Origin of the sequence: Pseudoalteromonas sp. Angola-7, assembly GCF_028599255.1 — a bacterium.
Classification (GTDB): Bacteria; Pseudomonadota; Gammaproteobacteria; order Enterobacterales; family Alteromonadaceae; genus Pseudoalteromonas; species Pseudoalteromonas atlantica.
Genome location: NZ_JAQREL010000004.1, coordinates 230,686 through 401,758, shown reverse-complemented (window position 1 = coordinate 401,758; position 171,073 = coordinate 230,686). Strand labels below are relative to the sequence as shown.

The 171,073-nt window shown below is 40.6% G+C and carries 144 protein-coding genes and 1 tRNA gene (1 of these 145 cut by a window edge); 58 read left to right on the top strand and 87 right to left on the bottom strand.

Going from position 1 to position 171,073, the window contains the following annotated elements; genetic code table 11:
- Positions 1–228: 228 nt before the first annotated feature.
- On the bottom strand, positions 229–654 hold the full coding sequence (locus tag PSH50_RS08845; RefSeq protein ID WP_273586597.1) for an Imm44 family immunity protein: 426 nt from the start codon (positions 652–654) through the stop codon (positions 229–231).
- Positions 655–899: 245 nt separating this feature from the next.
- Between PSH50_RS08845 and PSH50_RS08840 the strand changes: the two genes are divergently transcribed.
- On the top strand, positions 900–1,115 hold the full coding sequence (locus tag PSH50_RS08840) for a site-specific integrase (protein WP_273586596.1): 216 nt from the start codon (positions 900–902) through the stop codon (positions 1,113–1,115).
- Positions 1,116–1,237: 122 nt separating this feature from the next.
- Here the strand turns inward: PSH50_RS08840 and PSH50_RS08835 are convergent, their stop codons facing one another.
- The 7 genes from PSH50_RS08835 to PSH50_RS08805 all read right to left on the bottom strand — a co-directional run bounded on the left by PSH50_RS08835 (position 1,238) and on the right by PSH50_RS08805 (position 8,949).
- Positions 1,238–2,008 (bottom strand): SDR family oxidoreductase, encoded by a 771-nt coding sequence (locus tag PSH50_RS08835; protein ID WP_273586595.1) that lies wholly within the window; start codon positions 2,006–2,008, stop codon positions 1,238–1,240.
- A gap of 9 nt (positions 2,009–2,017) precedes the next feature.
- The gene (gene mmsB / locus PSH50_RS08830) at positions 2,018–2,917 is read right to left on the bottom strand and encodes a 3-hydroxyisobutyrate dehydrogenase (RefSeq protein ID WP_273586594.1); all 900 of its coding nucleotides are present in this window, start codon (positions 2,915–2,917) and stop codon (positions 2,018–2,020) included.
- Positions 2,918–2,927: 10 nt separating this feature from the next.
- Positions 2,928–4,079, bottom strand: a complete 1,152-nt coding sequence (locus PSH50_RS08825) for an enoyl-CoA hydratase/isomerase family protein (protein ID WP_273586593.1) — start codon at positions 4,077–4,079, stop codon at positions 2,928–2,930.
- Positions 4,079–4,864 carry an enoyl-CoA hydratase gene (locus PSH50_RS08820; protein WP_273586592.1) on the bottom strand — a complete coding sequence of 262 codons (786 nt, stop codon included), beginning with the start codon at positions 4,862–4,864 and terminating at the stop codon, positions 4,079–4,081. The genes PSH50_RS08825 and PSH50_RS08820 overlap by 1 nt, the downstream gene beginning before the upstream one ends.
- Positions 4,865–4,874: 10 nt before the next feature.
- Positions 4,875–6,032 carry an acyl-CoA dehydrogenase family protein gene (locus PSH50_RS08815; protein ID WP_273586591.1) on the bottom strand — a complete coding sequence of 386 codons (1,158 nt, stop codon included), beginning with the start codon at positions 6,030–6,032 and terminating at the stop codon, positions 4,875–4,877.
- A 141-nt stretch (positions 6,033–6,173) separates the two neighbouring features.
- Entirely contained in the window at positions 6,174–7,664 is a 1,491-nt protein-coding gene (locus PSH50_RS08810; protein WP_273586590.1) for a CoA-acylating methylmalonate-semialdehyde dehydrogenase, read from the bottom strand.
- A 103-nt stretch (positions 7,665–7,767) separates the two neighbouring features.
- Entirely contained in the window at positions 7,768–8,949 is a 1,182-nt protein-coding gene (locus PSH50_RS08805) for an acetyl-CoA C-acyltransferase (protein WP_273609518.1), read from the bottom strand.
- 330 nt (positions 8,950–9,279) lie between these two features.
- Here PSH50_RS08805 and PSH50_RS08800 point away from each other — a divergent pair, with 330 nt between their 5' ends.
- The 9 genes from PSH50_RS08800 (at position 9,280) to PSH50_RS08760 (ending at position 18,855) form a co-directional block, all read left to right on the top strand.
- Complete coding sequence (locus tag PSH50_RS08800) at positions 9,280–9,714, top strand: MerR family DNA-binding transcriptional regulator (RefSeq protein ID WP_004587901.1); 435 nt, start codon at positions 9,280–9,282, stop codon at positions 9,712–9,714.
- Between the two features lie 48 nt (positions 9,715–9,762).
- Positions 9,763–10,938 carry an isovaleryl-CoA dehydrogenase gene (locus tag PSH50_RS08795; RefSeq protein WP_024034119.1) on the top strand — a complete coding sequence of 392 codons (1,176 nt, stop codon included), beginning with the start codon at positions 9,763–9,765 and terminating at the stop codon, positions 10,936–10,938.
- 10 nt (positions 10,939–10,948) lie between these two features.
- Entirely contained in the window at positions 10,949–12,556 is a 1,608-nt protein-coding gene (locus tag PSH50_RS08790) for a carboxyl transferase domain-containing protein (RefSeq protein ID WP_248461441.1), read from the top strand.
- A gap of 13 nt (positions 12,557–12,569) precedes the next feature.
- Positions 12,570–13,340 carry an enoyl-CoA hydratase/isomerase family protein gene (locus PSH50_RS08785; protein ID WP_138576264.1) on the top strand — a complete coding sequence of 257 codons (771 nt, stop codon included), beginning with the start codon at positions 12,570–12,572 and terminating at the stop codon, positions 13,338–13,340.
- 8 nt (positions 13,341–13,348) lie between these two features.
- Positions 13,349–15,340 carry an acetyl/propionyl/methylcrotonyl-CoA carboxylase subunit alpha gene (locus tag PSH50_RS08780; RefSeq protein ID WP_273586589.1) on the top strand — a complete coding sequence of 664 codons (1,992 nt, stop codon included), beginning with the start codon at positions 13,349–13,351 and terminating at the stop codon, positions 15,338–15,340.
- Entirely contained in the window at positions 15,340–16,242 is a 903-nt protein-coding gene (locus tag PSH50_RS08775; RefSeq protein WP_248451408.1) for a hydroxymethylglutaryl-CoA lyase, read from the top strand. Before PSH50_RS08780 ends, PSH50_RS08775 begins: the two co-directional genes overlap by 1 nt.
- 45 nt (positions 16,243–16,287) lie before the next feature.
- On the top strand, positions 16,288–16,986 hold the full coding sequence (locus tag PSH50_RS08770; RefSeq protein ID WP_004587895.1) for a CoA transferase subunit A: 699 nt from the start codon (positions 16,288–16,290) through the stop codon (positions 16,984–16,986).
- Positions 16,987–17,001: 15 nt separating this feature from the next.
- Entirely contained in the window at positions 17,002–17,658 is a 657-nt protein-coding gene (locus PSH50_RS08765) for a 3-oxoacid CoA-transferase subunit B (protein WP_004587894.1), read from the top strand.
- A gap of 315 nt (positions 17,659–17,973) precedes the next feature.
- The gene (locus tag PSH50_RS08760; RefSeq protein ID WP_004587893.1) at positions 17,974–18,855 is read left to right on the top strand and encodes a LysR family transcriptional regulator; all 882 of its coding nucleotides are present in this window, start codon (positions 17,974–17,976) and stop codon (positions 18,853–18,855) included.
- Between the two features lie 854 nt (positions 18,856–19,709).
- On the opposite strand, the gene PSH50_RS08755 is transcribed toward PSH50_RS08760, so the two are convergent.
- Together PSH50_RS08755 and msrA are read right to left on the bottom strand one after the other, a co-directional pair.
- Complete coding sequence (locus PSH50_RS08755; RefSeq protein ID WP_273586588.1) at positions 19,710–20,465, bottom strand: ABC transporter substrate-binding protein; 756 nt, start codon at positions 20,463–20,465, stop codon at positions 19,710–19,712.
- Between the two features lie 116 nt (positions 20,466–20,581).
- On the bottom strand, positions 20,582–21,871 hold the full coding sequence (gene msrA / locus PSH50_RS08750; protein WP_273586587.1) for a peptide-methionine (S)-S-oxide reductase MsrA: 1,290 nt from the start codon (positions 21,869–21,871) through the stop codon (positions 20,582–20,584).
- Positions 21,872–22,067: 196 nt separating this feature from the next.
- Here msrA and pxpB point away from each other — a divergent pair, with 196 nt between their 5' ends.
- The 4 genes from pxpB to PSH50_RS08730 all read left to right on the top strand — a co-directional run bounded on the left by pxpB (position 22,068) and on the right by PSH50_RS08730 (position 26,596).
- The gene (gene pxpB, locus PSH50_RS08745) at positions 22,068–22,727 is read left to right on the top strand and encodes a 5-oxoprolinase subunit PxpB (RefSeq protein WP_273586586.1); all 660 of its coding nucleotides are present in this window, start codon (positions 22,068–22,070) and stop codon (positions 22,725–22,727) included.
- 1 nt (position 22,728) lies between these two features.
- Positions 22,729–23,661: a biotin-dependent carboxyltransferase family protein gene (locus PSH50_RS08740; protein ID WP_273586585.1), complete on the top strand. Its 933-nt coding sequence runs from the start codon at positions 22,729–22,731 to the stop codon at positions 23,659–23,661.
- 438 nt (positions 23,662–24,099) lie between these two features.
- Positions 24,100–25,773: an asparagine synthase B gene (gene asnB, locus PSH50_RS08735; protein ID WP_024034109.1), complete on the top strand. Its 1,674-nt coding sequence runs from the start codon at positions 24,100–24,102 to the stop codon at positions 25,771–25,773.
- Complete coding sequence (locus PSH50_RS08730) at positions 25,757–26,596, top strand: PhzF family phenazine biosynthesis protein (protein ID WP_273586584.1); 840 nt, start codon at positions 25,757–25,759, stop codon at positions 26,594–26,596. Before asnB ends, PSH50_RS08730 begins: the two co-directional genes overlap by 17 nt.
- Positions 26,597–26,600: 4 nt before the next feature.
- Here PSH50_RS08730 and egtD read toward each other — a convergent pair whose 3' ends face one another.
- Together egtD and egtB are read right to left on the bottom strand one after the other, a co-directional pair.
- A complete protein-coding gene (gene egtD, locus PSH50_RS08725; RefSeq protein WP_138578095.1) occupies positions 26,601–27,575 on the bottom strand; it encodes an L-histidine N(alpha)-methyltransferase in 975 nt (324 codons plus the stop codon).
- Entirely contained in the window at positions 27,572–28,846 is a 1,275-nt protein-coding gene (gene egtB / locus PSH50_RS08720; protein WP_273609517.1) for an ergothioneine biosynthesis protein EgtB, read from the bottom strand. The genes egtD and egtB overlap by 4 nt, the downstream gene beginning before the upstream one ends.
- 435 nt (positions 28,847–29,281) lie before the next feature.
- Between egtB and PSH50_RS08715 the strand changes: the two genes are divergently transcribed.
- Complete coding sequence (locus PSH50_RS08715; RefSeq protein ID WP_273586582.1) at positions 29,282–30,862, top strand: BCCT family transporter; 1,581 nt, start codon at positions 29,282–29,284, stop codon at positions 30,860–30,862.
- A 123-nt stretch (positions 30,863–30,985) separates the two neighbouring features.
- Here the strand turns inward: PSH50_RS08715 and PSH50_RS08710 are convergent, their stop codons facing one another.
- From PSH50_RS08710 to PSH50_RS08690, 5 genes are all read right to left on the bottom strand, one after another.
- The gene (locus tag PSH50_RS08710; protein WP_064385440.1) at positions 30,986–31,690 is read right to left on the bottom strand and encodes a 3'-5' exonuclease; all 705 of its coding nucleotides are present in this window, start codon (positions 31,688–31,690) and stop codon (positions 30,986–30,988) included.
- 3 nt (positions 31,691–31,693) lie between these two features.
- Positions 31,694–33,589, bottom strand: a complete 1,896-nt coding sequence (locus PSH50_RS08705) for a DUF294 nucleotidyltransferase-like domain-containing protein (protein ID WP_004587882.1) — start codon at positions 33,587–33,589, stop codon at positions 31,694–31,696.
- A 137-nt stretch (positions 33,590–33,726) separates the two neighbouring features.
- Entirely contained in the window at positions 33,727–36,807 is a 3,081-nt protein-coding gene (locus PSH50_RS08700) for an efflux RND transporter permease subunit (RefSeq protein WP_273609516.1), read from the bottom strand.
- Between the two features lie 2 nt (positions 36,808–36,809).
- Positions 36,810–37,826, bottom strand: coding sequence for an efflux RND transporter periplasmic adaptor subunit (locus tag PSH50_RS08695; protein WP_264389579.1), 1,017 nt, complete (start codon positions 37,824–37,826; stop codon positions 36,810–36,812).
- A gap of 254 nt (positions 37,827–38,080) precedes the next feature.
- Positions 38,081–39,088, bottom strand: coding sequence for a rhodanese-related sulfurtransferase (locus PSH50_RS08690; protein ID WP_138685112.1), 1,008 nt, complete (start codon positions 39,086–39,088; stop codon positions 38,081–38,083).
- A 198-nt stretch (positions 39,089–39,286) separates the two neighbouring features.
- Between PSH50_RS08690 and PSH50_RS08685 the strand changes: the two genes are divergently transcribed.
- Together PSH50_RS08685 and PSH50_RS08680 are read left to right on the top strand one after the other, a co-directional pair.
- A complete protein-coding gene (locus PSH50_RS08685) occupies positions 39,287–40,612 on the top strand; it encodes a DEAD/DEAH box helicase (protein WP_273586580.1) in 1,326 nt (441 codons plus the stop codon).
- Between the two features lie 2 nt (positions 40,613–40,614).
- Positions 40,615–41,445: a S1 RNA-binding domain-containing protein gene (locus PSH50_RS08680; RefSeq protein ID WP_273586579.1), complete on the top strand. Its 831-nt coding sequence runs from the start codon at positions 40,615–40,617 to the stop codon at positions 41,443–41,445.
- A gap of 249 nt (positions 41,446–41,694) precedes the next feature.
- On the opposite strand, the gene PSH50_RS08675 is transcribed toward PSH50_RS08680, so the two are convergent.
- From PSH50_RS08675 to gyrA, 10 genes are all read right to left on the bottom strand, one after another.
- Positions 41,695–42,069 (bottom strand): hypothetical protein, encoded by a 375-nt coding sequence (locus PSH50_RS08675; protein WP_004587876.1) that lies wholly within the window; start codon positions 42,067–42,069, stop codon positions 41,695–41,697.
- Positions 42,070–42,160: 91 nt separating this feature from the next.
- Positions 42,161–42,865, bottom strand: coding sequence for an orotidine-5'-phosphate decarboxylase (gene pyrF, locus PSH50_RS08670; RefSeq protein ID WP_273586578.1), 705 nt, complete (start codon positions 42,863–42,865; stop codon positions 42,161–42,163).
- A 46-nt stretch (positions 42,866–42,911) separates the two neighbouring features.
- Positions 42,912–44,048: a lipopolysaccharide assembly protein LapB gene (gene lapB / locus PSH50_RS08665; RefSeq protein ID WP_004587874.1), complete on the bottom strand. Its 1,137-nt coding sequence runs from the start codon at positions 44,046–44,048 to the stop codon at positions 42,912–42,914.
- 2 nt (positions 44,049–44,050) lie between these two features.
- Positions 44,051–44,332, bottom strand: a complete 282-nt coding sequence (locus PSH50_RS08660) for a lipopolysaccharide assembly protein LapA domain-containing protein (RefSeq protein ID WP_004587873.1) — start codon at positions 44,330–44,332, stop codon at positions 44,051–44,053.
- A gap of 21 nt (positions 44,333–44,353) precedes the next feature.
- On the bottom strand, positions 44,354–44,641 hold the full coding sequence (ihfB, locus tag PSH50_RS08655) for an integration host factor subunit beta (RefSeq protein WP_004587872.1): 288 nt from the start codon (positions 44,639–44,641) through the stop codon (positions 44,354–44,356).
- Between the two features lie 65 nt (positions 44,642–44,706).
- Entirely contained in the window at positions 44,707–46,374 is a 1,668-nt protein-coding gene (gene rpsA, locus PSH50_RS08650; RefSeq protein ID WP_004587871.1) for a 30S ribosomal protein S1, read from the bottom strand.
- A gap of 95 nt (positions 46,375–46,469) precedes the next feature.
- Complete coding sequence (cmk, locus tag PSH50_RS08645) at positions 46,470–47,180, bottom strand: (d)CMP kinase (protein ID WP_004587870.1); 711 nt, start codon at positions 47,178–47,180, stop codon at positions 46,470–46,472.
- Between the two features lie 107 nt (positions 47,181–47,287).
- Entirely contained in the window at positions 47,288–48,565 is a 1,278-nt protein-coding gene (gene aroA, locus PSH50_RS08640) for a 3-phosphoshikimate 1-carboxyvinyltransferase (RefSeq protein ID WP_248442460.1), read from the bottom strand.
- On the bottom strand, positions 48,565–49,647 hold the full coding sequence (gene serC, locus PSH50_RS08635) for a 3-phosphoserine/phosphohydroxythreonine transaminase (RefSeq protein WP_024034095.1): 1,083 nt from the start codon (positions 49,645–49,647) through the stop codon (positions 48,565–48,567). The genes aroA and serC overlap by 1 nt, the downstream gene beginning before the upstream one ends.
- Positions 49,648–49,757: 110 nt before the next feature.
- Complete coding sequence (gene gyrA, locus PSH50_RS08630; protein WP_054982454.1) at positions 49,758–52,457, bottom strand: DNA topoisomerase (ATP-hydrolyzing) subunit A; 2,700 nt, start codon at positions 52,455–52,457, stop codon at positions 49,758–49,760.
- Between the two features lie 178 nt (positions 52,458–52,635).
- Here gyrA and ubiG point away from each other — a divergent pair, with 178 nt between their 5' ends.
- The 5 genes from ubiG (at position 52,636) to yfaE (ending at position 58,852) form a co-directional block, all read left to right on the top strand.
- Positions 52,636–53,346, top strand: a complete 711-nt coding sequence (ubiG, locus tag PSH50_RS08625) for a bifunctional 2-polyprenyl-6-hydroxyphenol methylase/3-demethylubiquinol 3-O-methyltransferase UbiG (protein WP_004587866.1) — start codon at positions 52,636–52,638, stop codon at positions 53,344–53,346.
- Complete coding sequence (locus tag PSH50_RS08620; RefSeq protein WP_273586577.1) at positions 53,346–54,026, top strand: HAD family hydrolase; 681 nt, start codon at positions 53,346–53,348, stop codon at positions 54,024–54,026. Before ubiG ends, PSH50_RS08620 begins: the two co-directional genes overlap by 1 nt.
- Before the next feature lie 1,067 nt (positions 54,027–55,093).
- Positions 55,094–57,376 (top strand): class 1a ribonucleoside-diphosphate reductase subunit alpha, encoded by a 2,283-nt coding sequence (nrdA, locus tag PSH50_RS08615; protein WP_054982452.1) that lies wholly within the window; start codon positions 55,094–55,096, stop codon positions 57,374–57,376.
- Between the two features lie 73 nt (positions 57,377–57,449).
- The gene (gene nrdB, locus PSH50_RS08610) at positions 57,450–58,580 is read left to right on the top strand and encodes a class Ia ribonucleoside-diphosphate reductase subunit beta (RefSeq protein WP_273586576.1); all 1,131 of its coding nucleotides are present in this window, start codon (positions 57,450–57,452) and stop codon (positions 58,578–58,580) included.
- Positions 58,580–58,852, top strand: coding sequence for a class I ribonucleotide reductase maintenance protein YfaE (yfaE, locus tag PSH50_RS08605; RefSeq protein WP_004587862.1), 273 nt, complete (start codon positions 58,580–58,582; stop codon positions 58,850–58,852). Before nrdB ends, yfaE begins: the two co-directional genes overlap by 1 nt.
- A gap of 2 nt (positions 58,853–58,854) precedes the next feature.
- Here yfaE and PSH50_RS08600 read toward each other — a convergent pair whose 3' ends face one another.
- Genes PSH50_RS08600 through PSH50_RS08590 form a run of 3 tightly spaced genes read right to left on the bottom strand, consistent with a single transcriptional unit; the run spans position 58,855 to position 60,424 of the window.
- Complete coding sequence (locus PSH50_RS08600; protein WP_273586575.1) at positions 58,855–59,454, bottom strand: DUF1287 domain-containing protein; 600 nt, start codon at positions 59,452–59,454, stop codon at positions 58,855–58,857.
- Between the two features lie 22 nt (positions 59,455–59,476).
- Positions 59,477–59,956 (bottom strand): hypothetical protein, encoded by a 480-nt coding sequence (locus PSH50_RS08595; RefSeq protein WP_273586574.1) that lies wholly within the window; start codon positions 59,954–59,956, stop codon positions 59,477–59,479.
- Positions 59,957–59,995: 39 nt separating this feature from the next.
- The gene (locus tag PSH50_RS08590; protein WP_273586573.1) at positions 59,996–60,424 is read right to left on the bottom strand and encodes a tetratricopeptide repeat protein; all 429 of its coding nucleotides are present in this window, start codon (positions 60,422–60,424) and stop codon (positions 59,996–59,998) included.
- A 212-nt stretch (positions 60,425–60,636) separates the two neighbouring features.
- On the opposite strand from PSH50_RS08590, the gene PSH50_RS08585 reads away from it, so the two are divergent.
- Both PSH50_RS08585 and PSH50_RS08580 read left to right on the top strand, forming a co-directional pair.
- Positions 60,637–61,026 carry a YkgJ family cysteine cluster protein gene (locus tag PSH50_RS08585; RefSeq protein WP_029772513.1) on the top strand — a complete coding sequence of 130 codons (390 nt, stop codon included), beginning with the start codon at positions 60,637–60,639 and terminating at the stop codon, positions 61,024–61,026.
- A gap of 124 nt (positions 61,027–61,150) precedes the next feature.
- Positions 61,151–63,532, top strand: coding sequence for a TonB-dependent receptor (locus PSH50_RS08580; RefSeq protein ID WP_273586572.1), 2,382 nt, complete (start codon positions 61,151–61,153; stop codon positions 63,530–63,532).
- Between the two features lie 268 nt (positions 63,533–63,800).
- Here the strand turns inward: PSH50_RS08580 and PSH50_RS08575 are convergent, their stop codons facing one another.
- The 7 genes from PSH50_RS08575 to PSH50_RS08545 all read right to left on the bottom strand — a co-directional run bounded on the left by PSH50_RS08575 (position 63,801) and on the right by PSH50_RS08545 (position 69,258).
- Positions 63,801–64,421 carry an FKBP-type peptidyl-prolyl cis-trans isomerase gene (locus PSH50_RS08575; RefSeq protein WP_004587856.1) on the bottom strand — a complete coding sequence of 207 codons (621 nt, stop codon included), beginning with the start codon at positions 64,419–64,421 and terminating at the stop codon, positions 63,801–63,803.
- Positions 64,422–64,490: 69 nt separating this feature from the next.
- Positions 64,491–64,877 carry a hypothetical protein gene (locus PSH50_RS08570; protein WP_029772511.1) on the bottom strand — a complete coding sequence of 129 codons (387 nt, stop codon included), beginning with the start codon at positions 64,875–64,877 and terminating at the stop codon, positions 64,491–64,493.
- Positions 64,878–64,930: 53 nt separating this feature from the next.
- A tRNA-Ser gene (locus tag PSH50_RS08565) sits at positions 64,931–65,021 on the bottom strand.
- 128 nt (positions 65,022–65,149) lie between these two features.
- Positions 65,150–65,527 carry a hypothetical protein gene (locus PSH50_RS08560; protein WP_024034084.1) on the bottom strand — a complete coding sequence of 126 codons (378 nt, stop codon included), beginning with the start codon at positions 65,525–65,527 and terminating at the stop codon, positions 65,150–65,152.
- A 204-nt stretch (positions 65,528–65,731) separates the two neighbouring features.
- On the bottom strand, positions 65,732–66,280 hold the full coding sequence (locus PSH50_RS08555) for an NAD(P)H nitroreductase (RefSeq protein WP_004587853.1): 549 nt from the start codon (positions 66,278–66,280) through the stop codon (positions 65,732–65,734).
- Positions 66,281–66,522: 242 nt separating this feature from the next.
- A complete protein-coding gene (locus tag PSH50_RS08550) occupies positions 66,523–67,206 on the bottom strand; it encodes a DoxX family protein (RefSeq protein WP_055253459.1) in 684 nt (227 codons plus the stop codon).
- A 90-nt stretch (positions 67,207–67,296) separates the two neighbouring features.
- A complete protein-coding gene (locus tag PSH50_RS08545) occupies positions 67,297–69,258 on the bottom strand; it encodes an FAD-dependent oxidoreductase (RefSeq protein WP_273586571.1) in 1,962 nt (653 codons plus the stop codon).
- 219 nt (positions 69,259–69,477) lie between these two features.
- On the opposite strand from PSH50_RS08545, the gene sppA reads away from it, so the two are divergent.
- Together sppA and ansA are read left to right on the top strand one after the other, a co-directional pair.
- Entirely contained in the window at positions 69,478–71,343 is a 1,866-nt protein-coding gene (sppA, locus tag PSH50_RS08540; protein ID WP_096739664.1) for a signal peptide peptidase SppA, read from the top strand.
- 82 nt (positions 71,344–71,425) lie between these two features.
- Entirely contained in the window at positions 71,426–72,436 is a 1,011-nt protein-coding gene (ansA, locus tag PSH50_RS08535; protein WP_024034079.1) for an asparaginase, read from the top strand.
- 89 nt (positions 72,437–72,525) lie between these two features.
- Here the strand turns inward: ansA and gndA are convergent, their stop codons facing one another.
- Positions 72,526–73,899, bottom strand: coding sequence for an NADP-dependent phosphogluconate dehydrogenase (gndA, locus tag PSH50_RS08530; RefSeq protein ID WP_024034078.1), 1,374 nt, complete (start codon positions 73,897–73,899; stop codon positions 72,526–72,528).
- 384 nt (positions 73,900–74,283) lie between these two features.
- On the opposite strand from gndA, the gene pyk reads away from it, so the two are divergent.
- The gene (gene pyk / locus PSH50_RS08525; RefSeq protein WP_273586570.1) at positions 74,284–75,720 is read left to right on the top strand and encodes a pyruvate kinase; all 1,437 of its coding nucleotides are present in this window, start codon (positions 74,284–74,286) and stop codon (positions 75,718–75,720) included.
- 62 nt (positions 75,721–75,782) lie between these two features.
- Here the strand turns inward: pyk and PSH50_RS08520 are convergent, their stop codons facing one another.
- From PSH50_RS08520 to thrS, 10 genes are all read right to left on the bottom strand, one after another.
- Entirely contained in the window at positions 75,783–76,607 is an 825-nt protein-coding gene (locus tag PSH50_RS08520; RefSeq protein WP_138685126.1) for a LytTR family DNA-binding domain-containing protein, read from the bottom strand.
- A complete protein-coding gene (locus tag PSH50_RS08515) occupies positions 76,604–77,677 on the bottom strand; it encodes a sensor histidine kinase (RefSeq protein WP_024034075.1) in 1,074 nt (357 codons plus the stop codon). The genes PSH50_RS08520 and PSH50_RS08515 overlap by 4 nt, the downstream gene beginning before the upstream one ends.
- Before the next feature lie 229 nt (positions 77,678–77,906).
- Positions 77,907–79,463, bottom strand: coding sequence for a SulP family inorganic anion transporter (locus tag PSH50_RS08510; protein ID WP_154944402.1), 1,557 nt, complete (start codon positions 79,461–79,463; stop codon positions 77,907–77,909).
- A gap of 129 nt (positions 79,464–79,592) precedes the next feature.
- On the bottom strand, positions 79,593–80,051 hold the full coding sequence (locus PSH50_RS08505) for an Lrp/AsnC family transcriptional regulator (RefSeq protein WP_002960703.1): 459 nt from the start codon (positions 80,049–80,051) through the stop codon (positions 79,593–79,595).
- Between the two features lie 90 nt (positions 80,052–80,141).
- Positions 80,142–80,783, bottom strand: a complete 642-nt coding sequence (locus PSH50_RS08500) for an MBL fold metallo-hydrolase (protein WP_273586569.1) — start codon at positions 80,781–80,783, stop codon at positions 80,142–80,144.
- 1 nt (position 80,784) lies between these two features.
- Positions 80,785–82,602: a M14 family metallopeptidase gene (locus PSH50_RS08495; protein WP_273586568.1), complete on the bottom strand. Its 1,818-nt coding sequence runs from the start codon at positions 82,600–82,602 to the stop codon at positions 80,785–80,787.
- A gap of 421 nt (positions 82,603–83,023) precedes the next feature.
- Entirely contained in the window at positions 83,024–83,386 is a 363-nt protein-coding gene (gene rplT, locus PSH50_RS08490) for a 50S ribosomal protein L20 (protein WP_004587841.1), read from the bottom strand.
- Between the two features lie 15 nt (positions 83,387–83,401).
- Positions 83,402–83,602, bottom strand: a complete 201-nt coding sequence (gene rpmI, locus PSH50_RS08485) for a 50S ribosomal protein L35 (RefSeq protein ID WP_004587840.1) — start codon at positions 83,600–83,602, stop codon at positions 83,402–83,404.
- Between the two features lie 211 nt (positions 83,603–83,813).
- The gene (gene infC, locus PSH50_RS08480) at positions 83,814–84,374 is read right to left on the bottom strand and encodes a translation initiation factor IF-3 (RefSeq protein ID WP_024034072.1); all 561 of its coding nucleotides are present in this window, start codon (positions 84,372–84,374) and stop codon (positions 83,814–83,816) included.
- Positions 84,375–84,433: 59 nt separating this feature from the next.
- Entirely contained in the window at positions 84,434–86,344 is a 1,911-nt protein-coding gene (thrS, locus tag PSH50_RS08475; RefSeq protein ID WP_004587838.1) for a threonine--tRNA ligase, read from the bottom strand.
- Between the two features lie 382 nt (positions 86,345–86,726).
- Between thrS and PSH50_RS08470 the strand changes: the two genes are divergently transcribed.
- Complete coding sequence (locus PSH50_RS08470; protein WP_004587837.1) at positions 86,727–87,173, top strand: DUF3010 family protein; 447 nt, start codon at positions 86,727–86,729, stop codon at positions 87,171–87,173.
- Between the two features lie 304 nt (positions 87,174–87,477).
- Positions 87,478–89,211, top strand: a complete 1,734-nt coding sequence (locus tag PSH50_RS08465) for an AMP-binding protein (RefSeq protein WP_273586567.1) — start codon at positions 87,478–87,480, stop codon at positions 89,209–89,211.
- A 62-nt stretch (positions 89,212–89,273) separates the two neighbouring features.
- Here PSH50_RS08465 and PSH50_RS08460 read toward each other — a convergent pair whose 3' ends face one another.
- The 5 genes from PSH50_RS08460 to PSH50_RS08440 form a co-directional block, all read right to left on the bottom strand.
- Complete coding sequence (locus PSH50_RS08460) at positions 89,274–89,738, bottom strand: DUF1456 family protein (protein ID WP_273586566.1); 465 nt, start codon at positions 89,736–89,738, stop codon at positions 89,274–89,276.
- Between the two features lie 113 nt (positions 89,739–89,851).
- Complete coding sequence (locus tag PSH50_RS08455; protein WP_273586565.1) at positions 89,852–91,096, bottom strand: lipoprotein-releasing ABC transporter permease subunit; 1,245 nt, start codon at positions 91,094–91,096, stop codon at positions 89,852–89,854.
- Positions 91,086–91,784 (bottom strand): lipoprotein-releasing ABC transporter ATP-binding protein LolD, encoded by a 699-nt coding sequence (gene lolD / locus PSH50_RS08450; RefSeq protein WP_273586564.1) that lies wholly within the window; start codon positions 91,782–91,784, stop codon positions 91,086–91,088. Before lolD ends, PSH50_RS08455 begins: the two co-directional genes overlap by 11 nt.
- A complete protein-coding gene (locus PSH50_RS08445) occupies positions 91,777–92,994 on the bottom strand; it encodes a lipoprotein-releasing ABC transporter permease subunit (RefSeq protein WP_055253438.1) in 1,218 nt (405 codons plus the stop codon). Before PSH50_RS08445 ends, lolD begins: the two co-directional genes overlap by 8 nt.
- A gap of 125 nt (positions 92,995–93,119) precedes the next feature.
- Entirely contained in the window at positions 93,120–93,989 is an 870-nt protein-coding gene (locus PSH50_RS08440; RefSeq protein ID WP_029774426.1) for a LysR family transcriptional regulator, read from the bottom strand.
- A gap of 131 nt (positions 93,990–94,120) precedes the next feature.
- Between PSH50_RS08440 and PSH50_RS08435 the strand changes: the two genes are divergently transcribed.
- Positions 94,121–95,242 (top strand): S-(hydroxymethyl)glutathione dehydrogenase/class III alcohol dehydrogenase, encoded by a 1,122-nt coding sequence (locus PSH50_RS08435; protein WP_004587830.1) that lies wholly within the window; start codon positions 94,121–94,123, stop codon positions 95,240–95,242.
- A 69-nt stretch (positions 95,243–95,311) separates the two neighbouring features.
- Positions 95,312–96,154, top strand: coding sequence for an S-formylglutathione hydrolase (fghA, locus tag PSH50_RS08430; RefSeq protein ID WP_121637414.1), 843 nt, complete (start codon positions 95,312–95,314; stop codon positions 96,152–96,154).
- On the opposite strand, the gene PSH50_RS08425 is transcribed toward fghA, so the two are convergent.
- Positions 96,108–96,482, bottom strand: a complete 375-nt coding sequence (locus tag PSH50_RS08425; RefSeq protein ID WP_054982436.1) for a hypothetical protein — start codon at positions 96,480–96,482, stop codon at positions 96,108–96,110. The two genes, fghA and PSH50_RS08425, sit on opposite strands and share 47 nt — an antisense overlap.
- Positions 96,483–96,640: 158 nt before the next feature.
- On the bottom strand, positions 96,641–98,134 hold the full coding sequence (locus PSH50_RS08420) for a BCCT family transporter (protein WP_121637413.1): 1,494 nt from the start codon (positions 98,132–98,134) through the stop codon (positions 96,641–96,643).
- A 228-nt stretch (positions 98,135–98,362) separates the two neighbouring features.
- Here PSH50_RS08420 and PSH50_RS08415 point away from each other — a divergent pair, with 228 nt between their 5' ends.
- Together PSH50_RS08415 and PSH50_RS08410 are read left to right on the top strand one after the other, a co-directional pair.
- Positions 98,363–98,779, top strand: a complete 417-nt coding sequence (locus tag PSH50_RS08415) for an MgtC/SapB family protein (RefSeq protein WP_004587826.1) — start codon at positions 98,363–98,365, stop codon at positions 98,777–98,779.
- A 169-nt stretch (positions 98,780–98,948) separates the two neighbouring features.
- On the top strand, positions 98,949–100,133 hold the full coding sequence (locus PSH50_RS08410) for a DUF1624 domain-containing protein (RefSeq protein WP_273586598.1): 1,185 nt from the start codon (positions 98,949–98,951) through the stop codon (positions 100,131–100,133).
- Positions 100,134–100,193: 60 nt separating this feature from the next.
- Here the strand turns inward: PSH50_RS08410 and PSH50_RS08405 are convergent, their stop codons facing one another.
- Both PSH50_RS08405 and PSH50_RS08400 read right to left on the bottom strand, forming a co-directional pair.
- Positions 100,194–101,219 carry an energy transducer TonB gene (locus PSH50_RS08405; RefSeq protein ID WP_121637411.1) on the bottom strand — a complete coding sequence of 342 codons (1,026 nt, stop codon included), beginning with the start codon at positions 101,217–101,219 and terminating at the stop codon, positions 100,194–100,196.
- A gap of 332 nt (positions 101,220–101,551) precedes the next feature.
- Positions 101,552–103,459, bottom strand: a complete 1,908-nt coding sequence (locus PSH50_RS08400) for a beta-ketoacyl synthase (protein ID WP_273586561.1) — start codon at positions 103,457–103,459, stop codon at positions 101,552–101,554.
- A 124-nt stretch (positions 103,460–103,583) separates the two neighbouring features.
- Between PSH50_RS08400 and PSH50_RS08395 the strand changes: the two genes are divergently transcribed.
- The 3 genes from PSH50_RS08395 to PSH50_RS08385 all read left to right on the top strand — a co-directional run bounded on the left by PSH50_RS08395 (position 103,584) and on the right by PSH50_RS08385 (position 105,896).
- Positions 103,584–104,594 carry a GlxA family transcriptional regulator gene (locus PSH50_RS08395; protein WP_054982430.1) on the top strand — a complete coding sequence of 337 codons (1,011 nt, stop codon included), beginning with the start codon at positions 103,584–103,586 and terminating at the stop codon, positions 104,592–104,594.
- A 75-nt stretch (positions 104,595–104,669) separates the two neighbouring features.
- Positions 104,670–104,921, top strand: a complete 252-nt coding sequence (locus tag PSH50_RS08390) for a hypothetical protein (RefSeq protein WP_273586559.1) — start codon at positions 104,670–104,672, stop codon at positions 104,919–104,921.
- A gap of 42 nt (positions 104,922–104,963) precedes the next feature.
- Positions 104,964–105,896 (top strand): EAL domain-containing protein, encoded by a 933-nt coding sequence (locus PSH50_RS08385; RefSeq protein ID WP_273586558.1) that lies wholly within the window; start codon positions 104,964–104,966, stop codon positions 105,894–105,896.
- A gap of 44 nt (positions 105,897–105,940) precedes the next feature.
- Here PSH50_RS08385 and PSH50_RS08380 read toward each other — a convergent pair whose 3' ends face one another.
- From PSH50_RS08380 to PSH50_RS08370, 3 genes are read right to left on the bottom strand one after another with little or no spacing between them, the layout of a single operon-like run.
- Entirely contained in the window at positions 105,941–106,453 is a 513-nt protein-coding gene (locus PSH50_RS08380; RefSeq protein WP_096739680.1) for an MgtC/SapB family protein, read from the bottom strand.
- 17 nt (positions 106,454–106,470) lie between these two features.
- A complete protein-coding gene (locus tag PSH50_RS08375) occupies positions 106,471–107,580 on the bottom strand; it encodes a GNAT family N-acetyltransferase/peptidase C39 family protein (RefSeq protein WP_273586557.1) in 1,110 nt (369 codons plus the stop codon).
- Positions 107,581–107,584: 4 nt separating this feature from the next.
- A complete protein-coding gene (locus PSH50_RS08370; protein WP_273586556.1) occupies positions 107,585–108,979 on the bottom strand; it encodes a RimK family protein in 1,395 nt (464 codons plus the stop codon).
- Between the two features lie 305 nt (positions 108,980–109,284).
- Here PSH50_RS08370 and PSH50_RS08365 point away from each other — a divergent pair, with 305 nt between their 5' ends.
- Positions 109,285–109,626 (top strand): zinc ribbon domain-containing protein YjdM, encoded by a 342-nt coding sequence (locus PSH50_RS08365; RefSeq protein ID WP_273586555.1) that lies wholly within the window; start codon positions 109,285–109,287, stop codon positions 109,624–109,626.
- Positions 109,627–109,782: 156 nt separating this feature from the next.
- Here PSH50_RS08365 and PSH50_RS08360 read toward each other — a convergent pair whose 3' ends face one another.
- From PSH50_RS08360 to PSH50_RS08340, 5 genes are all read right to left on the bottom strand, one after another.
- A complete protein-coding gene (locus tag PSH50_RS08360) occupies positions 109,783–110,277 on the bottom strand; it encodes a transposase (RefSeq protein ID WP_273586554.1) in 495 nt (164 codons plus the stop codon).
- A gap of 198 nt (positions 110,278–110,475) precedes the next feature.
- A complete protein-coding gene (locus PSH50_RS08355) occupies positions 110,476–110,952 on the bottom strand; it encodes a GreA/GreB family elongation factor (protein WP_273586553.1) in 477 nt (158 codons plus the stop codon).
- 118 nt (positions 110,953–111,070) lie between these two features.
- On the bottom strand, positions 111,071–112,003 hold the full coding sequence (gene secF, locus PSH50_RS08350; RefSeq protein WP_273586552.1) for a protein translocase subunit SecF: 933 nt from the start codon (positions 112,001–112,003) through the stop codon (positions 111,071–111,073).
- Positions 111,996–113,834: a protein translocase subunit SecD gene (gene secD / locus PSH50_RS08345; protein WP_273586551.1), complete on the bottom strand. Its 1,839-nt coding sequence runs from the start codon at positions 113,832–113,834 to the stop codon at positions 111,996–111,998. Before secD ends, secF begins: the two co-directional genes overlap by 8 nt.
- A 105-nt stretch (positions 113,835–113,939) precedes the next feature.
- Entirely contained in the window at positions 113,940–114,401 is a 462-nt protein-coding gene (locus PSH50_RS08340; RefSeq protein ID WP_273586550.1) for a hypothetical protein, read from the bottom strand.
- A gap of 612 nt (positions 114,402–115,013) precedes the next feature.
- Between PSH50_RS08340 and PSH50_RS08335 the strand changes: the two genes are divergently transcribed.
- The 3 genes from PSH50_RS08335 to PSH50_RS08325 all read left to right on the top strand — a co-directional run bounded on the left by PSH50_RS08335 (position 115,014) and on the right by PSH50_RS08325 (position 119,329).
- Complete coding sequence (locus PSH50_RS08335; protein WP_273586549.1) at positions 115,014–117,077, top strand: hypothetical protein; 2,064 nt, start codon at positions 115,014–115,016, stop codon at positions 117,075–117,077.
- Between the two features lie 168 nt (positions 117,078–117,245).
- Entirely contained in the window at positions 117,246–117,959 is a 714-nt protein-coding gene (locus PSH50_RS08330; protein ID WP_004587809.1) for a YebC/PmpR family DNA-binding transcriptional regulator, read from the top strand.
- Between the two features lie 74 nt (positions 117,960–118,033).
- A complete protein-coding gene (locus PSH50_RS08325) occupies positions 118,034–119,329 on the top strand; it encodes a leucine-rich repeat-containing protein kinase family protein (RefSeq protein WP_273586548.1) in 1,296 nt (431 codons plus the stop codon).
- Positions 119,330–119,398: 69 nt separating this feature from the next.
- On the opposite strand, the gene gap is transcribed toward PSH50_RS08325, so the two are convergent.
- The 5 genes from gap to glk form a co-directional block, all read right to left on the bottom strand.
- Positions 119,399–120,403, bottom strand: a complete 1,005-nt coding sequence (gene gap, locus PSH50_RS08320) for a type I glyceraldehyde-3-phosphate dehydrogenase (RefSeq protein WP_029773117.1) — start codon at positions 120,401–120,403, stop codon at positions 119,399–119,401.
- A gap of 10 nt (positions 120,404–120,413) precedes the next feature.
- Complete coding sequence (eda, locus tag PSH50_RS08315) at positions 120,414–121,034, bottom strand: bifunctional 4-hydroxy-2-oxoglutarate aldolase/2-dehydro-3-deoxy-phosphogluconate aldolase (protein ID WP_004587806.1); 621 nt, start codon at positions 121,032–121,034, stop codon at positions 120,414–120,416.
- Positions 121,035–121,068: 34 nt separating this feature from the next.
- Positions 121,069–122,919, bottom strand: coding sequence for a phosphogluconate dehydratase (gene edd / locus PSH50_RS08310; RefSeq protein WP_029773525.1), 1,851 nt, complete (start codon positions 122,917–122,919; stop codon positions 121,069–121,071).
- Positions 122,920–123,244: 325 nt separating this feature from the next.
- Complete coding sequence (locus PSH50_RS08305; protein WP_024034047.1) at positions 123,245–124,258, bottom strand: LacI family DNA-binding transcriptional regulator; 1,014 nt, start codon at positions 124,256–124,258, stop codon at positions 123,245–123,247.
- Positions 124,259–124,292: 34 nt separating this feature from the next.
- Entirely contained in the window at positions 124,293–125,285 is a 993-nt protein-coding gene (gene glk / locus PSH50_RS08300) for a glucokinase (protein ID WP_024034046.1), read from the bottom strand.
- 279 nt (positions 125,286–125,564) lie between these two features.
- On the opposite strand from glk, the gene PSH50_RS08295 reads away from it, so the two are divergent.
- On the top strand, positions 125,565–126,581 hold the full coding sequence (locus PSH50_RS08295) for a LacI family DNA-binding transcriptional regulator (RefSeq protein ID WP_054982417.1): 1,017 nt from the start codon (positions 125,565–125,567) through the stop codon (positions 126,579–126,581).
- Between the two features lie 108 nt (positions 126,582–126,689).
- On the opposite strand, the gene PSH50_RS08290 is transcribed toward PSH50_RS08295, so the two are convergent.
- The 6 genes from PSH50_RS08290 to PSH50_RS08265 all read right to left on the bottom strand — a co-directional run bounded on the left by PSH50_RS08290 (position 126,690) and on the right by PSH50_RS08265 (position 138,816).
- Positions 126,690–129,101 carry a glycoside hydrolase family 15 protein gene (locus tag PSH50_RS08290; protein WP_273586547.1) on the bottom strand — a complete coding sequence of 804 codons (2,412 nt, stop codon included), beginning with the start codon at positions 129,099–129,101 and terminating at the stop codon, positions 126,690–126,692.
- Positions 129,102–129,110: 9 nt separating this feature from the next.
- Positions 129,111–130,610, bottom strand: coding sequence for an MFS transporter (locus PSH50_RS08285; protein WP_138685148.1), 1,500 nt, complete (start codon positions 130,608–130,610; stop codon positions 129,111–129,113).
- Positions 130,603–132,462: an alpha-amylase family glycosyl hydrolase gene (locus PSH50_RS08280; protein ID WP_273586545.1), complete on the bottom strand. Its 1,860-nt coding sequence runs from the start codon at positions 132,460–132,462 to the stop codon at positions 130,603–130,605. The genes PSH50_RS08285 and PSH50_RS08280 overlap by 8 nt, the downstream gene beginning before the upstream one ends.
- A gap of 87 nt (positions 132,463–132,549) precedes the next feature.
- A complete protein-coding gene (locus tag PSH50_RS08275; RefSeq protein ID WP_273609514.1) occupies positions 132,550–134,406 on the bottom strand; it encodes a glycoside hydrolase family 13 protein in 1,857 nt (618 codons plus the stop codon).
- Positions 134,406–135,899, bottom strand: coding sequence for a tryptophan halogenase family protein (locus tag PSH50_RS08270; RefSeq protein ID WP_273586543.1), 1,494 nt, complete (start codon positions 135,897–135,899; stop codon positions 134,406–134,408). Before PSH50_RS08270 ends, PSH50_RS08275 begins: the two co-directional genes overlap by 1 nt.
- A 115-nt stretch (positions 135,900–136,014) precedes the next feature.
- On the bottom strand, positions 136,015–138,816 hold the full coding sequence (locus tag PSH50_RS08265) for a TonB-dependent receptor (RefSeq protein ID WP_273586542.1): 2,802 nt from the start codon (positions 138,814–138,816) through the stop codon (positions 136,015–136,017).
- A gap of 653 nt (positions 138,817–139,469) precedes the next feature.
- Between PSH50_RS08265 and PSH50_RS08260 the strand changes: the two genes are divergently transcribed.
- Entirely contained in the window at positions 139,470–141,095 is a 1,626-nt protein-coding gene (locus tag PSH50_RS08260; RefSeq protein WP_273586541.1) for an alpha-glucosidase family protein, read from the top strand.
- A gap of 91 nt (positions 141,096–141,186) precedes the next feature.
- Here PSH50_RS08260 and PSH50_RS08255 read toward each other — a convergent pair whose 3' ends face one another.
- Positions 141,187–141,738 (bottom strand): TIGR00645 family protein, encoded by a 552-nt coding sequence (locus PSH50_RS08255; RefSeq protein WP_273586540.1) that lies wholly within the window; start codon positions 141,736–141,738, stop codon positions 141,187–141,189.
- A gap of 235 nt (positions 141,739–141,973) precedes the next feature.
- On the opposite strand from PSH50_RS08255, the gene PSH50_RS08250 reads away from it, so the two are divergent.
- Positions 141,974–142,216, top strand: coding sequence for a hypothetical protein (locus PSH50_RS08250; protein ID WP_004587793.1), 243 nt, complete (start codon positions 141,974–141,976; stop codon positions 142,214–142,216).
- 119 nt (positions 142,217–142,335) lie between these two features.
- Here the strand turns inward: PSH50_RS08250 and topA are convergent, their stop codons facing one another.
- Both topA and PSH50_RS08240 read right to left on the bottom strand, forming a co-directional pair.
- A complete protein-coding gene (gene topA, locus PSH50_RS08245) occupies positions 142,336–145,032 on the bottom strand; it encodes a type I DNA topoisomerase (RefSeq protein WP_273586539.1) in 2,697 nt (898 codons plus the stop codon).
- A gap of 249 nt (positions 145,033–145,281) precedes the next feature.
- Positions 145,282–148,587 carry an Ig-like domain-containing protein gene (locus tag PSH50_RS08240; RefSeq protein ID WP_273586538.1) on the bottom strand — a complete coding sequence of 1,102 codons (3,306 nt, stop codon included), beginning with the start codon at positions 148,585–148,587 and terminating at the stop codon, positions 145,282–145,284.
- 188 nt (positions 148,588–148,775) lie between these two features.
- Between PSH50_RS08240 and PSH50_RS08235 the strand changes: the two genes are divergently transcribed.
- On the top strand, positions 148,776–150,107 hold the full coding sequence (locus PSH50_RS08235; protein ID WP_004587790.1) for a dicarboxylate/amino acid:cation symporter: 1,332 nt from the start codon (positions 148,776–148,778) through the stop codon (positions 150,105–150,107).
- 61 nt (positions 150,108–150,168) lie between these two features.
- On the opposite strand, the gene sohB is transcribed toward PSH50_RS08235, so the two are convergent.
- Both sohB and PSH50_RS08225 read right to left on the bottom strand, forming a co-directional pair.
- A complete protein-coding gene (gene sohB, locus PSH50_RS08230; RefSeq protein ID WP_029772521.1) occupies positions 150,169–151,185 on the bottom strand; it encodes a protease SohB in 1,017 nt (338 codons plus the stop codon).
- Between the two features lie 100 nt (positions 151,186–151,285).
- Positions 151,286–153,715 (bottom strand): VolA/Pla-1 family phospholipase, encoded by a 2,430-nt coding sequence (locus PSH50_RS08225; protein WP_054982404.1) that lies wholly within the window; start codon positions 153,713–153,715, stop codon positions 151,286–151,288.
- Positions 153,716–153,942: 227 nt separating this feature from the next.
- On the opposite strand from PSH50_RS08225, the gene PSH50_RS08220 reads away from it, so the two are divergent.
- Positions 153,943–154,701 carry a YciK family oxidoreductase gene (locus PSH50_RS08220; RefSeq protein ID WP_273586537.1) on the top strand — a complete coding sequence of 253 codons (759 nt, stop codon included), beginning with the start codon at positions 153,943–153,945 and terminating at the stop codon, positions 154,699–154,701.
- 215 nt (positions 154,702–154,916) lie between these two features.
- Here the strand turns inward: PSH50_RS08220 and rluB are convergent, their stop codons facing one another.
- The 4 genes from rluB to PSH50_RS08200 form a co-directional block, all read right to left on the bottom strand.
- Positions 154,917–155,786 (bottom strand): 23S rRNA pseudouridine(2605) synthase RluB, encoded by an 870-nt coding sequence (rluB, locus tag PSH50_RS08215; protein WP_004587786.1) that lies wholly within the window; start codon positions 155,784–155,786, stop codon positions 154,917–154,919.
- Complete coding sequence (gene scpB, locus PSH50_RS08210) at positions 155,783–156,373, bottom strand: SMC-Scp complex subunit ScpB (protein ID WP_024034031.1); 591 nt, start codon at positions 156,371–156,373, stop codon at positions 155,783–155,785. The genes rluB and scpB overlap by 4 nt, the downstream gene beginning before the upstream one ends.
- 151 nt (positions 156,374–156,524) lie before the next feature.
- Positions 156,525–157,046 (bottom strand): EF-hand domain-containing protein, encoded by a 522-nt coding sequence (locus PSH50_RS08205; RefSeq protein ID WP_004587784.1) that lies wholly within the window; start codon positions 157,044–157,046, stop codon positions 156,525–156,527.
- Between the two features lie 220 nt (positions 157,047–157,266).
- On the bottom strand, positions 157,267–157,698 hold the full coding sequence (locus PSH50_RS08200; RefSeq protein WP_004587783.1) for a hypothetical protein: 432 nt from the start codon (positions 157,696–157,698) through the stop codon (positions 157,267–157,269).
- 241 nt (positions 157,699–157,939) lie between these two features.
- Here PSH50_RS08200 and xthA point away from each other — a divergent pair, with 241 nt between their 5' ends.
- The 3 genes from xthA to PSH50_RS08185 are packed head-to-tail and all read left to right on the top strand — an operon-like array spanning position 157,940 to position 160,196.
- Positions 157,940–158,746: an exodeoxyribonuclease III gene (gene xthA / locus PSH50_RS08195; RefSeq protein ID WP_273586536.1), complete on the top strand. Its 807-nt coding sequence runs from the start codon at positions 157,940–157,942 to the stop codon at positions 158,744–158,746.
- 5 nt (positions 158,747–158,751) lie between these two features.
- On the top strand, positions 158,752–159,399 hold the full coding sequence (locus PSH50_RS08190) for an energy-coupling factor ABC transporter permease (RefSeq protein ID WP_024034028.1): 648 nt from the start codon (positions 158,752–158,754) through the stop codon (positions 159,397–159,399).
- A complete protein-coding gene (locus PSH50_RS08185; RefSeq protein ID WP_029772082.1) occupies positions 159,396–160,196 on the top strand; it encodes a putative RNA methyltransferase in 801 nt (266 codons plus the stop codon). Before PSH50_RS08190 ends, PSH50_RS08185 begins: the two co-directional genes overlap by 4 nt.
- Positions 160,197–160,328: 132 nt before the next feature.
- Here the strand turns inward: PSH50_RS08185 and yfbV are convergent, their stop codons facing one another.
- On the bottom strand, positions 160,329–160,775 hold the full coding sequence (yfbV, locus tag PSH50_RS08180) for a terminus macrodomain insulation protein YfbV (protein ID WP_054982400.1): 447 nt from the start codon (positions 160,773–160,775) through the stop codon (positions 160,329–160,331).
- A gap of 300 nt (positions 160,776–161,075) precedes the next feature.
- Here yfbV and PSH50_RS08175 point away from each other — a divergent pair, with 300 nt between their 5' ends.
- The 7 genes from PSH50_RS08175 to PSH50_RS08145 all read left to right on the top strand — a co-directional run bounded on the left by PSH50_RS08175 (position 161,076) and on the right by PSH50_RS08145 (position 167,731).
- Positions 161,076–162,290 carry an acetate kinase gene (locus PSH50_RS08175; protein ID WP_273586534.1) on the top strand — a complete coding sequence of 405 codons (1,215 nt, stop codon included), beginning with the start codon at positions 161,076–161,078 and terminating at the stop codon, positions 162,288–162,290.
- Positions 162,291–162,292: 2 nt separating this feature from the next.
- Positions 162,293–164,452: a phosphate acetyltransferase gene (gene pta, locus PSH50_RS08170; protein ID WP_004587777.1), complete on the top strand. Its 2,160-nt coding sequence runs from the start codon at positions 162,293–162,295 to the stop codon at positions 164,450–164,452.
- Between the two features lie 226 nt (positions 164,453–164,678).
- Entirely contained in the window at positions 164,679–165,068 is a 390-nt protein-coding gene (locus PSH50_RS08165) for an ACT domain-containing protein (RefSeq protein ID WP_004587776.1), read from the top strand.
- A complete protein-coding gene (locus PSH50_RS08160; RefSeq protein ID WP_273586533.1) occupies positions 165,069–165,566 on the top strand; it encodes a PTS glucose transporter subunit IIA in 498 nt (165 codons plus the stop codon). It begins immediately after the preceding gene.
- Positions 165,567–165,570: 4 nt separating this feature from the next.
- Complete coding sequence (locus PSH50_RS08155; protein ID WP_096739706.1) at positions 165,571–165,915, top strand: ArsC family reductase; 345 nt, start codon at positions 165,571–165,573, stop codon at positions 165,913–165,915.
- The gene (gene dapE, locus PSH50_RS08150) at positions 165,915–167,045 is read left to right on the top strand and encodes a succinyl-diaminopimelate desuccinylase (protein WP_004587773.1); all 1,131 of its coding nucleotides are present in this window, start codon (positions 165,915–165,917) and stop codon (positions 167,043–167,045) included. The genes PSH50_RS08155 and dapE overlap by 1 nt, the downstream gene beginning before the upstream one ends.
- On the top strand, positions 167,045–167,731 hold the full coding sequence (locus tag PSH50_RS08145) for a M15 family metallopeptidase (RefSeq protein WP_264389630.1): 687 nt from the start codon (positions 167,045–167,047) through the stop codon (positions 167,729–167,731). Before dapE ends, PSH50_RS08145 begins: the two co-directional genes overlap by 1 nt.
- Before the next feature lie 19 nt (positions 167,732–167,750).
- Here the strand turns inward: PSH50_RS08145 and PSH50_RS08140 are convergent, their stop codons facing one another.
- The gene (locus tag PSH50_RS08140) at positions 167,751–168,623 is read right to left on the bottom strand and encodes a DMT family transporter (RefSeq protein ID WP_054982394.1); all 873 of its coding nucleotides are present in this window, start codon (positions 168,621–168,623) and stop codon (positions 167,751–167,753) included.
- A 383-nt stretch (positions 168,624–169,006) separates the two neighbouring features.
- Here PSH50_RS08140 and PSH50_RS08135 point away from each other — a divergent pair, with 383 nt between their 5' ends.
- The 3 genes in view from PSH50_RS08135 to lpoB are tightly spaced (at most 11 nt apart) and all read left to right on the top strand, a layout consistent with a single transcriptional unit that may run on beyond the window.
- Positions 169,007–170,371, top strand: coding sequence for a COG3014 family protein (locus PSH50_RS08135; RefSeq protein WP_273586532.1), 1,365 nt, complete (start codon positions 169,007–169,009; stop codon positions 170,369–170,371).
- 8 nt (positions 170,372–170,379) lie between these two features.
- Positions 170,380–170,805, top strand: a complete 426-nt coding sequence (locus PSH50_RS08130; RefSeq protein ID WP_024032667.1) for a YcfL family protein — start codon at positions 170,380–170,382, stop codon at positions 170,803–170,805.
- Positions 170,806–170,816: 11 nt separating this feature from the next.
- Positions 170,817–171,073 carry the beginning of a penicillin-binding protein activator LpoB gene (gene lpoB, locus PSH50_RS08125; protein WP_024032666.1) on the top strand. The gene runs 361 nt beyond the window's last position, so 257 of the gene's 618 nt are visible here — the first part of the coding sequence; its start codon is at positions 170,817–170,819; its stop codon lies beyond the right edge, outside the window.

The window sequence follows — 171,073 nt, the reverse complement described above, 5'->3', positions numbered from 1 at the left end:
ATAACCGACGACATTACTTGCTTCATCCTATGTATTAACTCGCTCTAATTCGAGCTAAAGTAATTATGGCTTAAAAAGTTAGGCAGGGATCAGTGCGTTTAACTTGACAGTGGGAGTCATACCAACGCCCGCATAAGCGGCTATTAATAATGGGCTAAAATTATTGAGCGCAGCGACAATAGCCCATTGTTAATTGTCCGAGCGAGTTTACGAGCCTTGATGCTCTTGTTAGGTAACGGATACGCTAAAACATTTTTGAATATCAGATTCTAGCCGCTGACCGTCAAAACTTTTGTTTGCGCGATGACTAAGTATGCGCACAGATTCAATAATGTTACCGATAATTAATTTGATCCTTTGTTCGTCACTACCGTTACAAAATTCATCATAATCAATGCGCAAACGAAAGTCAGTTGAGTGTGTTTTTCTTTTGAAAAGTTTCCGTTCTTTGTGCCAACCAGCAGCTTTCATTTCATCGGATAGTTTTACGATTATTGGAATAATATTTAGCTCAGCCACTTCACTCCCGTAGTTTTCTGCCTCAATGATTGGAGTCAACTTTTCACTAACGTAGTGGCTTGCAACTTGAAACTTTCTATCAATTTGGTCTTCTGGCTTTGTTCCATCAATTTCGCCTCTTAAGAAGAATTTCACGACAATCCCTTTTGAGTTACCTAACAATTTTGTCTACGACATTTGTCGTTTTATAAACCGACAAATGTCCATATATTACATTGCATTTATCTTAACCATCATATAAACACCTGTAAACAATTAGTTAACTGGAAAATATTTTTAATCAATGCACAAATACACCGAAATGGTGGAGATCAGTAATATTGGACAAAACAACAAGTACTGTCTATATATACAGTTAGTTTTTACTAGAGATTCATATCATGAAATCATCTTTTTTAACTATGATAGCCGAACAAATGTATCTAAAGCGTTATGCTAAAAGTACCATTAAAGCGTATTTATACTGGATAGCTTCGTTTATTCGATTTAACCCAATGATGCACCCAACAACAATGGGAAATAATGAGGCCGAACTTATTTTGAATCACTTAGTCAACCAAAAAAAAGTTGCTCCTAACACTCAAACCAAGCCTTAAATGCGTTGAGCTTATTATTTAAAGAGGTGATTCAAAAGCCACTCTTATTAGGGATTTTTTAAAACAAAAAAGCACAGCCCACAAGCGCCATGCTTTTTAAATTTAAGCGTAAAAAACTTACTTTACAAACGAATACCGCCGTCTATTTCAACCACGCGACCAGTGAAAAAGTCGTTTTCGATTATGTACTGTGCAGTATGGGCAATTTCGTCGCTTTCGCCTAAACGCCCTACGGGTGTTACTGCAAGCATGCGCTGTTTGGCTTCGGGTTTCATGGCGTCGGTCATGGCGGTGCTTATTACACCTGGTGCAATAGCGCCTACGCGTATACCAAAACGGCCAAGCTCTTTAGCCCATGTGGTTGTAAGTGCCACTACGCCTGCTTTTGATGCCGCGTAGTTTGTTTGGCCTATGTTACCTGCGCGCGCTACGCTCGACATATTCACTATTACGCCGCCTTTGCCTGATTCAATCATGTGGCTTGCAGCTTCGCGTCCTGCTAAAAACACACCAGTCAGGTTTACATCAATCACTGATTGAAATTGCTCAAGGGACATTTTTTTAACCACTTTTCCATCTTTAGCTTTAATAAACATGCCGTCTCGTAAAATACCGGCGTTGTTTATAAGCACGCCAATGTGGCCAAAATCGCTATTAATGGTATTAAATACGTTTTCTACTTCGCTCTCAACCGTTACGTTTGCGGCGTAGCCTTTAATAGTGCCTGTAACACCTTCAAGCTGTGTGAGTTTTTCGCACGCTGTGTTTAATAACTCTTGCGCCATATCTATAAGTGCGATGTTAGCGCCCATAAGGGCAAATTTTTTCGCCATTGCAAAGCCTAAGCCTTGTGCGCCACCGGTTATTACTACCGTGTTATTTTTAATTTCCACGCCTTACTCCTACTTAGAAAACAGTTTAAAAATGGCGCTAAAATCATCACTGCCAGCACCTTGGTGCTGTAGCATAGTGTATAAATTTTTAGCCATTGAACCCATTGGGGTTGAAGAATTACTTTGCTGCGCGGCTTCCATGGCAAGCCCTAAATCTTTAGCCATTAAATCGACCATAAAGCCCGGTTTGTAATCTTTACTTGCAGGGGCTGTATCCATTACGCCTGGGCATGGGTTGTAAAGTTCAAGGGTCCAGTTACGGCCAGAGCTTGCAGTCATAATGTCGCTGAGTACTTTTGCATCTAGCCCATTATTAATACCCATTTGCAGGGCTTCGCTCGTGCCTGCCATTAAAATACTGAGAAGCATGTTGTTGCATATTTTTGCAACTTGTCCTGCGCCAATATCACCTGCATGAAATATGTTTTTACCCATATCATTAAGCACAGGTTGTGCGGTATTAAACGCGGCTTTACTACCACCAACAATAAACGTAAGCGTGCCTGCGGTTGCTCCAGCAACACCGCCCGATACCGGTGCATCTACAAAGCTAATACCCTGCTCGCCAAGTGCGCTGCCAACCACACGGGCCGACTCTGCATCTATTGTTGAGCAATCTATCACTAAGGTGTTGTTACTAAGCACATTAATTAAGCCGCTATCGTCGTTATTGCCTAAATAAAGTGATTTAACATGTTTGCCCGCAGGTAACATACTAATAAGTATATCGGCATTGGTTGCACATGCATTTGCATTATCAGCTGCGTGTGCGCCTTTACTTGCAAGTTCATTTAAGACCGACTGGTTTAAATCAAATGCTGTAACATTATGGCCGGCTTTAATTAAGTTAGCCGCCATTGGGCCGCCCATATTACCTAAGCCGATAAAACCAATATTGAGTTTAGTCATCGTCTTTCCTTTATGTGTGTGTTGGGGTGTCTAAGCCATTGAGTGGGTGATTTTCGCCAAAACGGTTAGCAAAAAAGCTCTCTATTATGGCTTGTGGTACATCACTCAGTGTTTTGTATTGCCAATTAGGCGCGCCGTCTTTATCTATTAATAGTGCTCTTACGCCTTCTTGAAATTCACCTACTTCGCCAGCGCGTACCGACATACCCAGCTCCATTTTAAAGCACGCTAGTAAGCTTTTGCCTTTACTGGCTTTTAGCTGCTCACTTACTAGCGCGCAACTTAGTGGGCAACCATGCTTAAGTGACTTTTGGGCGCGTTGCAGCCATTTATCGTCTGTAGCTAGGCCTAAAATATAATCAACTTGTTCTTGTAGCGTATTAAGTTCAGCTAATTTTTGAATGGTTGCTAAGTTAGCTTTAATATTGCCTTTGGGCATACGCGCAGATTGGTTATCTAAATCGGTTAATAATTTAGTCAAACGCTCATGATTTAAACTTGCGGTTTTGCCCCACTTAGCCGCTAAAATTTGCGCTAGCATGGCATCATATTTAGTGCTGTCGATAAAGTGATCGGCAAGCGATACAAAGCGTGCATCTTCACAATTAATAGAGGCCGATGTTAGCCCTAAAAATAGCCCCACACCTTGTGGCATTTTATGTAAAAAGTAACTACCGCCTACATCTGGGTATAAGCCTATGGTTTGCTCTGGCATAGCAATGCGCGATGTTTCGGTTACTACGCGGTGGCTAGCACCGGCCATTAGGCCTAAACCACCGCCCATAACAATGCCATTACCCCAAACAAGGATTGGTTTATCAAAGGTATGAATAAGGTAATCAAGTTTGTACTCAAGGGTAAAAAAGTCTTCCACTAAGCTTGTTGGTTTACCTTGCGCCATTGCATGATGCAGGCTGACTACATCGCCACCGGCGCAAAATGCTTTATCCCCTGCGCCTTTTAACAATACCATTGCAATTGCATCATCGCTTTGCCAAGCCCGCAATTGCGGCTCGAGTAATTTGATCATGTCAAAATTAAGGGCGTTTAATGCTTTAGGTACGTTGAGTGTAATAACCCCAATTAAGCTGCCGTTTGCTGCACTTGCCGTTTCAAATAGCACGGGGTCGTCGGCATTATTTAATAACGTTAAATTACTCATTAGCCATTTACCCAATTTGCGCGGCGTTTTTCTAAAAAGGCATTAACGCCCTCTTGTTGATCTTGTGTATCAAACAGCCCAACAAACAACTCACGCTCAAGAGGCAATACGCTTGCCATAGGTTGATGGCGCCCTTTTTGTATAAGCGTTTTACATGCAGCTACCGAGCTTGGGCTTTGTTCGCTTACTTGGTTGGCAAGTTTTAACGCCGCTGCAAAGCTTTCACCTTCTGGTACAACTTCTTCTACTAAGCCAATATGTAAGGCTTTATCGGCTTTTAAGCGCTCGCCACATAAAATCATGCGTTTTGCCCAGCCTTCACCTACAAGCCATGCTAAATTTTGCGTGCCACCCGCGCACGGTAACAAACCCACTTTTGCCTCTGGCAGTGCCATTTGTGCCTGCTCTTCTGCTATACGAATATCACACGCAAGCGCTACTTCTAACCCGCCGCCCATGGCATAACCGTTAATGGCCGCAACCGACACCCCTGTAAAATTAGTCAGTGCTTCAAAGGCTTCACCAAATACACGCGACATATCAGCGGCAACGCCTTTATCGCCACTAGCAAATACGTTTAAATCGGCCCCGGCGCTAAAAAACTTCTCGCCTTCGCCAGTAAGCACTAAGGCATAAATGTTTTTGTTGTTATTAAGCTCGTTAACTTTGTTTTTTAAATCAATTAAGGTGTCTTTTGTCCAGGTATTAGCTGGTGGGTTAGACATAGTTAAAATAGCAACATGGCCTTCGGTAGTCAGTTCAATACTCGGGTTAGATTGTGACATAACTTGCTCCTTATAAAACGTCGCTTGCAGACTCGGCTAAAATACGGCGCGCTATAATTACACGCATAATTTCGTTAGTGCCTTCTAAAATTTGATGAACGCGTACATCACGTACATGGCGCTCAAGCGGGTATTCTTTTATGTAACCGTAACCACCATGTACTTGCAGTGCCTCGTTACACACAGTAAAGCCAACGTCGGTGGCAAAGCGTTTAGCCATGGCGCAATAGGTGGTTTTTTCACTATCGCCGGTATCAAGTTTAAATGCCGCAAGCCTTACCATTTGGCGCGCAGCTACAAGCTCAGTGTTCATATCTGCAATTTTAAACTGCAAAGCCTGAAACGCAGCTAAGGGCTTACCAAATTGAGTGCGCTCTTTTAAGTACTCTTTTGCCGTGTTTAGCGCAGCTTGTGCAGTACCAATTGAGCATGTGGCAATATTAATACGCCCGCCATCTAGGCCTTGCATGGCAAATTTAAAGCCTTCGCCCTCTTTACCTAATAAGTTATGCGCCGGAATACGCACATCTTCAAAACTAATTAAGCGTGTTGGTTGTGCGTTCCAACCCATTTTTTCTTCTGCTTTACCGTACTCAACGCCTTGTGCGTCGGCAGGAACTACAAATGCCGAAATACCTGCAGCGCCTTCGCCACCGGTACGTGCCATAACCACTAATACTTCGGTTTCGCCCGCACCCGATATAAACATTTTTGAGCCGTTAATAACGTACTCATCACCTTCAAGCACAGCTTTTGTTTTTAGTGATGCTGCATCTGAGCCTGAGCCAGGCTCTGTTAAACAATAAGAGGCAAGTAGCTCGCCCATTACTAGTTGTTCTACGTATGCATCTTTAACTGCATCTGTACCAAAACTTGCTACCATCCACGTAGCCATATTATGAATAGTTAGCATGGCCGTTGTAGCTGTACAACCCATCGCAAGCTGCTCAAATATAATGCTTGAATCTAAACGCGATAACCCAAGGCCGCCGGCTTCCTCTGGCGTATATAAACCGCAAAAGCCAAGCTCGCCCGCCGCTTTAATCGTATCTTTAGGAAAAATATGCTCGCGATCCCACTTTGCTGCATGTGGAGCAAGTTCTGATTCTGCAAATTGGCGTGCAGTTTCTGCAAAGGCTTGTTGATCTTCTGATAAGTTAAAGTCCATGGTAGACCTCTTTAATTGTGTTGTTAGTGTGTCCCATTAGGGTAAATGAGTGAAGAGCGGCAAAGGCTGATGTGTGTGTTCTAGTTGCTTGTCGGCGGATTTAGCCTTTGCGCCCTTCTTTATTATTATTTTTGAGTGTGTTTATTTTAAATTAATGCTCATGTTTGGACCTGAAGCGATGTCGTCTTCAAACCAACGTGAAGTAATGGTTTTAGTTTCTGTGTAAAAACGTATACCTTGCTTACCATAGGTGTGCGTATCGCCGTAAAACGAGCCTTTCCAACCCGTAAACGAGAAAAACGGCAGCGGTACCGGAATAGGCACATTAATACCCACTTGGCCTACTTCAATTTCATGTTGAAATTTACGAGCCGCAGCGCCACTTGAGGTAAATAACGAGGTACCGTTGCCGTACGGGCTTTCGTTAATAAGGGCAATTGCCTCATCAAGCGTATCTACAAACATACAGGCAAGCACAGGGCCAAAGATTTCTTCTTTGTATAAGTCCATCTCTTTTGTCACATCGGTAAATAGAGTTGGGCCAACCCAGTTACCTTGATCAAAGCCCTCTACTGTGTAGTTTGAGCCATCAATTAAACAGGTGGCGCCTTGCTCTTTACCGCTTGCTATAAGCGATAAAATACGCTCTTTTGCTGCTTTTGATGTTTGTGGGCCATAGGCTGCGTCTTTGTCATCCCACACGCCTGGGCGTACGTTTTCAAAGCCTGCTTTTATTTCATCAACCCACTCACTTGCTTGGCCTACAAACACAGCCACCGAAATACCCATACAACGCTGGCCTGCTGCACCAACCGATGCGCCAACTAGGTTATTTACCACGTGCGATTTACTCGCATCTGGCATAATAACCATGTGATTTTTAGCACCCACACACGCTTGTACGCGCTTAAGGTTTTGTGTGCCTTTAGAATAAATGTATGCACCTACACCACACGAGCCCACAAACGAAATTGCACGTACGGCTTTGTCTTCTAATAAGCGGTCTACTTGCGGTTTTGTACCATGAACCACTTGTAATACGCCTTTTGGTGCGCCGGCTTCAATAAATAGCTCAGCTAAACGCATTGGTGTGAGTGGGTCTTGCTCAGAGGGTTTTAAAATAAAGGTGTTACCACATACAATAGCTAGCGGAAACATCCAAAGAGGGATCATCGCCGGAAAGTTAAACGGCGTAATGCCTGCACATACGCCAAGGGGCTGCATGTAAGAATAGGTATCGATTTTACGGGCAACGTTTTCCATTGTTTCGCCCATCATTAATGACGGTGCGTTAGCTGCTTGTTCTACTACTTCAATACCGCGCCATACATCGCCTTTTGCATCTTCAAACGTTTTACCTAGTTCGTGGCAAATAATGGTTGCAAGCTCATCGTGGTGCTCTTTTAACAGCGCCGCGTATTTCATCATAATGCGGGCACGCTCGGTAATGGGCACATCTTTCCATGTTTTAAATGTTTCTGAGGCCGAGGCAATCGCTGCATCCATTTCTGAGTCGGTAGTGCATGGAACTTGCGCAAGTACTTCTTGGTTTGCTGGGTTAATTACATCAATAAGCTCGTTTGAAGCCGACTGAACAAATTCGCCATTTATAAGTAGTGGAACTTGGTGCATGGGTAAATCCTGTTGTTAGTGTGTTCTTTTAAAAAATGGCACCGTTTTGTTATTAGTATGAGTACGGTGCATTTTAGTTGCTGTTAGTTAATTAACTTTTTTGTTAGTAAGCCTCTACAGCCATGGCTACAGCTTCGCCGCCACCAATACATAAAGACGCAATTCCTTTTTTAAGGCCACGGTTTTTAAGTGCGTGAATAAGCGTGACTAAAATTCTCGCGCCGCTGGCACCAATTGGGTGGCCAAGTGCACACGCCCCACCGTTTACGTTTACTTTGCTCTCATCAAGTTTTAATTCGTTAATAGCAAGCATGGTAACCATGGCAAAGGCTTCGTTAATTTCCCACAGGTCAACATCAGCAGTTGTCCAGCCTGCTTTTTCAAGCACACTGTTCATAGCGCCCACAGGTGCTACAGTAAATTCGCTTGGTTTTTGAGAGTGCGTGCTGTGCGCTACAATTTTACAAAGCGGTGTTAAGCCTTGCTCTTTAGCTTTTGATTCGCTCATTAATATAAGCGCTGCGCCACCATCAGAAATTGACGATGAATTAGCCGCAGTGATGGTGCCGTCTTTTTTAAAGGCAGCACGCAGGCTTGGTATTTTTTCTGGGCGGGCATTACCGGGTTGCTCATCAACCGATACGGTTACATCGCCTTTGCGAGTTTTTATGGTGTGCGGCGCAATTTCGTTTTCAAAGCTGCCGTTTTCAATTGCCGCATTGGCTTTACTTAAAGAGCTAAGTGCAAACTCATCCATTTGCTCACGGCCAATGCCGTACTCATCGGCAGTATCTTGTGCAAAACAGCCCATTGCTTTGTTATCGTAAGCATCTTCTAGGCCATCGCTCATCATATGATCTTTAATTTCGCCATGGCCCATACGCATACCGCCACGTGCTTTAGGTATAAAATACGGTGCGTTACTCATGCTTTCCATGCCGCCAGCAATTGCACTGCTAATTGAGCCCGCTTTAATTAAATCGTTGGCGAGCATGGCGGCTTTTAAACCAGAGCCACATACTTTATTAATGGTGGTAGCACCCGTGCCCAGAGCAAGGCCTGCTTTTAACATTGCTTGGCGTGCTGGCGCTTGGCCAAGGCCCGCTGGCAATACACAGCCCATAATTACTTCATCTATTGCATCATTTGCTAAACCAGTTTGTGCAAGCGCACTTGCAATGGCGCTTGCGCCAAGCTCGGTAGATTGTGCATCGGTCAATGCGCCCATAAACCCGCCCATTGGCGTACGCTTTGCTGCTACAATTACCACTGATTCTAAAGTCATAATTAACTCCGTTGTATTTATATGCAAATAGTTGTTAGAATATTTGCTCTATTAATTTAGTATTCATTTATTGTTTAACACCCTTACACAATACTAACGTTTACGCTAACGTCAACTAAAAAGCGTTTAATTTTTAGTTTTAAAAGTGTAAGCATTATTTTCCAGTAACGGCGAAGTGAACAATTAATAAAAATAAACTATTGAATATTAATAATATAATTTAACATTTCACATCAACACTCCTTTATAAATAGTTTCACACCACACCAAGCTTTACCTTTACGTAAACTTCACTTATATTGGAGTTATTCGAATGAGGTAAACACAACTATGAAACCAGATAACCAAACAAACTTTGCAAGTTCTGCAAAAGCGCCAAGCAGTAACGATCAAACCTTTAGTATTAGCGATTTAGCTAAAGAGTTTGATATTACCACCCGCTCTATTCGTTTTTACGAAGACCAAGGTTTAGTAAGCCCAGAGCGCAATGGCCAAACCCGTATTTATTCAAAACGCGACAAAGTTCGCTTAAAACTAATACTGCGTGGCAAACGCTTAGGCTTTACGTTGGCTGAAACAGGCCGTTTGTTTGAACTGTACGACGCTGATAAATCAAGCGCTAAACAGCTGGTGACTATGCTCGATTTAATAGCAGAGAAAAAAGCCGACCTTTCTCAGCAAATGGACGACATAAAAGTTGTGCTTATGGAATTAGTGACAGCGGAGCGCCGCTGCAGAGACACACTTAATAAAATAGACGAGTAGCCTATTTTAATAATAAAAACACACTGACAACACACACAGGAATGAATCATGAGCACTATTTCACTTTATAAAGAGATGAACTTTGGCCTTGGCGAAACCGCCGATATGATCCGCGACCACGTAAATAGCTTTGCAAGCCAAGAAATTGCGCCACTGGCTGAACAAACCGATATGGACAACGCGTTTCCTAATCAGCTTTGGCCGCAAATGGGCGAAATGGGTGTACTAGGCATGACCGTATCTGAAGACTTTGGCGGTGCAGGCTTAGGCTACTTAGAGCATGTAATAGCCATGGAAGAAATTAGCCGTGCGAGTGCATCAATTGGCTTAAGCTATGGTGCGCATTCAAACTTGTGTGTAAATCAAATTAACCGTAACGGTAATCAAGCACAAAAAGAAAAATACTTACCAAAGCTTATTAGCGGCGAACACATTGGTGCCCTTGCCATGAGCGAACCAAATGCAGGCTCTGACGTGGTATCAATGAAACTTAAAGCTGAAAAAAAAGGCGATAAATACATTTTAAATGGCAATAAAATGTGGATCACCAATGGCCCCGACGCACATACATTTGTTATTTATGCAAAAACAGATTTAGAAGCCGGCGCTAAAGGCATTACCGCATTTATTGTCGAAAAAGACTTCCCTGGTTTTTCTACCGCACAAAAGCTAGACAAGCTTGGTATGCGTGGCTCAAACACGTGTGAACTGGTGTTTGAAAACTGCGAAGTACCCGAAGAAAACATTTTAGGTAACCTAAACGAAGGCGTTAAGGTACTAATGAGCGGCCTAGATTACGAACGTGTAGTACTAGCTGCAGGGCCCCTTGGCATAATGCAAGCCTGTATGGATATTGTTGTACCGTACATTCATGAACGTAAACAGTTCGACACCCCTATTGGCCAATTTCAGTTAATTCAAGGCAAAGTAGCCGACATGTATACACAAATGAACGCAGCGCGCTCATACGTTTATACCGTTGCAAAAGCGTGTGACCGCGGCGAAACCACCCGTAAAGATGCCGCCGGCGCCATTTTATATGCTGCTGAGCTTGCCACTAAAATGGCGCTCGATGCCATTCAAATTTTAGGGGGTAACGGCTACATAAACGAATACGCCACAGGGCGCTTATTACGTGATGCCAAACTATACGAAATTGGTGCTGGCACATCAGAAATACGCCGCATGCTTATTGGTCGCGAACTCTTTACCGAAAGCCGTTAAGGATTAAATTATGACGATATTAAAATCGAGCGTTAATCCTCACGACCCTACTTTTGTGCAAAATCACAAAAACATGGCAGCTTTGGTTGATGATTTACATAGTAAAGTAGCCACCATTAGCTTAGGTGGCGGCGCTGCGTTAAAAGAGCGTCACGAAGGCCGAGGTAAGTTATTTGTACGCGACCGTATTAGTACTTTATTAGATGAAGGCTCACCGTTTTTAGAAATTTCGCAATTTGCTGCCTTTGGTGTTTACGAGCAAGAAATTGCCTGTGCGGGTGTAGTTGCTGGTATTGGCCGTGTTAAAGGCATTGAATGCATGATCATTGCAAACGATGCCACGGTAAAAGGCGGTACGTACTTTCCGCTTACCGTTAAAAAGCATTTACGCGCGCAAGATATAGCCGAGCGCTGTCACTTACCGTGTATTTATTTGGTTGATTCGGGCGGTGCCAACCTGCCCGAGCAAGACGATGTATTCCCTGATAAATTACATTTTGGGCGTATTTTTTATAACCAAGCCCGTATGTCGGGTAAAGGTATTCCTCAAATTGCTGTGGTAATGGGGTTATGTACCGCAGGCGGCGCATACGTACCGGCTATGGCCGATGAAAGCATAATAGTAAAAGAGCAAGGCACTATATTTTTAGCAGGCCCACCACTTGTAAAAGCAGCGACCGGTGAAGTAGTCAGCGCTGAAGAATTAGGCGGCGCCGATGTACATTGTAAAACATCGGGTGTGGCTGACCACTTTGCAGAAAATGACGAGCATGCGCTGTCTATTGCCCGCCAATGTATTGAGCGTATTAATTACACGCGCCCTACAGCCCCTCTTTTAGAGGATGTAAAACCGCCACGTTACGATATAAACGAGCTTTACGGCATTGTAGGCACTGACCTTAAAAAGCCGTTTGATGTGCGTGAAGTTATTGCCCGTACGGTTGATGATTCATCGTTTGATGAATTTAAACGCTACTTTGGTGAAACGCTGGTAACAGGTTTTGCCAGTATTTACGGTAACCCTGTAGGCATAGTGGCTAATAACGGCATTTTATTTAGTGAGTCGGCGCAAAAAGGCGCGCACTTTATTCAACTATGTGCACAGCGCAATATTCCTTTAGTGTTTTTACAAAATATTACCGGCTTTATGGTGGGTAAAAAATACGAAGCTGAAGGCATAGCAAAGCACGGCGCTAAAATGGTAATGGCGGTTTCGTGTGCCGATGTACCTAAATTCACGGTGCTAATTGGTGGCTCTTACGGCGCGGGTAACTATGGTATGTGTGGCCGCGCATTTGAACCCACCATGATGTGGATGTGGCCCAATGCCCGAATTTCAGTAATGGGCGGTGAACAAGCAGCCGGTGTAATGGCACAAGTTAAACAAGATGGTTTAGCCCGTAAAGGCCATAGCATGAGCGAGCAAGAAGTTAGCGATTTTAAAAAGCCAATTATTGATCAATACGAAGAGCAAGGCCATCCGTATTACGCAAGCGCGCGCTTGTGGGACGACGGCATTATTGACCCTGCCGATACCCGCAACGTATTAGGCCTTGCCTTAAGTGCAGCTCAAAATGCACCACAGCAAGACTCTAAGTTTGGCGTATTTAGAATGTAACCGGAGCGCAAAAATGTCAGTAACACTACAAATAACAAAATCTAATGTGGCTGTACTTGTTTTAAGCCGAGTTGAAAAACGCAACGCATTTAATAGTGAAGTAATACACGAGCTAATTCAGTGCATAGAGCATGCAAATACGCTCGATATTCGCGCTTTAGTTTTAAAAACTGAAGGTAAGCACTTTTCTGCCGGTGCCGATTTAGCCTGGATGAAATCAATGGCTGATAACAACTACGCCGATAATCTTGCCGATTCTATGCAGCTCGCTAAATTAATGCAGGTACTAGCCGCCTCTCCTCACCCAACCATATGTGCTGTACAAGGCGCTGCGTTTGGTGGGGCATTAGGCTTAATTGCATGTTGCGATATTGCCCTAAGTAAAGACGATGCGCAGTTTTGTTTAAGCGAAGTAAAGCTAGGGCTTATTCCTGCGGTAATTAGCCCGTATGTAATTAAAGCCATTGGTGAGCGCGCTGCGCGCCGCTACTTTTTAACTGCCGAGGTGTTTGATGCCCACACAGCAAAACAACTTGGTTTGGTTCATCAGGTGACCGGTAATTTAGACTGTGCCCTTGATAACATGCTGCAAACATTAATCGATAACGGCCCAGTCGCTGTAAAAGCCGCTAAATCATTAATTAACGATGTAGCAAATAAGCCTATTAATGATGATCTTATTGAACTCACGGCCGAACGTATTGCAAATATTCGGGTATCGGACGAAGGCCAAGAAGGACTGAGCGCCTTTTTTAATAAACGCCCTCCCGCTTGGCAACTGTAGGACTAATTATGAACACACACACATTAAAAAAGATACTCATTGCCAACCGTGGTGAAATTGCATGCCGTATAATGCGAAGTGCAAAGCAAATGGGCCTAACAACGGTCGCTGTTTACTCTGACGCCGACAAACACGCACAACATGTAAAAATGGCTGATGAGGCCTACCACATTGGCCCTGCACCAAGTAAAGACTCATACCTTGTAACAGATAAAATTTTACAGGTTGCAAAAACAAGCGGTGCCGATTGTATACACCCTGGGTACGGTTTTTTATCTGAAAACAGTGAGTTTGCTAAAGCCTGTGAAGCTAACAACATTGCGTTTATTGGCCCTCTTGCAAGCAGCATAGAAGCCATGGGCTCTAAAACCCGCGCCAAAGAAATTATGGCCGCGGCAAATGTTCCATTAGTGCCAGGCTATTACGGTGAAAACCAAGATCCTGCTTTTTTACAATCTGAGGCTGAAAAAATTGGCTACCCCGTGCTCATTAAAGCGGCCTTTGGTGGTGGCGGTAAAGGCATGCGCGTTGTTGAGCAAGCCAAAGACTTTATAAGTGCACTTGAGGGCGCACAGCGTGAAGCAATTGCGGGCTTTGGTAACGACTTAGTGCTGCTTGAGCGCTATGTTAACCAGCCTCGCCATGTTGAAGTACAAGTTTTTGCCGATAACCACGGTAATTGTGTTTATTTAGGTGATCGTGATTGCTCATTACAGCGTCGTCATCAAAAAGTAATTGAAGAAGCCCCAGCGCCGGGTTTGTCTGACGAACTACGTAAAGAAATGGGTGAAGCCGCAGTACGCTGTGCCCTTGCAATAAACTACAGAGGTGCAGGTACGGTTGAGTTTTTACTGTGTGGCGATGAGTTCTTTTTCATGGAAATGAACACGCGTCTACAAGTAGAGCACCCTGTGACCGAAATGGTAACCGGCGTAGATTTAGTTAATTGGCAAATTAATATTGCCGCTGGGCAAACACTGCCACTAACGCAATCAGACATACAACTCCAAGGCCACAGCTTTGAAGCGCGTATTTACGCAGAAGATCCAAGTAACGACTTTATTCCCTGCTCGGGCACAATAGAAGCGTTAAGCACACCACTTAACAGTGAGTTTGTACGTATTGATACCGGTATTGCACAAGGCGATGAAATAAGCCCGTTTTACGACCCTATGATTGCAAAACTTATTGTGCATGATGATAACCGAGAGCAAGCATTATCGCGTTTACGCCAAGCACTTGAGCAATTTCACTTAGCGGGTTTTAGCACTAACATTGGCTTTTTACACAACTTAGCAAGCCACCCTACATTTGCTCAAGGTGCGCCAAGCACCCACTTTATTGCCGAGCAAGGCGATGCATTGGTAAATGTTGATAGCGCCGCGCTTGAAAAAGCACAACTAATTGCAGCCTTTGCCTACCTTGAATCGCTTGGTGCTAAAAAGGCAACTCAGCAAAGCGCAAGCCCGTGGCAACAACTCAGTGGTTTTACGCTTAACGCACCACAAAAAGTGCATGTACCATTTACAGACTTAGCTATAAGCGCCGTTAAAACTAAAACGGGTTATGTTGTAACGCATAATGATAAGTCGTTCGATATAGCAGGCTTTGTAAACCAAAACGTATGTAATGTGTTTATTAATGGGGAAAAATTTACCGCCCATGTTAGCCACTTTGATAACAGTATTAGCGTGATGTTTGCTGCGCTGCAAATTAAGCTTGCTTTAAACACTAAACATTACATTAGCAGCCATGAAAGTGACGCCCTGCCCCTTGCGGCGCCACTTAATGGCACTGTGGTTAAGCATTTAGTTGATGTAGGCAGCACCATTACCAAAGGCGATGCCGTAGTGATTATTGAAGCCATGAAAATGGAATACACGCTCAACGCCCCGCACGATGGTATTTTACAAAGCTACTGCTTTGATGAAGGCGAATTAGTTGCGCACGGCGCTTTATTAGCAATTGTAGAAGACACCACGGCGCAGGAGGCATCGTGATGGCTGCTTTTCCAACTGAAGTTAAAATTGTTGAAGTAGGCGCGCGTGATGGCCTACAAAACGAAAAATCAGTCACTGCAGCTGATAAAATTTCATTAATAAATGCACTTAGTGACGCGGGCTTAAAAAATATTGAAGCCGGTGCTTTTGTATCGCCTAAATGGGTGCCACAAATGGCCGATTCGGCCGAGGTGATAACAGCGCTTAATTTACTCCATGTAAATTTAAGTGCGCTTACACCCAACTTAAAAGGCGCCCAAGCGGCCCATGCCGTTGGCATAAAAGAATTTGCCATATTTACCGCGGCAAGCGAATCGTTCTGTCAAAAAAATATAAATTGCAGTATTGATGAGAGTATTGAGCGTTTTAGCGACGTTATGGCATTTGCAAAAGCCAATAACATACGTGTACGCGGTTATGTCAGTTGTGTTCTCGGTTGCCCTTATGAGGGAGAAATAGACCCGCATAAAGTACTTAGCGTTTCGCAAAAGCTTTTAGATTTAGGCTGCTACGAAATAAGCCTTGGCGATACCATAGGTGTTGGCACTGCAAATAAAGTTACCCAGCTTTTAACACTTTTGCTTGAACATATTGATAAATCAAAACTGGCAGTGCATTTTCATGATACCTACGGGCAAGCGCTCACAAATATTTACGCAGCGTTAAGCTTAGGTATAGCAACGGTTGATGCCGCTGTTGCAGGCCTTGGCGGCTGCCCTTATGCCAAAGGGGCGTCAGGAAATGTTGCCACCGAAGATGTGGTTTACTTACTCAATGGGCTTGGCATAGAGCATGGAATTGATTTACAAAGGTTAAGTAGCGCTGGTTGGAAAATTACACAAGCACTTGGCAAAACGCCTGTAAGCAAAGTTTCAATTGCATTAGGCAACACACAAAAATAATAGCTTAACTTGCCAAATGGCAGTTAATACAATGAGGAGAGTCTCATGGCCGGTTTTGATAAAGTGGTTTCTAGTTACGAAGCTGCAATGGCAGGGTTAAAAGACGGCGATACCGTTATTGCTGGCGGCTTTGGCTTATGCGGTATTCCTGAGGGCTTAATTAAACAAATTAAGGCAATGAACACCAAAGAGCTAACCGTGGTTTCTAACAACTGTGGTGTAGATGACTTTGGATTAGGAATTTTACTTAAAGATAAACAAATTAAAAAAGTAATTGCCTCCTACGTGGGCGAAAACGCCCTATTTGAGCAGCAATTACTAAGCGGTGAAATAGATGTAGAGCTTACCCCGCAAGGCACCTTGGCTGAAAAAATGCGTGCGGGCGGTGCAGGTATTCCTGCATTTTATACCGCTACAGGTTACGGTACGCCCGTTGCAGAGGGTAAAGATGTAAAAGAATTTGACGGACGCCCATATATTTTAGAAGAGTCGATCACCGGTGAGTTTGCCATTGTAAAAGCATGGAAAGCCGACCGATACGGTAATTTAGTATTTAGGCACACTGCCATGAACTTTAACCCAATGGCGGCAACAGCAGGTAAGATTACCGTTGCCGAAGTAGAAGAAATAGTAGAGCCCGGTGAACTTGAGCCAAGCCAAATTCATACCCCAGGCATTTTTGTAAATCGCGTTATAAAAGGCGACTTTGAAAAACGCATTGAACGTGTAACAACACGAGATTAAGCAGGAGCATAGGTTATGGCATTATCACGTGAACAAGTTGCAATGCGCGTTGCACAGGAACTACAAGACGGCTTTTACGTTAATTTGGGCATAGGAATTCCGACACTCGTCGCAAACTATGTACCTGATGGTATTGAAGTTATGTTACAGTCAGAAAATGGGCTTTTAGGTATGGGCCCCTACCCAACAAAAGCCGAGCTAGACGCAGATATGATAAACGCGGGTAAAGAAACCGTGACAGCTGCCACAGGTGCAGCCATATTTAATAGTGCAGATAGTTTTGCCATGATACGGGGTGGTCATGTAGACTTAACCGTTCTGGGTGCATTTGAAGTAGACCAAAGCGGCAACATTGCCTCGTGGATGATCCCCAAAAAGCTGATAAAAGGCATGGGGGGCGCAATGGATTTAGTCGCTGGGGCAAAGAATATTATTGTTACTATGACCCATGCCAGTAAGCATGGTGATTCTAAATTATTAGAGTCTTGCACATTACCGCTAACGGGCGTTAATTGCGTTAAAAAAATAGTAACAGATTTGGCCGTACTTGAAGTTAAAGACGGCGCATTTCATTTACTCGAGCGCGCTCCGGGCGTATCGGTTGATGAAATCATTAGTAAAACAGCAGGTAAATTACTTGTTGACGGTGAAGTACCAGAAATGGTTTTTTAACGCTTTACCATGTACCGACCTCATTCCCAGTGCCAATGGCGCTGAGTTACCCAAAATCCCTCGCAAGAGGGATTTTTTTTGCCTGCCATAAACTTTTTTTCAGTTTTAATACAGTTGTAGTAAATATTATCTATAATACAAATAGCTTTTAATGTAAGCGCTTAGATTATTTGCACTAATTTGTGGATTGTCTGCACCTTTTTTGTGAACTAGTGCTATATTTAAAATTAAACTATTGATATTATTATATTAAATTATTGGTTCGATTATTGCCTATTAAAGGCGTCTTAAATTAATTAAACAATTCTGGAAAACATGCAAACTCCTATTCGAGGCCTCCGCTCTTTTTGCTTTGCAGCAAAAAGCTTAAGTTTTAAACATGCAGCTAAAGAGCTGTACTTAACGCCCTCTGCGGTAAGCCATCAGATAAAACAACTTGAAGAACAACTAGGCATTGAACTCTTTCAACGCCAAACCCGATCCATTAGTTTAACGGCTGCGGGTAAAAACTTTTTTGATGCCATTTCGCCTATTATCTATACGCTTGAAAACACCATCAACGAGTTCAGTCAATTGCAGCAAAATACTAATATAACTATTACGCTGCCTGAATTTTTTGCCAGTGAACTACTTATGCCTAAATTAAGCGAGTGGACATCTGAGCACCCTAATATAAATTTACAAATGGATACGCTCAAAACCCGTAAAGAGCTAACCCGCCACAGTGATTTATCGATTGTTTTATCCTCAAGTAAACCCACTGAGGGCCTTACTACAGAGCTATTTAATCTTGAATATATACCGGCGTGTAACGAAAAACTGTTAAAACAGTGGAAAGACGATCACTGCCAAGCATTAAACCAAGTACCATTAATCCTTCACAAAGCAAGGCCGTGGGCATGGCACCAATGGGCTGAAAAAGCAGGTATAGATGACTTTTCGCCTACGCAAATTATACAAATTGATAGCATGTTTGGGGTCGCTCGTGCAGCGCAACAGGGTATTGGTATTTCACTCATACCGCTGCCTATTAGCCAAAGCTGGTTTGATGAAAAATGGCTTTACAAATTATTTCAACAGCCCCTTACCACCAAAGATAAATACTATTTAGTACAGCATGAAGCTAATTCGCCAAATCCCGCGCTAGATTTATTTGCTAAATGGGTTGTATCTACATTTAGCAACATTCAAGGTTAGTGTTACCTTAGTAAATGCAATTTACATTTTTGGTTTGATTACGCAAATTTTAATGTGTGCAGCACGTAGCAAGTGCTAAAGCTGCACACAGTAAACTGTAAAGCTCCTTCTTTTTTACTTTCTTGCAGCCTAACAATACCGTTTAGTGATTTATTATTAATTAAATATTTTTATTTAATCATTCGTTTTTTCCCTACAAGCTAACCTATAAAAGTTTATCCTTTTAAATCAATATAATAACACAACGCGTTAGACTAAAGTCTATAGCTTAATTTTTTTCACTTATTGGTTTTATTTTTATCGTTTGTCTGACTTTTACGATTATTTTAAAGTTAACTCATCGCAAGCAAACAGCTAAACGTTTTTACTAATTAGACATTATTTACTGTTTTGCACCAAATAAATGCAACCTTTTTAGATGTGATAGCTCTAACAAGGTAAGAAAAGAATCTTATATTGTGTGTGTAAGATGTTGTCAGTGTGAAAAGGCAGTTCAAGTCAGGTGGTGACTTGGTTTGAACTGTTTTTTATTCTACCAGCAACACGCAGCAATAACGAAATTAGCTACTGTGTAGCAAACCAAATCTTATATTGTGTGTGTAAGATGTTGTCAGTGTGAAAAAGCAGTTCAAGTTAGGTGGTGACTTGGTTTGAACTGTTTTTTATTCCACCAACAGTACGCAGCAATAACGTAATTAGCTACTATGTAGCAACCAAATCTTATATTGTGTGTGTAAGATGTTGTCAGTGTGAAAAGCGGTTCATGTGAGGTGGTGACCTTATATGGGCCGTTTTTGTTTTATAAACACGATTACCTGCCCCACCGTTTTATACCAATTCGCTTAAATTTAGTATTATTCAACTATAAAGTTATGTTTTTGTTTAAGCTCTTCAATAACATTTTCATTGTCTTTTAAAAATACATTAAACTTTTTAACGAGCTGTGGGTGTTTAATGCTCGATAACATAAACGCTTGGTGATCAACAGGCAACTGATGCTGAAAAAACACAGGGACGGGAGTATCAAAAAATTCTTCTATATTGTATTTAAGTACATCGTGTGAAATATATATACAATCAACTCGCTCTTTATGCAGCAAATAAATCATCTCAATAACGTTATCATTTTCGAGTACTTGCAAGCCTGGCATTGAGGTTAACTTTTCAAGCCCTTGCAATGTAAAGCCACGCACTTTTGCAAGTGATTTACAATCTTCAAGTTTAATATTGTCCTTTAAGCTCGCTATCCCTGTATGTGTAACTAATGAAGGCACAGAATAATTAATTTCTTGTTGATGCTGATTTTTATAACTTACTTGCCAATTAGGGTTGTCGGGGTATTTAAAGTCAACATGGTGATGCTCTATAAATTCTTTATAAAGTCGCGGAATAGGCAAAGTGTAAAATTCAAATTTAATATTTTGTTGTTTTGCAAATAGTTCCAGTAACTCTTTACTAAAACCAAAATAATCACGCTTATTAGTGCCACTGCCATCGTAATAAGGCAGGTATTCTATATTCTCTACCCCTATTACATATTTTTCGGTTGGCTGTGCTAATACAGGGCTTATAGTTATAAGCCCTGATACAAGTGCTAACGTGTTAATCAATTTGATAGTAAAATGCCGTTTATATCGTTTGGATTATTAATTTATATATCATAATCACAGTTAATTAAAGTTTAGATTTATTAAATATAAAAGAGCGAATTAATCGCTCTTATAAATTAGCTTTGGTCACGAGGTATAAACTCTAACACAGTAGCATTAATACAGTATCTATCTGTGCCTCTTGGCCCCTCACCTTTAAATAAATGCCCTAAATGTATACCGGTGCTTTTTGATTTAAGCTCAATTCGAGTCATCCCCCAGCTGGTATCTTTATGCTTAGTAACACTATTTTTAACCGGATGTTTAAACGACAGCCACCCCGTGCCCGAATTAAATCTATCGCGGGTATCAAATAATGGCTCACCACTTAATTTATCAACAAATACGCCATCGGGAGTGTTTTTAAATTCTTTATACTCCTTACAGTAAGGTCGGTCGGTGCGCTCATTAAATGCAACTTCGTAGGCATCACTATCGCCTAGTTTAAAGGCGCCAAGTGCTTTGTAAAATTCAGCGGGGCTTGCATAGCCTTGACGCGCGTACACCTCTTTTCCATTTTCTAAAAACAAAATGGTGGGGGTTGCCCAAGTTGCCGATTTTATAGTTAGGCCATTAAGCTCATCGGCATGACGAAATGTCAGTGGGATTGAACCTTTGTAATTGTTAGCGACTGTTTTTTTAAATTTTTCACAGTAAGGGCAGTATTCGCGCGAATCAAGTACCACAATCTGCTTGCCCGTGAGTAAAACACTATTGTCTACATCTCCTTTTTTAGTTTTATTAAATACCACACCCGTGGCGTGATCTGGGCAATAGCCATTTGGGTTCTTTTGTAAATAATTTTGATGGTACTCCTCAGCAGATACAAACCCCTCAAGCGGTTTTATTACTGTTTTAATTGCCCCATAACCGGCTGCACTTAATAACGGCTGATACTCGGCTTTAACTTGCTCTGCAAGCTGCGCTTGCTCTTTAGTGGTAGTAAGAATAATTGATCGATACTGCGTGCCAATATCATTACCTTGGCGATTCGATTGTGTAGGATCATGGCTTTCAAAGTAATTTTGTAATAGCACTTTAGAAGAAATGATATTGCTGTTGTACATCACTTGCACTACTTCAGCGTAGTTGTTTTCGTCAAACTGGCGAGATTGGTCGGTGATATTTTTATAGGTTGCTTTAAAGCCGTGCCCGTCTGCATACCCCGACTCTGCATCAATAACCCCTTCTAGTGCCTCGTAGCGCTTTTCGGCTCCCCAAAAACAGCCAGAGCCTAACACAATGGTTTTTATATGCATTGTGGCCTCTACGTTGCTGTGCTCTATTTTTTCGGTTGATAAAGCAAAACAGCCGGCGCTAAATGTAATAGCGGCGCCTAATAAATAAACTGAGCGAGAAAATGTCATAAATACCTCTTAATACCTGCGTGTTTTAATTAAGACCCAACATCCCTTGTTTTAATTTCAGTAAATAAATACGTGCTAAATTTGAATACAGTTTGAGTCTGCATTTCTTTTTCGTTTATTTTTCTTATGGCTAGGTACTGAATAAATTGACAAAACTATGTTAGCTTTGCTGCACGTTGTATAAAAAGATTAAATTATGACTGCATTTTTACAGGTATTTACTTTAACAAATAACAGTTTGCTATTAGATGCCACACAGCATAAACAAAACAATGTGTTAGACACTCAAAAAAAAATTTGGGCGCTCACTAAGCAGCTAAAGCAAAGTAACGAATTTATTGATTTAGTCCCAGGCATGAACTCTTTAACGCTTTATTTAAAATCGGCAAGTAATTTAAAAAAATGGCAAAATGCCTTGCCTGATTTATGGGACAAAGTACAAGCAACAACATTTAAAGGCACTCACCATAAAATACACACTACTTATGATGGAGAAGATTTAGATTTTGTTGCCAAACAAACTAATTTAACACCCAAGCAAATTATTCAAATACATAGCCAAGCCACTTACCACGTTTTATTTTTAGGGTTTCAGCCCGGGTTTGCTTACCTACATGGGTTAGATTCACGCTTGCATATCCCACGCAGAGACACGCCGCGTACCAAAGTACCTAAGGGAGCCGTTGCTTTAGGCGCAGAGCAAACTGCCATTTACCCAGCAGAAACACCTGGCGGTTGGCATATCATTGGCCACACAAACACGCCCCTTTTTGATAGCACACACTCAGATCCTTGCTTATTTAAACCCGGCGACACGCTATCGTTCGTTTCAATAAACACAGTGCAAGGAGCATAAAGTGATAAAAGTTCTTAAACCTGGTGTACAACTTACAATTCAAGATGGCGGGCGCTGCGGTTATCGTCATTTAGGTGTAAGCCAAGCGGGTTGTTTAGACCCTTACGCACAAATAATTGCCAATAAATTAGTGGGTAACAAAGATAATGAAGCTGTGCTTGAAGTTACGTTAGGCCTTTGCGAGTTACAGTTTGAAACCGATACTGTTATTGCCCTACAAGGTGCTGATTTAAACGCTGCGCTTGATGAAACACCCTTGTACCCTGGCTGGAGTTACCAAGTAAGAGCCAAACAAACTTTAAGCTTTGATACTGGCCGCGCTGGTTTGCGTGCCTATGTAGCCGTACAAGGTGGCATTGATGTGAAAGATATCATGGGCTCAAAATCAACCGATTTAAACGCGCTCTTTGGCGGTTTAGCAGGTAAAGCACTTAGCGAGGGCGACATTATTCCTATTAAAACATCGCCCGTGCCAATAACGCGCTTTATACAGCGTGGCGCTATTACTCCGCCTAAACTAAAGGTGATTAGGGTATATGCAAGCCCACATGCGCATCTATTAGGTGATACGCTACTTAAACAGTTTTTTTCAACGGCGTTTAAAGTAAGCCATAACAGCAACAGAATGGGCCTTAGGCTAACAAACGAAAGTCCCCTAACTCATAGTCACTCACTTGCCTCTCTTGGTACAGGCCCAGGCTCTATTCAATTACCGCCCAGTGGTGAGCCTATTGTATTACTTAACGACGCACAAACAACCGGTGGCTACCCATTACTTGGCACGGTAATAGAGGCTGATTTACATCAATTTGCGCAATTTAGACCCGGTGACTCAATTGAATTTAAGCAAGTAACCCATGAGCAGGCTAGCTTAGCAAAACAAAAGCTTAAAGGTCACTTACATCAGCTCAGCTTGGCGCTTAAATATAGTTAACTCTAAGGTGAGATATAAACCTATTACAAGGAGCTAATAAAAGTACAAGCGGCGCTCTACTTAACTTGCAATAGGTAGGCTTAGATTGGTTAATTAAGCGCAAAAAATAAAAACACGCTAACGCAAAAAATTATAATAATGCAATTTAAGCTCTGCTTTAATTTTCGCACACACTTGGTGCATTTGTGCAGTGTGCTTTTTTGCAAACACTGCGCTAAATGCTTTATTAACGCCACTTTAAACACCAAAGGTGTTGTAAATATAGCCGCACTTGTGCGTGGCGCACCAATTTGGTGCGAGCACTTTTCACTTGGTGCATAAATTATTCTTAATTAATTGTAAAAGCAGTGTGACTTGAGTAATTATTTCTGATAAAACAAGGTTTCGCAGCACAGCAAAGTTGCCCTGCTGCACACATAATAGGAATGAGGAGTTACTATGTGTTCAATTTTTGGTGTATTAGATATTAAATCTAACGCCACTCAGTTGCGTACCCAAGCAATTGAAATGTCAAAACTACTAAGGCACCGTGGCCCAGATTGGTCTGGTGTGTATTCATCTGAAAAAGCGATTTTAGTGCATGAACGCTTAGCCATTGTTGGTGTATCAAGCGGCGCACAACCATTATATAACCCTGAAAAAACAAATATTCTAGCGGTTAACGGCGAAATTTATAACCACAAAGAGCTGGCAGCAGAGCTAGAGGTAGATTTTGAATTTCAGACTCAATCAGACTGTGAAGTTATTTTAGCGTTATACAAACAAAAAGGGCCTGAGTTTTTAGATGACTTAAATGGTATTTTTGCATTTTGTTTATACGATGAAGAAAACGATGCGTACTTAATTGGCCGCGATCACATTGGTATTATTCCGCTTTATACTGGCCACGATGAGCATGGTAATTTTTATGTTGCCTCAGAGCTTAAAGCGCTTTCACCAATTTGTAAGCACATTGAAGAGTTTCCACCAGGGCACTACCTATACAGCAAAAATGGTGAACTAACGCCTTATTATAAGCGCGATTGGGAAACCTTTGATGCAGTTAAAGATAACAGCGCACAAGCGCAAGACGTAAAAGAAGCGCTAGAAAGCGCTGTAAAACGCCAGCTAATGTGTGATGTACCGTATGGCGTATTGCTATCGGGCGGTTTAGACTCGTCGGTTATTTCGGCTATTACGCAACGTTTTGCCGCTAAACGTATTGAAGATAACGATGAAAGTGACGCATGGTGGCCTAAGCTGCATTCTTTTTCTGTTGGGCTTGAGGGTTCACCTGATTTAGCCGCTGCGCAAAAAGTAGCGGATATGATTGGCACAGTACATCACCCTATTCACTTTACCATTCAAGAAGGTATTGATGCGCTTCGTGAGGTTATTTACCACATTGAAACGTACGATGTAACCACCATCCGTGCTTCAACGCCAATGTATTTAATGGCGCGCCAAATTAAAGCTATGGGTATTAAAATGGTATTATCGGGCGAAGGCGCTGATGAACTATTTGGTGGCTATTTATACTTCCATAAAGCGCCAAACGCACAAGAGTTTCATGAAGAGCTAAACCGTAAAGTGTCAAAGCTGCATATGTTTGACTGTTTACGTGCCAATAAGTCAATGGCTGCATGGGGCGTAGAAGCACGCGTACCGTTTCTTGATAAAGAGTTTGTTGATGTGGCTATGCGTATCAACCCTGAAGCAAAAATGTGTAAAGATGGCAAAATTGAAAAGCACATTTTACGCGAAGGCTTCGATGGCTACCTGCCTGAAGAAGTACTGTGGCGTCAAAAAGAGCAATTCTCAGACGGTGTTGGCTACAGCTGGATAGACACGTTAAAAGAGTTTGTAAACGAGCAAGTAAGCGACCAAGAGCTTGCTAACGCTAAGTTTAAGTACCCTATTAACACGCCAGATTCTAAAGAAGCGTATTACTATCGCTCTATTTTTGAATCACACTTCCCAGGTGATGCATCAGCTAAATGTGTACCACATGGTAAGTCGGTTGCGTGTTCAACCCCTGAAGCACTTGCATGGGATGCATCATTTCAAAATAATGCTGATCCTTCAGGCCGTGCTGCTGGCGTTCACAACGACGCGTATGCAAGCAAAGGCTAAACGCGCCCTTTTATCGCAACGTAGGCTACAACAGCCTAGGTTGCGATATATAAAGCACCTTTATTCAGTTCCTGTATTTTCTAGTTCACAGCATAACTTAGCCGGTTCAAGTGCGTTAATTGTTATTTATACGCAAGGGTTAAGTACGCGTGTAATGCAAAAAATTGCATCAAACTCGCAGCACCCTGCTAGCGTTTTTTTAAATGAAAATGAAATTTCTCACCGTGTATGTAACATTCGCTGGTTTAACCAAACATCAGAAATTAAGCGCTGCGGCCATGGCACCCTTGCTGCTGCAAAATGTTTATTAGCACACTTTGGTTTTTGCCCTTCACACTTTATTTCAAACGATAAAGAACGGTTTAAAATCAAGCGAGCTACAGGCCGGGTACAACTTCAGCTAGCGGCTATTAATTCTAAAAAGAGTGATGAGGTTAACAGCCTTAGTGATGTGTTTTCGCACTCTATAAAAGCAACTTACTCAACAGCTTATAAAAATGGCTATACCGTTGTACTGTTTAAAAACATGGCTGATTTAAAGCATTTAGAGGTTAATTTTACACATTTAGTAAATGTGCATAACAATGCGGTAATTGCACTGCAAATACATAGTATTAATAAAAACAACGCAAGTGCGTATTTTAGGTATTTTGCGCCGCAATTTGGGGTAAATGAAGATACTGCTACAGGCTCTGCCGTGTCGGTTATTGCGCCACTTATTTTTAGACTACATGGTTTAAATAAAGTAACCCTTTTGCAGCAGTCACCAAAAGGCGCGCTGCTAAACTATACGTTTAGCAGCAATCAGGTAGTTGTAAGTTAAGCTATTACATTGGCCTTAGTAGGCAAAGTGCAAAGTAGCTTTTCTCGTCTTGCCATGTTTGTTCAAGCGATAAATTAGCCTGAGCAGCAAGATTTTTAAACGACTCAAGCGTATATTTGTGCGAGTTTTCAGTGTGAATGCTCTCTCCCGCTACAAAGTCTATTTGCTTATCGTTAATAACTACGCTTTGATTACACTTGCTCACTAAATGCATTTCAATGCGGCTGTGCACTTCGTTAAATCGCGATTCATGTTTAAAATTATCTAAAATAAACGTGCCATTTAATTCGTTATTTATACGCTGGAGCAAGTTTTTATTAAAGGCGGCGGTAATGCCGGCTTTGTCATCGTAAGCATCAAGTAACACTTGTCGCTCTTTTACTAAATCAATACCTATTAATACATAGCCATCAACACCACATAAACGGTGGAAATTATTCATTATTTCAATGGCTTTTACTGGCGCAAAGTTACCCAGTGTGGAGCCTGGAAAATAAACTAAATTTGTTTGGCTGTCTAAGGCGGTGTCTTTTGTTAACTGCTTAACCATTTGGCTATGGGTAAAATCACCTAGCAATGGCGTAATGGCCAGCTCCGGAAATAACGGTGATAAATGCGCTAACGAGTAATTAAGCATCTCTGATGATATTTCAAAAGGAACAAAGGTTTTTACATTGCTCATATGGGCGAGTAAATACGCGACCTTTTTACCCGAGCCACAGCCAGGCTCAATAATTGATAGGTTCTCAGGCAGTTTATTAGCGATAGCTTTTGAGTAATCTTCTAATATGGCAAGTTCAGTGCGGGTAACATAGTACTCTTGCAATGAGGTTATTTGCTCGAATAAAGCCGCCCCTTTATCATCGTAAAAATACTTACACGGCAGCGACTTTTGCTGTTGAGCAAGTCCATGTAATACATCATTTAAAAAGTCTAGATCGGTGATTGATTGCTGATTAATTGCTGTTACTTGGCTCATAGTATGTCCTTTGCTAGTCTAATGCCGCTGCACATCCACGCTTGGTGCGGATAAAAAAAGTTACGGTAGGTCTGTCTTAAATGATCTTTTGGGGTAAACACGCATCCGCCACGCAAAATCATTTGGTTATTCATAAATTTACCATTGTATTCCCCTGCGGCTCCGCTAAAGGGTTTAAAGCCTGGGTAAGGTAAATAGGCGCTATTAGTCCACTGCCAACATGTATCGCTTAACTGCGAGATATCATCTGGGGTTTTACATACACTTGGCGTAAGCAAATCGTTTTGCTGTTGCTTAAGTGCTTGCTGCTGCGCTACATACTCCCATTCAAACTCAGTAGGTAGGCGCGCATTAACAAAGTTAGCATAGGCTGCCGCTTCAAAATAACTTACATGGCTCACTGGCGCATCTAAATTTAAAGGCTGCAGTCCGTATAGGGTAAATTCAAACCACTGCCCGTCAATATACTGCCAGTATAAAGGGTGACTAAGTTGCTCGGTGTTTATATTAGCCCAGCCATCACTTAACCAAAATGAAGGGTTTTTATACCCGCCAGCCTCTATAAATTGTAAGTACTCTCTATTAGTTACTAATCGGTTAGCAAAACTAAACGCATGGATAAGGGCTTGATGTTTAGGTTGTTCGTTATCGTACGAAAAACCGTTTTTAGCATCAGCCCCTATATTGGTTATGCTTTGGCTAAATTCGGTATATTTTAAAGTGCCTAGCGAATCACTCACCTTTATTAAGTCATTTGGAGTTTTGCTGTAGGCAGGAAAGCTTGGATTAACCGAAAAATTATATTTAATATCCATTAGCATGAGCTCTTGATGTTGCTGCTCATGATTCAGCCCAAGTTCTATAATATTGCACAGTGTTTGGTTAATGCCTAATTGAAGCAGCTCGTTTAGCGCATTATCAACATAGGCTCTGTAGCGCAACACCACCTCTAAACTGGGGCGAGATAAACATCCTCTATTAGCACGCTTAAACTGCTCACCTATGCCGTTATAGTAGGAGTTAAAAAGCACCTTAAATTGTTCATCAAAGAGCGTGTAGTTAGGCAGATACTTAGCAAGTAAAAATGTTTCAAAAAACCACGTGGTGTGAGCTAAGTGCCATTTCATTGGGCTTGCATCATCCATTGCTTGTAGTTGGCAATCTTCTGCGCTGAGGTTTTTTATAAGTGTAAGACTATGTTGGCGAATTGACTGAAATTGAGCGTGTATTTTTTCAGTACTGTGCGCTTCATTCGTTTTCGTGTTTAGCATATTAAAGTTAGTCCTTTTCACTCTTTGCGATTAAATAAAGCCTACCCCAGATTTTACCTTTATGCATGTTACATAATGATTAAATCAAACCCTCTACCCATTTAAAACGTAGACTAATGTATTAACGACTAAACGAGTTTGGTGGCGCTGCTTTAATTTTAGTTTAATAACAAACTAATTTTTAACACTTACTGAATTAACAATAGCTTATCTTTTTAGTGATAAATAGCTTTTAGCGCTAAGTAATCAGGCATATATAACCAAATAGTTTTACATTTACGATTTAACTCATACACTATTAAGGGTATGATCAGCGATTAATTTAGTTAGTCCTCAAATAAGTTTTATTGTAAATAATGCAACTTACTGTGTGGCTAATTAACTTAGTGTTATGCCGGAACTCTCTGGCTTGTTAGGACAACATAAGAGGTATTCATGAGCGAAAATCATGACAAGTATAGTATTGATAATACGGACTACACCGTAGGTCAAGATAACGTGCAAAAATGGGGATTTGATATACATAATCCTGTTTTTGGTATTAGTGCCGGTTTGATTGTCATCTTTTTAGTCGCCATTCTCGTTTCGGATGCGCAAACAGCCAAAGCAACGCTTGATGGTATTAAGCTCGATATAATAAATAACTTTGATGCGTTTTTTATGTGGGCAGCAAACTTCTTTGTTATATTTTGTTTGGCATTAATTGTATCGCCATATGGGAATATTCGTTTAGGCGGAGAAGGTGCGAAACCAACGCACTCGCGTATGTCATGGCTTGCCATGTTATTTGCCGCAGGTATGGGTATTGGGTTAATGTTTTGGGGTGTTGCAGAGCCTGTAGCTTACTTTACCGGCTGGTACGAAACCCCACTTAATGTAACCGCAAATACGCCTGAGGCTGCAAAAGTAGCAATGGGTGCAACCATGTTTCACTGGGGTCTTCACCCATGGGCTATTTATGCCGTTGTAGCGCTCTCACTTGCGTTTTTTACTTATAATAAAGGTCTTCCTTTATCAATCCGTTCAATTTTTTATCCACTATTAGGCGACAGAGCTTGGGGTTGGCCTGGTCATATTATTGATATTCTTGCCGTGCTTGCCACTTTATTTGGCCTTGCAACCTCGTTAGGTTTAGGCGCACAGCAGGCTTCTGCAGGTATTAATCATGTATTTGGAACTGATGGCGGCGTAGGCGCACAATTATTGGTTATTATTGGCGTTACCTTACTGGCTATTATCTCAGTAGTACGCGGCATTGATGGCGGCGTAAAGGTCCTTAGTAATATAAACATGCTCATTGCATTTGCCTTACTCCTGTTTGTTGGTTTAGTTGGCTTTGCTGTGGCAATCGGTAACGTACCAAATACGGTTATGGGTTATGTTGAAAATATTATTCCACTGAGCAACCCACATGGCCGAGAAGACGAAACATGGATGCACGGTTGGACTGTATTTTACTGGGCATGGTGGATTTCGTGGTCACCGTTTGTAGGTATGTTTATTGCGCGTGTTTCTCGTGGTCGTACTATTAGAGAGTTTTTAATCGCTGTATTATTAATTCCTACTGCGGTTACTATTTTATGGATGTCTATTTACGGCGGCATTGCAATAGACCAAGTTGTTCAAGGTATAGGTAGCTTAGGCGTAAACGGTTTAACCGATGTACCTATGGCGATGTTCCAAATGCTAGACGAACTGCCTATGTCGAGCGTGCTTTCGTTCCTAGCTGTGGTTTTAGTATTAGTGTTTTTCATTACCTCTTCTGACTCGGGTTCATTAGTTATCGACTCAATTACAGCAGGCGGTAAAGTGGATGCGCCAGTACCACAACGGATCTTTTGGGCTACGGTTGAGGGCTCTATTGCTGCTGCTCTATTATGGATTGGTGGTACAGAGGCGATTCAAGCATTACAAGCGGGTGCTGTTTCAACAGGTCTTCCGTTTACTTTAGTGTTACTACTAATGTGTGTAAGCCTATTATTAGGATTACGTACTGAGCCTCGCGCTGTTAAATAATTAGTCGCTTGCCAGTAAACAATAAAAAAACGCCGCATAATATGCGGCGTTTTTATTGGCTAAGCTAAACTTTGGTTAATAAGTTTAAACCTGTATTGCACTCGCTAAAATTTAAAAATAGATTTAACTTAGTAATTCAGCCAATGGCGTATCATCGCGGTAATGATATTGCAGCTGTGCAATTAACAGCTCTGCTGTGGCTAATGCATCAGTTAGCGCATTGTGATTATGATAGGCAGGTAAAGAATATCGGCTGCGGCAATCTGTGAGTCTCAGTGAGCCTACCTTTTGATTAAACAAACGCCCTATTAAGCCTTGGCGGGCGCGCAGTGCTCGTTGCTCAATTTCCATGGTATCGACTAATGCAAACTGGATCCCTTCGTTAATTCTCGCAAGTAATGCATTGTTTAAAAAGTGCCGCTCTATCGCTGCATAATGCACCACCACGACTTTACCACTAAGTGCATTAAGTAGCGGCCCTAGTCGAGAGGTTAAATCGGGAGCATCATCCACTTCTGAATGCGTAATACCATGAATAACAATCGACTCCTCACTTAAGCTTTTACGAGGCTGCACTACCCAATGCTTAGCATGTGTGCAATATACTCTTTGCATTGTAAAAGGGACTAAGCCAATACTGACTATATCGTCTACCTCACTATTTAGACCGGTTGTCTCAAAATCAAGAGCCACAAACGAAATGTCTTTTATGGGCGTGTGCGTATCACCATAAGCGTGCTGATAAAACGCTTTTAAATGCTCATTTTTAGCGTTGTTAGCCAGTGTTTTATAATGAGCCTGCCAGTCAAAATACGATTGCTTAGCCATTCGTTACTTAACACCCGCATTGGCTGAGTAACTAAACTTTAAGTAGCTTTGTGCTTTTTCGAGTATGGCAAACGCTTCTTTTAAGTTGCGTTGCTCAAACGGCGAAAGTAAATGCGGGTCTATGTCGTTATCGGGCTCTTCTTCTTGCTCTATTTGCCATGCTTGATGGCGAATTCGCATCATGGCAATGTATTCTAACGCGTCACGTAAATCTTGTGCTTTACCCTCAGGTAACAGGCGCGATTCAATAATATCTTCAAGGCGTTCAAACGAATTTTGCTTACGAGAGCCTATCGCCAGTGCATGCACTCTTATCACATCAGAAAGCGGCGCGGTGCCTCTGCGTTTTAAGTTCATTGAACGCTTATGCTGGCCGTTGTGCTCAAGCACAAAGCCTTTAAAAAACCCAAGTGGCGGTGTGCGGTTTCGGGCATTGGCGGCCATATTTGCTAAAAACACACGGTTTTGTTTACTTTGCTTAGCAATAAAAATTTTAAGCTCGTCGGCCCATTTTGTTTTACCCCACACCCCATCTAAATCAAAGAATATTGAGCTGTTAAGTAGGGCTTGTGGTTTAGGTAAGGCTATCCACTGCGAGAATTGATCAAACCATTGCGAGCGTGTTTTACGCCATTTTTTAAACGAGGCCATAATTTCACCGCTGCAATAGGTATAACCACATTGCGCTAAGCCATCACACACAAAATCAGAAATATTTTGAAAGTACTCGTTGTGTTTTTCATCATCGTAATTGTCATCCAAAATAAGCGCGTTATCTTGATCTGTTACAATAAGTTGTTCATCTCGCGCCATAGAGCCTAACGCTATAAAACAGTAAGGTACTGGCGGCGGGCCATATTTTTCTTCAGCCAGTACTAATAAGCGCTGTTTAAAAGTACGCCCTATTACCGCCATTGCCGTACCAATCATATGTGAATTAGCATCTTCGTTTACCATACGTACAAATACATTGGGCAACTGGCGCGCATAATGTGCTAAATCTTCAATGGTTTGCTGCGCTAAAATACCGCGTACCAAGAGTAAACTACTTTGTGACTCGTACCTTAAAATATCGGATAGTGAAATAACCCCAATAGGTCGGCGCTTTTGTACCACAGGTAAGTGGTGCAAGTTGTCGCGCAGCATGGCAAGGACGGCTTCAAATACATAGGCATTTGAATCAAGCAGTACAAGATTAGTCGACATAATTTTATCTGCAGTAACATCAAGCCCAAGGCCTTCGGCTACCACTTTTGTGCGTATATCGCGGTCGGTAATAATGCCTACAATTTGCCCATCGTCTTCTTCTGGGTCGTCGCTTATTGGTTTGTCTAAATCGGTAACTAACACAGAAGATACCGCTTCTTCTGTCATTACTTTAGCCACATCCTGTATGGTGGTTTGCGTACTTAGCGTTACCACATCGCGATGAATGAGCGACTTAACTTTGGCGGTTGTTAAATCGTTGCTGTCGGCTTGCTCAACTAACGCTTGGCGAAGGCGTACATTGCCATCGGCTTCAAAATAATCAGCAAAGCCGTCAAACTCGTCACAAAAACGGTTAAACAGCGTAAAGTTAATACAGTACACTAGGGTGTCTTCGAGTGCCTTTGCAGGAAAGCGCACTTTACGATTCATCAACAAGCCCATTTGGCCAAAAATACCGCCCACATCTAAGCGATTATAAAGCTCGTTATTACGACGATAAATTTCCACAGAGCCACTGCGAATTATAAATAAATCAGCGATGTCTTGGCCTAACGTTAAAATATCAGTTTGCGAGCGGTAGTAAGCTACCTCAACTTGTTGCGCAAGCTCGTTTAAAGCGTTTGTCGGTAAGTCATCAAATGGCGGGTGCTGCGCTAAAAACTGCGCAATTTCAACTTGTTCGGCTTGCATTGGGAATTCCTTGTGGCCACACAAAAAGGCATGTATATGCTTAAGTGGCTATCTTAACAAACAAGTAGTGCCAATCAAGCCATAACCATGCCCAGTACACTTTTAATTTAAAAACGTTGCTGGGCATGGCTTTAAGGTTAGTCTATTTTTTCAAGCTCTTGTGCGAGCTGCTTAGATTCATCCCCCCTTGGCGTGGTAAAGCGTGCTAAGCCTAAGTAAATTACCGGAGTAAGGTAAAGCGTAAACAACACCGCAAGTGCTAAGCCGCCAAACACCACCCAGCCAATTGCATTTCGGGCCTCAGCCCCTGCGCCTGTAGAGAGAATTAACGGCAATGCGCCAAGTAGAGTAGATATAAGGGTCATCGTAATTGGGCGTAAACGTACCAGCGCAGCTTGCTCAACTGCTTTTCTGACCGTTAAACCTTGATCGCGTAATTGGTCTGCAAATTCAACAAGCAAAATTGCGTTTTTAGCGATTAAGCCTATCAGCATCACTAAACCAATTTGAGAGTAGATATTTAACGATGTGCCGGTTAAATAAAGCGCTAATATGGCCGAGGTAATACCAAAGGGAACGGTTATCATAACCACAATGGCACTATTTACATTTTCAAATTGAGCAGCCAATACTAAAAATACAATTAAAAAAGCAAGTACATAAGTTACAAGTACTTCGCTGGATGTTTCTTCATACGTTAGCGCTTCGCCTTTAAACGCAAGTGCAATACCTGGCTCTAACGACTGCTCAGACACCGTTTTTATTTGCTCTACTAAAGCAGCAATGGTTAACGATTCTGGCAACTCCATGCTGAGCTCTATAGAGCGGCGCTGGGCATGACGTTCAAGCTCTGCAGCCACGCCTTCTTCAGAAATATACGCCACACTACTTAATGGTACTAAACTGCCATTACCCGCTCTGATGTATAAATTAGCCAAATCACTTGGACTGTTTATGGTTTGGTTTTGCGCTTGGAGTATAATTGGCACAGACTGATCGCCAATGTTTAAATCTTCTACATCGTCGCCATTTATTGCTGCGCGCAAGGTAATGGCAATGTCGTCTAGCGATACACCGAGCTCTTGTGCACGGCGTCTGTCTATATTTACTCTTAGTTGTGGTTGCGATGGCTGATAAGAAATACGCACAGGTGCCACCTCAGGAACGGCTTTTTCTAATGCCGCAGAAAACTGCTGAGCCGCTTTAAATATTTGCAAATAATCTTGCCCAAGCAACGCTATTTCAACGCCTCCCCCTTGGCCTCGTAAATTTAAACTATTAGCCCCACCTGGGTAAGCCGGTGCTCCTGGAATATCGCCAAGTGGCTGGCGTATCTTATTAATAATTTCTTGTTGGCTAAAATGGCGCTCATCCCAATGCTTTAATGGCACAGTAATAAACACAATATTAGGGTCCCATTGGCCTACCACAGTATAAATAGACTCAATTTCGCCGCTATCGACAAACGGAAGTAAAATATCTTCCATTTTTATCGCTTGCCTATCCATAAAGTTTAGCCCTACACCATCTGGGCCACGTGCAAATATACGAATTTTTCCTCGGTCTTCTGTGGGCAAAAGCTCGCTGTCTAAACTGGCGTACAACGCCCCTGAGCCTGCTGCAACCAATAAACAGAGCGCAAACGTAAGCCATGCATGGTTAAGCACTTTATGAATTGTTTTTGTATAAATACCACCCAACCAATGGCCTAGTTTAGCAAATGGGTGAAAACCGCCCTGCTTTAACTTTAATTTGGAGGTAAGAGCAGGCACTAATGAAAGTGCCACAAAGCTTGATATAATTACCGCACCGGCAAGTACTCCACCAAACTCTCTAAATAAGCGACCGGCAGTAGAGGGTAAAAACGCAATAGGTATAAATACAGCGGCAAGTACAGCCGTGGTTGCTACAACAGCAAAAAACACCTCGCGCGTGCCTATTACAGCAGCTGCCCGACGCCCTAAACCTAGCCCCCGCTGGCGCTGAATATTTTCACTTACTACTATGGCATCATCAACAATTAAGCCTGTGGCTAATACAAGCGCCAACAAGGTTAAAATATTTATTGAAAAACCCAGTGCCCATATAAGTGCTAAAGAACCTATTAAGGCAACAGGAATAGCAAAAGCAGGCACTAAAGTGGCGCGCCAAGAGCCAATAAATACCCACAAAGTCACAATCACTAACAATACTGTAAGTAATAAAGAGTAAATTACTTCATCTACTGAGCTTCTTATAAATTGTGCGTCATCGGAGGTAAGTGTAAATTCCATTTCTGGAAAGCGCGTTTGCATGCTTGTAATAAGCTTGAGCACTTCATCTGATATTTCAATTGTATTTGATTGAGCTTGTCGAATAATTTCCATACCAATAACGGGCTTACCGTTTAGCCTTACCATAGAGCGCGGATCGGCAGGGCCAAAATACACAGCCGCAATATCACTAATTCGGGTATCGCCTTGTATTATAATATCGCCAACTTGATCTGGAGTAATAGAGGTTGCATCGGCACGTACAATAATTTGCTGATCGTTTGACTTTAAACTCCCTGCTGGCACATCAAACGGTGCTTGGCTAAGCACTTGTGCTACATCGGGCACTGTTAAATTAAAGCTACTTAGTTTTAGCGGGTCTATTCGTACTCTTAATACGCGTTCTCTATCTCCGTTTAAGCGTACATCTGCGACACCCGGAATAGTTAAAAATTGCGGCGCTAAGTCAACATTTACACGCTCGGTAAGTGCTTCAAGCGAGAAACTTTCACTTGAAACAGTCAGAGATACAACTGCTTCGGCGTCGTTGTCGGCTTTAATAATAGAAACACGCTCTACTTCCTCTGGAAGGTCTCGCTCTACACGTGCAACAGACTCACGCGTTTCATTCGCGGCGTCATCTAAATTTATGCCTGGTCTAAATTCGACCACAATACGTGCATTTCCCTCTTCACTTTGTGCGCGTATTGATTTAACGCCACTTACACGCGCTACTGCGCCTTCTAATTTGCTGGTTACTTCGGTATCAACGGTCTCAGGCGAGCCGCCAGGAAATGGCGCCGAAACCGTAATACGTGGTCTATCTACATCAGGAAGCTCTCTTACTTCAACACCCGCAATAGCGGCAATACCTGCAATAATAATTAATAAGTTAAGCACCACAATAAGTACTGGGCGGCGAATCGCCATTGAGGGTAAGTCTTGCATCATAGGTTGCTGTTTCATACCTACTCCTGCGTATCTTGCGCGGGTAAATTAAAGCTTAGCTCTTGACCTGCACGTAAGCGTTGTACCCCTTCAATTACTAAAATATCGCCTTTATTTAACGGCCCAGAAACCAATAATCGCCCCGCCAAGCGCTGCTCTATTTTTACATCAACACGTGTGGCTTTTTTATCAACGCTGGTCCATACATACGGGCCTGTTGCACCCCACAGTAATGCAGCCTCAGGAACTGCAGCAAAATGCTCGCCTAACACTTCAATATGTACTCTAAAGCTCATACCAGGTAAAAATTGTTGTTTTTCATTATTTAGCTTGGCTTTAACACGTAAAGTACGAGTTTGTGGGTCTACGCGTGAGTCTAAATAGGCAATATCAGCGTTAATGGCAGTGTCTGATTGCCAAGGAAACACCGTTAAGCTGCTTTTATTACGCAGCATACTGATAGCCGACTCCGGTGCGTTAAAATTTATGTACAGGCTTGTTGTGTCATCTATTGTGGCAATGGGTGTTTGCTCGGTTATTCTATCGCCTACCTCAACATCTGTTAAACCCATAATGCCATTTATTGGCGCAATTACTTTTCTGTCTTCAAGCTCAGTTTGGGCCTGTATGAGAGTGACTTTGGCAAGCTCTACAACGGTTTTAGCATCATCAACATCGCTTTTAGGCACTGCGCCTTTGGCCTGACTTTGTTCTAATCGTTTTAGTATTCGCTGGGTGTCGGCAAGTTTAATTTTAGCCTCATCAAGCGCTGCTTTTTGCCTACGAGAATCAAGTTCGAGTAAAGTATCGCCTTTTTTTACTTTATCACCTGGCTTAAAAAAAACGCCTGTTACTCTATCGCCTACTGCGGGGTACATTACAACCGAATGTATTGCCTCTGTATTTCCTACCGCTTGCACTTGTTGTTTAGCACTTTCGAGGGCAATTTTTTGTACAACAACGTTCGCGCTCATTGCAGGAACGCTGAAAAACAGCAGCGAACTAAGCACACCGATTAAAAAGTTTTGCGATTTCAAAGTAACACCTTAATTAATTATTATTTCCATTACCTTACGAAGTCTAACAGCTGATTGATCAATAGGTAGGATAGAACGATAAATTAGCAAAACTACAAGATGAAATTAAATTGGTAAAACCAATTAATCTTTGAAAAAAGGCGCCTAAAGACTAAGCATTTATACAAATACAGGCAGGATTAAACTAAAAAGTGGCTATATAAATAAAAAAGCCCAGTATAAACTGGGCTATGTAGATAATAGGTAGTTAAAGATTATTTACCGCGCTGGGCTTCTTTTTGTGCTTTTTTAGCTTCTTTACGTTGTTGTAAAACCGCTTGCGCTTCATTACCAATGTGCCCTTCACCACGTGCTTGTGCTAATTCTATTTGCTTTTGACGCTCAGCAAAACGAGCACGTTGCTCATCGGTTACATTATCAATACAGTGATGACACGAAACACCTTCCATGTATTCTGGCTTTTGCTTTTCTTCTTCTGTAATCGGCATACGACACGCATGACATTGATCGTAAGAGCCTTTTTGTAAATCATGATTTACTGCTACACGATTATCAAAAACAAAACACTCACCTTCCCACATTGTTTCTTCTTTTGGCACTTCTTCTAGGTATTTTAAAATACCGCCTTCAAGATGGTAAACTTCATCAAACCCTTGCTCTTTCATGTAAGCCGTTGATTTTTCGCAGCGAATACCACCGGTACAAAACATGGCTACTTTTTTGTGTTTTTCTGGGTCTAAATTTTCTTTAGCCCATTGAGGGAACTCTCGGAAAGTTTTGGTATTAGGATCGACTGCATTTTGAAAAGTGCCAATTTCAATTTCGTAATCGTTACGTGTATCAATCAAAATCACTTCAGGGTCTGATATTAATGCATTCCACTCTTTAGGCTTAACATAGCTTCCCACTACTTTTAGTGGGTCAACCCCTTCAACGCCCATTGTAACAATTTCGTTTTTTAGCTTTACTTTAGTGCGGTAAAACGGGCATTCATCATCGAATGATTCTTTAGTCACTATGTCTTTTAGGTTTTCTTGTGTGTCTAACCACGCAAGTAAGTTATCTATTCCTTCGCGCTTAGCTGATACAGTACCGTTAATACCTTCAGCCGCAAGCAATAAAGTACCGCGTACTTCGTTTGCTTCCATCACATCTAAAAGGGGTTTACGTAGCGCTTCAAAATTTGGCAAACCTACAAATTTGTACATTGCACACACTACAAAGTGCTCGTTTGTTACATCATCTTTATGAACAGCAGTCATTTTACTTCCTATTTTGCTTTGATAGCCTTAAGTGGCGTTTACCGAATCGTAAATCCGGCGCATATGGGGCGCGTATTTTACGCTTTTTATAATTAATTGCAAAAAATAGCGCGTTAGAATGGTTTTTACTGTCGGCATAACCCTTGTGTAAGCTATAATGCGGCCATTAATTTAAGTTGCACATTGGAGAACACGACTTTGCACTTTACTGATCTTGGGATTGATACTCGCCTTGAAACACAATTAGCACATCAAGGGATCACCCAGCCCACAGATATTCAAGCACATGCAGTGCCTACCGCACTTGCAGGGCATGACATTTTTGCTCAGTCTAAAACTGGGTCGGGCAAAACATTAGCGTTTTTATTACCTGCTGTTCAGCGAGTTATGAAACAAAAAGCGCTCAGTAAACGCGATCCACGTGTCCTCATCGTTGCACCAACCCGTGAGCTTGCAACGCAAGTATTTACGCAATTGCGTTTATTAATTGCGGGCACAAACATTAAAGCTGTAAAAATACTCGGTGGCGAGAACTTTAACGATCAAATTAAAGCCCTTCGTAACGACCCGCACTTTGTTGTGGCAACCCCTGGGCGTTTGGCCGATCACATCACAAAACGCTCATTACAATTAAGCGGGTTAGAGCTATTAATTTTTGATGAAGCCGACCGTATTTTAGACTTAGGTTTTACTGAACAGCTGAAAATGATTAACGAGCAAGCTAATCACCGCTTGCGCCAAACATTGTTGTTTTCAGCGACACTAGATCACGCTCAAGTAGATGCCCTTTCGCGTAATTTATTAAAAAAGCCAAAACAAATTACACTGAGCGCCGCTAACGAGCAACACAGTGATATTAAACAAACACTCTATTTAGCCGATCACCTTGATCATAAAGAAGCGTTACTTGAGCATTTTTTAAAACAAGATGATGTTGGCCAATGTATTATATTTACAGCAACCCGTGCCGATACCAGCCGTTTAAGTGAAGCATTAAATGCAAAAGCTTTTAAATCGGTGGCTTTAGCTGGCGATTTAACACAGAGCAAACGCCTTGAGATCATGGACTCGTTTAGCCGCGAAAACTTTAAAATTTTGATCACCACTGATGTTGCTTCGCGAGGATTGGACTTATTAAGTGTAACGCATGTAATCAATTTTGATTTACCAAAACACGCTGAAGAGTATGTACACCGCATAGGTCGTACAGGCCGCGCCGGATTTAAAGGTAATGCATTATCGCTAGTAGGCCCTAAAGACTGGGCAAGCTACTTAGCAATTAAGTCGTTTTTGAACGACGAGCTGGTTTTTGCAAGCGTGGATGGCCTTAAAGCTAAATTTAAAGGTATAAAAGAGAAAAAGCCTGCAACAGCTGCTGTAAAAACTAAAAAAGTTGCACAGGTGAAAAAGCCGCAAGTTAAACGCAAGGCAAAACCTAAAAAACCAGCTGCACCTATAAAAGCCCCGATGAACATTGATGGCAATTCACCAATGCGCCGTAAAAAAAAGCCTGAGCAGGAATAATTATGAGTTACCTAGGAACAACACAAACCTTATTTGTAAAAGAAGTGAGCAATGAAGGTGCTTACCTTGATGGCCACGATTTAGGGGAAGTGTTTTTACCAAAACACGAAATTAAAGATGAACTTGAAGCTGGCGATAGCATAAGCGTTTTTATCTTTTTAGATAATGCCAATTTACCTACAGCAACAGTAAAAAAACCCCATGCCCAAGTAGGTGAATACGCACTGCTTCGTGTTAAAGAAATAAATAGCATTGGCGCTTTTTTAGATTGGGGACTAGAGAAAGATGTTTTAGCTCCATTTAACGAGCAAAAACCACGTATGCAAGAAGGTCATTCTTACTTAGTTCGCTTATATTTAGATAATGCGAGCCAACGTATTTGTGCATCAAGCAACTTTAATCGCTTTTTATCAAAAGATGAGCCTAAGTACACTCATCTTCAAGAAGTTGATTTAATTGTTGCTGGTAAAACAGATATTGGCTACAAAGTGCTTATTGAAGAGTCTCACTTTGGTGTTGTGTTTTACAACATGGTATTTAAAAACTTATTTGTAGGGCAAAAGCTTAAAGGGTTTGTTCAAAAAGTACGAGAAGACGGAAAAATCGACGTTATACTTGAAAAGCCAGGCATGGGTAAAGTAAGTGAACTTGGCGATAAAATAATGGAAAAGCTTAAAAACGAAGGCGGCATACTAGCCATTGGTGATAAATCTGAGCCTGAGCTTATCAAAAAAGTATTTTCAACCAGTAAAGCTAACTACAAAAAAGCTATTGGTGGTTTATTTAAGCAAGGCTTGATAGACATAGAAGCCAAATCTATCCGCTTAAAATAGTTGTACACTTTTTATAAGCGCTAACATTATGTTGGCGCTTATAATTAAATTTTTTCTAAATAGTTTAATTAAATGATTATTCATAGATGATAAAACGTTTTGATGAACAAAAAAGTTATTTAGCTATTATCGCTAATGGTACTTATATTGCCCTATTCTCTGCCCTCACCTTCGCGTAAATAAAATTTTTTAAACAAACCTAACACTAGGTTTACCCTTCAAAAATAATTAGGGAATTACTAACAGGCATTAGCCCATAATACGCTTATACGGCAACGTACATTCTGTATATTGCTTTGAATAATCAAGTATCTCAGCTTTGGTTTCTAAACTGAGTGGCGCCAGCCTAAATACTTTATTTTCACATTCACTTTGTTTGTCGTCGTGATTTGAAATGCAATCTGACGTAGTTACGTTTTGGCGCGTTAAGCGCTCTTCATTTTTATAGCATAAGTGGTGTGCGTAGCCATGCATGGTTTGCTTAAATTCAAATAAATCGACAGGGTAATTTGCGACTAAGTCAGTAATCGTCGCTACTCCATCATAAGCTTTACTAGAAAAAACATATTTATTTACTGAAAAACCTGCAACAACAATTAAAATAGATCCAAAAATTAACTTCAAAATAAACCCCTTACTGCATTCTTAGTACTAATGTAGCATAAAAATGTATTCATAAAAGGGGTTTAGCACTAAATAATTGCTTTTTGTTAACTTAAACTAGTGATTTATTAACATCAGTTAAAGTTTGTACCGGATCTGACGATTGTGTGATCGGTCTACCAATCACTAAGTAATCGCTACCCGCTTCAATAGCTTGCTTAGGTGTCATAATGCGTTTTTGGTCACCCACATCACTACCAGCCGGACGAATGCCTGGAGTAACTAGCTTAAACTCGCTACCTAATTGTGCTTTTAGCGCTTTCGCTTCTTGGGCAGAACATACTACGCCATCAAGCCCTGCTTCTTTTGTTAATTTAGCTAAATGAATAACTTGATCTTGCGCTGATTTTTCAACACCCAAACGCTTTAGTTCAGCTTCGTCCATGCTGGTTAGCACTGTCACTGCTATTAATAAAGGTGCTTTATCACCAAACTTTTCAAGTGCCTGCTTTGCCTTATTCATCATTTCAAAACCACCTGATGCATGAACGTTTACCATCCAAACGCCCATATTAGCCGCTGCGGTGACCGCTTTTGCCACTGTATTAGGGATATCATGAAATTTTAAATCTAAAAATACGTCAAAGCCTAAATCGATTAACTGTTTAACGAATGCAGGGCCAAAATAAGTAAACATTTCTTTACCTACTTTTAAGCGACACGTATCTGGTGAGAGTTTTTTTACAAAATTAAGAGCCGCGTCTTGTGAATCGTAATCTAGGGCAATAAGAACTTTTTTTGTATCTTCTAAAGACATAACTATCCTAATGAATGGCAGTAAAGTTATAAATAGTTGGGGGTTATTAAAATCCGTCTAGGCCTCTACTTGGCACAATGGTTTCCCAATGTTTACAAGATGGGCAGTTCCAATAAATAGTGTGGCTTGTAAAACCACAATGTTGGCATTGAAAGTCTGGTTTTGTAGCTATATACGACGTAACTAGCTTATCAATTTCATCAAGTACTTCTTTGGTATTTGGATTTTTATCACCCATTAGCTGTAGTAAAAAACTAAAACCTCGAATTGTAGGCTGACGTTTTAAGCTGTCGGTTAAAAACTCAAATGCCTGTTTAGTATTTCCTTGCTCTAACAGTGCTTGGCAATGTTTTATTTTTATTAGCACCCCACCTTTATCGAGCAAGTCACATAATAAATCATGAAACTGATGTGTTAAATTTAACTGCTTATAACTATGTGCAAGCTGGTCAATAAACAAAGGCGCAAATAACGTAAATTGGCAAACGAGTTCACGCCAATAGTAAATTGCTTTTACGTAGTCTTCACTTGTGTAAGCCGATAACCCTAATTCGTACAAAGGGCGAACCGCTTTGTAATTTAAGCTAATGGCTTTGTTCATTAATTGCGGTTTATTTTCGCTTAAGGCAGCTTCGCTGTAAAAATTAGCAATTGCTTTAAAATGCTGCTCTTTAACGAATAACTCACTATGGGCTTCGAACATATTAATGCCCTTTTCCCACTCTCGGGTTTGCGAGTATAAAGTAATAATTGGGTCAAGTGCTTGTTCATGCCCAGCTTTAACAAGCCACACTAAATGCTCTTCTGCACCGTCTAATAAGCCGGCCATAATATAATCTTCGGCTAATTCTAGACGGCTAGCTGCGGCTTGTTGTTCATTTAAACTTGGGTGTTTTAAAAGGAGTTCATGAATTTTTATTGCGCGGTCAAGCTCACCTCTTCGGCGAAACATGGTAGCAAGAGTTGAGTAGTGGTCAACAGAGTCAGCAGCCACTTCTAATAGGTTTATTAGGTGCTCTAAGCCCTGATCTTCTTCTCTGTCTAGTAAAAACTTTAAGCCTTTACTGTATTCTGAAGTGATTTGGCGGTTGAGTTGATGAGCTTGGTTTTTTGCACTATTTTTGCCCATAATCCAGCCATAACCGGCAGCAACAGGCAGTAGTAAAAACAAAAGCTCAATCATGATTAGGTGTCTTTATTAGCAATAAGCTTACTATTATTTTTTTCTGGCGCTAATTGTTTTTTTAAGCGGTAATTTTGCCACTTTAATTTAGAAAACAATTTAAAGCTAATAAAACACCCTATTATTACACCCAGTATAAAGCAGATACTTATTATTACAGCGAGTGGCAAGGTATTACTGGCAATAATATAATTGATTTGTACTAATTGTGGATTTTGAGAACCCAATAAAAATGCGCAAAATAGGCATAGTACAACCAGAATAATTTTTAATACCTTAAACAAGTAACTACTCCAACTGGTTAACTAGGCAATACTCTCGTTTACGCGGTCGCGTAATTCTTTGCCTGGTTTAAAATGAGGTACATGCTTACCATCAAGCTCTACTGTATCGCCAGTCTTAGGATTACGACCTGTGCGAGGAGCGCGGTAATGCAAAGAGAAACTACCAAAACCTCTGATCTCAATACGATCTGAAGTAGATAATGAGCCGGCCATTTGTTCAAGAATTTCTTTTACTGCATTTTCAACATCTTTCACTGGAACGTGTGCGTGCTGTTCGGCAAGTGTTTCTATCAGTTCTGACTTAGTCATAGCGTTTCCTTAAAGAGAATAGTGGAAGGGCAAAACTGCCCTTCCAATTAAAAACTAATTAGTAATTAGTCTTTTTGTGCATTTGCGAAAGCAGCTGCCATTGCGTTTTCAAACACTGGCTCTTCTTTCTTAAGCTTCTCTAGTACTTCTTTCTCTTCTGCTTCGAAAAGAGCTTTAACAGATAAGCTTAAAGTGCGGTTCTTACGATCAACGCCAACGTATTTAGCTTCGATTTCGTCGCCTACAGAAGCAACAGTTGTTGCATCTTCAACGCGCTCTTGAGCGATATCAGCTACACGGATGTAACCTTCAACGCCTTCGATAAGCTCTACAGTTGCGCCTTTCGCATCAACTTCAGTCACTTTACCTTTAACAATAGCACCTTTTTTGTTTGCATCAAGGTAGTTATTGAACGGGTCAGCTTCGATTTGCTTAACACCTAGAGAGATACGTTCACGCTCTGGGTCAACTTGCAATACGATAGCAGTGATTTCGTCGCCTTTCTTGAATTCACGTACAGCTTCTTCGCCAGGCGTGTTCCAAGAAATGTCTGAAAGGTGTACAAGACCATCAATACCACCGTCAAGACCGATAAAGATACCGAAGTCAGTGATTGATTTGATCTTACCAGTAACTTGGTCGCCTTTGTTTTGTAGACGAGCAAATTCCTGCCAAGGATTAGCAATACATTGCTTAAGACCAAGAGAAATACGACGACGTTCTTCGTCGATTTCAAGAACCATAACTTCAACAGTGTCACCTAGTGAAACAACTTTTGAAGGGTGGATGTTCTTGTTAGTCCAATCCATTTCAGAAACGTGAACTAGACCTTCAACGCCTTCTTCGATTTCTACGAAGCAACCGTAATCAGTAAGGTTAGTTACACGACCAGAAAGCTTAGAACCTTCTGGGTAACGACCAGCGATAGCTGCCCATGGATCTTCGCCAAGCTGTTTAAGGCCTAGAGATACACGAGTTTTATCTTTGTCGAATTTAAGAACTTTAACTGCGATTTCGTCGCCAACATTAACGATTTCTGAAGGGTGCTTAACACGCTTCCACGCCATATCAGTGATGTGTAGTAGACCATCAACACCACCAAGGTCAACGAATGCACCGTAGTCAGTAAGGTTCTTAACGATACCTTTAACTTCTTGACCTTCAACAAGGTTAGCAAGAAGCTCTTCACGTTCTTGTGAGTTTTCAGATTCGATAACTGCACGACGTGAAACAACAACGTTGTTACGTTTTTGGTCAAGCTTGATTACTTTAAATTCAAGCTCTTTGCCTTCAAGGTGAGTTGTGTCACGTACTGGACGAACATCAACAAGTGAACCAGGTAGGAAAGCACGGATTGAATCAACTTCAACTGTGAAACCGCCTTTAACTTTACCGTTGATAACACCAGTAACAGTCTCTTGCTCTTCACATGCTTTCTCAAGACGGATCCACGCTTCGTGACGCTTCGCTTTCTCACGAGAAAGGATAGTTTCACCGAAACCGTCTTCGATTGCATCTAGTGCAACATCTACTTCGTCGCCTACAGCAACTTCTAGTTCACCAGCAGCATTTTTGAACTGCTCTGCAGGGATAGCACTTTCTGATTTAAGACCAGCATCTACAAGTACAATGTTATTCTCGATTGAGATTACTGTACCTTTAACAATAGAGCCTTGCTCTGCTTCAAAACCCTTTAAGCTTTCTTCAAATAACTGCGCAAAATTTTCTGACATACGAATATACGTCTCATATATTAATACCAATAAGCAACCATGCTGCATGGGGTTGTTAAAATAGCACTGGCGTCCTGCTGGTGCATAAAATGTGTTTAGCTTCGTTTAGGAAGCTTGCCTTGTGAGATAGCAATATCTACTAAAGTTATAACTTTATCAAACACTTGCTGAGCGTTAAGCTCGCTTGTGTCTATTTCAATTGCATCATCAGCAGGAACAAGCGGCGCAACGGTGCGATTCATATCGCGCTCATCACGAGCTTGAATGTCCTGTAATAGACCACTTAGTGTAACATCAAGGCCGCGCTCATTCAACTCAACATAACGTCTGCGCGCGCGTTCTTGTGCACTAGCGGTTAAATATATTTTTAATGGTGCGTCTTGAAAAACCACGGTGCCCATATCTCGGCCATCAGCAATTAAGCCCCGTTCGGTTTTAAACGCACGCTGGCGTCGAAGTAACGCTTCACGTACACGCGGTAATGCAGCCACTTTTGAAGCAGCTGCCCCAACCTCTTCATTACGAATTGTCGAGGTTACATCTTCGCCTTCTAAAATAACTTTTCCAGCATTAGTTTGGCTATCAACCAAAAACTGCACATCTAAGTTTGCAGCAAGCGGGACAAGCGCTTCTTCGTTGTCTAATGCTATTTGGTGATGAAGTGCGGCAAGGGATAATACACGGTAAATTGCGCCGCTATCCAATACATCCCACCCCAATTTGTCGGCTAACAAGCGACAAACAGTTCCTTTACCTGAACCACTTGGGCCATCAACGGTGATTACGGGCATTAATAACGCCTGCATTTAAAACCTCCTGCAATGCACACCTAAATAAAACCGCGATATTATACGTCACTTCTGCAAATAGATCCGCTTTAGTGTGTAACTTTTTATAATTATTTATAAAAAGCCTACTCACTCACTGATGCTAAAACCTTGAAAAAGGTTGGAAAAGTTTTATATGTACACTTAGGATCGTTGATTGTAATAGGCTTTCCGCCTACGGCAACCATTGCAAAACACATCGCTATACGGTGATCGTCATACGTATCTATAGCCACATCATTGAATGCACTCGGTGGTGTAATTTCGATAAAATCTTCACCCTCTACAACCTCGGCACCCACTTTACGAAGCTCAGTTGCCATTGCATATAAACGGTCAGTTTCTTTTACACGCCAGTTATAAATATTGCGAATAGCCGTAGGCCCTTTAGCAAATAAAGCAACCGTAGCAAGTGTCATTGCCGCATCAGGGATAGCGTTAGCGTCAATATCTACACCTTTTAATTCACCTTTACGAACAACTAAACGCTCGTCATACCATTTTATTTCAGCGCCAACTTGTTCCATCACTTTAGCAAAACCAATATCACCTTGAACTGATTTAGCGCCCACGCCTTTAATTTCAATTTCGCCACCGGCAATGGCCGCTGCCGCAACAAAGTAAGACGCTGATGATGCATCACCCTCCACCATAATTCGCTCTAGTGATTGGTATTGTTGGCCGCCTTTAACTTTAAATGTTGTATAGTCGCTGTGCTCAACTGTCACCCCAAAACGCGCCATTACATCTAACGTAATATCAATGTAAGGCTTAGATACCAAAGTACCCTTAATGGTAATTTGCGTATCACCACTAAATAAAGGGGCAGCCATTAGCAATGCTGTTAAAAACTGGCTAGAAATACTGCCATCAATTTCAACAGTACCGCCTTTAATTTGCCCACCAATTATTTTTAGCGGTGGGTAGTCTTTATGTTTTGTGTAGGTAATATCGCCGCCAAGTGCTTGTAGCGCATCGACCAAGTGCCCTATTGGGCGCTCTTCCATGCGCGGCTCACCTATAAGCTCATATTCCCCAGCTACAGCAGCGAGTACCGCGGTTAAAGGACGATAAGCAGTACCTGCATTGCCTAAAAATAAAGGGTCACTTGGGGTTTTAAATACACCGCCAACCCCTTCTACGGTTGCCACAGTGCGATCATCATTAAGCGTTACGTTAACACCTAGTAGTTTTAATGCACCCAACATATGGCGAATATCATCGCTATCTAGCAGGTTTTCAACAACGGTAGTCCCTTGAGCCAGCGCTGCTAATAATAAAATACGGTTTGATAGGCTTTTAGACCCTGGTAAGGTAACACTGCCATTTACACGAGAAATAGGCTCTAAACGAAGTTGTTCCATTAGCTGTGCTCCTGTGCAAATGCCGCCATAAAGTCAACCAAGGCTTGCACACCTGCAAGTGGCATTGCGTTATAAATACTTGCGCGCATACCGCCTACAATTCTGTGTCCTTCTAGGGCAAGTAAGCCGGCTTCTTTAGATTGCGTTACAAACTTTTCGTTTAAGCTTTCATCGTTTAGCCAAAACGGTACATTCATACGCGAACGACAATGCGTCGCTACTTTATTAGTATAAAAAGGCGATTCATCAATAAAGTCATAAAGCAGCTTAGCTTTAGCAATATTTTGTGCTTCCATTGCCTTAACGCCACCGTTTTGCTCTAGCCATTCAAATACTTCGGCCGCTAAATACCATGCAAAAGTAGGCGGTGTATTAAACATGCTGCCTTGTTTTGCTTCAAGTGCGTAATCTAAAATGCCTGGTTTAGCTAAACCTTCACGCTCAAGTAATGTTTTGCGCACAATAACAATAGCTATACCTGATGGACCTATATTTTTTTGTGCACCGGCATAAATTAAATCAAATTTATTTACGTCAATTTCGCGCGACAAAATAGTCGACGACATATCAGCAATAATAGGCGCTGTTGGGTGACTAGGCACATCAAAAATCTCTAATCCGTCTACCGTTTCATTTGGACAGTAGTGAATGTAAGATGCATCTGCAGGTAACTCCCACTGCGCCACTTCTTTTATAGAAAACAGCCCGTTTGCGTCATTTCTAACGTTGATTGAGTGGGTTTGAGTAAATTTATTAGCTTCATCAGTGGCACTTTTAGACCAAACGCCGTTCTCGCAGTAAACCGCTGTTTTACCATTTTGATGTAAATTTAAAGGCACAGCGCTAAATTGACCGCGGCCACCACCATGCATAAATAACACTTCAAATTCATCGCTAATGTTCATTAAACGACGAAGGCTGGCTTCGCATTTTGCAGTAAGCGCTAAAAAATCTTTACTACGATGGCTTATTTCCATCACAGATACGCCTAAGTCTTGCCAGTCTAAAAATTCTTTTTGTGCTTTTTGCATAACAGCTTGTGGAAGCATAGCTGGCCCCGCACAAAAATTATATTTACTCATTACCTTTGCCTCATTCCAGTAATTTAAACTCTTTTGATAAACAAAAAAGGATTATTAATTTTTTTCAACATGATTAAAAAAAGCGGCCTTAGCCGCTTTTTCAATTTCAGTTATTCAGAAGGTGGATTATCATCCGTTGCTTCTTCATTTACTGTATCAACCGTTTCAACGTCTTCAATATCAACTAAGTCACTGTCTGTAACTTCAATCTCTTCGATACGTTGTAAACCAACTACTTGCTCTTCGTCAATAGTTCTGATCAAAATAACACCTTGGGTGTTACGTCCAACCGTCGATACTTCATTAACGCGGGTACGTACTAGCGTACCACGGTTTGAAATAATCATTATTTCGTCGTTGTCGTCAACTTGTACAGCGCCAACTACTGCGCCATTACGCTCACTCACCTTAATAGATACAACACCTTGTGTTGCACGGCTCTTAGATGGGTAATCTTCAAGTTGAGTACGTTTACCGTAACCATTTTCAGTCACAGTTAAAATAGCACCGTCAGACTTAGGCACAATTAACGACACTACGCGTTGGTCGTCGGCCATTTTAATACCACGAACACCGGTAGCAGTACGACCCATAGGGCGAACACCTTTGAAACGAATTTCAGGGTTGCCTTCTTCGTCGAGTACCGGGTTGCCGTTTTCATCAACAACAGCAGACTCTTCCGCTTCTTTAAAGCGTACAACTTTACCTGCATCAGTAAACAACATAATTTCGTTGCTACCGTCGGTAATATCAACCCCAATTAGGCTATCGCCTTCGTTAAGGTTTACCGCAATAATACCGCTTGCACGTTGACGGCTGTATGCCGTTAGTGGTGTTTTCTTCACAGTACCAAATGCAGTTGCCATGAAAATGTATTTATCTTCTTCGTACTCGCGTACAGGTAAGATAGCAGTAATGCGCTCATCATCTTCAAGTGGCAGTAAGTTAACAATTGGCTTACCGCGAGCGGCGCGACTAGCCAGTGGTAACTGGTATACTTTAAGCCAATACAAACGACCCGCAGTAGAGAAACATAAAATGGTATCGTGGGTATTAGCCACTAAAAGACGCTCAATGAAATCTTCATCTTTCATCTTCGTTGCTGACTTACCTTTACCACCACGGCGCTGTGCTTCGTAATCAGACAATGCCTGATACTTAACGTAACCTTCGTGCGACAGGGTCACAACAACATCTTCTTCGTTAATTAAATCTTCAAGGCTAATATCGTGTGCTGCCGCGTTAATTTCTGTACGACGCTCATCACCATATTGCTCTTTAATTTCAACTAACTCATCACGAATAACTTCCATTAAACGCTCAGGGCTAGCTAAAATGTGTAATAGCTCAGCAATTAAATCTAACAGCGATTGGTACTCTGCTAAGATTTTTTCATGCTCAAGACCGGTTAGTTTGTGTAAACGTAAATCAAGAATTGCTTGTGCTTGCTGCTCAGAAATATAGTACTGACCATCGCGAATACCCAGCTCACTTGCCAGCCAATCTGGGCGTGCTACGTTGTCTTCGCCTGCTTTTTCAAGCATAGCTTGTACGTTACCTAAATCCCATGGGCGAGCTGTTAAGGCCACTTTAGCCTCTGCTGGGGTTGGCGATTTACGAATTAACTCAATAATTGGGTCGATGTTGGCAAGCGCAATTGCTAAACCTTCAAGGGTATGAGCACGGTCGCGCGCTTTACGTAAATCAAATACGGTACGGCGTGTAACCACTTCACGGCGGTGAATAACAAACTCTTCAAGCATTTCTTTTAAGTTGAAACACTTAGGTTGGTTGTTAATTAATGCAACCATATTCATACCAAACACAGTTTGTAACTGAGTTTGTGAATATAAGTTGTTGAGGATAACTTCACCTACATCACCACGTTTGATCTCAATAACAATACGCATACCGTCTTTATCTGATTCATCACGTAGTGCGCTAATGCCTTCAATTTTTTTATCTTTAACAAGCTCAGCAATTTTTTCAATTAAGCGTGCTTTGTTAACCTGATAAGGAATTTCGTGCACGATAATGGTTTCGCGGCCTGTTTTTTCATCGGTTTCGATGTCGGCGCGTGCACGCATGTACACTTTACCACGGCCGGTTAAATAAGCATCTTCAATGCCTTTTTTACCATTGATAATGGCAGCCGTTGGGAAATCAGGACCCGGAATGTAATCCATTAATTCATGAATCGTTAAATCAGGGTTTTGAATAAGCGCTAAACAACCATTAACCACTTCAGTTAAGTTATGAGGTGGAATGTTTGTTGCCATACCTACCGCAATACCCGATGAACCGTTAACGAGCAAGTTAGGCACTTTGGTTGGTAAAACGTCAGGAATTTGTTCGGTACCGTCGTAGTTAGGAACGAAATCAACCGTTTCTTTTTCAAGATCGGCTAATAACTCATGCGACATTTTTGCCATACGTACTTCTGTATAACGCATTGCCGCTGCTGAATCACCATCAACCGAACCGAAGTTACCTTGGCCATCTACAAGCATATAACGTAGTGAGAATGGCTGTGCCATACGCACGATGGTGTCATAAACTGCACTGTCGCCGTGTGGGTGGTATTTACCGATTACGTCACCGACCACACGGGCCGATTTTTTGTAAGGCTTATTCCAGTCATTACTAAGCTCGTTCATTGCAAACAAAACGCGGCGGTGAACAGGTTTTAAACCATCACGTACGTCTGGTAATGCACGTCCTACAATTACGCTCATTGCGTAATCAAGGTAGGAGTTTTTTAACTCGTCTTCAATATTGACTGGCAGAATTTCATTGGCGAGATCAGTCATTTGATATCACATTCCTTCAGTATCAGCTCTTAGCAACCCGGTATTAGGCGCCAAGAGTATTTGTTATTATTTCTAAGCGACCATGCTATCACAATTAATTTAAATTTACAGGCGCAAAACTTTGCGATTTATCAATTTAGCCCTATATAATGGCCTCAGATTGACGAGGAAGTATTTTATGACCGAACATCAAAATGTAGATAACGCAGAAATAGCAAAATTTGAAGCCATTGCAGAGCGATGGTGGGACCAAGACGGAGAGTTTAAACCTCTTCACGAAATTAACCCATTACGATTAGACTTTGTGGCTAACAAAACCCAAGGCTTATTTGATAAAGAAACACTCGATGTAGGCTGTGGTGGCGGCATTCTTAGCGAAAGCATGGCACGCATGGGCGCACACGTAACCGGTATAGACATGGGGCAAGAGCCACTCACCGTAGCAAAGCTTCATAGCCTAGAAACCGGTGTAAATGTTGACTATATAAAAGTACCTGCAGAAGAATTTGCAACCCAGCACCCTGCTCGCTTTGATGTAATAACCTGTATGGAAATGCTAGAGCACGTACCTGATCCTGCTTCTATTATTCATGCAGTCGCAGAGCTTGCCAAGCCAGGGGCTGATGTGTTTTTCTCAACCCTAAATAAAACACCTAAAGCTTATTTGTTTGCTATTGTAGGTGCTGAAAAGCTGTTAAAAATGGTGCCTGAGGGCACACACGATCACAACAAATTTATCAAACCTGCACAACTTATTGCATGGGCTGAACAAGCCGGTTTAAAAGTACGTGCCAGTGCTGGCCTGGGTTACAACCCGCTTTCTAAGCAGTATTCATTAAATACAGATGTGAGTGTTAATTACATTCTTCATTTTGAGAAGTTAGCATAATGGCTAGCTCTCATACCCCCTTAACTCCTTTTGAGTACGACGCTTTCTTATTTGATTTAGATGGCACCTTGCTTGATACAGCAGACGATTTAGGTGCTGCTTTAAATGCTGTACTTAAAAGTGAAGGTGTTGCGCAAGTTACGCCTGAAGCTTATAAAAAAGTAGCGTCTAATGGCGCCGGCGCACTACTTGAACTTGGCTTTAAAGCGCAATGGGCATCGCAACCACAAACTGAACGAATAAAACAATTAGTCAGCCACTACAGCCAAAACCTAGCGACACACACCCGCTGCTTTGAAGGTATAGAATCATTACTCATAGCCCTTGATAACCAAGGTATAAAATGGGGAATAATGACTAATAAGCCAGGGTTTTTAACCGATCCATTAGTGGCTGCTATACCCGCTTTAAAAAATGCACACGTTGTGATCAGTGGCGATACCCTCACCGAGGCTAAGCCATCACCTTTACCCTTACTACACTGTACAAAACTGATGAACGTAGATCCTAAGCGTTGTTTATACATAGGTGATGCTCAACGTGATATAGAAGCAGGTAAAGCCGCAGGTATGCACACAGCAACAGCCCTTTGGGGCTATATACCAAGTATTGATGAGGCCAAGGGCTGGGAAGCCGATTTTAACTGGCACACCCCTATTGATGCTTTTAACCATATATAGTGCCATGTAAATTTTTAAGTACTATATATTGTGATTGTGTTAGTTTTTATGCAAAGCTTGATGATAAAAAAGCAGTCGAAATTTATTTTAAAAATGCATAAATTCAGCAGAACATTAGTTTACTTTTTAAACACCTAAACCAAGTAATTGTTTACGGGTAAGTATCTACTAACACAATTATTTTATCCTAGACTTATCCACAAATAGGGGCAGTTATGTCCCTTGCAAATCAGCACAGGCAGGATTAAAGTTTTATTAACACTTTGATGGAGTTGATATTTCAACTAAGTGGAGGGGCTGATATCACATTCAAAACTGGAATATGATATCAGCAAAGACACTTGCCAAAATTTTAGAAAGGCGCCTAATTGTGGAAATTTGAGCGTAACTTATTCTTATATTATCGGCAAGTGACTAACTTCAGATTTAGGAAAATTAAAATTGAAATTCAGTTTGTCTATAGAAATTTCAGAGAGTGCGATAATAACTATTTTTAAAATTCTTACATTCAGCAGCATGCTGTTTGCTTAAATTTAAATGGGCTATTTTTTAGCCCATTTCTATTTCTTAGCTTTGATTATGCTTTTTTTTTTGAAATTGTTAGATCACTCAGTCAAAACAATTCTCTTAGGTAGCCCACTAAAACCATATATAGTGCCATGTAAATTTTTAAACACTACATATTGTGATTGTGTTAGTTTTTATGCAAAGCTTGATGATAAAAAAAGCAGTCGAAATTTATTTTCAAAATGCATAAATTTAGCAGATCATTAGTTGATTTTTAGCTATTTCAACTTAAATGATTGTTCGAAGGTGAGTGACTACTAACACAAATACGTTATCCCAAAGTTATCCACAAATAGGGGCAATTATGTCCCTTGCAAATCAGCTCAGACCACACTATCTTGTGATCTCTAAATTGAACAACACCAGATATTGTGGCCAAATGTTATTCAATTAAATTCGCCAATACGGTGAAACTTATAATAAATGAATACGTACCTTGCTTTAGCGAGGTATAAAGCATTGGTCAAAATACACAATTCCCAAGGAATACAGGCAAAGCTATGAACCAACAGTTATCTGTAAGCAAGCGTGACGGGCGTAAAGAGCCTCTAGATCTTGATAAGATCCATCGCGTTATTGAATGGGCCGCCGAAGGTTTAAACAACGTATCGGTTTCACAGGTTGAATTAAAGTCACACATTCAATTTTACGACGGTATTCGTACAAAAGACATTCACGAAACCATCATTAAAGCAGCAGCCGATCAAATTTCAAAAGAGTCGCCTGACTACCAGTACTTAGCTGCCCGCTTAGCTGTATTCCACTTACGTAAAAAAGCGTATGGCCAGTTTGAGCCACCACGTTTATTTGATCATGTTACAAAAATGGTTGAAGACAAACGCTACGACGCTCATTTACTCGTTGATTACACAGAGCAAGAGCTTGATGAGCTAGATGCTTATCTTGATCATTCGCGCGATCTTAACTTTAGCTACGCAGCAGTAAAGCAGCTTGAAGGTAAATACCTAGTACAAAACCGCGTAACGGGTGAGATTTACGAAAGCGCCCAGTTTTTATATATCTTAGTGGCTGCGAGTTTATTCTCTGACTACCCGCGCGAAACACGTACTGACTACATCAAACGTTTTTACGATGCAGTATCAACGTTTAAAATCTCTTTACCTACGCCAATTATGTCGGGTGTGCGTACGCCTACGCGTCAGTTTAGCTCGTGTGTACTTATTGAATGTGGCGACAGCCTTGATTCAATTAACGCCACATCATCTGCCATTGTTAAGTACGTTTCACAACGTGCAGGTATTGGTATTAACGCCGGCCGTATTCGTGCATTAGGTAGCCATATCCGTAATGGCGAGGCGTACCACACAGGTTGTATTCCTTTTTATAAGCACTTTCAAACAGCGGTTAAAAGCTGCTCGCAAGGTGGCGTACGTGGCGGTGCTGCAACGTTATTCTACCCGCTTTGGCATTTAGAAGTAGAAAACCTACTGGTACTTAAAAATAACCGTGGTGTTGATGATAACCGTGTTCGTCATTTAGATTACGGCGTACAGTTTAATAAACTAATGTATTCTCGTTTAATTAAAGACGACTACATTACGTTATTTAGCCCATCAGATGTGCCTGGCCTTTACGATGCATTCTTTGAAGACCAAGACGAGTTTGATGCGTTATACGTAAAATACGAGCAAGACGAGTCTATTCGTAAAAAGCGTATTAAAGCGATTGAGCTTTTCTCAATGTTCGCACAAGAGCGTGCCAGCACAGGTCGTATTTATTTACAAAACGTGGATCACTGTAATACGCACAGCCCGTTTATTTCTAAAGTGGCGCCAATTCGCCAATCTAACTTATGTTTAGAAATTGCATTGCCAACTAAGCCGTTAAATAACGTAAACGATGAAGAAGGCGAAATTGCACTTTGTACGCTATCTGCATTTAACCTAGGCGCTATTGAGTCACTTGATGAACTTGAAGAGCTTGCAGAGCTTGCAGTACGTGCACTTGATAACCTACTTGATTTCCAAGACTACCCAGTACCGGCTGCACGTAATGCCACTATGGGCCGTCGTACGTTAGGAATAGGCGTAATTAACTACGCTTACTACCTCGCTAAAAATGGTAAGCGTTACTCAGATGGCAGTGCTAATGCATTGACTCACAAAACGTTTGAAGCAATTCAATACTACCTAATGAAGGCATCAAACGAGCTTGCTAAAGAGCGTGGCGCGTGTCCTAAGTTTAACGAAACAACGTACTCTCAAGGTATTATGCCAACTGATACGTACAAACGTGACTTAGATAAAATTTGTGATGAGCCACTGCACTTAGATTGGGATTCGTTACGTGCCAGCATTAAAGAGCACGGCATGCGTAACTCAACACTTAGCGCATTAATGCCTTCAGAAACATCGTCGCAAATCTCTAACGCAACTAACGGTATTGAGCCACCACGTGGTCACATTAGCGTTAAAGCAAGTAAAGACGGCATTTTAAAACAAGTAGTTCCTGAGTACGAACGCTTAAAAGATAACTACGAGCTACTGTGGGATATTCCATCAAACGATGGTTACTTACAGTTAGTGGGCATAATGCAAAAGTTTATTGACCAAACTATTTCGGCCAATACTAATTATGATCCAAACAAATACGAAGGCGGTAAAGTACCTATGAAAGTCTTATTAAAAGACTTACTAGGTGCATACAAGCTTGGTGTTAAAACACTTTACTACCATAACACCCGCGATGGCGCATCAGATGCACAAGACGACACTCCAGAAGTGGAAGATGATGATTGTGCAGGCGGCGCGTGTAAAATTTAATAGTTAAACTTAAAGCGGGCTCTTTGCCCGCTTTGTCCTGATAGTTTTAGTGATAGTTTTTTGAGTGATAGACATGTCTTATACTACTTTTAGTCGTAACCATAATAATCAAATGCAAGAGCCAATGTTTTTTGGCCAAACCGTTAACGTTTCGCGTTACGATCAACAAAAATACCCTATTTTTGAAAAATTGATTGAAAAGCAACTTTCGTTTTTTTGGCGTCCAGAAGAAGTAGACGTAAGTAAAGACCGTTTAGACTTTCAAGCATTGCCAGAGCACGAAAAGCACATATTTTTAAGTAACTTAAAATATCAAACGCTGCTTGATAGTGTACAAGGCCGCTCGCCAAACGTTGCCCTACTCCCTATTGTGTCTATTCCTGAGCTAGAAACATGGATAGAAACGTGGGCATTTAGTGAAACTATTCACAGTCGCTCTTACACCCACATTATTCGTAACGTTACACAGTCACCAGAACTTATTTTTGACGACATAGTAAGTAACGAAAAAATTAGCGAACGTGCTGATGCGGTAACCACCTACTACGATGATTTAATCAATGGCGTGTCGCTTTATAACCTGTATGGCGAAGGCAAGCACGAAATTAACGGTCAAACCGTTGTGATTAGCTTATTTGATCTTAAAAAGAAACTTTACCTTGCCATGATGTCGGTAAATATTCTTGAAGCCATTCGTTTTTATGTCAGCTTTGCGTGTTCGTTTGCCTTTGCTGAGCGTGAATTAATGGAAGGTAACGCTAAAATCATCAAGCTAATCGCACGTGATGAAGCGCTTCACCTGTCGGGTACGCAGCATATTTTAAACATTATGCAAGATGGTAAAGACGACCCTGAAATGGCGATTGTTGCCGCGCAGTGCCGTGAAGAAGCCATTAAAATGTTTGTTGAAGCCGCAGAGCAGGAAAAAGAATGGGCAGAGTACTTATTCAAAGATGGCTCTATGATTGGTTTAAACAAACACATTTTATGTCAGTATGTTGAATACATCACCAACGCACGTATGACCGCCATTGGCCTGCCTGCGCAATTTGAAAACAACAGTAACCCAATTCCATGGATCAACTCATGGCTTGTCTCTGACAACGTGCAAGTTGCACCGCAAGAAGCTGAAATTAGCTCATACCTTGTAGGTCAAATTGACTCACAAGTAGATGCCTCAGAATTTGGTGACTTTGATTTATAATGAGTGACAAACCAACTGCAAGTATAACGCTTGCAGATAACAGCCAGTGTATCGAATTTAGCACTGGCTGCCCTTCTGTTTTACATTGCTTAGAAAACCAAAAAATAGACGTAGCTTATCAATGCCGCGAAGGTTATTGTGGCGCGTGCAGAGCCACGTTAGTCTCTGGCCAAGTGCACTATAACGAAGAGCCTTTAGCGTTTGTACGCGAGGGGGAAATACTGCTGTGCTGCTGTAAGCCAAACGGTAATATAAGTATTAATTTAAAATAAATTTACTGCGTTTTATTCAAATGCTGTGGTTCAAACCGGTAGTGCCCCGTGATTTTATAATCAAAAAGCATATCGGTTTTTTCTGCCCCACGCCCAATGTTATGTACAATTATTGGATTGCCAGTTTGTACTGAACGCTCATTAACTACCATCCCTATATGTGGCAGGTTACCCGGTAACATCCAAGTCACTATATCACCTGTTTTATACTCTTCAGGGCTATCAGATAATACTAACGCACGACCCTGTCTTTTAAAGTAGGTTTGTAAGTTAGGCACTCTGCGGTGGTCTATATTTTTATCGGGTTTGGTCAGTCCCCAAATACGCTTTGAAGGGTACAGAGTAAAATTGTCACGCATGTCTTCGTGTACTAACTGTTGTAAATCTATACCTAACTGGCGATAAGCACGAATAATCACATCGGTACACACCCCAATATTACTTGGCACGTCACCACCTGGGTAACTTATTGAACGATAACTCCCATCATACGTAACTTGGTGTGTTGTTCGCTGTATTAATGCAGCAGTTATGTCTTCAAATGAATTTGCTAACGCACTAAAAGGCGCTAATACACTAAAATATAACCATACGTTAGCCATCTTCTGTTCCTTGTAAAAAAATTTATAATGCATCCAGTACATACTCAGGCACATTTATTTCCTCGCCTGAATTTATAAAGTGAGTATCGAGCGAATAAGCCATAATTTCAAGCGGTGCATTGTGATAACCAAAGTGCTTAATTTCATTCATATAGCGCTCTATAAAGGCTAAAGCACCAAGATTTTGCCACTGCAATACATGCACTAATTCATGAAAATGTACGCGCAAGTTATCAACACTTGTCGGCAACAAGTAGTAAGTATTTTTATAAGTTATGCCGCTGACTTTCATATCAATAAAATCACCCAGCCCCATGGCACGTAAAGCAGCAAAATCGGGCTTGGGTATTTCATCGATTACAACATAAAAGGCATTTTTCAAAAATTCAGTTGGGTAAAAACCTGCAAACTGTGCTGCAAATTGAGTACAGCACACCCGTTTGTATTTATATTTATGATTTACCTCATCAATCCATTGCTCGATTGCGGTTAATATATCCATATTCCAAACCTCATTAAAATCGCGACTAACTAGGCTTAATTAACCTTCTTCTTCAGTGAGTGACTCAAGTAAATCATGAATTTCAGCTTTAAGCGCTTTATCTTCAATTTTATTAGCGCTGACCTTGGCATTTTTTAAGTTTTTAATCGCTTCGTTTGTTTGTCCAAGCTCTATTTGTAGAGTGGCCATTGAATAAGCAACCGACGACATATGATCTTTATTATTGATTGCAACCGACTTCTGTAGCGCTTTTTCATATGTGGTAATTGCCTCTTCAAGTTCTTCGGTAAAGTCAGCTAAGGTTTCCCACTGTACAGGGTGATCTTTTGAAGTATTCTCGTTTTCTTCACAAATAGCTTTGAGCCTAGAAAATAATAATTCAAACCTTTTACGGTCGTTTCTATTTGCAGCTTCCATCAGTTGCTCTGCTAAATCATGTACTGCTTTATATACTTTGGTGTTCATCATCAGGAACTATCCTTAACTGGTCACTAAACTAACTATTTAGAGGCGTCCTAATCTTATTAGAACGGCTAATTATTTAGGTGTAATAATACATTAATAATAGATAGCGGGTTGGAATTAAAAGTGTGGTCTTAAAATTATATATAAAAAAGTAATCCACGTTAGTTACAGTGATACACTGAAAAACAAATGGACACCTAATATACTGGCTAAAAATGAAAGAGTGCAACCAATGCGGTAAATGCTGTATTAAATACGGTGGGGGCGATTTAAGTGCAACCGTACAAGAAATTGAAATGTGGGCACTGTTTAACCCAGAGATTTATCAATATGTTAAAGATGATGAAATTTGGTTTGATCCAAAAACGCAATTGCGACTCTCCACTTGCCCCTTTTTAGAAATAGCGCCCAAAAAAGAGCCCTCTCATAAAACAATGTATACCTGTAGCATTTACCTAGATAGGCCAGAAGATTGCCGCCATTATCCAAGCCTGGTCTCAGAAATGATACGTGATGAATGCGAAATGATAGAACCTATCGATGTAAAAAACCAAACTAGAGCACAACATAAGCTTAATATAATTATGCTTGATAGCCGCTCTTAAACAGCTTATCTTATTTGCGTGTTTATTCATCGAAAAACATTAAGCTATAGTATAACATTGTTGATAAGTCAAAAACGCAGTGTTATATTATATCACAACATAGTAACCGCGAACCTTTAAGATAATGACAAAGTTAACATTAATTTCCTCTGCAGTTTTTTCTGTTTTATGTTCTCATTCAGCACTTGCTGCTACCGTTACCGGTAAAATAACAGACGATAAAAACCAACCGATTGAAAACGCAGCTGTACACGTACATGGTAAAGACCAAGGTGTAAAAACCAACGCACAGGGCGAATTTTCTATTGATGTAGACTCTCAAAGTCAATTGCATGTAAGTAAAGACAACTTTATAGACTCGCGTATTGCGGTAAATGAAAACTCAAGCAATGTAACGGTGTCGCTTACCCCAACCTCGGTAGAAACCGTCGTTGTATATGCCTCTGCACTACATAAAAATAGCTTAGAAATGATTTCGCCGGTAAGCGTTTTATCGGGTGATGAGCTTAAAAACAAATCAAAAGCGACCCTTGGCGAAACACTAAAGGGCTTACCAGGTGTTAATGCCAGTTATTTTGGTCCGGTATCATCAAGCCCTATTATCCGCGGTTTAGATGGCCCTCGCGTAAAAATTACCCAAAACGGTTTAGATGCCAGCGATGCATCGCGCATTGGTCCTGACCATGCAACCTCAAGCGACAGCTTAGCAGCGGAACAAATTGAAGTATTGCGCGGACCAAGCACCCTACTTTATGGCTCAGGCGCAATAGGTGGTGTGGTAAATGTGGTTGATAACCGTATTCCAACGAGCAATTTAGATGATTTAACCGGTGCTGCTGAATACAGCCATGACACGATTTCTAACTCAAATACCGTGGCTGCAAAACTAGAAACAGGAAATGACGGATTTAACTTTCATTTTGATGGGACTAAACGCAGCGGCGATGACTATGAAACGCCTACATTTAACATTACAGATGAAGATGGTGATGTTGAAACTCATAACTCTGTAGAAAACACTTTTATTGATAGCGACACATTTAATGTGGGTACGAGTTATGTGGGCGATCATTTAACGGTTGGCTTTTCTTACGGTAGCATTGAAACCGATTACGGTATTCCTGGGCATGAGCATCATGATCATGACCATGAAGGTGAAACCGAAGAAGAACACGATGAGCACGCAGATGAAGAGGAAGAAGAGTCTGTTTATGCACATCTAGAGCAAGATCGTTGGCAAGGCCTTATAAGCTATGCGCTTGATAATAACTGGATTGAAAATATTAATCTTCGTGTTGGCTACACTGATTACAAACACAGTGAAATTGAAGACGGTGAAATTGGCACCACCTTTAAAAATGAAACAACCGAAGCACGCTTAAATGTAGAGCACAAGTTAGCGCAGTGGCACGGTATGATGGGCTATCATTATAGTGAATCGGATTACGACGCAATTGGCGAAGAAGCATTTACCCCTGCAAGTGTGACCACTACACATGCGTTATATCTACTTGAAGAACGTGAATTTGGTGATGTTACACTCGAGCTTGGTGCGCGTATTGAAGATTACGAAATAACAAGCACAATTACCGACAGCGAGCACGCACATGATCACGATGAAGAAGAAGATCATGACGAAGGCGAAGAAGAAAGCATTGCATACAGTGAAAGCTTTACTAATGTAAGCGCCTCTGCCGGTGCTATTTGGCAATACACACCAGGGCAAAGCATAGCACTTAGCTTATCTCACTCTGAGCGTGCGCCTCTTTCTGCTGAGCTTTTATCAAACGGATTACACATTGCTACAGGTACTTACGAGCTAGGCCTTGGCTATCATATTGAAGATAACGAGGTTCACTTTGAGCCAGAAGACATTAAACAAGAAAAATCGACCAATTTAGATTTTAGCTTTAGACGTTTTAGCGGTGACTTTGGTTACACAGTTAACTTTTTCTATAACGATATTAAAAACTTTTATTATCAACAAAATACTGGATTAGTTTACGACGAAGATGACGGTTTAGAGTCTGCAATTGGCGCTCACGATGAAGCGGTTGCCGTATATCAGTTTGCCAGTAAAGATGCTGAACTCTATGGTGTAGAATTTGATGTACACTATCAAATTGACCCTAATGCCATGGTTAAAGTATTTGGTGATTCAACACGCGCTAAGCTAAAAGACGACGAAGGTAACTTGCCGCGCATACCAGCAAATAAATTAGGATCTGAATTACAATACAATGTAGGCGATTTACAGCTAACACTCACAGGTACGCACTACTTTGAGCAAGATAATATTAGCGCCTATGAAACTAAAACCGATGGCTACACAATTGTTGATGCTCAAGCTAATTATCAGTTAAGTTTAGGCGCTATAGATACGCAGTTATACTTAAATGTAGATAACATTACAGACGAACTTGGCTTTGTTCACAGCTCGTTTATAAAAGATAAAGCCCCACTACCAGGTAGAAACTTCCGCTTTGGTATTAGAGGTTATTTTTAATCACGCTTTGGCATTTATTTAGTTACTTTTAAAGCCGCATTTTATATGCGGTTTTTTTATGCCTACTCATTTAATTAACTAGGTTATTTACTTGTTGTAATAGCGTTTCTAGCGCAGGTAGCAAGTTTATCTTTCCCCCAAAATAACTCACTTAATTATGCGGATTGGCCTAAATTATTAACGTTTTTAAAGCTTGGTATAAAACCACAAGACACAAAAAAGCCGCGGTCAAGACCACGGCTGTTTAAATACTGACTTAATAACTAAATTAAGAAAGGATTTCGTGTAGCTCAACGTCAAATACAAGCGTTGAGAAAGGTGCAATCGCAGCACCTGCGCCACGTTCACCATAAGCAAGCTCATGAGGAACGTAAATACGCCATTTAGTGCCTACTGGCATCATTTGTAAAGCTTCTGTCCAGCCTTTGATCACGCCACCTACTGGGAATTCAGCTGGTTGACCGCGCTCGTAAGAGCTATCAAATACTGTACCGTTAATTAATGTACCGTGGTAATCAACACGTACTGTAGACTCAGCAGTTGGCTTTTCGCCTTCGCCTGTTGCTAGTACTTCGTATTGTAAACCAGACTCGGTAACAGTGATTTCAGGACGCTTAGCGTTTTCTTCTAAGAATGCAATACCTTCAGCAGAAAGTACTTTTGCTTCTTCTTCACGACGCGCTTGGATCTCTTCGTTAATTTTTTCAAATGCAGCTTGGATCTCAGGGATCTCAACTTGAAAAGCGCTACCAGCGTACGCATCTTTCATGCCTTCAAATACTGAATTTAGGTTTAAGCCTTCAAAAGGGTTAGACTTAAGTTGCTCACCCATTTGTAAGCCAATACCGTAACTTGCTTTTTCAGCATCTGTAGTAAAATTATCTGACATAATGTGTTTTTCACGTTTTGTTAGTTAAAAGACGCGTACATGCTAACATAAAATAAAACCGGTTTGGGGCTAGTTTTTACTGTGTTTTACCTTAATTTTGCCAACTATGTAGCTACAAAGGGGTAAACTGAATAAAAATCCAACAAGCAATGGCCACGCTAGTAAACCGCCACTGCCAAACAGCACCAATGGCACTAATACTAAACCAACTAAAGCAATAAAAGCTGCGCCAATAACAGGCCAATGCGTATCGTATTTAGTAATAAGGTGCGCAGTTAATACGTTAAAGCCAATACCATACACAAAGGCGGTGATAAGCGTTGCGTCTGGTTGTGCATCTGCTGCCATTTTTATTAATAAATTAATCGCGCTTTGATAACAGTAGCCAAATACAATCCACAGTAGTACATGCTTTACTAAGCGTTGCGATGTTGTAAGGTTTGCTTCTTTTGACATTTATTAAACTCCACAAAGCAAAAAACCGCCCATAGGGCGGTTTTTTTAAATAATGGTGGAGAGATAGGGATTTGAACCCTAGATAGGCTACAAACCTATGCCGGTTTTCAAGACCGGTGCATTCGACCACTCTGCCATCTCTCCGTACGGCGCGAATAATAGGGGGTATTGAGCAACTTGTAAAGACCTAAATGTAAATAATTAGCTAAAAACAGCATTTGGTTCAAAAAACCACCACAAATAGCTAAAAACCTAGGTTGCGCGTTACCCTATTAATAATATTGCTTTGGTCTGCGTGCAATCCACGAACAAATTAAGCACAGTAATAAACTAAGTGCTAAAAATGTAACGCTTTGAAAGATTAAATCAAAACGGTTTAAATCATCACTTGGTACAACCACAAATAAAAATGCAGGTAATACACTAAGCAATAACACATAAAAACAAATTTTAAAGGCCCGACCAAAATCAAACCTTTTAGACTGCTGCATCCACCAGGTTAATAAAACAAGCATTCCCATAGCAGAGCCAGCTATAAAATGTGCAGTATTCGTGCTCATTGCCACATAAAGTGTAATAAAAGCACCCACTATTCCCCAAATTGACCATGCCAGCCAATTCTCTTTTTCTTGTAAAAATAAATTTCCCATCGTTTTCGTCTTCTTTATCGTTATTTTTATTAAGACTTTCCATACTTTAACAAAAAACAACCGATTAAAAAACAAACTGAAGAAGAAAAAGTTAACCTATATTGCTTCCGTGCGCTTCTCACAGCTAAATCAAAAAAGGACGAGCCTAACAGCAGCAACCTTAATGCTATATGACTGCGCAGAACTCCAATAGTTCATTATTTATTATAAATAAGTGAAGTAATCATCTGGTTTGTGCTTAGCTGCCTTTTTGCACTCAATCTCTGGGGTGCCTAAATATAAATACCCAACAATTTCATCTTGTTCGTCTAAATTAAGGGCATTTTTGACTGCTGTGCTTTGTGCAAAATACCCTGTACGCCATACACCACCTAAACCTTGTGCAAATGCGGCTTGTTGCATGGCAAGTACACTGCAACCGGCGCTTTGTACTTGCTCAATACGCGGCACTTTTGGATGGGCTTGATACTTAGCAATAGCAATAATGATCATCGGTGCGCGCAGCACAAGCTCTTTTGCGCGTTTAATCACTTTTTCTTCTTGCTGCTCAGCAACGGCGCTTTGATGGTATATCTCACCTAATTTATGGCGGGCATCACCTTGAACGACAATAAACTGCCAAGGCGCAATACATCCGTGATCAGGCACCCGTAACGCAGCTTGCTTTATTATATCGAGCTGCTCTGAATTTGGCCCTGGGGCGGTTAATTTAGCGTCAGATTGGCGGGTTAGTAAAAGCTCAATAGCATCCATAGCGTACTCTCATAATTCAAAACGTTAGAGTACCATTTATGCCTTTAAAAAATAAACTCTGCTTAATTATCAATTTTATTAAAACCCTACTTATTCTCTCGTATTACAGCGCCCTTACTGCGTAAACAATATTCATATACCACTGTATAAATCCGAGAGAGGCGCTATGCATTTAACACACGTTACAAACAAAAAGGGCGTATAAAAAATATTTATACGCCCTTTTTAAACCAATTTGTTTGCTACTCTTTTACTACTGCACGCCTGAGCCAATAATCAACACTAACAAAGCGACCGCCACCTACAAAAAACAAGCTAAGTAACATGGCAAAATAAATAGCAGAAAATTCAATACCGTTATTTATTATGGAAGGTTTACCTTTTTCATATAAGTAATCAGTAAATCCGTGCTCTTCAACTATACCCCTAATTTTACCTATACGTTCTTGTACTTCTAGTGAGTTTTCAAGGCTTTCTTTAGCCCCTGGAATTGATAACCAATCAAGTACTTGAGCTGAACTGGTTGTAGGGTTTGATGGCGCTATAGCAAACCAACCATTATGCCAATGTACTGTTGTTGCTGCCACAACCATTGTAAACATCAGCGGAATGCTTACTAAGCGGGTAAATAGCCCAAAGAGTAAAAACCACCCGCCTAAAAATTCACTCCAGCCTGCTAAAAAGGCAAGTAAGTCTGGAAATGGTAAACCTAAACCCCATTCACTATTGCCAAACCATTGCACAACGCTTGCATCAGCAAGAAAATAGCTAAAAAAGCCGTCGGTTTCTCCACTTAGGGCTAATTTATTAAAGCCCGCAATAATCATTACGGGGGCTAAAATTAAGCGAAAAAGTAACGCAGGTAATCCGTCGGCATACGATAGATTACCCATGATTTTATTATACAAACGAAATAATTTACTCATGTGTGGCCTGCTTTGTCAGTGTATTAAGTTATGGACTCTATACACACAAGACCTGAGGGTACTGTAAATTATTTCATTTTATTAACACTGTTAAATGGCTCTGGCCACTTGAAGCGCTTCAAAAATTGCACGCTTTGCATCAATTGCTGCTGCTAATTTAGCGCCACCAATAACATGTACCTTTGCATTTTCCCGGTGTTGCTCAAGCACTTCATTATTAGAAACCTGCCCTATACACGCAATAACCGTATCAACCGGCAGTACTTGTTTTTCTCCGGCAACAGTAACTGTAAGGCCATTTTTATCAAAACTGTGGTACTGGCAATCAGCAATTTGTTTAACACCATGTTGCTTAGCAACTTGACGATGTATCCAGCCTGTGGTTTTTCCAAGCCCGCTACCAAAACGCCCTGCACTGCGTTTTAGCATGTATAATTGTCGCTCATCTTTGTGCGGCTCTGCCTCGCACTCAATACCCCACTGCTTTTTAAACTCAGGAATAGATTGCGATTTATGCTCACTTAAAAAAGCAACCATATCAAAGCCAATACCGCCGGCACCTAAAATGGCTATTGATTTGCCCAGTTCGACCTCACCGCGTATAACTTCATCATAAGCAAATACACGCTTAGAGTCTGCACATTCAATTGCAGCTTCACGCGGGCGTACACCTGTGGCAAATACGATGTCATCGTATTTTTGTAACATTGCATCATCGTAGGCTTTACCAAGCTCTACATTTACGTTGAGCCTTTCAAGTTCATTAGTAAAGTAGCTAAGCGTATGATTAAAGTCTTCTTTACCTGGAATTTGCATAGCTAGATTAAATTGGCCACCCATTTGTGTTTTTTGATCGATAAGCGTTACTGTGTGCCCTTTTTCAGCCAAATAACAACTTGCCGAGAGCCCAGCAGGGCCCGCGCCAACAACTAATACATTTTTAGCGTTAGAAGCTTTATCTAACGGGTAATCAAGTTCAAAGGCCGCTTGTGGGTTAACTAAACAGGTTGCACGTTTATTTTTAAATACGTGGTCTAAACAGCCTTGGTTACAGCCAATACAAATATTTATTTGTTTAGTTTGCTGATTTTGATATTTGTTAAAAAACTCCGGATCGGCTAATAAAGGGCGCGCCATTGAAATTAAATCGGCTTCATTATCATTAAGGATTTGGTTGGCTATATCCGGCGTATTAATACGGTTTACAGCTATAACAGGTACATTCACCACTGACTTTAATCGTTTTGAAGCTTCTTTAAATGCTCCAGGAGGCACCATACTGGCGATTGTTGGCACGCGTGCTTCATGCCACCCAATGCCAGTATTAAAAATATCAACACCGGCCTGCTCAAGTGCTTTTGCCTGAATAGTAACTTCATCAGGGGTTGAGCCATTCGGGATTAGGTCCATAACAGATAATCTAAAAATAATTAAAAACGTATCAGATACTTTAGCCCTAACGGCTTTAACTATTTCAAGCGCTAATCGCATTCTATTTTCTAGGCTACCACCAAATTCGTCATCGCGCTTATTGGTGTGTGGCGCCATAAATTCATTAATTAAGTAACCTTCAGAGCCCATTACTTCAACACCATCGTAACCTGCTTTTTCTGCCATATAGGCAGAGTGCGCAAAGTCTTTAATGGTTTTTTTAATCGAGCCTAGCGACATTTTTTTAGGTTTGTATGGATTTATAGGCGCTTGAATAGCGCTCGGGGCTTGGTTAAACGGATGATAAGCGTATCGACCAGCATGTAAAAGCTGCAAACATATTTTTCCGCCATGTTTATGAACGGCGCCTGTGTATGCACGGTGTTTAAATACATCATAATAGCTGTTAAATGATGAAGAAATAGGCGTTAATTTACCGCGCAAGTTAGGGCTGTAGCCCCCGGTAATGATCATGGCCGTGCCGCCTTTAGCGCGCGCCTCGTAAAAAGCGCTTAACCTTTTGCGGTTGTGCCAGCCCTCTTCAAGGCCTGTATGCATTGAGCCCATTACCAAGCGGTTTCGTAATTGTGTGTGTTTTAATTGTAATTGTTGTTCTAACATCCTGTGCCCCGTTAACTGGTCTAACCTGTATACATTAGCTAATTCTGCTTTAATGGCAAGTAATAAGCAATATGTGCCTGCATTTAATTAAAAATACTATTAAAAACGTATATTTATGTAACCTCATAAACACTTCGTTACGATTTAGCAGTTAAAATTATTTTTATTCTAGGCTAAGATGGAACTAATGTATTAGCTGTACCAAATTAAGGAGCTATTTTGATAGCAAAGGTATTTAGAGGTATTTGGGCTGGAATAAACTTTTCTCGTCGTTTAATACTCAACATTTTGTTTTTATTACTGGTTGTTGTATTTTTTATGTCGCTATCAAGCGATGACGATACAATAATAATAGAAGATGGCTCTGTACTTAGGCTTAATCTTAATGGGCCTATTGTGGAAGAAAAAACATATATAGACCCTGTCGAAGCAGCTATTAACGATGCTACGTCTAATTCAGAAGCACCTAGTGAAATTTTACTAGATGATGTAGTCAAAGTGATTGATGAAGCCACTAATGACGAACGCATCAGCGTTATCTTACTAGATTTGCAAGAAATGCCGAAAGCCCACCTAAATAAGCTAAAGCGTATTACTAAATCGTTAGATGCCTTTAAGCAAGCGGGTAAAAAAGTGATTGCATCGGGCTACTATTACACTCAATCGCAATATTATATTGCATCGCATGCCGATGAAATTGCAATGCATCCTTATGGTTCGGTAGCCATTGAAGGCTATGGGATGTATCCACTTTACTTTAAAGAAGCACTAGAAAAACTTAAAGTAACGCAGCATATTTTCCGTGTCGGTACGTTTAAGTCGGCGGTAGAGCCGTTTATTCGTAACGATATGTCTGATGCTGCTAAAGAAGCAAACCGTGTTTGGCTTGGTGCATTATGGAGCGAATATAAGCAAGATGTTGCTGCGGTACGCCCTTTTGATGAATCTAACTTTGACGAAACCATGGATGCTTACCTTGCTAAAATGAAGGCGGCAAATGGCGATGCAGGTAAATATGCACTTGACCATCAATGGGTCGACTCGCTTAAAACAACTCAGCAAATTCGCCAACAACTCATTGATTTAGTTGGCGCACAAGAAGACGGTAAAACATTTAAGCAAGTGTCTTTTCGTGAATATTTAAGCTTAGTTAAGCCCCCTATCGAATTTGATAACCCAATTACAGAAAAAGTTGCCGTAGTTGTTGCTAAAGGTACGATTGTTGATGGTGAGCGCAAAGCAGGTGAAATTGGCGGCGATTCTACAGCAGCATTACTTCGCAAAGCACGCCTTGATGATAAAGTAAAAGCGGTTGTTTTACGTATTGATTCAGGTGGCGGCAGCATGTTTGCCTCTGAGGTTATTCGCGCTGAAGTATTAGCACTTAAAGCCGCAGGCAAACCTGTAATCGCATCAATGAGCTCAGTTGCCGCATCTGGCGGTTATTGGATCGCCTCAGCAGCTAACGAAATTTGGGCAGCACCAAGTACTATCACCGGCTCTATTGGTGTGTTTGGTACATTTATGACTTTTGAAGATACTTTATCTGAAATTGGTGTGTACTCAGATGGTGTTGCAACGTCAGAAATGGCTGGATTTTCTATTACTCGCCCGCTTAATGAAAAAATGGCGCAAGTTATTCAAATGAGTGTTGAAGAAGCTTATAGCCGCTTTATAGATGTGGTTGCTGATGCGCGCAATATGACACCAGAGCAAGTTGATAAAATTGCACAAGGGCGTGTGTGGATTGCTTCACAAGCACAAGAGCTTGGCCTAGTTGATAAGCTTGGTGATAAACAAGATGCGATTGATGCCGCTGCGGCGCTTGCAAAACTTAATCACTACGAAGTGAAAACAATTAAGCAAGACCTAAGCCCGCAAGAAAAAATGCTACAAGATATTTTTGGCAGTGCATCCGTTAAATCTATGCTTGGCTTAAATACAAATACAGCCTCTGTTTTAGCCACTCAAGCTAATATTAATACGGTGATAAAGCGCCTAAGTAGTGAAGTAGCTGATCTAAAAGATTATAACGATCCGCAAGGTGTATACGCACGTTGTTTAGAGTGTAGCGTTGCACAATAAAAGTGCACGTATTTACTCAATCAGCTGTATTTAAAACAACTTAACGTTATACTAAGCCCAGTTTTTTTACTGGGCTTTTTTTATGAAACGTAAACGCATTTATATCGCATACACTGGCGGTACCATAGGTATGAAAAAATCGAGCCGTGGCTACATTCCGGCTGAAGGTTTTTTAACAGAAACAGTGGTCAATAACGCAGAATTTAACCGTGAAGAAATGCCCCTTTTTGATATTCACGAGTACTGCCCTTTAATCGATTCATCAGATATGTCGCCAGCGCATTGGCAACTAATAGCTGATGACATTAAAAGCAAATACCACGATTACGATGGTTTTGTGGTCCTTCATGGAACCGATACAATGGCTTACACAGCCTCTGCCCTGTCGTTCATGTTCGAAAACTTAACTAAACCCGTTATTGTTACTGGCTCACAAATTCCTTTATCGCAATTACGCTCTGACGGCCAAGTTAACTTATTAAACGCCATGTTTTTAGCGGCTAATTACCCTATTGCTGAAGTGAGCTTATTTTTTAATAACCAATTATTTAGAGGTAACCGAGCCACGAAAGCACATGCCGATGGTTTTAATGCTTTTGCATCTCCTAACCTAGAGCCTTTAGCGTTATCTGGAATTAATATTCAGCTAATTAAAGGTCAGCTAAGCCCTTATGTAGAAAACGAACTACAGGTAACCACCATTACACCTCAACCAATTGGTGTACTTTATTTATACCCAGGCATTAGTAAAGACGTGGTTAAAAGTTTGGTGAATGACAATATAAAAGCACTGGTATTGCTTAGCTTTGGCGTAGGTAATGCCCCACAAGACCCCGACTTTTTAGACGTGCTAAGTGAGGCAAGTAAACGCGGCATGGTTATTGTTAATTTAACGCAGTGTTTAAAAGGCCATGTAAATATGGGCGGCTATGCTACGGGTAACGCGTTATTAAATATTGGTGTAATAAGTGGCTACGATATGACACTAGAGGCGTGTTTAACAAAGCTGCATTATTTGTTTAGCCAAAACCTAGAAATTGAAACGATTCGCCATTTAATGCAAGACAATTTACGCGGTGAATTAAGCCGCTAATTTTAGTGACCAAAACGCAAAAGGCACGCTAAATAGCGTGCCTTTATTAATTTATAAACGCGGTAATTATTAATTTATAAACGCGGTAATTATCTTACTTTCGCGTCTATACCCACTAAATCAGTTAAGTGGCACACTTCACCTGAGTGAGTTTTAATACCATGCTCACCAAAGTAATCACGCTGAGCTTGTACTAAATGCCCATTACTTGGTGTGGTTAATGTGGCTAAATACGTTTGTGTTGATGCAAGTACAGGGAACGCTAAGCCAGTCATCACAGCTTGCCCAGTTACTTTGCGAAGCGCATTAGATTCATTTTCAAGCGTATCAATGTATTCAACGCCTTGCGCTACACTATCTAGGTAGTCAGCACGAATAATACAACCGGCACGCCATGTTTGCAGTGTTTTAGACAAGTCTACTTTCCACTGATGGGTACGAGAAGCCCCTTTAATTAACGCTAAACCTTGGCGATACGCTAATAAGCTCGCCAATGTAAATGCATCTTTTAGCTCTTCAAGGTCAATATCAACCTTGTTTGTAGCTTTAGCGGCATATGTCATTTCTTGTGCTGCGGTGGTGTCACATACATTGGTTAAGTGGCGAGCTTGCACCGCGGCAACCAGTGAAGGAACAGCAATACCCAGTTCAAGTGCATTTTGCGCAGTCCACAGGCCTGTGCCTTTTGCGCCTACTTTATTATCAATTAAATCAACAAGCGGCTCTTGCTTGGTGTTTTCAAGAGATAAAATATGGCTAGAAATAGCAAGTAAGTAGCTATTTAAGTGACCGGTAGACCAGTCATCAAAAATTTCAGCCACTTCTTTTGGTGAGCGACCTGTACCAATACGAAGTAGTTGATACACTTCAGCAATAAGCTGCATAATTGCGTATTCAATGCCGTTGTGAACCATTTTTACAAAATGGCCACTGGCCGATTGACCAACGCGTGCAAAACACGACTCGCCATTGTAGCTAGCGGCTACTTTTTCAAACCACGGTTCGATTCGCTCCCAACCGCCTTCTGAGCCACTTGCCATCATTGCAGGACCATGACGAGCGCCTTCGGCACCGCCAGAAATACCCATGGTGGCAAATTCAAATTTGTTTTGATACTTAAGTTTACGATTAATGCCGTCTTTGTAGTTACTGTTACCACAATCTACAATCATATCGTTACACTGTACGCCAGCTTCAACGAGCTCATTACACACAGCATCAACCAGTTCGCCTGCAGGCACTAATAATAAAATAGAGCGAGGTGCTTCTAAACGCCTTACCATGTCTCCTAAATCAGAAACAATATGAAGTCTATCGGCCATGCCTTGCGATTTAGCACAACTTAATAACTCTTCACCCGCATGTGGGTTTTTATCATATGCGACTAACGTTATGCCTTTTTCAATCATGTTTAAGGCAATATTTTTGCCCATAACGCCTAACCCGACTAATGCAACTTGCATTTAGTGTCCTCCTCGGTAACAACTATTTGGTTAGTAAACTAAGTAATTCATTAAATAATACCGCGTGCATTATACTCATACCGTCATAAAATGCGAACGTTGAGCTAATACAGCATGCTTTTTTATTACGCTATTAAAAAGCACTGCAATTGTATCAAATATAAGGGCTGTGCGGTTACAAATACTCTGCGTATTTTGAATTTAAGATCATTGACGGATTTTGACACCGGTGTCATAATGATGACATATTCGTTTTGTATAAAATAGTGGCAATACTAACTAGTTTGCCTATAACTAAAAATGTTTATACATAAGTTATAAGTATTTTGAAGTCACAAAATAACCGTCAACCTGCTTACACATCTAAGCACACAGGAGAATTTGATGCTAAGACGCACAAAAATAGTCGCTACACTTGGGCCTGCAACAGATCGAGATAACAATCTAGAAAAAATTATTCGCGCTGGCGCTAATGTAGTACGTTTAAACTTCTCACATGGTGTTGCACAAGATCATAAAGACCGTGCACAAGCTGTACGCGAGATAGCCACAAAATTAGGTAAACATGTTGCTATCCTTGCAGACCTTCAAGGTCCTAAAATTCGTGTTTCAACGTTTAAAGAAGGTAAAGTAAACCTTGAAGTAGGCGCTAAATTCACCCTAGATGCAAAAATGGAAAAAGGTGAAGGCGACGCAAACGCGGTAGGTATTGATTACAAAGAATTACCACAAGATGTAAGCCCTGGCGATTTATTACTATTAAACGATGGCCTTATTCAACTAACCGTTGAGCAAGTAGAAGGTCACTTAGTGCACTGCTCGGTTACCGTAGGTGGTGTATTATCAAATAATAAAGGCATTAACCGTTTAGGCGGTGGTTTAACAGCCCCTGCGTTTACAGAAAAAGACAAAGAAGATTTAATCACTGCCGCTGAAATAGATGTTGATTACATTGCAGTATCATTCCCACGCAGTGGCGATGATATGCGTTATGTACGCTCTTTAGCAGAAGCTGCAGGCTCTAAAGCACAACTACTTGCAAAAATTGAACGTGCAGAAGCCGTAGAAACACAAGAAGCCGTAGATGACATTGTTTTAGCATCAGACGCTGTAATGGTTGCTCGTGGCGATTTAGGTGTTGAAATTGGTGATGCTGCGCTTATGGGTAAACAAAAACTCATTATTCGTCGCGCTCGTTCATTAAACCGTACTGTTGTAACCGCAACACAAATGATGGAATCGATGATCGATAACCCTATGCCAACACGCGCAGAAGTTATGGATGTGGCAAATGCGGTACTTGATGGTACTGATGCAGTTATGCTTTCAGCAGAAACCGCTGCCGGTGATTACCCTGAAGAAACGGTTGCTACAATGGCACGTGTTTGTTTAGGTGCAGAATCGCAAAAAGAAACCCACGTATCTAAGCACCGTTTAGACAGCCGTTTTTCTAACAATGCAGAATCTATCGCGCTTTCAGCTATGTACGCTGCTAATCACTTAGATTCGGTTAAAGCCATTGTTACCTTAACTGAGTCAGGTAGCACCGCTAAACTTATGTCGCGTATCAGCTCTGGTTTACCTATTTACTCGCTTTCACGTCATGCAAGTACGCTAGGCCAAACAGCGCTTTATCGTGGTGTTTACCCTGTGTTTTTTGATTCTACAAAAACTGAAAAAGACGGAATGGTTAAAGCCGCACTTGATACCCTTGTAGCACAAGGTTCATTACACTCTGGCGATACAGTAATTATTACTCACGGTGACTCAATGGAAACTGTGGGCGCAACGAACACAATGAAAATTGTAACTGTTGCGTAATTTCTGCCTTATATAAAAAATGCGAGCTAAGCTCGCATTTTTTATGCCTGCAAAATACCAAACTAGCTGGCTAGCGCTGCTTTTACTTTATCGCGGTAGCTTCGGCTTACTTTAAGCTCTTGTCCGTTTTCAAGCACTAATAAATACTCACCGCTTACTTGTGTAACCAGCTTGCTTATTTGTTTTGTATTTACAATTGCACTGCGGTGAACGCGCACAAACAAATGTGGGTCGAGCTCTTGCTCAAGCTCTTTCATTGTTTTGCGCAAAATATGTGTTTGCCCATCTTGGCAATGTAAACACATATAATCGCCGGCGGCATCAACCCACTGAATTGTCGCAACCGGGACACGAATAATTTCACCTTGCTCTTTTACCGCCAGTGATTCTGGGTAACGTTTGTCGGTTAGGGTATCGCCTGTGGCTAATTTTTTAAGTATTTCTTCACAGTTATTACCTGTAATACCGGCAACAAAACTCGCTAGTTTTTTCTTATGGGCGTTGTCTTGCTGTGTTTTTAAGTAACTATGCACTTTTTCTACCGCCTGTTTTAGTCTGTTATCGTCAACGGGTTTTAAAATGTAATCCAAAGCATGTATTTCAAATGCCTTTACTGCAAATTGATCAAACGCAGTAACAAACACAATCGCGGGTAACGCTTTAGTGCTTTCGCTTAAGGCACGGGCAACTTCAAAGCCATTCATTCCTGGCATTTGTATATCTAAAAAAACTAAGTCTATTGGGTGCTCTTTACATGCTGCTATTGCATCGGAGCCTGAACTACACAGTTTAACTACTTCTATATCAGTATATTCTTCAAGTCTTACTGCTAAGCCCTTTCTTGCTAATGGTTCATCATCAACAATGATGGTTTTAATTTTAGTCATTTCTTCACAGCCTTCTCAAACGGTACTCGCAGATTAACTTTCAATCCACTTGGCGTATTATGTGATAATACAAACGAATAATTATTTTCATAGAGCGTTTTTAATCTGTCTTTGGTATTTGCCACCCCTACCCCTTGTGCATTTACAAGTTGTCCGTCTATTAGTTCGGTACCGGGGCCATTATCACCTACTTCAAGTAGTAGCTCGTTGGCAAAAACCTGTGCTTTTATGTCTATCACACCGCCTTGTGACATATGCGCAATGGCGTATTTAATTGCGTTCTCAATTATCGGTTGCAAAATTAAGCTTGGCACAAGTGCCTCTTTTGCTTGCTCGCTTACATCTACATTTACTTTTAAGCGCTCATCAAATCTAACCCGCTCTATTTCTAAATACAGCATTAATGCGTGTAACTCTTGCTCTAAAGGCACTTTTTTAATGGGATCAGTATTTAGTGTATAACGCAAAAAGTCGCTTAACCTTGCCACCATTAAGTTAGCATCTTTGTTTTCTTTTACCAAAACTAATGTAGAAATAGCATTAAGCGTATTAAATAAAAAATGCGGGTTAAGTTGATATCTAAGCATTTTTAATTGCGCTTCATGAGCCATTGTAGTTGCTTTAAGCGCTTTTTGTCGCTCACTTTGTAATAGCTGGTAATACTTTATGCCAAAGTATAAGCCACTCCAACATAAAATTATGTAAACAGAGTCTAAGCCATGCTGTAAATAGTAAAACCAATCTTCTGGGCGATAACCATGACGGTATATTTCCCATAAATTAAATTTTTGCACAATTGCCCACAATGTACCTGTAATGTACGAGGCGCCAAATACAACCACCATTAATATCCACGGCGATGCATTCCAGGTTTTTCTATAAATATAACGAAGTGGGACTGTCATTAAACAGCCCGCATAGGCATTTAATAATATAACGAACACGTAAATATCACGCATTTCAAATACTTTAGAGCCGATATAATTTACAAGCGCATAACCAATCCAGCCTGCAATTTGCAATAGCCAAAAAAAGCGTTGCCTGTTATCAACTAAAGATTGCCAATTCAAAATAAAATACAACTCCGTATAAGTTAGCCAATAAGTTAAAATTACGTTAGCTAATTTAACCACTGGTTTGGTTATTATATCGATTATTACAAAGTGTTAGCAGTACCAACTGTCTTAATTTTTAAGAGCCTTACCGCAAAGTTAAGCCAATAAAAAAGCGAAAGGCTTTAACCTTTCGCTTTTAAAATGCCGATTCAATCAGCTCGTATGGGCAAAGCCACCTTATAAACTAGGCAAGTTTATCTGAAGCCACTTTATAAGTTGGGTCTTCAATTACGTTTACCTCAACTAAGTCACGCGCTTTGTGTAACAGCTGCTTACAGTCTTTACTTAAATGACGTAAGTGAAGCTGTTTGCCTGCTTTAGTGTACTTATCAGCTAAGCTGTCGATGGCTTCTATGGCACTGTGATCCGCAACACGGCTGTGTTCAAATTCAATAATTACATCTTTAGGGTCGCTTTTAACATCGAATAACTCAGAAAAGTTTTTAACTGAGCCAAAAAATAACGGGCCGTGAAGCTCGTAAACTTTAGCACCTTGCTCATCAATGTAATTAGTTGTGTAGATATGTTTTGCATGATTCCAAGCAAATACCAAGGCAGAAACAATAACACCCACACACACGGCAATCGCTAAATCGGTTACTACGGTTACGCCAGATACCAATACAATTACAAAGGCATCAGACAGTGGTACGCGCTTCATCATTTTAAAGCTTGCCCATTCAAACGTACCAAGTACAACCATAAACATAACACCTACAAGCGCAGCCAGTGGGATCATTTCTATTAAGCTCGATGCGAAAATAATAAAGGCTAGTAACATTAATGCCGCGCTTATACCTGATAAACGTGAGCGACCGCCCGAATTAATGTTGATCATTGATTGCCCAATCATGGCACAGCCACCCATTGCGCCAAAAAATCCACAGGTTACATTAGCAGCACCTTGGCCAATACACTCTTTATTTGAGTGGCCACGGGTTTCGGTAATTTCATCAATTAAGCTAAGCGTTAATAACGACTCAATTAAACCAATAGCCGCTAAAATTAATGCATACGGAAAAATTATATAAAAAGTTTCCAGGGTAAATGGAACCATAGGAATGTGAAATTCAGGTAAGCCGCCAGCAATGGTAGCCGCTTCATTACCTGTCATCCCTTTTAGGAAATCAAGTACAGTGCGCGAGTCTAAATCAAGGCCTATTACTAACGCGGTTACCGTTACAATAGCCACTAAAGAAGAAGGCACTGCAGTGGTGAGCTTAGGTAAAAAGTGAATGATAGCCATGGTTAATGCAACTAAACCTAACATGATGTAAAGCGGGTTACCTGTCATCCATTGCTGGCCACCTGCGCCATCTGGCACTTTAAACTGCCCAAGTTGCGCTAAAAATATTACTATCGCTAATCCATTAACAAAGCCGAGCATAACAGGATGAGGGACCATGCGAATAAACTTACCGAGCTTAAATATCCCCGCGAGTATTTGCAGTATTCCCATCAGCAACACCGTGGCAAATAAATACTCAACACCATGATCAAGTACCAAACTTACCATTACAACAGCTAATGCACCGGTTGCGCCCGAAATCATACCAGGGCGACCACCAAAAATAGCCGTAATTAAACCAACGATAAACGCGGCATAGAGACCAACTAAAGGTTCGACATTTGCTACAAAAGCAAACGCAACAGCTTCTGGAACTAAAGCAAGTGCTACAGTCAAGCCAGATAAAATATCGTTTTTAGCAGAGCTAGGCGCTTTGCTGAGTAAGTTAAACATTGAGTTCCTCAGGGGGTTATTAGGTTAGGATCGAAAAAGCGCTAAATGTTACCAAATTAGCGCTCATTTAACAATTCGCACACACCGTTATTAGCTTTCTTAGTATAGCTTAACTTTGTGTCGTTTATTTTATAGAGGAAGAGATGTACTGCGTTTTACACATGTCATGGTTACGTTAGAGTGTACCTCTTGAACGTATTCTAAGCTGAGTAAATTGTCACGTACAAAGTGCTCATAGCCTTCTATACCTTGTGAGATTATACGCAGCATAAAATCCATGGTGCCGGCCATTGTGTAACATTCTGTCACTTCGTCATAGCTCATGATTAGCTTTTCAAATTCAGCTAAGTTTTTCTTGCCATGATTTGATAAGCGCACATGTGCGTATACAAGCATGTCAAAACCAAGCTTTTTCTCATCTAAAAGCGCAACTTTACTTTTGATATAGCCATCTTGTTCAAGCTTTGCAATGCGTCGCCAACAAGGTGATTGAGATAAGCCTACTTTGTCTGCAATTTCAGCAGTTGAAAGACTTGCGTCCTGTTGTAAAAGTGCCAAAATTTGGCGATCTACGTGATTTAGAGACATTTTATTTCTTATTTATCTAATAAACTGGTTAAATTATACAGCCAATTTAAAATTCCGTCTGCAATAATTTTGCATTTTCATGGATTTTAATTAACCAAATTGGCCACTTACAAATGGATTAGTGCGTTTTTCGTGGCCTACAGTGGTATCTTCACCATGGCCAGCTAAAATACGCGTGTGGTCATCAAGCGTTAAAATATGGCTTTTAATAGATTCAATGAGCTGCTCTGTATTGCCTTTAGGGAAATCTGTACGCCCTACAGCACCTTTAAAAATAACATCACCAACAATAACGCATTGCTGATCAGGCTCATAAAACACAATATGACCGGGTGTGTGCCCAGGACAATGCTTAACACTAAAGCTAAGTTTACCAAGCGTTAATACATCATTATGATTAAGCCAAATATCAGGGTAAAAAGCATCAATAGCTGAAAAACCAAACATTTGTGCTTGCATAGGCAGGTTATCAAACCAAAATGACTCATCTTTTTGCGGGCCAATAATTTGCACATTGTAGTGTGAGCGTAAGTCATCGGCCGCACCTACGTGGTCTAAATGCCCGTGTGTAAGCCAAATAGCGCTCAGTACTAATTTGTGCTCACTAAGCGTGGCTATAATTTTTTGCGTATCACCACCTGGGTCTATCACCACAGCTTGCTTTGTTTCTGTACAGCTAATTATTCTGCAATTTTGAGAAAAAGCAGTCACGGGTATTGTAATAACGTGCATATTAAATTTCTTTATCTTTTTGATCGGGAATAACGGCTACTTGCTCATACGACATTAAAATTGGATATTTCAAATACGCTTCGTCATAAAATGGCGTGTGTGAATATAACCAGTGCAAACGTGCATTGGCATCTTGCGCAAATGCTTTATCTTGAAGTTTTTTATCAAACTCGAGAGCAAGTTTTGGGTTGTCTTTAAGCATTTTCCTTGCGTAAGGGATTAACGCGTAGTTTTCCATGTACTCTGTTCGTTGAAAAATTGTATTAAACTCACCCCACGCAAAAAATGAATCAGGAGCTTCTGGGTGTAATAAATGAACCGCTAACTCCCCTGCTTTTTGCTGCGTATTTACTTGATACCATCCGTCTAAATCTACATTTATTGCTGGTACATAATCAAAACTTGCAGAGACTCTAAAGCGCCCTTCAAATGGGGCTTTATCGAACGAGTAATCAAGTACTTTGGCAAGCTTTAAAGGTTGCGTATTCGCGCCTTTAAGTTTGTTTACTGACACCCCATGTAACTTAAGCTTTTCTATTATATCGCTATATACAGGCGGAACAAAAAACGCTTGGGGCACATCAACAACTCGTTCAACCTCTTTTTGCCAATAAATCGGTAAGTCAGTGTAGGTATAGGCTTTACCTAAATATTTAACCTCAGTTTGCCCCGAAAGCGCACTTACACTTGATGTGTATTCTACCCCTTTAAACTCACTAATCGTGTCTGCTTGTTTAGCATAACCTCGTTTAACAATTAGTTTCTCAGGTACAAATTCTTGCTCTTTTTTAACGGCGTTCGAAAGCTCATGACTGTACTGAGAAAGCGCGTTTATTGCCCCATCTAAAAATACATAGGTGCCTAATACGCGTTGTTGATAAGGTTTTAAAGAATGGTTTTCGACTAAAATTGTTGGTAATGATTTTAAATCGCCCCACCCGTTTGAAAAACGCGGTGTAGCCACCCAACCTGCAAGGCCTTTTTTAAAGTCGCGTTTATCCATAACAAATACCAATGGCCCAGGTATATGCCCTTGCTTTTGTAATGTTTCGTCAATAACCGGCTTTATATACTGATCTAACGCATCAGATATAGCAGGCGATTCGCTTGCAAATACAGGGTTATAACCATAGGTCACATCGTACTGATAATCGGCGCCATCGGTAACATGCACATCAATGTATAAGTTTGGGTTGTAATCATTAATAACCTTTAAAACACTTCTCACCTCTAGTGTATCTAATTTAGTGAAATCGCGATTAAGGTTTAGATTATTTGCATTGGTTCTAAAGCCCATTTTTTCAGGGCCGCGCTGATTTATTCGATTAAATGCGCTGCTGCGTTCATGCCCATCTACGTTTAAAATAGGAATAAAAAGTATGTTTACCTTTTTTAAAATATCACGGCGCTTACCGGTTGCAATATCGCGCAGCAACATAAACATGGCGTCTTTACCATCTATCTCACCTGCATGAATACCGGCTTGGATAAAAACGGTTGGCTTAGTGCTGTTGGCCATTTGCCCTGCTTCAAAAAAACCTTGTTCACTGGCAACCACCATTTTAATAGCGCGATTACTATTACTGTAGCCTATTATTTGAGACTGAAACTGCGTGGGATTTGCCGCTACAAGCCTATCTACAAACGCCATTGTGTCGGCATAGTTTGGCGAGGCTTTACCCTGAGATAACTCAAAATCAGTGGTTAACGGGCCTTGCTGCTGTAATAACGAAACGCTATCACCTTGCCAAGGAATAAGAGGCGGTAAATGACTGTTATCTGCCACAATTGCAGATAAAAATAACAGGCTTGCAAACATAGTTTTCTCTAAAAAACGCTTTAATAAAATAAATTATACCAAGTAAACATAGCGATATTATAAAAGTGCGGTGATTCAACAAAAAAGAAAGCCCGTTTATATCCTTGCACTTAATAAAGTGTTTATTAAAGTAGTTAATTTTAAGGTTGGGGAAAAGTGTCAATAGCTTGCTAAGAAATTCGTTGTTTATACCAATCCGCTTAATTAAGTGATCTATTTTGAGAATGAATAAATGTGTTAATAGCTAGGGAAAACTTCGCTATTTAGTTGTTCTAAACGAGAGTTTTATAACGCAGATAGCGACATATTTAGCCTAAAATTAATAAAGTATTATTGCAGGGGAATATTATTAGGTGAGTCTTAAATTACAGGCACAAAAAAAGGAGCCAAGGGCTCCTCTTTATTACTTATTTAAAAAAGCTTAAGCTGCCGCTAGGCCTTCTTTTGCTTTTTCAACAAGCGCTGCAAATGCAACTTGGTCGTAAACAGCGATATCTGCAAGGATCTTACGATCGATTTCTACAGAAGTCTTTTTAAGACCATTGATAAAACGGCTGTAAGACAGACCATTTTGACGTGAAGCTGCATTGATACGTGCAATCCATAATTGACGGAAAGTACGTTTCTTAGCACGACGGTCACGGTAAGCGTATTGACCCGCTTTAGTAACTGCCTGGAAAGCTACGCGGTAAACACGTGAACGTGCTCCGTAGTAACCTTTAGCTTGCTTTAAAACTTTTTTGTGACGTGCACGTGCGACAACGCCGCGTTTAACTCTTGCCATTTCTAAAAACCCCTATTAAGCGAATGGTAACATACGTGAAACTAGACCATGGTCATTTTTATGAACCATCATCTTAGGACGTAGGTGTAACTTACGCTTAGAAGTTTTCTTAGTCAGAATGTGACGAAGATGCGCTTGTTTACGCTTGAAACCGCCAGAAGCAGTTTTCTTGAAACGCTTAGCAGCGCCTCTGTGACTTTTTAGCTTATAAGCCATTGCAATAACTCCAAATGTATTGCTTAAAAATTAGTAAGCAGGCGTGAGATATATTTCTATAGCTCCACTTTTAGGCCTAACTTACTGCCATATTCCGGTGAAAACCCAGCAAAAATGCCGCAATTTTACTTTAAAACCGGTTAGCACAGGTGAATATTTGCATATTACTTGGGTACCTGAGCTAAATTCGGTGCGTATTATCGCTTAAAAATTATTTTTTAGCAACAGGCGCCATCATCATAACCATTTGGCGGCCTTCAACACGATTTGGGAAAGACTCAACTACTGCAAGTTCTTCTAAATCAGCCTTAACACGGTTTAATAATTCGATACCAATTTCTTGGTGAGCCATTTCGCGGCCACGGAAGCGGATAGTAATCTTAGCTTTATCGCCAGCTTCTAAGAACTTACGTAAGTTGCGCAGCTTAACCTGATAGTCACCTTCATCCGTGCCAGGACGGAATTTGATTTCTTTAATCTGGATTTGCTTTTGCTTCTTCTTCTGCTCTTTTAGTTCTTTGCTTTTTTCAAAGATGAACTTACCGTAGTCCATAACCTTACAAACAGGCGGCTCAGCGTTTGGGCTAATCTCTACAAGATCAACACCCGCTGCATCAGCCATAGCTTGTGCGTCTTTTAATGACTGAATTCCAGCTTGTTCGCCTTCGATGTCGATTAAACGAACTTCTTGAGCTGTAATTTCTTCGTTAATACGATTTTTTTGAGCTGTTTGTTGCCCTTTCTTGCCGCCTCTAATGGTACGTTCCTCCAAGAATATCAATAATATAAGCGTGTAGTTGGCTGTTTGTGATTGCCCTACACGCTCGATTTTTACTGTCGATTTTTAATTTCTTCGCTAATTTTAGCTACAAAATCATCAACATTAAATTTGCCTAGGTCTTCACCTGTGCGGGTACGTACTGCTACTTCCTGTTGTTCAACTTCTTTATCGCCAACAACGAGTAAGTAAGGAATACGCTTAAGTGTATGTTCTCGGATTTTAAAGCCAATCTTCTCATTTCTCAAGTCAGCTGCGGCTCTAATTCCAAGTTTATTTAATTTTTGTACAATTTCGTGCACGTAATCTGCTTGTTTATCGGTAATGTTCATAATTACCACTTGCTTTGGAGCAAGCCACGTAGGGAATAAACCAGCGTATTCTTCAGTTAAAATACCGATAAAGCGCTCAATTGAGCCTAAAATAGCACGGTGTATCATAACTGGAGTGCGTCGTTCGTTGTTTTCTGCTACATAAGTAGCGCCTAAACGACCCGGTAATGCAAAGTCGAGTTGCACTGTACCACATTGCCACGCTCTGTCTAAACAATCGTACAAAGTAAATTCAATTTTAGGTCCGTAAAAGGCACCTTCACCTGGTAGGTAATCAAATTCAATGTCGTTTGCTTTAAGTGCATCGGCTAATGCAACCTCTGCTTTGTCCCAAATTTCATCATCGCCGATGCGTTTTTCAGGACGCGTAGAAAGCTTAACTACAATTTTGTCAAAACCGAATGTCTCATATGTATCATAAACCATCTTAATACACGCTGAAACTTCGTCCATTACTTGCTCTTCTGTACAGAACACGTGAGCATCATCTTGTGTAAAGCCACGTACACGCATTAAGCCGTGTAAAGCGCCTGATGGTTCGTTACGGTGACAACAACCAAACTCAGCCATACGCAGTGGTAAATCACGGTACGATTTTAAACCTTGGTTAAAAATTTGCACGTGACCTGGGCAGTTCATTGGTTTTATAGCGTATTCACGTTTTTCAGACTCTGTGGTAAACATGGCGTCTGAGTATTTTTCCCAGTGACCTGATTTTTCCCACAAAGAGCGGTCCATCATCATTGGACCTTTAACTTCTTCGTAGCTGTACTCACGCAGTTTTTCACGAACAAATTCTTCAAGCTCGCGGTAAATGCTCCAACCATCGTTGTGCCAAAATACCATACCTGGCGCTTCTTCTTGCCAGTGCCATAAATCAAGCGCTTTACCAATACGACGGTGATCGCGTTTTTCAGCCTCTTCTAAGCGTTTAAGGTACGCTTTAAGTTGCTTTTTATCGCCCCACGCTGTGCCGTAAATACGCTGTAGCATTTTGTTTTCAGAGTCGCCACGCCAATAAGCGCCAGCTACTTTCATTATTTTGAAGTTTTGGCAGAATTTCATGTTTGGTACGTGCGGGCCTCGACACATGTCTACGTATTCTTCGTGGTGGTATAATCCTGGGCGATCATCTTTTGCGATGTTTTCGTCCAAAATTTCCATTTTATATGTTTCGCCACGCGCTTCAAACGTATCGCGTGCTTCTTGCCAGCTTACATTTTTTTTCACTACGTCGTAGTTTGTTTTTGCAAGTTGCAACATACGCTTTTCAATGGCGTCTAAGTCTTCTTGAGACAAAGAATGTTCCATATCAATATCGTAGTAAAAACCGTTATCAATAGTTGGACCAATAGCCATTTTAGCGTCTGGGAAAAGCTGCTTAACTGCGTGACCGATTAAGTGAGCACACGAGTGGCGAATAATCTCTAGGCCATCGTCATCTTTTGCGGTGATGATCTCAAGGCGCGAATCTTCGTTGATCATATCGCACGCATCAACACGCTCGCCATTAACGCGACCAGCAATGGTTGCTTTAGCAAGACCAGGGCCAATATCGTTAGCTACATCAAGAGTACTTACAGGGTTTTCAAAACTACGCTGACTGCCGTCAGGAAGAGTAATAACTGGCATTATAAATCCTTACATACAGTGGTGACACCTACAATGTATCACGTGTATTTTAAATAAATTAAATGAGAATGACTCGACAACGCTTTTACGAATAAGCATTGACTATTTTTCGCCATAAATGACTAATGTAGATGCTGAGTCTGCTCAACTACAAAAAAGATATTGTCGCGTGATAGAGTATCAATTACAAGTTTAAAGCGCGCTCATTACTTGAAATTTTACCTAAAATTGTCATTTTTTTGTTTTTCGTTCGCTAATTTAAATTAAGCATGTGACAACTTGAGTTTATTGATTATTAAAATGCACCTGCGCCGCCTTGCTCTCGCAATTTATTAGATGTTGGGTATAATACCAAGCAATTAAGTTATATTAGAGAACAGCAATGAGAACATGTGGTGTAGAAATTACCGGTAGTGATGTACTACTTTGTATTTTAAGTAAAGATAACGACGTATTTGATATTCGCGATGTGCGCCAAACACGCTTTACCTTAGGTAACGGTAACGACACTGAAATAATGCGTAAATTTCAATTTGATTTTGCAAAACTAATGCAAGATTACCAAATTGATTCTGTTGCCATTCGTGAGCGCCAACCTAAAGGTAAATTTGCAGGCAGTGCAAAGGGCTTTAAAATGGAAACAGCGATTCAATTAATTGAAGAGTTAGACGTTCGCGTGTTCTCAACGACCGAAATTAAAGAGCAGCTTAAACGCAACCCTATACCTATTGCGTTTGAAGACACAGGCCTTAAAAAGTACCAAGAAAACGCTTTTGTTAATGCCTATGTATACATTATGAAAAAAACCTACCGCAGTGACGAGCTATAAGTCACAAAGCGATTAAAACAAACTATAAAAACGCCATTTAGTGGCGTTTTTTTTTGCCTTTATAAAAGTTAGTTTTTATTGCCCCTCTGTAAAACGTTCCATTTAACTTTTCTTTATGCTTAGTACATTAGTCTAACCACCCTTTCTTTGTCGACAATTTGTGTTTATTTTAACTACAGCCTATAACAATTCGCTTAACTATTTTTTATTTTGCTACACAGCTATTCGTGGCTAAGCAAATGAATACTGACTTATCAGCACGGATTGATATAAGTAACTGACACACATTAATACGGAGAAGCACATGCACACACCATCGCGCTCGGTAAAAGAAGTAGAACAAATAAACACATTACCGCTCACAAAAAGCTATTTTAAAGGTGCGCAAAGCACGCCGCTAACGGATAAAACAATTGGCGAGTACTTTGACTTTATTGTCGACAAACACCCTGATTCGCTCGCTGTCGTTGTTAGCCATCAAAATGTACGTTTAACGTATAAAGCATTTCAAAGTGAAGTTAATCAACTCGCTATGGGGCTACTAGCAATAGGGGTTAAACCAGGAGATAGAGTAGGAATATGGTCACCTAATAACATTGAGTGGTGTTTAACCCAATTTGCGAGCGCCAAAATAGGTGCCATTATGGTGTGCATTAACCCTGCCTACAGGCCAAACGAGTTAGCCTATGCTTTGAACTCGGTAGAATGCAGCACGTTAATTACCGCGTCACATTTTAAAGGCAGCAATTATATAGATATGCTTAACAGCTTGGCGCCTGAACTTACCCAATGTGAACCCGGTGAGCTAAATGCACATGCCCTACCTAGCCTTAAAAATGTAATACGCATTGGCAATGAAAAAAGCCCTGGTATGTTTACGTTTGATGATGTGATGAATTTTGCCACCCCAGCCCACAAGCTTGAATTAAATGCGATTGCAGCAAATTTAAACGCGGATCAAGACATAAATATACAGTTTACCTCTGGCACCACGGGCAACCCTAAAGGCGCTACACTCACCCATAAAAACATACTAAATAATGCGCTATTTGTTGCAGAGGCTATGCATTTTACAGCACAAGATAAGCTGTGCATACCTGTGCCTCTGTATCATTGTTTTGCGATGGTGCTTGGCAGCCTGCTATGTGTAAGTAAAGGTGCCGCAGCTATATACCCAAGCGATGCGTTTGATGCAAAAACCACGCTTGATGTTGTCCAGCAAGAGGGGTGCACCGCGCTGCATGGTGTGCCTACTATGTTTATTAGCCAACTAGAGCTGCCTAATTTTACCAATTATAACCTCAGCACTTTACGCACTGGTGTAATGGCGGGCTCAACGTGCCCTGAGCAAGTCATGCGTAAAGTCCAAACACAAATGAACATGCATCAAGTATTAATTGCGTACGGGCAAACTGAGTGCAGCCCAATCAACAATATAACCGAAACCGACTCATCAATAGAGCGCCAAGTAACAACCGTTGGCCGAGCCCTTGCTCACACTGAGGTTAAAATTATTGACGAACTGGGTAACATTCAAAAAATAGGTGTACCTGGTGAGGTATGCAGTAAGGGCGCCGGTATAATGCGCTGCTATTGGAATGACGAAGAAAAAACAAAAGCCACTATAGATGACGAAGGCTGGTTACACTCTGGTGATTTAGGGGTAATGGACAGCGAAGGGTTTGTGAGTATTGTTGGCCGCATTAAAGACATGATCATTCGAGGTGGCGAAAACATATACCCACGCGAAATTGAAGAGGTTCTTTACACTTACCCAGGTATTCAAGATGCCGCTATATTTGGTATTAGTGATGAGAAGTACGGCGAAGAAGTGTGTGCGTGGATCCAGCCAAAAGAAGATGCAGTACTTGATGAGCAAGCAATACGTGCATTTTTAAAAGACAAACTCGCCTATTTTAAAATGCCCCGTTATATTCGCTTTGTAGAGAGTTACCCAATGACAGTAACAGGCAAACTGCAAAAGTTTAAAATGCGAGAGCAAATGCAGCAATCACTTACTGATAAGGCCTTTTCTTAACCGCAAACATTAATTACAAAAAAGCTCAGCAATTGCTGAGCTTTTAGCGTTAAATAATTTACTTACTCTGCAGGGCGATACTGCTGCTGAACACCTGTTAAAAACAAGCGCAAAACCTGGTCGTTACACACACGGTAATGTTTATTTTCTACTTTGCGAGAAAACGCACTGAGCTCATGTTTAGTTAATTCAAAGTCAACCTGTGCAAGTGTTGCTATTACATCTTCTGCTTTCATGTTTAGAGCAATACGTAGCTTCATAAAAATAATATTATTATTTAACTTAGTCTCTGGCACAGGCTGTGGGCCTTCGCGCTTGCCACGCTTAGTATTAATAAAGCCATTTAAAAACGTAGCAAACTCAGTGTCTGACATTTTAACAAACCCTTGCTCACCCTCTTTTGTTAACCATGCAACGACTTGCTCAGTGGTAACTGTAGCCTCTGCGGCGGCAAAAATACCGACCATGGCAGTATCGGTTAAATTAAAGGTATAGCGAACACGGCGTAAAATATCGTTATTTGTCAAAGTAATTTCCTGAGTAGAGAGCGAGGCTAAATTACAGCGCCCACGTTAAATGAGCGCGCAGTTTAGCAGCTTAAGGCACGCTGCCATATTGATATTTACACTATAAAGAGTTGTTAATTACCCAGCACCTTGGCAGGGTCGACTCGAGTTGCTTGCCACGCCGGGTAAATAGTAGCAAGTACAGCTAAAACAAAGGTAACAATAACTGTTATTCCAATATCACTGAGTACTAATTTACTGGGTAAAAACTCAATAAAATAAACACCTTCAAGCGGATTAGCTGCAAATAACTGGCTAACCCATGTAAACAGCTCACTAATGTTAAGCGCTAATATAACCCCAACTAGTGTGCCAAGTAACACGCCAACAAAGGCTTGCGTTAAACCTTGCACGACAAAGGTCGCTAAAATAGTACTGTCTTTAGCGCCCATGGTTTTTAAAATAGCTATATTGCCTTGTTTTTCGCGCACTTCCATTACAAGCGACGATACAATGTTAAAACTAGCTACCGCTATAATTAAAAACACCACAATGTACACAATTGTGCGTACCATTTGAATATCTTGATACAGGCTACCTTGCGTTCTAAACCAGCTAGAGACATACACATAATCACTAATAGTTTGCCCTACTCGCAGTGCAATTTGATGCGCAGCAAACACATCATCTACGCTCAATCGTAAACCTGTCACTTGGCTTGTGTCGTAACCTAAAACTGACTGTGCTTTATTTAAGTGAATAAATGCAGCGCTACTGTCAATTGGCCCACCCATTTCTATAATGCCCGCAAGTGTTAACGTTACGCGTTTAGGGGCTAATAGAGACTTGCCTTGCTCGCTAATTTTAGGAATCAGTAAAGTAATGTTATCGCCTATATTAGCGCCTAATTGCTTTACAATTTGCTTGCCTAAAATAACGTCATCCGTGCGCAGCTGACTAACCAGTGTGCCTTTGGTAAATTGATTTATGGCCGATACATTCCCTTCATAGCGAGGTTCAACGCCGCGTATTTCTACCGCTTTTAGCTGGCTTTTAAATTGCGCCATACCATTTACTGCTATAAACGGCGCAGCACCTGTAACATGAGGCTCTGCTTTAAGTTTTTCTACTTTGTTAGGCCAATCAGCAATGGGGCGGCTAGGCGCTACGTATTCAACTTGCGGTACTACACTTAATAAACGATGCACTAATTGCTGCTCAAAGCCATTAATAACCGAAAGCGCAACAATTAACACCGCCACCCCTAATAAAATACCAACGGTAGAGGCTTTGGCAATAAAGCTTACAAATGCGTTTTTTTCGTCTTTATGGCCAGAATACGCTCTAAAGCGTTCACTTAAAAATAAACTAAGCAACATGGTGCGACTCTTTTATGGCAAGTTTCCCATCATCTAAATACGCAATTTTACCTAGTTTGTCTGCAAGCTCTAAGTCGTGAGTAACCACCACAAAACTAGTATTTAAGCTTTTATTTAGCTCATTAATTAAATCGTAAATTTTAATCGCGTTTTGCTTATCAAGGTTACCGGTAGGTTCGTCGGCTAACACTAATGCGGGTTTAGTCACCAGCGCTCGAGCAATAGCAACACGCTGGCGCTCTCCACCAGACAGCGCCGAAGGTTTGTGCTCACAGCGATGCGCTAAGCCTACTTTATCTAGCATTTCTAAGGCTTGCTCTTTCGCCTCTTTTGCGTTGAGCCCTTTAATTAGCAGCGGCATAGCCACGTTTTCAACCGCACTAAATTCCATTAATAAATGGTGAAACTGATAAATAAAGCCCAAGTTTTTATTTCTAAACGCCGCTTGCTCTGTTCGCGATAATTTAGCAACGTCTTGATTTTTTATTTTAGCGCTACCTGATGTAGCCGTATCAAGGGTTCCTAAAATATGCAATAAGGTACTTTTCCCTGAGCCTGAGCTGCCTACTATAGCCAGCATATCCCCTTGGTTAAGAGATAAGTCCACCCCTTTTAATACTTCTACTTGGTTTTGGCCATCTTGATAAACTTTACTTAAGTTTTGACAGCTAATAACTAAATCATTCATAACGCAATACCTCTGCTGGTTTTACTTTTGCGGCTTTGCGCGCAGGATATAAAGTGGCTAAAAAGCTCATTGCAATACTGCTAAGCGCAATAATAACGAGGCTTAACACATCAAATTTTACCGGAAGCTCTACACCTGCTAGTAGGTTTAGCCCTACAGCAGCGAGTAGTTCATTAATATATAAGCTAAACAATACACCTAAAAGTGCCCCTATCGCGGTGCCAATCACCCCGTTATACAAGCCTTGCACCATAAACACTTTTTGTACTTGTGAAGGCGTTAAACCTAAGGTTTGTAATATTGCCACTTCGCCTTGTTTTTCACTCACCATCATAGTCAGTGCCGAAACAATATTAAATACAGCCACTAATACAATCAGCCCTAACAACATAGACATAATACGTTTTTCCATGGCAACCGCTGCAAATAAAGTACCTTGGCTACTGCGCCAGTCACTTACTTGGTAATCGCGTAAAATGCGCTGGCTGTCCTTTGTAAATTGCGCTAATTCAAAGGGTTCATGTAACGACACACTTAAGTTAGGCGCGGTATTTTTGTTAAGCTTTAATACCCGCTGTAAAGATGCACCGCTGGTAAATGCAAGGCTCATATCTATCTCTGAGCCGGTTTCGTATATTGCGGCTATTTTAAATAAACGCTGACTAGGTACGCGCCCAAGTGGCGTGTAAGTAGAGGCGTTAGGCATAATTACGCGCAGTTTTTCTCCCATACCTACGCCAAGTTTTCGGCTTAAGTAACGGCTAATAGCTATGTTGTAGCTATTATTTAAAACGTTTTGCCAATTGCCCTGCACAACTTTATCGGTAATTTTATATAGCGAGCCATTATCGCCATACAAGCCTTGCAGTAATACGCCGTGTAAATCTTTATTGGTTTGCAAGATGGCTTCGCCGTGGCGGTAAAGGCTTACGTGATCTACATAATCTGAGCGCTCTAAATCGGCTTTTAACGCTGTCATTTGTGCGCTGGTGTGTTTATTGGCTTGTACTTCTACGTGAGGAATGAGCCCTAACATATTTGTTTTTAAACTGTTTTCAAAGCCATTCATTACACTGCTTACAGTGAACAAGGCCATTAGCCCTATGGCTATTCCGGCAATAGAAAAAAACGAGATAAACGATATAAACGCATTTCCTTTGGAGGAGCGGCTATATCTGAGCCCTATAAATAAGCTAACCGGTTGAAACATATTATTTAAAACATTTATGCTAAAAGTGTGCGGCTATAGTAGCACGAACTAAGATGAATTGAATATGACCATAAATGTAAGAAATAATTTATAAATCTTATACTTGGCTATATTTTAAGCGCGCTTTATTCAAGCCCAGCCACTAAATAATCGAGTAATACTCTTACATTAGTGGCAACAAACTGACGCGGTGGGTAAATTCCCCACACACCTTCTTGATCCGGCTGATAAGAAGTTAATACTGGCACAAGCTCGCCCGTTCTTAGCTCATTTTCAATGTAATAATTTGGCAGCTGTACTATTCCTAAGCCTTTTTTTGCACCATCAACCAATGCCCAACCACTATTACAGCGCAAGCGTCCTGCAATTTTAATGTGTTTATCGCGGCCGTTTTCGTTTACTCGCCAGTAACTGCTATTACCAATTAAACATTGATGTTGGTTTAGCTCGCCTAGGGTATGAGGCTCACCTACTCGGGATAAATAATCTGGGGAGGCACACATTATAAAGCGCCTAGCACTTAAACGCCGTGCCCTGTGGCTTGAATCTTTTAAATGCCCTAACCGAATGGCTAAATCAAACCCGCCTTCGAGTAAATTTTCTTGCTCGTTAGAAAGCGTAGCAATTACTTCGACCTCAGGATGAGCGTGCATAAAATTGTGCACAATGGGCATAATAAAAGTTTCACCATACATAACTGGTGCTGTTAATTTAATTTTACCTTTAGGCGTTGTTTGCTGCGTTGCTAAGCTTTGCGTGGCATCGTCCATAGCATGTTGTAATTGCTTAGTTTGATGTAAAAAGGCTTCACCTTCTTTGGTTAATACCACTTTGCGGGTGGTACGGGTGAGTAACTGGGTATTTAAACGCTGCTCCAGCGCCGTAACATGGCGACTTATATGGGCAACCGACAACCCCAGTACATTAGCCGCTGCTGTAAAACTCCCCTCTTCACCCACTGCTATAAATTCGTCTATGCCATCCCAACGAGCCATTATTACCATACTGTAAAAGTGTTTTAATAAATCAGAGATTATCATTATTTGAGAAACAAATACAATAGAGCCATCACCCAAACAAATTGGGTCTACAATTGTTATTTAAAACCACTACAAAGGATAAACACATGTCTGAATTTATAAAATCAAAAGCAGCTATTGCGTGGGGTCCAAACCAACCTCTAAGCGTTGAAGAAGTTGATGTAATGATGCCTAAAAAAGGCGAAGTAATGGTAAAAATTACCGCTACTGGTGTTTGTCACACTGATGCATTTACTTTATCAGGTGAAGATCCTGAAGGTATTTTCCCAGCAATTTTAGGCCACGAAGGTGCAGGCGTTGTGTATGCAGTGGGCGAAGGCGTAACCAGTGTTGAAGTAGGCGATCACGTTATTCCACTTTACACCGCTGAATGTGGCGTATGTAAAATGTGTACTTCAGGCAAAACTAACCTGTGTTCAGCAGTGCGCGAAACACAAGGTAAAGGCCTAATGCCAGATGGCACTACACGCTTTTTTAAAGACGGCCAACCAATTTATCACTACATGGGTACGTCTACTTTTTCTGAGTACACAGTACTTCCAGAAATTTCACTCGCAAAAGTAAACAAAGAAGCGTCGCTTGAAGAAATTTGTTTATTAGGCTGTGGCGTAACCACAGGTATGGGCGCAGTAACAAACACTGCAAACGTAAAACCAGGCGATACCGTGGCTATTTTTGGCTTAGGTGGCATTGGTTTATCGGCCATTATTGGTGCAAAAATGGCAGGTGCGGGTCGCATTATTGGTGTAGATATTAATACCAGCAAATTTGACCTTGCAACAAAACTTGGCGCAACCGATTTAGTAAACCCTAAAGACTTCGACAAGCCAATTCAAGAAGTGATTGTTGATATGACCGATGGCGGTGTTGATTACTCGTTTGAGTGTATTGGTAACGTTGATGTAATGCGCTCAGCACTTGAGTGTTGTCATAAAGGTTGGGGTGAGTCGGTAATTATTGGTGTAGCCGGTGCTGGCCAAGAAATTTCAACCCGTCCTTTCCAACTAGTAACTGGCCGTGTATGGCGTGGAAGCGCATTCGGTGGCGTTAAAGGCCGTTCACAGTTACCTGAAATTGTTGAGCGTTACATGGCAGGCGAATTTGCTCTTAACGACTTTATTACGCATACCATGAGCCTTGAAGAAATAAACGATGCGTTTGATTTAATGCACGAAGGTAAAAGTATTCGTACAGTAATTCACTACTAATACGCTATTGGTAACCTATGTATTAAAAAAGCCGTAATACTTAATTGTTTGCGGCTTTTAAGGATTTTTATGTTAGAAAATATCTCAAGTACAAAAGTAGCAGGTGGTTGGCACAAACAATATACCCACACTGCAACAAGTACCCATTGCACAATGCGTTTTGCGGTATTTTTACCCCCAGGCGCAAGCGAAACAAATAAAGTGCCAGTGCTTTATTGGCTATCGGGTTTAACCTGTACAGACGAAAACTTTATGCAAAAAGCCGGCGCATTTAAAAAAGCGGCTGAGCTGGGTATTGCAATTGTAGCGCCTGATACAAGCCCACGTGGTGATAATGTCCCTGATGACGATAACTACGACTTTGGACAAGGCGCAGGCTTTTACGTAAACGCAACACAAGCACCGTTCAATACACATTTTAATATGTATGACTATGTAGTTGATGAACTACCTATACTTATTGAGCAACACTTCCCAGTAACCAGTACTAAAGCAATTAGCGGTCACTCTATGGGCGGGCACGGCGCTTTAATGGTGGCACTTAAAAACCCTAAAGCGTTTGTTAGCGCTTCGGCCTTTAGCCCTATTGTTAATCCAATTGACTGCCCATGGGGCGTGAAAGCATTTACGGGTTATTTAGGCACTGACAAAGAGCTTTGGGCTCAATACGATTCGTGCGAGTTGATGAAAAAAGCGCAGCAAGCTGATTTTCTCCCTATACTTGTTACACAGGGCGAAGCCGATGGTTTTTTAGAAGAGCAACTTAAGCCACAAAATTTAGCGGCTGTTGCTAAAAATAAAGGTTACCCGCTTAGCATTGAAATGCAAGCTGGCTACGATCATAGTTACTTTTTTATAAGCAGCTTTATTGACCAACACTTATCATTTCATAGTCAGTTTTTAACTGCGTAATCTCATTAGTGTGTAGATCAGATTTATCTACTTCTACACACTCTTTCAATACTTTACTCACTTGCCTACACACTTGTACCGTATTGCCCTCACCTTTTACTAAATTGATCAGCAATGAGTCTATTTTTAACCCTATATCGGTAAAACTAAACCCGTTTTTGTCTTTCGGTAGAGGTTCGAGTGGATTTTTATAAGGCTCAGAGCGAGCTGGGCTATTACTATATTTATTGGCGCGTGCATTTGACTGTGCCTGCCCATCAATTATAACACCAGCGACTGTGCAGCCACTTAGGTAAATAACACATAAACATAAAGTTAGCGCTCTCATGACTCATCCTGATCAAAAATATTACCTAAATTATAAACATCTTTAAAAATAGTATTGTAAAAATATGTATACCTGTTCTATATACTTAATTTTGAATGGCCTAAGCGTACAATTTAATACAGTGCATCATCATTTTATTAATAAAATGGGTTTAAGCCCTAATACTTAAATTCACTTATACACTCTTTTATAAAGCCCACCAGCTGCAAAATAAAAATAACTAAAAACGGTAAAGCGCCAATAATAGCAATGGTTCTGTTTAGTGGCTCATTATTTTGTACCAGTAAAATAAAGGCACAAAGCCCAAGCGCGAGTGACCAACCATAAATACTCCATGCTTTTGCCTTTTTGCTATTTGTTAAATCACGTATTACTAATATGGCCGAATCGGCTGAGGTAACCACAAAAATAAGCAACAATAACAAGCTTGACCAAATAAGTACGGCGCCTTGCCAGCCTAACTGCTGAAAAAATATAAATAGCCCTTGGGTATAGTCGGCTTTAATGGCATCTAAAATACCGGCATGGTAGGTTTTATCCCATGCGATAGCTGAGCCCGAAAACACACTAAACCACACAATAGTCACAAGCGTAGGTAGCAAAACTACGCCCAATATATATTGCCACACTGGTCGGCCTTGGCTAATTTTAGCTAAAAACACGCCAACAAAAGGTCCCCACGCTAACCACCAAAAATAATAATTGTAGGTCCAGCCATTTGCCCACTCGGGGTTATTAAGTTGGCTTTGTAATTGCCATGCCCCTGTAAAAATAAGCCGTAGGTAATCCCTTGTGCCCTCAATGGCAATAGCCATTATAGGCTGTATGGGCATTAACAAAAGCAGCCACAATAAAAGTAAAAAAGCTAGCCAAACATTAAACTTACTCAGCGTTTGAATACCTTTTTTAAGCCCAAGCTTGGCCGATATTGTATACAGCAATACAATTAAGCTGATTATGATAAAACCAGATACAAGCGCGGACTCTATCCCTAGGTTTATTTCAATTCCCTTGCGTAGCAATAACGTAGAGTTTGCAATTGACCCAACCACACCAAAAAAAATGGCGAGCACGGCCACTAATTTAACAATAAAGGTAAGCCTGTTTTGGTATTTTATATTTATTGCGCCTTTTAATGCACTGATTACCGGTGCGCTAATATCACCACTGCAATGACTGTTTTTTGTTAAGCCACCTAACACAAGCCCAAATACAGCATAAAGAGCCCACGCATGCGCCCCCCAGTTAATCAACGTCAGCGCTAAAGCACTACTTACTTTGTCAGGGTAAAGTGTATGTTTTAAAGGAGAGTTGACTACATTCAACGCAGGCTCTGCAACTCCCCAAAAAATTAAACCGGACCCCATCCCTGCTGCAAAAAGCATAGAAAGCCAGCCAAATAAGCCAAATTCAATACGGGCATTGTCACCGCCTATTTTTCGTCTCCCAAGCGGGCTTATGGCAATAACGATGACTGCAACTAATAAAAAATTTACTAACAAAAAAAACGGCGCCCCTAAAAAACTTAAGGCGTTATTTATAAGTGGTTGCAAATAATTAGTAAGTAATTGAGGCGCCAAAAATGCAATAGCACAAAGAGTAAGGCAAAGTAATAACGCTGTTTTTTCAAGCTTGGTTGTATGTAAAGGCAAGTGAAATACTGTTTATTAATGTTTAATAATAAAATAATACGCACTTTGCATAATTAATTAAACGAATAGGCAGCGTTTATCTGTAAAAGCGTAAATTAACTATGTAAATGTTACCAATTAATCAATTAACGCCTCTCATATTTAAATTTAACACATTGAATTTATACAATAAAATAAGCTGGCCTGTAGGTTGCTATTAGTTTATACCCTTAACTAATAGAGACCATTATGGAAATTGATTTACAGTGGAACGAAATCATCGATAATTTAGTACACCTTGGCATTGCCTACATACTCGCACTGCCTATGGCTTACGACAGGGAGCGAAGCCACCATGGCGCAGGGTTAAGGACTTTTCCACTTGTGGCAGTTGCCTCATGCGGCTATGCGGTAATTGCTATGTCAGTGCTAGAAGGTGCAGAAGCGCAATCTAAAATGCTACAAGGGATTATTACCGGCATAGGCTTTATTGGCGGTGGTGCAATTTTAAAAAATAATAAATCTACATCGGGTACCGCAACAGCAGCAAGCATATGGAATATGGGTTTAATTGGTATAGCGGTTGCCTACAGCCGTTACGAAATTGCTATTTTATTAGCTATCATTAATTTTATAACACTGAGGTACATTAAAAAGTTTAAGTAATGCTAAGGTGTACCATTATGAAATTACTAAAAAGAAGATAAATTGTGAGTAACTACTGCAACCTAAATTAATGTAATAAATCAAGGCGCTTAAAAGCGCTCAAGCTCGCATGACGATACTATATAACATATAATATCGGCAAATTTATACAACGTATTTGAGCTTAATGATGTCGTCTCACTCTACAGCCCCTCGGTTACATCATATTGATTTATTGCGTGGCATTATCATTATATTTATGGTGATTGACCATGGTATGTATTATTGTCTTAATTACTCAGTAACCGATCCTATGGCGGTTCCGGGTACCAGCCCTGTTACTTTTTTCACCCGCTTTATTTCGCACTTTTGTGCCCCTTTATTTGTTTTTTTAGCAGGCCTTTCAGCAGCTGTTACTGAGCATAAATACGCTTCAACTAAGGCATTTTCTTACAATTTAATTGTCCGTGGATTGGTGCTAATCATTTTTGAATTCACCATTGTTTCGTGGTCATGGAGCTTTAACCCCGCTTTTCCAATGTTGTACGCACAGGTCATTTGGGCAATAGGCTGGGGATTTGTCATATTAGGCTTATTACGTTTATTAGGCACTTATGCAGTGCTAATAAGTGCTTTATTGTTGGTGTTTGGCCATAATCTATTTGATGGCGTAAGCTTTGAGCCAAATACGCTTGCACATACACTTTGGTCTATTGCACATCAAAAAAATGTACTTGAACTACCTTTGGGCTTAAAAATGAGAACAACTTACCCAGTTGCGCCCATTGTAGGTTTAATGGCTTTAGCTTACTGCGCGGGAGTATGTTATAAAAAACACCAGTACAAAGCCCAGGTGATGAATTATGCAGCTATATTAGGTGCAAGCTGCCTTGCTTTATACACTGTGCTGCGCGGTTTTAATTTATACGGCGACACTTCAGTATTTACTATTCATACCAATACTATTAATACTGTTATGTCGTTTTTAAACCCGACTAAATACCCACTGTCATTACAATTTATGTTGCTAACCGTAGGCCTTGGGCTAATTGCGCTTAAACTTTTAAGCCATGTTAAAGCCGACTTTTCTCGTAACTTTTTACAAGTGCTTGGTAAAACCAGTATGTTCTCATACCTTACACATTTATATTTATTGCATGCTGTCGCTTGGTTGCTTATCCCTGTTTTAGGACTTAGTTTTAGCGATATGACATACGGTGACACATTAGTAGGCCTTCCACCGGGGTACGGTATGAGTTATGGCGCAACTTTGTTATTTATAGCTGTGGTTATAGGCTTAACCACTTTACTTGCAAAACGCTATTTAGGCTGGAAGCGCAATAATAAGCACACTCTAATTGCTAAGTATATATAACAAAAACCCCACATAATATTGTGGGGTTTTTATTTAAATGTTTATTACCAATAAAATACTTTATAAAAAGCTTTCACCAGTTTGTTTTAAAGTAACCGTTTGCGCCTGTGCACTTTTAATTAATAGCCCACAACGAATATCATTTTTTGAAATTAATATTTTATCAATCTCGTTGGTATTATAATTAACGACTTTGTTTTCACAGCGAAGTTGTACTTTAGATAACGGTTTACTCGCGCTTAGTTCAACCGTACCTTTAGAAAGTAAAGGTAAAACCGCTTTTTCAGACTCAAGCGTTATTTGCTGATTTATAGCGCCAGAATTTTTATAAATGTCATTCACTTGTGCAAGTAATTGCGCTCTATTTTCCTCGCTAAACGTTATTGATTCAATATCGCCTAATGCATCAATTGCATCGTAAGCACGTACGTAGTCTTGTTTTGAAATAAACCATTGTAAGGCATTTTTAATAACGCGTTTTTTTATTTGATCCGGTAAGTTATCTCTAAACAAAAAGGCTTCATAAATAGACTTATCAAAGCTTTTCCAATCTTGCACAAAGTAGCTATGTTGGCTTTTAAGCCAAGCCAGTAAAACTATTTCGACTGTGTTTTTAGTGTGTTCGTTTTCAAGCTCAGTAATATACGTTTTAGCTTCATCGTACTTTTTATCATCAATAAGCTGGCTGGCTTTCTCATAATCGTCAAAAAACGCCGGGGATGCCTGATCGTTCGAAAAACTAGCATGTACATTTTGCGAGCTTACCGTAATAGTTTTCGCCGTAGGCACGGCACTGCCATTTATCTGTGCACTTTTATAATTAAGCTTAGAAACATAATCGAGAACTTCTCGTTGATATTTTTTTTGACCAAGCGAAGCCACAATTTCGATATCACTCACTTGGCCGTTTTCATCAACCACGTAGCTACTTAAATTAATCCCTTCTAACCTTGAAGCACGCGGCGAGGTATTAGTGAGCTGGTCGTAATTTTTATTAATAATTTCAGCAGCTACAAAATCATCTGCTGATACTGATAAGTGAGTAAAGGTTGAAGCGAGAGAAAGTGCTAATAAAAGTTTTTTCATCGATATATCCATCCTAGATTATGTTTCTATTATAAAAACAAAGGTACTCCATAAATGCAAGTTAATCCATAAAAAACACGTCATTTTTTAATCAACTTTATACCAATCCGCTTTATTAAGTGATCTATTTTAAGGTTGGAGAACGTGTTTGTAGCTAGGAAAAAAAGTTGGCTATTTAATTATTCTAACTGAGAATTTTAACGCAGGTAGCGACATGTTTAGCCGCACAAAATGATTGAGTATTACGGATTGGTATTATTATGGTTTTTATAAAAAACACAGGCATAAAAAAAGGCGCCTTAAACAGCGCCTTTGGATTCAAGTATGTGTGCTTAAAACATATCTTGATAGGAGTTGGTTGTATTAAACGAAATTGCTTTATCAAAACCAGGAAGCTCTATGCCGTCCTCGCCAATTACAATGTCGTTATCGTCAATCGCGCCATCACCAAAACGATATACTAATTCGTACTTTCCAAGGTCAGCTTGCGCTTTATAGGTATTTTGCGCAGCAACAACGGATGTGTTTTTATCAGCGTAATCACTCATCGCTTTTTCACCATGGCGCTTAGCAAGCATTTGTAGTGTTACTTTAGCGCTAAGTACAGTTGCAGTGGCGTTATTACCGCCAAAACCTTTTGAGTTTATAAAGGCTATGTCCATGTCGCCACAGTCGTAATGACTGTTACGTATATCTAAGTGATCAGTATAAACATCGTCGGCAACTTTATCTATGGTAGTAATACCCGGCATAATATTATGACTAAATACACCCAGCGCAATAGCGAGCTGATCGCCACTGGCGGGGGCAATTGTATGCCCTACATAAGCTTTTGGCGCCGTCACTTTCCAGCTATCAATGGCAAACGTTTGTGCCACTTTATGATAAATAAGTGACTCTGTTACTCTATTTTGCGGCGTGCTAGAACCATGCGCTAAAATAAAGCTGCGCTTTTGTAACGCCTCTTTACCTAATAAACTTGTTGCAAGCGCTGCAGATTTAGCCATGGTAATGTAATTACCCGGACCCGGTGAGGTGATTGATTTTTTTATACCATCGGCATTTACAAATACATCAGGCACTGAGCCCATAATATCTGCACCTAGTTCAAGTGCTAACGCATCGTCCATTAAAATGGCCACTTGTGCGCCTTCACCTAATGTAAAGCCACAGTTTTCGCCAAATGGACGGCTGCTTTTACGGTAATTTGGCTCTTGTTCACTGCTTAAATTATCTAAACGGCGCAGGCCTTCAACATTAGCAAGGGCGCTCATATTACCAAAGCCTTCAACTACTTCAGGCGTGATAGCGCATTCAACACTTGCTACTACCGCAACACGGGTTCGCCCTGCTTGAATATCGTTTACTGCAGCGCGTAAGTTATATAAAAATGTAGCACATGCACCCGAGGTAGAAAACGTAGTACCTACATTACCTGTAACGTAGGCGTTTATAAAATCAGTCGACATCGTGTTTAAGCCAAGTGCTAATTGCTTTGTACTAACACGATCGCCCTGCTGGCGTGCTTTAACTAAACCGCCTAATCCTTTGTCGTCCATTTGGCCAATAACCGAGGCTGAATAAGTACCAATTTTATCTGGCTCTACACTATTCATTATGCGTTGCCAATCAAGACCAGTTGACTTAATAGCATCGTTTGCTGCAAATATAGTGGCTTGCAAACCACGTGGCTGGTAACGGCTATTATACATTATTGATGGATCAAACCCGGTAGGAAACTGCCCTGCCGATTTAATTGGGTTATCACGGGTAGAATCTAATTTTACATCTAGCTCTGCCGCTATAGTCACTTTTACTTTTTTGCCTTCAAGCTCTTGTACTTTCCAACTGGCAGGCACTGGGGTTGGTAAATCGCGTGCGCGCGTTTCAAATACAATTGCGTTTTCATCAGAGGACTTTAACGTCATTTTTTGCTGCCAAGGCGTGGCATCTGCGTCAAAATGTTCTTTTTCAATTTTACGAATAAGTGTGCCAGCAATAATTTGCTCACCAAAGCGTGCTTCTATGTCGCTTTGCTCAACATTATTACCGTTTGTGTCTTGTAATTGACCATCAACAACGCGTACTAAGTTCATTAATGTGGCGAGGCCTAAAAATGTTTCACTACGAGCTTGTGCGTTTAATGCGTCTAACACGATACGGCGGTAACCTTGATGAGAAGAAGTACGGCCAGCGGCGTTAATACCACCCATGCCTACTATTACGGGTAATGCAGTCATAATTAACCTTTAAAACGTGTTATTGGAGAAGCAAACAGTTTAATTGGATTAACCACAGAGTTTTGTGCTTTAATAGCCAAATATTCAGCATTAAAGGCCAAAAAGTACTGGTCGGAGCATTCACATGCATAAAAAATCAGTAAACCCAGCGTTAAATATTGCCATAGCAGTGTACCCGCATTTACTTATTACCAGTTTAACACTGCCTATTGAAATGCTAAGAGCCGGTGAGGCTTATGCAAAAGGCCATTTAAGCCACACGGATTTTAGACCGCTTAGTATAAATTTAATTGCTAAAAATAATGAGCCAATACAAAACCGTACTGGGCTTGCCATAGTCCCCGACTGCACCACACACAACGCGCCCTACAACGACTTAATTATTGTGCCCGGTATATGGCGAAACCCTCGTCCGGTCGTACGTACTAATAAAGAAGTGGTGGAATGGCTACAAGAAAGCTTTGAAACCGGCAGTCATATAATTGGTGTAGGCACGGGTAATTGCTTAGTTGCAGAGGCAGGCTTACTTGATGGGCACCCTGCAACAACCCATTGGCATTACGCCAAACAATTTAGCCATGACTACCCATTAGTGCGCTTAAAGCCCGACTTTTTTATCACCCAGTCAGAGCGCATGTATACGGTGGCAAGTTTAAATGCCCTTGCCGATGTAATCGTTCATATTATTAGCCAATACTATGGCAAAGCAGCAGCTCAACATGTAGAGCGTAACTTTTCGCACGAAGTACGTAAACCATACGAAGATCAGCGCTACCTTGAAGGCGCGGTTGACCGCCATCCAGATGAACTCATAGCGCAAATTCAGTTTTGGCTTAAAACTAATTTAGCCAGCGAGTTAAACTTACAAGAAGTAGCTGCCCAATTTAGTTTGAGCTACCGTACATTTACCCGCCGCTTTAAGCTTGCAACTAATCAAAGCCCTATAGAGTATTGGCAACAATTACGGGTAGAAGGCGCTAAAGAGTTATTAGCTTCATCTAATTTAACGATTCAAGAAGTAGCACTTGAGGTCGGCTATAACGACCAAGGTCATTTAACCCGCGTATTTAAAAAAGTGCTTAGCCAAACGCCAAGCGAGTACAGAAAAGTAGTGCGAAGAAAACTATTTGGCTAATACAAAGCTGCATTTAAGTGGCTTTTTTCCTTATATAAATTACACTATTAGCTAAAATCCTAGCTAGGTTATTGTATGAGCGATGAAATAAAGCAGCATCTTTTTGAACAACAAAATAATGGCTCAGTGGACGAAAAGTTATTAAGGTTACTTTCGCTTGTTCGCAAACATCTTAAAATGGATGTGGCGTTTATATCAGAATTTACACAAACAGATCGGGTTTTTAAGGTGGTCGATAATCATACCGATAACCACTGCGTATCAGTAGGTAATTCAGATCCTATTTGTGAGACTTACTGTAAAAAAATTTCAGACAACGACCTTTAACCAATAATTCCTAACACACATAAACACCCTATTACTAAGGTTATGCCGGTCACCAAAAAATTAAATATAGGCGCTTACATAGGTGTGCCGATTGTTTTAGCATCAGGCAAAACGTACGGTACCTTTTGCTGTTATAAAACCACATTTGATGACGATTTAAATGATAGAGATCTGGCTTTTTTAAAACTAATTTCAGAGCTTGCTACCGAGCTCATTGAACAAAGATCACAATCAGAGATCATAAGTAATGAAACAAAAATACTCATAGAAAATATTATAAAAACAAATGCCATCACTATTTATTTTCAGCCAATTTTTAACCTAGCGACGAATCGGCTATCGGGTTATAAATCGCTTTCACGCTTTTTTACTCAACCTTACAAAACCCCCGATGTATGGTTTAAAGATGCCGACAACTTAGGGCTAGGTGAAGCACTGGAAATTCTTGCTATACAAAACACCCTGCATTGTATGGATGAACTTGCTCCACATACCTACGTGACTATAAATACATCCCCTGCACATATATTATCGGGCTCAATTAATAATGTATTACAAAACGTTGATTGCACCCGCATTATATTAGAAGTCACAGAGCACTCGCCTATTTTAGATTACCAAGCTATGCGCGCGGCACTTGAGCCACTGAGAAATAAAGGCGTAAAATTAGCTATTGACGATGTAGGTGCTGGGTTTTCGTCTTTTCAGCACATACTGGAGCTAGAAGCCGATATTATAAAACTTGATATAAGCCTGACTGAAAATATAAATAACGACCAAAGAAAGTTTTTACTCGCAAAAGCATTATGTGGTTTTGCAAAAGCAATTAATTGTACGATTGTAGCTGAAGGCATCGAAAATAAAGAAGAGCTTTTCACATTGAGGCAGCTAAAAGTAGATAACGTACAAGGCTATTTTATTGGTCGCCCTGCACCTATTAACGAGGCAATAGAGTACCAAGCAGTCACGCTTTAGTTAATACACTCATATAAAAACGCCACTAAATTAGTGGCGTTAAATCAGTGGCTTTCTGGGTCGTTAAAGTCTTTTCGGTAGTAACGTTTTTGATAATTTTTTACTTTAGTGTGTACGCCTTTGCTTAGGCTTTTAAATTTTGCCTCCAGTACATCTACACCGTATAAAATACCAACCACCAGCACCGAAATTTTAATGGCAGCACCTAAATTGTCGGTGGCAATCATTACCCCAATTGAGGCAAGCACCCAAATGGTTGCAGCAGAGGTTACCCCTACTACAGCGCCGTCTTTTGCAAGCATGACACCTGCACCTAAAAAGCCAATACCTGTAATTATTTGCCCCACTACACGAGAATGATCAATCACATCGCCTTGTAAGTTAAACGCGGTTGATAAAAACAAATACGTGCCCAGCGTTATGAGCGCTGAGGTACGAATACCCACAGGTTTACCGCGCAATTGCCGTTCTAAGCCAATTATTGCACCGCAAAAAGCGGCGGTGCCAATGGCTGCCCACGAATAAGGGGCTACATCAATTAAATCTAAAAAAGTCACTCTTTACTTAAAACCTATTAATTATTAGCAATGGCCACCGCGGTTCTTAAACGTTGGCTACCAAATGCTGACATTTTACTAAAATCACTGCGCGCTATAGGCACGTACTGGCAATCTATTGCGAGCTGTTTGTCACTGCCTGGCTCGCAAAATGGGTCATGAACATACACGCAGTGGTCATCAAGGTGGGTAACGCACACCCAATGAGGTGATTTTTTACCATCAAACCGGTATGTGCTAATTAGTAACAGCACACTAAAGCCTTGGCTTAACCACTGTTCAATATGCTCAAGCTCTACATCTTTATAGCTAAGCGGTATATTTGCCTGCGCTATACCCTCTACAAATTGTTGGTGTACTGTTGAAAGCACCACTTTTTTATTTTCACTGCGTACACCATCTAAAAACAAAGGCTCTGTGGTATTTACCATTACCTCGCTTTTAAAGCCGCGTTTATTAGCCGCCAACGCTAAACCAAACGGATGGCAACCACCGTGGCCCGATGTCATAAAAATGGTGGTGCCTTCGCGCCAAAGTGCCAGCTCATGTGATTGGCTAAGCTTAGTTGTTGGCTTAAGTGCCCCCATTGCCATTAATAGCGCAGCAGGCCCACAGGTAAACTCGGTAGTTTGTTGGTACCACGGCGTTAATCGCGCTACTTTAAGCTCACTCGTTTGGCGAATATTTTTTTGCATTCGCAGTGCATCACTGTGATCGTCATAATAATCGCTATATTGGCCAAACACTCTGTAACCCAAACTTTTATAAAGCCCTATCGCACTTTCGTTATTTACGGCCACTTCTAAACGTAAGTAAAGCCGGCCACGCTCACTGGTTTGTTTTTCAAGCTCAGCTAATAACATTTTAGCAATGCCTTTACCTTGCATTGTGGGTTTTACAGCAAGCGAATATAAACGCGCTAAACGCGTGCCTTTATGGCACCACACCAGCCCATAGCCGCATACTTGCTCGCCATTATCGGCAACGAGCAAAATACCGTGCTTAGCATTTAACCAGCGCTTTAAGCTACGCGGGCTCAATTTATCGTTATTAAAGCAAGTATTTTCAACGTCAATCAATGCGTTTAAATCACTGCTAAGTGCCTGTCGAATAACAAGGTTACGCATGTTATTACCCACGGCCTCGCGCTTCTAAACGTTGTTTAAATTCATCCATAATGATCATGTATAGCTCGTCGCCCAAATAGCCATCTTCTACTTTGTGATCAATACTTGGATTGTCATTTACTTCAAGCACATATGCTTTGCCTTGATGTTCTTTAACATCTACGCCATATAAGCCTTTGCCCACAGTTTTACATGCTTTTAAAGCGGCATCTAACACAACTTTTGGTAACTCAAAGGTAGGTAGCGTTTCAAAACCACCAGAGAAAAACCGTTTAGCATCATGATTATAAATTTGCCAATGATTACGCGCCATTAAGTAGCGGCACGCATAAATAGCGCGGCCATTTAATACACCTACTCGCCAATCGTATTCTGTGTACATGTATTCTTGTGCAAGTACCAATGCGCTATATTCAAACAGCTCGGTTAGCTTAGCTTCAAGCTCACTGCGGTTTGCAACTTTAAACACCCCTTTAGAAAACGACCCTTCAGGCATTTTTAAAACCAGCGGATAGGTAAACGACTCTTCTAATTGCTCAAGCGTTTGCGCTGATTGATCAGCCACTACAACCGTTTTTAAGCTCGGCACTTTTTGATAATTAAACGCATCGTGTAAATACACTTTATTACAACAACGTAAAATAGATTCAGCATCGTCAATAACCACTAAACCAAGGCTTTGCGCTTTACTAGCAAGGCGATACGTTGGGTGGTCAATTGCTGTAGTTTGGCGAATAAATAACGCATCAAACTGGGCAATATTGTCTATTTCATCAAAACTGAGTGCTTGCGCATTAATACCATGTTTAGCCGCTGCTTTTATAAAACGGGCAATGGCGTCTTTATCACTCGGTGGTACTTTTTCGTTATGATCAACAAGGATTGCCATATCCCATCTAAAACGGCGCTGCACAGTACCAATGCGCCACTGTGTTTGGGTAAACGTATTTAGTTTTTCTACAAAATTGCCATATTGCTCATCGCTTAAAGAGCTAAGCGAACCTTGCTGTAACAAACCTTGCTGATCTACAAATAAAATAGGCGCTGGGTATTGTTTAAATACCGATTTAGCCGCTTTACTTTGTAGCTCGTTTAAGGCATTACCAAAGTAAATTTCGCCATCAATCGAGCCAATATTTAACATAGGAGCTTGACCGCTTCGAAGCGCGTTTATTGTTTTAACGCTGGGTAACACTTGGTGTTTACGCGCCTCTGCAAGCAAAGAGCAATAGTAACCCTTACTCAAGTATTGGCTTGAGTCGCATAAATTAATAATGCGGGTTTTAGGTTCATTATGTTTTGGGTAATCACGTAAGTAACTATTAAACGTAATTACATTGTCGAACGATTGAGCAAGTGTTTGCTCGTTGTTATCAACCACTATTAAGGTTTTAAACACGACTTTTCCTAGTTAAGTCAGAAATATAAAAAGCATGCATAATAAAATACTCAGCACTATAAATAGAAACACCCATCGTACTAAGTGGGCATTGCGCGTATCACTTAATACGATGGGTGCTTTAACAAATACCTACTGTAAGTGTTAGCGCTTAAATTGCTTAAGCGACATCTGCTTTATATGCCCTTTTTAAAAAACACACAAACGAGATATTTTTAGCGTGAAGATAAAAAATATTGATTAACTATATTTTCCTATTAATGCAGATTAAAATACGCAAAATTAATATTTTATGAGCGTTAAAAATGTCACATCCTGCCTGCCCACAGTGCCAATCTGAATATGTTTACGAAGACCAGCAACTGCTTATATGCCCTGAATGCGCCTATGAATGGAACCCAAATAGTACAAGCGATGAAGACGCAATTTCAGTTAAAGATGCCAACGGCACCCAACTTACTGATGGCGATAAAGTAACCGTAGCCAAAGATTTAAAAATAAAAGGCAGCTCACAAGTCATTAAAATTGGCACCAAAGCGGTCGTAAGGCGTGTTCTTGATAAAAAAGATCACGAGCTAGATTGCAAAGTAGATGGTATTGGCGAAATGATGGTAACAGCAAAGTTTGTGAAAAAAGCTAACTCGTAGGTCGGATAAAGGGCGAAGCCATGCCATCCGACGCGTAATAAAGGCCGAAATTATTTCATTTAACAAAAACTTTTGTACAAAATTAAAGTGTATTATGAAGCTATAGCTTTGTCGGATGGCGCTTCGCTTATCCGACCTACGAAATATTTATATTTTTTATCCGCACCAATTATTTGCATAAATGCCTTGTTTCACGGCTCTATGAAAACTTGAATAAGGCCAATCAGCTACTTGACTAACTAGGCCATGTTTTAACGGATTAAAATGAACATAGTTAACATGATGCAAATAATCATTATCATCCCTAATAGTATGTTCCCAAAAACGGCGCTGCCAAATTCCACGTTCATTTTTACGTTTCCGTGTTTGAGTTAAAAACTCTGTCTTTGGGAGTGATTTTGAAAATCGCTTTTTAATTTCTCGCCAGCGACTCGAATAATCCACATCATCATCTGGTAAAGTTAAAACTGCATGAAGGTGATCGGGCAGCACAACCCATGCATCTATATAAAATGGCCTTTGAGATTTAACAAAACGGATAGACTCCCTTAATAAATCGATATGCTCAACCAACAACGATTTATTCCTATCGAGCAAATTAACTGTAAAAAAGTACGTCCCACCTTTTACATAATTACGACGATATTGCATTGCATATCCATTGTATTATTTGTTACGCATTAGACAAATAAAGCGCAAATTTAGGATATATACAACATTGACGTAGGTCGGATAAATGGCGAAGCCATGCCATCCGACAATTAATTTATAAGTATAAGCGTTTATTGTATTGATATGGTTTTGTCGGATGGCGCTTCGCTTATCCGACCTACATATAAAACTAGTGTTTTATAAAATTTCTACTACCTCGTATTCGTGGTTTTTGCCTGCAATGGTTAGGCTTACTTCATCATCACGTTGTTTGCCTAAAAGTTGTTTACCTAGTGGTGCTTCGGCTGTAACAACTTGAATAGTTTGTCCTTTTACTTCAACCATTAACCCGCCTGCGGCTGGGCCTAAATAAAACCATTTTTGTAGGGCGTTTTCATCTTCTAGGCAAACGAGAGAACTTATAATCACTTTATTGTGAGTGGGCTCTTTAAAAATGGCTTCAAATTGTTTAATGCTTTTGTAGCAATCGTTTACACGCTCGGCTTGCCCTTGTGCTAAATAAGCGGCCTCGAGTCCTAGGGTATCGTACTGCGTTTCTGCAACGCTTTCTTCGTGAGTGGCGGCGTCGTGCGCGGCTTTTGCTGCTTGTTTTGCACTGTTTAATTGTGCTTCGAGTGCAAATTTAAGGTGTTCAATTACGTGGGCTTTGTTCATGAGGGAGCGCTAAAAACCAATGCTGTAAACTATGTGGTTAATTTTAACGTTATAAGGCGCTTAAAACCATTATTTTAAGCGCCTGTGTTTTAATGCAGATTTTTAAAAGCATTTATTGCTAGGGCATATCGAGCAACGCTTGCGTTTCTGCATCTTGTTTTTCTTCGTAATTTTTAGCACTTAACCCTAATAGTTCGGGTAACGTGGCGGCAATACAAATAGATGAGAACGTACCTACTACAATGCCGGTAAATAGCGCGATGGCAAAGCCTTGTAATGGCGCGCCCGCGAGGAGCCAAACACTTGCAACTGTAGCAAGTGAGGTACCCGATGTAATAAGCGTACGCGTTAAGGTACTTTTTATGGCGTTGTTAATAATACTTGCGGGGCTAAGCGCATTATTAGATTTAACACGTAAAAGCTCGCGTACTCTATCGCCTACTATTATAGAGTCGTTAAGTGAGTAACCTATAATGGCCAGCAAACTGGCAAGTACGGTTAAATTAAACTCAATACTTAATAGCGAAAATAGCCCCAGTACCAGTAATAGATCATGCACTAGCGCAACCACAGAGCCAACAGCTAAACGCCATTCAAACCGTACAGCTAAATAAAGCATTACTGCAACCATGGCTGAAAATAGCGCTAAACAACCTTGTTCAAACAGTTCATCACCCACTTGCGAGCCAATATATGCTGATGATAAAACCTCGGCGTTAATGTCTGCATTTTGTGTAATGGCGCTTTGCCAATCACTACTATTTGCTGTTGAACCGCTGGGCGCTTCGCGTAGTTGAAAGTGATTATTACCTTGTGCGGTTAGTTCAAACTCACCATTGTGATTTTTAGTAATAAATTGCTCAAGCTGTTTTAGCTCAACACCTTGGCTGGTGGTAAATTCTGTTAGGTAACCACCGGTAAAGTCGAGTCCAAAATTAAGCCCTTTTTGACTAAGCGTAAATACCGATAGCAGTACAAGTATGGCGCTCAAAAGCATGCCCGAAAAACGCAGACGTGTACCCGCCTCGCCCTTTAAAAAAGTGTTAAGCATGTGCATTTACTCCTGCTTTTTTAGCCATTTTTAAATATACCGTTTGGCTTAGTACTTTTGATACGTACACGCCAGTAAATACCGAGGTTATTAAGCCAAGTGCCAATGTTATGGCAAAGCCTTTGACTGGGCCGTAACCTATTCCATATAAAATAAGCGCGGTGATCATGGTGGTTATATTGGCATCAAATATGGTGTTAGCGGCTTGCTTGTAACCTTCTTGAATAGCTTGATAAGCAGAGCGGCCTTTTCTACGCTCTTCTTTTATTCGCTCAAATATAATAACGTTGGTATCTACCGCCATACCAATGGTGAGTACCAGCCCGGCAATACCCGGAAGTGTTAACACAACCCCTGGTAATAACGACATTAGCCCCACAAGCGACGTTAAGTTTAATAACAGCGCTACGTTTGCAATAAGTCCTAAGCGGCGATACCACGTTGCCATAAAGGCAAGTGTAATACCCATTCCCAGCATCAATGCGGCCAAGCCGTTAGTTATATTTTCTTGACCTAGGCTTGGGCCAATTGTTTGCTCGTGCACAATAGTAACCGGTGCAGTTAGCGAGCCTGCGCGTAATAATAGTGCTAGGTCGGCCGCTGCCTGTTGGCTTTTCATATTGGTAATACTAAAACGTGAACTTAAATGCTGCGCAATATTCGCCACATTTATAACTTCGCTTTTTTTAACGGTTTCACCTTTAGCGTTTTGAGAGTACTCAGAGTAAACCGTGGCCATAGGCTTACCAATATTCGCTTTTGAAAACGACGACATCGCATCGCCGCCTTGTCCATCAAGGCTAAGTTGCACAAGGGGTTTACCCCAGTCGTCGCGCCCTATGGTGGCGTTATTAATATGCTCACCGGTAAAAATTGGCACAGGGTCAAGTTTGATGGTCCCGCCAGATTGCATATCAAATGTTTTACCACCGATTTCTTTTAACTGATAAAACCCAAGTGATGCAGTTGCACCAATAATGCGCTTTGCCTCTGTTGGGTCTTGCACGCCAGGTAGCTCTATGCGTATACGGTTTTTACCTTGGCGCTGAGTGACGGCTTCGGTAATGCCTAATTCTTCTATGCGTGAGCGAAGCGTTGTGAGCGTTTGGCTCATAACTTCTTTATCAAAGCTGCTTCGCCCTTGCTCTGAATAGGTGAATTTTGCATTTTTAATATCACCATTACTTGTTGTTGAAACTGCTAAATTAGCAAATCGACTTTGTAGCTCATTGATTACCGGGGTAAGCTTTTTCGCTCCATTTGGGTGTGCATTTATTTCAAAGCCGTGCCCTGTTTGCAGCACTTTAAGGCCGTGCGCTTTTTGCTTAATAATAATTGATTTTGCTTGTTGATACGCACTGACTAATTGCTCATCAATTGCTTTATCTAAATCTACGTCGAGTACAAATAACACACCGCCGTTTAAATCTAGTCCCAATTTGATTGGCGATAAACCAAACTCTTGCAGCCAAAGTGGGCTCGTTACATGTTCTACAATTTTAACTTGCGTGTTTCGATACTGCGCCTTTATAGCCGCTTGCGCTTGTGCGCTTTTAGTTGGCTCGTTTAACAAAATATTTATAGATGTTTGATTATTTAGCCCTTGCTCAACTTTTAAGCCTTGGTTATTTAAAAAAGTAACTAATGCATTAGTACTTGGCACAACTTGTGTTTCGCTATGAGGTGCATTGCTTACATGTAACCACGATTTATTTGGGTATAAGTTGGGTAATGCGCTAATGGCTAATAAAACCAGCACAATAAGCATGGCTATATAGCTTAATTTAAATTTAGCCATAAACGGCTTGTGATCTTTTTTTACACTTAACATGGTGTTTCCTTATTACCAGAACCGGCAACGTACTTTTTAAAAGCACAATTAATCTCAAGGCTTAAACGTAAAACGTTAAAACCTAATAAAAATTAAATAAGAAAATTAAGCGTGGTAGGTACTTACGGCGGTAAAGAGTAAATTAGCGTCTTTCCAGCCGCTGAGTCGCGACTTTTTGCTATGTGTTACAAGTGTATACCATGGCTGTTGGGCAATAAAAGCGTTGGGGCTTAGGTATATTTCTCTAAAAAGGGTGTGTGCGAAAAATTCAAATACAACGTCGTATTCAGGCTCACTTTGCGCGACATGTAAAAATAACGAAGAATTACTAGCCGTTAACCTAGGTTGATGAGCGTCAAACCCTGTTTGATGTGTTTTTTTGTGCTCACTTCCCTTTACTGATGTTGATATAGGCAGCGTTTTAGCTAACTCAACGCTATCAGCAAACACACTCAATGAGGTGGTTGCAGTGTTTAATTTATGTGTTGCGCACTGCGCACTACTTTGAACACTAAAAAGCGCACAAAACAGCAAAAAAGCAGTTATAAACACACGAACGTTAAACATGGTTGCGTCAAACTAAAATAAGGGATGAGTAGTATATATGGGCAAGTATTTAAAATACAATGCATTACATAAATTATCTTGTAAGATAACTACAACACAAAACTTACCTCGTACTTGCTAATTTAGAGTTATTGAGACTCCCCTACTGAGCTATTGATACTTTTGATTAGCAAAGCCAAAACTATATATGTCTGTGCAATTTTTTGTTCCTTTTTTGGATTATATAGCGCTTTTAACGCACTTTCTAAGCCGGACGTACCAAAGAGGCACCTATAAATCTATTGAAGCAAAAAATAAAGGTAGAAATTATAGAACAGCAAAACCAGCACTTTAGTATTGCACCTGCATATTAAAAAGATATTAATTAACTATATACATTTTAAAATCAAAACTATACCGCGAGATATTTAAATAAATTTAAAAGGATAGTCATTAAATGTAGGTGCATTTTTTAAATTTGTAGGGATTGTTATTTTAAAAATATAGTAGCGGTATGTTTTTTATCATTGCAAAAATAATAATAAATTATGTACAATAGCTGAATATAACAAAATATTTATTTGTTTCGTTATTTTTGTTATGGATAACTAATAATGTGTGCAGGAAGTCATTATGAAAAATAATTTACTAAAGCGTATCTACTCAAGACTTTACACTAAAATGTTTGAGATAAAGTATAGCGTCTTTAACAATAAAGATTTATGCAGCCTCATTACAAAAAACGACATCATATCTTTTGATATATTTGATACTGCTATCCTAAGAAAAGTATACTCACCGTCTGATATATTTTACATAACTGAAAAAGTCTATACTGAAAAGCATGGCGCACTGAGCTTTAATTTCAAAGATGTTAGAACAAAAGCTGAGCCTCAAGCGGCAAAACTAATATCTAAACAAAACTACACAGAATCGATTTGCTTAGATGAAATTTATGATTACATACACGAATCACTAAACATTAGTAAACGCGAATTAAACATTCTTAAATCAATAGAAATGCAAACAGAATTAGAATTCTGCACCCGAAATGAATATATTTTTTCATATTATCAGCAATGTATCGCACAGGATAAAAAGGTTATATTCACCTCTGACATGTACCTACCTAAAGATATTATAAAAAGAATATTATTAAATAATGGCTACGAAAAATATGAAAATATATACTTATCTGGAGAAACAAGAAAATCAAAATCTAAAGGCGGATTATATAAGCACATATTAAAAGAATTAAAATGCAAATCAAAAAAAATATTGCATATAGGTGACAATTTCAAAGCAGATATAATTAATGCACAACATTATAATATAAATATTTTTTATTATAAAAAAGCAAGTGATTACGCATTAAAAAACACCCACTTCAAAAGACTCAGAGAACTTTATAATAAAAACTTATCTATTGAAGAGTCATTATATTTTGCAACAATAATAAATAAAGCATACTCGAAAAGGAATACTAAAAAAGCAGATTTGTGGTACGACTTTGGCTATATATATTGCGGGATAATTTACTTTGGTTTTATACGCTGGCTAACAGCTCAACTAGCCAACAATGAACCAGATAAAGTTCTTTTTTTGGCGCGCGATGGTTATATAATGCATCAAACATATAAGCTTTTAAATAGCGACAGTAGCGCCCCTCCAAGCGAATACATGTACGCATCAAGAAGAGCTATAAACATCCCCACTATCCGAAATAAGATAGATGAAAGCTCGATTAAAATCCTCTGCCATACTTTCCCAAATTTAAGTGTTAAAAACTATCTCGAAAGGGTTGATTTATGTGCTTCTAATTACACTAAAGAAATTTATCAAGTTGGTTTTAATGATAAAGATCAAATTATTTTAAACAATGACGATAAACAGAAACTTGCTTCATTATTTAATTTGCTTGTTGCAGATGTTACTAAAGTTTCAGTAATAGAAAGGCGTTATTTAATTAAATACTTAGAGCAAATTAAATTCATTGGAGCTAAAAAAGTAGCGATTGTTGATATTGGTTGGCAAGGAACTATTCAAAATTCACTTTCTGAGCTAATGAATATTGCAAATGAAAAAGTCGAAATCGATGGTTACTATATTGGCACTTTTCAAACAGCTGCCAAGTTTATTGACAAAGGCATGAATATGTCAGGTTATATGTGTAATTTGTCGGTCCCAAAAAATAATTTTAATATTTTGGCGGAAAGCGTTCATATGTTTGAGTTTATTTTTTCCGCACCTCATGGTTCTGTCATTAAGTTTCGTGAAGAAGGAGATAAAATAGTGCCGGTTTGTGAGCCTAACGAGTCTTCTGCTCAAAAAATTAAAATCATCAATAACTTTCAAAAAGGTGCACTTGATTTTATTTCAGACTTTAAGGAGGTTGAAAAAGCCTTTAAAGAAGTTCACATTAACCCTGAATTTGCTATCAAGCCTATCTCTCGGCTATTAAATAATCCTACCTACAATGAGTCAATACATTTTGGTGATTTAAAGCACTCTGAATACGTTGGTGATAACAGTTATGAAAACTGTTTTGCAAAGGCATCATCACCATGGAAGATGTACTTTAATCCATTAAAATTTCGTAGAAAGTACTCCTCTTCATTATGGAAAGCTGGTTTTAGAAAACGCTACCTTAGGTATGTATTACCTGACAGCTTATACTGCTTTTTAAAACATAGGTAAATGCAGGGTTTCACGCTTACTGAATGTTGTAGTAGCTCTTTTATGGGTATCTATTACAACAGCAAGAAGATTAATTAACGCCATTTACTGGCGATACTGCGGCTTTACCTTTAGAATACGGCCTTGCAATTTTATTCAATAATTTACATATATTAAGGCGAAACGCAGATGGGAAGAGCTTACCAAAACAAAAAAGATTCAATGGCTAAAACTGCGGGTGCTAAAACTAAAGTTTATTCTAAGTACGGTAAAGAAATATACATTTGCGCTAAAAATGGTGGCGTAGATCCAGATGGTAACCTTGCGCTGCGCCGTTTAATCGAGCGCGCTAAAAAAGACCAGGTACCCGCACACGTAATTGAGCGCGCAATAGACAAAGCCAAAGGCGGCGGCGGTGAAGATTACGCAGCCACACGTTATGAGGGTTACGGCCCTGGTAACTGTATGATTATTGTTGACTGTTTAACCGACAACAACAAACGTACGTTTGCTGATGTGCGTATTTGTTTTACCAAAGCAAACGCTAAAATAGGCGCACAAAATTCGGTATCACATTTATTTGATCACCTCGCTATTTTTGTTTTTGATGGCGATGACGATGAAGCTGTACTAGAAGCCCTTATGATGGCCGATGTTGATGTAACAGATGTAGAAGTAGAAAACGGTAAAGTGACGGTTTTTGCACCACATACAGAATACAACAACACCCGTACAGCGCTTGAAGAAATGGGTATTACAGATTTTGACGTAGATTTAATTTCGTTTGTACCACAAGTTGAAGCCCCTATTGAAGGTGAAGACGTAGAAGTAATGGAGCGCTTTTTAGCCATGCTTGAAGATTGTGACGACGTGCAAAACGTTTACCATAACGCGCAATTTTAAACTTTACTAAACGTATTTATTTTAAGCCAACAGCAATGTTGGCTTTTTTTATTTTAAAAGGCTTGTGAAAATTTATGAATACCCTTGCAGAGCTTAGAGCTGGTAGGTTGAATGGTGTTACTCGCTTACAACTCGTAGAAGGCTTAACTGAGTTTCCTTTAGAAATTTTAACCCTTGCAGATACCTTAGAAGTACTCGATTTATCAAACAATAATCTCACTACACTGCCAGATGAGTTTGCGTGCTTAACAAAGCTTAAGCGGGTGTTTTTATCGTTTAACCAATTTAAACATATACCTGAAGTACTCGCTAAGTGCCCTGCTTTAATTATGGTTGCATTTAAAGGCAATCAAATAACAGAGTTTGCACTAAACAGCTTACCTAAAAATATTGAATGGTTAATACTTACCGATAACAAATTAAGCGCATTGCCAAGTGACTTTGGTAATTACACACAGCTTAAAAAGCTCGCCCTTGCAGAAAATAACCTAAAACAACTACCCGCGAGTATGGCCTCTTGTACTAATTTAGAGCTAGTTAGGCTCTCTGCTAATAACCTAACAAAACTTGATAATTGGCTATTAGAACTCCCAAAACTTGCTTGGCTTGCCTTTGCGGGTAATGCATTTAATAAAGCTCAGTGCTTAACTAACAGTCGTTTACAAAACACGCCACTTGAAAATTTTAAGCTTAAAAAAGTAATTGGCCAAGGTGCATCGGGCGTTATTCATTTAGCTAAAACAGCACAACATGATGTGGCGGTAAAATTATTTAAAGGTGCAATTACAAGCGATGGCTACCCACTTGATGAAGTAAACTGCTGTTTACAGGCAGGCTATCATAAAAACTTAATTAACGTATTAAGCTACATAGAGCAAAGCACACAGCTTGGTTTAGTAATGGAGCTAATAGATACACGCTTTGCTAATTTAGGTTTGCCGCCAAGTTTAGAAACCTGTACGCGCGATACATTTAATACACACTGTCACTATTCGCCTGAGGCAATTTATAAAGTTGCCCAGCAAATGATAAGCACCCTTGCCCACTTACATGCTAACAACGTAAGTCATGGCGATATTTACGCCCACAACACCATGATAAGTGAACAATATGACGTTTTATTTGGTGATTTTGGTGCGGCTACAAACTTAGCTATGCTCAGCGAATATCAGCAGCAGCAAATACAGTTAATAGAAGTACGCGCTTTTGGTTGTTTAATTGAGGACTTATTAAGCACTGTTAGCACTGCAGATAAGCAAAACGAACTGTTTGATAAAATGTCCGATATAGCAGCGCGTGCTATAAATACTGATATTGCATCGCGGCCTAGTTTTAAAGAGATAAGCGCTCTATTAAACGAGCGGGTATAAATTAATCAAAATAAAAAAGCCTGCATAATGCAGGCTTGGTTGGATAAAGCTAAACTTTTACAGGGTCAATTATAAGTACTGACCTAATGCTTTAACTTGGTCTAACATGCGGTTTGAGAAACCCCACTCGTTGTCGTACCAAGCCATTACTTTAACTAGTTTGCCATCAGCTTTAGTTTGCGTTGCATCAAAAATTGATGACGCAGGGTTGTGATTAAAATCAATAGAAACAAGCGGAAGCTCGTTGTACTCTAAAATTTCTTTCATTGAACCCGTTGCTGCGGCTTTCATTACTTCGTTGATTTCTTCAGCTGTTGTTTCGCGCTTGGTAATAAACGTAAAATCAACTAAAGAAACATTGATAGTAGGTACACGTACCGACATACCGTCTAATTTACCCGCAAGCTCAGGAAGTACTAAGCCAACAGCTGCAGCAGCACCTGTTTTAGTTGGGATCATAGACTGAGTTGCACTACGTGCACGGTATAGGTCTGGGTGATAAACGTCAGATAAGTTTTGATCGTTTGTATAAGCATGAATTGTAGTCATGCTACCTTGCTCAATACCTACTGTGTCGTTAATTGCTTTTGCAATTGGCGCTAAACAGTTAGTAGTACATGATGCGTTAGAGATAATGTTGCTATCAGCGTTAATTACGTCGCTGTTAACACCATGTACTACCGTTGCATCTAAATCTTTACCAGGAGCAGATACAATTACTTTTTTAGCACCTGCTGTAATGTGCTTAGCTGCGTCTTCACGCTTAGTGAAAAAACCAGTACATTCTAAAACGATATCTACGTTTAACTCTTTCCACGGTAAGTTTGCAGGGTCACGCTCTTGAGTCAAAGTAATTACGTCATCACCAATCAGCATAGTGTTATCTGATAACGTTACTTTTTGAGAAAATTGACCGTGAACTGAGTCAAATTGTGTTAAATGCGCATTTACGTTAGCCGGTGCTAAATCGTTAATTGCTACAATTTTAATTTCACTGTTTTGTGCTGACTCGTAAAGTGCACGTAATACGTTGCGACCGATACGGCCATAGCCATTAATTGCTACATTAATCATTTTTAGACTCCTATTTAACTTCACTTGCTTGTCGAGCAAGCGCTTCAATGGCTTGCCAGTCTTTGTTTTCAATTAGTTGTTTATCTAGCATCCACGTACCACCAACACAAATAACGTTATTAAGCGCTAAGTAATTAGGGGCTGTTGCTAGGCTAATACCACCGGTTGGGCAAAAAGTAATGTGCGGCAATGGCCCGCCAATCGACTTAAGCATTGCTGTTCCGCCAGCGGCTTCAGCTGGGAAAAACTTTAAATACTTAAAGCCATGACTTGCTAACTGCATTACTTCGCTTGCAGTTGCTGCACCCGGTAAAAACGGAATGTCTGAATCTTTAGCTAATGCTAATAATTCATCACTTACACCTGGGCTTACCATAAAATCAGCGCCTGCTTCTACTGAAGCGTCAAAGCTTGCTTTATCAACCACTGTACCTGTACCAACGTATGCTTCTGGAACTTCTGCTTTCATTAGTTTTACAGCTTCCACTGCAACAGGCGTGCGTAGCGTAATTTCAAGGGCTTTTAAGCCACCGTTGTATAACGCTCTAGCGAGTGGTGCTGCATCTTCTAGTTTTTCGATTACAACCACTGGCACCACAGGTGCCGACGCTAAGATTTTTTCAATACTCATTACTTGTTCCTCATTACCCAGTGTGTGGCAATTATTATTCAAGTCCAAAAGCACTCGCACCTAAATCGGCGCTGCTTACAATATTTCTAAATCCAGTAAATAACTCTCGGCCGGTACCAAAGGTTAAGCTTGGTTGGCTAAGTTGTAGTTCACGCTTAGCAAGCTCTTCGTCGCTAACATGTACTTTTAATATTCCGTTTGGCGCATCCAGTGTTACTAAATCGCCCTCAAGAATTTTTGCAATAATGCCACCTTCAACAGCTTCTGGCGCTAAGTGAATAGCAGCAGGTACTTTACCTGATGCGCCCGACATACGGCCATCAGTCACAATAGCTACTTTAAAGCCTTCGTCTTGAAGTGTTGCCATTACAGGCGTTAATTTATGCAGCTCTGGCATACCTTTCGCTTTAGGGCCTTGCTCTTTAAGCACGGCAATAAAGTCTTGGTTTAACTCGCCACGGCTGTATGCCTCTTGCAGTTCGCCTTGTGAGCTAAATACTTTAGCTGGGGCTGTTACTACTTGGTGCTCAGTGGCTACAGCAGACACTTTAATGACTGCTTTACCTAGGTTACCCGTAAGTAGTTGTAGGCCGCCTTGCTTGCTAAATGGATTGCTAATTGGACGCAGTACTTCTTCATCGAGTGAGTTTTCTGGGCAATCTACCCATTTAACTTTTGAAGGTCCTGTTGAGTTGCTCATAATTAAGCTGTCGTCTTTATCTAAACGCGGCTCCATCATGTAAGGCGCTAAGCCTTCACCAAGCATAGTTTTAACATCAGTATGCAAGTAACCTGCGCCGGCTAATTCACGCATTAAGAAACCCATACCGCCTGCGGCTTGGAAATGGTTTACATCGGCTGAGCCGTTAGGGTAAATACGCGTAAGTAGTGGTACAACTTCTGATAAGTCAGACATGTCTTTCCACGTTACTTGAATACCCGCCGCTTTTGCGATAGCAACAATATGAATAGCGTGGTTAGTTGAGCCACCTGTAGATAGCAAGCCAACTAAACCATTAATAATGGTTTTTTCGCTGATTACATCTGCTAAACACGGGCTTTCTTTATCATCTGTAAGCTGCTTAAGCATGGTTTCTACAGCATTACCTGTTAAACCATCGCGAAGCTCAGTGTAAGGGTTAATAAACGAGCTACCTGGAAGGTGTAAGCCCATTATTTCCATTAACATTTGGTTTGAGTTAGCAGTACCGTAAAACGTACAAGTACCTGCGCTGTGGTACGAGGCGCTTTCAGCTTCAAGTAAGTCTTCACGGCTTACTAAACCTTGTGCAAATTTTTGGCGAATACGTGCTTTTTCTTTGTTAGGAATACCAGATTGCATTGGCCCAGCAGGTAAAAAGAATACCGGTAAGTGACCAAAAGATAAGGCACCAATTAATAAACCTGGGACAATTTTGTCACATACGCCTAAACAAAAAACGCCGTCAAATACGTCATGCGATAGTGATACCGCAGTAGACATAGCAATTACGTCGCGAGAAAAAAGCGATAATTCCATGCCGTCACGCCCTTGCGTAACGCCATCACACATTGCTGGTACACCGCCTGCAACTTGGGCAGTGGCGTCGTACTTAGTAGCAAGGTCTTTAATTAGATCTGGGAAATCTTTGTATGGCACATGGGCCGAAAGCATATCGTTATATGAGTTGATAATAGCAAGATTTGGCTGCTCATCAGCCTTTAAACGCGCTTTGTCGTCGCTGCTACACGCAGCCATAACGTGAGCGATGTTTCCGCAGCCTAGCCCGGCACGGACTCTTGTTTGTTTTTTTGCGTGCGAAATACGATCTAAATAATCTTGACGGGTTTGTTTACTGCGTTCAATAACGCGCTGGGTGACTTCTTCAATGCGAGGGTGCAACATAATTTAGCTCATCTCTATTAGTTAGAGGAAAAAGGCTCAGTAGCAATTACAGACTCCACGTAAATAACTGCACTGAGCATCTTTGATTTACCCGTTCAAAGGTACGCTACCAGGGAGCCTCTCACAACAACCCTGACACCGGTGTCACTGTATTAACGCATAGCATTGACACCGGTGTCAACCCTGAGTAACAAAAATAGTGTAAAATTTTAACGTGACCAATTAATGACCATGCTAATTTTAGTTTATTTGCTAAAATCCGCACAAAAAAAACCCGAATAAGCGTCACTCAAATTCGGGTTACTGTGAAAAACAAAAAAGGGAGTTATTTTATTGCAGCAGTAGACTCGCGGGTAATTAAACGTGATTCTAGCGTTACCTGATAGGGCTGCTCCTGTGGCTGCGAAATATGCGATATAAGCTGCGTAACAGCTTGTTTAGTCATTTCTTCAACAGGTTGTGCAATAGTCGTTAAGCCCGGCCATATATGGCGAGCAATTGGTGCATTATCAAACCCTGCAATAGAAATATCATCGGGTACGCGTAATTGGCGCTGTGTGGCAAGTTTTAATACCGCCGCCGCCATGTAATCGTTTGATGCAAATACCGCGGTAGGACGTGGCGATAAATCTAAAATGCTGCGCGCACTGTCTACACCTGAGTGATAACTAAAGTTACCCTCTTCTACTAGGCGCTCGTCAAATTCTATACCGTGGCTTGCCAACGCTCGTCTGTAACCTTTAAAGCGCTGTTGTGTAGCACTGTGATCAGGGTGGCCTTTAATAAAAGCAATCGACTTATGACCAAGCGAAATTAAGTGCTCGGTTATTTCATAAGCGCCCTGCTCGTCGTTGCTGCGCACTGAAATTGAATCATCTTCTAGCAGTGCCGATGCAACCCGTGCATAGGGTATTTTTTTAGCTTTTAAAAAATTAGCGAGTTTTTCAAAATCACCAAATGGCGGGGTAAGTACTACGCCATCTAAACGCGAGGTTTGTAATAACTGCTCTATATCGTTAATTAAATCATCGCCACGTAATTCGCACGGGTGTATTAATAAGTTGTAGTTATTTTCTTTACAAGCAGCAAGCGCACCCGTTTGTACGCGTGTTATATAACTTTTACTGGGGTTGTCGTATAGGCAGCCAATAATAAAGCTGCGATTTTGCGCAAGCCCGCGTGCTATTGGGTTAGGCGTGTAATCAAGCTCTTTAAATACTTTAAGTACTTTTTCTCGCGTAGCTGCACTCACGTTAGGCTCATTATTTAAAACCCGCGACACGGTTTTTTTAGAAACCCCCGCATGGCTTGCTACGCTATTTATGGTTACTTTTTTCATTTGTTCATTATCCAAATACAACCATTAAGCAAATTTACTTGCTGTTATATAAACACGCACCCGCCCCAATTAGCGGTATGTTATCTTGTGTTACTAAAGTAACTGGAATTTGCCCTGCATATTGCGACATAACACCTTTTTGCGAAAAACGCTCTACAAAGCGGCTTTCAAGTAATCGTGTTTGCATGCGCGGTAAAATACCGCCGCCTATAAATAGGCCACCTAATGCGCCGTATACTACCGCTAAATCGCCTGCCACACTGCCTATCCAGTCACAAAACTGATTAAGCGTTGCATCGCACACTTCACACTCGCCACTGTTTGCAAGGCTACTAATTTGTGCCGCATCTAAATTTTTAGCTGTAACCCCTTTCACGGCTGCCATTGCTTTGTATAAATGGGCAATACCTGGGCCTGAAAAAACAGTTTCTATAGATACATGAGGGTGTTCTTTACGAAGCTCGTTAATTAATAAAGCGTCTAGCTCGTTTACAGGAGCAAGCGACATATGGCCGCCTTCAGAGCTTAACACTGCCGTAGATTGCGCGGTACGCACTAAGCACGCAGCGCCAAAACCTGTACCAGGGCCCATCACACCTATATTCGCGTTAGCATCGGCTTGCCCTGGTTTAATGGTAATATTTTGCGTTGAGTCTAAATAAGGCGCAGCATAAGCAAACGCAGCAAAGTCATTAATTACTTCTAATTGTGTTAGATTAAAATGTGCTTTAAATTCACTAACACTAAAATGCCAACCCAAATTGGTTAAATGCACTTGGCCTGCTTTTATAGGGCCTGCAACAGCTAAACATGCCTGAGTTGGCGTAACATGGGGAATCGTTGTTAGGTATTGTTCAAGTGCGCTTTCTAAAGAGCCAAAATTAGCACTGGGAAATATGTTAATATGCTCAATAACAAATTGGTTAGTTTGCTCATTAAAGTCGGTAATTAATGCAAAGCGCGCATTGGTGCCACCAATATCGGCAACTAAGATAGGGTTAAACTGGGCAGAAGAATTTTGGCTCATGGTATTATCTCTTTTGTGTAAGCGGCTTATGCTTATTATTTTACAACGGCTATGCGTTGTTATTTATACACTTTGAGCTATCACCTCAAAGTAGCTATCACAGTAAAAAAGGCTGCTATATAAAATAGCAGCTAATACGTTTTGACAACAAAATGATAAAACATTGGCATTATGACACCGGTGTCAGGATTAGATCAATAATAAATCGCAAAAAGCTTGAAATAATTCACTAATAGTCGAAAATGACACAATTATTTAGCATTTAATTAAGTTGTAACAATGAAAGGTAAAGCCACCTCATTTGACATTGCCCATTATGCAGGGGTTTCACAATCAACTGTATCTCGCGCTTTACGTAACAGCCCCCTTGTTAATGAAGAAACACGCAAACGCGTCCACGACATAGCAAAACAACTTAACTATAAAGTTGATAAAAATGCCAGCAACTTACGTACTCAGCAAAGTAGTACCCTTGCGTTATTGTTGTTTGAAGACCCAACATCAGATGAATCACAAATAAACCCATTCTTTTTATCAATGCTGGGCAGTATTACCCGTGCGTGTGCAAAAGAAGGTTACGACTTATTGGTGTCGTTTCAATCAGCTAGCGCCGATTGGCAAGCCGACTACGAAGACAGCCACAGAGCCGATGGTATTATTTTGCTCGGCTATGGTGATTACATAGACTTTCAACCAAAATTTAAAACCTTGCTTGACCAAAACACTAAGTTTGTATGCTGGGGCGCTACAGTAGATAACCGCCCAGATCTTACTGTATGCTGCGACAATTACGGCGGGGGCAAACTAGCCGCTGGCCATTTAATTGCCCATAACCGCACCGATTGCGCGTTTATCGGTGATGCATCTGATCACAGCCCAGAATTTTTTGCCCGCTTTCAGGGGTTTAAAGATGAGCTACTTACTAATGGTATAACCATTAATGAGCGAAAAATGGCCAATGCTATTTCAACTGAAGAGTCTGGTTATCATGCTACACGCTCACTTATTGCAAATAACATAAAATTTAACGCCTTATTTGCCGCCAGTGATTTAATTGCCATTGGCGCAATTCGCGCTTTAAAAGAAGCCAATATTAATGTTCCTAACGAAGTGGCCGTGGTCGGTTTTGATAACATAGCCATTGCAAGCTACATAAACCCACCGCTTACAACTATAGCGCAAGACACCACCGTTGCAGGGCAAATGTTAGTAGAGAACCTACTTAAATTAATACGTGAAGAAGAAGTGCAAAGCACCCTTTTACCGCCGGTATTAATTGCCAGAGGGTCTAGTTAAGAATTTATAACTCAACGTCATTGTGCTTATTAAACATAAACACCCCGTTTAGATACAAAAAAGCCACGGCTGTTAACCGTGGCTTTAATTTTACATTTTGAACTAGCCTTATTTTAAAGCTTTCTCAACAACTGGGTAATGATCCCAAACTTGTTTGTCGCTCAGTGAACGAACTAATTTAATATACTCGGCATGAGTCCATGCCAATGGTGTTGCTGAATTAGTCCCCTCGCCTAGCTCATAACCTGCTTTGTTAACCCCTACACCATCCCATACTTGCTCTGGTAACATAAGGCCATTATTAGCAAATTGCTCTAAGCCTTTTACATAGCTGTTTTTAATTTGCGCCTGTTTAGCATCATCCAGAGCGTTGTTTGCATTAGCTGCTGCGATTTCGTAATGCCCGCGTTCACCGGTGAAAAATGGCCATACACGCCCACGTTGGCCTGGTGTATTACTACCACCCTCAGCATAGTTTGTGCCTTTAACTTCATCTTCACCGTAGCCATCATTGCCATAGCGGCGGTAGCCTGCAAAAGTGCCGCTGCCATCGTCAAAGCTAAAGCTGTATTTAACTTGTAGGTTATCTTCAAGCGTTTCGTCGTCATACTCAGGTAGAGTTTTAACGATGCTTTCATCATTTGCACCGCGTACGCCATAGCGTACTAACTCTAAAAAGCCGCCATCTAAAATTTGCTTTTTATTAAACCCTTCGCGGCCATTATTAGCGTTAATTTTAGTGTTTGAGTTTGCATCGGTATCTTGGCCTATGCGAATAAAGTATTCGCCATCGCTATTTTCGCCTTTTAAGTTACCTTCGGTAGTAAACATTTGCGATTCAATATCGCTGCTATATTTTTTAGCCGTAGCAAGGTAGCGCTGCGCGTTTTTATCATCGCCACTAAGCGTTGCGATATCGCTTGCGGTAATAAGGCCTGCCACTATTGCTGCAGTTGTGGATGGCGAATAACCGCTTTGCTCTTCCCAGCGCTCTTGTTGTGTTGCCGGTGGTGTAATTTGTGTGTCGTTCCACAAAATTTTAGCAAGTCCCCCCTCGACTAAAAAATCTGCCGCTGGTTTTAACATTTTGCCGTACCAGTTTTTTAGCTCTTCATCGCTAAGTACGTTGGCTTTATGTAACTTCCATGCCAGCATGATAGGCATAGCAGTTTGATCAAGCTGTACGCCTACCCATTCTAATTCACCATCTACGTGTGTTTTTTGTAAAAACCAGCCGGTATCGCCTTTATTACCTGGTGTTTTGCTGCTTACTTGCACTTTTTCAAGGTATTCGAACGCTGTTTTTGCTGTGGCAGTATCGCCAAGCGCCATAAATGCCATAGCTACTTGATAAAAATCGCGCACCCATACCGCTTTATAACCCGTAGAACCCTCTTTGGCTGAAACCGTTTCGCCCCATGGGTTAGATAAAGAAGCAATTAATGCCCCTGCGTGTGTTTTATCTTCTTGTGCTTTTAATACCATGGCACTGGTGTATAAAAGCTTACCGTTATCAGCTGTTTGTTTAACCATGGTATTAAGCGGTTTGAGGCTTTGTAGGTAATCTTCCCAGCCTAGCGCTTCACCTTTGCCGTTGTAGTGATCGAGCACCGCTTGGTACCCTTTTGCCAAACTTTGTTCACCTTGCTGAATACTTTGCTGCTGCGTTTTACCAAAGCTCAGGGCTAAATCAAAAGTGGTATTTGCAGTTATCTCGCCAAGTTCTGCAAGCATGCTTACATTACCAGCAGTTTCGCCGGTATTTGTGTATTGGGTAGTTATAGATTGCGTAGTGTTAAGGGTGTTAATACCGTCACTTTTTCCTGTAAACCCGACCGTTTTTGCTTTAAATGGTGACGCGGATTGAAGTGATAGATAGTTATCGTTTTCCCATGCTAATAGGCCTTGCTCTGTTGTTTTAGCAAAGTCACCTAAGCCGTTATTATTAATGTACGGATTAACAGACACATACGCTTTTAGCCCTTCAAGCTCAGTATTAAATACGCTGCGTACAAATAGGGTTTGCCCATCTGGGTCAGTAAAGATGTGTTTTTCTAGGCTAAAGCGGCCTTGTTTATCAGTGCTTGTTACTTTATAAGCCAGCGATAACGGGCGACCTTGCGCATCTTTATGTAAGTAATCAATGGTGACATTTAAATCATCCGCTTCACTAACGGTAAAATCTTTACCTGTTACTATAAATTGCATGTCTTTTATTTGTGCTTGGTGAATAAGCCCAAACATGGTTTCGGTGACCATCCCTTTAGCAATTGAAAACCATACTTTAGACACATCCCCCGTTGCAGCTGCATCAGTGTATTGGCCGTTTTGGTATTGCTCGTATGATGTACCAATACCTGTTTTACCCGCATAAGCCCAAAAAGGCTCTGCGCCTGGGGCGCCTGGTGCCGATGTAACCTGTGCTGTGGTACTTTCGTTAGTCGTGCTTGTGTTTTGAGCGCCGCAAGCCGTTAAACCTAACGTTAAAAGAGAGGCGGTTATAAGGTTATATTTTTTCATTGTGTGTCCTTAATGAGAATTTTTAACGCGCATTACTGCAACAGCAGCAACAACAAACGAAGCTGCACCAATTAATAATGCGTAAATAGGCTGATTAGAAAATACGTGGCGTAAAATAAGCCCTAAAACACTGGCGGCAAGTAACTGAGGTATAACTATAAAAAAGTTAAAAATCCCCATATAAACGCCCATTTTGTTACTCGGTAGTGCGTTACTTAACATGGCATACGGGAGTGATAAAATAGACGCCCAAGCAAACCCTACTCCAATCATAGGTATAAGTAACATTTTAGGGTCTTGAATAAACATAAAGCTTGCAAGACCTAACGCGCCCAGCAATAAATTAAAGCAATGCGCGCCTTTTAATCCCATTTTTTTAACTAAAAACGGAATACACATAGCGGCAATTGCGGCAAATCCATTGTAAGCGGCAAATAAAATACCCACCCAGTCTGCGCCATCGTTAAATGCTTTAGAAGTTGCATCACTACTACCATAATGAAAGCTTGTTACTGCAGCGGTGGTATAAATCCACATAGCAAATAAAGTAAACCAGCTAAAAAACTGCACCCAAGCAAGCTGCTTCATGGCCTCTGGCATAGTAAATACATCTTGTACTACTTGGTAAAAACCACCTTGGGTTTTATTCGCACTTTTAAGCGCCGCTGCAATCCACTGCACAATACCAAACGCTAATAAACCACCAGCAAGTAGGTATAATTCTTTTTCAAGGGATAAGCCCATGACTAATGCAAGAGTTGCTAAACCCAGTACCACAAAAATAATGGCACCTTTATTAAAGTTAATATCAACCACTTTGCTTGTAGTAGGTTGAGCGCTTTGCTTTTCAAAAGCCGCTAATTGCTCAGGGCTGTATTCTTTAGTACGTGCTACGGTCCAAAGCACGGCGACAAGTAACACCACCCCGCCCCAATAAAATGAGTATTTAACAGATTCAGGAATTTGCCCTGGGGCTGCGGTATTACTTACATCAAACCAGTTGGTCATCATCCATGGTAGCGCTGAGGCTAACACCGCCCCAATACCAATAAAAAAGCTTTGTAAGCCGTAGCCTGTCGCGCGTTGCTTTTCTGGCAAGTTATCACCAACAAGTGCTCTAAACGGTTCCATGGTTACGTTGATTGACGCATCCATGATCCATAACATACCCGCGGCAATCCAAAGCGTTGGTGAATGCGGCATAATAAATAGTGAAAGCGTTGTTAACACTGCACCTATAAAAAAGAACGGACGACGACGGCCAAAGCGCCCCCACGTTTTATCACTCCAATAGCCTATAATAGGCTGAACAATTAAGCCTGTAAGCGGGGCTGCAACCCATAAAATGGGAATATCATCAACTTGTGCGCCTAATGTTTGAAATATTCGGCTCACATTGCCGTTTTGCAGGGCAAAACCAAATTGTATGCCTAAAAAGCCAAAGCACATGTTCCATATTTGCCAAAAACTTAAATTTGGCTTATCGGTATTATTATTTTGATTATTCATTATTAGCCTTATTTGTTAATACTGCGCTGCTAAATGCATCAAGTGTGAGGTTAAATGTAGCGCCTTGCGGGTGAGCTTTAAGCTCGGTGGTGTGATTTTCAAGTAAATCATTTAATAGCGTATTTTCACTCATTGCACCTAATTGTGCCTTTGATAAATTAACCGTAACTGTTTGTGGCTGCTCACTAAAGTTACTTAACACATACACACTTTGCTGGCCTAAAGAGCGGGTAAAACCAACTACACGTTCACTTCCTACAAGGTTAAGTGCCGACATTTCTCCGCCTACTACAGCAGGTAAACTATTCAGTGACATAACCGCTTTGTAGTAATCACGAAGTGCTACTTGCTCTGCGGTTAAGTTAGCGCCATCAAATTTTCCGTTATTCATCCATGCTTGGTGCGCTGGAACGCCAATGTAGTCAAAAATACTGGTACGTGTCGGCGCTCCAAACCCCGCGTTTTCAGAGCCATCTTCTCCCACATCTTGAGCAAAATATAAAAGTGTTGGCGCGCGGCTAATTAAATTAGAAACAACTAAAGCAGGTTTACCCCACTGGGCATTACCTGCAAAGTCTGGGCTTGCGATTCGTTGCTCATCGTGATTTTCTAAAAAATGCAGCATATGTTGCTCTATATCGAGCACACTTTGATGCGCATCAAAAATACTATTGGCAGGTTGTTTAAGTTGCATTATCGCTTTTAAGGTATCGTAAAAGCCGACTTTATCGTAAAGATAATCCATTTTACCTTGCTGAATATACGCGCGGTACATTAACGGGTTATATACTTCGGCCAATAAAAACGCATCGCTTTTTTGCATTTTTATTGACGAATTTAAAAAGCTCCAAAATTCAACTGGGACCATTTCGGCCATGTCGTATCTAAAGCCATCAACGCCTTTGTCTAGCCAAAAAAGCGCAATGTCTCTAAATTTGTACCAGCTATCTGGTAGCTCTTTATCTTGCCAAAACGCATAATGAGCACGGTAATCCTTGTCTTTGTAATCGTTTGGCAGCTGAGCAAAATCGTTGCTACCATCAGGCTTTACGCCATAATTTACTTTTACTGTTTCGTACCAATCGTTAATGTCGGGTTTTGGTGCACGGGCACCGTTACCTGTCCATTTAGCAGGTGTTTCATCAAAAAAGCCATCCGCAAGTGGGTGAGCCTTTCCACCTAACACGGTATAAGTTGTAGAGGTAGGCACTTGAAATGACTGCCCAGGCACATAATAAAAGTTGTTATTTTTATCGTACGTTTTACTGGTGTCGTCTTGTGCGCCAAAATCCTCTACACCTTTAGGCTTTCCAAGTGATTGATAATTACGGGCAACATGGTTAGGCACTATATCAATAATAACTTTCATACCGTGGCTATGTGTACGTTCAATAAGCTGGCTAAACTCTCCCATGCGGTTTGTTACATTAACGGCTAAATCGGGGTTAACATCGTAGTAATCTTTAATTGCGTACGGTGAACCTGCGCGGCCTTTTACTACATCGGGGTCATCTTGTGAAATGCCGTAGTCGGTATAATCGCCCACTAACGCGTGGTGTAACACACCGGTATACCAAACGTGCGTGGTACCTAGCTCTTTAATACCTTTGAGGGCTGCATCGTTAAAGTCGGCAAATTTACCTACGCCGTTTTGCTCTTTAGTGCCCCATGGCACATTGGCTGTTTCGGTATTACCAAACAAACGGGTAAATACTTGATATACAACCGGCTTGGTAAGCTCATTTTGCGTGTGGGCAGGTGCTTGCTGTTGTTCAGGTTTGTTATTTTCTGAACACCCTGTAGCAATAAGTGCACTACACAGTACTGCGGGTACATAAACTGATTTTTTCATTGTGTGTCTTTTTGTCAGTATTGTTATTAACTTTATACTAAAGATTACTGCAGCAACCATACAGTTGCTGCATACGTATTCAGGTCACTATTGTGGCGTATTTATAACGAGTACCGTTGCGCTCATCGCTGGTAATTCAATGGTTTTGCCAAGCTTTTGTGTTTTTTGAGTAAATAAATTAAATGCTGTTGTGCTGTTAGGCATCACCTCTTGCATATACTCAATATTTTTTTGTAGCGCTTGTGTGTTTTTATTCATAAATACCAACACAGTTTGCTCGTCACTAATACGCGCATAACTATAAACCCCTTGTTGAGGCGTAAAGTGTACAAGCTTTCCTTTATCTAATGCTGAGCTGTTTTTTCTAAAGTTAAGCAGCGTACTGATGGTGTTATGCATCTCTTTTTGCTGCTTTGTTAAGCCCTCTTTGGTAAAGGCATTACGTGTTTGACCTTCAAATCCACCCGGGAAGTCGATTCTAATATCACCATGGTCTTTACTTGGGGTGTTATCTAATAGTACTTCCGTACCGTAATACATTTGCGCTATGCCACGTGTAGTTAAAAACAAGGTCATCGCCATTTTTGTTTTGGCTACATCTTGGCCAAGCTCAGTGTAAACACGGCTCATATCGTGGTTATCGGCAAATACCATAATGTTATTTGTATCAGGGTATAAAAAGTCATTAGCTAACGATTCATATACTTTAACCCAACCCGTGTTCCAGCTTTCATCTTCATTTAGCGCTTGAATTACCGACTCTTGCAACGAAAAGTCCATCACGCTTGGTAAGCTTGATGTATAGCCATCTTGGTTATGCTTGCCACGTTGCCAGTAAGAGGCAATAGCAGGGTTAGACGTCCACTCTTCTCCAACAATATTAAAATCTGGGTACTCTTGCATTATGGCTTTTGTCCAATCACTCAAAAATGCTTTATCTGAATATGAGTAGGTATCAACACGTATGCCGCTTAAATCGGCGTACTCTATCCACCAAATCGTATTTTGAATTAAATATTCACTTAACAGTGGTTGGCGCTGATTTAAATCAGGCATGGTTTCTACAAACCAGCCATCGTTAAACTGGCGCTTGTCGTATTCACTGGCGTGTGGGTCTTGTATGGTTTGGCGCGCATGGCTAGTGGCATTTTTGCCTTTATTAAACTCACCATTAAAGTTAATCCAATCTTTAGTTGGCTTATCGTTAACCCAAGTATGCTCAGAGCCAAAATGGTTAAGGACCATATCCATTACCAGCCCTATACCCTGCTCTTTGGCTTTTACTGATAACGTTTTGTAAAGCTGGTTTGAGCCCATTCGTGGGTCAACCTTATAAAAGTCTGTAATTGCATAACCATGATAAGAATAATTAGGCATGTTGTTTTCAAGCACAGGCGTTAGCCATAGCTGTGTTACGCCTAAATCGTTTAAATAGGGTAGCGCGTTTATAACGCCTTGAATATCACCACCGTGGCGCCCACCTTTTATACTCGGGTTTGCCGCTTCTAACATGCTTGGGACGGTATCGTTTTGTTTATCACCATTAGCAAAGCGATCAGGGTTAATTAAATAAAGCGTATCAGCTGATGTAAACCCTTGACGCTGAGCGCTGTTTTTATCTCGTTTAAGAAGTGGAAACACAAAGTTATTGCTCGTTTCGCTGCTATTAAATTCAAGCGTTCCGGCTTTAGCGGCGTCGGTAATGGTAATATTTAAAAATACATAATTTGGATTGTCGGTACGGGTTACTTTATTTAACTTAACGCCGTTGTATTTAGCTAATTTAATTTGCTCGTTTGCAATGTTTTGCTCATGAACCATGATGGTAATCGTGTTTTTGTTCATGCCAACCCACCAATTAGCTGGCTCAACGTCAAGTGCGTAGCTAATGGTTGGTAAAGTACAGGCACTTACAAGTAAAAGTTTTTTTAAAAGTTGCATCATCAGGCCTTTTTAATTTTTGCTAAAAAATCTTTATGAGTGGGTAATTGATCTACCGTTGAGGTAATAAGCGTTTTTAGTGTTGAGAATAAATCGTTTAGTTGTGCACTACTGAGTGAGTCAACAATGCTGTTGTAATCTTCGGGGATAAGACCTTGGCCAATAAATACCTGTTGCCAGGCAACTTCGGCAAATAATTCGTCGTTTTCTCGCACTACTTTGCCGGTTTGCTTAAATAATTTGAGCTTATGGGCCAATGAGTCAGGAATGTCCATTTGCTTACATTGTCGCCAAAATGGGGAGTCTTCTCGCGCTGTTAGTGTGTAATGCAATATTATAAAATCACGAATGTGCTCTATTTCTATCACGCTTTGCTTATTAAATTCAGTAACTAAAGCTTCGCCTATGCCATTGTGTGGAAACAGCTTTATTAAACGGGTTACGGCACTTTGTATTAAATGAATGCTGGTAGACTCTAACGGCTCTAAAAAGCCACTGGCAAGGCCAACCGATACCACATTTTTATGCCATTGCTTTAACCGCCGTCCTGTTTTAAATTTAATCACCCGCGGCTCAGTCATTGGCTCAGCGGGTAAATTATTTAATAATAACTGCGTTGCCGCATCGTCAGATAAATAACGACTACAGTACACCAAGCCATTACCTATTCGGCTTTGCAGCGGTATTTGCCACTGCCAGCCTGCGCTGTGTGCAATTGAACGCGTATAAGGTTTTAGCTCGCTAGTACCTTGAGACTGCACCGCTACGGCGCTATCACACGGTAAATAATGAGACCAATCGACAAAACCTGTGTTAAGGGTTTGCTCTATGAGTAAGGCGCGCTGGCCTGTAGCGTCTATAAAAAGGTCGCCATTTATCTGCTGTGTGTTACCAAGGGTTAATGATTTTATATTCCCTGATAGAGGGCATTGTTCAACCTGCTCTATTTTGGCATCAATATGCTCAACACCGCGTGATGTTGCGAGCTTTTTTAAAAACTCAGCATATAACGTTGCGTCAAAGTGATACGCATAACTCAAGCCAGGCAATTGTGTATTAGGTAGGGTATTTAAGGGTGCAAATTTATGCTGTTTAGCCGCTTGGTAGTTAAGAGAAAAGTCCCATAAGCTTTCTTCTGCACCGCTAATATGTTCTTTTACCCAAAAATTGTAAAAATCGCAAAAGGGGAAGTCTTTTCCAAATGAGCCAAAAGCATGCATGTAGCTATGAGAGGGGGTTTTCCAATTTTCGAATTCAATTCCTAGTTTTATAGATGCATTGGTAGCGTTTATAAAATCTTGCTCGTTTATACCCAGTGCATTGTTAAGTTGAATAATAGGCGGAATTGTTGCTTCACCCACGCCTATAGTGCCAATAGTACTTGACTCAATAAGGGTTATTTTAATTACTTTACCTAACACTTTATTAAGCAAGGCGGCTGTTATCCACCCTGCCGTGCCCCCGCCTGCGATTACGACGTGTTTTATTGGTTTCATATTATTGTCCACGTTTACAGTTTAAAGCTTTGTTAAGTTTGATAAAATTTAGATAAAGTAGCTATAAAAAAGCCCTTGTAAAACAAATTACAAGGGCTCCTACACACAACCTTTATTATAGCTTGTAGCTAAAGCCTAACAAGTAAGTACGACCGTAATCTTGGTAGTCACGAACTTGTAGCGCGTTATCGCCAGAAAGCGATGTAAACGGCTCTTCTGTTAAGTTTTGAACTTGGAACTGAATTGATAACCCTTCAAGGCTTTCAACACCGGCCTCACTAAAGTCGTAACCAGCTTGAACATCCCAAATTGTTTCGCCTAAGATATCCACTTGCTCGGTATCAAAACCTAGCCCGTATACATCACCTTTAAAGGCACTACGTTTACGCATGCTGGTACGCAGTTGAATACCATTCATTTCGTAGTAAACCGTTAAGCTCTGAATTTTGTCAGACAGACCCGGTAACTCGTACTCATTACCGTTTTGATCTTCAATGTCTGATTCAATACCGGTATGGCTTGCAATTAAACCAAAGCCTTCAAGTGACGGGTGGAAAATTTTAAATGGTAACGCTAGAGATAGCTCGTAACCGTATAGGTCACCGCCGCCGCCATTTACTTTACCACTACCTGTGCCCTCTGATGTTGCAGGAATTTCACCTGTTGATGGATCTGCAACACCCGACATATCAATTTCGTATGTGCCGTCAAAAATCCACTGCGTTAAGTCTTTATAGAAAAATGCAGCAGAGAAGTAACCTTCATCACTAAAGTAGTTTTCGTACGTTAAGTCGTAACCAGTTGCTTCTTTTGGCTCTAAATTAGGATTACCACCGGATACAGACCAGTAGTTACCATTTTCATCCTGTGTAGTATTGTAAGATGCGTCAATAGATGCATTCATTTCGTCTAAACGTGCACGAGAGATTGTTTTAGCCGCACCAAAGCGAACTGTTTGTTGCTCATCAATCGCAAGTGATAAGTTTAAGCTTGGTAATACGTGTGAGTAATCGTGGCTAATATTGGTAGGTGATGCCACCACAATATCATCAACAGTGTTAAATGCATTACCCTGCGATGACTGGTCGGTATGAACATAACGTACACCAACATTACCTGTAAGTGCTAAGCCGCTTACTTCGGCATTAATATTAGCCTGTGCAAATACTGAGGTAATTTCTTCTTTTACCGTCCAGGATTTTGTTAAATGGCTCGTATTCGTTAAGCTTTCATCTAACAAGCTGTAGTAACCGTCATTTACTAACCCATTAACATCGTAAGCAATCATGTCACCCATGCCAATAAAGCCTAGATCAACGCTACCCATGCGATATTGCTCTGGCACAGCTAGCATGCCAGGATTATCAAGCGAAAAGCCAGATAACGTCATAAAGAAACCTTGCGAATCTTTTGTTTTTTCACGCTCTTTATAAGACATACCAAATTCAATTGAGCTGAAGTATTCGTTTTCTAATACTTTTGATGCAGCTAGCTTTAACGTAGACAGCTCATCTTCAATCGTTGGTGCATTTATGAATCCATCCTGTGCCTGATCTTTATAACCGGAAATGTCATTTCCATCAGCATCAATTAAACCATATTGATTATTTAAGGCCTTACTTGCGCCCCACGATAATGGACCACCTAATTGAATAAGGCTGTAATCACTATAATCTAAGTCATGAGTAAACGTAGCACCTGTATTACTACCATTAAAGGTGTAACCTAAATTATCTGCAACACCACGTGAATCACCGCGCCCTGTACCTGAGTAACTTTCAAGGCTCCACACTTTACGATCTACATGCGAGTAACTTGCATCAAATTCAACTGACCATGAATCGTCAATATCGTATTTAGTATTAAAACCAAACGCGGTTAATTCTGCTTCACGCTCTTCGTAGTCATTACGAACAACAACTCGTTGACCTTCGGTAACGGCACTCGTAATAAAACCAGATTCCTGATCTATTACGAATGAGTCTTCGTCCCGTGCACCTTGCCCCCATGCAAATGGAATTTCGATACCACGTAAGATTTTTTCATCTGTAAAATCTACATATAATGCATCAAACGTCATATTTAGTTTGTCAGTCGGTGCAGCTTCTAGTACGAGCATGGCTGAATCACGTTCAAGTGTCGATGAACGTACAAATGGTTTTGCACCACCTAAAATTGAATATGTTTGGCCACCTACTTCTCTTTCGGGGTAGCCCCAAGCGTTCCAACGTTTTTCTTGGTTTGGTGAGCTCATTGAAGTTAAGGCAAATGCAACACCTATGGTGTCATCAGCAAACTGATCGATGTATGAAATAGTACCGCGGTAACCATCGTCGTTACCGTCTGGGTTTAGTTTATCAAAGCTAGTTTGCTCGTATTGGCCATTAACTTGAAATACACGCTCGCCTTTACTTAAAGGACGCACGGTTTGCATGTTAATAACACCGGCAATACCTTCTGCTTCGATACTTGCGTTTGGTGTTTTATATACCGTAACGCCGCTCATAATTTCTGATGGGTAAAGGTCAAACTCTACGCCGCGGTTATCACCAATAGATACCTGTTCACGGCCGTTAAATGTAGTACCACTTTCGTTTTCACCAAAACCACGAATTGATACTCTGCTTGCGCGACCATCTAAACGCTGCGCTGTTAAACCAGGTAAGCGTGCAATAGACTCAGCAATTGATGAGTCAGGTAGTTTACCTATATCTTCTGCAGAGATAGATTCTACAACCTGTGTAGAAAAGCGTTTTGTGTTGATAGATTCAACAACACTGCCACGAAAGCCTTTTACTTCGATAACCTCAACGTCATCATTTTTAACTGTATCTTCTTGCGCTGCTACAGAGGTAAAGCTTGCTAAACCTGCAGTTGCTAATGCCAAAGTTAATATACTTGGTTTGAACATAGACATGATGTTTTTCCCGTTACCCATATTGTGATACCCGCTTCTTTATTTGAGTGATAGTCAAACAGGCGAGCTAATTTTGTTGTCAGCATCAATATTAACGCTCGAATTATTTTATTAACAACTTTATGCATACGTATTCAGTACTATGCAAAACGCTAAAAGTTAACAATGAGTTCACAAATAAAACTTTAACCTACTGTTTTAAAAAGTTTTATTTTGGTGCAACTTAGTGATTTATTATCATTATAAAAATACATCAATTATTTAACTGAAATTCCTGTGTCATTGTTTGTAAATAGCGTTAATTAAAGGTTTTTTATAAATTTACACGCATATCTTTTGTAAAGATTACCAGGTTAAATTGGTCTGACCAAAGAGTGGAATCACCAAAGCTGTGCAGCCCTTTAAAAATAAGCACCAAAATAGCCAGTTGTTTTAGTTACACATAAATAAACACGATTGGTAAAAGTGCTGCAGCGGTTTTTATGGGTAACTTTCCGCTTAGCTAAAACCGCTTTTATGTAAGTAAATTAGCTGCATACGTATGCAGACTTTTTACAGAGCAGCACCCTTCACGTATGCTTTTTGAAAATTTAGTGATTGTTTCAATCAAACTAATAACAATATAAATACTGTGTGGAACGACGGAGAAAAGCATGGCCCAACAGCAGTGGTATAAAGGTGCGGTTATTTATCAGGTTTACCCGCGAAGCTTTCAAGACAGCAATAACGATGGTATTGGTGATCTTAAAGGGATAATTAATCGCATTGATTACATTAAAAGCTTAGGCGTTGACGCTATTTGGATTTCTCCTTTTTTCAAATCTCCAATGAAAGATTTTGGCTACGACATAAGTGACTATCGCGATATAGACCCCATATTTGGTGATCTAAACGACTTTGATGAGTTAATAGATCAAGCACATAAACGCGACATTAAAATTATTATTGACCAAGTGTTAAGCCATACATCAGACCAACATCAATGGTTTTTAGATAGCCGCGAAAACCAAAGCAATGATAAAGCTGACTGGTACGTATGGGCAGATGCTAAAGAAGATGGCACAGCGCCTAATAACTGGTTATCTATTTTTGGTGGCGGTGCTTGGCAATGGGAGCCTCGTCGCGGTCAATACTATTTACATAACTTTTTAACCGAACAGCCTGATTTAAACTTTCATAACCCAGATGTAAGAAAAGCTGTTTTAGAAAATGTAGAGTTTTGGCTTAAAAAAGGTGTAGATGGTTTTAGATTAGACGCTATTAACTTTTGCTACCACGATACACAATTACGTGACAATCCTGCAAAGCCTAAAGATAAACGCCAAGGCCGTGGCTTTAGTGAAGATAACCCATACGCGTTTCAGTACCATTATTATAATAACACCCAGCCAGAAAACATTGAGTTTATGCAAGACATACGTGCACTACTTAATAAATACCCGGGTACTGTATCACTTGGTGAAATTTCATCGGAAGATTCATTGGCAACAATGGCAGAATATACCCAAGGCGGTGATAAGCTGCATATGGGCTATAGTTTTGAGCTACTCACTGATGATTATTCAAGTGAATACATAAGAGAAACCGTACAGACTCTAGAGCAACGCATGACTGAAGGTTGGCCGTGCTGGGCGTTTAGCAACCATGATGTAGAGCGTGTTGCGAGCCGCTGGAGCCAAAATGGTGAAATAAACCCAGCACAATGCAAAATGCTTACAGCTTTATTAGCTTCTTTGCGTGGTAGCGTATGTATGTACCAAGGTGAAGAGCTGGGGCTAGGTGAAGCCTCTGTAGCATTTGAAGACCTACAAGACCCATACGGCATTACCTTTTGGCCAAACTTTAAAGGTCGCGACGGCTGTAGAACGCCAATGCCATGGGAAGGTAACAACACACAAAACGCAGGATTTAGTGCTGCTAAACCCTGGTTACCAGTTGATAGCGCGCATACGCAGCAGGCTGTGTCTGTACAAGATAAAGATGCAAACTCTATACTTAATGCCTACCGTGAGTTTATGGCATGGCGTAAACAGCATACTGTGTTATTAGCAGGCGATATTAAGTTTATTGATACTGCTGAGCCTATCCTCGCTTTTTACAGAACGCTAAACGAGCAAACTATGTTATGTGTGTTTAACTTAGCTGGTAGCAATCAAACATTTGAGTTGACTAAAACAGTGACTGAGGCGCATGACTCACTATCTCATTGTAATGCTACTTTAGATGGTAATAAGCTAAACATGAAAGGTTTTGGCTGTTACTTTGCTTTTGTAAAATAAGAATGCCCTGACGTATGATGCTCAAATAGTGGGGCTGATATAGCCGGTATTAAGACGAAATACCGGCCACCAAACCATTAACTTAACCTTTCTAATGTGATTGTGTTTTACTATTTAAATAATCAGTGAGCGCAAATAATACGCCAGAGCTTACAAAGGTGATATGGATAATCACTTTCCAAAATAGCTCATCACTTGAATGAATATTAGAATTAATAAATACCTTTAAAAGCTCAACCGCAGATATGGCAACAATTGCGCTAATAAGCTTCATTTTTAAGCCAGAGAAACCAACTTTTCCCATCCATGACGGCCTATCTTCGTGGCCCTCAATATTAAGCTTTGAAACAAAGTTCTCATAACCACTAAAAATAATAATAAGTAATAAACCAGCCAGTAAAGCGGTATCAACGAGGGTAAGTATACCCACCAATAACTCTTGGTTTGTTGCACTAAAAGTGGCAATGCCCATTAAATAAAGTTGCTTAAAAAACTTTATTAATAGCAATATTACAGCAAATAGTAGGCCTACAAAAAACGGGGCTAATAACCAGCGCCCTTTAAATATAAACGACTCTAAGCCCTGCTCTACTTTGTGTATTTTACGAGGCGTACTGGTTGGTTTTGCTTGGTGTTCTGTCATTAACTTATCTTTTTATAAAAAAGCGACCTTAGCTTATAATTTATTACAACACAATTACTTATATAATTATTTAAGCGTAATTTACTCATCTTGACGATAAAAATTTTTCGTTATCTTTTATTTTAATTTCGATTAAAAATCACTACACCAACAGAGTTGTTCTGCATTGGGCACTATTTAAATACAGCTTTAAAATGTATTTAAATCGTAAAACCATTTATTTAGGAATCAACAAATGAATAAAGCATTGCTAGCATTAATAGTTGCACCACTTTTTGCTGTATCTGCAACGGTTGCAATCGCAGACGATGCACCAGTAGCTTCTGCACAAACAATTAAAGAATACACAGATATGTGTGTAAATTGGGCTAAAGATGATGATGTAAGTAACGATGATCTATTTGGCTATGTTCTTCAATGCGTTAATGATGAATTAGAGTCTGAAGGCTACAAAAAAGTATCTACTGTACAAATCTAAATAATAAGAAATATGCGGCTAATAAAGCCATTGCGACGCATATAATCATAAAAAAACCGGAATGACACAAGCTGTGCATTCCGGTTTTTATTTGTCTTAGGCTAAATAAATTTTAAGGTTTATTCAGCTTCTTTTTTTGCTTTAGGTTTAGCAGGCGATTTTTTTGCAGCCGCTTTCTTTTTAGGCGCTGCTTTTTTCTTCGCTTCTTCTACCCATTTACCCGCTTCGTAGTGAGCAGTCCAGCCTGTGGCTTTTCCGTCAACTTCAGTCATCACGTATTGCGCTTTATTTTTACGGCTATAACGTACTACGGCTAAATTACCATCAGGATCTTTTTCTGGCGCATCAGCTAAGTAATAAAACTTAGGTGAAATACGCTCTCTAAAACGCTTTAGCTCAGCCACTTTAGGCGCGCGCGTCTCGCGTGATTTAGGGAAGGTGTTAGCCGCCAAGAAAATACCTGCAGCCCCGTCACGTAAAACAAAATAAGCTTCTGACTTTTCACATTCAAGTTCAGGTATGTGCACAGGATCTTCTTTTGGTGGCGCAGCTTCGCCGTTTTTAAGTAACTTACGCGTATTTTTACACTCTTCGTTGTTACAGCCAAAATACTTACCAAAACGGCCCGATTTAAGCTCCATGTCTGAGCCACATTTATCACATTCGATAATAGGCCCATCGTATCCTTTAATTTTAAAGGTACCTTGCTCAACGATATACCCTTCACATGCAGGGTTATTACCACAAACATGTAATTTACGGGTTTCGTCTATTAGGTAAGAGTCCATAGCCGTTTCACAGATTGGACAGCGCTTCATTTGCATTAATGTTTCAGTTTCAATGTCTTCAACATCTGCCGCAACCGCTTCATCCCCTGATACTAGGTTCATAGTGGTTGTACAACGCTCTTTAGGCGGTAAGTTATAACCTGTACACCCTAAAAACACCCCTGTAGATGCCGTGCGAATACCCATTTTTCTGCCACACGTAGGGCAGTCAATGTCGGTTTCGACCATTTGATTAAGGCGCATTCCGCCTTGCTCTGGCTCATCTTTGGCTATGTTTAATTGCGTAGAAAAATCAGCATAAAACTTATCAAGCACTTGGGTCCATACACGCTCGCCTTCGGCGATATCATCTAAACGACCTTCCATTTTTGCTGTAAAGTCAAAGTTCATTAAATCAGTGAAGTTTTCAACCAAACGGTCGGTAACAATTTCGCCCATTTTTTCAGCGAAAAAACGACGGTTTTCTACCCGTACATAACCACGGTCTTGAATTGTTGAAATAATTGATGCGTACGTAGATGGACGACCAATACCACGTTTTTCAAGCTCTTTTACTAAACTTGCTTCACTAAAGCGCGCTGGCGGTTTAGTAAAATGCTGCTTAGGGTCAACCTCAATTAAACTAAGTACTTCACCTTCTTTTACTGCTGGCAGCGATTGATCTTCTTCATTCTTTTTACGTACCGCAGGTTGCACTTTTGTCCAACCATCAAAGCGAAGTACTCGCCCTTTTGCTTTTAGTTGAAACTCATCAGCGGCCACAGTAAGCGTTGTTAAGTCGTACTCTGCAGGTACCATTTGACAGGCAACAAACTGACGCCAAATTAATTCGTACAGTTTTTTGGCATCGGCATCAACACCTTCAACATGCCCAGAAAGTACAGTGACACTTGAGGGACGGATCGCTTCGTGCGCTTCTTGCGCGTTGCCTTTAGAGCTGTAGCTAATTGGGTCTTTAGGTAAGTACTTTGCGCCAAACTCTTGGGTTACATAATCACGACACATTTCAACTGCATCTTTTGACAGATTAGTTGAATCGGTACGCATATAAGTAATGTAACCGCCTTCGTAGAGGCGTTGTGCAAGCATCATTGTTTTTTTAACGCCATAGCCTAAACGTGTACTGGCGGCTTGTTGCATGGTTGAAGTAATAAAAGGCGCACTTGGGCGGCTTTTGCTTGGTTTTTCTTCAACACTTATTACTTTATATTCGGCTGTCTCAAGGCTCTTAACTGCGGCTGTAGCCTGAGCCTCATTTACCGGCTTAAATGGCTTGTCTGCTTGTTTGGTGACTTCTAAGCGTAATTGTGACTCAGTATTTTTAACATCGGCGTGTATATCCCAAAACTCTTCTGGAATAAACGCTTTGATTTCACGTTCGCGCTCTACTAATAAACGTACCGCAACCGATTGCACACGCCCAGCAGAAAGCCCGCGCGCTACTTTAGCCCATAATAATGGCGATACCATAAAGCCAACTACACGGTCTAAGAAGCGGCGTGTTTGTTGTGCATATACCATGTCGGTATTTAGTTCACCAGGTGTTTCAAACGCTTGTTGAATCGCATTTTTTGTAATTTCGTTAAATACAACGCGTTTATATTTTTCAGGCTCACCACCAATAATTTCTTGAAGGTGCCAAGCAATTGCTTCCCCTTCTCTATCCAAATCCGTTGCGAGATAAACTTGGTCTGCATTTTCGGCCAGCTTTTTTAACTCTTGAACTACTTTCTCTTTACCTGGCAAAATTTCGTAATGTGGCTCCCACCCTTTTTCAGGATCAATACCCATACGTGCAACTAAGTTAGTGTAATCTCGTTGCTGTTTATACGCTGCCTTTTCTTCAGGCTCCATTTTACGAACTTCAGCTGGCGTTTTAGTCGCCGGTACTTTAGCTTTGTTCGAACCTGAAGTAGGTAAATCACGCACATGTCCAATACTGGACTTTACGATGAAGTCTTTACCTAAGTATTTATTAATTGTTTTAGCCTTAGCAGGTGACTCTACAATTACTAGCGATTTGCCCATAGTTGCCTATTTCTAACCAAATATTTAAATGTGTTTTGCCGACATAAACGGCGCGAATATTTATAGGTATATCTACAAACACCTATTGTTACAAGCTTTTAATACAAACTTTTCAGTATTTACTGAATAAACAAACAATTTTTGTTGTTAAATTATACAAACCGGTGTTTTTAAAATAATTGCTGTGGAATATATAGAACACAAATAAAAAAGCCAACCTTAAGGTTGGCATTTTTTACATTCTACCGATTATAAATCGTCGGTTACGCTAACAGAAAGCGTACTTTCTAACCCAGAAGGCGCTTCGGCAGTAATGGTTAAAATACCACTAAACTGCTCATTTCCTCCATCTAAGTCTTCACGCGTAATACCAAACGATAAACCAACTGGCACAATACTTGTTGTATTAGGGTAAGTGTAATTATCACTACCTGTTAAAATACCGTTGTCTGTGTCAATAGAAATGGTTGTTTCAGCAGGCATTGGGTTGTTATATATATCTGCTATAAATACCATAAGCCCTAGGCTAGCAGTGCCTGATGCAGTTTGTGTTAAATCTATTGCATCAACCTGACACATTATTGCGCTAGTGGGATCGTTTTGCACACGGCGAACAAGTGGACTTGCAGGGTCGCTGTTTACACGTACCTCTGAAGCGGTTGCACCCGCGATAGCAGAACAATCATCCGCGTATGTAACTAGCCTAAAGAATGCAGTATCACCCGACATTACGATTTCTTGGTTTTGAAATACATTAACCATTTGACGACTACAAATACCTGCTGCTTCGTCTTCTTCACGACACAGTAAGCCGTTGTATAGGCCGTTTTCTGTGGTCCATGTACCATTGCCATCAAAATCGACAAATTCTTCAAACTCATCACCGGTTGAGTTATCGCGTGAACAGGGGTCGGTACCATCATTACAGTCTTTACCGCCATAGGTGCCATCTTCATTGTTATCGATAAAGGCTTCTGGGATATCAAATAAATCATCAAAAAAATCTTCACTGTCAAAGTAGCCGTTGCCATTTAAATCAGAGAACGTTTCTTCACCAATTGCATAAGCATGTACAGTCGCGCGCCCACCTAACGGTAAATCTACCGTTAAGTCATTATTTAAAATTCCTAATGGGCATGGTAAGCCACCATCACACTTTTGCGTAATGGTATTTTCATACATAGAGTCAGTAAACGGGCGTGGGTTACTGCTGGTCCACGTTACGCTACACGTACCATTGGTTGTTGTACAACTTGGCTCTATTACGCCCCCTTCTGTGATAAAGCTAACAGCTGTTCCATCTGGCACAGGGTTGTTAAAGTGATCAGCTAGGCGAGCATTAACCGATACGGTATTACCATCAACATTTAACGCATGAGGGTTAAATATAGAACGCGATAGCGAAAAGCTATTTTGATCAGCAATACCTGTACTAATTACAAGAATATCTGAAGGGGCGGTTACAATAACCGTATCGCCATCTACGTCTTCTTCGCTAGAAGCGATAACACGCACAGGCGTAGCAGTTGAGCCCGATTGAACTGAGGTAGTCACTTCACCGCTGGCATTAGTAATTGCACTGGCTGTGCCTAACGTTATACCACCGACTGCCGTTGACAGCTCAAAGTTAACCGTTCTTGAAGCTAAATCATTGCCATTTGAATCCACAAGTTTAAATGTTACTTCAGAGATTTCAGTTCTGTCAGCACCACCCGTACCTTTTAATGCAATTACTGGCTCAGTCACTTCTACAAATTGTAAAAAGCCAATATTGGCAGGTGATACATTTATAGTAGTACTAGCAGAAACCGTATCGCCACCGGTGATCACGGTAGCCGTAATTATGTCGCCACCCACACAAGTAAGCGGACGGTATGTAGAGCGTGCAAAGCCGCCAATGCTGGTTACTGTTTCGTCTATAAGTGCTTGGCCAGAGCCAACACAACCAGATGAAAATTCAACAGTAAGTGGTGTGGTATATAGCTCACCGTCTTTTGAGATTTCAATTGAGATAAGTGCTGTTGCACCTGCAGCTAATAGTTCATCGTCTGCAACCGAGCTGCTAATAGCAATTTCAACATCTACAGCAGCAATTTGAAATGCCTTAGTTAAATCGCTATCGAGCACTGACACAGTAATTTCACCGGCGCCTACATCTTGACCAGGAACTATATCTAAAAGTGCGATACCATTTGCATCGGTAATAGCCGTGCCAGTTGAAGGTGTAATTGAGCCAATTGTTGTACTCGCTGTTACTAGGGTCTGCGTAAGAGGAGTTGTCGAATTCTCGTTAGTCACTTCGATATAAAGAATCGCCGTTGAATCACCTGAGATACTAGTTACTAGATCACACTGGCTTGCATCTCTTTGAGATTTAAAGTCTGCTGGACAATTTTCTAGGATTGAAAAACTAATATCTGCAGTACTTTGGTCTGGATTTACAGCATCACCTTTTGTATAAAAACCCAGCGTTTGCTCAACACCTTCGTACTGGGCTGTTATAACGCCTGCACCTTCTACAGTACCCGAAGTTAAGTTAATTGATGCAACACCACTCTCATTCGTTAGTGCAGTACCAATACTTGGGATTAAATTACCTAAAGTTGATGAGAAGTTTACAACTGCCCCTTCAACTTCAACGCCATCTCCGTCAAGAATAGTTGCTTTAACAACTGCGCTATCTGCGGCGCTGATTGTGCTAATTTCTGATAACGTCGTTGAAGAGGTAAGACTTAAACCGATAGAAAAGTCTAATGATTCACCTTGAATGGGCGCATCCCCTTCAGTTGTAAATGTAAAACCTTCAGAGCTATAAACAGTATTTTCGTTATCGGTGTAGGTGGCCACAATAGAGCCAGCCCCAGCTTCAGTCCCTGCAAGCAAGCTAATTGTAGCAATGCCTTGATCGTTTGTTAAAGCTGTACCATTTGTAGGATTTATACTCCCTAAACCAGTAAGTACAAACTCAATTAATTGGTAAGCAGCGGGTTCATTATCAATTAATAGTTCAACCTGCGCGGTAACAGGGTTTAAATAATCAACACTTCGAGTCGTAGCCCCAGATGAATCAACAAGCGTTACACTCAATTGTGGATCTGTTGATTGTGCGCCATCCGACTCAAATGCAAACGTATCGGTGTAACTTTCGCCATCTACTGTATAGGTTGCTGTTACTTCACCAGCTCCTGCATTTTCACCCGCGGTAAGTTCCAGTATCGCTATACCATCTGATTGGGTTAACGCTGTACCTGCTGTAGGGTTTAGTTCACCAATTGAGTCAGCAAGGGTAAAAGTAATACGCTCACCTGACACTGCATCGCCATCTTCATCTTCTAAAGTAGCTCTAAGCTCTAAAGGAGCAGCCGCTGTGACCGTGTTTGACTCAGTGTCACTAGATTGTAAGTAACCTTTTAAAGTTACCGTGTAAGTGGATGTTTCTGTAGTAGAATCGTCATCATCTCCGATGGTGCCGTCTTTTTCGATTGTTCCACCACCACCACAAGCGCAAAGCAAAATGCTAAATAGTGTAATGCTGAGTAGTCGCGTTAAAGGCATGGACCTCTCCCTAGCGTTGTTATTATTTACTAATAGTTGTTTACCTAATATTAACCTATAACTTAGTCTAATATCACAGTTTTTTGTCACTTTTTTATGTAAATAATTCCGCAAAGGGTATTTTTTTCTGTAGTAAATATTTCCTTACTGGTAGTCTATGGCAAATTTGAAAAAATAGATTAGGGAATATGTCTAAAATACGTTCAATGAGTTTAACTACCCGTATCATGATTGGCATGGCACTAGGTATTGCAGTAGGCTTTTTATTTCAGGCTATATTAGCTGGTGAAGACGATTATCTAATTCCTCTTGGGTTATTCTCTTTGCCAATTAAAGCTTTTTTTGTAGATGGCCTTTTCCATGTTGGCGGACAAATTTTTATTGCCAGCTTAAAAATGTTGGTTGTGCCGCTGGTATTTGTATCACTTGTATGTGGTACGTGTAGCTTAAGCGATCCTAAAAAATTAGGCCGTTTAGGTGGTAAATCGATTGGCTTATATTTAGTTACAACTGCCGTGGCAATTACCGTAGCTATTTCACTGGCGTTATTATTTAATCCAGGTCAAGGCATTGCACTGCCATCAGATGCAAGCTTTAATGCTAAAGAAGCCCCTACCTTAGCGCGAGTGATTATCGATATGTTCCCTACTAACCCATTCGAAGCGATGGCTAAAGGGAACATGCTGCAAGTTATTGTGTTTGCGCTTTTATTTGGTGTATCAATGGCGCTAAGTGGCAAAGCAGGTAAACGTGTAGCCGCAGTATTTGAAGATTTAAACACGGTTATTTTAAAACTAGTAACGCTACTTATGAACATTGCACCTTACGGTGTGTTCTTTTTAATGGCTAAACTTTTTACCACTATCGAAATGGGATTAATACTCAGCCTAGCTAAGTACTTCCTTGTAGTAGTGGCGGCGTTATTAATTCACGCGTTTATTAATTACAGTATTATTTTAAAAGTATTAACAGGCCTTAACCCGCTTACCTTTTTAGCTAAAATGAAACATGCGTGTTTATTTGGTTTTAGCACTTCAAGCTCAAGCGCGACTATGCCTATTACACTTGAAACTGCGACCAAAAAACTCGGCGCTAATAACTCGGTTGCCTCTTTTACTATTCCGCTAGGCGCTACCATTAACATGGATGGCACAGCCATTATGCAGGGCGTGGCAACAGTATTTATTGCACAAGTGTTTGCTGTTGATTTAACGATTTCTGATTACTTAATGGTTATTCTAACCGCAACGCTAGCCTCGGTAGGCACTGCGGGTGTGCCTGGTGTGGGTTTAATCATGCTTGCAATGGTACTTAACCAAGTAGGTTTACCAGTAGAAGGGATTGCAATTATTATTGGTGTTGACAGATTACTCGATATGACGCGCACAGCCGTTAATATAACGGGTGACTGTATGGTAACTTGTGTGGTTGCTAAATCAGAAGGTCAATTAGATGAAACAATATTTAACGACCCGAACGCAGCTAAAGACTTAGAAGATTACCACAAATCTACTGAGTAATTATTTAAGCCCATAAAAAAACCCTTGCTATGCAAGGGTTTTTATTACCTTTAATAACGTTTTATGGGTTCATTGCTTTAAAACGCGACATTAAATTAACGCCTGCTTTATTTACAGAGCTACTTAGCCCAATTGCTAACTTATCACTTAACCCTTTCTTAATTTTGTATTTTACTTTGTATATTTGACGCTCAGCTTGTTGCTCTAATAACGCATCATCACTGGTTTTAATTACATCAACTAAGCCCTTTTCAATTGCTTGTGTTGCAAACCAATGCTCACCCGTTGCCACATTATCAATATTAAGTGTTGGCCGTTGGCTGCTTACAAACTCTTTAAATAAACCATGTGTTTGCTCTATTTCATCACGAAACTTTTCGCGGGCTTTATCTGTATTTTCGCCGAACAAGGTTAACGTACGTTTAAATTCGCCTGCTGTAATTTGCTCAAACTCTACATCGTTTTTCTTTAAAATTTTATTAAAGTTAGGTATTTGTGCAATTACACCAATAGAGCCAACTATAGCAAAAGGAGCCGCTAATATTTCATCGGCCACACAGGCCATCATGTAACCGCCACTCGCTGCTACTTTATCAATAGAAACCGAAAGCTTAATACCTGCAGTTTTAAAACGCTGTAATTGCGATGCAGCTAAACCATAGCCATGCACCACGCCGCCCCCACTTTCTAAGCGAACTAATACTTTATCTTTCTCAGGATTAGCAATGGCAATAATTGCGGTCACTTCTTCGCGTAGGCTTTCAACTTCATGAGCGTCCATACTACCTATAAAATCAATAACATATAGGCGTGGCTTCGGCTCATCATTTGCCGCTTTTTTAGACTCGACTTTTTGCGCTTTATGATGCGCCTTTAACTCTTTTTTAGTTAAAGTATTTTCTAAAAAGCTGTGTTTTAAGTCATCTAGTTGCTCAGACAAATCGTCTATTTCTATGGCTCCCTTTTTAGCTTTAGGTTTTACTGCTGAACCCACAATAAGGGTTAAAATAATTGCAATAGCAATAACAAAGGTAACCGTTTTAGCAAAAAACAAACCGTATTCGTATAAAAATTCCAACTGGTCTCTCCATTTATAAATTTAAGCTAATTTATCATGCTTTATAACAAAAAAAAGCCACTAAACAGTGGCTTTTCAAGGTTAATAAGGTTTTTGCTGATTAATCAGTCACAACCTCTGGGTTACTGACTAATAACATACGCCCGCGTGCAGCTAAATAAGTAGCTACTTGGAGCTGCATTTCAGCGTTTGCTGCTGCACTGCCCTCAACAGTTGCCGCTTGGGCATCGTCTTGTGCTGGCGTTAAAATTGAGCCATGGTGCCCTTTTGTAAATTTCACCAAATAACTCGCTGGGGTTTCACTTAGTGCTTGTGAAGTGCTTACTGTTTCAAGCCCCATTAATGTTGCTAACGGAATTGTGCCCGATATAGGGTTATTTGCTGCCGCTGGCGGAATAACTTGGTCTGGTTTGTTATCTGCGCCATCGCCTACAACTACATTAGTGTATACAGGGGTACCTAATGCATTTACCGCTGCTGCGTAATTTGTTGGGTCTCCGCTATCAAGTGCGGTTTGCGCTGCAAAAGCAAACTCGGTCATTACCGCTTGAATGTTAGCAAGTTTTGTAGTTTCCCCTGCCGTAGTAAGTGAGGTTACATACGCCTGATAGCCACAAGTTAAAAACGCTTCCATATCTGGTAATAATGTACCACAGTTTGAAATAGCATCTGCTTGTAAAAACTCGTTAAACTCTTGCGACTCTGCTGTACCAGCTTGCGATAATACAGAGCCTTGAATAAATGGCCCAAACGCAGCCGATTCAAGTAAAAAGCTTGCTATACCGCCACCGCCACTGGCAAGTGCTACCGTGTTTACCTTAAATAATGGGTCAACTGTATCTGCAAGCGGAGTATTAGCCTGAGCTATAAATGCAGGTGCAACAATAGAGCCTAAAGAATGCCCTACATAGGTTACATCTTGTGCGTTAATTGTCGCATCATTAATAAAGTTTAAACCTAAGCGTAAGCCTAATAAATCTGCTGATGATTGACGCAAGCTATCACGAGCCACTAACAACGAGTTTAAGTTCATGTAACTTAGTACTGAGCCCGTCGTCGCATTAAAGTCATCTGTCCCATCGGCATCAACATCTACACCACGCTCACCATGGCGAGGATGGTCAATCGCCGCTGTGGCAAAACCTTGAATTGAAAGTTGTGCAGTTAATGCCAACATGCTTTCTTTGTCGGTTGTTATACCGTGTTGCATAATAACAACTGGCCAGCCAGTTTCTGGCATTTCAATTGGATCAAGACCTTGTGAATCACGAATAAAATTAATAACCGGTAAAATAGGTTTGGTTATTTGCACTGGCACATTCGCCATGCTTTGCACTTTAGGAATTGAGTTATACTTAGTTAAATGGCGCGTAGTGTCTAAACCTAAATCACGCAACTGTCCGTCACTTAACGCAGCACAAAGCCCATCATTATCGCTAATTGGCTCTGCAGGGAAAGCCTCGCCTGCTGCAGCTTTGTAACCTAAAACAGCTACCGCGTTGTCACACATACCTTGCCAATATGTATCATTTAAATCGCTTATTTCAGTGCCTGTTGGGGTGCCTAAATACATAGGTAACATAACGCTACCTTTTAAATATTGCACACCAGAGAACGCATCCGATACGCTAACACCCGCAGCTGCAAATACTTGCTGCACATTTACCATTGCTTGTTCAGGTACACTTACCATTGGTGTTGGTAATGCATCATTTTGTAAGCTAGCTGCCAGTAAGTTTTTAATTGTGCCAAGCACAGGACCTGCTGATTGAATGGTCATAGCAGCAGAAAATATAATATCATCTTTTGTAATATCACCTGAGCTTACAACCACATTCTCATAGCTATTTACTGCCGCTTGAAGACCAAGCTGAGCATCAGTAATCAATGGCGCTTCTTCACTTACAGAAGCGTAAGTAGAAGAAGGCTGAATAGAACGCCCTTGAGAGTCTTTTAATCCAGTGGTTAATACATTTATGTATGAACTTCCTGGTGTAAAAGGTTTTAATGGGATAATAGCAACTGCATCGCCAGAGGCTTGAGAAATAAAGTCTACGCCGTAGGTTAATTCACCTACCAATTTACACGCTGAACCAGCTGTAACAACAGCACATTCTGCATCAGTTAAGCTTGCGCCCATAACCACTTCAAAAATTCTTACTGTACCAGGCGACGCTGCAGAGGTTTCATCAAGCGATACACCTGTAGGGAAAGTTAAATCAATTTTGTAAGGCACTTGCGATGACCAGCCATCTAACGCACCTAGCGCTAATTGCGGATCTGCATAAGCAGTGCGAGGCACAGAGACGTTATCATCGTCTAATTCACCTGGAATATTAATTGTGCCGTCTTGAGTGCCGCTCATTAATAAATCGTTAGGGACAGATAAAACCCCATTCGCAGGGTCAAAGGTCACCGTGGCATTAGGTATTATGGTTGCAGTATCGTTTTTAACATCTTCTAATGTTTCTCCGCCGCCACAACCTGCTAACGCAGCTGTAACCGAGAGTGAGAGTAGCATTTTTTTCATATTGTTGGCTCCGCACATATCTTTATTTTTATAGTGTGTTCGTTCAAAGTAAGTGTGTTTAATCAGTGTAGTAAAGTTAAAACAATGTAATCAGTTTATTAATGAGACATTAGACCAGTTAAACTTAACGTAAAGTTTATAATTCCGCCACCTAAATTTTCAATAAATTCGATTACTTGACGATTTGCTATGTTAAAATCAAAAAAATTTTATAAATTGGTATTTATATGCAAACTTATCAAGCAACTCCAAATGCACTTCAAAATAAAGTAATTTTAATTACAGGTGCCGGCGATGGTATTGGCCGCGTAGCAGCAATTACCTACGCAAAGCATGGCGCGACAGTTATTTTACTTGGTAAAACAACAAATAAGCTCGAATGCGTTTACGATGAGATTGTCAATGCTGGTTACCCTCAGCCTGCTATTGTGCCAATGGACTTAAAAGGCGCGACAAAACAAAACTACCGCGATTTAGCAGCTACAATCGAAAGTCAATTTGGCCGATTAGACGGCTTATTGAATAATGCCGGTATTTTAGGGTCGCTAGGGCCACTTGAGCACTTTTGCTCTTCTACGTTTGAAAACATCATGAAAGTGAATGTTACTGCGCAAGCAATGATCACCAAAGCGCTATTCCCTGTGCTGCGTAAATCAGAAAATGCCTCTATTGTTTTCACTTCATCAAGCGTTGGCCGTAAAGGGCGCGAATTTTGGGGGCCTTATGCAATATCTAAATTTGCAGTTGAAGGCATGATGCAAACATGGGCCTGCGAAGTAGGTAAAACCAATATCCGTGTAAATTGTATAAACCCTGGCGCAACGCGTACCTCTATGCGCGCATCAGCGTATCCAGGGGAGGATCGCGATAAGCTTGCTACCCCAGAAGATTTAATGCCAACGTATTTATATTTAATGAGTGATGACTCGAGCGATGTAAACGGTGAATCTCTCGATGCGCAACAAAAAAGTAAACTACATTTTTAATTATAAAAAAAGCCGCATACATTGCGGCTTTTTTGTCGGTAATTTTTGGTAATTATACCAATTCGCTTAATTAAATTATCTATTTTAAGGCTAGAAAAACGTGTTGATCGCTAGGCAAAAAACTCGCTATTTAGCTGTGCTAAATGAGCATTTTTTTACCTAGGTAACGACACGTTTAGCCCCGCAAAATGATTAAGTATTATTACGTATTGGTATTACTTACGCTTAGTTTGCTTAACACGTTGGTTATGCTTTTTAACCGCTTTACGAATTTGGTTAATTTTAGCACGCTTATCTTTGCGCTTTTCAGGCATAACCGACAGTTTAGTTTGTGTTTCGCGGCCTAATTTAACGGTTTTACGTAAATAGTTAACGGTTTCTAAATCAAGTTCAGCCCAACCACCTTGAGGAAGGCGCTTATCTAGCTCTAATTTTCCGTAACGAATACGAATAAGGCGCGATACTTCTACATCCTGCGATTGCCATAAGCGGCGAACTTCACGGTTACGTCCTTCGTTTAGCGTTACATTGTACCAACGGTTAATCCCTTCGCCACCCAGTGATTTAACCGTTAAAAATTTTGCTGGACCATCTTCAAGCTCTACGCCACGCGTTAGGTTTTTAATGGTTTCATTGGTCACTTCACCAAATACACGGGCTGAATATTCACGCTCAACTTCATAACTTGGGTGCATTAAGCGGTTCGCTAACTCACCATCGTTGGTAAATAACATTAAACCAGCTGTGTTAATATCTAGTCGACCAACAGCAATCCAACGCTCACCGTCTATGCGTGGTAAACGGTCAAAAACAGTACGACGTCCTTCTGGGTCTTTACGTGTACTTAATTCCCCTTCTGGCTTGTTGTACATAATTACACGACAAATACGGTCGGCTTTTTCTTCAATTTTTACGCTGTGGCCATCAACACGTATTAAGTCTGTTTCCTCAACACGGTCACCTAATTTAGCCACTTTACCATTAACACTAACGCGGTTTGCATCAATGTATTTTTCCATTTCACGTCGTGAGCCTACCCCTGCACGGGCTAGGACTTTTTGTAACTTTTCACCTTGAATACTCATTCGGATGGTTCTCTCACAGAAGGATCACTTAATAACTGGTTTATTTTACTTTCCTGTTGCGCTGGCAATGCAGGGAGTTCATCTAAACCGGTTAACGAAAAATAATCTAAAAATAATTTTGTTGTTGCATAAAGCGCTGGTTTACCAGGTACTTCTTTATGCCCTACTACTTTAACCCACTCTCGCTCAAGGAGGGTTTTAATAATTGCTGATCCGGTTGTTACGCCTCGTACTTGCTCTATTTCACCACGCGTTATTGGTTGCCTGTAGGCAATTAACGACAATGTTTCTAGTAGTGCGCGAGAGTACTTAGGTGCCCGTTCTTGCCATAAATTACTAAGCCAAGGACTTAAACTACTACACGCTTGAAAGCGATAGCCACTGCCTACTTCAACTAGCTTAATGCCACGTGTTTGATAGTGGGTATGTATAGCGTCTATTGCAGTGTTAATTCGTGACATAGAAATAGCTAAATCAGCCAATACAGTATCTTTTAAGTGGCGTTTGCTAACAGGTTTGTCTGCGACAAATATAGCCGCTTCAATGATCTCAATTAATTGTTCATCACTAATTCGACGACCCGCCATAATATTTTGCTTTGCCCTTTAAAATACGTAGCCATCTATTATGACAGAACATCGCAAAAGGGGGAAAATATATCTGCTTTTAAAACAAATTAAATGCACAAAAAAGCCAGCAATTAATGCTGGCTCTTATGTGTAGCGTATTTAGCTAATATTAGCTGTTTTTATAATGCTTTAGTGCATCATCTTCAGCAACGGCTTTACCGTATTTGCTAATGTAGCCTTTAAACTCACCTTTACTGATGCGTTTATCATTGTTGCCATCCATGTAACCAAAATGGTTTGAAATATCATCATCGTCAGCTTCTTCTACTGAGATGTAACCATTTTTGTCGTTATCTAAACTTCTAAAATCATTTTCGATTTTATCAAATTTAGCTATTTTAGCTTTAAATGCCGACTCACTTACTTCGCTGTCAGTCGCTACCTTACCGGTATTTAACTGCATGTAAGTGTTAAATTCTTTACGACTGATCTCGTTATCCATATTGGTATCAATATTTGAAAAGTGGCCCCAGATGCTATCGTCATCTGCTTCTACTTTTGAAATATAACCATCACTGTCGTTATCTAAACTTGCAAAATCGCTATCGATTTTTTCAAGGCCTTGGTTTGAGGCACAAGCGGCTAAACTTAACGAAGCTAAAATAGTTGTTGCGAGTGTTAACTTTTTCATAAGACGTATCCTTGTAGTTAGTAAATGTCACTTTAACTATTACAAGTCCAATGCCAAAGTGCACAAGCCGCCAACAATCAATAAGTTACGTGTATTTAGCTTATTTTATATACATTAATCAATTACTTAGCTTTGCAATGATTGCTGCATACCTTGTAATTTTTGCAAAAAATACCCAGTACAAACTGGGCATTATTTTAATCTACATGTTACCGCGCAATTAGATTGCTGCGTTTTGGTAACGCTTTACAAATTCAGTTACGTTTTGTCCGTTACACTTTAATGAGTTTAAGTTACCAATTTTTTGGCGAACAGGCGCAAGGCCTTGCTTTAACGCTGTGATACATAACTGTGTTTCTTGGTGTGCATCTTTTGCAAACACTTCAACTTTTGATTCAGCAGCTTGGTTAGACGTTACTTTTTTAGCAATGTCACGAATATCTTGACCATTACATAAAACACTTTTAGAAAAACGCGATAAGTATACACCGTGTTGTGCTGCTTCTTTACGCGCTGCGCTAAAGCCTTCATTTGCACTTAATACACATAATTTAGATTCAAGTTTATTATCTTGGCTAAAGTAAGTGTTGCTTTTTGCTGATACAGACGCAGAGGCTAATAAAGCAGTAGCTAAAAGTAATTGTGTTTTCATGAGAGAGATCCTATTTGAACGACTAAACAAGTAATTATTGCGCATTATATATTCAATAATTACGAGATCAATTGAATTTTTTATTTATTTAAATAATTAATAAAGCATTTACAATGTTTAAACTTTACGCACCAATTGATCAACATTTGCGCAGCTATTTTCTCATTTCGATCATGTTATGTAGGCTTATTTACTGATACAATTTAGTTATAAAAACAGAGTCTAATTAAAGGTAAATTTTATGAAGGTTATTTCTTTCAATATCAATGGTCTGCGAGCTCGCTTACACCAGTTACAAGCAATTATAGATAAACACCAGCCAGACATTATTGGTTTGCAAGAAATTAAAGTTCATGATGAGGCGTTCCCTCTCGAGGACGTACAAAAAATGGGTTTCCACGTTTATTTTCATGGTCAAAAAGCGCACTACGGTGTGGCAATGTTATGCAAAAATGAGCCTAAATCGGTCTTAAAAGGTTTTGCCAGCGACACTGAAGAAGCACAAAAACGCATGATAAGTGTGACAGTTGAGCAAGAAAATGGCCGCGACCTAACGGTAATGAATGGTTATTTCCCACAAGGCGATAATATAAATCACGAAATAAAATTCCCTTATAAGCGTCAGTTTTACAAAGATTTAATGACCCATTTAGAAACAAACCACACGCCCGATGAAGACGTTATCGTTATGGGCGATATCAATATTTCGCCTACCGATTTAGATATTGGTATTGGTGAAGTAAACGCTAAACGCTGGCTTAAAACAGGTAAGTGCTCGTTTCAACCAGAGGAGCGCGAATGGCTTGCTAAATTATTAAATTGGGGCTTTAAAGATACCTTCAGAGAGCAAAACCCTGAAACAAGCGACAAATACTCGTGGTTTGATTATCGCTCTAAAGGGTTTGTAGATAATCGTGGCCTACGCATTGATGTTGTACTTGCTACCCATGCCCTTGCCGAGCGATGTATTGATACCGGCATAGATTACGAATTACGCGGCATAGAAAAGCCCTCTGACCATGCGCCAATTTGGTCAACCTTTAAATAATTGCTATGTTAACGCTTAAAATGCAAGGGCTCCTTTGGGCCCTTGTTTTAATTATTACCTTTATAAGCGTAGAAAAAAATACCTATAAAGCACTTTATAAAACGCCTGCACGGCAAATAGGGGTGCTTGCGTGTGCGTTAGTGTTTGCCATGTTATGGCAAATTAAAGCGGGTATTTTAAGCGGTCTTGATTTACACATTTTAGGTGTAACTGCCGCAACGCTAATTTTAGGGTGGCGCCTTGCTATTTTAAGTAGCCTGCTGGCTAGTGCCCTATTGGCGGCTTTTGCAAACATTGATCTTAATCTTTTGCCCATGCAAATACTGTTTGGTGCATTTATTCCTACATTATTAAGCTACCTTGGCTTTATAATGAGTTATCAGTATTTACCGCGTCACTTTTTTGTTTATATTTTTGTGTGCTCTTTTATATTGGCAGGCTTTATTGCATGTCTAAAAATAAGCTTAGGGGCTTTGTTTTATTTGCTTATAGGGCAATATAATTGGCAAGAATTGGCAGATAATTACGTATACCTAAGTGCTATCATTTGGTTTCCTGAGGCAATGCTTAACGGTATGGCCATTACGCTTTTGATCACTTATCGGCCACACTGGGTCAAAACTTTTTATGATAAGGACTACCTAGACTCATGAGTCTGCAATACCAATGCCCTTTATGTAACCACGCACTTTTAAAACATAATTCATCACTTCGATGTGACAATAATCACACCTTCGACTTTGCCAAAGAAGGCTATGTAAATTTATTACCGGTGCAACACAAAAACTCAAAGCAACCGGGTGATTCGCTCGAAATGGTACAAGCAAGGCGTGCTTTTTTAGAGCAAGGCTTTTACGCATTTTTACAGCGCGCATTAAGTAATATAATTAGTGAGCGCAAACCAAACGTGCTAATAGATTTAGGCTGCGGCGAAGGGTTTTATACTCATGCCATTGCCGATAAAATAGAGGCGCAGGTATACGGCGTCGATATTTCTAAATCAGCCGTAAAATATGCAGCAAAGCGATACCCACAATGTCATTTTAGTGTTGCATCAATTAGCCAGGCGCCTTTTAAGTCAGGCACTGCTGACGTATTGCTGAGTGTTTTTGCGCCTTTGTTTGAGCAAGAGCTGGCGCGTCTAGCAGCGCCAAATGCCACATTAGTAGTTGCAAGCCCAGGGCCGTGGCATTTAAAAGAGCTTAAAGAATATATTTATGCAGATGTAGCAAAACACACTGAAATTGACACGCCAAGCGGCTTTATAAAAGCAGATCAAAAGCTCATTACAGAGCAGGTTACGCTTAATTTTTCAGATATTAAAAATTTAATAATGATGACACCATTTGCGTGGAAATTTAGACCTGAACATTGGCAAACTCTTGAAGAAAAAGGCGCCCAAAGCGTCACCCTATCGTTTTACATTACCGAGTTTAGTAAAGCCGATTGATATTTTAATAACGAGTGTTTGTGAGGAAGTTACTGCCAGGCTATATTGAGTTAGCTCATATGCCAGGGGGAGTGTTATAAATAAATGGAGCAAAGCGTGCGCTCTGCTCATACACTTATAGAAAAACGTGCTCTAAAATTGTTCTTTAGTAAACGCTTTATCCATTTTATCAAACATGTCTTTTAATAAGTGTGCAAGCTCCATATAACGGGGCTTGTTTTCGCTTATTTGGGCTTGATAGCCATTTGCCACCATTTTGGTATATAACTCGTTGTACCATTTTTGCATGCTCGGTTCTAATGGTGTTTCGGCTCGCTTACCTAACCAAAACAAGCCTTGCAACGGCAACGATAAAAAAAACAATGCACTGGCAATCGCTTGCGGTAAAAAATCGGGGCCTAAATAGTTAAGCTGAAAAAATAACGTAAGCATGGCTAATATTGGCATTACAGTAATTGCCAGCTCGGTTGCCTTAATTACTTTAAATTCGTTAAACAACGGTGCTAACTCTTTACGCATAGGCCATTTTTTTGCATATAACCTACCCGTTTGTAATTGTGACATCACACTTTTTTGCATCATGACTCCTCACATCTAAACTTTTAAACCCGTAGCGCCTGCTTGCCACTGCCTGTAAGTGTAACACAAATAAATAGCTTCACACTTTAGCAGTAAAAGTTATTGTTTTTGTATATATAAGCAACTAAACACTAAACTAAATTTATTAACTGGGTTAAAATACTCATCTTATAAATTAGACTTTAGTCGCTTTTTTATCACCTATATGGTGGCTAAGTTTACCTTTAATTTGCACCTTAAGTGTATTGTTCATATCTTAACGTACACTTACTAAATTTATTGTTTATGGAAACTGTATCTATGCCAACTACGCCCTCTAAATCACAACACGTTTTAGTATTAAACTGTGGTAGTTCGAGTTTAAAATTTGCCATTATTGATGCTGATAACGGGCATGAAATTATTTCGGGCTTAGCTGAACGCCTAGGTTCAGAAAATCCATCTATTAAATATAAATACCAAGGTGATAAAACCGTTATCACCTTAGCTGCTAATCAAGCGCATGGTGAAGCCATTAATACGCTTGTGAGCCTAATTAAAGATCACCACTTAGATGAGCATTTAATTGCCGTAGGCCATCGTGTTGTTCACGGTGGTGAGCACTTTACTCAATCTGCATTAGTGGATGAAAAAGTCATAGCGGGTATTTCAGATGCTTCAAGCCTTGCCCCTTTACATGGCCATGCAAACTTACTGGGTATTTCATCAGCGCAGGCTTCGTTTGCTGGTTTGCCACAGGTTGCTGTTTTTGACACTGCATTTCATCAAACCATGGATAAAGTAGCCTACTTATATGCACTCCCTTACAAGCTATACACAGAGCACGGTGTTCGCCGTTACGGTATGCACGGCACAAGCCACTACTATGTAGCAAGCCAAACCGCTAAATTAATTAATAAGCCTGTTGAGCAAAGCAATTTTATTAGTGCGCATTTAGGTAATGGTTGTTCTGTATGTGCAATTAAAGGCGGTAAAAGTGTAGATACTAGCATGGGCTTAACCCCGCTTGCTGGGTTAGTAATGGGCACCCGCAGTGGTGATATCGACCCTGGTTTATTTAACTTTTTAACAACACAACTTAATTATGATGCAAAACAAATCGACAACTTACTTAATAAAGAAAGTGGTTTGTTAGGTATTAGTGAACTGTCTAACGACTGCAGAACCATAGAAGAAGCCGCTGTAGCTGGCCATGAAAAAGCCGCCCTTGCACTTGACATTTTTTGCTACCGCCTTGCTAAGCAAATTGCCGCCTACATGGTGCCATTACAGCAGTTAGATGCGCTTATTTTTACCGGTGGTATAGGCGAAAACTCAGATATTATCCGCGAAAAAGTAATCACACAACTGGCGTTTTTAGGCTTAGATTGCGATAAACAAGCCAACTTAGATGCGCGATTTGGTAATGAAGGCATTATTAGCTCTGACAACGCGACCACTAAAGCGGTTGTAATGCCAACTAATGAAGAATGGGTAATAGCCCTTGATGCCGCTAACATTGTGAAGGAGCTTTAATTATGGCACGTCGTATTATGTTAATTCCGGTTTCTACAGGTGTTGGTTTAACATCTGTTTCTGTCGGGTTAGTGCGTGCGCTTGAGCAAAAAACCGTGAAAGTTAACTTTTTCAAGCCAATTGCCCAACCACGTACGGGTGAAACAGGCCCTGAAAAGTCAACTCAAATTATTATGCAAGGCTCATCAATTACCCCACCAACTCCTTTTGCATTAAGCTATGCAGAGCAAATGATTGGCGATGGTAAAGGCGATGATTTACTTGAAGAAATAGTAGAGCGCTTTGAAAGTAAAATTAACGATGACGAAGTGGCTATTATTGAAGGTATGGTGCCTACTCGCCGCCAACCTTATGCAGGGCGTGTAAACCGCGAAATAGCCCAAACTCTGGGTGCCGATATTGTATTTGTATTAACCCCTGGTAATTACACCATTACGCAAATTGAAGACCGTTTAGAAATTGCTGCTGGGTATTATGGTGGCATTGATCACCCGCGGGTTTTAGGCTGTATTTTTAACAAAGTGAATGCCCCGCTCGATGAAGAAGGCCGCGCCCGCGCTGATTTGGTCGATTCATACAAAGCTGAAGAGCTCGATAACGAATTAAACCGTTTAGCTTCTTTACCTATTTTTAGAAAAAACCCATTTATGCTGTTAGGCGCCATCCCGTGGGACTTTGATTTAGTTGCGCCGCGCGTTAAAGATTTAAGCGCGTATTTAAAAGCCACCATTATTAACGAAGGCGACATGCTACACCGTCGCTTACGCCGTATTACATTTTGTGCGCGTACCGTATCAAACATTTTGAACCACTTTACACCGGGCGCATTATTAGTTACCCCAGGCGATCGTTCAGATATTTTAGTCGCTGCGTGTTTGTCGGCCATGAACGGCACTAAAATTGGTGCTATTTTACTTACCGGTGGTTTTGAACCAGAGCCGCGTATAATGGCGCTGTGTGAACAAGCAATGCAAACAGGCTTGCCTATTTTAGCCACAGAGGCCGATACTTGGCGTACATCATTACTACTGCATAATTTTAATATGGAAGTACCAAGCGATGATGACCAACGTATTGAAAAAGTAAAAGATCACAACGCAGAATATATCGATTCTGATTGGCTCGATACGCTTGCAAAAAATGTTGGAAAAACACGTAAGCTCTCTCCTCCTGCGTTTCGTTATTTACTTACTGATAAAGCCCGTAAAGCGGCTAAAACAGTGGTACTTCCTGAAGGAAATGAGCCGCGTACTATTAAAGCCGCGGCTATTTGTGGACAACGTGGTATTGCAAAAACAGTATTACTTGGCGATCGCGATGAAATAATGCGTATTGCCGAGCAACAAGGTATTGAGCTTAACGAACATGTAAGTATTGTTGAGCCAAAATCGGTGATTAACGACTATGTTGCACCTATGGTCGAAATTCGTAAAAGCAAAGGCTTAACAGAAGTCGTAGCACAAGAGCAATTACAAGATAATGTTGTACTGGGCACTATGATGCTTGAGCAAGGTAAAGTCGATGGCTTAGTATCTGGCGCTGTTAACACAACAGCTAATACAATTCGCCCACCGCTACAGCTAATTAAAACCGCTCCAGGGTCATCACTTGTATCGTCTGTGTTTTTTATGCTGCTGCCCGACCAAGTACTGGTATACGGCGACTGTGCAATTAACCCTGACCCTAATGCAGAACAATTAGCAGATATCGCTATTCAGTCAGCCGATTCTGCAGCTGCGTTTGGCATAGAGCCACGTGTTGCCATGATAAGCTACAGCACAGGTACTTCTGGCTCTGGCGCCGATGTTGAAAAAGTGCGTGAAGCCACGCAAATTGCTCAACAAAAACGTCCAGATTTAATTATTGATGGGCCATTGCAATACGACGCTGCGATTATGGAAAATGTTGCTCTTAAAAAAGCACCAAATAGCCCAGTAGCCGGTAAAGCTACGGTATTTATTTTCCCAGACCTTAATACCGGTAACACAACCTACAAAGCCGTACAACGTAGTGCCGATCTAATCAGCATAGGGCCTATGTTACAAGGTATGCGAAAGCCCGTTAACGATTTAAGCCGTGGCGCATTAGTCGATGACATAGTGTACACCATTGCACTTACAGCTATTCAAGCAGCTCAAGTTGAAGCACTCGAAAACGCCTAAATTAAACTAGTGCTTTTTATAGCCTAGCTAATATTTACTTATTAATTAGTTAGTTAGGCTATTTATACCTACCAATTCCCATACTTATCCACAGAAATTGTGGGTAAGTTTTAAATCCTTATTACCCACAGCCACACAGCCTTTATTTTAGTGGCTGTTACACCTTTAATTTATAGCCAATAATCTATACTATTAACTGACTCTATACGCTGTTTGCAGGTTATTAATGTCAAAACAAACATTACAATTACACAGCACGCTGTTGTCAATTCATAGTTTAGAAGTGGATGCAGACATTCCTGTAGCGCTATTAAAATTACCCCTATTTTTTATTTCTAAAACTCACGATGAGCTTTCTATTGTTTGCCCTAGTCATTTTGCTATTGAGTGTTTAGATACAGAGCCTGATTGGCAAGCACTTGAAGTGGTTGGCCCGTTGGGGTTTTCTTTAACGGGGATTATGGCCAATATATCTGGCGTGCTTGCAAAGGCTAATATTTCTATTTTTTCCATCTCAACCTACGACACAGATTATATTTTGGTAAAAAAACACACTGCGCAGCAAGCCATCACTGCACTTAAAAACGATGGCTACAATTTAGTAGTAGATCAATAAATGAGAACAGCCTCTATCGAGTTTTTAGCGCAAAATAAGCTCCCCGCCAGCGCATTAAAAATTACCAGCCCCTTTAGCGGCAAAGTCATTGATTTGAACCTGCACCCTGAGCCCTTTTTTAAATTTTCTACCCTTGGGCCAACTATGTTGGTTGCACTAAGTAATCATAAAATTTTAGCGCCCTTTGATGGCACTTTAGTGCAGGTTAAAAATGCAGGATGTGAATTTATTCTCCAAGCAAATAACGGTTTAAAGGTTCTCATTAACTTGTCACTACCGGCGCAGCAGCCTATTACACACACACATATTGCACAGCTAAATGGCAGCAAAATAAGCAAAGGGCAGCGCTTAGCTTACTTTGATTTACGCGAACTTAAATCGCCCTTACTGGCCAGCTTAGTGCTATTAAATGGCCATAACTTAGGTACTTTTCATTATTCACACACGCACGTAAATGCGGGTGTAGACCCCCTTTTAACTATTATTAAGAAGAACTAAACCTATGATCACTCTTTACGGCATTAGTAATTGCGACACCATTAAAAAAGCCAAAAAATACCTCGCCGACAACAACATAGATTTTACCTTTCACGATTACCGAAAAGACGGTGTAAACGAGCAGCTTGTAAGCGAATTTGCTGAGCATATTGACTGGGAACAGTTAGTTAATAAGCGTGGTACAACCTATCGCGCACTCGCTGATGAGCAAAAGCAAAACCTAAACAAAGACACGGCTATAACATTACTTGTAGAGCAACCAGCTATGATCAAGCGCCCAGTGCTTGTTAATAACAACAGCTACCACTTAGGCTTTAAAGCTGCGCAATACGATGAGATATTTAAATAATGACACATGAAGTAATTGCACTTGCACAAGCGCTTATTCAGCGCGAGTCGGTAACCCCTGAAGATGCGGGTTGCCAATCAATGATGAACGAGCGTTTAAAAGCCCTAGGATTTAATATCGAGTCGTTGTTTTTTACCGATACACTCAATACATGGGCCCGAAAAGGAAACGAGTCGCCACACTTTTGTTTTGCAGGCCATACCGATGTTGTCCCTACAGGCCCTGCACAAAACTGGCAGCACCCGCCATTTTCAGGCTTAATTGAAGATGGTTTGCTGCATGGCCGAGGCGCAGCTGATATGAAAGGTTCCCTGGCAGCAATGCTTGTTGCTACTGAGCGCTTTGTAGCTAAAAACCCTGATCACAAAGGCTCTATCTCATTTTTAATTACCTCTGATGAAGAAGGCCCCTTTATCAACGGCACAACCAAAGTAATAGACACGCTTGAAGCACGCGGCGAAAAAATTGATATGTGCTTAGTGGGTGAGCCTTCATCGCGAGATGTACTCGGTGATGTAGTGAAAAATGGCCGTCGTGGCTCCCTTACTGGCTTTTTAAAAGTAAAAGGTGTGCAAGGCCATGTAGCCTACCCCCACTTAGCACAAAACCCAATTCATTTGGCTGCCCCCGCCATTACTGAACTTAGCCAAACAGTGTGGGACAACGGCAATGAATTTTTCCCTGCAACCAGCTTCCAAGTATCAAATATAAAGGGTGGCACGGGGGCCGGTAATGTCATACCGGGCGAGCTTGAGGTGCAATTTAATTTTAGATTTAGTACCGAAGTAACTCATCAGCAACTGCAAGAACGGGTTAATGCTATTTTACAAACGCATGACTTAAACTACGAATTAAGCTGGATAGTAAACGGCTTGCCGTTTATAACCGAGCATGGCCCGTTAGTTGATGCCACTGTAAATGCGATTAAATCTGTTACGGGGTTAACCACTAACCTCGAAACCACCGGGGGTACGTCAGATGGGCGCTTTATAGCGCAAACAGGCGCAAAAGTGATTGAACTAGGCCCCCGCAACGCCACTATTCATAAAGTAGATGAATGTGTAAGCACCGATGATTTAATCGCTTTAGCTGATATTTACGAACAAATTTTAGAACAATTGTTAACCTAATGGCACTCGATACCAATACATTAGCAATGTGTATCACTGGACAAAGTGATACACACCTCACTGAGATTCAATCGCATCGGTTACATACTGATATTATTGATGACTTTTTAGCCCTGCAAAATGGCGCTAAAAATGCTGGTTTTGAGTTGACTATTGCCTCAAGTTTTCGCGATTTTAATCGCCAAGCTATGATTTGGAATAACAAGTTTTTAGGTATACGCCCTGTTTTTAATAAACAGCAACAGATAGTGGATTTAAGCCAACTAAATGAGTTGGAAAAATGCACGGCTATTATGCTCTACTCTGCCTTGCCAGGGGCTAGTCGGCATCATTTAGGTACCGACCTTGATGTGTATGATACCGCTGCAATTAACGATGACTATAAGCTGCAACTTACCCCTGATGAATACCAACATGGGGGACCATTTGCGCCACTCAGCCAGTGGCTTGATAAAAATCTAGCTAAATATGGTTTTTATCGCCCCTACAAACAGGATTTAGGCGGCGTAGCACCTGAACTTTGGCATATTAGCCATATTAAGCAATCTCAGCGGTTAGTAAACACATTGAGCGAAGCGATGCTTTACGAATGTATAAGCAACAGCGATTTAGAGGGTAAGTCAGCTATTTTAGATAATTTACCCGCGCTATATAAACGTTTTATAACAAATGTAAGCCCGCCTTAATAGCGGGCTTTTCTTGGCATTACCGCGCTGTATGCTTATTTAATATAAACACCAATACCGAGCCGAGTATTAGTGAGCTTGCAATAATAAACTCCACTGTTACCTGCTCAGATAAAAACAACATACCAGCGATAGCAGCCAGTACAGGCACACATAACTGTACGACCGCCGCTTGCGTGCTTTTTAGTAGCGGCATGGCCACATACCAAATACTGTAACCAATGCCTGATGCAATGGCGCCCGAGGCGCACGCTAGTAACACCCCTTGCATACTTACTGTTTTTAAATAGCCTATTGCTACAAGTAATAAAACAGGAATAGCCACTAAGCTTCTAATAAAGTTAAAGGCGGTGGTCCGCAGCGGCGATACACACGCTTTACCGCGTATACTGTAAACGCCCCATGCAACGCCACTTAACGCCATAAGCGATGCCCCTAACAAAGAAGGCACAGCGGCAGAGGGCAACATTAAATACACAAACCCAGCTAACGCGACAAAAAAAGCCCCCCACTGCAATTTACTTAGCTGCTCTTTTTTATATATGCCCCAACCAATCATGGTAAGTTGCACCGCTGAAAATAAAATAAGCGCACCGGTGCCTGTATCTAGCTCTATATAAGCAATAGAAAAACAAAGTGCATATACCAATAAACTAATACTGCTTCGCCAACTTCCGGTATCACTTAAAATAGCGTCATTAAGCGCCCCCTTACGCTTAAGGTTATACGTATATACAGCCATAATTAAGCCTAAACACACGGCACCACTTACGAGCCTGATAATTGTAAAATTCCACGCATCAATATAACCTTGCGCTAACGCCATACGGCAAAGTAAAGAATTTGCCGCAAAGGCTATTAATGCAACGAGGGTGTATAAAGTGGCTTTCAAAATCGCTCCTTAACTAAAACCTTATAATGAGATGCTTTAAATTGGCTTGCTCAGCCAGTTCTGTATTTAAACAGCTGAGCCATTTAGCTGTAAAGCGGCATTGTTGTAATTACTCTAATCTTATTCGCAGCATTATAACTTTATATACTGCTAAATTGCTGTAATTAAGCGTCTATCCTCTGGTATTCACAAGCTATTCATGATGATATGCCTACCTTAAATACACGTAATTTAACTAACTCGCGCTGACCTTAGGGAGAATAGTTTTTAAATCCTCACAGGTCTATATGCCCTAAATTAGGCTACGCTTTTTTACACTATTTCACACAAATCCAAAACCAGAGTATGTTAATCTTTAAAACCTAACTATATAGGAGTGCTCAGTGCGCCAAAGTATAATTTTAAGTGTTTGTTTTATATTAAGTGGATGCAGCACCATAGGCTTTAATGATTTATTTAACGACTATGCAAGCCAAATGACGCCTGTAAGAAACGCAATTCAAAATAACAATATTGAACAGGCTCAATCACTTATTGCCAACAATAGTAAGTTACACAGTAGCTATTTACTTAACCAATTAGAGCAAGCCCGTTTAAAAGACCTTGCTAACGAGCAAAGTCTTTCACAACAACAATTTGAAAACGTATACGCCCAGGTACAAACAAAACGAGAAGCAGCAAAAATTCAATTAAGTGCAGGGCTTGAACAAAGTAACGCCTTATTTACTAACGACTCTGCCATTACCTATGTACCACCGGCATATGAAATGAGTATGCTACATAGCTACAAAGCACTTAATTATGTATACAACAGTGATTTAGAAGGCGCCTTGGTTGAAATACGTCGTGCTAACAAAGTACAAGTCGATGCGCTTGCAGATAATCAAACACAAATAAACGACACAATAGAGCAAGCACAACAGCATTACCCAAGTATGAGTAATGTGACACGCGGTATTAAAAATGGTTTTCAAAATGCCTTTACGTTTTATTTATCTGCACTGTTGTACCAAAGTGATAAACAATACGATGATGCCTACATTGATTATAAAAAAGCATTAGAGATTCAACCTGATAATCACTACTTACAGCAAGATGTAATGCGATTAGCTAAAAAGCAAGGTTTTAACCAAGATTTAGAAGAGTTTGAGCGCCGCTTTAGCCCATTAAAGCCCCTTCGTGCTAATCACGGTGAAGTCGTTATATTGGTTGAACAAGGCTTAGTGCCTAAACAAGATGAATTTAAATTACGCTTGCCTATTTATACCTCAGGTGGCGATGCGCGTTTTTACAGTTTAGCAATGCCGGTTTATAAAGATAATGCGTTTATAGCTAATATTAATGGCGTAAATATAGGTTCGCAGAATTTAGAGCTCAACCCATTAGTGCATATAGAAGCATTAGCGGCTAAAACATTAGAGCAACAAATACCGGCTCGCGTATCTAGGCAAGTATTACGCTTAGTAGCCAAAGAAAAAGTGCGCGCAGAGCTTGCACGTAGCACAGGTGATGTAGGCAATATCATTGCTAATATTTATAATTTGGCGTCTGAGCAGGCCGATACACGCAGCTGGCTTACTTTACCTAATCAAATAAGCATGGCTCGTAGCAGTTTAAATGCAGGGTCGCATACACTTTTAATAGGCAACCATGCGCCTATTAATTTTACCGTTAGTAAGCAAGGGTTAACCTTAATTTACCTAACCTCTATTAATAACTATTTTAACTACCATGTGGTTCAACTCTAGGAGTCATCATGAAATATACTTTGCCATTAGTGGCTGCATTAATGCTTGGGGCATGTGCAAGCCAACCTGATACATCAGGCATTTCGGTTGAGCAAAGCAAAAATACATTTAACGAGCAGTTACATGTTGATAATCCTGCTCTAGGTGAAAAGCTTGCCATTACCGATGTTAAAACACGCCAAACAAACCAGTTAACCGACGTGGTAGTAACACTAAGCAGCCAATATAAAAAGTCTCAGTATTTGCAGTATCAGTTTAATTGGTACGACAAAGACGGGTTTGTAATTAAAGGAAACCACTCACCTTGGCAAGCCTTAACACTGTTTGGTTTTTCTAAAACACAATTACCCGGCTTAGCGCCAACACCGGATGCGGTTACATTTTCGCTCGCAGTAAGAGAAGTGTCTACCGACGCACAAGAATTTAAAGAATAAGGGTTATAAAGATGATCACTACACAATTTAAAACGTTATCGAGTTATGCAGTTATTGGCCTGAGCGCACTCATTTTAAGCGGTTGTGCCAATAAAGCCGTAGTTAGTTATGGCGACGCGCAAGCAGTAGAAACCACCGATATAAACTTTGGCTCTACCGATTTACAAAAAGTAGCCAGCCAAATGACCGACTCACTACTTAGCTCGCCGGTTATTGGCACAATGACCCAAAACAAACGCCCTGTGGTATTTGTTGAGCGCATTAAAAA

What these genes read in the sequence shown, in the direction of transcription:
- thrS (WP_004587838.1), bottom strand. Translation starts at nt 86,344, where the DNA reads ATGCCAGTTATTACTCTTCCTGACGGCAGTCAGCGTAGTTTTGAAAAC.
- pxpB (WP_273586586.1), top strand. Translation starts at nt 22,068, where the DNA reads ATGACTGCATTTTTACAGGTATTTACTTTAACAAATAACAGTTTGCTA.
- PSH50_RS08395 (WP_054982430.1), top strand. Translation starts at nt 103,584, where the DNA reads ATGCATAAAAAATCAGTAAACCCAGCGTTAAATATTGCCATAGCAGTG.
- rpmI (WP_004587840.1), bottom strand. Translation starts at nt 83,602, where the DNA reads ATGGCTTATAAGCTAAAAAGTCACAGAGGCGCTGCTAAGCGTTTCAAG.
- PSH50_RS08175 (WP_273586534.1), top strand. Translation starts at nt 161,076, where the DNA reads ATGCCAACTACGCCCTCTAAATCACAACACGTTTTAGTATTAAACTGT.
- PSH50_RS08510 (WP_154944402.1), bottom strand. Translation starts at nt 79,463, where the DNA reads ATGTTTAACTTACTCAGCAAAGCGCCTAGCTCTGCTAAAAACGATATT.
- rpsA (WP_004587871.1), bottom strand. Translation starts at nt 46,374, where the DNA reads ATGTCAGAAAATTTTGCGCAGTTATTTGAAGAAAGCTTAAAGGGTTTT.
- PSH50_RS08590 (WP_273586573.1), bottom strand. Translation starts at nt 60,424, where the DNA reads ATGATGAACACCAAAGTATATAAAGCAGTACATGATTTAGCAGAGCAA.
- PSH50_RS08455 (WP_273586565.1), bottom strand. Translation starts at nt 91,096, where the DNA reads ATGTTGCTTAGTTTATTTTTAAGTGAACGCTTTAGAGCGTATTCTGGC.
- glk (WP_024034046.1), bottom strand. Translation starts at nt 125,285, where the DNA reads ATGAGCCAAAATTCTTCTGCCCAGTTTAACCCTATCTTAGTTGCCGAT.
- PSH50_RS08385 (WP_273586558.1), top strand. Translation starts at nt 104,964, where the DNA reads ATGCCGGTCACCAAAAAATTAAATATAGGCGCTTACATAGGTGTGCCG.
- PSH50_RS08295 (WP_054982417.1), top strand. Translation starts at nt 125,565, where the DNA reads ATGAAAGGTAAAGCCACCTCATTTGACATTGCCCATTATGCAGGGGTT.
- lolD (WP_273586564.1), bottom strand. Translation starts at nt 91,784, where the DNA reads ATGAATGATTTAGTTATTAGCTGTCAAAACTTAAGTAAAGTTTATCAA.
- PSH50_RS08205 (WP_004587784.1), bottom strand. Translation starts at nt 157,046, where the DNA reads ATGAAAAAGTTAACACTCGCAACAACTATTTTAGCTTCGTTAAGTTTA.
- fghA (WP_121637414.1), top strand. Translation starts at nt 95,312, where the DNA reads ATGTTAGAAAATATCTCAAGTACAAAAGTAGCAGGTGGTTGGCACAAA.
- PSH50_RS08785 (WP_138576264.1), top strand. Translation starts at nt 12,570, where the DNA reads ATGTCAGTAACACTACAAATAACAAAATCTAATGTGGCTGTACTTGTT.
- PSH50_RS08795 (WP_024034119.1), top strand. Translation starts at nt 9,763, where the DNA reads ATGAGCACTATTTCACTTTATAAAGAGATGAACTTTGGCCTTGGCGAA.
- ansA (WP_024034079.1), top strand. Translation starts at nt 71,426, where the DNA reads ATGAAACGTAAACGCATTTATATCGCATACACTGGCGGTACCATAGGT.
- PSH50_RS08160 (WP_273586533.1), top strand. Translation starts at nt 165,069, where the DNA reads ATGAGAACAGCCTCTATCGAGTTTTTAGCGCAAAATAAGCTCCCCGCC.
- PSH50_RS08820 (WP_273586592.1), bottom strand. Translation starts at nt 4,864, where the DNA reads ATGTCACAATCTAACCCGAGTATTGAACTGACTACCGAAGGCCATGTT.
- msrA (WP_273586587.1), bottom strand. Translation starts at nt 21,871, where the DNA reads ATGACATTTTCTCGCTCAGTTTATTTATTAGGCGCCGCTATTACATTT.
- topA (WP_273586539.1), bottom strand. Translation starts at nt 145,032, where the DNA reads ATGGGCAAATCGCTAGTAATTGTAGAGTCACCTGCTAAGGCTAAAACA.
- PSH50_RS08305 (WP_024034047.1), bottom strand. Translation starts at nt 124,258, where the DNA reads ATGAAAAAAGTAACCATAAATAGCGTAGCAAGCCATGCGGGGGTTTCT.
- PSH50_RS08545 (WP_273586571.1), bottom strand. Translation starts at nt 69,258, where the DNA reads ATGTTAGAACAACAATTACAATTAAAACACACACAATTACGAAACCGC.
- PSH50_RS08810 (WP_273586590.1), bottom strand. Translation starts at nt 7,664, where the DNA reads ATGCACCAAGTTCCACTACTTATAAATGGCGAATTTGTTCAGTCGGCT.
- aroA (WP_248442460.1), bottom strand. Translation starts at nt 48,565, where the DNA reads ATGGAACAACTTCGTTTAGAGCCTATTTCTCGTGTAAATGGCAGTGTT.
- PSH50_RS08555 (WP_004587853.1), bottom strand. Translation starts at nt 66,280, where the DNA reads ATGGATGCTATTGAGCTTTTACTAACCCGCCAATCTGACGCTAAATTA.
- PSH50_RS08715 (WP_273586582.1), top strand. Translation starts at nt 29,282, where the DNA reads ATGAGCGAAAATCATGACAAGTATAGTATTGATAATACGGACTACACC.
- gndA (WP_024034078.1), bottom strand. Translation starts at nt 73,899, where the DNA reads ATGCAAGTTGCATTAGTCGGGTTAGGCGTTATGGGCAAAAATATTGCC.
- PSH50_RS08130 (WP_024032667.1), top strand. Translation starts at nt 170,380, where the DNA reads ATGAAATATACTTTGCCATTAGTGGCTGCATTAATGCTTGGGGCATGT.
- PSH50_RS08155 (WP_096739706.1), top strand. Translation starts at nt 165,571, where the DNA reads ATGATCACTCTTTACGGCATTAGTAATTGCGACACCATTAAAAAAGCC.
- PSH50_RS08570 (WP_029772511.1), bottom strand. Translation starts at nt 64,877, where the DNA reads ATGTCAAAAGAAGCAAACCTTACAACATCGCAACGCTTAGTAAAGCAT.
- PSH50_RS08365 (WP_273586555.1), top strand. Translation starts at nt 109,285, where the DNA reads ATGTCACATCCTGCCTGCCCACAGTGCCAATCTGAATATGTTTACGAA.
- PSH50_RS08400 (WP_273586561.1), bottom strand. Translation starts at nt 103,459, where the DNA reads ATGACTGCATTACCCGTAATAGTAGGCATGGGTGGTATTAACGCCGCT.
- PSH50_RS08145 (WP_264389630.1), top strand. Translation starts at nt 167,045, where the DNA reads ATGGCACTCGATACCAATACATTAGCAATGTGTATCACTGGACAAAGT.
- PSH50_RS08265 (WP_273586542.1), bottom strand. Translation starts at nt 138,816, where the DNA reads ATGTCTATGTTCAAACCAAGTATATTAACTTTGGCATTAGCAACTGCA.
- PSH50_RS08260 (WP_273586541.1), top strand. Translation starts at nt 139,470, where the DNA reads ATGGCCCAACAGCAGTGGTATAAAGGTGCGGTTATTTATCAGGTTTAC.
- PSH50_RS08240 (WP_273586538.1), bottom strand. Translation starts at nt 148,587, where the DNA reads ATGCCTTTAACGCGACTACTCAGCATTACACTATTTAGCATTTTGCTT.
- PSH50_RS08765 (WP_004587894.1), top strand. Translation starts at nt 17,002, where the DNA reads ATGGCATTATCACGTGAACAAGTTGCAATGCGCGTTGCACAGGAACTA.
- PSH50_RS08280 (WP_273586545.1), bottom strand. Translation starts at nt 132,462, where the DNA reads ATGAAAAAATCAGTTTATGTACCCGCAGTACTGTGTAGTGCACTTATT.
- ubiG (WP_004587866.1), top strand. Translation starts at nt 52,636, where the DNA reads ATGACCGAACATCAAAATGTAGATAACGCAGAAATAGCAAAATTTGAA.
- PSH50_RS08415 (WP_004587826.1), top strand. Translation starts at nt 98,363, where the DNA reads ATGGAAATTGATTTACAGTGGAACGAAATCATCGATAATTTAGTACAC.
- nrdA (WP_054982452.1), top strand. Translation starts at nt 55,094, where the DNA reads ATGAACCAACAGTTATCTGTAAGCAAGCGTGACGGGCGTAAAGAGCCT.
- xthA (WP_273586536.1), top strand. Translation starts at nt 157,940, where the DNA reads ATGAAGGTTATTTCTTTCAATATCAATGGTCTGCGAGCTCGCTTACAC.
- asnB (WP_024034109.1), top strand. Translation starts at nt 24,100, where the DNA reads ATGTGTTCAATTTTTGGTGTATTAGATATTAAATCTAACGCCACTCAG.
- PSH50_RS08620 (WP_273586577.1), top strand. Translation starts at nt 53,346, where the DNA reads ATGGCTAGCTCTCATACCCCCTTAACTCCTTTTGAGTACGACGCTTTC.
- PSH50_RS08585 (WP_029772513.1), top strand. Translation starts at nt 60,637, where the DNA reads ATGAAAGAGTGCAACCAATGCGGTAAATGCTGTATTAAATACGGTGGG.
- PSH50_RS08435 (WP_004587830.1), top strand. Translation starts at nt 94,121, where the DNA reads ATGTCTGAATTTATAAAATCAAAAGCAGCTATTGCGTGGGGTCCAAAC.
- PSH50_RS08550 (WP_055253459.1), bottom strand. Translation starts at nt 67,206, where the DNA reads ATGAGTAAATTATTTCGTTTGTATAATAAAATCATGGGTAATCTATCG.
- secD (WP_273586551.1), bottom strand. Translation starts at nt 113,834, where the DNA reads ATGTTAAGTGTAAAAAAAGATCACAAGCCGTTTATGGCTAAATTTAAA.
- PSH50_RS08425 (WP_054982436.1), bottom strand. Translation starts at nt 96,482, where the DNA reads ATGAGAGCGCTAACTTTATGTTTATGTGTTATTTACCTAAGTGGCTGC.
- yfbV (WP_054982400.1), bottom strand. Translation starts at nt 160,775, where the DNA reads ATGCAAAAAAGTGTGATGTCACAATTACAAACGGGTAGGTTATATGCA.
- mmsB (WP_273586594.1), bottom strand. Translation starts at nt 2,917, where the DNA reads ATGACTAAACTCAATATTGGTTTTATCGGCTTAGGTAATATGGGCGGC.
- dapE (WP_004587773.1), top strand. Translation starts at nt 165,915, where the DNA reads ATGACACATGAAGTAATTGCACTTGCACAAGCGCTTATTCAGCGCGAG.
- PSH50_RS08360 (WP_273586554.1), bottom strand. Translation starts at nt 110,277, where the DNA reads ATGCAATATCGTCGTAATTATGTAAAAGGTGGGACGTACTTTTTTACA.
- PSH50_RS08600 (WP_273586575.1), bottom strand. Translation starts at nt 59,454, where the DNA reads ATGGCTAACGTATGGTTATATTTTAGTGTATTAGCGCCTTTTAGTGCG.
- PSH50_RS08595 (WP_273586574.1), bottom strand. Translation starts at nt 59,956, where the DNA reads ATGGATATATTAACCGCAATCGAGCAATGGATTGATGAGGTAAATCAT.
- PSH50_RS08340 (WP_273586550.1), bottom strand. Translation starts at nt 114,401, where the DNA reads ATGTTTAACGTTCGTGTGTTTATAACTGCTTTTTTGCTGTTTTGTGCG.
- lapB (WP_004587874.1), bottom strand. Translation starts at nt 44,048, where the DNA reads ATGATTGAGCTTTTGTTTTTACTACTGCCTGTTGCTGCCGGTTATGGC.
- egtD (WP_138578095.1), bottom strand. Translation starts at nt 27,575, where the DNA reads ATGAGCCAAGTAACAGCAATTAATCAGCAATCAATCACCGATCTAGAC.
- PSH50_RS08290 (WP_273586547.1), bottom strand. Translation starts at nt 129,101, where the DNA reads ATGAAAAAATATAACCTTATAACCGCCTCTCTTTTAACGTTAGGTTTA.
- PSH50_RS08790 (WP_248461441.1), top strand. Translation starts at nt 10,949, where the DNA reads ATGACGATATTAAAATCGAGCGTTAATCCTCACGACCCTACTTTTGTG.
- PSH50_RS08700 (WP_273609516.1), bottom strand. Translation starts at nt 36,807, where the DNA reads ATGAAACAGCAACCTATGATGCAAGACTTACCCTCAATGGCGATTCGC.
- ihfB (WP_004587872.1), bottom strand. Translation starts at nt 44,641, where the DNA reads ATGACTAAGTCAGAACTGATAGAAACACTTGCCGAACAGCACGCACAC.
- PSH50_RS08825 (WP_273586593.1), bottom strand. Translation starts at nt 4,079, where the DNA reads ATGAGTAATTTAACGTTATTAAATAATGCCGACGACCCCGTGCTATTT.
- PSH50_RS08375 (WP_273586557.1), bottom strand. Translation starts at nt 107,580, where the DNA reads ATGCGTAACCTTGTTATTCGACAGGCACTTAGCAGTGATTTAAACGCA.
- PSH50_RS08235 (WP_004587790.1), top strand. Translation starts at nt 148,776, where the DNA reads ATGTCTAAAATACGTTCAATGAGTTTAACTACCCGTATCATGATTGGC.
- PSH50_RS08250 (WP_004587793.1), top strand. Translation starts at nt 141,974, where the DNA reads ATGAATAAAGCATTGCTAGCATTAATAGTTGCACCACTTTTTGCTGTA.
- rplT (WP_004587841.1), bottom strand. Translation starts at nt 83,386, where the DNA reads ATGGCAAGAGTTAAACGCGGCGTTGTCGCACGTGCACGTCACAAAAAA.
- egtB (WP_273609517.1), bottom strand. Translation starts at nt 28,846, where the DNA reads ATGCTAAACACGAAAACGAATGAAGCGCACAGTACTGAAAAAATACAC.
- pta (WP_004587777.1), top strand. Translation starts at nt 162,293, where the DNA reads ATGGCACGTCGTATTATGTTAATTCCGGTTTCTACAGGTGTTGGTTTA.
- eda (WP_004587806.1), bottom strand. Translation starts at nt 121,034, where the DNA reads ATGAGTATTGAAAAAATCTTAGCGTCGGCACCTGTGGTGCCAGTGGTT.
- PSH50_RS08680 (WP_273586579.1), top strand. Translation starts at nt 40,615, where the DNA reads ATGAGTTACCTAGGAACAACACAAACCTTATTTGTAAAAGAAGTGAGC.
- PSH50_RS08220 (WP_273586537.1), top strand. Translation starts at nt 153,943, where the DNA reads ATGCAAACTTATCAAGCAACTCCAAATGCACTTCAAAATAAAGTAATT.
- PSH50_RS08355 (WP_273586553.1), bottom strand. Translation starts at nt 110,952, where the DNA reads ATGAACAAAGCCCACGTAATTGAACACCTTAAATTTGCACTCGAAGCA.
- PSH50_RS08200 (WP_004587783.1), bottom strand. Translation starts at nt 157,698, where the DNA reads ATGAAAACACAATTACTTTTAGCTACTGCTTTATTAGCCTCTGCGTCT.
- PSH50_RS08805 (WP_273609518.1), bottom strand. Translation starts at nt 8,949, where the DNA reads ATGACTTTAGAATCAGTGGTAATTGTAGCAGCAAAGCGTACGCCAATG.
- PSH50_RS08495 (WP_273586568.1), bottom strand. Translation starts at nt 82,602, where the DNA reads ATGTTTGCAAGCCTGTTATTTTTATCTGCAATTGTGGCAGATAACAGT.
- PSH50_RS08710 (WP_064385440.1), bottom strand. Translation starts at nt 31,690, where the DNA reads ATGGCTAAGCAATCGTATTTTGACTGGCAGGCTCATTATAAAACACTG.
- PSH50_RS08190 (WP_024034028.1), top strand. Translation starts at nt 158,752, where the DNA reads ATGTTAACGCTTAAAATGCAAGGGCTCCTTTGGGCCCTTGTTTTAATT.
- PSH50_RS08690 (WP_138685112.1), bottom strand. Translation starts at nt 39,088, where the DNA reads ATGACTGCTGTTCATAAAGATGATGTAACAAACGAGCACTTTGTAGTG.
- PSH50_RS08470 (WP_004587837.1), top strand. Translation starts at nt 86,727, where the DNA reads ATGAGAACATGTGGTGTAGAAATTACCGGTAGTGATGTACTACTTTGT.
- PSH50_RS08575 (WP_004587856.1), bottom strand. Translation starts at nt 64,421, where the DNA reads ATGTCAGATAATTTTACTACAGATGCTGAAAAAGCAAGTTACGGTATT.
- gap (WP_029773117.1), bottom strand. Translation starts at nt 120,403, where the DNA reads ATGATTAATGTAGCAATTAATGGCTATGGCCGTATCGGTCGCAACGTA.
- PSH50_RS08560 (WP_024034084.1), bottom strand. Translation starts at nt 65,527, where the DNA reads ATGGGAAATTTATTTTTACAAGAAAAAGAGAATTGGCTGGCATGGTCA.
- PSH50_RS08225 (WP_054982404.1), bottom strand. Translation starts at nt 153,715, where the DNA reads ATGAAAAAAATGCTACTCTCACTCTCGGTTACAGCTGCGTTAGCAGGT.
- scpB (WP_024034031.1), bottom strand. Translation starts at nt 156,373, where the DNA reads ATGGCGGGTCGTCGAATTAGTGATGAACAATTAATTGAGATCATTGAA.
- PSH50_RS08335 (WP_273586549.1), top strand. Translation starts at nt 115,014, where the DNA reads ATGAAAAATAATTTACTAAAGCGTATCTACTCAAGACTTTACACTAAA.
- PSH50_RS08405 (WP_121637411.1), bottom strand. Translation starts at nt 101,219, where the DNA reads ATGAAAAAACTTTTATTAGCACTTTCTCTCGCTTCAACCTTTACTCAC.
- gyrA (WP_054982454.1), bottom strand. Translation starts at nt 52,457, where the DNA reads ATGACTGATCTCGCCAATGAAATTCTGCCAGTCAATATTGAAGACGAG.
- PSH50_RS08840 (WP_273586596.1), top strand. Translation starts at nt 900, where the DNA reads ATGAAATCATCTTTTTTAACTATGATAGCCGAACAAATGTATCTAAAG.
- serC (WP_024034095.1), bottom strand. Translation starts at nt 49,647, where the DNA reads ATGAGTAAATATAATTTTTGTGCGGGGCCAGCTATGCTTCCACAAGCT.
- edd (WP_029773525.1), bottom strand. Translation starts at nt 122,919, where the DNA reads ATGTTGCACCCTCGCATTGAAGAAGTCACCCAGCGCGTTATTGAACGC.
- PSH50_RS08285 (WP_138685148.1), bottom strand. Translation starts at nt 130,610, where the DNA reads ATGAATAATCAAAATAATAATACCGATAAGCCAAATTTAAGTTTTTGG.
- PSH50_RS08330 (WP_004587809.1), top strand. Translation starts at nt 117,246, where the DNA reads ATGGGAAGAGCTTACCAAAACAAAAAAGATTCAATGGCTAAAACTGCG.
- PSH50_RS08270 (WP_273586543.1), bottom strand. Translation starts at nt 135,899, where the DNA reads ATGAAACCAATAAAACACGTCGTAATCGCAGGCGGGGGCACGGCAGGG.
- PSH50_RS08410 (WP_273586598.1), top strand. Translation starts at nt 98,949, where the DNA reads ATGTCGTCTCACTCTACAGCCCCTCGGTTACATCATATTGATTTATTG.
- PSH50_RS08780 (WP_273586589.1), top strand. Translation starts at nt 13,349, where the DNA reads ATGAACACACACACATTAAAAAAGATACTCATTGCCAACCGTGGTGAA.
- yfaE (WP_004587862.1), top strand. Translation starts at nt 58,580, where the DNA reads ATGAGTGACAAACCAACTGCAAGTATAACGCTTGCAGATAACAGCCAG.
- PSH50_RS08520 (WP_138685126.1), bottom strand. Translation starts at nt 76,607, where the DNA reads ATGACTAAAATTAAAACCATCATTGTTGATGATGAACCATTAGCAAGA.
- cmk (WP_004587870.1), bottom strand. Translation starts at nt 47,180, where the DNA reads ATGCAGGCGTTATTAATGCCCGTAATCACCGTTGATGGCCCAAGTGGT.
- PSH50_RS08775 (WP_248451408.1), top strand. Translation starts at nt 15,340, where the DNA reads ATGGCTGCTTTTCCAACTGAAGTTAAAATTGTTGAAGTAGGCGCGCGT.
- PSH50_RS08275 (WP_273609514.1), bottom strand. Translation starts at nt 134,406, where the DNA reads ATGATGCAACTTTTAAAAAAACTTTTACTTGTAAGTGCCTGTACTTTA.
- PSH50_RS08255 (WP_273586540.1), bottom strand. Translation starts at nt 141,738, where the DNA reads ATGACAGAACACCAAGCAAAACCAACCAGTACGCCTCGTAAAATACAC.
- rluB (WP_004587786.1), bottom strand. Translation starts at nt 155,786, where the DNA reads ATGAGTATTCAAGGTGAAAAGTTACAAAAAGTCCTAGCCCGTGCAGGG.
- PSH50_RS08760 (WP_004587893.1), top strand. Translation starts at nt 17,974, where the DNA reads ATGCAAACTCCTATTCGAGGCCTCCGCTCTTTTTGCTTTGCAGCAAAA.
- PSH50_RS08580 (WP_273586572.1), top strand. Translation starts at nt 61,151, where the DNA reads ATGACAAAGTTAACATTAATTTCCTCTGCAGTTTTTTCTGTTTTATGT.
- PSH50_RS08730 (WP_273586584.1), top strand. Translation starts at nt 25,757, where the DNA reads ATGCAAGCAAAGGCTAAACGCGCCCTTTTATCGCAACGTAGGCTACAA.
- PSH50_RS08185 (WP_029772082.1), top strand. Translation starts at nt 159,396, where the DNA reads ATGAGTCTGCAATACCAATGCCCTTTATGTAACCACGCACTTTTAAAA.
- PSH50_RS08705 (WP_004587882.1), bottom strand. Translation starts at nt 33,589, where the DNA reads ATGCAAGCCGAACAAGTTGAAATTGCGCAGTTTTTAGCGCAGCACCCG.
- pyrF (WP_273586578.1), bottom strand. Translation starts at nt 42,865, where the DNA reads ATGTCTTTAGAAGATACAAAAAAAGTTCTTATTGCCCTAGATTACGAT.
- PSH50_RS08465 (WP_273586567.1), top strand. Translation starts at nt 87,478, where the DNA reads ATGCACACACCATCGCGCTCGGTAAAAGAAGTAGAACAAATAAACACA.
- PSH50_RS08440 (WP_029774426.1), bottom strand. Translation starts at nt 93,989, where the DNA reads ATGGCTCGTTGGGATGGCATAGACGAATTTATAGCAGTGGGTGAAGAG.
- PSH50_RS08445 (WP_055253438.1), bottom strand. Translation starts at nt 92,994, where the DNA reads ATGTTTCAACCGGTTAGCTTATTTATAGGGCTCAGATATAGCCGCTCC.
- PSH50_RS08500 (WP_273586569.1), bottom strand. Translation starts at nt 80,783, where the DNA reads ATGCACGTTATTACAATACCCGTGACTGCTTTTTCTCAAAATTGCAGA.
- secF (WP_273586552.1), bottom strand. Translation starts at nt 112,003, where the DNA reads ATGCTTAACACTTTTTTAAAGGGCGAGGCGGGTACACGTCTGCGTTTT.
- PSH50_RS08505 (WP_002960703.1), bottom strand. Translation starts at nt 80,051, where the DNA reads ATGTCTCTAAATCACGTAGATCGCCAAATTTTGGCACTTTTACAACAG.
- nrdB (WP_273586576.1), top strand. Translation starts at nt 57,450, where the DNA reads ATGTCTTATACTACTTTTAGTCGTAACCATAATAATCAAATGCAAGAG.
- PSH50_RS08800 (WP_004587901.1), top strand. Translation starts at nt 9,280, where the DNA reads ATGAAACCAGATAACCAAACAAACTTTGCAAGTTCTGCAAAAGCGCCA.
- PSH50_RS08390 (WP_273586559.1), top strand. Translation starts at nt 104,670, where the DNA reads ATGAGCGATGAAATAAAGCAGCATCTTTTTGAACAACAAAATAATGGC.
- PSH50_RS08815 (WP_273586591.1), bottom strand. Translation starts at nt 6,032, where the DNA reads ATGGACTTTAACTTATCAGAAGATCAACAAGCCTTTGCAGAAACTGCA.
- pyk (WP_273586570.1), top strand. Translation starts at nt 74,284, where the DNA reads ATGCTAAGACGCACAAAAATAGTCGCTACACTTGGGCCTGCAACAGAT.
- PSH50_RS08770 (WP_004587895.1), top strand. Translation starts at nt 16,288, where the DNA reads ATGGCCGGTTTTGATAAAGTGGTTTCTAGTTACGAAGCTGCAATGGCA.
- PSH50_RS08165 (WP_004587776.1), top strand. Translation starts at nt 164,679, where the DNA reads ATGTCAAAACAAACATTACAATTACACAGCACGCTGTTGTCAATTCAT.
- PSH50_RS08325 (WP_273586548.1), top strand. Translation starts at nt 118,034, where the DNA reads ATGAATACCCTTGCAGAGCTTAGAGCTGGTAGGTTGAATGGTGTTACT.